Raw genomic sequence first — 230686 nt, forward strand, 5'->3', positions numbered from 1 at the left:
CCCTCCTCACCAGCGATCCACATCGCGGTCCCCCGACTCGCTGCCCCAGGGGGATCACCGAATGAGACCCGTTGCGTACCGTTCAACAACAAGGGGAGGATCCCGCCGCCCCGGCACAGTCCGGCAGAGGCCAACCGGCCCTGAGGCATGGACCGATCAGCTCATGCCGGCGGCAACAGAGCAAGCCAGCACCCGCAGGTCCCGTGTCACCCCAAAACGAAATCCTCAGTAGCACCCCGTCATCACCCGGACCAGCTCCACCGACCGATCCACCAGGGCCTCGAACTGCTCGCCCGCCCCTTCGCGACGGGGCTGATCACGCCGTCGGGGGCCGTGACGTGCAGGTCGCTCTAGCCTGCTACCACGGCGAAGGCGATGTGCAGTCCTTTGGGCCAGCGCTGCCCCAGGCAGTAGCGTGCGCCGACGCCGAAGGGCAGGTACTCGCTGCTGCGGCAGTGCCGCCCCTGGAACCGCCCGGGGGACAAGCTCCCCGCGGCACTCAACTCCCGGCATGCGTAGAACACTTCAGACACCGACTGCTCGGGCGGCTGCCCCATCATGCCCATCAGCCTGGCCCCGAACCCCATGCCCCGGAACCGCCCAACATCTTCACGGGACTTCCAAGGCCCGCAAGAAGGAACTGGAAGCCGAAGGCTGCACCGAGGTCACCCTCAGACCGGCCAAGCCCGATGCCTAGCCCAGCAGCCCCCGCCCCGGAGCGGAGCGCGGGCACCCGTGGGCGGCCTCCGGCCGAACGCCGCCCGGCACCGGCCCGCAGCCCAGCACGCGCCCGGCCACCACGTTCAGGGCCAGCTTGCAGTTCACCGCGGGCGGCCCAGCCGTCACCGGCGAGTGGAGCAGGGAGCAGACCGCCCGCGCCGCCTTCACCTCCTGGATCGGCCTCTACGGCAGCGACCCGGCCGTCGTCATCCGCGTCACCGCGGCGAGCGGCGGCCGCACTCGCGTGCTCGTGAGCTGGGAGCGCGGACGCCTCGACACCACGGCGGACGACACCCGGCCGACCGCGTAGGGCGGGGCGGCCTCGAGGGCCGTGCGAGGCGGTGGCCGCGCGCTGCAGGGGTGCTCCGCGAAGCGTGGCTCTTCCCCCCAGGTGCTGGAGGGGGAAGAGCCACGCGCCCTTGAGGGCTGAGGGTTGGAGGTGCGGGTCAGGGGGTGCGGGTCAGGGCGATGCGGGCGCGGATGTGTTCGGCGCGGGTGCGGCGTCGCAGGCGGGCGTTGGGGTGAGGGCGCTGTCGGTGGAGGTGAGGGTGTCTCCGAAGGCGGTGAGGAGGCGGTTGACACGGTGGGCGGGGGCGTCGGCGGGCCGGGGGCCGGTGTGGGCGTCGCGGTGGGCTTGCTCCCATAGGGGTCTGAAGAAGTCTGGTACGCCGTCGAGGGCGAGGTGGCGGACCTGGGGCCAGGTGGCGGTGTGGTCGCCGCGGAGCATGTCGCTGACCTCGCGTTCGGTCAGGTGCCCTCCGCTTTGTGCGGCCAGGAGGTGGGAGGAGGGCAGGGCCCCTCTGGGGGAACCACGTCCGAGAACGTCGGGCCAGTCCCGGGAGCGCGCGCCCCACAAGGGCCGCAGGCGTGTCCCGGCTTGGACCTGTCACATTCTCCGGCGCAGCCGCGTCAGACCCATGACGGCAAGGCCAGCAACGCTGGGAAGCCGCAGCAAGCACCGATCCGCTCAGCAGTTCCCCGAGGAGTCTCCCGTGTCCACCACCGCCACCGTCGTCACCGTGCTCACCGCCGCCTGGGTCGGCTTCTCCGGCTTCTCGCTGCTGCGCAAGGCCGCCTTCGTCACCGAGCCGCTGACCCAGTACGGCGTCCCGCAGGCGTGGTGGACCCTGCTCGGCCTGGCCAAGGCCGCCGGGGCCATCGGCCTGCTGATGGGCTTCGCGGTGCCCGCGATCGGGGTGGCGGCCGCGATCGGCCTCATCCTCTACTTCACCGGCGCGGTCATCACCGTACTGCGGGCCCGCTCCTACAAGACCGTCGCCTTCCCGGTCCTCTACCTCGCCCCGGTCGTGGCCGCCCTCGTCCTCGGCCACGCCGCCTGACAGCAAGCCCCCCAGCGCCACAGCGGCGGCCGTCGTCGCACGCGCGGAGTCTTGGTCGGCGCGCTCTGCGCTCGATCACGTGCGGCCTGATGCCGCGCTCGCGCAGGTCAGAGCCGAGCGTCACCGGGTGGAGGACGGAGCGGGAGAGCCGGCCGAGCCGGGTGCCTCCAACGTGTGGCCGTCACGCGACAGCTGAGGCGCGAGGTCGAGCTTCGGCCTGGACGCCTTCGCGCCGCTCGCCGGGGGGGGGCGGACGTTGTCGCAGCCGCCGTCGTCTGCCGACGCTGAAGATCGGTCTGATACATGACCGGATCGGGCTGGGTGTGTTCGGCGGTTGCTCAACTGTTTGTGTGCCGAGCGGGTGCTGCCTGTGGTGGGGGTGCTTGTGCCGGGTGTGAGGCGGTCGTGTCGTCTCCTTCGTGGCGGGCCGGGCGCCGGGGCAGCTGCGACGCGGGCAGCAGGCCGAGAGCGGCGAGTGCGGCCAGGATCAGCAGAGTGGAGCTCATGGTTGACGCAGCGGTGCCGGTTGCGCTGGCCGCGACGGCGATGCCGAGGGTCGGCCCGGTGTTCATGGCGGTCTGCTTGAGTCCGCTGACGACTCCGGCGTACCCGGGCGGGGCGTCACCGACGACGGTCCCGGTGGCGGTGACCATCACGGTGGCGAACCCGGCACCGATGGCGGCAAAGGCTGCAGCCATGGCCGTCCATGGGCTGGCGGGACCGAGCCGGGACAGTCCCGCGATGCCGACCACGACGAGGACCGTACCGGCGATCGCGGTGCGGCGCGCACCGTACCGGCGCAGCGCGGCGACCGCGGCGGGTGAGCCGAGGACCATGAGCACGGTCAGCGGGAGTACGCGCAGACCGCTGTCGAGTGGGTCGAGTCGAAGTACGTCCTGGAGGTAGAAGGTGGCCTTGAACAGCGCGCCGAACACGCCGGCGGTGGTGACCAGCAGGATCGCCATCGACGCGGTCACCGGTACGGACCGCGCTACGGCCGGCGGAATGAGCGGGTGTGTGGTGCGGCGTTCGTGGCAGGTGAGCACCGTGGTGACGCCGATGACGGCGAGGAATTCGAGCAGCGTCGGCACGGCGGTCCACCCCCGCGCGGGTACGTCGGCCAAGGCGTGGACCAGGAGGGCGAGCACGAGGGCCAGTAGGCCCGCGCTGGTGAGGTTGGGCCGTGGCGAGTCGGCACGTTGAGGTGCCGGCGTCCGTACGGCGAGGGCGAGGGCGGCGATGACGAACGCGAGGGGCACGTTGACCCAGAAGACGGCGCGCCATCCCAGATGAGCCACGAGAACACCGCCCAGGAGCGGGCCGGACCCTGCCGCCACCGCGATCGCACTGGTGCGGATGGCGATCGGCGTGCCGAGCCGGTCCGCGGGATACGCCAGCCGTAGCAGGGCGAGCGTCGCAGGTTGCAGGAACGCGGCGAACCCGCCCTGCACCGCGCGCAGGACGATCACCCAGCCGACGGCCGGCGCGAGCGCGATCCCGGCCGAGGCAGCCCCGAAACCGAGAACGCCGACGAACAGCAGGCGCGGGTGCCCGTACCGGTCCCCGAGGCGCCCGGCGATCACGAGTAACGCGGCCACGGCGACCAGATAGCCGGTGCTCGTCCACTGGATCTGCGCCACGCTCGCGCCGAGATCACGCTGCATGCCGGGCTGCGCCATGAGCAGGATGGTTCCGTCCAGCGCGACGATCACCGCGCCGACCACGCTGACCAGAAGTGCAATCTGCCGCTGTACGGGTGCGGTCATGAGGTCACCGGGCCGAGATGGGCGTCCAGAACTGCCGCGATGAGCCGGTCGCGTTGATTGTCGCCGGGGTCGCCGTCCAGCGGTGGGGCGCCAAGAGCGAGTGGCAGGCTGCCCCAGGCCCACAGCTGAGCCATGCCGTGCAGGTTTGACCACAGAGCGGCGGCAGTCACCGCAGGCGGCGGTCCGGCCTCATTCGGCCCGTCGGCACGTCGCGCGGCATCCGACTCCGATCGGCATCGGGCGACGAGTCCGGTGAAGTGCCCGAACAGCGGGAGGGTCGACTCGCGCAGCCTCGGCTGGTCCGATGCCTGCGCCGCGCCGTCGAGCAGGTCATGCCGCCACATGAGTTCGAACATGCCGCGGCGTTCCAGCGCGTACCCGACGTACGCCCGCGCGAGAGCCTCCAACTGGCCGCGCGGTGTGGTCGTACCGACGACGGCTGCCTCGAACATGGCTGCGAGATCCTCGAAGCCGCGACGGCCGATAGCCGAGAGCAGCGCGTGGTGCGTGGGGAAGTACCGACGCGGCGCCCCGTGCGACACCCCCGCCCGACGGGCGATTTCCCGCAGACCCACGGACGCGGAGCCCTCGGCCAGCACAAGGTCGACCCCGACATCGATCAACCGCTCCCGGAGGGAGCTCTCATCAGTCATAGACACTGTCTACCGTGCGCTCGTAGACAGTGTCTACTCATGGGGTGAGTGACCCTTCTCCTCAGCGGGTGGCGGAGCCTGCCTCGACTTGCTCGCTCACGGCGGCACGCTGATACGCCCTGGTCAGCCCGACCGAGGAGAGCTCAGGGCTGATGTCCCACCAGCGAACCCAGGCGTCGTCCACCGCCGCGCAGGCCCTGTACGGCGCGCACCGGGTCGGTACCGACCGCTTCGTTGGCCGCGGCGACGATGCGGGCGGCGATCAGCCGCAGTTGGGTGGCGTAGGCCGGGGAGGCAGGGCGCAGGTCCAACTGGCCGGTCTCCAGGTGGAAGGCGACCGCCTGCACATGGTCGGGCGGTTGCGGGACGATGGCTGCCGCGATGTCCGGCCAGGGCTCCAGCACGCTGCCGCCGACGGCCGGGAGGTCCCAGGCCCGCTCGGCCATCAGACCCTGGAGCACGGCGGCGAACCCGGACGGCTCCTGGCCGTCGCGCCGCGCGATCCGGGCCCGGCGGCGCCGCGGGGCGCGGGCCTCGCTCTGCTCGCGCTGCTTGGCGGCCTCCCTCGCGGACCGTAGCTTGACTCGGGTCGGCTCCGGACACCTCGCTGCCGCTCATGTCTGCCCCCACGGGGCGTAGCCGAGGTCCAGGTGACCGAGGCCTGCGAGACGCTGCACGGTCGCGACGGCCGACCTGGTGAACAGGCACTGCGCGGCGTGACCGTCGGGGCCAGGACGGCCTCGGCGAGGATGACCTCCTTGCGGGTGTCACAGCCGTCAGTGAGGTTCAGACCCCTGGTCCAGTGTTTGTACAGGCTGCGCTGATAGCCCTCACGCTGCTCATCGGCGACCGGCAGCTGATCGACCGCCGCGAACAACGGCAGCGCCACCGGCTCCACGGACGAACGGGTGGACGCGGTGCGGGCGTGCGCGGCGGGCATGGCGGCGAGCAGGGGCAGGGCGGCGAGGGCGAGCGCGGGAAGACCGCGCCGCAGCAGGTTCTTGATCACACAAGAGGTCGTAGCGGCCTGCGGTCGGGGCGGGGTGGGATACCGCGTTCAGCTCACCCGTGCGGGTGCCTGTGGCCAGCGTGCGCGCTCGGCCGGGAGGGGTCTCCGTTGCAGGCGGATTCCGGCCACAACATGCGTGTGTTGAGCGGTTGTTGATTGGCCTGGGCCAGCTTGGTGGCCGCAGGTCGCGGGGCCCTGCTGTGCCGCGAACGTTCAGCGATGGGTGGGCTGGTCCGGGCCTGCGGTGCGCCACTGGGCCCACCGCGGGTGAGGACGGCGCATCCCCGCGACCGGCCCGTCCCTTTCAGCACCTTCACTCCCCCACACAAGGAAGGACATGATGAGTCCGAACATCCGACGTGCGCTCACGACAGGCTCCGCTGTCGCCATCGCGGTCGCGGCGACCGTCTCTCTGGGTCTCAGTTCGTCCGCGGCGCAGCCCGCGGGCAAGCCCGATGCCCCGAAGGCGGCCGCCAAGGCCGCCGTCGACTCCAGCGATGAGATCGCTCAGGGGGGCCGGTACCGCATCGTCTCCGAGCGGTACGAAGCCCTCGACCTCGATCACAGCCAGACCGCCGACGGCTCGAAGGTCCAGACATGGGAACGCAACGAGTCGCCCGCCCAGATCTGGCGGTTCTGGGACGCCGGGGACGGCGGCCATCTCCTCGAAACCACCGTGCCCGACGGCGATGACAAGGTCCTCAACGCCGATGCGAACGACAACACGGCCAACCTGTGGAAGATGACCGGGGCCAATGGTGAGGGCAAGCAGCGCTGGCGCTTCGATGCGGTCGGCGGCGGCTGGTTCCAGGTCCGCAACGGCGCGGGCGGCTGCCTGACGGCCGGGGCCGCCGAGGGCGACCAGGTGACGGTCAAGGAATGCGGTGACGACCGCGCCCAGCTGTGGTGCCTGGAGTCCGCCGGGCCCAAGAGCGGCCCCACCGCCGAGAAGGGGATCCGGGGCGAGGTGGCCCGAAGCCTCGAGGCGGGCCAGAGCCCGGCGCGGGCCCGCACGGCCAAGCGCCAACCCGCCGCGGCGGGAGCTCCGAAGCGTGTACGCGCCGCGGCGGACTCGGTCAACACCGACTACCTCATCGTCGACGCCGCGCCCGCCCAGGCCAGCGGAATGACCGGTGTGAGCGTGCACTGGGTGGGCGATTCCAAGCGCAACCCGTACAAGACATGGGACTTGATCGAGGTCCTCGACGGTGACACCCGGGTGGCGTGGGAATGGGTGTGTCCCCAGACGTCGACCCGGTGTGATGGCGGCAATGGAGCGACCTTCGTCAACTCCGGCGCCCTGACGCCCGGCAAGAAGTACACGATCAAGTACCGCATCGACGCCGGCCGGATCAGCTGGGGCACGGTGGGCGCCCAGGTGGAGTTCGTCGCATGAGCGCCCTGGTGAAGAAGGCCGGCTGGCGGATGCACACCGCGGCCCGGATCACCGTTGTGGTGCTTGCTGCCTCACTGGTGTACTCCACCCCCGCCGTGGCCACAGGTGCACAGCCCGCTTCGCGGACCGTGCAGGGCGGGAGCGTTTCGAAGGCCGGTAATGAGCTGCCGACGGAATTCGCCAACGAGGTCATGAGGCTGATCGGCCGGATCCGCTACGAGATCACCGAACGGACTCCGATCGGTCACGGCCGCATGACCCACCGACTTCTCGGCCGAGGAGATGCGACCACCGGGCCCACCCGGAACTGGAGACTCATCGGCATCGGCAGGCTCATCGACGAACCCGAAGACGCTGTGCAGCTGATCGTTGACCCCGACGACGTGTACATCCAAGGCTTCTACCGGCCCGCGAACAATACGATCTACGTCTTCCCAGATGTTGACCTGCCCGCAGGCCTGATCCCCGGCACGCCTAACACGGTGAGGTTCGGCTTCGATCCGAACTACAGTGACCTGGCTGGCATCACCGTCAATCAGGGCAATATCGTCGGAGCGGTCGACGCCCTGAGGCGGGGCGATAACGTGGGCAGGACCGGCCCTATTCACCACGCGATGGAACTCATAGCGGTCACGTTCGCCGAAACCGCCCGCAACCGGCTCATCCTCGAAGAGGTGTTCAACGCACTGCGCGCCAACGGCGAGTGGCAGGTGGGGGCCCACGCCGATGCCATAAAGAAGTGGAACCAGATGGGTGCCGAAATCAGGGCCGCCATGGCCGATGGCGACTGGGACAGGGAGCGCAGAAGCTTCCACCTCGACGGCCAGCACGGCGGGCAGCTCCGGCCCTACAGCGCCGCGTTCCTGATGGGAGTCATCTTCGCGATCAAGAGACGGTAAGCCCCCGACCCGAGCACATGAAACGTGCCGCCTGGCCGCGCCCGCTGACCACAGCGGGCGCGGCATCAGGCCCAGCCCCGACACGGGCGTGCTGCGGCGTGAGTGCGGGCCGAAGGGAGGTGTGGAAGCAGGGGGTTCCAGATTACGTGCGGCCGGTGGAGCCCGGCGTCGGCGGCCGCCTCGCGGCCAGCACCGCGAGAACCCTCTTGGACCGCACGCCCCGTCCGTCCGGCAGAGCCACGACCCGGTGGGCCGGAGCCAGGTACACGGCCCACCGGTGGAGCCCACGGCCGCGGCATCGCCAGGCTCGACGCGGCACCTACGCGGCCCGGTCCTCGTCACCGTGCCGGACGGCCTTCTTCACGTCTTCGCCGCGGTCTTCTTGGCGAAGGTCTTCTTCGCGGGCCGTTTCGGCTTGAGCTCGTGGACGTCGGCTTCGCCCCGTGAGGTGCGGGCGCGCTGCACGGACTGCTCCAGCGCGGCCATCAGGTCGACGACGTCGTCCGCCGGGGCTTCCTCCGGCTCCGCCCGCGGTGGCTGCTTACCTTCCGACTTGGCCTGGATGACCTCCTCCAGGGCCGCGGTGTAGCGGTCTGTGGCCCGCGCGGCGCCCTCGGCGCGTCATGGAGTCGATGAGCAGGACCGAGTTCATGGGCTGCGGAAGTCTTCGACGGGGTTGAGGTAGGCGGCGTCGAGCGGTTGGTCGGTGAAGAAGCGGGCCATCAGGTCGGCCAGGTCGGTGTCGCGTTCGATCTGGACGAGGTGGTCGGCCTCTTTGATGGTGGTGAACCGGGCGCCAAGGTTGTCAGCGACGCGTCGTCCCACCGGAGGTGGGGTGATGGTGTCGTGTTCGCCGGTGAAGACGAGCACAGGCGCGGTGAGTGCCGGCTCGGGCAGGCTCCAGGGGTGGGTCAGGAGGCGTTCGTGGTGGGTGATGTCCATCGCGAGTTCGCGCTCGGTGAGGGTCGCGAACCTCTGGCGCATGAGGCGTGCGACGGCGGCCCGCCGCCGTACGATGCCGTGGTCGGGTGGGGCCATGAACTGCTCGACCATGTTCTGGGCCAGGTCGTCGAACTGTCCCTCGTCGACCATGCGGCGCCATCGCTTTGCTGCGGCCGTGTACTCGGGTGAGATCTCGGTGGCGGTTCCTCCCAGCATCAGACGCGCGATGCGGTCCGGGTGCCGCTGGGCGAAGCGGAGGGCGATGGAGGCTCCGAAGCAGGCCCCGAACACGTTGACTCGCCCGAGGGACAGGGCCTCGGTGGCGTGGCGGACGGTGTCGGCGAGGAAGTCCATGCCGTACTCGACGGGCAGGGGGTCCGCGTCCCCGTAGCCGGGCAGTTCGAGCGTCAGCACGGTGGCGTGCGGCAGAAGCCATCGCTCATAGCGCAGCCAGGAGAACCGGTCCTGCGAGGATCCGCCGAGAATGATCAGGGGTTCGGTCGAGGAGGGCCCCGGGGCGGCCGCGCGGGCCAGGAACCGGAATCCGCGGTAGTCCAGTTCTCTGTCTGTCACTTCAGTGGCGCTGTTGTGAGACACCCCGTCTGCATACCGGTAGATCCACGCCCTGGGGGGGTGGTTTCCCGACCGCTTCCTCCGTACGGGCGTCAACTCTTCGCACCGGGGCCGCCCCTCCGGGCGGTGGAAGGCGTTCCGCAGCATGATCACCCGGGTTGGTGTGCTCATACTCGGCCGCATGCGGATCCTCTTGGTGACCTGGGGCTCGACCGGGGACGTGCTCCCCTACGCCGGGCTGGGCGCACGGCTGAAGGCCGCCGGCCATGAGGTGGTGACCGCCACTTCCGAACGCCACGCATCACGCTTCCGCCTCCACGGTATGCCCGTCCACGTGCTGCCACTCGCCCGGCACGAGCAATCCGCCCTGTCTGCCGACCGGTTCGACCGGTGGCAGAGCCCTGCCCGTCTCCGGCGCAGACTGCGCAACGCCCAGGCCATGGCCCAGGTGATGGCCCGGGGAGTCCTCGAAGCCGTTGCGGACGGCGTGGATGTGATCCTTTCCCACCCCCTGCTCCACCCCGTGTGCGCGGTGATCGCCGAAGGCACGGGCCTGCTCTGTGTCGGGGTCTACACGGCGTCCCATGGGATGGTTGTGCCGCGACTGAGTGCCGGGCGGGCGGCTCCAGCTCGCGGGTACCGGGCCGCCGAGCGGCTGGTGTGGGCCGCGATGGATCCCATGTACAGGCCCGCGCTGTCCTGGCTCGGGAGGGAACTGGGGTTGCGGGGGCCGAAGGCCCGGACCCTCGGCAGTGTCCTGCCCGGGCAGCGTGTTCTGCACGGGTACAGCGCCGCTCTGCTGCCGAAGCAACGCGTCCTGCCGGACGGGCACGCTTGCGCGGGGTACTGGTGGCCGGTCCGGGACGACGCTTGGCGCCCCGACGGGCAGCTCACCGATTTCCTCACCTCGGGGCCCGCCCCCGTGTACTTCGGGTTCGGGAGCGTCTCGCCCGGGAACGCAGGGCAACTCGGCGACACGATCAAGAAGACCGTCCGCAGGCTCGGCGTGCGCGCGGTGGTACAGGCGGGCTGGCAGGGCCTGGACGTCTGCGGCGATGACATCCTCACCATCGCAGAGTGCCCCCACGACTGGCTCTTCCCCCGCATGGCCGCGCTGGTCCACCACGCCGGCCCCGGCACCGTGGGTGCCGGCCTGAAGGCCGGGGTTCCCGCCGTGCCCGTACCCCTCGCATACGACCAGCCCTTCTGGGCCCGCCGCCTGACCGCCCTGCGGCTGTCCCCGACCTACCTCAACGCCCGCCGCCTGACAGCGGACCAGCTCACTGCCGCCCTGCGCGCGACGCTGCACGACCAGCAGTACCGTGATCGCTGCACCAGGCTCTCCCAGATCATCGCGAGCGAGGACGCAGCGGCAGCGGTCCTCCGTACCTGCTCTGCCTTTTCGAGGGCCGCGTGAAGCGGGCCGTGATTCGTTCGAGTGATCGCGGGACCTGTGGCCAGGGGCCCGGGGCCGTGGGCTCGGACCATATGGACACCTGAAGACAGCTTCTAGGACATGTGCCGTGCGGTACTGCGGTGCCCGCTCGCCAGCGCCACAGACCACTCACCAAGATCCGGACCAGGCGCGGACCAACTCAGCTCCGCACCAGCCAATTCCGTCCTTCTCCGCTGTCAGAGGCAGGGGCGTGCAGGTACCACCAGCAGACCAAGAATCTGCCGACATGGCATCAACACACAGCAGGACCGGCCGAGCCACTCCCACTTCAACCAGGTTGTCGACCTACTACAACTCGGCAACTCTCACTGCGAGCACTCGCACGCCTCACGCCACCAAGTCAGCACGAGTCCAATCCCTGACCCCGTCCCTGCACGCCCCGTGCGCCTGCGACCAGCCGGAACGAGTCCGAAACAGAACCTGACGCACCATCAGCAAAGTCAGCATTAGGTCAGCAAGAGTCCGACTGAAGCTGACCACACGCGCCCACAGCCTGGAATCACGCTCGATGCCGTCAAGGTCACGATCGGGCGGCCGAAGGCCCTCACTCTGCGGGTCCGACGCCCCCTTCACCGGTCGCGCTCGCCTGCCGCACCGAACCGCCACCTACGCGCGTTCCCGCAGGTCAGCGCACCCTCCCCCGAGGCTTCAACGCCACCGGCGGCAGCTCCGGGGCCGGGAGCGGGGCTCCGTCGTAGCCCTTCACCTCGCCGAAGCGGGAGCCCGTCATCCAGTCGGCGCGGGCCTGTTCGATGTCGGCCTGGGTGCGGCCGATGAAGTTCCACCACATGATGAGCTCCTCCTCGAACGGCTCGCCGCCGAGGAGCATGAGGCTGGTGTCGGACGCGGCGCGTACGGGGAGTTCGGTGCGGCCGCAGCCCAGGTAGAGCATGGAGCCGGGGAGTAGCGGGACGCCGTCCACGTGGGCCTCGCCGGACATGGACAGGACGGCGTACTCGAAGTCGGTTTCGAGGGGGAGGCGCAGGTCGGCGCCCTGGGTGAGGGTCAGGTCCGCACCGACGATGGGGGTGTACGTCGTACCGGGCGACGTGGCGCCGTCGAGGGAGCCGAGCAGGAGCTTCGCGCTCAGGCCCGGCGCGGTGACGACCGGCAGGTCGGGGTGGTGCTCGAAGTGCGGCTCGGTGTGCCGGTGGGCGTCCGGCAGCGCCACCCAGAGCTGCGCGCCGTGCAGGAGGCGGGCGTGGGCCTTGGGGCTCTCCTCGGAGTGGGAGATGGCCCGGCCCGACGTCATCAGGCCCAGCTCGCGGGGGCGGACCGTCTGCAGGCTGCCGGTGCTGTCGCGGTGCAGGACCTCGCCCTCGTGCAGCCAGGACACGGTCTGCAGGCCCATGTGGGGGTGCGGTGGCACCTGCATGCCGGGCTCGTCGGCGATGTCGTCGGGGCCGTAGTGATCGACGAAGCACCAGGCGCCCACCATGCGCCGCCCCAGGTTCGGCAGGAGTCGGCGCACCTCGGTGGACTCGCCGAGCTGCACGCGTCGAGGACTGAGGAGTTCCCGCACCGGTTCCGCGACGACGAACCCGCGGCCGCCGCACTGGGCCGGCACCGCCTCGCGATCAAGATTGCTCATGCCGCCCAACCTAGCCCCGACGGGGCCGGAGCGTCAGCATCCGCTTTCGTGCCGTCCGGCGCCGATGCGGGCCCCGCCCCCGTACCGCCGCCCTCCGCCACCCACACGTAGTGGAATATTCAATTACCTAGTGCTGTTGTGTGCCGTCGAGGAGGCAAACAGTGAACATCACCTACTACGACCACGGCACCGCCGCCGAGCGCTGGGAGCGGGCGGGGCAGTTCTTCGACGCCAAGGAGTACGCGACGGCGGCGCGCATCCTCGCCCCGCTGGCCGACGAGGTGCCCGAGCAGGTCGCGCCGCGGCTGCTGCTCGCCCGCGCCTACTACCACTCGGCCCAGCTGCGCCGCGCCGAGACCGAGCTGCGCGCGGTCCTGGAGCTCGACCCCGTCGAGAGCTACGCCCGGCTGATGCTGGGCCGCACCCTCGAACGGCAGGGCCGGGACGCGGAGGCCGTACCGCACCTGCGGATGGCCGCCGCGCTGGACGGCGAGCTGGTTCTGTAGCCGGGAGGCCGGGGCCACGGGCAGCCGGGGGGCCGGGGCCACGAGCAGCCCGGAGGCCGGGGCCACGAGCCGTGCGGCCCGGGCCCGCCCCGGCCTCACGGCTCGCCCAGGGTGAAGCCCACCACCGCCCCTCCCCCGGGCCTCGCCCTGGCGAACACCGTGCCGCCGTGGACGCCCGCCACGTCCCGGACGATGGACAGGCCGAGGCCCGAGCCGGGGAGGCTGCGCGCGGCCGGGGCGCGGTAGAAGCGGTCGAAGACGCGGGCGAGGTCGGTGGGCGCGATGCCGGGGCCCCGGTCGTGGACCTCGACGCGGCCGGTGGAGACCCACAGCTCGATGGGGGCGGTGCCGTCGCGGTCGAACTTGGCGGCGTTCTCCAAGAGGTTGGTGATGGCGCCCTTGACCGCGGCGGGGCGGGCCCGTACGGGCTCCTCGTCCCGGGCGTGGACCGCGATCTCACGGCCGGTGCGGCGGCGCGCCACCGCCGCGGCCTCTTCGGCGACCTCGGCAAGGACGACGTCGACGGGCGGTTCGTCGTCGTGGCGGCCCGCCGCGATGGCGACGAGTTCGTTGACGAGGTCGGTGAGTTCACGCGACTCGTCGGCCAGGTCGCCGACCAGCTCCGCCCGCACGGGCGGCGGCAGTTCGTCGATGCGGCGCAGCAGCGCGATGTTCGTCCGCAGCGAGGTGAGCGGCGTGCGCAGCTCGTGCCCCGCGTCCTGGACGAGCCGCCGCTGGTCGTCCTCGGCCTGCGCGAGACGGCCCAGCATGCGGTCGAAGGAGCGGCCGAGCCGCCCCACCTCGTCGCTGCCCGCCACCGGCACCTGCCGGTCGACGCGGCCGGTCTGCGCCACGTCCTCGGCCGCGTGGGCGAGCCGCACCAGACGCCGGGTGATCCGGCGGGCCAGCCACCACCCCGCCACCGCGGCGGCGAGCACCACGAGCGTGGCGAGCAGCAGCGTGCGCCGCTGGAGGCTGTGCAGCAGGTCCTCGGTGTCGCTGAACTGCCGTGCCACCTGGACGGCGCCCTGGCCTTCGCCGAGGGAGACGGTGACGAGCCAGTAGTCCCCGCGGGCGAGTTCGACGTCGCGGCGCGTCACCACGCCCGCCCGCTCCTCGGCGGCCGTCGCGCGTTCCTCGTCGCCCACCGGCAGGCGGCGTCTGCCGCGCTCGGTGACCCCGCCGCGCGGGCCGAGGACCTGGGCGTCGGAGCGGGTGGGCCGCAGCAGGTCGTCGCGTATGCCGTCGCCGTCGAGGTCGGAGACGACGGTGATGCCCGTACGGTGTCTGCGCACCTGCTGGCGCAGGTCCTCGACGACCTCGTTGAAGGCGGCGTGCTGGTCGCGGCGGATGAGGCGGGCCGCGGCGTCGTAGCTGAGGAAGCCCACCAGCAGGGTCACGACGACGGCGACCGCGGCGAAGGAGGCGGCGAGCCGCGTGCCGAGGCTGACCCCGATCCGGGCGCGCGCCCGGCGGGCCCCGTCGGCGGCGTCCGGTGTGCCGCGGCCGCCGCCGCTCACGACGCCCGCAGGACGTAGCCGACGCCCCGCAGGGTGTGGATGAGCGGCGGCGCCCCGGGCACGTCGAGCTTGCGGCGTAGATAGCCCACGTACACGGCGAGGTTCTTGGAGCTCGGCCCGAAGTCGTAGCCCCAGATGCGGTCGTAGATCGTGGCGTGGTCTAGGACGAGGCCCTCGTTGCGGGCCAGCAGGTGCAGGAGGTCGAACTCGGTGCGGGTGAGCCCCACTTCGCGCGGGCCGCGCCAGACGCGGCGGGCCCCGGGGTCGAGGCGCAGGTCGCCCGCCGTGACGACGCCGTCCGGCTCCTCGCCCACGCCCCCGCCGGGCAGGGCCGCTCCGTCCGCCCGGCGCAGCAGCGCGCGCAGCCGGGCGAAGACCTCGTCGACCTCGAAGGGCTTGGCCACGTAGTCGTCGGCGCCCGCGTCGAGCCCGGCCACGCGGTCGGCGGTCTCCACCCGGGCGGTGAGCATCAGGACGGGCGTCCTGCTGCCTTCGGCACGCAGCACCCGGCACACCTGGAGGCCGTCGATGCCGGGCATCATCACGTCCAGGACGAGCAGGTCCGGCGGTTGCCGGTGCACGGCCGCGAGCGCCTGGACGCCGTCGGCGACGGCCGTGACGCGGTAGCCCTCCAAGGTCAGGGCGCGCTCCAGGGCGTTGCGGATGGCGCGGTCGTCCTCGGCGAGCAGCACGGTGTGCGGTGGACCGCCGGGCGTCGGCGTGTTGCTGAACGGCTCGGTGTGCGGCATCCCGTTAGTCTGCCAACCGCCCCTGTTCCACCGGCGCGCGGCCGCGTTCTTACCGTCCTCTCACCGTGGCCGGAATCCCGGCTTACCCGGGCGCGGGAAAGTGGCCTGCGTTTGCGCCGTGTCATTGGGCCGCGCGTCCCGACCCACGCGCGGATCTGTCGAGCACCGCCGAGGGGAAAGCTCCGCATGAAGGCTCTGAAGGTCGTGTTCCTGCTGCACAACGCGTACGGAGTGGGGGGCACCATCCGCACCACCCTCAACCTCGCGTCCGCGTTGTCCGAGCGCCACGACGTCACCATCGTCTCGCTGATGCGCCACCGCGAGCGGCCGCGCTTCGAGGTCGACCCGCGGGTGCGGCTCGTACCGCTGGTGGACGTCCGGGCAGGGAGCGCGGACACGCTCGATCCGCTGTTCGCCGAGCCCGCCGAGGCGTTCCCTTCGGCGGAGCGGCGCCACCACCAGTACACGCGCCTGCACGACGCGCGCGTCGCCGCGTATCTGCGGCGCTGCGACGCGGACGTGATCGTCGGTACGCGGCCGGGCATCAATGTGTACCTCGCGCGGTTCGGCCCGCGCCGCGCGCTGCTCGTCGGTCAGGAGCACCTGCGGCACGACGCGCACAGCAAGCGGCTGCGCGCCCAACTCGCGCGCCACTACCGCCGTCTCGACGCCCTGGTGACGACCACGGAGGCCGACGCGGACGTCTACCGCAGGCGGATGCCGCTGCCGGGGGTGCGGATCCTGAGCATCCCGAACATGGTGCCCAGGCCCCAGGTCCCGCCCTCGGACGGCACCGCCAAGGTCGTCGCCGCGGCGGGGCGGCTCGTGCCCGGCAAGCGGTTCGACCTGCTGGTGTCGGCGTTCGCCACGGTCGCGGAGCGGCACCCCGACTGGCGGCTGCGGATCTACGGCGGCGGCGGGCAGAAGGAGCCGCTGGAGCGCGCGGTCGAGGAGCTGGGCCTTGGCGGGCAGGTGGAGCTGATGGGGGTGCGCTCGCCGATCGAGCCGGAGTTCGCGCGGGCCTCCGTGGTCGCGTCCGCCTCCGACGCCGAGTCGTTCGGCATGACGCTGGTGGAGGCCATGCGGTGCGGCGTGCCGGTGGTGAGCACCGACTGCCCGCTCGGCCCCGCCGAGATCGTCAGCGACGGCCACGACGGCCGCCTGGTGCCGACGGGTGACGAGGGCGCGCTCGCCAAGGCGCTGCTCGAACTCATCGAGGACGCGCCGCGGCGGCGCGCGATGGGCGCCGCCGCCCTGGAGAGCGCCCGCAGATACGACCCGGAGCCGATCGCGGCCCGGCACGAACGCCTCTTCGCCGAGCTGCGCTCCACCCGCCGCCGACGGGCCTGGCGGCGGCTCCTGCCCGCGCGGGCGCGGCGCGCGCTGCGGCGGCTGCGGGGGCCGGGCGGGGGCGGTGCCGCGGTCCCGGCGCCGTCCGCGGAAGGCTCCGCGGGGCCGGACCGGGCGGTGCGCGAGAGCCGGACACCGGTCACCGCCGGCACCAACTGAAGCGGCCGGGCGGCTCCGTGGCGGTGGGGCTCCGAGGTGTCCTCGGCGCCGCGGCGCTGACGGGCCGCACGGGGCGCGCGGAAACTCGGTGGACAGCGGATCCGGCCGACGGGTGGGATGGGGCACCTTCCACCAGGTCGACGAAGGCGCCGGGCACACGGCCCGGCCGAGGAGTTCCCGTGTCATCGAGCGGTACCGACGAGACGTACGACAAGCAGGACATCGTCAAGCAGGACATCGACCAGCGCGCCACCGACGAGCAGGACATCAGCGAGCAGGGCAGCGGCGAGCACGACGTCCCGGACGCCCTGGACGACGACGAGGTCGCGGTCACCATCGACGAGCCGCTGGTACGGCGCCTCCTCGCGGCGCAGTTCCCGCGCTGGGCCCACCTGCCCGTGACCCCGGTGCCGCGTTCCGGCATGGACAACGCGACCTTCCGCCTGGGCGACGACATGGCGCTGCGGCTGCCCCGCTACGCCCGCTGGACCGGCCAGGTCGAGCGGGAGCAGCGCTGGCTGCCCTGGCTGGCTCCGCAGTTGCCGCTCGCGGTCTCGCAGCCGCTGGCGCAGGGCGAGCCGGGCGAGGGGTATCCGTTCCCGTGGTCGGTCTGCCGCTGGCTTCCGGGGGAGCCCGCGACGACGGACGGCCTGGCGGATCCGCAGGAAGCCGCGGTGCAACTCGCCGATTTCATCAGGGCGTTGCAGCGGATCGACGCGACGGACGGGCCGCCGCCGCAGTGGAGCAATGCCTTCCGGGGCACGCGCGTGGGCACCGAGTGCCCGCAGCTGGCCGCCGACTCCACGGTGCGGGCGAAGATCGCGAAGCTGGACGGCACGGTCGACACCGACGCGGTCACGGCGGTGTGGGAGCAGGCCCTCGCCGCGCCCGCCTGGGACGGTCCGCCGGTGTGGCTGCACGGCGACCTGGCGACCGGCAACCTGCTGGCGGTCGAGGGGCGGCTCAGCGCCGTCATCGACTTCGGGACGCTGGCCGTGGGCGACCCGGCGTGCGATCTGATCCCGGCGTGGATGTTCCTGCCCGCGAAGGCCCGCGCCGCGTTCCGGGCGGCGGTCGGCGCCGACGACGCGACGTGGGCGCGCGGGCGGGGCATCGCGCTCGCCGGGTCGCTGCCGGTCCCCGACGACCCGTTCTTCCAGCAGGACCCGGCGCGTGTGACGACGGCGCTCCGGCATCTGGAGGCGATCCTCGCGGACGGCTGACCGGACGAGGCCGTTTCGTCCCCTTCGCTCCTGGGAACCCGCCGCCGCATGGAAACGGTGCCCCTGCGACAGGACTGGATCCACCGGGCCGCGTGTGCTGATGAGGACCCCGAGCTGTTCTTCCCCGTCGGCACCTCCGGACCGGCCGAGCAGGAACAGGAGGAGGCCAAACGCATCTGCGCGCACTGCACGGTGGCGCGTGAGTGCCTCACGTACGCGCTGAGCTCCGGCCAGACGTCGGGGGTCTGGGGCGGCAAGGGCGAGGACGAGCTCGCGGCGCTGCGGCCCTCCCGGGCCGCGCGGAGGCGGGCGTAGGGGCACGGCCGCCGGCCGGCCGTGCCCCGCTGACGGGGCGGCTCCCGGCCGGCCACCGCCGCCGGGGAGCCCGTCAGCCCCGGTACGTCTCCAGGAGCCGCAGCCACACCTCGCTGATCGTCGGGTACGCCGGGACCGCATGCCACAGGCGGTCGATGGGCACCTCGCCCGCGATGGCGACCGTGGCGGAGTGGATGAGCTCGCCGACGCCGGGGCCGACGAAGGTGACGCCGAGGACGACCTCGCGGTCCAGGTCGACGACCATGCGGGCGCGGCCCCGGTACCCGTCGGCGTACAGGCCCGACCCGGCGACGGACGCGAGGTCGTAGTCGACGGCGCGCACGCGGTGGCCCGCCTCCTCGGCGGCGGCGAGGGTGAGGCCCGCCGACGCCGCCTCCGGGTCGGTGAAGACGACCTGCGGGACGGCGTCGTGGTCGGCGGTCGCGCTGTGGGCGCCCCACCGGTCGGTCTCCAGGATCGGCACCCGCCGGGCGCGGGCGGCGATCGCCGCGCCCGCGATCCGTGCCTGGTACTTGCCCTGGTGGGTCAGCAGCGCCCGGTGGTTCACATCGCCCACGGCGTACAGCCAGTCGCTGCCCGCGACCTGGCAGCTGTCGTCGACGGACAGCCACGCGCCGGGCTCCAGGCCGACCGTGTCCAGGCCGAGGTCGTCGGTGCGCGGGGCGCGGCCGGTGGCGAAGAGGACCTCGTCGGCCTCGATCCGGTCGCCGCCGTCGAGCTCGACGGTGACCGCGGCGCCGTCCCGGCGCACCGCCTTCACCGAGGTGTCCGTCCGCACGTCCGTGCCCGCCTCGCGCAGCGCCTCCGCGACGAGCTCCCCGGCGAACGGCTCCATCTTGGGCAGCAGGCCCTCGCCGCGCACCAGCAGGGTCACCCGGGAGCCGAGCGCCTGCCAGACCGTGGCCATCTCCACGCCGACCACGCCGCCGCCGACCACGACCAGGCGGCCGGGCACGTGGTCGGCGCTGGTCGCCTCGCGGCTGGTCCACGGCTTGGCGTCGGCGGCGCCGGGCAGGTCGGGGACCACGGCCCGGCTGCCGGTGCACACCGCGACGGCGTGCCGGGCCGCCAGGTGCGTGACGGTCCCGTCGGCGGCGGTCACGCTCACCCGGCGCGCGCCCGCGAGCCGGCCGTGGCCGCGGAACAGGTCCACGCCGATCGAGTCCAGCCAGCCGACCTGGCCGTCGTCCTTCCAGTGGGAGGCGTACGCGTCCCGGTGGGCGAGGACGGCGGACGCGTCGAGGGCGCCCTCGACGAGGTGGCGCAGGCCCGGCACGCGGCGCGCGTCCGCGCGGGCCACGACGGGCCGCAGCAGCGCCTTGCTGGGCATGCAGGCCCAGTACGAGCACTCGCCGCCGACCAGCTCGCTCTCCACGATCGCCGCGCTGAGGCCCGCCGCGCGCGCCCGGTCGGCGACGTTCTCCCCCACTGGTCCGGCCCCGATGACCACTACGTCGTACGTGTTGTCCGCTGCTGCGCCCGTGGCGTCCGTGGATTGCGTCATGGGGCCAGTCTGGTGCCAGGTGTGCGGCGTGGCCACACGGGTACGCGCGCGGAATACGGCCGCCGCCGCGGCCGTTGTGCACGACGGCTTCGCCCCCACCAGGAAGAGAGACTCATCATGAGCACGACCGTGGAGCTCACGAAGGAAAACTTCGACCAGACGATGACGGAGAACGACTTCGTACTGATCGACTTCTGGGCGTCCTGGTGCGGGCCCTGCCGCCAGTTCGCTCCGGTCTACGAGAAGGCCGCTGAGGCCAACCCGGACCTGATCTTCGGCAAGGTCGACACGGAGGCACAGCCGGAGCTCGCCGCTGCCTTCGGCATCCAGTCGATTCCCACCCTGATGATCGTCCGGGACCAGGTCGCGGTGTTCGCGCAGCCGGGCGCGCTGCCGGAGTCCGCCCTGGAGGACGTGATCGGGCAGGCCCGGCGGCTCGACATGGACGAGGTCCGCAAGTCGGTCGCGGAGCAGCAGGCCAAGGAGCAGGAGGCGTAACACCTGCTCCGGGGCGCCGGGCCGGGGCTCAGCTCGACTCGCGGTGCACCACGCTCGCACCGAGGACGTCGTGGACCTCCGGCCGCGCCCCGGGCTCCCGCACCACCCGGTCGACCAGCTCGGCCAGGCCGCGGCCCGACGGCAGCTCGATGCGGACGCTGCTCAGGCGCGGGCGGAGGAGCCGCCCGAGCATCAGGTCGTCGGCGCCCACGACGGCCGCGTCGTCCGGGACGCGTATGCTCTCGTCCTGGAGGGCGCGCATGAGGAGCATCGCGTACTCGTCGTTGTACGCGAAGACGGCGTCGAGGCCGAGCCCGCGCCAGCGGCCCGCGAGCCGGGCCGCGGAGTCCTCGCCGTAGCCCAGCGGCAGCTCGGTCACCCCGCCGTCGCCCGCGCCGCGCACGGCGGCCCGCACGCCGTCGAGGCGCGGCCGCGAGAAGGGTTCGAGCCCGGGCTCCTCGGGGACCACGACGCCTATGCGGCGGCGGCCGCGGGCGAGCAGGTGCTCGGCGGCGCTGCGGCCGACCAGGCGCTGGTCCATGAGCAGCGCGTGCGCCCCCTCGGCGCGCTGCGGGCCGAGCGTGAACACCGCCTTGGCGCCCGAGCGCTTGAGGACGGAGACGCCGCGGGCGCCGAGCGCGGTCGCGTCGGGGGCGAGCACCGCGACCGGGCGCAGCTCGGCCCAGGCGCGGGCGGCCTCCTCGCCGGTGAGGCCGAGGCTGCCGTACTGCACGACGGTGTAGTCGAACCGGCTGAGCGCCCACTGGAGTTCGCTGAAGAACTCGCTGAAGAGCGGGCCCACGGGGATCTGGGGCGTGGGCATGAGGACCATGCGGGTGTGCCCGGCGCGCAGGCTGCGGGCGGCCGCGTGCGGAACGTAGCCGAGCTCCTTGGCGGCCTCGCGGACGCGGCGGCGGGTGGGCTCGCTGATGCGCACGGCACTGGTGTTGTTCAGGACGTAGCTCACGGTGGCGCGCGAGACGCCCGCGAGGCGGGCGACGTCGGCGCTGGTCGGAACGGAGTGCGGCACGCGCTGCTCGGCGTCCTGCGGCTCGGGGTCGGGTGGCGGGCTCGGCGCGGTCGGCGCCGGGTCCGGCGCGGCCTGCTGCTTCGGTATCTGCACCATGACGAAGGCAATCCTTCCAGACGGCCCCGGGGCGCACCCAGGCGGGCGCGGGGGCGCTGCCGGGCAGTCGACGGGGCACGGGCGCGCACGCCATCGTGGCTGGTAGCGCGGGAGGTCACGCACGCCGCTGCCCGCGCACACGCGGCTCGGCCGGGGCGGCACACGCCGCTCACGCGCGCCGCGGCCCGGCGCAGCGCGCGCGGCGGACGGGGGTGAACTCCGCCGCCCCGATACCGCGTTGGCCCGCCGGAAGCTACCGTGCGGTAAGCAACCGCGGCCGCGCCGCCCGACCGAAGGTGCCCCGACATGAGCAGCGACCGTTCCGAAGGCCTCGCGGAGACCGTCCGCGCGCTCAGCGCGGGCGAGGTGTCCGCACGCGAACTCACCGAGCGGACGCTGAACCGGATCCTGGCGACGCAGCCCACGCTCAACGCCTTCCGCGTGGTGCGCGCCGAGGCCGCGCTCGCCGAAGCGGACGCCGCCGACCGGCAGTTGGCGAGCGGCGCCCGTGCCCCGCTGCTCGGGGTGCCGCTCGCGGTGAAGGACGACACGGACGTGGCGGGCGAGCCGACGGCGTTCGGCTGCCCCGGCGACTTCCCGCCCAAGGCGCGGGACGCGGAGGCGGTGCGCAGGCTGCGGGCCGCGGGCGCGGTCATCGTCGGCAAGACCAACACGTGCGAGCTGGGGCAGTGGCCGTTCACGGAAGGTCCCGCCTTCGGCGCCACCCGCAATCCGTGGAACACCGGTCACACGCCGGGCGGTTCGTCGGGCGGCTCGGCCGCGGCGGTCGCGGCGGGCCTGGTCCCGGTGGCGCTCGGCTCGGACGGCGCGGGCTCGGTGCGGATCCCGGCCGCGTGGACCCATCTCGTGGGGGTCAAGCCGCAGCGCGGACGCATCTCGACGTGGCCGTGGCCCGAGGCGTTCAACGGGATCACCGTCAACGGCCCGCTCGCGCGCACCGTGGCCGACGCCGCGCTGCTCCTGGACGCGGCGAGCGGCAACCACCGGGACGATCCGCACCAGCCGTCCGCGATCCGCGCCGCCGAGGCCGCCGCGCGCGAGCCGGGCAGGCTGCGCGTCGCGCTCTCCCTGCGCACCCCGTTCACGGCCACGCCCAAGCGGCTGCACCCCCTCGTGCGCGCCAAGGTCGTGGAGCTCGCCGACCGCCTGGCCGCGCTCGGGCACGACGTGGAGGAGGCCGACCCGCGCTACGGCCAGATCGGCCTGGCCTTCGTGCCCCGGGCCACGGCGGGCGTCGCCGACTGGGTGCGCGAGGTGCCCGACCCCGCCCTGCTCGACCCGCGCACCAAGGAGGCCGCCCGGCTCGGGCGGCTGCTCGGCGGTGCGCCGCTGCGGCTCTCCCGGCGGGCGGAGGCGACCCTGCAGCGCCGGGTCGGCGCCGTCTTCGCCAGGTACGACGTGGTCCTCGCGCCCACGACGGCCACCCCGCCGCCGCCCGTCGGGGCCCTCGCGGGGCTCAGCGGTTGGCGCACGGACCAGGCGATGATCGCGGCGTGCCCGTACGCGTGGCCGTGGAACGTGCTCGGCTGGCCGGGGGTGAACGTCCCCGCGGGCCGGGTCGCGGGCGGCCTCCCGGTGGGCGCCCAGCTCCTCGGCCCCGCGGGCAGCGAGCCGCTGCTCATCTCCCTGGCGGCCCAGCTGGAGGCGGACCGGCGCTGGCACGCGCACTGGCCGGAGCTCGCGGGCACGCGTACGGCGCCCTGAGAGGGCGCGCCGAAGCCTTTGGCGGCGCCCGAAAATGCCGTGCGTCTCATGACTGCGCCGTCTACCGTCTGGCCCGTGCAGCTCTACGAGATCCACATCCACGGTTTCGCCGACACAGAAGCGGCGCTCGCGCTCCAGGAACCCCTCGCCCGCCTGCTGTGTCCCGTCGAGGACCACGCCGGGCCCTGCGAGGTGCCCTGGGGCTTCACCGCGGGTGACGGCTCCCTGGTGCTCGGCATCTACGCGAGCGCCGCGAAGGCGGTGGAGGTGACGGACCGGGTGCGGTCCTTCGTGGGCGGCGCCCACCCGGCCGTCCTGGGCGGGCCGACCAGCGACGTCTTCGACGAACTCGCGGAGCAGTACCGCGTCGAGCACCCCGCGCCCCGCGGCTGACCGGCGCTCCTCCAGGGGCGGACGTGCCGTTTCGGCCATCCCGTGCGGGAACGGCACGCGCGTGGTCTATTGGAAGAAACCCCTCGTGTGGTGCGTGAACGGACGGCGTGGCGCGGCCGTCGTTCACCACAACGGCACTTCCCGGCCACCCGGGGCCGTCTTGTGCGAAATAGCTTCAAGGTCTTGGGTGTTACGAGCGCTGCCCGGACGCGACGTCCGGGCCGCCCGGAACAGGAGGACCCCCGGCATGCCAGAAGGAGACTGTACGAACCGTCGCGTGCGTCCTCGGGACGCCGTGACCGAGGCGGAGGTCGAGGCCCTGGTGCGCGGCATCTGCTTCAAGAACGGACCGCCCGCCACCGTCGGCGTCGAGTTGGAATGGCTCGTCCACGACCGGCACTCACCGCGCCTTCCCGTCACGTCCGCCCGCGTCGAGACCGCCCGCGCGGCCCTGCGGACCCAATCCCTGCACTCGGCGGTCACCGTGGAACCCGGCGGTCAGCTGGAGCTCAGCTCGCTGCCCGCCGCCTCGCTCATGGAGTGCGTATCGGCCGTGACGGCCGATCTCACCGTCGTCCGTGACACGCTCCGCCCCCTGGACCTCACGCTCACCGGCCTCGGCGCCGACCCGTGGCGCGCCCCGACGCGGCTGCTGCGGGAGCCGCGCTACGACGCCATGGAGTGCTGGCTCGACCGCGCGGGCGAGGCGGGCCGCCGCATGATGTGCTCCACGGCGTCCGTGCAGATCTGCCTGGACGCCGGGTACGCGGAGCCGGGGCCGCTCGGCTTCGCCCGGCGCTGGCGGCTCGCGCACCTGCTCGGCCCGGTCCTGGTGGCGGCGTTCGCCAACTCGCCGGTGCAGGACGGCCGGGCCACGGGCTGGCGGTCCACGCGGCAGGCCGTGTGGGCGGGCATCGACCCCGGCCGGTCGGGCGCGCCCGCGCTCGACGAGGAGCCGCGGGCGGCCTGGGCGCGGCACGCCCTGGACGCGCCGGTGATGTGCGTACGCACAGCGGACACGGCGAGCACGGCGGACACCGCGGACTCGGCGGACACCGGGCGCTCCGGGGCCGGGGACGGGGTGCCGTGGCTGGTCCCCCAGGGCCTGAGCTTCCGGTCCTGGGTGCGCTCGGGGCTGCCGCGGCCGCCCACGCGCGGGGACCTCGACTACCACCTCACCACGCTGTTCCCGCCGGTCAGACCGCGCGGGCACCTGGAGCTGCGCATGGTCGACGCGCAGCCGGGCGCGGACGGCTGGGTGGTGCCGCTCGCCGTGACCATGGCGCTCTTCGACGACGCGCAGGCCGCCGAGACGGCCTACCGCACCGTGAAGCCGCTGGCCGAGCGGGCCGGGGTGACGCCCGCGCCGCACAGCCCGCTGTGGCTGGACGCGGCGCGCGACGGCCTGGCGGACCCGGAGCTGCGCGAGGCGGCGACGGCCTGCTTCGCCGCGGCCCTGGAGGCGCTGCCCCGGCTGGGCGCCGGCCCCGAGGTGCTCGCCGCCGTCGCGGCGTACTCCGATCGGTACGTCGCCCGGGGCCGCTGCCCCGCGGACGACCTGCTCGACGAACTCGACGCACAAGGGGCGCTCGCCCCCGGGAAGGACGTACCGCGATGACCGGTTCCACGACCGGAGCCCCGCACGGCGTGCCCGTCGGGCCCGAGGAGCTGCGGGAGCGCGCGCTCGGCGCGCTCCGGGCCGCGCGCGAGCGGACCGCGCTGCTCACCTCCTGCGTCGAGGACTCCGAACTGACCGCGCAGCACTCGCCGTTGATGTCGCCGCTGGTGTGGGACCTCGCCCACATAGGCAACCAGGAGGAGCAGTGGCTGCTGCGCGCGGTCGGCGGCCGCGACGCCCTGCGGCCCGAGATCGACTCCCTGTACGACGCCTTCGAGCATCCGCGCGCGGCCCGTCCCTCGCTGCCGCTGCTCGCGCCCGACGAGGCCCGCCGCTACGCCGCCGACGTGCGCGGCCGGGCGCTCGACGTCCTGGAGAGCACCCCGTTCACGGAAGGCACCCCGTTCGCGCCGGACGCCCCGCCCGCCGCGGGCGGCGCGCAGGCGGTGCGCGGCCTCACCGACGCGGGCTTCGCCTTCGGCATGATCGCGCAGCACGAACAGCAGCACGACGAGACCATGCTGATCACCCATCAGCTGCGGGCGGGCGCCCCGGCGCTCACCGCCCCCGACCCGGAGCCCGCTCCGGCCTTCGGCGGCCCGGACGAAGTCCTGGTGCCCGGCGGCACGTTCACCATGGGCACCTCCACCGAGCCCTGGGCGCTCGACAACGAACGCCCCGCCCACCAGCGGCTCGTACCGCCCTTCTTCCTCGACACCACGCCGGTGACGAACGCCGCGTACCAGCGCTTCATCGACGACGGCGGGTACGAGGAGCCGCGCTGGTGGCACGAGCGCGGCTGGGAGACGGTCCGCAAGAACGGCCTCACCGCGCCGCTGTTCTGGCGCCGCGAGGGCGGGCAGTGGCTGCGCCGCCGCTTCGGCCACGTGGAGCCGGTGCCCGCCGAGGAGCCGGTGGTCCACGTCAGCTGGTACGAGGCGGACGCGTACGCGCGCTGGGCGGGGCGGCGCCTGCCCACCGAGGCCGAGTGGGAGAAGGCGGCCCGCCACCGGCCCGACGAGGGCCGCTCGGCGCGCTATCCGTGGGGGGACGAGGACCCCGCGCCCCGGCACGCCAACCTGGGCCAGCGCCATCTGCGTCCGGCGCCCGCAGGCAGCTACCCGGAGGGCGAGTCGCCGCTCGGCATACGGCAGTTGATGGGCGACGTGTGGGAGTGGACGGCGAGCGACTTCCTGCCCTACCCGGGCTTCGTCGCCTACCCCTACCGCGAGTACTCGGAGGTGTTCTTCGGCGGCGACTACAAGGTCCTGCGCGGCGGCGCCTTCTCCGTGGACGCCGTGGCCTGCCGGGGCACCTTCCGCAACTGGGACCACCCGGTGCGGCGGCAGATCTTCTCCGGCTTCCGCACGGCCCGCGACGCCACGGCCGCCGAGCTGGCCGCGGAGCTCGGCTGATGTGCCGTCACCTCGCCTACGTCGGCGCGCCCGAGCACCTGGGCGCGCTGCTCGTCGCGCCGGAGCACGGCCTCTTCCGGCAGTCCTGGGCGCCCCGGCACCAGCGGCACGGCACGGTCAACGCCGACGGCTTCGGCGTGGGCTGGTACGCCGACGGCGACCCGGTGCCCGCGCGCTACCGGCGGGCCGGGCCGATCTGGGGCGACCAGTCGTTCGCGGACCTCGCGCGCGTGGTGCGCTCCGGGGCGGTACTCGCCGCCGTGCGCGACGCCACCGTGGCCGGGGCGGACGGGGAGGCCGCCGCGGCGCCCTTCGCCGCGGACCGCCTGCTGTTCAGCCACAACGGCGCGGTGTCCGGCTGGCCCGGTTCGCTCGCACCGCTCGCCGCCGGGCTCCCGGCCGCCGATCTCCTGTCCCTGGAGGCGCGCTGCGACTCGGCGCTGGTCTGGGCGCTCGTCCAGGCCCGGCTGCGGCGCGGCGAGCCGCTGCCGCAGGCGCTCGCCGACACGGTCGTGGAGGTCGCGGAAGCGGCCCCGGGATCACGGCTGAACCTGCTGGTCACCGATGGCGCGACGATCGCCGCGACGGCCTGGGGCGACACCCTGTGGTACCTGGCCGTGCCCGGGCGCGGCACCGTCGCCGCGTCCGAGCCGTACGACGACGACCCGCGCTGGCGCGAGGTCCCCGACCACACGCTGCTCCACGCGAGCCGCACCGACGTCCTTCTCACCCCGCTCAAGGAGCCACCTGCGTGAGCCCGTTCCTGCTGACCCGCACCCTGCCCGAGGACGCCACGGACGCGGCCCTGCGCGCCGACGTCCTGCACGGCCTGTCGCGCACCCCGAAGACCCTGCCGCCCAAGTGGTTCTACGACGCGCGCGGCAGCGTCCTGTTCGACGAGATCACCACCCTGCCCGAGTACTACCCGACGCGTGCCGAGCGCGAGATCCTGGTCGCCAGGTCGGCACGGATCGCCGAGGTCACCGGGGCCCGCACGCTGATAGAGCTCGGCTCGGGGTCCTCCGACAAGACCCGGCACCTCATCGACGCCCTGACGGACCTGGACACGTACGTGCCCGTCGACGTCAGCGAGTCCGCGCTCACCGGCGCGGCGAACACGCTCCTCGCGGAGCGGCCCTCCCTGAGCGTGCACGCGCTCATCGCCGACTTCACCCAGGGCCTCGCGCTGCCCGGCACGCCGGGGCCGCGCCTGGTGGCGTTCCTGGGCGGCACCGTCGGCAATCTGCTGCCCGCCGAGCGCGCCGCGTTCCTCGCCTCGGTGCGCGGCCTGCTGTCCCCCGGAGACGCGCTGCTCCTCGGCACGGACCTGGTCAAGGACGAGTCGGTCCTGGTGTCGGCGTACGACGACGGGGCGGGTGTGACCGCCGCGTTCAACAAGAATGTGCTGCACGTCGTGAACCGCGAGCTGGGCGCGGACTTCGACCCCGAGGCGTTCAGCCACGTGGCCGTGTGGGACCGCGACCGGGAGTGGATCGAGATGCGGCTGCGGTCCCGGCTCTCGCAGACGGTGAAGATCCCCGCCCTGGACCTCGCGGTCGACTTCGAGCGGGGCGAGGACCTGCGCACCGAGGTCTCCGCGAAGTTCCGCGAGGACGGCGTCCGGTCGGAACTGGCCGCGGCGGGCCTGGAGCTGACGCACTGGTGGACGGACGAGCGCGGGCGCTTCGCGCTGTCCCTGAGCACGGCGTCCTGAGACCCGGGTCCGGGGGCCCGGCGCCGTCGGCGGCGGGCCCCACGGGCCGGGCTCAGTGCGCGTTGTCCTCCAGGGCCTCGGTGATCCGGCCCGAGGCCGCCTTGGCCTCGGCGGCCGCGTCGCCGCCCGCGAGGACCTTCGACATGTACGTCTTGATCGGGTTCTTGGCCTCGACCAGGGCCCAGCGCGGCGAGTTGGGGGTCGCCCGGCCGCGCGCGGCCCCGGCCGCCATCGCGGCCACTCCGGCATCGCCCGACACGGTGGGGGCGAGCGTCGTCTTGTTCGGCACGTAGTCCATGGTGCGGGCGAGCTCCTTCTGCCACTTCTCGCCCGCGAGCGCCTTGACGACCTCGACGGCCGCCTTGCGCTCCTTCGTGCCCTCGCGCACCACGAGGTCGGAGCCGCCGGTGAAGACGGCGCCGGGCTTGCCCGCGGTCTTGCCGGGGATCGGGAAGTAGCCGATCTTCCCCTTCAGGGCGGGGTTCTTCGCCTCGATGGCGCGGGCGCTGCCGGGCACCGCGATGATCTGCGCGACGTCACCCTTGGCGAACACCCCGGCCTGCGGCGGGTGTTCCTCGTCGGCGTCCTGGGGGCCGTCGCCGAGGGCCTGGAGCTGCTTGTAGAAGTCCATGCCGCGCAGCGCGGCGGGGGAGTTCAGCGTGCCCTTCCAGACGCCGCTCTTCTCCTTGGCGAGGTCGCCGCCCTCGTCCCAGATGAACCCGGCCAGCGTGTACCAGTCCTGTCCGGCGAGGTAGATCCCCTGGTCGGCACCGGAGTCGAGGCGCGCCGTCGCGTCCAGCCACTGCTGCCGGGTCTTGGGCGGCTGCTTGATCCCGGCCCGGGCGAACAGGTCCTTGTTGTAGAGGACGACGCGGTTGGCTGCGTACCACGGCACGCCGTACTGGGCGCCCCGGTAGCGGCCGGGCTCGGCGAGGCCGGGCAGCCAGTCGTCCATGCCGAGGTCGCGCGCGGACTCCAGGGTGAGGTCCTCCAGGCCGCCCCCGTCGACGTACTGGGAGACCTGGGTGTTGCCGACCTCGATGACGTCGGGCCCGTCGTCCTTCTTGAGGGCCTTCTGCACCTTGGGGCCGATGCCGGTCCATTCGTGGATGCGGATGTCCAGGTCGATGTCGTCGTGCTGCTTCTCGAAGTCCTCGGTGAACCGCTTGACGAACCCGTCCGACGCGCTGCCCCGCATCAGCCAGACCGTGACGGAGCTCTTGTCGTCGTCCGAACCGGTCAGGATGCCGCAGCCGGGCAGCAGGGCGGTGGCGGCGAAGGTCAGGGCGAGGGAGAGCGAGATGCGTCTGTGGCGCGCGTTCACGTCGGTCACTTTCTGCGGGGGGACAGCACGGGGGGAGGGGCCCGACGTGGGGAAGAGCGGTGCTCGAACGGGTGTGTGGGATTTTGGTACGGACCTCAACATCGGGTCAAGGGGCATGGGCCCATCGGTCTCTCACGGCACCTCCATCAATCGATCACATCGCTCCACCCCCGCACCGCCGCCAACAGGCCCGCGTCACCGCCCGGCACTACCGTGGAGGGCAGCCGCACCGCCGCGGAGAGGAGATGCACCCCCATGTCCGAGCACACCTACCGGGTCACCGAGATCGTCGGTACGTCCCACGAAGGCATCGACCAGGCCATCCGCAACGGCGTCAGCCGCGCCTCGCAGACGCTGCGCGGCCTGGACTGGTTCGAGGTCACGCAGGTGCGCGGCCACATCGAGGACGGGGAGATCCGGCACTACCAGGTGGGCCTGAAGCTCGGCTTCCGCCTGGAGGAAGCGGGCTGACCGCCCGGCACGGCCACAGCCGCGTCCCGCGCCGCCGCCGGTACGCCCCCCACCGCCGCAGGCACGCCCCTCGCGGCCTCAGGCACGTACCCCGCAGCCTCGGGGCCGCCCCCGACCTCAAACAACGTCTCCCGCGGCCTTCAGGTACGCCCCTCCGGCCTCAGGTGCGCCCCTCGCGCTCCTGCCCGTCCTTGAGCGCCGCCGACGTCCGCGCCCAGCGCGCCCGCACCACCGTGAACCCGGCCCGCTCCGCGTCGTCGCACACCAGCTCGTCGTCGTCCACGAGCACGCGCACCTCGCGGCCCCGCGCGAGCCGCCGCAGGACCTCCAGCTTGGTGCGGCGCGCGGGCCGCCGGTCGTGGTCGCGCCGCATCCAGATCCGCCCCTCGGGCAGCCCCTGCGCGGCGAGCCACGCCTCGGTGTCGGCACGGCAGCGCTCCGGCCGCCCCGTCAGGTACACGACCTCGCACTCCCCCGCGCTCTCCCGCGCGAGCGCGACGCCGCGCGCAAGCGGCGGATCGTACGGCGCCGCCGCGAAGAACGCGTCCCAGTCGCGCGGCCTGCGCTCCAGGAACCGCTGGCGGTGCGCGGTGTCGGCGAGCGTGCCGTCGAGGTCGAACACGGCCAGGGGTCTGGTGTCGTCCGTCACGTGATCAGCGTAAGGACACGGCATCGGCGCGGGGAACGCGACGCACCTCATGAAGTGCGCGACACCGTGGCGGGAGCGGGAATCCTCAGCCGCGACGAGCGTTGAACACGTCTGTGAGCACAGTGATCCATTCCACCCGCTTCTCCGTCCTCGACCGCTCGCGCGTCCGCGAGGGGCACGAGGGCCCCGAGGCGCTGCGGGACACGGTCCGCCTCGCGCAGGACCTGGAGGCGCTCGGGTACCACCGCTTCTGGGTGTCCGAGCACCACGGCGTGCCCGGAGTCGCAGGTTCCGCGCCGACGGTGCTCGCCGCGGCCGTCGCCGGAGCCACCCGTACGATCCGGGTCGGGACGGGCGGCGTGATGCTGCCGAACCATCAGCCGCTCGTGGTCGCCGAGCAGTTCGGGGTCCTGGAGGCGCTGTTCCCCGGCCGGATCGACATGGGGCTCGGCCGCTCGGTCGGGTTCACGGACGGCGTACGCAAGGCGCTCGGCCGCGACAAGCACGCCGCCGAGGACTTCGCGGCACAGCTCACCGAGCTGCTCGACTGGTTCCGCGGCGCCTCGGACACCGGTGTGCGCGCCTACCCCGCCGACGGCGTCCGGGTCCCGGCGTACGTCCTGGCCACCGGCGAGGGCGCCGCCGTCGCAGCGGCCGCGGGCCTGCCGCTGGTCATCGGCGACCTGCGGGGCCGCGACCGGATGCTGCGCGCCGTCGACGGCTACCGCGCGGCCTTCACGCCCTCGCCCTGGGCACCGGAGCCGTACGTGATCGTCTCCGGCTCGGTCGCCGTCGCGGAGACCGAGGAGGCGGCCCGCCGCCTCCTCGTGCCCGAGGCCTGGTCGATGGCGTACTCCCGCACGCACGGCACGTTCCCGCCGCTGCCGCCCGCCGGGCGCGTCGAGGAGCTCGCGGCGACGGGCGGCATGGCCGCCAAGGAGCGCGAGCTGTACGAGTCCGGGCTCCGGGGCCACATCCACGGCACCGAGGAGCAGGTCGCCGACGCCCTGGAGGCGCTGCTCAAGGACAGCGGCGCCCAGGAGGTCCTGGTGACCACCAGTACGCACGACCGCGTCGGCCTGCTCGACTCCTACCGGCGCCTGGCGCGCGTCGCGGGCCTCGCCGGGGCCCCGGAGGCCACCGGGGCGTGACCGCCCGAGGTGCGCGAACGGCCCCGGCCTAGAATCGTGGGGTTTGCCCCATCGCCGCGTTCGGAGCCCGCCCCATGCCCAGCCCCCGCGCCCACGACCACGACCCGTTCGTCCGCGTCCGGGGCGCCCGCGAGCACAATCTGTGCGGCGTCGACGTGGACGTCCCGCGCGACGTGATCGCCGTGTTCACCGGTGTCTCCGGCTCCGGGAAGTCCTCGCTGGCCTTCGGGACGATCTACGCGGAGGCCCAGCGGCGCTACTTCGAGTCGGTCGCCCCGTACGCGCGCCGCCTCATCCACCAGGTCGGGGCGCCCAAGGTCGGCGAGATCACGGGCCTGCCGCCCGCGGTCTCGCTCCAGCAGCGCCGGGCCGCGCCCACCTCCCGCTCCTCGGTGGGGACCGTCACGACGCTGTCCAACTCGCTGCGGATGCTGTTCTCGCGCGCCGGTACGTATCCCGCGGGCGCCGAGCCGCTCGATTCGGACGCGTTCTCGCCGAACACGGCCGCCGGCGCGTGCCCCGACTGCCACGGCCTCGGCCGGGTGCACCGCACCACCGAGGAACTCCTGGTCCCCGACCCGTCCCTGTCCATCCGCGACGGCGCGATCGCGGCCTGGCCCGGCGCCTGGCAGGGCAAGAACCTCCGCGACGTCCTGGACACGCTCGGCCACGACGTGGACCGGCCCTGGCGCGAACTGCCGCAGGACGAGCGGGAGTGGATCCTGTTCACCGACGAGCAGCCGGTGGTGACGGTCCACCCCGTCCGCGAGGCGGGCCGCATCCAACGCCCCTACCAGGGCACGTACATGAGCGCCCGGCGCTACGTCATGAAGACGTTCGCCGACTCCAAGAGCCCGACCCTGCGCGCCAAGGCCGAGCGCTTCCTGACCAGCGAGCCGTGCCCGGCGTGCGGCGGCAGCAGGCTGCGGCCCGAGGCGCTCGCGGTGACGTTCGCGGGCCGCACGATCGCGGAGCTCGCCGCGCTGCCGCTGAGCGACCTCGCCGCGTGCCTGCGGGACACCGGCGGCTCCCAGACCGCGCGCGTCCTCACCGCCGACCTGCTCTCCCGCATCGACACCATCACCGAGCTGGGCCTCGGCTACCTCTCCCCCGACCGCGCCACGCCGACGCTCTCCCCCGGCGAACTCCAGCGCCTGCGCCTGGCGACCCAGCTGCGCTCCGGGCTCTTCGGCGTCGTGTACGTCCTGGACGAGCCGTCGGCCGGGCTGCACCCGGCGGACACCGAGTCCCTCCTCACGGTGCTCGACCGGCTCAAGGCGGCGGGCAACTCGGTGTTCGTCGTGGAGCACCACCTCGACGTGATGCGCCACGCCGACTGGCTCGTGGACGTGGGCCCGCGCGCGGGCGAGCACGGCGGCGAGGTCCTGCACAGCGGCCCCGTGGCCGACCTGGCCGGCGTCGCCGGGTCGGCCACGGCCCGCTACCTCTTCGGCCGCGCCCCGGCTCCCGTACGCGAGGTCCGCGCGCCGCGCGGCTGGCTGAAGGCGGGCCCGGTGACCCGGCACAACCTGCGGGACGTGACGGTGGAGTTCCCCCTCGGCGCGTTCACCGCGGTCACCGGCGTCTCCGGCTCCGGCAAGTCCACGCTCCTCGGCGAGCTCACCGAGGAACTCGACGGCGTCGGGCGCCTGGTCCGCGTAGACCAGAAGCCCATCGGCCGCACCCCCCGCTCCAACCTGGCCACCTACACCGGCCTCTTCGACGTCGTACGCAAGGTCTTCGCGGCGACCGACGCGGCCCGCGCACGCGGGTACGGGGCCGGGCGGTTCTCCTTCAACGTGGCGGGCGGGCGGTGCGAGACCTGCCAGGGCGAGGGTTTCGTGAGCGTGGAGCTCCTCTTCCTGCCCAGTACGTACGCGCCCTGCCCCGACTGCGGAGGCGCCCGCTACAACCCCGAGACCCTCCAGGTCACCCACAACGGCCGCACCATCGCCGAGGTCCTCGACCTCACCGTCGAGGCCGCCGCCGACTTCTTCGCCGACACGCCCGCCGTGCAGCGCAGCCTGGCCACCCTCATCGATGTGGGCCTCGGCTATCTGCGCCTCGGCCAGCCCGCCACGGAGCTCTCCGGGGGCGAGGCGCAGCGCATCAAGCTCGCCAGTGAGCTCCAGCGGGCGCGGCGCGGGCACACCCTCTACCTCCTGGACGAGCCCACCACCGGGCTGCACCCCGCCGATGTGGAGCTCCTCGTGGGGCGGCTGCACGAGCTCGTCGACGCGGGGCACTCCGTGGTGGTCGCCGAGCACGACATGGCCGTGGTGGCCGGGGCGGACTGGGTGGTGGACCTGGGGCCCGGGGGCGGGGCCGGGGGTGGCCGCGTCGTGGCCTGCGGCCCGCCTCAGCAGGTCGCCCGCGCCGCGCTCAGCCGCACGGCGCCCTACCTGGCCGCGGCCCTGCCCTCCCCGGCCTGACGGGCCCCGGCCTGGCGGCTCTCGGCCCGGGGGGCACGGGGGCTCGCCGGGGTCACGAGGGCTCGTACACCACCGCCCAGGGGCGCGGGCCCGGGTCCGGCGGCGACAGGGGCCGCGGTACGGCCGTGCCGTCCCGGCAGAGGACCCGCGCCGCGAGGTCCGCGAACCGGCGGGCCCCCGCGTGCGCCCCCTGCGCAGGCCACGCCCCGGCGACCCGCTGGGCGAGGGGCCGTCCGGCGAGAGGGCGCCAGACCACCCTCGGCTCCTTGCGCGCGGCGGTGCCCCGTTCGAAGGCCACGCCCTGCCCCGCCGCCACGAGGCCGAGCAGGAACTCGGGGTTGCGGGCGTGCCGGACGCGGCCGGGCACGAAGCCGCCCCCGCGGCAGACGTCGAGCGTGGTGTCGTACCAGCCCGGCGCGGCGTCCCGCGGGCTCAGCACCAGGTCGTGCCCGGACAGATCCGCGAGGCCGACCTCCGCGAGCCGGGCCAGCGGGGACGTACGGGGCAGCACCACGCCCAGCTCGACGGCGACTTCGGGGCCGAGGACGAGGCCGGTGGCGTCCACCGGCAGATGCAGCAGGCCGACGTCCAGGCCGCCGGACGCGAGCAGGCGCAGCTGCTCCTGCGTGGACACCTCCTGGAGGTCGACGCGCAGGCCCGGCGCGTGCTCCGCGCAGGCGGCCAGGAGCGCGTGCAGCACGGGCGCGGCGGTGTCCTCGGGCACGCCCGCGCGCAGCGTTCCGACGTCGCCGTCGACGGCGCGGCGCACCAGGGAGCGCAAGCGCTCCTCCCGCACGAGGAGCTCGCGGGCCTCGTCGTACAGGACGGACCCGGCGGCGGTGAGCCGGACCTGCCGGTTGCTCCGGTCGAAGAGTTCGGCGCCGAGCTCCTTCTCCAGGCGGCGGACGGCCTGGCTGAGCGGCGGCTGCGCCATGCCGAGCAGCTCGGCGGCCCTGCTGAAGTGCAGCTCCTCCGCGGTGACGAGGAAAATACGCAGGTGCCGCAAGAGATCCACGCGACGAGCGTAGGCGAGAGGAAGTGAGGGGCGGGATGCGGGTCGAGGAACGCATAGGGGAGGTCTTCGCCCGGGCGGGCGCGGAGGGCGCGCTGCACGCGATGCGCATCGACGCCGACGGAGCAGCCGGCCCGGCGACCGCCCCGCCCGACGGCCCGGGACCGGCAACCGCCCCACCCGGCAGCCCGCGACCGTCGGCCGCCTCACCCGACGGCCCGGGACGTGCAGCTGCCCCACCCGACCACCCGGGACCAGCGGTCGCTCACCCCCGCAGCGCGAGCCACGGCGTCTGCCTCGCCGCCGACACCCCCGTCGCCATCTCCTCCGTCTTCAAGGTGCTGCTCGTCCTGGAGTTCGCGCGCCAGGTCGCCGCGGGGCAGCTCGATCCGCGGGAGCGGGTCCTGGTGACGGACGGGCAGCGGCTGGGGGGCTGGGGGATCGCGGGGTGCGTGGACGACGTGGAGGTCTCGCTGCGCGACCTGGCGTACTTCGCGCTGACCGTCAGTGACAACTCCGCGGCCGACGTCCTGCTCTCCCGCGTCGGCCTCGACACGGTGGGTCTGCTGGCGCGGGAGCTGGGTCTCGCGCGGACCCGGATCGTGGGCGGGCCGCGCGAGGCCCTCGCGTCGATGCTGGGCGACGTCGGGGCGCGCACGGCGGAGGAGTTCGCCTCGCGGTACCGGGCCCTTCCGGACGAGGGGAAGCGGCGCCTGAGCGTCCTCGACCCGGAGCGGGCCAACGCCAGCACGCCGCGTGAGGTCACCCGCCTGCTCGACCTGATCTGGCGGGACGCGGCGGGACCGCCCGAGGCGTGTGCGCGGGTGCGGGCGCTGATGGGGCGCCAGGTGTTCCGCCACCGGCTCACCTCGGGGTTCCCCGACGGCGTGCGGATCGCCGCGAAGACCGGCACGCTGCCGGGGCTGCACATCGAGGCGGGCGTGGTGCGCTGGCCGGAGGGCGACGCGTACGCGGTGGCCGTGTTCGCCAGGAGTCAGGCGATGGCCGCCGACCTCACCCGGGTGGACGCCGCGATCGGCACCGCCGCCAGGATCGCCGTCGACAGTTTGCGCACCGGGGCCGACCGCCCGCGGCTACCGCTCTGAGCTGGTGTCATATCGGATCGGATATCCAGCTCGCGGACTTTTGATCTTGGACGGCGGCTGCCGCCTCCTGATCTGCTGCCGCCATGAACACCCCCGCACGCCACCTCAGCCCCGGCCGTCGCACCCTCCTGCGCGGTGCCGCCCTCGGCGCGGCCGTCCCGCTGGTCCCCGCCACCGCGTCCGCCGAGGGGCGCGCCCCGGCCCGCCGCCGTTCCTCCGCGCCCGTCTCGTACCGCTGGCTCGGCACCTCGGGCTGGCGGATCGACCTGCGGGCGCAGAACAAGACCGTCCTCGTCGATCCGTACGTCACCCGCTTCGACACCGGTCTGTTCCGCGGCTCCTTCGACCCCGGCACGCGGCTGCGCACCGACGAGGCGCTGGTGCGCGAGCACGCGGGCACGCCCGAGGTCATCTGCGTCACGCACACCCACTGGGACCACCTCAACGACGTTCCCCACCTGGCCCGTTCGACGGGGGCCCGGGTCATCGGCACCGAGACGACGTACCACGTGCTGCGCTCCTTCGGCGTGGACGCGGGGCAGATCTCCGTGGTGAAGGGCGGCGAGGTGCTCGACTTCGACGGGTACGTGATCGAGGTGGCGAGCTCGCGGCACAGCCGAGGCGGCTCGTACTCCTACTTCGCGCCCGGCACCCTGCACGCCCCGCCCGCGGCCGCGCCCCGGACGGTCTCCGACCTGCCGGAGGGCGACACGCTGGCGTTCAAGGTGACGCCGGACGGCGCGCCCTCGGCGCTCTTCATGGGGGCGAGCGACTTCGACGAGCGCTCCTTCCGGGGCCTTGCGCCGGACATCGCGATGGTCGCGGTGGCGTCGAGCGCCTCGACGCACCGCTATGTGCCGCGGCTGCTCGACGCCCTCGGCCACCCCGACGTACTCGTACCCGTGCACTGGGACGACTTCGAGAGGCCCCTGAGCCTGCCGCCCCGCAAGGACGGCACGGGCCTGGACGACTTCCTCGCCCAGGCCCGTGCGGTCAGCCCCGATGCCCGGTACGTGGTGCCGGACTACAGGACGGTGTACGGAGCCGACCTGCGGCCCCGGCGCTAGCGCCCTAGCGGGGCGCCTTGCGGGTGGCCCGCAGCCACTCCTTGTTCATCGCCGCGATGGACGGCAGCGGGATGCCCTTCGGGCAGGCCGTGGCGCACTCGCCGGTCAGGGTGCAGCCGCCGAAGCCCTCGGAGTCCATCTGCGTGACCATGTCGAGGACGCGGGTCTCGCGCTCGGGCGCGCCCTGCGGCAGGACGCTCAGGTGGTTGACCTTGGCCGAGGTGAACAGCATCGCCGAGCCGTTGGGGCAGGCGGCCACGCAGGCGCCGCAGCCGATGCACTCGGCGTGCTCGAAGGCGTAGTCGGCGTCCGGCTTCGGCACGGGCGTGGCGTGTGCCTCGGGCGCGGAGCCGGTCGGGACGCTGATGTAGCCGCCCGCCTGGATGATGCGGTCGAAGGCGGAGCGGTCGACGACCAGGTCCTTGATGACCGGGAAGGCGGCCGCGCGCCACGGCTCCACGTCGATGGTGTCGCCGTCCTTGAAGGACCGCATGTGCAGCTGGCAGGTGGTGGTGCGCTCGGGCCCGTGCGCGTCGCCGTTGATGACGAGCGAACAGGCGCCGCAGATGCCCTCGCGGCAGTCGTGGTCGAAGGCGACCGGCTCCTCGCCCTTGACGATGAGCTCTTCGTTGAGGGTGTCGAGCATCTCCAGGAAGGACATGTCCGGCGAGATCCCGTCCACGTCGTACGTGGACATGGCACCTTCGGCGTCGGCGTTCTGCTGGCGCCAGACGCGCAGGGTGAGCTTCATGCGTAGCTCCGCTGAGTGGGGTGGACGTACTCGAAGACCAGGTCTTCCTTGTGCAGGACGGGGGCGGTGCCGGTGGCGGTGAACTCCCAGGCGGCCGCGTAGGAGAACTCCTCGTCCCTGCGGGCGGCCTCGCCGTCGGGGGTCTGGGACTCCTCGCGGAAGTGGCCGCCGCAGGACTCGGCGCGGTGCAGCGCGTCGAGGCACATCAGCTCGGCGAGCTCCAGGTAGTCGACGATGCGGTTGGCCTTCTCCAGGGACTGGTTGAACTCCTCGCCGGTGCCGGGCACCTTGAGGCGCCGCCAGAACTCCTCGCGGATCTGCGGGATGCGCTCCAGTGCCTTGCGCAGGCCCGTCTCGGTGCGGGCCATGCCGCAGAACTCCCACATGAGTTCGCCGAGTTCGCGGTGGAAGGAGTCGGGCGTGCGGTCGCCGTCGACGGCCAGCAGGCGCGCGATCCGCTCCTCGGTCTCGGTGATCACCTCGCGCACCGCGGGGTGCCGGTCGGTGACCTCCTCCTGGTGCGGGTTCCGCGCGAGGTAGTCGTTGATGGTGGACGGCAGGACGAAGTAGCCGTCGGCGAGGCCCTGCATCAGGGCGGAGGCGCCGAGCCGGTTCGCGCCGTGGTCGGAGAAGTTGGCCTCGCCGATGGCGAACAGGCCGGGGACGGTGGTCTGCAGGTCGTAGTCGACCCACAGGCCGCCCATCGTGTAGTGCACGGCGGGGTAGATCCGCATCGGCACCCGGTACGGGTCCTCGTCGGTGATCCGCTGGTACATGTCGAAGAGGTTGCCGTACTTGGCCTCGACGGCCGCCCGGCCCATGCGCGCGATGGCGTCGGCGAAGTCCAGGTAGACACCCTGGCCGCCGGGGCCCACTCCCCTGCCCTCGTCGCAGACGTTCTTCGCGGCGCGCGAGGCGATGTCGCGCGGGACGAGGTTGCCGAAGGAGGGGTAGATGCGCTCCAGGTAGTAGTCGCGCTCGTCCTCGGGGATCTCGTTCGCCGGGCGCGTGTCGCCCTTGGCCTTCGGCACCCAGATGCGGCCGTCGTTGCGCAGCGACTCGCTCATCAGCGTCAGCTTCGACTGGTGGTCGCCGGTGCGCGGGATGCAGGTGGGGTGGATCTGGGTGAAGCACGGGTTGCCGAAGTAGGCGCCGCGCCGGTGGGCCCGCCACACGGCGGTGGCGTTGGAGTTCATGGCGTTGGTCGACAGGTAGAAGACGTTGCCGTAGCCGCCGGAGGCGAGGACGACGGCGTCCGCGAAGTAGGTGTCGATCTTGCCGGTGACCAGGTCGCGGGCGACGATGCCGCGCGCCCGGCCGTCCACGACGATCAGGTCGAGCATCTCGGTGCGCGGATGCATCTCCACGTTCCCGGCCGCGATCTGGCGGCTGAGCGCCTGGTACGCGCCGAGCAGGAGCTGCTGGCCGGTCTGGCCGCGGGCGTAGAACGTGCGGGACACCTGCACGCCGCCGAAGGAGCGGGTGTCGAGCAGTCCGCCGTACTCGCGCGCGAAGGGCACGCCCTGGGCCACGCACTGATCGATGATCTCCACCGAGATCTGCGCGAGCCGGTGCACGTTGGACTCGCGGGCGCGGAAGTCGCCGCCCTTGACGGTGTCGTAGAACAGGCGGTGCACGGAGTCGCCGTCGTTGCGGTAGTTCTTGGCGGCGTTGATGCCGCCCTGCGCGGCGATCGAGTGGGCGCGGCGCGGCGAGTCCTGGTAGCAGAACTGCACGACGTGGTAGCCCTGTTCGGCGAGCGTGGCCCCGGCAGAGCCGCCCGCGAGCCCGGTGCCCACCACGATCACGGTGTGCTTGCGGCGGTTGGCGGGGTTGACCAGCTTGGCCTCGAAGCGGCGGGTGTCCCAGCGCTCGTTGACCGGCCCCCGCGGCGCCTTGGTGTCGACGACCGGCTCTCCGGTGACGTACTCGGCAAAGGAATTCATCGGTCAGCTCACCACTCCGGTCATGACGCCGACGGGTACGGAGACGAAGCCAGCGGTCAGCAGGAGCGCGAGGCCGTTGGCGCAGGTCTTCAGGACGCGGTCGCGGGTCGCGCTGCCCACGCCGAGGGTCTGTGCGGCGCTCCAGAAGCCGTGCCGCACGTGGAAGCCGACGGCGACCACGGCGACGATGTAGACGACGTTGCCGTACCAGGTCGAGAAGGTGTCGATGACGTTCTGGTACGGGTGCAGGTGCTGGTACTCGCCGGGGTGCGCCGTGCCCGTCGTCAGGTCCAGGATGTGCCAGACGATGAACAGGCCGACGATGACGCCGCCCCAGCGCATGGTGCGCGTCGCATAGCTGCTGCGCGGCTTCTTGTGCACGTACTTCGTGGGACGCGCCTTGATGTCGCGCTTGCTCAGCTGGTACGCGGACACGGCGTGCGCGACGACGGAGACGACGAGCACGACGCGGATGACCCACAGGGTCCACTCCCAGCGCATCACGGGCTCGCCGAGCGTGCGCAGCCAGTGCGCGTAGTGGTTGAAGTCGCCGGGACCGAAGAAGATCTTCAGGTTTCCGATCATGTGGGCGACCAGGTAGAGCAGCATGATCAGACCGCTCACCGCCATCACGGTCTTCTTGCCGACGGTGGAGTCCCACACCGATCGCGGAAGTGACGGCCGTCGGTCCGTCCGCGTTGCCAGAGCCATGTCATCCACGCTACGGGCGAAGGTCCCGATCAGTCCAAGAGATGATGGCGCTCATCTCCATAGCGGGAGACTATGGAAAGTCTAGGGTGTGAGCATGCAATTCCAGCAGCTCCTTTACTTCGTCGCCGTCGCCGAGACCCGGCACTTCACCCGGGCCGCCGAGCGGGTGCACGTCTCGCAGCCGTCGCTCTCGCAGCAGGTGCGCGCCCTGGAGAAGGAGCTGGGCGCCGAGCTGTTCAGCCGGGCGCGCGGCAACATCACGCTCACCGACGCGGGCGAGGCGCTGCTTCCGCTGGCCCGGCGCATCCTGGCCGACGCCGACACCGCCCGCATCGAGGTGCAGGAGCTGGCGCAGCTGCGCCGCGGCCGGGTGCGCCTCGGCGCGACCCCGAGCGTCTGCACCGGTCTGCTTCCCCAGGTCCTGCGCGACTTCCACGACCGGCACCCCGGCATCCAGCTCCTCATCGAGGAGGGCGGCAGCCACGACCTCGTCCGCCACCTCGCGCGCGGCGCCCTCGACCTGGCCCTCGTGGTACTGCCCCTGCCGAGCCCCTCGCCCGCCCTGACCACGGTGGAGCTGCTGCGCGAGGACCTGGTCGTGGTGTCGTCGCCGGACGCGCCGGGCCTCGGCGCCACGGCCCGCGTCGCGGATCTCCAGGGCGAGCGCCTTGTGATGTTCCGGCACGGCTACGACCTGCGGGAGCTGACGGTCGCGGCCTGCCGGGCCGAGGGCTTCGAGCCCGAGTTCGCCGTCGAGGGCGGCGAGATGGACGCGGTGCTCGGCTTCGTGCGCGCGGGCCTCGGCGTCGCCGTCGTCCCCCGCATGGTCGCCGAACGCGCGGGCGGCGACCTGCGGATGACACCGCTCGCCCGGCCCCGCCTCCGCCGCACGATCGCACTCGCCCACCGCAGCGACGTGGCACCACCGCGGGCGGCCCGGGAACTCCAGCGGATGCTCCTCGCCCGGTGAGACCCGGAGCCACGCCGTGCGGTCCGGCGCGACCCTGCACAGTACGGCGCACGCTCCCGCCGCGCACCGAAAGGCACGCGCCCCGAGCTCGCTCCCACGCGCCCTCCAGAACGGCATGTACGTAGGAGATTTCCCGCCATCCGAAGCCTCCCGGCCACCCTGCACCCGGCCCTACCCTGGCTCTTCGAATGCGGGAGGGGGCGCGCATGGGGGCTGCGCGGGGCGTGCGGCGCGGGGTCGCCAGAGCCGCTCGGGCGACGGCCGCGCTGCTGCTGTGCGGCCTGGTCGCGGCGTGTGTGACGTGGGCGTCGGACGAGTGGGGAGACACCGCCCGCGGCCAGGTCCTGGCGCAGCGGGCCGAACTCGCCAAGCCGCGGCCGCCGAAGCCGTGGTGGACGGAGGACGGGACGGAGAAGGCGGAGGCGGCGTCCGGCCGCATCCCGACGGGCACGGTGGCGGACACCCCGGGCCGGGGCAGCCGCGGTGAGATCGCGGTGCGCGTCGAGCGCACGCCCAAGAAGACCTGGCGGGCCCTGGTCCGCTACCGGCTGCGGCTGCGCGCGGCGGACCCCCTGGCGAACCGGCTCAGAGCGCAGCCGGAGCGGTTCGCCAAGGTCTCCAGCAGGCTGCCCGGCGGGTACGCCACCAGCGTCGCCCTGCACGGCGGCGCGCGGCAGCCCGGCTACCCCAGTTGGTGCACGGTCAGCCAGGCGTCGGCGCGCGACAGCGTGACGGTCACCGCCGAGCACCGCGTCACCTTGTCCACCGCGATGACCACGAACGACTTGACGTACTCCATCACCTCCTCGTTCAAGGACGAGAAAGGCGAACTGGTCCCCCGCGTCCGCCTGCCCGGCCACTGGGCCTGGAGCATCGAGGTGCCGCGCGGCTGGGGCCTCGCGGTCACCGGCACGCCGACCCGGCAGCGGGCCCGCACGGTCGAGTTCGTGTTCAAGGACACCGACAGGGAGACCATCCCCGGCACGGTGACGGCGAGCCTCCTGAGCTCCCGGGAGACGGCCTTCCCCGTGTCGGACTCCCCCGCCCCCAAGAACCCGCCGGGCAGCAGCCCCGAGGCCCTGCTGTCCCTCGCCGTCCTGGCCGTCGTGGCCTGTGCCGCACTGGCGGGCTACCGCACGGCGGCGGGGGGTGCCCCGCGCCCGGCGTCCCTCGTGCCGCTCGCCGTCGCGGGTCTCGCCGTCGCCGTCGGCGCGCTCCTGCTCGACTCCTACTCCACCAACTGGAAGGTCCTCTCCTGGCTGTGGGGAGCCGTCCTGTACGGCCATGACGGCCTGCTCTCGGAGCCGCTGCCGATGGAGTCGCGCACTCAGGGCGTGCTGCTCGGCACCGTCCTGTTCGTCCTTCCGGTGCTGACCGTCGTCGTCACCCACCGGCGGCGCGGCGCCCCCTGCCCGGCCGTCGTCGAGGCGGGTGTCCTCGCCGCGCCCACCGCCGCCCTCGTCCTGCTGGCCTGGCTCATGGGCGGCGGCACGTGGACGCGGGCCGTCGTCACCTGCCTCGTCACCGCCTCGCTCGCGGCCGTCGTCGTGTACGCGGGCCTGCGCCTGCGGCTGTGCGGCGGCGCGGCGCGCCCGTGGGCGGTGCCGCTCGCCCTGGCCACCTGGACCGCGGCGGTCTCCTGCGTCGTCCTCCAGGTGCTGCCCTGGGAGTTCGAGCTGGCGACGCCGTTCACCGGGCAGTGGCTCTTCACCGGGCGGAGCGCCGGGGCCTCCTGGCCGCTCCTGTTCACCCTGCTCACGCCCTGGGTGACCGCGCTGCTGCTGATCGTCGTGCCGCTCCTGCCGCCCGCGGCCCGCACCGGCTGGAAGGGGCGCCTGGCGCTCGCGGCCGTGCTCGTCCCGGCGCTGCTCCCGTGGTGGACCACCATGAACTCCACGGACCGCCCCGCGACCAGCGACCTGTTCGCCCAGCTCGCCGGGGAGTGGCCGGGCGACAGCCTCGTCTACGGCGTCCGCACCGTCGCGCCCGGCGTACAGGTGATGTGGTGCGTGGCCGTCGCCGTCCTGCTGGCCCAGCTCTACGCCACCGGCGGGCAGAAGGGCCGCTGGGGCTCCGGAGCGCGCCGGAACTGCCTCGCCCTGCTGCTGTGCGCCGCCGCGGCGACCGTCGTCGGCGCCCCGGACAGCTGGCTGCCGTACTGGACGACCGCCGCCGCGCTCCTCGTCGCCTGGGCGGGCGCCCACCTCCTGCTGCCGTCCGCCCGTGCGGAGCGCGCCGGGCGGCTGCACGCGCTGTCCGGCGCCGCGCACGCCCGGCTGCTCAACTCCCTGGCCCGCGCCCTGCTCTTCGCCGAGGGACGGCACCGCTTCCTGACCTCGTCACGAGGCACCCTCGCCGACACCTCCCTGCCCGCCGACAGCTGGGAGGAGAAGTGGCAGAGCCTGCGGCAGCCCACCGCCGCGGACGCGGCCCGCGAGACGGCGAAGCTCAAGGCCGTCGCGCTCGGCGGCTCGGCGGGCCGCACCGCCTGGTCGAACGGCGTCGCCGCCGCGACGGCCACCGCGCTGCTCACCCTGCCGTGGACGGCGTGGACCGCGTGGCAGGCCGAGGGATACAGCGGCCTGCCGGAGTCGGTGACCGTGGCGGGCGCGCCCACCTGCGTCTGGCTGGCGCACGGCTTCACGTACGGCTATCTGTATCCGTGGCTGCGCGGCAACACGCCCGTCGGCAAGGCGGGCTGGCTGTGGGCGGTGATGTCGGCGGTCCAGCTCCTGCTGCTGGTCCCGCGCCTGCGCGTGCCCCAGGGGCCGACCGCGCTCTCGGTCTTCCTGATCCTGGCGCAGAGCACCGTCATGGCCCTGGGCCTCGCGCTGTACTGGGAGATGCGCCTGGTCCGCAGGGCCGACCTCCTGTGGGGCCACGTCCGCAACTTCCGCCGGCTGTCGTCCCTGGCCACCCCGGTGAGTGCGGTCCTGGTGGCGGCCGTGGCCGCGGTGGCCACGGTCCTGGCGACCACCTGGGCGAACAACGTCACGGCCCCGGTGGAGACCCCCAGCCCGTCCCACTCCACCACGACGGCGCCGCCCGAAGGGCCCTGACGCGGGGCGCCCCCGTCAGGACACGTCCGCGAGCGCCAGTTCGTGCAGCTGGTCCGGCGGGCCGGGCCGGGCGTAGTACCAGCCCTGCCCGGTGTCGCACCCCAGCTCCCGGAGCTGGTCGGCCTGCGCCCCCGTCTCGACGCCCTCGACCGTCACGGCCAGGTCCAGGCTGTGGGCGAGCGAGACGATGCCCTCGACGATCTTCAGGTCGACCGGGTCGACGGGGTAGTGCTGCATGCCCTGGGTGAAGGCCCGGTCGAGCTTGAGGACGCTGACCGGCAGGCGCCGGAGGTTCGCCAGGTTCGAGTACCCCGTGCCGAAGTCGTCGAGCGCGATGTCGACGCCCATCTCGGCGAGCCGCCGCAGCGGCTTGAGCAGGTCCTCGTCGGCACCGATCAGCGCGGACTCGGTGACCTCCAGGCACAGCGCGCCCGGCGCGAGCCCCGTCCGCTCCAGGATCTCCACGGTGTCGGAGACGAGGCCGGGGTGGGTGAGCTGGCAGGGCGAGAGGTTCACGTTCACGCGCAGCGGGCCCGAGTTCTCGTGCCGGGCCTCCCAGGTGCGCGCCTGGCGCACGGACTCCTCCAGGACCCAGCGGCCGAGCGGCACGATGAGCCCGGTGTGCTCGGCGAGCGGAATGAAGCGGTCCGGGCCGATGACGCCGTGCTGCGGGTGCAGCCAGCGCACCAGCGCCTCGGCGCCGCGCACGCTGCCGTCCTCCAGGTGCACGAGCGGCTGGTACTCGATGAAGAACTCGCCGCGCTCCAGGGCCACCGGCAGCGCCGTCGTCAGGCCGTGCCGGGTGATGGCGCGGGCGTCGGCCTCGGGGTCGGCCAGCTCGTAGCGGTTGCCGCCCGCGTGCTTCGCGCGGTACATCGTGATGTCGGCGCTGCGCAGCACCTCGGCCGCGCCGCGCTCGGCGGCCGGGCCCTCGACGATGCCGATCGAGCCGCGCACGGTCAGCTCACGGCCGTCGACGCTGATCGGCGTCGCGAGCGCGTTCATGATGCGCCCGGCCAGCTCGTCGACCTCCCGCTCCGTGTCGGGCCCCGTGGTCAGCGCCACGAACTCGTCGCCGCCGAGGCGGGCCACCATCTCGCCGGGCGCGGTCGCGCAGGCCTGGAGGCGGTCGGCGACCTCGACGAGCAGCCGGTCGCCCGCCGCGTGCCCCAGGCTGTCGTTCACCGTCTTGAAGCCGTCGAGGTCCAGGTAGCAGAGCCCGAAGCGGGCGCTCTCGCCGGCCGCGAGCGCCTTCTCCAGGCGTTCGAAGAACAGCGTGCGGTTGGGCAGTCCGGTGAGCGCGTCGTGCGTCGCCTCGTAGCGCAGGCGCAGATTCAGCAGGCGGCGCTCGGTGGTGTCCTCGACGAGCGCCAGCTGGTACTGCGGCACCCCGTCGGCGTCGCGCAGCAGAGAGACCGTCAGATTGGTCCACAGGACGGTGCCGTCGGGGCGGTAGAAGGCCTTCTCGACGCGGTAGTGCTCGCGCTCGCCGTGCACCAGCTCCTCGTACAGCTTCCACACGTGCGGGGAGTCGTCGGGGTGCGTCCAGCTGCCCACGTTGCGCCCGCGCAGCTGGTGCTCCAGGCCGCCGAACATCCGCACGAGGGCGTCGTTGACCTCCAGGACGGTGCCTTCGAGGTCGGCGATGCCGATGCCGACCGCGGCGCCGTGGAACACCGCGCGGAAGCGGGCCTCGCTCGCGTGCAGGGCCTCGGCGACGGTGCCCCGCGCGTCGAGCGCCGCCCGGGATATGGCCTCCTGCTCGGCGAGGGTGCGGGCGCGCAGGGCCCGCGCGAAGCCCGCGGCGACCGCGTGCTGGATGCGGGCGCAGCGGGCCCGCAGCTCCTCGCGCTCGCCCTCGGCGCCGCAGTACAGGACCAGATAGGCGTCCACCACGTTCAGCGTGCGGCTGAGCGCCTCGGGCTCGGTGCAGTGCGCCTCGACCAGGGCCGCGCCGACCGCCTCACCGGTGGCGGCGCGGAACGGCCGCTCCTGAAGGGCGTCGCGCAACCACCGGGCGAGCGGCCGCAGTTGCTGCTCGAACTCGGGCCGGGTCAGCGAGGTGGCGGTCACCGGGAAGAGCGCGCGACTCCAGATCGTGGCGAATCTGCGCAGTCTGTCCTCCGGCCCGTCCGGCTCCGCGCTCAACGCTTGCGTCCCACGCCGGCGAACCCGGAGAAGGCCCAGGGGTCCTCGGCCTCACACTCGTCGTGCTCGCCGAGCTCCGTGTCGGCCCGCCACTGCGGCATCGGCACGAGGCCGGGTTCCACCATGTCGTATCCCTCGAAGAACCGCGCGATCTCGGCACGCGATCGCATGATCAATGGATTGCGGATGTCCTTGTACACGCCGACGGCGCCGGCGGCCTGCTCCTGCGGAACCGGTATCCCTTCGTACGAAATGTGGGTGACGGCGAGGAGGCTGCCGGACGCCGTCGCGTCCCGCAGTTCTCCGACCGCCGCGTAGGGATCGTACGCGTCCTCGACGAAGTGGAGTATGGCCGCCAGGAGAAGCGCAGTCGGCTTGTCCAAGTCGATCAGTGCCCTGACCTCGCAACTGCCCAGGATGTCACGGGGTTTGCGCAGATCGGCGAAGACCGCGTCGGCCTGGGGCTCGCCGTCCACGACCGCCCGGGCGTGCGCGACGGCGACGGGGTCGTGATCCACGTACACCACGCGCGCCCCCGGGGCCGCGGTCCGGACCGTCTCGTGGACCGCGCCGAAGGAGGGGATGCCGCAGCCGATGTCGAGGAACTGGTCGATGCCCGCCTCGGCGGCGAAGCGCACGGCACGGCGGGTGAAGGCACGATTCGCCTGAGCGATCTTGGGGAAGCCGGGCAGGAACTCCATGGCCCGGCGGGCGGCGTCCCGGTCCGCCTCGAAGTTGTACGAACCGCCCAGGTAGCAGTCGTTGATCCGGGCCGCGCTCGGCATCGCGATGTCGATGCCGGGCGGGGCCCAGGCGGGACGCTCCATCAACACTCCAAGGCATAGGCATCAGGCTGAGGCGAGCCGGTGTTCGAAGGTGAGGCTACTGATCGCCAGCCAAGGGAGCGAGTCAAACCGGAAATTGGCCGTCCGTTCTCGGTCACTGCCTGGGGCACTGCCGGTGGCACATGCCGTACGCATCCTGAGAAACGACGAAGAACCGGCCCATTCCCTCCGTCTCGGTACGGAAGGAACGGGCCGGTCGGCCGGGCGCGGCGGGGCCTGTCCGGGCTACGGGGTGGGGCGCCGGACGGGCCGGGCGCCGCGGCGGCGGCAGGGACCTACTGCGCGGCGCGCACCGGCTTGCCGTCCGGGGCCGCGGCGAACCAGGTGCCGCCCACGCCCTGACCGTTGGTGTCGCCGGGCTTGGTGTCCCCGGCGAAGGTGTACAGCGGCCAGCAGTCGAGCGCCTGCTGCTTGAGGCCGTCGGGGCGGTTGAAGGTGACGAACCCCTTCTTCAGGACGCCCTTGGTGTCGTTCTTCGCCACGGGCGCCACCACCGGCCACTTCTTGAGGCAGGCGCCGGTGCAGGCGGACTTCATGGGCCAGGCGGAGTCCTTGGTGAAGCGGTAGACCGTCATGCCGTTCCTGTCGACGACGATCTTGCCGAGCTCGGGGTCGTCGCGGGTGGAGAGCCCGGCCGGGTCGGCGGGCCGCGCGGCGCCCGCCCCGCCGCCGGGGGCCGCGGGCTTGGCCTTCTTGCCGTCGGGGGCCGCGGCGAACCAGGTGCCTCCCACGCCCTGCCCCTTGGCGTCGCCGGGCTTGGCGTCCTTGGCGAACCGGTACATCGGCCAGCCGTCGATGGTCAGCTGCTTGCCACCGTCGGACCGGGTGACCTCGCCGATCAGGGACGCGTCGACGCCGGGCGGGGCCTTCGCGCCCTTCGCGGGCACCACGGGCCAGGCCTTCGCACAGGCGCCGTCGCAGTTCGACTGGGGCGGCTCGGCGGAGTCCTTGTCGAAGCGGTACAGCGTGAAGCCCGCGCTGTCCGTGACGACCTTGCCGAGCTTCTTGCTGTCCCAGACGGCCAGCTGCCCGGCGGTCTTCGCCCCACCCTTGGCGCCCGTGGCGCTGCCGGAGTCCGAGCCGTAGCCGTCGTCCGAGCCGTAGCCGTCGTCCGCGGGTGCTTCGTTGCCCACGTTCTGGCCCTTGGGGGACTGCTCCCCCTTGTCCTGACCGCACGCCGTCGTCAGCGCCAGCACGGCCGCAGCTGTCGCTACGAGCGAGGCGCTCCGCCAGGTCTTCATCTCTCACTCACTCCCGCTGTTCGCTCGGGTGGTGCGACGACCGCTCGCGTCACACATGGCCCTAGGTACGGGTGGGGCGGGGGAGAGCGTTCAAGACGGGTTCAAGATTCTTTGCGGGACCGGCGAGACGGCCGGTGACACGGCCGGTGACCGCGGGACCCGCACGGCGCACGGAGCGGCGCTCCCGCGCCGCACCCGGCGTGAACTCACGTGCGACCGCTCCCTCCTTCGGTAGATTCATCGCAACATCGCGCGCGAGCGGGGCGCGCGCCCCTCATCATCTGCGTCGTGCCCGGATCCTCCAGAGGCTTTCTCGCTCCCGTCACACGTGTGTTCGCGCTGCTCGCGCTGGCCCTTCTCGTGGGCCTCCCGGCGGGCTCGGCCGTCGTCGTGGCCGACGCCTGCGCGTACGCCTCGACGGGCCCGGGCGGAACGGCCACGGCGTACGCGGGCAGCGGAAAGTGCCCTCCGCCGCCCACGAAGCCCCCCAAGCCGACGCCGCCGAAGCCCACACCCACGCCTCCCAAGCCCACACCCACGCCTCCCAAGCCCACGCCCCCCAAGCCCACGCCCACGCCGCCGAAGCCCACTCCCCCCAAGCCGACACCCCCGAAACCCACGCCGCCGAAGCCCACGCCTCCCAAGCCGACCCCGCCCGCGCCGCCGCGGCCGGTGCCCCCGCCGAAGCCCGCGCCGCCGCCTCCCCCGCCGCCCTCGCCCCGGATCGCCCCGGCGCCCCCCGCGCCGTCGGTCGAGCCACCGCCCCCACCGCCCAAGCCCCCCGCGCCCCGGCCCACGCCCTCGCCCCGGCACTCCCAGCGCGCGCCGGAGCCCGTGCACTACCCCGCGTACCGCGCGCCCGCGCGCAAGAGCCCGCCGCGCGGCGGGGCCTCCCTCGTCCAACTCACCCTGCTCATCACCGCACCCGCGGTGCTCGCCGTCGCCGCGCTGCGGCCGCGCTGACCGCCGGAGGACTCCTTGTCGGAATGGCTTGTTCTCACCCTCGCGATGGCTGCCGCGTGCGCCGTCGTGCTCCTCATCGTCGTGCTGCGGCACTGGCGAAGCTCCGCGGACGCTGACGTATCGGAGACTCCGGACGTCATGGAGTACATGACGATGATGATCGGCGTGGTCTACGCGATCGTCCTCGGCCTGGCCATCGCAGGCGTCTGGGAGGCCCGCAGCGCCGCCCAGGACCACGTCCGCAACGAGGCCCAGGCGCTGCACGAGGTGCACGAGCGGGTCCGTGTCTACCCCGCCGAGGTCCGTGACCGCATTCGCAGCGACGTAAGGGCGTATGTCGGCCATGTGGTGAAGAAGGAGTGGGACCAGATGGCCGACAACGGTGAGCTCAGCGCGCGCGGCACCGCCCTGCTCGCCACGCTCCGCCACGACGTCACCGACTACGAACCCAAGTCGGACTTCGAGGCGCAGGCCTACCAGCCCCTCGTCGACCAGGTCGCCCTCGCCGACGACGCGCGCGGCGCCCGCGGCGACAGCGCCGAGGCCACCATGCCCGGGGTCGTCTGGTTCGGGCTGATCACCGGCGGACTCGTGACCGTGGGCCTCATCTTCGCCTTCCAGATCCGCCGCACCGGCCGCGAACTCGTCCTCGCCGGTCTCTTCTCCGCCCTGATCGCCTTCCTGCTCTTCCTGATCTGGGACTTCGACGCCCCCTACAGCCGCGGCATCGCGGCCACGGCGGAGCCCTTCACGGCGCTCTTCCCCGGCATCGGCGGCTGACGGGACGCGCACGACGCCCCGTCGCCACGGGTCGCGCGGCCCGGACACGGGTCGCGCGGCCCGCCCCCGGCCCTACGCCCCGGGGCGCCGACCGCTGAAGATGCCCCAGCGCAGACGGTCGGCGCCGGCCGCGTCCACCCACAGCGGCAGATTGGCGAGCAGCCCGTCGACGTAGCCGGGGCTGATGACGGCGCGCAGGTCGGCCTCCTTGGCGCGCGTCTCGTCGGTGAGGCGGACGTAGTGGCGCTCCACCTGGTCGCTGTGGTCGGCGAAGTCGACCGAGCCCAGGCCGAGTTCGCCGAGGAGGCGCAGATAGAACGTGGGCGTGGCGAGCGCGTCCACGCCGAGGCGGGACACGGCCGTGTGCAGCACCTCGGCGGGCACCTCCTCGTCGGCCATCAGATCCGTGAAGGCGAGGACCCCGCCGGGGGTGAGCACCCGGACCGCCTCGCTCAGGACGCGGTTCCGGTCGCCGCTGTGGCAGAAGGCCTCCAGGGAGCACACGGCGTCGAAGTGGCCGTCCGCGTAGGGCACGTCGTGGAAGGAGCCGGTGACGACCTCGATGAGGTCGCCGAGGCCGCGCGAGGCGTTGGCCGCGCGGTGCCGCTCGTTCTGGGCCTCGCTGAGGTTGAGCGCAACGACCCGGCAGCCGAAGCGGTCGGCCAGGTAGCGGGCGGTCCCGCCGTAGCCGGAGCCGAGGTCGAGCACGGTCCGCTCCGGGCCGAGGGTGCCCTGGAGCCGGTCCGCGAGCTCCTGGACGGTACGCCGGGAGGCGTCCGCGATGGGCTCCCGCTCGTGGGCGTAGATGCCCGTGTGGATGTCCTCGCCGCCCCACACGATGTCGTAGAACGCGTCGACGTCACTGGTCTCGTAGTAACGGCGCGTCGCGTCCTCGCCCGTGCCCGATGCGGTCACGTCACTGCCCATAGCCGCTTGCCACCTCTCGCCGGTCGGCCCGGGGCCCCTTCGCGGGCCCCCGCGGCCAAGCCTCGGCGTCTTCGCACCGAAGATCAACGAGGGCGAATCAGCCATATCGGCATCCCGATGCGGCCGTCGCGGGGGTGGGCGCGCCGGGCCGGGACCGTCCGTTCGGGAGGCGTGAACGCCGGCCCTGCCCGGCCGCCCGGCGGGCCACCGGCGCGTCGCAGGGAAGTACCGGTGGCCCCGCCGCACGGATGCCCCCGCCGTCCCCCGTCGTGCCCCATCCGCGCGGCATATGCGTCATGAAACCCCCTCGCGGGGCCGTCCGGGGAGTGTGTGCGCCGCGCCGGTTCGGGTGCGGCGAGCACACGGCGTGTGACCCGGGCGCCGCCGCCGGGCGCGTCCCGCCCGCGCGCCCGCCGCACGCCCTCGCCCGCGCTCCCCTTCACGCCCCCGCCGCACCCGCGCTGCGGCCCGGCCCTGACCAGCGCACTCTGGGGGAAGCAGGCCCTGGAGCGGGGCAGCGGGAGGAAGGCGAGCGCGTGTGGAGCGGGTGGTGACGGCCGCGGGGCCGCTGGACTGGTCGCTGGTGGCCGGAACCGTGCCGGTCCTGCTGCGGGTGCTCGGCGCGCTGGGTCTCGCGGTGCTGCTGTGGTCGCGGGAGCGCCGGTGGTGGACGCGGCTGCTGCCCGCCGCGCTCGTCCTCGCCGCGCTGCTCGCGTTCCTGGTGCCGGTGGTGGTGGACGACTGGTGGCAGCCGTTCCCCGACGCGCTGCCGACCGACGTGGTGGTGTGGATCGGGGTGGCGCTCCTCGGCGTGTGCCTCGCCCTCTTCCGGCTGCCGACGCTGCGCCCGCGCGGCCGGGCCGGGGCGGTGGTCGCCGGGGTCTTCGTGGTGCTGTTCGGCCTCTGCGAGGTCAACATCCACTACGACAATTACCCGACCCCGCGCACCCTGCTCGGCCCGCAGGACACCGTCGGCCTCCGGCAGGCCGCGGGCGGCAAGGAGCCGCTCGTCGAGGTGCCGCCGGGCAGGGCGGTGTCCGAGGTCTGGCGGGCCCCCGCCGGGCTGCCCGCCAAGGGCACGGTGTCGAAGACCCCCGTCCCGGGGAAGCGGTCGCACTTCGCCGCCCGGGACGCGTACGTCTATCTGCCGCCCGCCTACCAGGCGTCCCCGCGGCCGCCGCTGCCCGTGCTCGTCCTGATGGCGGGGCAGCCCGGCGCGCCGGAGGACTGGATCACCTCGGGCCAACTGCCGGACATGATGGACGACTTCGCCGCGGAGCACGCGGGTCTCGCACCCGTCGTGCTCGTCGTGGACCCGCTCGGGGGTTCGTTCGACAATCCGCTGTGCATGAACTCCCGGCTCGGCGACGTCCAGACGTATCTCGCCGAGGACGTGCCGCGCTGGGCGGCCGAGCACCTCCAGGTCGCCTCCGGACGCGCGCACTGGGCGGTGTCCGGGCTGTCCAACGGCGGGACCTGCTCGCTCCAGCTGGCGGTGAACGCGCCCGGCCGCTTCGGTTCCTTCGTCGACATCTCCGGGCAGGACGAGCCGACGCTCGGCAGCCGCAAGAAGACCGTCGACGCGGCCTTCGGCGGTGACGAGGCGGCGTTCGAGAAGGTCAACCCGCTGGACGTGCTCGCGCGCGAACGCTTCCCGGACACCTCGGCCGTGTTCGTCGCGGGGAAGGACGACTCCACGTACCGGCCGCAGGCGCTCAAGGCGTACGCGGCCGCGAAGAAGGCGGGCATGAAGGCCGAACTGGTCGAGCTGCCCGGCGGCCACAGCTGGCAGGTGTGGCGCCCGGGGCTCCGGAAGCACCTGGGCTGGCTCGCCTCCCGCACGGGCCTGACGCCGTGACGGAAAAGAGGCTGGAAAAGCGGTGCCCGGTGGGTCAAATCGCCCTGGGCCGTGGCGCGTTCAGCATGCCTTCACCTCACCGGGCAACCCTCGAACACCCACGCCACGTCTGGTCCCACGAGGGCAACGCGGAGGCGAGGAATCCGCCGCCGCGCCTCAGAACCACCGATTCGGTTATCGCTTCTTGCAAGGAGATAGACATGGCTGCCATCGACGCCCCCGCCACCCCCCTGGAGCTGTTCCTCATCACCACCCTCTTCGACGGCGGCCACATCGCCCCGGCGGTGGAGGAGCTGCGCGCGGCCGGCCTCGGCGACAAGGTCGACTCGTGGATCAGCACCGGTGAGAACCAGCCCCTCACCGCCGACGAGCTGTCCAAGGCCCTCGGCGACAGCATCGCCCGCATAGCCGCCATCCAGGGCCTCAGCACGGACGAGGTCGCCGAGAAGGCCGCGGCCGCGCTCCCGGTCACCTTCGACGCGCTGAGCCCGGAGGGCCAGGTCGTCACCCAGTAGGGCGCACCGCCCCCGCTGATGCTCCTGTTCCGCTGATTCCGGTCCGCTGAACGACCTGCCGCCCGGCGGCCGCGGCTCTCCCACGAGGGTCCGGCGCCGGGCGGTTTCCGCTGTCGGGCACAGCGCGACACGCGCCCGTTCCCCTGTCCGGCCCACAGGAATGCCCCGTTCGCACGACAGCGATCGCGGCGCACCCCCGTCCTCCCTAGCGTTCGACGCATCGAGGTGCGCACCAGGCGCCGGCGGAAGAAGGTCCGCGGCCGCTCCTCGGGGACCCGGAGGATTCGCCATGCGCGCGATACGCGTCGCCTCGGCCGCCCTGTTCACCACCGCCGCCCTGGCCCTGGCCGCACCCACCGCGGGCGCGGCCGTCGCGGGCGACGAGAACATCACCTCGTTCGGCTTCCGCGTCACGCCCTCCACGATCGCCGCGGGCGGGCAGGTCACGCTGACCGTCGACGGCTGCGACACCACCACCAAGGTGACCTCCGGAGTGTTCGACGACGTCACCATCCCCAAGGGCCAGTCGTCGGCCACCGCGCACGTCTTCTGGGACGCCAAGCCCGGCGCCCTGTACGAGGTGACGTTCACCTGCGGCCAGGAGTCGGGCAGGACCGACCTCACCATCGCCACCGGCGGCGGTCACTCCAGCCCCGGCACGCACCACAGCAGGGGCGTCCGCGCGGGCGTCGGCGGCAGCGTCGGCGGGTTCGACGGGGGCCAGCTGGCCCTGGGCGGCGCGCTGATCGCGGGTGTGCTCGGCACGGCGTACCACTGGACGCGCCGCCGTACGGACGCCGATCACTCCTGACCCCTCGGGTCACACCGGCCCCGGAGCTCCGGGGCACGGACGGGCACGCACGGCCGACCGGCCCGGCGCGGAAGGGGACGCGCCGGGCCGGTCGTGTCTGGTCACGCCCTGTTCTCGGCCCGGCGCCGCATCCAGAACACGCCGCCGCCGACCACCGCGGCGGCCACCAGGGCCCCGCCGATCGCGATGTCGGTGCTGGTCGCCCCCGACGTCGAGCTGCCGCCGAGGCCGCCGCGGGCGGCGCCGTGGATGACGGTGAAGGCGTGCGGGCGGGTGAGCGGCTGCTTGCCGTGGCAGAGCGCGGTGATGTCGTAGGCGCCGGGTTCGGCGTGGTGGTGCACGGTGACGGTCGCGCTGGAGGTGGTGCCGCCCGGGATCTGCTTGAGGTCCGTCTTCGGGAAGGCGGGCGACTCGACGCTGCCGGGGTGGTCGCAGCCGTCGACGGTGACCGTGAGCTGACCGCCCCGCGCGATCACGCTGGGCATGGCGACGATGTTGCTGGGGCCCGCCCAGGCGGCCGCCGTCGGCGCGGCGAGCCCGACGACGGCACCTGCGGCGACGACGGCCGCGAGTGCTCGAGAGTTACGCATGGAATTCCTCCGCGAGAGGCACCCCGGGGAAACCATTCCCCGGTCGTTCGGCGAGAGCGCCCTCAGACAGACCCTCAGACGGCGTGCGTACAGCCGCATTTCGGGGATCGTCCGTCCTGGTGAGGGACACGCCGGGAGGCGTCCGCAGGCGTGGTCATCACCGCAGGTCACGGACCGTCAGAAAAAACCTGTGGGGCGGCGACTCGGATGGCGCAGGCCGCGGTGGCCCGCCACCCGTTCGCGCCCGCCCTTTCGCACGCCGCGCGCGCTGCACTTAGCGTTTTCGTACGCGCCACGGACACGGCGGGAAACACCGTGTCGAGAGGGGATAGGGAATGTCTTCGTCCCAGCCGTTCGAGCCCGCGAAGCAGCCTTCCGACGCCGACGCGTTCGAGGAGTGCGAGGAGGAGCGGCCGCGCAAGCGCGCGCCGTGGGGTGCGATGGCGCTGGTGCTGCTCACCGGGCTCGCGCTGATCCGCAACGGCTCCGGCGAGTTCGACGTGGGCCCGCCGCAGCCCGCGTCGGCCGCGGCGGCGGACCGCGCGCCCGCCAAGCCGGGCGCCCCCGCGCCGCTGACGTTCTCGGCCGCCGACCGCGTGCGCATCAAGGCGATCCGCGTGGACGCCCCCGTGATGGCGGTGGGCCTGGACGCGGAGGGCTGGGTGGACGCGCCGCCGCCGGACGACCCGAATCTCGCGGGCTGGTTCACGGGCGCGGTGTCGCCGGGCGAGAAGGGCACGTCCGTCCTGGTCGGGCACGTGGACAACCAGCAGGGGCCCGCGGTCTTCTACGGCCTCGGCTCGCTCAAGAAGGGCAACCGCGTCGAGGTGCTGCGCCAGGACCGGCGCACGGCCGTCTTCGAGATCTACGGCATCGAGGTGTTTGCCAAGAGCGACTTCCCCGGCCGACGCGTGTACGGCGACACGGGCGCGCCCGAGCTGCGGGTCATCACCTGCGGCGGGGGCTTCTCGAAGCAGAGCGGCTACGACGGGAACGTGGTGGTGTTCGCCCGCCTGGTCGACGTGCGCTGACGCGCGGCCCGGGCGTGCGTGCCCCGCGGGCCCCGTCGTGTCCGCGCCCCCGCGGCGGGCGGGGGCGCGGCCCTCACACGCGGTAGCGGCTCGGCACGGTGAGGTGGAATCCGGCGTCCAGGAGCTCGGGCAGATAGGTGTCCAGGGCGTGCACGCTCTGGGTGCGGTCGCCGCCCGCGTCGTGCGACAGGACGACGACACCGGGGCCCGCGCCGCTCAGGACGCGCTGGACGATGGTGCCGGTGCCGGGGGTGCGCCAGTCGAGGGTGTCGACGGTCCAGGCGAGGGGCTCCATGCCGAGCTCGGCGCCGAGTTCGAAGGCCGCGCGGTTCCAGGCGCCGTACGGGGCGCGGAACCACAGGGGCGGTGTGCCCACGGTGCGCTCCACCACCTCGCAGGTGCGCTCCATCTGCTCGTGGATCGCGGACCGCCCGAGGGAGGGAAGCAGGGGATGGCTCCAGGTGTGGTTGCCGATCACGTGCCCGTCGTCGGCCATCTGCCGCAGCAGGTCCCCGTTGTCCACCGCCATCTCGCCGCACACGAAGAACATCGCGCGGACGCCGTACCGCCGCAGGGTGCGCAGGATGGCCGGGGTGTAGCGCGGGTCGGGTCCGTCGTCGAAGGTCAGGGCCATGGCGCGGGTGCGGCCCGGAAGTCGCAGGATGGGCGCGCGGCGCACGGCGGGGCGGGCGGGCGCGGCGCGCTGCGGCCCGTGTCCGGTCATGGGCCGCAGCCGGTACGCGGAGGGCTTGCGGGCGCGCGGGGCCTGCGGTCCCGCGGCGGGGGCGCCGGAGGCGGCGGCCCGCTCCGGGGCGGGCGCGCGCCCGGCGGCGGAGCAGCCGGTGGCGGCGGCCAGGCCGAGGACGGCGGCGCCGCGCAGCAGCGCGCGACGCCCCGGAGGCATCTGATCGTCTTTCATGACTAATGCCTCGCATGGCCGAAGGCCCGGCGGTCTCAGCAACACTGCGGGGGCACGCGAAAGCACCCGATGGGACCAGCGCGGGCTCAAGGCGACGCGAGGCAGCCAGGACAGCGCCCCGAAGGGGCGCGAGGCTGAGTCAATGTGCGGCTCCGCCGCGTGGGCGCGACCAGCCGCAGCGGACCGGCACACGAGCGACGGCCCAGCGCGGCAGTGCCAGCGCAGCGTCACCGGCGGCGGACCAGCGGGAACGGCAGCGTCTCGCGGATGGTCAGGCCGGTGAGGAACATGACGAGCCGGTCGACGCCGATGCCGAGGCCGCCGGTGGGCGGCATCGCGTACTCCAGGGCGTCGAGGAAGTCCTCGTCCAGCTCCATCGCCTCCGGGTCTCCCCCGGCGGCGAGCAGCGACTGCGCGGTGAGGCGGCGGCGCTGCTCGACGGGGTCGGTCAACTCCGAGTAGGCGGTGCCCAGTTCGGTACCGAAGGCGACGAGGTCCCAGCGCTCGGCCAGGCGCGGGTCCGCGCGGTGCTGGCGGGTCAGCGGGGAGACCTCGGTCGGGAAGTCCTTGTAGAAGGTGGGCAGCTCGGTCCGCTCCTCGACGAGCCGCTCGTACATCTCCAGGACCACGTCGCCGCGCCCGTCGTCGACGGTGTACGGCACGTGGGCGCGGTCGCACAGGCGGTGCAGGCGCTCCAGCGGCGTGTCGGCGTCGACCTCCTCGCCCAGGGCCTCGGACAGCGCGCCGTACACGGTCTTGACGGGCCAGGGCCCGGAGATGTCGTACTCCCGGCCGTCCTTGCGGGCGACGGGTGTGCCGAAGGCGGCGGTGGCGGCGCCCTGGATGAGCTCGCGGGTGAGGTCGAGCATCACGTCGTAGTCGGCGAAGGCCTGGTAGGCCTCCAGCATCGTGAACTCGGGGTTGTGCTTGTACGAGACGCCTTCGTTGCGGAAGGTGCGGCCCATCTCGAAGACCTTCTCCAGGCCGCCCACGCACAGCCGTTTGAGGTACAGCTCGGGGGCGATGCGCAGATACAGGTCGAGGTCGTAGGCGTTGATGTGGGTGGTGAAGGGCCGGGCGTTGGCGCCGCCGTGGATCTGCTGGAGCATCGGCGTCTCGACCTCCAGGTAGCCGCGGTCGAGCAGGCCCTGGCGCAGCGCCTGGACGGCGGTGGAGCGGGCCCGCACGACGTCGCGGGCGGCCGGGCTCGCGACCAGGTCGAGATAGCGGCGGCGGACCTTGGCCTCGGGGTCGGTGAGGCCGCGGCGCTTGTCGGGCAGCGGGCGCAGGCACTTGCCGGTGAGCTGCCAGGAGGTGACGAAGACGGTCAGCTCGCCCCGGTCGCTGGAGCCGACCTCGCCGGTGGCGGTGACGTGGTCGCCGATGTCGGTGCGGCGCGTGAAGGCGTCCAGGACGCCGGGGCCCGAGCGGTCGCGGGTGAGGGCGAGCTGGAGGTCGCCCGACCAGTCGCGGAGCACGGCGAAGACGACGCCGCCGAAGTCGCGCACCAGCATCACGCGGCCCGCGACGGTGACCCGCTCCCCCGCCAGGTCGGGGCGGATCGCGGCCAGTTCGTGGGTGCGCGGCGGGAGGCCCACCGGGTAGGGGTCGACGCCTTCGGCACGCAGCCGCTCCAGGGCCCGGTGGCGGATGCGGATCTGCTCGGGCAGCGCCTCGACGGGGTCGAGCCCGGCGTCGGCGCCGCCGCCGAGACCGAGCGCGGCGATGGACGGCAGGCCCTCGGTGGTGGCGGGCTTGGTGACGCCCCGGGGCTTGTGGCCCTTGCCCCACAGCTGGCGCAGCGAGGGCACGGAGACGAAGCCCTCGGCGATGCCGGAGGCCAGGCCGATGCGGGCGAGGGAGCCCGCGTCGCCGTAGCAGAGGAAGCGCGGGTACCACTCGGGGTGGTACTTGGCGTTGGAGCGGTAGAGGGCCTCCAGCTGCCACCACTTGGAGAAGAAGAGCAGCAGCTTGCGCCACAGGCGCAGGACGGGGCCCGCGCCGATGCGGGCGCCCTCCTCGAAGACGGAGCGGAACACCGCGAAGTTCAGCGAGATCCGCCGCACCCCGAGCTTCGGCGCCACGGCGCACAGCTCGGCGACCATGAACTCCATGACGCCGTTGGGCGCGCTGCGGTCGCGGCGCATCACGTCGAGCGAGATGCCGTCCCTGCCCCAGGGCACGAAGGACAGCAGGGCGAGGAGCTTGCCGTCGGGGTCGAGGGCCTCGACGAGCAGGCAGTCGCCGTCCTCGGGGTCGCCGAGCCGGTCGAGGGCCATGGAGAAGCCGCGCTCGGTCTCGGTGTCCCGCCAGGCGTCCGCCCTGTCGATGATCGCCTCCATCTCCTCGTCGCTGAGGGTGGCGTGGCGGCGGACGCGGGCGGTGGCTCCGGTGCGCCGGACCCGGTTCACGGCCTGGCGCGTGACGCGCATGTCGCGGCCGTCCAGGTCGAAGTCCGCCACGTGCAGGATGGCCTCGTCGCCGAGCTGGAGGGCGCCGAGTCCGGCGCGGGCGAAGGCCGTGGCGCCGTCCTCGGAGGCGCCCATCACGGCGGGCGCCCAGGCGTACCGCCGGGCCACGTCGAGCCAGGCGCCGATGGCGTGCGGCCAGGCCTCGCGGTCGCCGACGGGGTCGCCGCTCGCCAGGCAGACGCCCGCCTCGACGCGGTAGGTCACGGCGGCCTTGCCGCTGGGTGAGAAGACGACGGCCTTGTCGCGCCGGGTGGCGAAGTAGCCGAGCGAGTCCTGGTCTCCGTAGACGCCGAGGAGGGCGCGGATGCGGGGTTCCTCGTCGCCGTGCAGGGCGGCTTCCATGCGCTGGGAGCGGAACAGGGTGGCGGCGGCGTTGAGCAGCGCGAGGGCGCCGAAGAGGCCGAGGAAGAAGTACAGCGGGCGCGGCGGTGAGCCGTCGAAGTAGTCGTGGCCCTGGAGGAGGCCGCCGCAGACGCGGTTGGCCGCCCACAGCAGCCGCTCGCCGCGCGGCAGCGTGCCGGGGAAGAGCTCGACGAGGCCCCAGCCGACGAGCACCGCGAGGCCGAGCCCGGCGGCGAGCACGGCGACGGCCCGCCACAGGGCGCCGCGGCGCGAGTCGGCGGAGAACTCGGCGCGCGCCAGGATCAGCACGACGAGGGCCACGCCGCAGACGACGAAGGACGGCAGCGACTCGCCCCAGTAGCCGAGGGCGAAGCCGAGGACGTCGAAGGCGACGAGGAGGCCCAGGTAGACCACCACGAGCCACCACGCGACCTTCTTGCGGGCCGCGGTGGCCGCGGCGAGCAGGAAGAGGAAGACGGCGTAGGCGAGGTTCGGGCTGACCGGCACGGTGAGCTGGTCGAGGAAGCGGATCACGGGCCGCAGCAGGCGCCGCAGCGGCGCGATCACGGCGAGCACCGCGCAGCACAGGCCGAGGGTGCCGAAGAAGGCCGCGAACACCTCGGGCACGCGGTTGAGGCCGCTGACGCGGAAGCCGCCGGGGCGCGTGCCGCCCGCGGGGCCCGGCTCCTGGACGGTGGCACTCATGGTCACGACTGTAGGAAAGGGCGGGGCGCCGCGCCCGTCGAACGCCGGGGGCCGCCGGAGCCCGAAGAGGCCGCCGATCCCCGGAACCGGGTCCTCCGATAGCCTCGGAAGCGTGACCGAAGAGCCCACGCAGCAACCGTCCCAGCAGTTCGAGCGGGGCACCGACGGCCCCAAGGTGATCGTCGTCGGGGTCGACGGCTCGGATTCCTCGCTCCGCGCCGCGGCATATGCCGGTGGCCTGGCCCGGCGGCAGCGGGCGCTGCTCGCCGTGGTGTACGTCCAGCCGGTGCTCGCGGCGGGCGCGGCCCTCGGGGCCCCGGTCGCGGAGACCACCGACGAGATCGCCGAGGGCCTGATCGCCGAGATCCGCGACGCCACGGAGCGCGTGAAGGGCATATTCGACGTGCGCTGGGAGTTCCACACCTTCCGCGGCGACCCGTACAACGGCCTGGTCACGGCCGCCGACGAGCTCAAGGCCGACGCCGTCGTGGTCGGCGCGTCCGAGCAGGCGGGCCACCGCATCGTCGGCTCGGTCGCCGTGCGCCTGGTGAAGGCGGGGCGCTGGCCGGTCACCGTGGTGCCGTAGGGCCGACCGGGGGAACCTCGCCCGTGCGAAGGGGGCGCGCCGACGCGTGGTCCGTGGTGTCTTCCGCGCCGGGTGCGCCTGAGCCAGGATGATCCGCCAGCAGCCGACCGCCGCCAGCGAAGAGGTGAGGCTCATGGCCGGACTACGGATGGGGCAGGGCGTCCTGCGGCGCAAGCCCATCGAGCACATCGAGGACACCGAGGCGGGCGGCGGGGGTACCCAGCTCACCCGCTCCCTCGGCCTGTGGCAGCTCACCGCGATCGGCGTGGGCGGCATCATCGGCGCCGGGATCTTCACGCTCGCCGGCACCGTCGCCAACGAGAAGGCCGGGCCCGCGGTCCTCATCTCGTTCCTCATCGCGGGCGTCGCCAGCGCCGCCGCGGCGTTCTCCTACGCGGAGTTCGCGGGCCTGATCCCCAAGGCGGGCTCGGCCTACACCTACGGCTACGCGGTGCTCGGCGAGATCACCGGCTGGTTCATCGGCTGGGACCTGCTCCTGGAGTACACGGCGATCGTGGCGGTGGTCGCGATCGGCATCTCCGGCTACTTCAACTTCCTGCTGAACGAGATGGGCGCGGACCTGCCCGACTGGATGCTGGGCGCGCCCGGCACCGGCGACGGCCACAAGGTCGACCTGTTCGCCGCGGTCCTGTGTCTGTTCATCGCGTACATGCTCACCCTCGGGATCAAGAACGCGGCACGCTTCGAGATGATCGTGGTGGTCCTGAAGGTCCTCGTGGTCCTGCTCGTCATCGGCGTGGGCTTCTTCCACGTCGAGACCGGCAACTACTCGCCGTTCTTCCCGTTCGGTGTCAGCGGGGCGTTCACCGGCGCGGCCACGGTGTTCTTCGCGGTCTTCGGGTACGACGCGATGAGCACGGCCGCCGAGGAGTCCAAGGACGCGCAGCGCCACATGCCGAAGGCCATCCTGTACTCGCTGGCGATCTCGATGGTCCTGTACGTCCTGGCCTGCCTGGTCCTGACGGGCATGCAGGACTACAAGGACATCGACCCCGAGAGCGGCTTCTCCTCGGCGTTCAAGGCGGTGGGCCTGAGCGGACTCGCGGACGTGATCGCGGTGGGCGCGATCATCGGCATCCTCACGGTGATGTTCACGTTCATGCTGGGCTGCACGCGCGTGTGGTTCTCGATGAGCCGCGACGGGCTGCTTCCGAAGTGGTTCGCCAAGACGCACCCGACGCGGCACGTGCCCACGCGCGTGACGTGGATCGTCGGGTTCGCCTCGGCCGCGATCGCCGGTTTCCTGCCGATCGGCGAGGCGGCGGAGCTGACCAACATCGGCATCCTGCTGGCCTTCGTCGTGGTGTGCGTCGCGGTGATCGTGCTGCGCTACAAGCAGCCCGACCTGCCGCGCACGTTCCGCTGCCCGGGCATGCCGGTGGTGCCCGCGATCGGCGTGGTCTTCTCGATCTGGCTCATCACGTTCCTGGAGTGGCAGACCTGGGTCCGCTTCGCGGTGTGGTTCGTGGTGGGCCTGGGGGTGTACTTCGGGTACTCGTACCGCAAGTCGGAGCTGGCCAGGAGCGAGCGGGGCGAGCCGCGGGGGTCCGGCCCGGTCGCGTGAGCGCCGTCAGGGGGTGAGCAGGTCCGCCACGGCGCCCGCGAGCCCCCCGACGACGGTGCTCACGAAGTCCATCACCCACTGCCCGAGGTCGGTCGGGACGACGAGCACCACGAACAGCAGCACCACGCCCGCCATCAGCAGGTCCCCCGGCCGGCCGCCGGTCAGCGCGTGGCCGCGCAGGCGCAGCACGATGACGACGGCCAGCAGGAACGCCACGTTGATCGACATGCTCACCCGGCAGGCCTCCCGTCAGGTGTGGCCCCGGCGCGGCGCCGGACGTCCCCCCCACCCTTCCTGGATAGCCACCACCGGGCGCCGAGGTGGCCGCTTTACCCGTGATTGACGGGGAAAAGCCACCCCGGGGCCGGAATCGTGGGACGCGTGGCCGAGGCCCGCGCCCCGGCGGCCTCAGGAGGCGGCCCTCACTTCCCCATCACCAGGCCGTCCGCGGCGGCGCCCCGGCTGAGCACGACGCGGCGGATGCGGTCGCGCACGTCCCGTACGTCGGCTCCCCGGTCCAGGGCGGCGTTGAGGTTGACGACGCGTCCGGCTTCCGTGTCGAACCAGTGCGGGACGAACTCGGCCTTCGTCACCTCCCAGCGCCTGCCGGGCGCGGTGGGCGGGGCGAAGGTGAAGCGGCCGATCGTGCCCTGGTTGCCGCGCGGGTCGTGGGCGCCCTCGTGGTTGATCATGTCGCCCGCGATCTGGTCGCCCATGCCGTAGATCACCCAGGTGCCGTTGACCTTCTGGTACGCCTGCGGGACGTGGGCGTGGGTGCCGAGGATCAGGTCGACGTCGGGGCGGCCCGCCGTGCGCGAGGCCGTCAACTGGCGGCTCAGGCGCAGCTGTTGGCCATCGGGGGCGTCCTGCCACTCGGTGCCCCAGTGCAGCGAGACGACGACCACGTCGGCGCCCGCCGTCCGGGCTGCGCGCGCGTCGGCGACGATGCGCGCGCGGTCGATGAGGTTCACCGACCAGGGCCTGCCCTGGGGCAGCGGGATGTCGTTCGTGCCGTACGTGTAGGACAGCTGGGCGACCTTCGCGCCGCCCGCGCGCAGCCAGGCGGGCGAGCGGCCCTCGGTGGCGGTGCGGCCCGACCCGGCGTGTTTGATCCCGGCCTTGTCGAGTGCCGCGAGAGTGCGGTGGATGCCGGGGGTCCCGGCGTCCAGGGTGTGGTTGGAGGCGGTGGAGCAGGCGTCGTAGCCGGTCGCCTTGAGGCCGGTGGCCACCTGGGGCGGGGACTTGAAGGTGGGGTAGCCGGTGTAGTCGCCGTTGGCGCCGTACACCGTCTCCATGTGACAGATCGCCAGGTCCGCGCGGGAGACGACGGGCCGGGCGCCCGCGAGCATCGGCGCGAAGTCGTAGCCCTCGCCGCCCGCGTCCGCGCGGGCCGTGCGGATGATCGAGGAGTGCGGCAGGACGTCGCCGGAGGCGATGAGCGTGAAGGGACGGGCCCCGCCCGTGCTGCCGCCCGCCGCGGACAGGGCGGGCGCTGGCCCCTGCCGGGACGCCCGCCGCTCGTCGTGGTCCGGCGCCGCGGAGGTGCCGCAGGCCGTGGTGGCGGCGGCCACCGCGACCGCGAGGAGGGCCAGGGCCCGGTGGGCGGGCCGCGGATGGGGGGCGGCGGCCCGGGTGCGCTGTGTCATCGGCCTGTCTTCCCTGGGAGAGGAACATATGAGGGGAAATCAGATAAACAGACACAGAGCGTGCGGAAGGGTCCGGTCAAGGACCAATGCCGCTCATATCACTGAAACGGACCTCAACACGTCGTGATCTGAGGGGAAAAACACAGGGCCGCCGACCTGCGACGAAACCGCACGCATGGTCAAGGATGGGTAAAGCGCCTTGCTCAGCACCCCCGTTGGGTAATCGTCTTGGCTCATCCGTGTTCCGGGTTGGGGGGCCAGCAGCCGGTGACGCACACACGGAGCCTCGAAAGCTAGGAAGGCGGAGCGTGATGCTGCACGAGAGCACGGGCGGCACCGGAGGCCCCAGCGGAGACGAGCTGACGGTGCCGATGGCGTGGCTGTACGCCGAGTACATCGCGGACGAACTGCTGCGCACCGGTGACCTGATGCCGCCCACGTCGTTCGAGTACAGGGCGGGGCGCGACGCGCTCGCCCTCACCATCTTCCTGTCGGACACGCGCGGCGAGCTGTCCGGCATCCGCGTGGTCTCGCAGCTGGAGACCTGGCTGTCCCTGACGGCCCACGACACGGCGTGGCAGGAGTGGGTGCGCGAGCGCATGGACGGGGTCACCGCCGACGCGATGGCCGCGCGCGGGCCCGCCCCCGACCTCGTGCTCGCCGAGGCCGCGTGGCGCTGGCTGGAGGAGACCGAACTCCTCGCACCGGACCTGGACGCGGTGCCCGGCGGCGCTCCCGGGCCCGGCGAGGACGACGTGCCGAAGGTGTGGACCCCGGCGTGGCAGCTGGGCCTGCCGCTCGGCCACCTGGCGATCCAGCTGTTCTGACCGGCCCGCGGCGGGCACCGGCGGGGCCGTGCGCGGGCACCCGCGGGGCCGTGCGCGGCCGCCCCGGTGCCGTGCCGCACGCGGGCGACCGGTGGGTCGGCGGGTCCGTTGAGCGATGTGGTGGCCGATTCCGTACCCAAGGGCAGCACGGAGCACCCCCACCGACAAGGAACGCCATGAGGTCCCTGGAGCGGCACCGCGACGCCGGAGCCTACGCGCTCGGCGTCCTCGACCCGGCGGACGCCTTCCGCTTCGAGGACCACCTCGCGGACTGCCCGCGCTGCCGGGCAGTCCTCGACGACATCGCCCTGCCCGCCCGGATGCTGCGCGCCCACGGCCGCGCGCTGCCGCCCGTGCCCGGCCCGCTGCTGCTCGACCGGCTCATCGGGGAGGCCGCGCGCTGCCGCCGGGCCCGGCGCAGGCGGTGGCTCGGGGCCCTCGCGGCCGGTCTGGCGCTCGCCCTCGCCGTCCCCGCGGCGGCCGTGCTCACCTCGGACGGCCCCGCTCCGCTGCGCGCCGCGGCGACCGACGCGCGCGGTGAGCTGGCCGCCGCGCTGACCGCGCGCGCCTCCGCCGGGGGCACCGCCGTCGACCTGCGGGTGCGGGACACGGCGGGGCGGCGGGTCTGCGCGCTCGTCGCCGTCGGGCGCGACGGCGCCGAGGAGACCGTGATGACGTGGCGGGGCCCGGGGCGGGCCGTGACGATCCACGGCGGTACGGGGCTCGGCCCCGACCGCATCGAACGCTTCGAAGTACGGGCCGCGGACGGCGCCGGGCTGCTCACCCTCCGCCCCCACTGACGTGGGGCAACCCCGGCACAGGGGACCGGGGTTGCCTCTCCGCCACCCGAGCCGCGCCGGGCGCGGGCCGCCGCGCGCGGGCTACTTCAGGAACCGCGAGGTGCGCCGGTCGGCGAGGGGCTTGCCGCCCGTCTGGCACGTCGGGCAGTACTGGAGGGACGAGTCCGCGAAGGACACCTCGCGGATGGTGTCGCCGCAGACCGGGCACGGCTCGCCGGTGCGGCCGTGCACGCGCAGGCCCGACTTCTTCTCCGCCTTCAGCCGGGCGGCGGCCAGACCGTGGGCGCGCGCCACGGCCGCGGTGAGGGTGGCGCGCAGGGCGGCGTACAGGCGGCTCGTCTCCTCGGCGGTGAGCCGGTCCGCGTGCTTGAAGGGGGACATGCGGGCCGCGTGCAGGATCTCGTCGCTGTAGGCGTTGCCGATGCCCGCGATCAGGCTCTGGTCCCGCAGCGCGCCCTTGAGCTGCCGCCGCTCGGAGGCCAGGAGGTGCGCGAGGCGCTCCTCGGTGAAGTCGGCGGCCAGCGGGTCGGGGCCCAGGCGGGCGATGCCGGGGAGGGCGGTGGGCGCGTCCGTCACGTACACCGCGAGGCGCTTCTGCGTCCCCGCCTCCGTCAGGTCGAAGCCCGCGCCGGTCTCCAGGGCCACGCGCAGCGCGAGCGGGCCCCGGCCGGGCCGGGGCGCGCCGCTCGGCAGCGGGTCCTGCCAGCGCAGCCAGCCCGCCCGCGCCAGATGCGTGACGAGCCACAGCCCGTCCGCGTCGACGGCCAGGAACTTGCCGTGGCGGGCCACCCCGGTGACGGTCCGGCCTTCGAGCGCCGTCACCGGGGGGTCGTACGTCTTCAGGACGCTCACCGCGACGGGCAGCACGCGGACGATCTCATGGCCGGTCAGCTCGCCGTCGAGGAACTCCCGCAGCGCCTCGACCTCCGGCAGTTCCGGCATCGCTCACCTCTCGTCAAGCCGCGTGCCCCTTTCGGCATCCTCACGCCGTGGGGCGCGCGCCGCATCCGCGGGGCGGTTCCGCTCACCCCGGTCCAGGGCGCGCACCGTCCCGGCGCGGTGCAGCTTGTCGGGGTTGCGCATGCCGTACAGGCCGGTGATCCGGCCGTCGTGGATCTCGAAGGCGAGCAGCCAGTCGAGCGCGCCGTCGACGACGAACCGGGCCGCGGGCATGCCGTTGTAGGTGGCGTGCTCGAAGCGGGTCGTGTCGGTGCCCGCGCGGGCCACGCCGAGGGCGAACCGGGCGGCGTCCTCGCGGCCCGTGATCGGGCGGCGGGCGGCGACGGCCTTGCCGCCGCCGTCGGAGAGCACCACGACGTCGGGCGCGAGGAGGTCCATCAGCGGCTGGACCTCGCCGCCCGCGGTGGCGAGCAGGAAGCGCCGTACGACATCGCGGGTCGTGGCGGAGCCGGGCTCGAAGCGGCGGCGCCGCGCGTGCACGTGGCGGCGGGCGCGGTGGGCGATCTGCCGCACGGTGACCTCGGACTTGCCGATCGAGGCGGCGATCTCGCCGTGCGGGTAGCCGAACACGTCGTGCAGCACGAAGACCGCGCGCTCGGTGGGGTTCAGGGTCTCCAGGACCAGCATCATGGCCATCGACACCGACTCGGCCAGGATCGCGTCGTCGCTGACCTCGGGCGCGGTGCGGATCGGCTCGGGCAGCCAGGGGCCGACGTAGTCCTCGCGGCGCGCCCGGACCGAGCGCAGGTGGTTGAGGGCCTGCCGGGTCACCACGCGGACCAGATAGGCGCGCGGGTGCTCGACGTCCGCAGGGTCGACCGCGCTCCAGCGCAGATAGCTCTCCTGGAGGACGTCCTCGGCGTCGTCGGCGCTGCCGAGCATCTCGTAGGCGATGGTGAACAGCAGCGGGCGGTGTGCGGTGAAGGCGTCCTCGGCCACGCGGCTCCCTTCCTCGACCGGCCACGGGGCTCGTTCCCCGGCCGCCCATCGAGACACGCCGCGCAAAGAAAGCGTGACGGCCGGGGGCTGTGATCTCCTTCACGCCCGGTCAGGCCGCGCCCCGGGCCGGGACGACGAACTCGCACCACACGCACTTGCCGCTCCCCCGCGAGTCCACGCCCCACACGTCCGCGAGCCGGTCCACGAGCAGCAGACCGCGCCCGGAGACGCCGTCGTCGGAGGCCTCGCGCAGGCGCGGCAGAGCGCTGGAGGAGTCCTCGACGTCGACGCGGAGCCGCCGGTCGGCGCCGCTGACGACGCGCAGGGTGACGACGGCGGGCCCGTCGGTGTGCATGAGGGCGTTGGTGATCAGCTCGTCGGCGGCGAGTTCGATCTCGTCGGCCCGGTCCCGCGCGCCCCAGGCGCGGACGGCCGCGCGGATCATGTGCCGGGCCTCGGCGAGGCCGTCGGGGTCGCCGGGCGCGACGTGCTGCTGGAGCCGTCCGCCGGAGCGCGGCGCGTCCACCGCGACGCGGCGCAGCAGGAGCAGGGCCGTGTCGTCGTCGCCCCGGCCGTCGTCGACGCTGCCGCACAGCAGGTCGGCGAGGTGTTCCAGGTCGCGCGGGCCGGTGCTGACGAGTTCGGCCAGGGCCCGGGTGCCGTCGTCGAGATCGGCTCCGGGCTCCTCGACGAGGCCGTCGGTGTAGAGCAACAGGGTCTGGCCGGGGTCGAGTTCGAGGGTCGTGACGGGGTAGTCGAGCCGCCCGAACTCGGCGGAGAGGCCGAGCGGCAGGCCGCCGTCGACGGGCACCCGGCGGCAGGTGCCGTCGGTGAGCTGGAGCAGCGGGTCGATGTGCCCGGCGCGCACCAGCTGGACCACGCCGGTGGACAGGTCGGCCTCGGCGTACAGACAGGTGGCGAAGCGGTCGGTGTCCAGCTCGTGCAGGAAGCCGGAGGCGCGGGCCACGACGGTGGCGGGGGTGTGGCCCTCGGCGGCGTACGCGCGCAGCACGATGCGCAGTTGGCCCATGACGGCGGCGGCGTGCGTGTCGTGGCCCTGGACGTCGCCGATGACGGCACCGACGCGGCCGCCGGGCAGCGGGATGACGTCGTACCAGTCGCCGCCGACGTCGCGGCCGAGCGCCGCGCTGCGGTAGCGCACGGCGATGTCGGCACCGGGCACGCCGGGGACGGTGCGCGGCAGCATGGCCTGCTGGAGGCCCTGTGCGAGGTCCTTCTCCTGTTCGTAGAACATGGCCCGCTGGAGGCTCTGCGCGATGCTGCTGCCGAGCGCCACGATGACGTTGCGCTCCTCGTCGGTGAAGCCGGTCCTGTCCTGGTAGAGCAGGCCGAGCGCGCCGATGGGCCGGGCCTGCGCGATCAGCGGCAGATAGGCGGCGGCCGTGATGCCCAGGTGCTCGATGTGCGGCCACAGGATCGGGTACGAGGACGCGAAGTCGGCCGGCGACTCGATGAAGCGCGGGGAGAGCGTGCGCACGGTCTCGCTCATCGGGTACGGCTCGTCGACGCGGGTGACGCGGGTGCCGGGCACGTAACTGCCGGACGGGCCCTCGGCGACGAGGCGGATCCGCCCGGACTCGACGAGGCCCATGACGATGTTCGACGCGCCGAGGTTGGCCAGGCCGTGCCGGTCCCTGAGGACGTCGATGACGTCGGCGACGGTCCGGGCGTGGGCGAGGGCCGCCGTGGTGTTCCGCACGATGCTCGTACGGCGGCGCCGGTCCGCCTCGGCCTCGACGCGTTCGCGGTGGGCCGTCCGCTCGCTGAGCTCGCGGGTGGCGTCGCGCACGATGCCGACGATGCGCAGCGGGCGGCCGGTGGCGTCGCGCAGGATGTGGCCCTGGGTGTGGGTCCAGTTCAGGGTGCCGTCGCGGCGGCGGACGCGGAAGTACGCGCCGTAGTTGAGGCTGCCGTCCTTCATGGCCTGCGAGACCTGGCTGTCGAGGCGGTGGGCCTCGACGGGCAGCACCCGTCCGGCGAGGCTCTCGGGCCGGTTGTCGAACTCCTCGGGGCGCAGGTCGAACAGGGCGAGGGCCTCCTCGTCCAGGAACAGCAGCCTGCTGCCCAGGTCCCAGTCGAAGCTGCCCATGCCGAGTCCGGGCCCGTATTTGGCGAGGAAACAGCGGGTGGCGGCGGATGCGGAGCCGTCGCAGCAGCGCCGCATGGCCGCCTCGACACCTTCCGTGCCCGCGTCCATGGGCCAACGCTAGGCGTCCGCGGGGGCGGCCGCATGTGCACGGCGTCGCCCCTGCCGACGGCGGTCGTCGCGGGTCATCCGGCGAAGGCGTCGGGGCCCGTGGGGCCGTCCGGCAGGCCGGGGTCGTCCGGCACCGTCTCCCCGCCGACGCCGGGCCCGGTGTCCTGGCCGGGCGGCGGCACCACGCCGGTGCCGTCGGGCGGCGTCGCGGTGTCCGGCTCCAGGAGCGGGTCGGAGGGCGAGGGGCAGCCGGGCGGGACCGGGGACGGGACGGCGTCCTCGGGGGTGCCGGTGCCGGGCGTGGGGCAGTCCGTGGACGTGGTGTCCTCGCCGGGTCCTGTGCCCTCCTCGGTGCCGTCGGGCTCCGGGCTGCCGTCGGAGCCGGTGGGGTCGGGCTCCTCGCTGCTCTCGTCGGGCGTCGTCGCGTCGGGCGAGGTCTCCTGCGGTGTCGTCCCGTCGGGCGAGGTCGGGTCCGTGGGGCCGGTGGGGGTCGGGTCCGGGGGCGGTACGGGGCGGTCGTCGCCGCCGTCCTCGTCGCCGGTGCGCCGCTCGATCCAGGTGTTGTTGACGATGTTGACGATCGTGATGTGGGTGATCGGGCGGGGCGCCGGGGTCACGATGATCACCTGGGTGGGCCGGTAGCCGCTCCAGGGCTCGCCGCTGTGGCGCGGGGCCTGGCGGAAGGCGACGGGCGGCTTCAGCGGGTTGCCGCAGGCGCAGCGCACCCGGGGCAGGCCCCGGTCGTCGACGAGGACGGCGGTGCCCGCCTGGAGCACGGCCTGGAAGCTGTTGGCGTGCCCGTCGCGGTAGCCGTGGTTGGTGATCCGGGTGTCGGCGCGCAGCACGACGGGTGTGAGGCCGCGCAGATACGCGGGGATGCCGGTCCGCGCGATGCCCGACGCCTCGGCGAAGGCGGCGGCCTTGGCCCGGTCGGCGGTGAGGAAGTCGATCTGCCGGCCGACGTCGCAGCTGCCGAGCCGGTGCGTGCCGCCGTACAGGCCCGGTGTGCCGCCCGCGAGGGAGCGCAGGCCCTGGTCGGTGGGCGAGGCGGAGCCGGTGGGCGAGGGCTGCGGCGAACGGGTGACGGGCGGGGGGCTCGCGGCGGCCCTGGCGGTGGACGCGGTGAACGGGTCGGGGCCCTGGGCGGCGACGGGCTGGAGGAACAGCTCGCGCCCGCTCTCGGCGGTGTCCTTGGTGGTGGTGTCGCCGTCGCCTCCGGAGCAGCCGGAGGCCGCCAGGGCCACGGCTATCGCGAAGGTCGTCGCGTACGTGCGGAGCGTCGCGCCCACGGGTGTCTCCCGCCTGTCGCCGGGCAGATTGCCCCCTATTGTCTGGACCGGGACCGGTCGGCCCGCAAGCGGAGCGGGGTCCCGGGGCGGGACGGGGTCCCGGGGCGGGAGGGGGCAGCAGCACGGGGCGGGGCCCCGAGCAGGCCCCTTGCGCGCGCCGGGCAGGGGCCCCGGCCCGCCCGGCAGGACGGGCGAGCAGCGGGGCCGGACTCCGCGCAGGACCGGCAGGTGCCCGGAGGGGGCAGGCCGAGCGGGAGTCCGGGACGGGCCGGGCGCCCGGGAGAAGCGGGGCCCGAGCCGGGCGGGAAGCGCGGACTGGCCGGGGCCCGAGCCGGACGGAAGGCGCGGGCCAGGCCGGGCCCCCGCGGGCGCCGCCCCGCGCTGCCGCTCCCGCTCACGGCTCACGGCTCACGGCTCACGGGCACCGGCCCCGGTCACTGGTCCCTGCGGTGCACCCCCGCCACCGTGATCAGCACCGCCGCCGCGGTCCAGACCGCGTACACCGTCCACGCGCCGCCCGTCGACCACGGGAACGGGGTCACGAAGGTGTGCGGCTGCGTCAGGCGCTGCCAGGCGTCCAGCGGCATCGTGTGCGACACCACCGCGGACCAGTACCGGTCGGAGGAGAAGACCACGGGCAGGACGAGGAGCGTGACGACGCTCAGGACGATCGTCGTGCCCATGTGCCGCACCAGCGTGCCGATCGCCATGCCCGTGAGCGCGCCCACGGGCAGCAGCAGCGCCGAGGCCGTGATGACGCGGAGGGCGCCGGGGTGGTCGAAGGGGACGCCGAGGTCGCGGCCGGACAGGATCGCCTGGGTGCTGGCGAAGGACGCCACCGCGATGAGCGCGCCGAGCACGGTCGTGACCGCGGCGAGGACGGCCGCCTTGGCCGCCATCACGGACCGGCGCGCCGGGACGGCCGCGAACGTCGTGCGGATGAGCCCGGTGCCGTACTCACCGGTCACGGTGATGGCGCCGACGGCTCCGGCCGCGAGCACGAGGATCGTGGCGGCGTTGCCGGTGAAGGCCTCCTGGAGCGCGATGCCGTCCTGGATGAAGTCGGCCCGGCTCCGCGCGTCGCGGGCCGTCCAGTAGCGGTAGGTGTCGTAGGCCGTACCCGCGTTGAAGCCCACGACGGCGAGGAGGACGACCGCGTACGTCCACGGGGTGGAGCGCAGCGACCACAGCTTCAGCCACTCGGCGGCGAGCAGGTCGCGGAAGCGGGCGCGGGGCTCGGCGGGCGCCTCGGCGGCGGCGTCACGGGGCAGGGTGAGGTGCGCGGTCATCGAGTCTCTCCGGTGCGGGTGAGGGGGCCGCCGACAGGGGCTGGGGCTTCACGGGTGCGGGGCGGGCCCTCACCGGGGCGGGCCAGGACTTCACCAGTGCGGGGCAGGTCCCCGCCGGGGCGGGCCAGGGCCTCACCAGTGCGGAGCGGGACTTCGCCGGGGCCGGTGAGGGCGCCGGGGCCGGACAGGGGAGCGCCGATGCCGGACTGGGGGGCGCCGGGGCCGGTCGAGGCGTCGCCGGTGCGGAACTCCGCGCTGTCCGCGGTGAGTTCCATGAAGGCCTCCTCCAAGGAGGACTGGTGGGCCACCAGTTCGTGCAGCGGCAGGGCGTGGCGGCAGGCCAGGTCGCCGACCCGGCCCGCGTCCAGACCGGTCACGGTCAGGCGCGGCCCGTCCCGCCGCACCGTCGCGCCCTGCGCGGTCAGCACCTGCGCGAGGTCGGCCGCGCGGGGCGTGCGCACCCGCACGCCCGCTCCGCTGCCGCGGGCCGCGAACCGCTCCAGACCCTCCGCCGCGATGAGCCGCCCGCGGCCGATGACGACGAGGTCGTCGGCCGTGTGCTCCATCTCGGACATCAGATGGCTGGAGACGAAGACGGTGCGGCCCTCGTCGGCCAGGCGCCGGAACAGGCCGCGCACCCACAGCACGCCTTCCGGGTCGAGGCCGTTGAGCGGCTCGTCGAACAGCAGCACCGGCGGGTCGCCGAGCAGCGCGGCGGCGATGCCCACGCGCTGCTTCATGCCGAGCGAGAAGCCGCCGATGCGGCGCCCGGCCGCCGCGGTGAGGCCGACGTCGGCGAGGACCTCCTCGACGCGGCGGCGCGGAATGCGGTTGGAACGGGCGAGGACCGTCAGGTGCGCGGCGGCGGTGCGGCCGCCGTGCACGTCCCCCGCGTCGAGCAGCGCGCCCACGTGGCGCAGGCCCCGCGGCCGTTCGCGGAAGGCGCGGCCGCCGACGGTGACGGAGCCCGACGTCGGGTCGTTCAGGCCGAGGATCATCCGCAGGGTGGTGGACTTGCCCGCCCCGTTCGGCCCGAGGAACCCGGTGACGCGGCCGGGGCGCACGCTGAACGTCAGGTCGTCGACGGCCGTGGTGGGGCCGTACCGCTTCGTCAGCTCCATGACTTCGATCATGGGGACAACGGTGCCGCCGACGGGGGCCGTTCGGCATCGGACCGGGGCTGACACTTGGCGGGGCCCGGGTGTCGACCGTGGGTGTACATCTCTGGTCCGATGCCCGTTGTCGATCATCTGGTTACGATGCCGGGCATGTCCGCGACATCGGCTCCGCCCCTGCTCAAGCGCCGTTCCCCGGCCACCTGGATGGCGCTCGCCTGGGGCGCGGGCTCGGCGCTCACCTTCCTCTTCCGGTTCCGGCTTCCCGGCGAGTCACAGCCGTCCGTCTGGCCGGGCGTGCTGCTCTTCCGGTGGGACGGCCTGGTGACCCTCGCGCTCGCCACCGCCGTCACCCTGGCGGGCTGCGTCCGCGTAGAACGCCGGCCGCTGCGGGGCCTCACGCTGCTCCTCGCCGGTTCCGCCCTGGGGGCGATGCCGCTGAGCGTGGGCGAGATCCCGCTGCTGCAGTTCCTCGCGGTCGACGTCGCCCTGTACTTCGTCGCCGCGTTCCGGCCGCGCAGGACCGGGGTCGTGGCCCTCGCCATGGCGCTCGGCACCCTGGCCGCCTATCTCGCCGTACGGCTCCTGAGCGGCTGGGTCGTCGGCACCTCCGCCGAGCTGACCGTCGCGCTCACCGCCGTCATCGCCTGGCTCCTCGGCCGGGCCACGCACGAGTCCCGCGCGCACGCCGAGCAGGTGCGCGCCCAGGCGGCCGCGCAGGCGGTCACCGCCGAACGGCTGCGGATCGCGCGCGAACTGCACGACATGGTCGCGCACACCATCGGCATCGTCGCCCTCCAGGCCGGGGCCGCCCGGCGCGTCATCGACACCAGGCCCGAGCTCGCGCGGGACGCCCTCGGCGCGGTGGAGACCGCGAGCCGCGACACGCTGTCGGGCCTGCGCCGGATGCTCGGCGCGCTGCGGCAGGCCGAACCGGGCGGGACCGCCGACGCGGCGCCGCTCGACCCGAGCCCGGGTCTCGCGGACGTCAACCGGCTCGCCGCCCGGACGACCGCCGCCGGGGTCCGCGTCGACGTGCGCTGGCTGGGGGCGCCCCGGCCGCTGCCGCCGGAGGTCGACGTGTCGGCGTACCGGATCATCCAGGAGGCGGTCACCAACGTGGTGCGGCACGCGGGCACCGCGTCCTGCCGGGTGACCGTGGAGCGGCACCGCAAGGAGCTGCGGATCGAAGTGGTCGACGAAGGCAGGGGCACCGGCGCCGGGGACGGCCAGGGCTCCGGCTACGGACTGCTCGGCATGCGGGAGCGGGTGAGCCTGCTGCACGGCGACTTCTCCGCGCGGCCCTGCCCCGGCGGCGGCTTCCGGGTCGCGGCCCGTCTCCCGGTCCCGGCGGGTGCGCGATGACGGTCCGCGTGCTGCTCGTCGACGACCAGCCCCTGGTGCGCACGGCCCTCAGCATGGTCATCGCCGAGGCCGAGGGGCTCGACGTCGTCGGCGAGGCCGGGGACGGCGCCGAGGCCGTCCGGCTCGCCGGGGAACTCGCACCCGACGTCGTGGTGATGGACATCCGCATGCCCGGCGTGGACGGCATCGAGGCCACCGCCCGGATCACCGCGGCCGGGAGCGCCACCAGGGTCGTCGTCCTGACGACGTTCGACGACGACGAGTACGTGTACGGGGCGCTGCGCGCCGGGGCGTCGGGCTTCCTGGTCAAGGACATGGCGCTCGACGACATCCTGGGCGCGGTGCGGGTCGTCGCGGCCGGGGACGGCCTGATCGCGCCGAGCGTCACCGGCCGCCTCATCAAGGAGTTCGCGGTCCGCCCGCAGGCCGTGGCCGCCCCGGCCCGGGAGGTCACCGGCATCACCGAGCGGGAGCGCGAGGTGCTCACGCTCGTCGGCGGCGGCCTGTCCAACACCGAGATAGCCGAGCGCCTGTGCATCAGCGTGGCCACGGCGAAGACGTATGTGACCCGGCTGCTCGCCAAGCTGGGGGCGCGCGACCGGGTGCACCTGGTGATCATCGCGTACGAGGCGGGGCTCGTGACGCCCTAGGGGCCGCCGCGCGCCGATCGGGCCGACGGGACCGGTGGCTCACCCAGCGTCACAATGGTGGGGTGGAGTGGTTCACGGCTGACGGGTACTGGCTGAGCCGGCTGGTCTTCCAGCGGGTGCTCGCCGCGGTCTACCTCGTCGCCTTCCTCGGCGCGGCGCTGCAGTTCCGCGCCCTCATCGGCGAGCGCGGGATGCTGCCGGTGCCCCGGTACGTCGCGCGGGTGCCGTTCCGGGCCGCGCCCAGCCTGTTCCAGCTGCACTACTCGGACCGGTTCTTCGCGGGCTGCGCCTGGGCGGGCTGCGCGGTCTCCGCCGCGCTCCTCGCGGGCGTGGACGGGCGGCTGCCGCTCGGGGCCGCGATGGCGCTCTGGCTGCTGCCGTGGGTCCTGTACCTGTCCGTCGTGAACGTGGGGCAGACCTGGTACGCGTTCGGCTGGGAGTCGCTGCTCCTCGAAGTCGGCTTCCTCGCCGTGTTCCTGGCGGGGGACGACGTCGGGCCGCCGGTCCTCGTGCTGTTCCTGCTGCGCTGGGTCCTGTTCCGCGTCGAGTTCGGGGCGGGCCTGATCAAGATGCGCGGGGACGCCTGCTGGCGGCGGCTCACCTGTCTGTACTTCCACCACGAGACCCAGCCGATGCCGGGGCCGCTGAGCTGGTTCTTCCACCACCTGCCGCGCCCGCTGCACCGCGCGGAGGCCGCGGCCAACCACGTCACCCAACTCGTCGTCCCCTTCCTCCTCTTCGCCCCGCAGCCGGTGGCGACGGTCGCGGCCTGTCTGATGGCCGTCACCCAGCTGTGGCTGGTGCTCTCCGGCAACTTCTCCTGGCTGAACTGGCTGACGGTCGCGCTCGCCCTGTCCGCCGTCGACTTCCGCCTCTTCCTCGGCGACGCGGCGGACCCGCCGGCGCGCCTCGCCGCTCCCCCGCTCTGGTACGAGGTCCTCGTCATCGCCGTCACCGTCGCGCTGCTCGCCCTGAGCCACCGCCCGGCGCGCAACATGCTGTCGCGGCGGCAGATCATGAACACGTCCTTCGATCCGCTGCACCTGGTCAACGCCTACGGCGCGTTCGGCAGCGTCAGCCGGGTGCGCCAGGAGGTGGTCGTCGAGGGCACGGCGGACGAGGTGCCCCGGCGGGACTCCGCGTGGCGGGAGTACGCGTTCAGGGGCAAGCCGGGCGACCCGCGCCGCTGGCCGCGCCAGTTCGCCCCGTACCATCTGCGGCTCGACTGGCTGATGTGGTTCGCCGGGCTCTCCCCCGCGTACGCGCGCGCCTGGTTCGGGCCGCTGGTGGAGCGGCTCCTGGAGGGCGACCGCGACACCCTGCGGCTGCTGCGCCACTGCCCCTTCCCCGACCGGCCGCCGCGGTACGTGCGGGCCCGTCTGTACCGCTACCGGTACACCACCTGGCGCGAGCTGCGCGCGACGGGCGCGTGCTGGGAGCGCACGTACGTACGGGAGTTCCTGCCGCCGACCCGGCTCGAAGCGGCGCGGCGGCGGGAGGGCGGATAGTACTCCGGCATGCCCGTCCTGTCGCATGCCTTGGACACGCTCGGGGCCCGGCTCTACCGTTCCTCCCCAGGGGAAGGGACGGGCTCGCGCCAGGGGGTGGGGCGGGCGCTCTCGGGGGGAACGATGGACTATTCGTCCGTCCTGCGGTTCCGCTGGAACTGCGAGGACTGCGGTGCGTCGGCGGACGACGAGACGTACATGGCCGTCGACGCCGACGCGCGACCGGATCTGGTCGAGAAGGTGATCGCCGGGGAGGTCCCGGCGGTCACGTGCCCGGTCTGCGCGACCAGGACCCGCCGGGGCGTTCCGCTGCTCGTGTACGGCAGCCGCTCCGTGCCGCAGCTGTTCTTCTTCTGCCCGCCGGACTCCTCGGCCACGGCCGACGAGGCGAACCGGAAGACCTATGTGGACGCCCTCCTGGACCGGCTCGGCCCGGTCAGCGCCGAGGAGGCGGAGGAGTTCGGCAGTCTCCGCCTGCCCTTCGAGGCGGCGTCCCTCTTCCTGCGCTCCTACGTGTCGGACGACCTCCCGGCCGAGGAGTCGGGCTCCTTCCCCGTCAAGTCCGGGGACGGGCCGCCACCGGCGCGGGTGCTGGAGATCCTGGAGCGGATCGCCGCGACGTGGCCGCCCGGCCTCGGCCGGTCCGTCACCCACGGGCCGCTCGTCGACGAGCTCGTGCGCCTGGCCGAGCAGGGTCTCGACCTGCTCGGCGACGGCGACGCCCACCCCGGCCTGCGCGCCGCCCTCCGGATGTGCCTGGGCCAGGCCCTGTGCGCCATGCGCCGCGAAGGCGACGTGATCGACGTCGAACGCGGCATCGGGCTGCTGCTCCGCGCGGCCCGCGGCCTCGCCGGCGAGGAGGACGCCACGGCCCGGGCCGTAGCCCACCTCGAAGTGGGGCGCACCTACGGCCGGCGGGCCATCGGCGACTTCCGCGCCAACCAGGAGTACGCGATGCGCCATCTGCGCACGGCCCTGGCGGCGGTGACGCCCGAGACGGCCGCGGAGACGTGGGCGCGGGCCCGCACCGAACTGGCCGTCGTGCTCATCGAGCGGGGCACCCAGTCGGGCCCCGAGGAGATCGAGGAGGCCATCGGCCTCCTGAGGCCGGTCGTCGAACGGCTCGACCCCGCCACCGCCAAGTACCTGTGGTGCGACGCGCAGAGCCTCCTCGCGGGGGCGTACAACGTGCGGCAGCAGGGCGACCCGGCCGTGAACCAGGAGCAGGTGATCCGCCTCTACGAGCGGCTCAACGAGGTCGAGTCGGAGGAGACCGACCCCGAGCAGTGGGCCAACACCCAGGCCAGGCTGGCGGTGTCGCTGTGCAAGCGGGTCCGCGGGGACCGCCGGGACAACCACCTCCGGGCCCGTGAGCACGCCCTGCGCGCACTGCGGATCTACGAGCGCGTCGGGGACCGCGCCGAGGCGTCCAGCACCCGCGACAAGCTGGCCCTCATCGCCCACGCCCTCGGTGCGTACGACGAGGAGGTGCGGCTGCACCGGGCCGCCCTCGCGGACCGGCCCAAGGACGCCGCTCCGCAGCTGTGGGCCCGCTCCACCACCAAGCTCGGCTTCGCCCTGCTCCGGCAGGCGGAGCGGGGCGCGACCGACGATCCGGTGGCCACGGCCCGGCAGGGCCTGCGCCATGTGCGGGAGGCCGTCGACGCCTATGAGGGGCTGCCGACCCGGGTGGAACTCGCCCTCGCGCACGGTCAGGTGGCGGACGCCGCCCGCCTCTGCCGGGCCCTCGACCCGGCCCGGGAGAGCGAGCTGCGGGCCCTTGAGCTGTCGTCCCTGGAAGCTGCGGTGGACCGGGCGCACGACCGCCCGGAGGTGCTGCGCGAGGTGGCGACGGACCTCGGGAACGCCGTCGCCGAGCGGGCCGACTGGCCCCGGGCGAGCGCCGCGTACGGGCAGGCCGTGGCGGCCGACGACGAGCTGTTCCGGTCCTGCCTGGTGAGCCTGTCGCGGGAGCGGCACCTCAGGTCGGCGGGGGACCTGCACCAGCGGGCCGCCTACGCGCTCGCCCGTGCGGGGCGGCTCCAGGACGCGGTGCTGTGCCTGGAGCGGGGCCGCACGCGCACCTTCCACCTGGCGCTCTCGCCGGACCGGGCCCAGCTCACGGAGGTGTCCCGGACGGACCCGCGGGCGCACGCCGCGTACGCGCGGGCCGCCGAGGCCGTGCAGGCCCTGGAGTCCCGCAACCGCGAGCTGGGCAGGCCGCGTTCCGCCACGGGCGACGGTCGGCAGGTCGAGGCCGCCGAGTACGAGGTGGGCGAGCTCCTCGGGGAGGCCCGTGCCGCGCTGGCGGCCGCCGTCGCGCGGATCCGGGAACTGCCCGGCATGGAGACCTTCCTCCGGCACACGACGTGGGCCGACGTCCGTGCCGCGGCCCGCCCCGGGGAGCCGCTGTGCTACGTCGCCTGCGCCCCGGCCGGGAGCGTGTCCCTGATCGTCCGGCACGGGAGTGACCCCGGGCCCGGCCTCGAAGCCGTGTGGTCACCGCTCACCACCGAGGAGGCCACCGGCCTGGCCCGGGAGGTCGCCGGGGCCGCGCGTGCCGACGGGCGCGGGATGCGGCCCCTGCTGGCCCGGCTCGGCAGCCGTCTGGTCGCGCCGCTCGCCGCCGCCCTCGGCCCCGCGGCGGCGGGCGCGACCGTGGTGGCCTGCGGCCCCCTGGCCCACCTTCCACTGCACGCCGCGACGCTGCCCGCGACCGGCGAACCGCTCCTCGCCACGCACTCCGTGGCCTACGCCCCGTCGGTGCGGCTGCTGCGCGCGGCCCGGCGGCGGGCCGCGGGCACGCCGTCCGTCCCGGTCCTCGTGGCGGCCGCCGACTCCGGTGCGGACAGCGGCCTCCTGGCCGCGCAGGAGGCGGCGGCGCTCACCCGTCTCTTCGCCACCGTCGGCGAGGGCCACCACGTGACCCGGGACCTGCTGACCGGCCTGGCCCGCGCCACCCATGTGCACCTGGCCTGCCACGGCGCCTACGACCCCGGCGATCCGCTGGCCTCCGGGCTCGACCTGGACGGCGGCCGCGTCACCCTGGCCGACCTGCTGGACGCCCGGCCCCGGCCGCTGGAGCGCGCCCGGCTCGTGACGCTGTCCGCCTGCGAGTCGGGTCTGGTCGACACCCGGCTGCCCGACGAGGCCATCGGCCTGCCCACGGGCATCATGCTCGCGGGCGGAGCCGGGGTCGTCTGCACGCAGTGGGAAGCCCGCGACAGCGCGGCCGTCCTGCTGATGCTCGCCTGCTACCGGCGGCTGCTCGGCCTCGACGCCGAGCCGGGCCCGGGGCCCGCGCCGCCGCCCGGACCGCCCACGCCCGCGCGGGCCCTGCGGGCGGCCCAGCTGTGGCTGCGGTCCGCGCGCCTGTCGGCGCTGCTCGCCCTGGACTGGCTTCCCGACGGGGTCCGGCACCGTCTCACGCACGACGGCGTGCCCGAACAGCCCTTCGCCCACCCCTATTTGTGGGCGCCCTTCGCGCTGGTGGGCACGTGAAGCCGCCCCCGCCCGCCCGGGACTTCGCGGAGCTGGAGCGGATGCCCGCGTACGCGCGGATCGCACACCTCCAGCTCGTCGAACTGCCCCAGCTCCGGCGCACCACCTCCCCCGACACCCTGGGCTATCTGCTCGGCTGCCTCTGTCTGGCCTACGCGGACGAGGAGCGCTACGACGAGGCGATCAGCACCGGAGAGCGGGCCCTGCGGATCGTCACCGAGCAGGCCGCGGCCGACGACGCCCTCCTCGGCCACGTGCGCCTCAACCTGGGCGTGGCCCACAGCCGCTCCGGTGACCTCGCGCGCGGGCTCGCCTCGTATCTGGAGAGCTGGACGCACTGCCGCCGGGCCGGCGCCCGCGAGACGCTGGTCAAGGCAGGGAGCAACGCCCTGCTCGCCCTGGAGTCCGGGCAGCCCACGGGCGAGCGCGAGCTGGCCTTCCTCCAGGACTGCCGCTCCGTCTTCGCCGCGGCGGGCCTGCGGCCGCAGACGGCGCGCGCCTGTCTGCTGCTCGGCGCGGCCCTCCTCGCCCGGGAGCGGGCGGCGGACGCCGTCGGCGTACTGGACCACGTCCTGGTCCTCACCGAGTCGATGGGCGGGGCCCGCCCGCAGCGGCGCGAGACCGTGCGGCTCCTTCAGGAGGCGGACCGGTCGCTCGCCGGCCTGCCGGGCGCACCGGCCCTCGGCCCCGGCGTGCTGTCGCAGGTGTGCGCCCTCGTCGTCGACGGGGTGGAGAGCCTGGGCCGTGACCGGCTCGACCGCGCGGCGACCTGCTTCTCGCGCGCGCTGCTCCTCCTCGAGCGGCGCACTCGGGAGCCGCAGCACATGCTCGCCGCCTTCCTCCTGCTGGTGCTCGGCCGCCTGGCCTGGGCCCGGGACGACGAGGCGGCCGCGGCCGAACTGCTCGGCCGGGCCGGGCAGGAGCTGACGCGGATCGGCCGTGCGCGGGGCGACTGGGTGAAGCTGCGCGCGCACCTCGGCGACCTGGACGATCTGCGGAAACTGGCGCAAGGTGTGGCCTGGGAGGCCCGGCGGGGCGACACGTCCGGTGGCGGGGGCGGCAGGCGCGGCCGCCGGACACGGCGAAAGGCACGTGAATGACCCCGGGCACGGTCCAGCAGCTGGCGATCGTGGTGCTCCTCGTACTGCCCGGGACCACGTACCTCTTCGCCAGGGAGGGGTTCCTCGGCATCCGGGAGGCCGAGCAGGAGAGCGGCAACCGGATCCTGCGGGCCCTGGGCGTGGGCGTGCTGCTCGACACGGTGTATCTGATGGCCGCGGGGCCGCAGCTCGTCCGGCTGCTGCGGGGCGGCGGGACGACGGCCCTCGCCGGTGTGGCGAACCGTCCGCGCGCGTTCGGCCTGTGTCTGCTGCTGCTCGCCGTCGCCGTGCCCGCCCTGCTCGCCCGGGTGGAGGCCCGCTGGACGCGGCGGCGGCGCGCGGCCCTGCACGAGCGCACGCCCACGGCGTGGGACGCCCTGTTCCAGGACCGGGGGGCGTGTTTCGTCCGGGTGCGGCTCAAGAACGGCGGCTGGGCGGGAGGCTGGTACGGCACGCGCTCGCGCGCCTCCGCCTATCCCCAGCCCGGCGACCTCTTCCTGGAGTCCCAGTACCGCATGGAGGCCGACGGCGCGTTCGGGCCGCGGCTGCCCGGCACGGGCGGCCTGTACGTACGAGCGACCGACCTGGACCTCGTGGAGATCTACGAACCACGGCGCCGGACCCGAGGAGACAGCGATGACCCGTCCTGACGTTCCCTCCCGTGACGCGGACCGCGTGTCCGTCGAGCCGGACGCACCCGAGGGCCTGGAAGGCCCGGACGAATTCGACGACCTGGGGATCTGGGCGGGGCCGCCGCGCGGCTGTCACGGCCCCAAGGCCGAGGACTGCCCCGAGGAGGAGGCGCTGCCGCCGGAGGGCCCGGCCGGGGTCACCCCGGCGGTCCCTGCGGAGCCGCAGGACCCGGAGAGCTGAGGCCGCCCGCGCCGGCCCGGCCCGGCTCCGGCAGGCCGTACGCGCGCCGGGCCGTGTCCGCGAACACCTGCGCGCGCTCGGCGGCGCTCAGGTCCGCCGTCACCGCCCGTGCGGCGTCGACGACTTGGGCGTACGAGGCGGCGAGCCCGCACACCGGCCAGTCCGAGCCGAACATCAGGCGGCCGGGCCCGAAGGCGTCGAGGACGGTGTCCGCATAGGGCCTGAGGTCGGCCACCGTCCAGGCCGTCCAGTCGGCTTCGGTGACCAGGCCGGACAGCTTGCACACGGTGTTCGGCAGGGCCGCGAGGGCACGCAGCGACGACGCCCAGGGTTCGAGGGCGCCGGAGGCCACGGGCGGTTTGCCCAAGTGGTCGAGGACGAAGGTGAGGTGGGGCAGGCGTGCGGCCGCCTCGGCGCACCGCGGCAGCTGGTCCGGGCGCACCACGAGGTCGTACGCGAGCCCCGCGTCCGCCACGGCGGCGAGGCCGCGCCGCGTGTCCGCGCGCAGCAGCCACTCGGGGTCGGGTTCGCTCTGCACCTGGTGGCGGATGCCCACCAGGCGCCGCCCGCCGGGCAGTTCGCGGAGCGCGGCCAAGGTGTCGGCGACGCCGGGCCGGGTGAGGTCGGTCCAGCCGACCACCCCGGCGACCAGGTCGTCGTCCGCCGCGAGGGCCAGGAGCTCCGGGGTCTCCTCGGGCACGGTGACGGTCTGCACGAGGACGGTGGCGGTGACGCCGTGCGCGCGGGCGTGCGGCGCGAGGTCCGCGAGCGTGAAGTCGCGCCGCAGCGGGGCCAGCGCGGGCCCGGTGATCCAGTCCTGATCGCGCACGGCGAGGTCCCACACGTGGTGATGGGCGTCGACGACCGCCTCCGGAGCGGTGGTCGGCCCTTCGGTCCGGCTCGTCACGGCAGCTCCTCCCCCGGTACGGGCACGTGCGGCGGCAGCAGGCCCTCGGCCCGCGCCTGGGCCCAGAAGGCGGCGGGCACGTCGACGGCGAACTGTGCGACGGCGTCGCGGACCTGGTCCGGGCCGTGGACGCCGACGAGCACGCTCGTCACGGCCGGGTGCCCGAACGGGAAGGCCAGGGCCGCGGCGCGCAGCCCGACGCCGTGCCGTGCGGCGACCTCCCGCAGCCGCCGGGCGCGGTGGAGCAGCGCGGGCGGCGCCTGCGCGTAGTCGAAGCGGGCCCCGTCCCGGGGGTCGGCGAGGAGGCCGGAGTTGAAGACGCCGCCGATGACGACGGACACGCCGCGCTCGTGCGCGGCGGGCAGCAGCGCGGGCAGCGCCGTGTGGTCCAGGAGGGTGTAGCGGCCCGCGCACAGCACGGCGTCGACGTCCGTGTCGCACACGAAGCGCGTGAGCATCGCGGCCTGGTTCATGCCCGCGCCGATCGCGCCCACGACGCCTTCGGCGCGCAGCCGCTCCAGGGCCGGATAGCCCTCGCGGAAGGCCTGTTCGCCGTGGTCGTCGGGGTCGTGGAGGTAGACGACGTCCACCCGGTCGAGGCCGAGCCGGGCCAGGCTCGACTCCAGGGAGCGGCGCACCCCGTCCGCGCTGAAGTCCCAGCGGCGGCGGTGCGCGGCGGGCACGGCGAAGCCGCCGTCGGCCAGGTCGTCGCCGTGGACGGGTCCGGTGACCGGCTCCAGGATCCGCCCCACCTTGGTGGAGAGGGTGTACGCGTCCCGGGGGCGCCCGCGCAGGGCCGCGCCGAGCCGCCGTTCGGACAGGCCGAGGCCGTAGTGCGGGGCCGTGTCGAAGGAGCGCAGGCCCGCGTCCCAGGCCGCCTCCAGGGCGCGGGCGGCGGTCTCGTCGCCGACCGGCGCGTAGAGGTTGCCGAGGCCCGCGCCGCCGAGGGACAGCTCGCCGACGGCGACCGGGCCGCGGCCCAGGCGCCGGGTGCGCAGGCCGTTCACCGGGGGGCCGCCGGCCTGAGCCGCAGGCCCTGCATGCCGCCGTCCACGGCGAGGGCCGTGCCGGTGGTGGCGCCGGACAGGGGGCTCGCGAGGTGGGCGATGGCCGCCGCGACCTCCTCGGCGCGCACCAGGCGGCCGGTGGGCTGGCGCGCGGCCAGGGCGGCGCGCTCGGCGGCCGGGTCGGGGGCGGCGTCCAGGAGCCGGGCGACCCACGGGGTGTCGACGGTGCCCGGGTTGACGCAGTTCACGCGGATGCCCTCGCGGACGTGGTCGGCGGCCATGGCGAGCGTGAGGGACAGCACGGCGCCCTTGGACGCCGAGTACAGGGCGCGCTGCGGAAGCCCCGCGGTCGCGGCGATGGAGCAGGTGTTGACGATCGCCGCGTGCGCGGAGCGGCGCAGGTGCGGCAGGGCGGCGCGGGTCGTGCGGACCAGGCCGAGGACGTTGACGTCGAGGACGGCGTGCCACTGTGCGTCGTCGTGGTCGGCCACGGTGCCCTGTGCGCCGATGCCCGCGTTGTTGACGAGGACGTCCAGGCCGCCGAGGTCGGCGGCGGCCGCCGCGACCGCGGCCCGTACCGCCGTGTCGTCGGTGACGTCGGCGGTGTACGCGCGCAGCGGCTCGGGCACGCCGTCCGGGTCCCGGTCGAGCACGGCGACGCGGGCGCCGCGCGCGGCGAGGAGCTCGGCGGTGGCCCGCCCGATGCCGGAGGCGCCTCCGGTGACCAGGGCGCTGAGGCCCTCGAAGTCCGTCATGCGGCTGCTCCCTTTCGCCGGGCGCGGTCGGCGGCCCAGAACGCTCCGTCGGGGTAGGTGTAGCGGGCGATGGACTCGGCACGCATCGTCGCCGAGAAGCCGGGGGCGGTGGGCGCGGCGTAGTGTCCGGCGCGTACCTCCACGGGGTCGGTGAAGTGCTCGTGGAGGTGGTCGACGTACTCGATGACGCGGTTCTCGGTGGTGCCGGACAGGGCCACGTAGTCGAACATCGACAGGTGCTGGACGAGTTCGCACAGTCCTACGCCGCCCGCGTGCGGGCACACCGGCACGCCGAAGCGGGCGGCGAGCAGCAGGATGGCGAGGTTCTCGTTGACGCCGCCGACGCGGGCCGCGTCGATCTGGAGGACGTCGACGGCGCCCGCCTGGAGCAGCTGCTTGAACACGATGCGGTTCTGCACGTGTTCGCCGGTGGCGACCTTCACGGGCGCGACGGCGTCGCGGATCGCGGCGTGCGCGAGGACGTCGTCGGGGCTGGTGGGCTCCTCCACCCAGTACGGGTCGAACTCGGCGAGGGCGCGGGTCCAGCGCACCGCCTCGTCGCGGTTCCAGCGCTGGTTGGCGTCGATGGCGAGGCGGATGCCGGGGCCGATGGCGGCGCGGGCGGCGCGGCAGCGGCGGACGTCGTCGGCGAGGTCGGCGCCGACCTTGAGCTTGATCTGGGTGAAGCCGTCGGCGACGGCCTGGCGGGCGAGCCGGGTGAGCTTCTCGTCGCTGTAGCCGAGCCAGCCGGGCGAGGTGGTGTAGCCGGGGTAGCCGTGCTCGCGCAGCAGGGCCTCGCGCCGCCGCGCGCCGTCGCGGCCCGTGCGCAGGAGCGCGAGGGCGTCCTCGGGCGTGAGCGCGTCGGCGATGTAGCGGAAGTCGACCTGGGAGACGAGCCAGGCCGGGTCCGCGTCGGCGAGCAGCTTCCACAGCGGCTTGGCGGCGCGTTTGGCGGCCAGGTCCCAGACGGCGTTGACGACGGCGCCGATGGCCATGTGCATCACGCCCTTCTCGGGGCCGAGCCAGCGCAGTTGGCTGTCCCCGACCAGGTCGCGGTGGAGGGTGCCGGGGTCGGCGCAGAGCGTGTCCAGGGGGCGCCCGACGACATGGCCGCGCAGGGCGTCGACGGCGGCGACCTGGACGTCGTTGCCGCGTCCGATGGTGAAGGTGAAGCCGTGTCCTTCGTGGCCGTCCTCGGCGTCGGTGCGCAGGACGACGTAGGCGGCCGAGTAGTCGGGGTCCGGGTTCATCGCGTCGGACCCGTCGAGCTCCCGCGAGGTGGGAAACCGTATGTCGTACGTGTCGACCGCCGTGACGCGGCGGGGAGTCGGGGACACAGAAGGCCTTTCCGGAAGGGAGGCGGGGAGGCGGCGGCTCAGTCCTGTGCGCGGCCCGTGGTGACGCGGGCGATCATCAGGGCGACGAGGATGATCCCGCCGTAGATGGCCTGGATCCAGAAGGACGGCACCTGGGCGAGCGTCAGCAGGTTCTGGACGACGCCGAGCAGCAGGACGCCGGTGAGCGCGCCGAACATGGTGCCCTTGCCGCCGTCCAGGCCGATGCCGCCGATGACCGCGGCGGCGAACACCGTGAAGATCATGTTCTGGCCCTGGTTGGCGTTGATGGCGCCGACGTAGCCGGTCTGCATCAGGCCGCCGACGGCGGCGAGCGTCCCGGCGACGACGAACACGCCGAGCATGACGCGCTCCACGCGGATGCCCGCGGCGCGGGCCGCGTCCGCGTTGCCGCCGATCGCGTACAGGGCGCGGCCGACCCGGTGGTACTTCAGGACGAGCCCGGTGGCGCCGAACGCGGCCGCCGCGCACCACACGGAGACCGGCACGGTCAGGAAGGTGGAGGTGGCGAGGGTGAAGAAGGGCTCCGGCAGGCCGAAGAGCGTCTTGCCCTCGGTGGCACCGACGAGCACGCCGCGCAGCACGATCAGCATGGCCAGGGTCACGATGAAGGCGTTGAGCTTCAGTTTCACCACGAGGAGGCCGTTGAAGGCGCCGATCACCGCGCCCACCAGGACGATCGCGAGCAGCCCGACGGCGGCGGGCAGTTCGGTGCCGAAACCGGCCTGGGCGGCGGGCAGGACGAGCAGCGCGCCCACGGCGGGCGCGATGCCGACGACCGACTCCAGGGAGAGGTCGAACTTGCCGGTGATGAGGACGAGGGACTCGGCCAGGACGACCATTGCGAGGGCCGCGGAGGCACCGAGGACGGAGATCAGGTTCCGCTCGGTCAGGAACGAGTCGTTGACGAAGGCGCCGAGCACCATGAGCAGCACCAGGGCGGGCAGCAGCGCGAGTTCGCGGGCGCGGCGCAGCAGGGCGGCCCTGGCGGCGCGGGGCTCCGCGGCCCGCGGGGAAGCGGGCGCGGACGTCTCGGCGTCGGCCGCGCCGGTCACGGAGGTGTCAGCCGTGTCGGTCACGGGGGTGTCAGCCGTGTCGGTCACGCGGGTGTCAGCTGTGCTGCTCTCGGAGGTGTCAGCTGTGTTGCTCACGGGGGTGTCAGCCGTGTTGGTCACGGGCCACTCCTTCGATGGAGGCGATCAGCTCGTGGTCGTGCCAGCCCGCCGGGTGCTCGGCCGCGACGCGGCCGTGGAAGAGGACGAGGACGCGGTCGCAGCGGCGCAGGTCGTCGAGTTCGTCGGAGACGACGAGCACGGCGGTGCCGTCGTCGCGGGCCCGGTCGACGCGGGCGAGCAGGGACTCCTTGGACTTCACGTCGACGCCCGCGGTGGGGTTGATGAGGACGAGCAGCCGCGGCTCGGAGGCCAGGGCCCTGGCCATGACGACCTTCTGCGCGTTGCCGCCGGAGAGGTCGGAGACGGGCTGGTCGGGGCCCTCGGCGTGGATGTCGAGCCGCTCGATGAGCTCGCGGGCGACGCCGCGCTTGCGGTCGGTGGAGACGAAGCCGAGGCGGCCGAGGCGGCCGAGGACGCTCAGGGTGGCGTTGTCGCCGATCGACAGGGAGAAGACGAGGCCCTCGCCGTGCCGGTCGCGGGGCACGCAGCCGACCCCGGCGCGCAGCGCGGCGGGCACGTCGCCGAAGGGCAGCGGAGCGCCGTCGAGGGTGGCGCTGCCGCCGGTCGGGGTGTGCAGGCCCGCGAAGGACTCGGCCAGGCTGATCTTCCCGCTGCCGCTGGACCCGGCGAGCCCGACGACCTCGCCGCGGCGCACGGTGAGGTCGACCTCGGCGTACGCGGGGCTGGTGAGGCCGCGCACGTCGAGCAGCACGGGCGCCTCGTCGGGGACCCCGGGCGCGGCCCGGCGCCCGCTCTCGGGGAGCGCCTCGCCCGCCATGGCCTCCACGAGGGCGGCGCGCGGCAGGTCGGCGACGGGCGCGGTGGTGATCCAGCGGGCGTCGCGCAGCACGGTGACGGCCTGGCACACCTCGTACACCTCTTGCAGGTGGTGCGAGATGAACAGGAAGGTGACGCCCGCCTCCTGGAGCGCGCGCATGCGGGTGAAGAGCCGCTCGATCTCGCGGTTGTCGAGCTGCGCGGTCGGCTCGTCGAGGACGATGAACCGCGCCCCGAAGCTCAGGGCGCGGGCGATCTCGACCATCTGCCGGTCCTCGACCTTCAGGTCGGCGGTGCGGGTCCCGGGGTCGACGCGCACGTCCCAGGTGTGCAGCACCTCGGCGGCCTCGGCCCGCAGGCGGCGCCAGCTGATGAGTCCGCCGCGGCCCCGCGGCTGCCGGTTGATGAAGAGGTTCTCGGCGACGGTCAGTTCGGGGACGACGGTGGGCTTCTGGTAGACGCAGGCCACCTTGCGACGCCACGCGTCGCGGTCGGCGAGCGGCGGCGCGGGCTCGCCGTCGAAGGTGACGCTGCCCGCGTCCGGGGCCTGGAGGCCGGTGAGGACGGAGACGAGGGTGGACTTGCCCGCGCCGTTGCGGCCGACGAGGGCGTGGGACTCCCCGGCCCGGACGGTGAGCCGGCCGTCCTGGAGGGCCACGGTGGGTCCGTAGCGCTTGACGACGCCGCGCGCCTCGACGAGGGGCGGGGCGCCGCACGGGCGCGGTGGGCTCTGCGCGTTCTGCGTGCTCATCGGCTCGCGTTGCCCCACAGCTCGGCGTCGTCGACGTTCTTCCGCGTGACGAGCGGCGCGGGCAGCTGGTCCTCCAGATTGCCGCCGGGCAGCTTCACGATGGTCGAGCCGTGGTCGGTGGGGCCGGGCGAGAACTTCTTGCCGTTCATCGCGGCCTTGATGTAGTACATGCCGTACTTCGCGTACGCGTCGGCGGGCTGCGAGACGGTGGCGTCGATCTGCCCCTTGCGGATCGCGTCGAACTCCTGCGGGATCCCGTCGTTCGACACGACGGTGATGTGGCCCTTCTCGCCCGCCTTCTTCAGCATGCCCTTGGACTTGAGGGTCTGGAGCGTGGGCGCGAGGTAGACGCCGCCCGCCTGGAGGTAGACGCCCTTGAGGTCGGGGTGGGAGTTCAGCAGGGTGTCCAGCTTGGACGCGGCGGTGTCCGACTCCCACTTCGCGGGGATCTCCAGGACCTTCAGCCGGGGGTACTTCTCCTTGACGCAGTCGCGGAACGCCTCGGAGCGGTCGCGTCCGTTGACGGACGCGAGGTCGCCCATGATCTGCGCGACCTTGCCGCTGCGGATCCGCCGGCCCAGGTAGTCGCAGGCCTTGCGGCCGTACGCGACGTTGTCGGCGCGGACGACCATCGCGACCCTGCCCTTCTCCGGGGCGACGTCCACGGCGACGACGGGCACGCCCTTGCGCTCGGCCTGGTCGAGCCCGGCGGAGACCGCGGCGCTGTCGAGCGGGGCCACGACGAGGCCCTTCACACCCTGGTTGAGCTGGTTGTTGATGTCGGTGATCTGCTGGGAGGGGTCGCTGTTGGAGTTCACGGTCTTGAGCGCGTCGACGCCCTCGGACTTCGCCATCCTCGGCACGTAGTCGTTGTACGACTGCCAGAACGGCGAGGTGAGCAGCGGCAGGACGACACCCACCTTGCCCTCTCCCCCGCCGCCCGCTCCCCCGGTGTCCTTGGTGCTGCCGCAGGCCGCGAGGGCGAGGGCGGCGCAGGCGGCCGCCGCGGTGGCGCCGAGCGCCCGCGGCCGCCGGGGCCTGCCGGTGGTGTTCCGCACTGTGCTGCCGACCATCTGACGGCTCCTCATCGGGCGGGATCGAGTGGTACCGGGCCGCGGTTCAGCGGCGGATGGGCGACATACTTATCAGACCACTTGGGCGGCACAACACCCCTCGTCGCCAATGTTTCCCGTATTCCGGCCGTAGTGGTCGGACCACATTGCTCGCTACACTGCCCGGCACCCGGCCAGTGGATGAAGGAGCGTCACGTGAACCAGGCCCCGCAGAGCGCCGTTCCCGCACAGAAGGGCACCGTGACGCAGCGGGCCATCGAGCAGATCAAGGCGATGATCGCGGAAGGGCTCCTGGAGCCGGGCCAGCGCCTGCCCACCGAGCGGGACCTGGCCGCCCAGCTGGGCATCTCGCGCAGCTCCATGCGGGAGGCCATCCGGGCCCTGACGGTGCTCGGCGTCCTGGAGGCGCGGCACGGATCGGGCATCTACGTCACGCAGTTGGAGGCCGGTGACCTCCTGGAGACCTTCGGCGTGGTCGCGGACCTGTCCCGCGGGCCGCGCCTGGTGGAGCTCCTCGAAGTGCGCCGCGTCCTGGAGTCCACGGCCACGGCCCTGGCGGCCGCGCGCATCACGCCGGACCGGCTGGCCGAGGTGGAGGAGCACTTGGCGGCCATGAACGCCACCGACGACCCCGAGGAGATCCTCTCCCACGACCTGGCCTTCCACCGCGCGATCGCCCTGGCGGCGGGCAACGACACGATGGCCGCGATCCTCGAAGGCCTGTCCTCGCGCACCTTCCGGGCCCGGGTGTGGCGCGGCTACCAGGAAGAGGGCGCCTTCGAGCGCACCCGGCGCGAGCACGACCGCATCCACCGGGCCCTGGTGGCCCGCGACCCGGAGGCGGCACGGGCGGCGGCGGCCGCTCACGTGGGAGAGGTGGAGGCGTGGCTGCGCGGGCAGTTCGGGCGGCAGCAGAACACCCGCTCCGCAGCCGGGAGTTGAGCGCCCGGCGACCGCGGGCTCAGTCCACGTCGACGTCGTCGAACAGCTCCAGCATCCGCGCGAGGACGCGCACGCACGCCGTCACGTCGGCGTCGGTGATGCCGCCGCGCACCTGCCGCAGCACGGCGCGCTCGCGCGCCACCGCGGCCGCGATCGCCGACTCCCCCTGCCCCGTGAGCCGGATCAGGGACGACCTGCGGTGCGCGGGGTTCGCGGTGACCTCGACCAGGCCGCGCGCGGCCGCGTCGTTCACCGTGCGCTGGACGAACTGACGGCTCAGCGACTGGGCGCGCCCCATCTGCGGCACGGTCATGGGGCCGTTCCTGCGCAGCAGGTCCAGGACCGCGCGCACGCCGACGGACAGACCCTCGATCGGCTCGGCCTGCTCCACCTTGCGCTGCGTACGCCGGTACAACGGGCCCACCAGGTCGAACACTTCGGTGAGCCGGCCGGCGAGGGCGTCGGGGTCGAGGGGCTCGCCGGGGCTGCGCTGCTCATCACTCACCCCCGCATCATGACACCTTGGTTGCCATCTTGCCGCCCACATGACACCTTGGTTGTCATGACTGACGCTTCTGCTCTGCCCGAGGCGGACGGCTCCGGCCTGCACGCGTTCACCACCGACGACGGCACGCTCGCCTACCGCGACACCGGCTCCGGCGACCCGCTGGTCCTGCTCCACGGGGGCTTCCTCGACCACCGCATGTGGGCCGCCCAGATCGACGCCTTCGCCCGGCACCACCGGGTCATCGCGCCGGACGCGCGCGGCCACGGCCGGTCCTCGAACGCGACCGTGCCGTTCCGCCAGACCGACGACCTGGCCGCGCTGCTGCGCCACCTCGGCGTCGGCCCCGCGGTCGTCGTCGGTCTTTCGATGGGCGCGGGCATCGCGGTCGACACCGCGCTCGAACACCCGGACCTGGTCAGCGCCCTCGTGGTCTGCGGCGCGGGCACCAGCGAGCCGGAGTTCCACCACCCCTGGGTCCTGGCCGTCCAGGCCGAGTGGGCGCGCGCCGCGGCCGCCGAGGACGCCGCGGCCTTCGTCGACGCGACCATGCTGTTCGCAGCGGGCCCGCACCGGTCGCTCGACGACGTCGACCAGGACGTCGTACGCCGCCTGCGGGAGATGACGCAGCACACCGTCGCCAAGCACAGCGGCGCCGAAGCCTCGCTGCTCACGCCCGTCACCGACACCTGGGCACGGGCCGCGGACCTGTCACTGCCGCTCCTGGCCGTCACCGGCGACCTCGACACCTGCGACAACATCGCCATGGCCCACCGCCTGGCCCACTCCATGCGCCACGGCCGCACGGCGACGATCGCGGACACCGCGCACTACCCGAACATGGAGCGGCCGGAGGCCTTCGACGAGCTGCTGCGCGACTTCCTCGCGGCGGCGCGCTGACCGCCGCCGCCCGCGCCCCTTCTCCCCGTCCGGGGCGCGAGCGGCGGCCCGCACACGCGGTGCGGCGCGTGGCCCGTCAGGCCCGCCGCACCCGCAGCGTCACCAGCTCGAACGGCCGCAGCGACACGGCGACCGCGCCCCCGTCGTGCTCCGGCGCGTCCGCGTCGGTCAGGGGCCGCTCCAGGAGGTCGGTCACGTCCACGGCCGCCGCGTCGAAGCCGAGGCGCAGCGTGGTGCGGGCCCGGCCGCCCCGCGCCTCGTGGAAGCGGATCACGACGTCACCGCTGCCGTCGTCGGCGAGCTTGACGGCCGTGACGACCACGGCGTCGTCGTCGACGCTCACCAGCGGCGCGACGTCCGCCGCACCCCCGGTGACCCGCCGCTCCGGCAGGTTGATCCGGTAGCCCTCGCGCACCGCGTCGACGATGTCCGCGCCGGGTGCGAGCGCGTGCCGGAAGCGGTGGACGCCCTGGTCGGTCTCGGGGTCGGGGAAGCGGGGCGCGCGCAGCAGCGACACCCGCACCGTGGTGGTCGTCCCGGCGTCGGCGTCCCGCACGGTACGGGTCACGTCGTGGCCGTACGTGGAGTCGTTGACGAGGGCGACGCCCCAGCCGGGCTCCTCCACGTGCACGAAGCGGTGGTTGCAGGCCTCGAACTTCGCGGCCTCCCAGCTGGTGTTGGTGTGGGTCGGCCGGTGGAAGTGCCCGAACTGCGTCTCGGAGGCGTACCGCTCGGCGTGCACGTCCAGCGGGAAGGCCAGCTTGAGGAACTTCTCCGTCTCGTGCCAGTCCACCTCGGTGTCGATGTCGAGGCGCCGCTGCCCGGGGGCGAGGGTCAGGACCTGCGTCATCCGCGAGTCACCGAAGCGGCGCTCGACCCGCACGGACGCGCCGTCTCCGGGCGTGACGGCCTCGGCCTCGGTGAGGTCGGTGACGGTGTGGCGGTAGAACTCGTCGACGTCCCACGCGTCCCACATGTTCGGGAAGTCGGCGTGCAGCTGCGGCAGGTTCAGGGCCTGCCCCGGCGCGACCGTCTCCCGCCCCGACACCAGGTCGTAGGCGGAGACCACGAGCCCGCGCCCGTCGACCTCGACCCGCAGCAGGCCGTTGTCCAGGACGTAGCCGCCGTCGGCGCGGGCGGCGATCCCCGACTGGCCGTCGGCCACCGGGGCGTGGGCACCGCCCGCGGGGACACCGGCGCGGGCGTGCGGCGCCGAGTTGAACACGAGGGTGCGCCCGCCCTCGCCCGCGAGTGCCCGCTGCGCCGCGTCGATGATCGCGTTCAGGTCGTCCGCCACGGCCGCGTACGTCGCCCGGGCCTCGCGGTGCACCCAGGCGATCGACGAGCCGGGCAGGATGTCGTGGAACTGGTGGAGCAGCACCGTCTTCCAGATGCGGTCCAACTCCTCGTACGGATACGGGAATCCGGCGCGCACCGCGGCCGTCGCCGCCCACAGCTCGGCCTCCCGCAGGAGGTGCTCGCTGCGGCGGTTGCCCTGCTTGGTGCCTGCCTGGCTGGTGAGCGTCGCGCGGTGCAGCTCCAGATAGAGCTCGCCGACCCACACCGGTGCGTTCGGATACTCCGCCTCGGCCTTCTCGAAGAACTCCGCCGGGGTCTCCCAGCGCACGGTCGGCGAGCCCTCCAGGTTCCGCAGCCGGGCCACCTTCGCGATCATCTCGCGGGTCGTGCCGCCGCCCCCGTCGCCCCAGCCGACCGGGGCGAGGGAGTGCCGGGCCACGCCCTTGTCCTTGAAGTTCCGCGCGGCGTGCGCGATCTCGCTGCCCTTGACCGCGCAGTTGTAGGTGTCGACGGGCGGGAAGTGCGTGAAGATCCGGGTGCCGTCGATGCCCTCCCACTGGAAGGTGTGGTGCGGGAACTTGTTGGTCTGTGACCAGGAGATCTTCTGGGTGAGCAGCCACTTCGACCCGGCGGCCTTGATGATCTGCGGGAGGCCCGCGGCGAAGCCGAAGGTGTCCGGCAGCCACGCCTCGTCGTTCTCGACCCCGAACTCCTCGATGAAGAAGCGCTTGCCGTGCACGAACTGCCGGGCCATCGCCTCCGAGCCCGGCATGTTCGTGTCGGACTCCACCCACATGCCGCCCGCCGGTACGAACCGGCCGTCGGCGACCGCCTTCTTCACCCGCGCCCACACCTCGGGCCGGTGCTCCTTCACCCACGCCCACTGCTGCGCCTGCGACATGGAGAAGACGAAGTCCGGGTCGTCGTCGAGCAGGCCCGTCATGTTGGAGGTGGTCCGCGCCACCTTCCGCACGGTCTCGCGCAGCGGCCACAGCCACGCCGAGTCGATGTGGGCGTGGCCGACGGCGCTGATGCGGTGCGCGGAGTCGTGCGCGGGCGCGGCGAGGACGCCCTCCAGGCGGGATCGGGCGGCGGCCGCCGTGCCGTTCACGTCCTGGAGGTCCACGGCGTCGAGCGCGCGGTCGACCGCCCGCAGGACCTCGTGGCGGCGCCCCGAGTCCTCGGGCAGCTCCTGCATCAGCTCACCCAGGACCTCCAGGTCCATGACGAGCCCCCACACCGTCTCGTCGAACACCGCGAGGTCCATGCGCTCCAGGCGGTACTGCGGCTCGCTGCCCGCGGTGTCCTTGTCGCCCAGCTGGGTGGGCAGGAAGGGGTGGTAGTCGAGGATGACCGGGTTGGACGCGGCCTCGACGCGCAGGTCCACGGTCTCGCCGCCCTCGGCCGGGGAGGCGATCCGCACCCACTGGTTGCGGGGGTTGAGGCCCTTCACCGGGGTGCCGTCGGGCCGGTAGACGAGGCCCTCGCACTGGAACCCGGGCATGTTCTCGTCGAAGCCGAGGTCGAGGATCGCCTCCACCGTGCGGCCCGCCCAGGCGGCCGGGACGGTCCCGGTCACGTGGAACCAGCTGGTGCCCCAGGGGGCGCCCCAGCGGGCCCCCGCCTCGATGGGCTCGGGGGTGGCGGCGAGGCCTTCGGCCACGGGTACCGGTTCGCCCGGGGCGTTCCAGACGGCCACCGTCAGGGGAACGGACTCGGGGTAGACGGCGGGCCGTATGCGCTCGTCCAGAACGCGCTTGAGCCGGCCTTCTACGAGCTTGCGGTCGTCGTGCATGAGGGGTCTCCCTAGGTCGTCGCACGTGCATGGCTGAGGTGGTGGCCCTGCCGGGGGCTCCCCAAGCCCGCCCCTTCCCGAAACTGGGGGCTCCGCCCCCGGGCCCCCGCTCCTCAAACGCCGGAGAGGCTGAAAGATCTGCCACGACCGGCGACAGATCCAGCCCGTCCGGCGTTTGAGGACGAGGCGCGAAGCGCCGAAAAGGCGGGGGCACGGGGGCGGCAGCCCCCGGATCGGGAAGGGGCGGGTCAGGGGCGTCCCACGCGGGCGGCGGGAACGGTCAGAGGACGTCGGACGGGAGGACCACCTCCGTGATGCCTCGCTCCGCGAGGTACCCGGCGTCCGCCGCCCGTTCGGCGAGAACCAGCGCGGGCCGCACCCCCTGCCCGGCCAGCCGCGCGTAGGCCTCGAACACGTCCCCGCCGGGCCCGCACCGGGCCCGGCGCCCCGCGTCGGGCCCGACGTCGACGACGACGGCCGTGCCGCGCGCCGCGGGCACCTCCCACCGCTCCTTGGCGAGCCGGGCGAGGGCGGCCCCCGCGGGCTTGACCCGGCCCTCGTTGGTGAGCAGCCCCAGGCTGTACTCCAGCTCGGGGAAGTCCGCGAGGGAGCGCGACACGTCGTGGGAGCACCACCACGTCACGCCCCACACGTCGGCGCAGTCGAGCGCCGCGGCCACGGTCGTCTCGGTGAACGCGGCCGCGTCCGCCGCGGGGATGAGCGGGGCGGGCGCGCCGACCTCCTGGAGCCACACGGGCCGGTGCGGGTCCAGGGCCCAGGCCTTGGACAGCTCGATGAGGTAGGCCGCGTGCTGCCCGGTGGCGACCCCGTCGCGCCCGTGCCGCTGCGCGGTGCCGTTGAACACCCACGAGTGCACGGCCGTCACGGACCCGAGCCGCGCGGCCTGGGCGGGGGTGAAGGGCTGGTCGTCCTGGTACCAGGCGGCGTCGTACTCGGCGTGCAGGTGGAGGCGTCCGGGCGCCCCCTCCTCGCAGGCGGCGAGGACCTGCTCAAGCCAGGCCCCGGCCTGCTCCTGGGTGATGCGGTCGGGGTCGGGATGCGGCCCGGCGGCGAACTGGTTGATCTCGTTGCCGATGGTCATGCCGATGAAGTTGGGCCGGTCGGCGAGGGCCGCGGCGAGGGTGCGCAGATACTCCCGCTGGCCGGAGATCACGTCGGGGTCGGTGAAGAGGTTGCGCCGGTGCCAGGTCTGCGTCCACGCGGGCAGGAAGTCGAAGCTGGACAGATGGCCCTGGAGGCCGTCGACGTTGACGTCGAGCCCGCGCTCGGCGGCGGCGTCGGCGAGCGCGACGAGCTGCTCGACGGCGCGCGGCCGGATCAGGGTGCGGTTGGGCTGGAAGTACGGCCAGATCGGGAACACCCGGATGTGGTCGAGTCCGAGCGAGGCGATGGCGTCGAGGTCACGGCGCACGGAGTCCAGGTCGAAGTCGAGCCAGTGGTGGAACCACCCTTCGCTGGGGGTGTAGTTGGCGCCGAAGCGGGGCGGGCCCGCGGGGGCGGCGGCCGGGCCGGGCAGGTCGTCTGACGTCAAGGCGGATCCTGGTTCTCAAGGAGAGGGGCGGGTGGGGCGGGCCTCAGCCCTTGACGGCGCCCTCCCCGACCCCGCGGAAGAAGTACCGCTGGAGGCAGGCGAAGAGCACGATCAGCGGCAGCACGGCGATCACCGTGCCCGCGGCGACGAGGCGTTCGTCGTTGGCGAAGGTGCCGTGCAGGTAGTTGAGGCCGATGGTCAGGGTGAACTTGTCGGGGTCGCTCAGGACGATCAGGGGCCACAGGAAGTCGTCCCAGGCGCCCATGAAGGCGAAGATGGCGACGACGGCGAGGGTGCCCTTCACGGCGGGCAGCGCGATGCGGAAGAACCGCTGCCACACGTTCGCCCCGTCGACGAACGCGGCCTCCTCGATCTCGTACGGGACGTTGAGGAAGGCGTTGCGCATCAGCAGCACGTTGAGCGCCGAGACGCAGCCGGGCAGCAGGACGCCGATGAGGGTGTTGTTGAGGCCGAGGTCCCGCATCGTGGTGAACTGGGCGATGATGATGCCCTCGACGGGCACGAGCATCGCCAGGATGAACACGAGCGTGGCCGCCTTGCGGCCGCGGTAGCGCAGGCGCGCCAGGGCGTATCCGGCGAGGGCCGCGCCCACGCAGTTGGTGACGACGTTCGCCGCGGCGACCTTCAGGGAGTTGAACGCGTAGTCCCACACGGGGATGGTGTCGGCGACGCGTTCGTAGTTGTGCAGGGTCGGGTCGGACGGCAGGAACTTGGGCGGCGAGCTGAAGATGTTCTCGTGCGGTCCCTTCAGGGACGTCGACAGCTGCCACAGGAACGGGCCGATCATCAGGGCCAGGACGAGCAGCAGCAGGAAGTAGCGCAGGGCGAGCTCCCACACCCGCATGCGGCGCCCGTTCTCGTCCGTGAACCGCCGCTTGTGCGGCCTGGGGGCCTCGGCGCGCGCCGCGCGGACCGCTTCGGTGTCCGGGGTCGTCATCGGTTCTCCTTCCGGTCCGCGCGCAGCACGAGCAGCATCAGCGCGACGGTGACGACGAAGATGACGACGGAGATCGCGGAGGCGTAGCCGACGCGGCCGGTCAGACCGGTGCCGGTGCGCTGCACGAGCATCACGAGCGTGGTGTCCTCGCCCGCGGGCCCGCCGGCTGGCCCCGCCATCAGATACACCTCGGAGAACACCTTGAACGCGGCGACCGAGGACAGCGCGGCGACCAGGACCATGGTGGAGCGCACGGCGGGCACGGTGACGCTGACGAAGCGGCGGATCGGTCCGGCCCCGTCGACGGCGGCGGCCTCGTGCAGTTCGCGGGGGACGTTCGCGAGCGCCGCCAGATAAATGATCATGTAGTAGCCGAGGCCCTTCCAGACCGTGACGGCCATGGCGGAGAACAGCAGCAGCCACTGGTCGCTGAGGAAGCCGACCTTGCCCGCCCCCACCGCCTCCAGGACGGCGTTCACCAGGCCCCGCTCGTCGAGCATCCACACCCAGATCAGGCCGACGACGACGATGGAGGCGACCACCGGCGTGTAGAAGGCGGACCGGAAGAACGTGATGCCGGGGATCTGCTTCTGGACGAGCATCGCGAGCAGCAGCGGCAGGATGACGAGCGCGGGCACGACCACGAGGACGTACAGGGTGCTGTTGCGCAGGCCGATCCAGAACATCTCGTCGTGCAGCAGCTCGCGGAAGTTGGCGAGGCCCACGTACTTGCCCTCGACCAGCTGCCGTTTGTCGGTGAACGCGTTGATCACCGTACTGACGAAGGGGTAGAGGATGAACCAGCCGACGATCACGAGGCCGGGGGCGGCGAACAGCCAGGGGCTGGTGGGCAGTTGGCGCCGCACGCGGCGGCGGGCGCCCGCCTCCCCGGCGGCGGTCCGCCGGGCGGCCGAGGGGGCGGCTCCGGCGGGCCGCACCGGGGAGGCGGCGGGGCTTGAACTCTTCATGGCTGAGGTTCCCTGGTCGGTGGATCAGCTCTGCTGGAGCAGCCGGTCACACTGCTTGACAGCGTTGTCAAGCGCTTCTTCGGGGCTCTCCTTGCCCTGCAGCGCCTTGGCGACGGAGTTGCGGAGGGCGACCTTCATCTGCTCGCTGAACAGCACGGGCGTGTAGTTCACCGCGGTCTTCAGGGACTTGGCGGCGGCGACGCGCACGCGCGTCTCGTCCGTGCCGTCCTCCTTGGTGAAGTACGGGTCGTCCAGGGAGCCCTTGGTGCTCGGGAAGATCGCGACCTTCTTGGCGAAGGACATCTGGCGCTGCGCGTCGGTGACGAAGTGCGCGAAGGCGACGGCGGCGGGCGTCTGCTTGGTGCGCTTGTTCACCATCACGCCCATCACGTACATGTTGTCCTTGCCGGTGGAGCTGATCTGCGGCGTGATGCCGATGTTCTTGTAGAGGCCCGGGGCGTCCTTCTTGAACTTCTCCAGGTCGAGCGCGCTGCCCGGGTTCATCGCGACGGCCTCGGTGAGGAACTTCTTGCCGGTCGACTCGGGCGTCGCGGTCAGCGCCTGGCCGTCCAGGGCCTTGGCGTCGTAGAGCTTCTTGTACTGGGTGAGGAGCTGGACGCCCTTGGCGTCGTTGAAGGTGAAGCCGGTGCCTTCCTTGTTCATCAGCGGGACGCCGTAGCGGCCGAAGTCCTCGATGGTGGGGACGTTGGCGAGCGTGGCGATGTCGCCGTCGCTCTTGTCCGCGATCTTCAGGGCGTCGTCGAAGAGCTGGTCGTAGGTCTTCGGCGGCTTGGCCGCGTCCAGGCCCGCCTCCTTGAAGAGCCGCTTGTTGTAGAACAGCGGGCCGGTGTTCAGATACCAGGGGAAGGCGTACGTGCCCTGCACTCCGGGGACCTGGTGGCTCTTCCAGGCGCCCGGCAGGTACTCCTTCTCGTACTTGCCCGCCGCCTGGTCGAGGTCGAGGGCGATGCCCGCCTTGGCCAGCGGCGCCACCAGGTCGGGCGAGACGTTCACGACGTCGGGCAGGGTGCCCCCGGCGGCGTCCGCGCTGATCTTGTCGGCGTAGCCCTCGCCGGGCTGGTCGACCCACTTGACCTCGGTGCCCGGGTACTTGTCCTCGAAGTCGTCGATCAGGCCCTCGAAGTAGGACTTGAAGTTCGCCTTCAGGTTCCAGGTCTGGAAGGTGATCTTGCCCTCGACCTTGCCGGAGGCGTCGGTCGAGCCGCCGTCGTCATTGCCGCCGCAGGCGCTCAGGGCGAGCAGGGAGGCGACGGCGGCGGCAGCGGGGACCGCCCGGCGGGGGCTGCGGAATATCCGGGAATGACGCACGTGAACGGCTCCTTTGCTCGGCCCGGCGCATGGCGGCACGGGCCACCGGCAGCGGTGGCGATCCGCGTGGAATCGCGGATTCGCACCGAGGCAGACCCTGCATGGAGTTCCGGTGAAAAGTCAATGGATTGGTGCTGATTCGTCTCCTACGAGGCCGTCCACTCCCACTAACTCGCAGGTCAGAGCCGTTGGTTGAAAGCCTTGTCACCAACAGCTAATGCGCTTTAGGGTGTGCTAGCTCAAGCGCATTAGTACCTGCGCGGCCGGAGCGCATCGGGCGCTCCGCACGCGGAAAGGGGCAACGGGTGCAAGGCAAGCGGTCACCGGCACGCCGGCCGACCATGAAGGACATCGCCCGGCGCGCAGGCGTCTCCGAGAGCGCCGTCTCCTTCGCGCTCAACGACAGACCCGGGGTCTCCGAGGTGACCCGCGACCGGGTCCGCAGGGTCGCCGAGCAGCTGGGCTGGCGGCCCAGCACGGCGGCGCGCGCCCTGTCCGGCGAGGGCGCGGCCACGGTCGGCCTGGTGGTGGCCAGGCCCGCCGCCACGCTCGGCGTCGACTCGTTCTTCCTGCAGCTGATCTCGGGCATCCAGGAGGTCCTGGCCGAGCGCCAACTGGGGCTGCTCTTCCAGGTGGTGGAGGACGTCGAGGCGGAGTGCGCGGCGTACCGGCGGTGGTGGGCCGAGCACCGCGTCGACGGCGTCCTCGTCGTGGACCCGCGCACCGACGACCCGCGGCCCGCGCTCCTGGAGGAGCTCGGGCTGCCCGCGGTGGTCACCGGTGGCGTGCCCGACCCCGAGCGGCCGCCGCGCGCCGGGCTCTCCACCGTGTGGGCCGACGACGCGGGCGCGATGGCGGCCGTCGTCGGCCATCTGCACGCGCTCGGGCACCGCCGCATCGTGCACATCGCCGGGCTCCCCGGCCTCGCGCACACCGAGCGCCGCGTGCGCACGCTGCGCGCCGAGGCCGAGCGCCGGGGCCTGCGCGGGGTGCGGTCGGTCACCACCGACTACTCGGACGCGGAGGGCGCCGCCGTGACCCGCCGGGTGCTGCGCGCGGCGAGCCCGCCGACGGCGCTCGTCTACGACAACGACGTGATGGCCGTCGCCGGGGTGGCGGCCGCGGCGTCCCTCGGCTTCGCCGTGCCCGCCGACGTGTCGGTGGTGGCCTGGGAGGACTCGGCCCTGTGCCGCATGGTGCACCCGTGGCTGACCGCCCTGTCCCGGGACACGGTGTCGTTCGGGCGGACGGCCGCGCGCGAGCTCCTCGGCCTGCTCGACGACGGCCCCGCGGAGACGGTGCAGGTGCCGCTGCCCACGCTGATCGAGCGGGAGAGCACGGGGGCGGTGCGCGCGGCCCGGTGAGCCGCCCGCGCGGTCACGCGAGGCGGCAGCGCGCCTCGACGCCGCCCAGCTTGCCCGTGAGCCGGAGCACCCGGCCGAGGCCCTTGGGGACGATGCGGGCGCGCAGGGTCACCGCGGCGTCCACGGGGGTGTTCGCCGGGGCCGAGACGAGCAGCCGCAGTTCCTCGTTGACGTGCAGGAAGGCGCGGTCGGACGTCCTGAAGTCCCAGTAGGCGGTGGTGAATCCGACGCCGGAGGACGTGATGCGCGGGCAGTACACCGTCTTGCGCCGGGTGACCTGCGGGGACAGCTGCGCGCCGAGCGCGGAGGCGGCCACGCTGAAGCTGAGGCCCGCACCCAGCGTCGTCTCCAGCTCGATGGGGCTCTCGCCGTCCACCAGCGTGGGCGACATGTCCGCCACGACCACGCCGGGCGACAGGGACAGGTCGATGACCAGGCGCGACCAGCGCACATCGGTCTCCGGGTGCGTCTGGACCACGCAGATCAGCGGGATGTCGTAGCCGGTGCGGCCCGGCTCCGCGCCGGGCACGCGCCGCACCGCGCCCCGGGCGAGCCCGATCCGGGTCTCGCGCCGCAGCAGGGTGACCGTGGTCTCGCCGACGGGAGCGGGGGCGCGGTCGAGGTCGTCCTCGTCGACGGCGGGGGTGACGAGGCCGATCAGCTCGTACCCGGCGGGCAGGCCGGTGGCGGTCAGCATGGGGTGCTCCCTCGGGTCGCGGTACGGGGGTCGGGGCGCGGGGCGCGCCAGTCGCCGAGCAGACAGAAGGCCGCCCAGCTCTCCAGGCGGCCGCCGCCGGGGCGGTCGCGGGCGGCGAGCATGGCGGTGCGCAGGGCGGCGCCGGGTGCCTCGCCCGCGGCGGTCAGGTCGTGGAAGTCGCCCATGAGGGCGGCCGTGGTGGCGTCCGGCACCCGCCACAGGCTCATCACCAGGGACCGCACGCCCGCGTAGAGCAGGGACCAGCTCAGGCCGAGGGTCTCGTCGGTGCGGCTGGTGCGGCCGAGGCCGGTCTCGCAGGCGGACAGGACGGCGAGGCGAACGCCGTGCCAGTCCTGCCGCAGGATGTCGCGGGCCGTCAGGACGCCGTCGGCGAGGACGAGCCCGGAGGACAGCGGGTCCGCGGCGTCGAAGGAGGCGTGGCAGGCGGCGTGGAACACCTCCGCGCCGGGCAGGCCGCGCAGCACCCGCTCCCGGGTCGCCCCCGCGCCGAGCAGCGGGACGCAGCCGAGGCGCGCGCCCAGGGCCAGCGCCTCGTCGCGCGCGTGCGGCAGGTCGCCACCGGGGTCGCCGAGGACGAGGGCGCCGCCGCCCGCGGCGGGCGCGAATGGGGTCTCCCCTGCTCGAGCGGAGCCGAGAGCTTGGGGAAGGGTGAGCGTGCGCAGGAGCGACACGGTCGGCAGATACGCGACGGCGTTGCGGTCGATCAGCGCCCCGGAGCCGTCGGGGCTCAGCGCGTGGAAGGGCACGTGGTGCAGGGCCCCGGTGGGGCAGATGACGACGGTGTCCTCGGGGCGGGTGAGCGCGGCCAGCGGCGCCACCAGCGGATCGAGGACGCGGTGGAAGAGCCCGGGCATGTCCTCGGCCATCTCGCGGACGCGCCCCGCGCTGCCCAGGTTGTCCCCGACGAAGCGCAGCACCGCCGCGCCGTCGGCGTCGATCGAGGTCACGCCCACCGGGTCCGCCTCGCCGTCGCCGCCCAGGGTGAACAGGGCGATCTCACCGGTGTCGAGCAGCGCGTACGAGGCCACCACCGTGCGCTGTCCGGCGAGTTCGCGGGAGACGGCGCCGGGGTCCATGACGGTGGCGCGGCGGACCCCGACGTACTCCTCGGCGGGCGGGCCGTATCCGGCGAGGCGCCGCCACAGGGCGTCGAGGCGCGCGGTGAGGTCGTAGTGGCGCTTCCAGTCCACGGCGGGCGCCGCCGCGACGGCCGCGCGCTCGGCGATGAGGGCGGCCTCGTCGGCAAGGAGCGCGGGCGGTACGCCGTCGGGCGCACGGAGCTGGGCGGCGCTCCTGGCGTCGAGCAGGGAGCGGGCGCGCAGCCGCTCGGACGCGGTGAAGGCCGCCGCGATGTGGTCGCCGGGGCTCTGCCGCGGGCGGCCGGGGGGTTCCGGGCGGGCGGGGCCGTCCGCTGCCGGTTCGGCCGCGCGCCGGGCCTCGCTCTGCGCGCGCTGGAGGCGGTAGCGGGTCAGCAGTTCGTACGCCTCGGCCCGGCCCTCCTGGAGGTGGCCGCGCCGCTGGGGGTTCGGTTCGGCCGCGCGGACCAGGTCGGCCAGTTCCACGCCGAGTTCGAGGACGTCCGTGGCCGTGTCCTGCTCGCCGTACTCCCAGGCGGCGTGGGCCATGGGCAGGATCGCGGGCCAGGCGCGCTCGGCGGACAGGACGCGGTGGCCGCGCGTCGCGGTGGGCTCGCCCCGGGGGGCCCAGAACAGCGGGTCGCCCCGCTGCCCCGGCACGCCCGACAGGTGCAGCACCTGCTCGTAGGCGAGCACGGCGTGCCCGAGGTCGGGCCAGCGGCGCAGCACGGCGGCGGTGGCGAGCCAGTCCTGGGCGAGCCGGTCGGCGTTGCCGGAGTTGCGCTCCCGGGCCTCGGCGAGGTGGTGCAGGGCCATGCGCGGGAAGCCCTGTTCGCCGAGGACGACGCCCAGGTAGTGGTGGACGGTGGCGAGCGCGACCGGCACCGGGGAGCGCAGCGCCTCCCGCTCGGCGAGCGGCAGGGCCTCGTGGAACCAGCTCAGGGCGCGCTCCCGCTCCCCCAGCTCGTGCCAGGCCACGGCGAGTTCGACGAGCGACACGATCCGCTCGTGGTCGCTGTCCGGGACGTCGGCGGTGATCTCGTCGAGCCGCGCCTGGTACTCCTCCGCCGCGGCCGCGTCGCCGCAGCGGCGCGCCACCCGCGCGAGGTCGCGGTACAGCTCGGCCCAGTGGTCGAGGCTGCTGAACTGTCCGTAGTCGAGCCACGGGTCGCGGCCCGTGCGCTCCCGCTCGTGCTCGTCGGTCACCAGCCACCGCTCCGTCTGGCGCAGCAGGTCGTACGCCTCGCTGTAGCGCCCCATGGCGTCGAGGACGCCCGCGGCCTGCTTCAGGGCGTCCGCGAGGAGCCGCGCGCGGCCCGGCTCCTCGGGGTCGCCGGTGGGCCACTGCCGGTCGAGGTGCTCGGCGATCTGCACGCCGCGCCGGGCCAGCAGCAGGGAGCGTTCGAAGTCGCCCGCCTTGGCGGCCCACTGGAACACCGTCATCCGCAGCGTGTCGAGGGCGCCCGCCCAGTGGTCCGCCCCTTCGGCGCGCAGCCAGGCCTCGAAGCGGTCGTCGTCCCCGGCCGCGGCGAGCAGCTCGCCGAGCACGGGCTCGCGGTCCCGCACGGCGGCTTCGAGCTCGGCGGGCAGCGTGGCCTTGATGCCGGTGCCGGTGGCGGGTCCGGAGACGGGGAGGCCGATGGGGCCGCCGTAGGGGGCGCCGAAACGCGCGGGCGCGTGGGGTTCGGCGGCCCGGGGCGGCGCCTTCGAGGGGTCGGTCTCCCGGGCCTCGGGCTCCGTGGTTTCGGGCTCTGCGGCTTCGGACTCCGTGGTTTCGGCCGTCGAGGGGGCGGCCGTCGGGGGTTCCGCCGCTGCTGCACCGGTGGCCGGTGCCGGGGCGGGCGCCGCGGTCGGGGGCGGCAGCGCTTCGAGGGCCTGCCGGGCCCCGCCGTAGCCGGGGTCGAGGGCCAGGGCGCGTTCGTAGCAGCGCCGGGCCTCGTCCGTGCCGTCGAGCGCGTCGCGGAAGGTGTCGCCGAGGAAGCGCCAGGCCATCGGCGTCTCCTCGACGGCGAGCGACTCCTGGAAGTAGACCCGGGCGAGCCCCATCTCGCGGCGTACGAAGTGCACGTCGCCGAGCATCAGCAGGGCGAGCGAGCTCTCCGGGTCGGCGTCCAGGGCGCGTTGGTAGTACGTCGCGGCGTCGGCGTACTCGCCGCGGTGGAAGTGGTGCTCGCCGCGGCCGATCAGCTCGGACGCCTCGCGCTGGGCGCGGGTCACGAGCGGCACGCCGAGCAGCTTCGCCACCTTCGCCGCGAGGCCCGGCTCCTCCTCGCCGAGACGCTTCAGCTGGTCCGCGCCGTCGGGGCTGCCCGCGATCACCGCCGCCAAGAACTGGGCGGCGACCTCGCCCGGCGGCACGCCGGCGCTGTCGCGGTCGATCAGCAGTTTGCCGTCCTGGAAGACCGCGTGCACGGGTGGCCGCGCGGCGGGGGCGGGGGCGTTGCCCGTCGTGGGCAGGACGTCGGTGATGCGGCGGCCGCCGGTGATGCGGGCCAGCTCCTCGTCCCACTGTGCTGCCTCCGGGCGCAGCCTGGTGGCGAGGAGCAGCACGATCAGCTCGACGAAGGGCTCGTCGTCCGGCACCGGCGGGTCCGAGATCCGGGAGCGCAGCAGGGCGACGGCCTCGTCCAGGCGGTCGGATCCGGCGTAGGCGTTGGCGAGTGACCTGACCGCCTGGACGTCCGCCGGATCGTCGTCCACCAGGGCCGTCAGGACACGGATCTCGCGGGCCGTCGCGCCCTGGGCGCGCAGCTGGCGGGCCAGCGTCCAGCGGAACCGCGGGGGCTCCGGGCAGTCCGCGAGCACCCGGTCCCCGAGCATCGCCCACTCCAGGAGCGCCTCGTCGGCTTCCTCGCTCCGGCCTGGGCCCGCGGCCCCCTTGCCACCCCCGTCCCCATCCCCCTTGCCGTCACCGTCGCCGTCGCCGTTCGCAGAGGCGGCCGCGGCCGCCCTGCGGACGAACTCGCCCGTCCAGGCGATCCACAGCTCGACCTCCGCGCCGGGACCCCACTGCTCCAGCCAGCGCTTCAGGACGGCTTCCCGGCTTCCCTCCGCGTGGTCGCCGTCCCCGGCGACCGTCGCCACCACGTCGTACGCCGCGCAGCGCACCGTCAACGCCCGCCGGAGCCCGGTGAGTTCGCGGCCGCACATCTCCTCCAACGGGCCGAGCATGTCCCGCGCGGGTGCCGGGACGTCGGCGAGGGAGGCCCGGTCGGTCTCCTCTTCGGTGAGGGCGGCTCCGGCCGTGCCGAGCGCGAAGGCGACGCCGTCGACCCGGGCGGCGCCCGGGTGCGCGGCGAGGGAGAAGTGACGGTGTGCCTCGGCCCGGTGCCCGGCCGCGTCGGCGGCGATGCCGCGCACCAGATGGGTCTGCGCGGTCAGCATCTGCGTCATGCGGCGCACGTCGTTCCTGCGGGGGTCCTGACCGACCATCAGCGCGGCGCCGATCCCTTCGAGCACGTCGGCCAGGAGCCCGGCGTCCTCGTGCACGCGCCGGGGGTCCTCGCAGGTCGCCCCGTACCCGAAGAGGTCCGCGAGCAGGCTCGTCGTCGCGTCGGCCGAGCGCTGTGCCACCTCGTCCCGGCGGGCCGCGAGCGGGAGCGCCGCGAGGGCGCGCAGCCGCTCCCCGGCCGTCGCCCGGTCGGCCGGGTGCGGGCCCGGCGCCTCCTGCGCCCCCGGCGGCTGCGGTCCGAACCGGTCGCGCATCGACCCGGCCCACGTCACCAGCATGGTCAGCCCCAGCACCGCGTCCCCCTCACGCCGTCCGTCACCTCACCCCCCAGGAAACGCGGTGCGCGGCGTCACGGTTCCACGGCGCCACGTCAACGTTCTGCCGCGGACTCGGAGTTGACCAGCGGGAACCGATCGGTGGGCGCGCCGGGACCGGCCGCCGGTTCCGTGCGGCGCGCCCACAGCGCGGCGCCCGCGAGCAGGACGGCGGCGCCGAGGAGCCAGCGCGCGGGTCCGGCAGGCAGGAAACCGGCGATCAACCCCGTGAGCGCGCCGACCAGTTGCAGCGCGAGGGACTGGACGGAGAGCGCGGTGGCCCGGCCCTCGCTCGGCACGCGGCGGTGCAGCAGCTCGTTCTGACTGGGGCCCGCCGCGCCGAGACCCAGGTACACGAGCGCGTATCCGCCCACCGCGAGCAGCACCGGGGCCGGTCCGGTGGCGGTCGCCGTGACCGCGAGCAGCAGCAGCCCGCCCCCGGCGGCGCCGAGGCACAGGAGGACGGCGCGCTCCCCGCCACCGGCGAGGCGGGCGACGGGCGGGGCCAGTTGGCTGCCGAGGGCCGAGCACAGGTATCCGGCGCAGGCGAGCCCCGCGAACACCACCGCGCCCGACTCCGGTGCGCCGGTCAGGTCCGCGGCGCGGCCCGGCGTGAGCAGTTCGACGGTGACCAGGGCGCTGCCCGCCGCGCCCGCGCTGAGCACGACCCGGCGCACCAAGGTGTCGCTGCCGCCCAGGCGCACCCCGGTGACGATGGTGCCGGGGACGCCGCGCAGCACGCCGCGCAGGGTGGCGCGGGGCCGTGGCGGCTCGGGCAGCGCGGTCAGGACGTACACGATGAAGGCGAAGGCGACGACCACGCCGAGCAGCGCCGGTACGGACAGCGGCAGGACGAGCCCCGACGTGGCCCCGTCGAGGCGGGCGCCGAGGTCGGGACCGAGCCCCAGGAGCCAGGGCAGCGAGCCGCCGACGAGCGTGCCGGCCGCCAGCGCGACGGAGGACGCGGTGGCGCCGCGCGCCAGGCCGGTGCGCAGCTCGGCGTCGGGCCCCGCGCTCGCCTGCACGGTGTCGACGTACCAGGCCTCGGCGGGGCCGCTGGACAGGGCGCGGCCCGCACCCTTGAAGGCCATGGCGAGGGCGAGCACCCAGGCGGTGGTGCCGAGCGCGTGCAGGGTGAGCGCCACCACGTCGAGCACGCCCGCGGCGGCGAGCACGGCCCTGCGGCCGAGGACGTCCGCGAGTCCGCCGGTGGGCAGTTCGAGCAGCGCGGCGGTCAGCGAGTGCGCGGCGACGCAGCCCGCGACCGCCGCGAGGGCGAGGCCCCGCTCGGTCATCAGCGGCACCATCGGGGCGATGGCGAGGCCCAGCGGCAGCCAGAAGAGGCCGCAGGCGATCACGTATCTGCGCCGGGCGCCGCGGGGGTCGAGGGGCTGCCGGACCGTCACGAGGCGCCCCAGCTGACGTTGCGGTGCGTGCCGGAGCCACCCCGCCCGCCGGGGCCGTCGGGCTCGTCGGGGCTGTCCGGCTCGTCGGCGCAAGGGTCGCCCGGGTTCTCGGCGCGGGGGCCGTCCGGTGCGTGCGCGCCGGGGCCGTCGGGTCCGGCGGGCGCGCCCGGGGCAGCGGCGCCGTCCTCCGGCGGGCCGGGTTCGCCGTCCTCGGCGGGTGCCGGCGTCGCCACCGGCAGGGTCGCGGCGAAGACCACGACCTGCTCCGCGCCCGGGGCCGCGGCGTCCCGAGCGGTCAGTTCCGCGAGCTTGTCCTCGAAGGCCTGCCACAGCTCGGCCAGGGAGTCGGCGGTCAGGCGCGGCATGAGGTCGGTGATCCCGGCGTGCTCGCGCCACTCTGGCCCGAAGCGCCCGGCGTCCAGGTCCCGCTCGTGCCGGGCCAGGGACCGGGTCAGATGGTCGATCTGGCGCCGGGCCATGCTGCTCCGGAAGGCGCGGCCCTGGGGCGAGGCGTCCATGTCCGCGTTGTTCCAGCTGGTGACGGCGTGGACCGACTGCCAGCGCCGCTCGCGCCCGTCGCGGTGCTCGGCCTCGGCCACGAAGCCGTACTTCGCCAGGACCCGCAGGTGGTAGCTGGTGGAGGCGGACGACTCGCCGGTCTTGACGGCGAGCTCGCTCGCGGTGGCGGGGCCGTCCGCGCGGAGCAGGCCGAGCAGCCTGATGCGCAGGGGGTGGGTGAGGGCCTTGAGGGCGGCGGCGTCCCGCTCGGGGTCCAGGATCCGGTGTTCATCAGCCATACGAGGAGGCTAGGCCGCCGACCACACTTTCCAAAATAGTTTTTGCAGAATTTCCTTGGGGAAATCTTGAGGGGTGCGGACCAGCCAGAAGGACGCGGACCGGCCAGGAGGGCGTGGGGCGGACCGGGAGGGCCGGAGGGCAGGAAGACCGGGAACGCACGGCGCACGACGACGCGCACCCCGCGCCATGGGGTCGGTGCGGGGTGCGTGTGACGTGCGAGCGGATACCGTCAGTCGATACCCGGCAGGATGTGCGGCTCGGCGAGGTCGTCCTCGTAACCGGCGAGACGGATCGGGGCCGCCTTGGCCCAGGCCTCCAGGTTGCGGAGCTGCTTCGGGCGGCCCGCCCGCTCACCGCCGGTCTCTGCCTGCCGCTTCTCCTGCTTCGTCAGATCTGGTGTCACCGCGCACTCCTCTGTGTCGCGTAGCGGACAAACGATGCCTCATTGCTTTCGCTGTCTTCGCGGTCGCGGTGGCGCCGGGTTCGGGCGGGATCGCGGCCGTGGTGGCGAGCCTGTCCCGGGACGGCAGCGAGGCGGTGGTGGATGCCTTCCAGCCGTCCGTTCGCACCAGATTAACCAAATGAGCGGCTGTCTGCTCGATAGCGCTAGACCTAAGGGGTGACTTCCGGACATCTCCCTGCGAGGAGACGCGCCGTCAGCCCAAGGAGGCGCGCGCCGCCCGTGACGCGCGGGCGGGCGCGCGGTGCGTCACGCGGTGGGCGCCCGGTGCGTGCTGCGGTGGGCGCGCGGTGCGTGGCGCGTGGTCACCACTTGCCGGGCGCGTAGTCCTTCAGGAAGACGCCGTACACGTCCTCGCCCGCCTCACCGCGCACGACCGGGTCGTAGACGCGGGCCGCGCCGTCGACCAGGTCGAGCGGGGCGTGGAAGCCCTCCTCGGCCAGGCGCAGCTTGTCGTAGTGGGGGCGCTCGTCGGTGATCCAGCCGGTGTCGACGGAGGTCATGAGGATGCCGTCGCTCTGGAACATCTCCTGGGCGCTGGTCCGCGTCACCATGTTCATGGCGGCCTTCGCGGCGTTGGTGTTGGGGTGGCCCGCGCCCTTGTAGCCGCGGCCGAACACGCCCTCCATCGCGGAGACGTTGACGACGTACGCGCGCTTGCTCGGCGCCTTGCGCGCCGCCTCGGCCATCACCGCGCGCAGCTTGCTGATGAGGATGAACGGCGCCGTGTAGTTGCACAGCTGCGTCTCGAGGAGCTCCACGGGGGAGATCTGCTCGATGGACTGCACCCAGGTGTTGCTGTCCACGACGTCCGGCACCAGGCCGCCCGCGTCGATGGCGCTGCCGTCGCGGTGCCGCTCGACGCTGGCGTTGCCCGCGACCAGGGCCAGGTCGGCGACCTTCTGCGCGTCGAGCCCCGTGACCCCGGCGGGCAGCGCGGCGAGGCCGTCCACCGCGCCGGAGTTGAAGGCGCCGATCACGTGGTGGGCGGGGAGCTCACCGGCGGGCAGCGGGGCGCTCTCGCCCTCGACGAGCGCGGCGTAGGCGGAGGGCAGCCGGCGCACGGTCTGCGTGGCGTTGTTGATCAGGATGTCCAGCGGGCCCCGCTCGGCGACCTGCTCGGCCAGGGCCACGGCCTGGGCCGGGTCGCGCAGGTCGATGCCGACGACCTCCAGGCGGTCGATCCAGTCCGCCGAGTCCTCCATGGCCTTGAAGCGGCGGATGGCGTCCTTGGGGAACCGCGTGGTGATCGTGGTGTGGGCACCGTCACGCAGCAGCCGCAGCGCGATGTACATGCCGATCTTGGCGCGGCCGCCGGTGAGCAGCGCGCTCTTGCCCGTGAGGTCGGCACTGGCGTCGCGCTTGGCGCGGTTCAGGGTGGCGCACTCGGGACAGAGCTGGTGGTAGAAGTAGTCGACCTCGACGTACCGCGCCTTGCAGGTGTAGCAGGAGCGGGGGCGCTGGAGTATCCCCGCGATCTTGCCCGCCTCGGTGACCGACGACGGCAGGATGCCCTCGGTCTCGTCGTCGATGCGCTGCGCGGAGCCGGTGGCGGTGGCTTCGGTGACGGCCTTGTCGTGGGCGGTCTTCGCGGCCCGGCGCTCCTGGCGGCGGCGCTGCTTCACGGTGCGGTAGATCCCGGCCGTGGCACGGCGCACGGTGATCGCGTCGGGGTGGTCGACCTCCAGCTTGTCGAGCTCCTCGAGCACGCTGAGGCAGACGGCGAGACGCTCGGGGTCGATGCCCGGACCGTACGCGTCGGCCCCGGCGACGGCGCCGGTGCCTTCCTGCTGGCTCTCGTCTGTGACCGTCATCGCCGCTGTCGTTCCTCATCGCGCTCGTGCCGCGGCCCGTCTGGGGTCGACCGCGGATGCTCCAAAAGCGGAACTTTACGTAGCGCGGGGGCCCGGTACCAAACTCGTTCGGTCGTCGCAGGCGGCCACGAGCCCGGCGAGCTCCGCGCGGACGCAGGCCGCGAGCCGCTCCAGGTCCGGCACGGCCGCCGCGTCGGCGACGAGGCCGTAGTGCGCGTGGCCCCGGTAGGTGGAGACCGCGACGGCCAGGGCCTGGCCGCGCGCGAGCGGGGCGAAGGGGTAGACCTCGGTGAGCGGGCAGCCGCCCAGGGCGAGGCCGGGGCTCGGCAGGGGGACGCTGGTGACCAGGACGTCGAAGAGCAGCCGGGCGGCGTGGGCGACGGCCGGGCCGCCGACGCGGTGCCCGAGCGAGGGCACGTGGTCGGCGAGCAGCGCGACGGCACCGGCGCCGCGCAGGGGCCCCGCGTCCTTGTTGCGGTCCATGGCGGCGCGCACGGCGGCCAGGCGCGCCAGCGGGGCGGGGTCGTCCACGGGCAGCCGGACCAGATAGCCGGAGAGGCGGTTGCCCTGGGGGTGGGCGGTGCGCGGGCGGCGGCGCGACACGGGGACGAGGGCGCGCGGCGCGACGCCCGCGCTGCCGTCGCCGCGCTCGTCCAGCCAGCGCCGCAGGGCTCCGGCGACGACGGCGATCAGGACGTCGTTGACGGTGCCGCCCGCGGTCTTGCGTACGCGGTGTACGTCGTCGAGGTCGAGCCGCACGCCCGCGGTGCGGCGCGTGCCGGTGGGCCGGGACGTGAGGGCGGCGCAGGAGCGCGTCCCCCAGGTCGCGCGGGCGACCGACGCGCCGACGCCGAGCGCCCGGCCGACGTCACCGGCAGCGGAGCGCACAGATCCGGCGGCGGACCGCAAGGCCCCGGCGGCCCGGCCCGGTACGGCGGCCGCGAGGCCCGGTACGGCGGCGGCCAGGCCGGGCAGCGCGCGCGGATCGAGGGCGCGCCACCACGGCGGGCGCGGCGCGGGGCGCGCGGCGGGGGCGGCCGGGGGCTCGGCGCGCGCGGCCGGGTCCATGACCGCGGCCGCGAGCGTGAGGGCCCGCAGCCCGTCCGCGAGCGCGTGGTGGAACTTGAAGAGCACGGCGAAGGACCGGCCGTCCGCGCCGGGCAGCACATGCGCCTCCCACGGCGGCCGGTCCCGGTCGAGGGGCCGCTGGAGCAGCGCGCCCGCCGCCGCGTGGAAGTCCCGTACGGGCGCGGCGAGCCGCACGTGGTCCAACGGGTCGAAGCCGGGCGCGGGGTGCCGCGCGGCGCCGCCGAGGGGCAGCAGCACCTGCCGGATGCGCAGGCGCAGGCCCGGTACGGCGGCGGCGCGCGCGGCGAGCAGCTCGGCGGCGTGCGCGGCGGCCGACGGCGAGTCGGCCGCGAAGACGCCCAGGGCCCCCAGGTGCATGGGGTGTGCGGCGGACTCGATGCTCCAGAAGGCGAGATCGAGGGGTGCGAGCAGGTCTGAGCTCTCAGAGGTCATGGCTTGCTCTCGCGTCGATGACGGGGAGCAAGCAGCCAATCACCGTCCGACAATTACGGTCAAGTACGATCTAGCTACGTACAGTTAACGGCTCGTGAAGCCCGCACCCCTCGTCTCCCAGGGGTGGCTCACACGGTCCTGGCGAGGCGGTCCGCGAGCAGCTTGGCGAAGCGCGCCGGGTCCGCCAGGTCGCCCCCTTCGGCGAGCAGTGCGGTGCCGTAGAGGAGCTCGGCCGTCTCGGTCAGCTCGGGGGCGTCGGCGTGCTGTTCGTGCGCCGCCCTGAGCCCGGTGACCAGCGGGTGCTCGGGGTTCAGCTCCAGGATGCGCTTGACCGGCGGGATCTCCTGGCCCATCGCCTTGTACATCTTCTCCAGCGTCGGCGTGAGCCCCTCGGCGTCACTGACCAGGCACGCGGGCGAGCTGGTGAGGCGGGTGGTCAGCCGGACGTCCTTCACGTCGTCGAGGGTCTCCTTGAGCCAGCCGAGCAGCGGCGCGTAGGTCCCGGACTCCTCCTCCGACAGCTCCTCGTCGGCGGGCAGGTCGACCGCGCCCCGCGTGACGGACTGGAACTCCTTGCCGTCGTACTCCCGCACTCCCTCGACCCAGATCTCGTCCACCGGGTCGGTGAGCAGCAGGACCTCGTACTCCTTGGCCCGGAAGGCCTCCAGGTGCGGGGAGTTCTCGACCTGTGCGCGGCTCTCGCCGGTCATGAAGTAGATCTTGTCCTGGCCGTCCTTCATCCGGGCGATGTAGTCGGCCAGGGTGGTGGGCTCCTCGCCCGCGGTGGAGGAGAAGGACGCGATGTCCAGGATCGCCTTGTGGTCCTCGGACCCGTCGAGCAGGCCCTCCTTGACGGCGGGGCCGAACTCCCGCCAGAACGTGCGGTACTTCTCCGCGTCGTTCTTCATGAGGTCCTTGACGGTGGACAGGACCTTCTTCGCCAGCCGGCGGCGGATCAGCTGGATGTGCCGGTCCTGCTGGAGGATCTCGCGCGAGATGTTCAGGGACAGGTCGGCCGCGTCCACGACGCCCTTGACGAAGCGGAGGTGGTCGGGCAGCAGCTCGCGGGTGTCGTCCATGATGAACACGCGCTTGACGTACAGCTGGACGCCGTGCCGGGCGTCGCGCTGGAACAGGTCGTGCGGGGCGCGCGATGGGATGAAGAGCAGAGCCTCGTACTCGAAGGTGCCCTCCGCCCGCATCTGGATGACGTCGAGCGGGTCCGCCCAGTCGTGGCTGACGTGCCGGTAGAACTCCCGGTACTCCTCGTCCTTGACCTCGGAGCGCGGGCGCGCCCAGAGCGCCTTCATCGAGTTGAGGGTCTCGTCGCCCATCCGGATGGGGAACGAGATGAAGTCCGAGTACCGCTTGACGATCTCCCGGATCTTCCGCTCGTCGGCGTAGTCGTACAGCGCGTCCTCTTCGTCGGCGGGACGCAGGTGGACGGTGACCGCGGTGCCTTCCGGCGCGTCCTCGACGGTCTCGATGGTGTACGTGCCGCCGCCGTCCGACTCCCAGCGGACGCCGTCCTGCGCACCGGCCGCGCGCGTGAGGAGGCTGACCTTGTCCGCGACCATGAACACGGAGTAGAAGCCGACGCCGAACTGGCCGATCAGCTCGGCCGACTCCTTGTTCTCCTTGAGGCGGCGCAGGGTCTCGGCCGTGCCGGACCTGGCGATGGTGCCGATCAGCCCCACCACGTCCTCGCGGGACATGCCGATGCCGTTGTCCCGCACGGTCAGGGTGCGGGCCTCGCCGTCCGCCTCGATCTCGATGTGCAGGTCGTCGGCCCGCAGCGCGTCGTCGGTGAGGCCCGCGAGACGCCGTTTGTCGAGGGCGTCTGAGGCGTTGGAGATGAGCTCGCGCAGGAAGATGTCCTTGTTCGAATAGATCGAGTGGACCATCAACTGGAGGAGCTGCCGCGCTTCTGCCTGGAACTCCAGCGTCTCGGTGCTCATTACGTCCCTTCGCTCTGTCTGATGTGCACAGGTCGGTCACAGGATGCGCGCGTACGCGCCACCGAAATCTGACACACCGACAACCGCCCGGACAAGCGCACGCGGCAGGCGACGGGCCCTCCCCCCGGCCCCCGTCCGGAAAGAAGGCCGGGGAGGGAGGGTCCGCCGCCTCACTCCGCGACGTACGTGCGCTGGGTCCACACGAAGACGCGCAGCTCGCGGTCGTCGACCCGGGTCGTCTCGGAGCTCGCCTCGAAGTGTTCGTAGCGGTTGCCGCACAGCACCTTGACCTTGTCCACGCCGAGGTCCGGCAGATAGTGCAGTCGGTCCTCGTCCGTGATCAACGAGCGAGAGCCGCCGCTCAGGAAAACGTTGGGAGTGCCTTTGTCGACCATGCTCATCCTCACCTTCCGGGCTAGCGGTACCGGTTGTCGCGCTGAACTTGTGGTTCCAGGACTGTGGTTGCGCGGGGTGGGCCCGCGGCGATCTGCTCGCGCGCGGGCGGCGAGGGCCGTGAACGGTTCGGTGGAGGGCCGGGTGCGACGGGGGGCGCACCCGGCCCTGGTCTGTGGGGAGCGGTCACGTCGAGCGGTCACGTCGAGCGGTCGCGCGTCGGCGTGATCTGCCGGCCCGTCAGCTCAGTGGCGCGGCAGGGCCGACGTGCGGTCTCTCCTGCGCATTCGGCCCGCGTTCACCATTTCCGGCCTCGAATTCGGCCGCCGGTCGCGAGCGCGCGGACGGCTCCGGAATACGGAGATCATTCACCTGCGGGAAGACGTCTTCCCCGCCGCACTCCTGTGCGACGAAGGCGTACCCACGCAGCCCGTCACTCCGGATCGCTCGGCCCACAGCCATCCCTCACCCCCGCTCCTTCCAGGAACTGCCGCCCAGCGTACGCGGAGCGTACGGGCAGCGGTATAGGTACCGGCGTCCATATCCGGCCTCGATATCAGGTCCACCAAAGCTAGTAGACCCGTCGCTCCTCGTGCAGGGTAGGGCGCGCACGCGCTCTCGCGCGCCCCCGCAACTGTCCATTCTGATGAGGGCGTGCCGCACGGGGATTCGTGGTGGCGGAGGCGGCCCACGGTTCACCGGTCGTCCGCGTCCCGAAAAATAGCGAGGCGCCGCCTGGAGTGTCGTCCTCCCCCTCAACGGGCCCAATCCGGGTGTGCTGGGCCGACGCGAGCCCGAGATATACGGAACGGATACGCTCGCGGACATCGAGACGGCAGTCGCTGCGGAAGTCGCGTCAGGTGCTGGGAGGTCCTTTCCCTCCAGCATGACTCGGACGGCGATCTCGTCGGGGCGATTCACGGGCACGGCCCGGGCACGGTCGGGGCCGTCGTCAATCCGGGTGCCCTCATGATTGCGGGATGGAGTCTGCGCGACGCCCTCGCGAGCTATGCGTCGCCGTGGGTCGAGGTGCGTCTCGGCCATGTGTGGGCCGCCAGCAATTCCGCCACGAATCGGTGATCGCACCGCTGGCGAGCGGTGTCGTGGTCGGCCTGGGGGCCGTCGGCCACCGCCTGGCCGCCCAAGCCCTCTTGCATCTCACCGCGACCGCCCCGCGGAGCCCTCAGCGGCTGAACGGCGAGGTGGGCGGGGTCGGGCCCTGGCGGATCCCAGGGTTACGGCGAGTCGTGCGCCCCGGCCGACGGCACGGAGCCGAGCCGGAATCCGATGCCTCGCCTGGTCTCGATCCAGTCGTAGGATCCGAGCTTCTGACGCAGCGCCCCGATATGGACGTCCAGTGTCCGCGTCGAGCCGAACCAATGCTCGTTCCACACCCGCGCGATGATGGCCTTGCGCGTGTGCAGGACATCGGGATCCTCCATCAGCATGGCGAGCAGGTCGAACTCCTTGGGGGTCAGCCTGACCGGGCGCCCGTCCAAGGTCACGTCCCGATTCCGCGGATTCAGCCGCAGCGGCCCCGCGACCAGCATCTCGCCCGTCGGGGCGGACGGCCCGGGAGCATTCTGGCCGACCGGACAGGAAGAGGAACGCCGCATGACGGCATCCATGCTCGCCTGCAACTCGTGGAGCGATTCGGATTTCACCGCGCAGTAATCCGCTCCGGCGTTCAGAGCGAGCACCCGGTCGATCTCGTTGGCACAGGCACCGACAATGATGATGGGCACGGACGTCTGTTTGCGGATCCTTTTGCACACCTCGCGGCTGTCCATGCCGGGGGTGGAGGAGTCGAGCAGCAACAGATCGAAATCGCTGAAGCTCGCAAGGGCCTGCGCGCCGGTCGGCACCGAGCTGACGAAGTACTTCGCGGGGAGCGGTGGGTGGTGCAGGGCAGCGCTCAGACGCGCATCATTGCTGACCAGCAGAACGCGTGTGGATGGATTTCCCAAAACGCTTCCCTCCTGAATTGCCGTTGACCTGCCCGACCCTTCTTGCCGCGCTCTGGACTACCCGCCCCCTATTGATCCGACCTGAAGACCTACCCGGCTGCTATTGCTCCGAAACGGTGGCTGTTCTTCCGGCTTGGATTTTGCGTGAGCGGACTGGCGGGATATATGGGGCAGTTGGCACCCACGACACGGCAGGTGCCCCGGCGTGGGCGCCATCGGCGCCGTCTGCGCCGTCGGTGGGGGGCGCGCTCTCCCGGCGGCCACCGGGCCGCCGGGCGCCACCGCACCATGCCACGGCAAGAAGCAGGCCGCGGGAAAGCTGCACCCCGGGAAAATCGCCGCCCCTCTGCCGCCCGAGGCGCACGCGGTGATGGGGCAGACCATCCACCGCCCCAGCCAGTGCGCCAACCACCCACGACAGCGTGAAGATCGGCTCCCTGACCTATGCGGAAGTGGCCGTGGCCGACATGGTGAGCCAGGGATTCACGAACTCCCAAGTCGTTGAGCGCCTCTCTATCTCCGGCCACACCATGACATTCCACCTCAAGAAGGCACCCGGCTGAGGGCGGAGCAGCGCACCGGAAAGAGCATGTGTTCCATGTGGGGCGCGGATGGAATTTCTCCCGGCCGCCACGCTCTGATGGCCCTGGTCCACCTGCGTCGCGGACACACATGCGCCCCGCTCGCGGGCGGTCTCAGGGTCGGGCCGACCACTGCCCACCGCTACGTCACCGAGGCCGTGGACGTCCTGGCCGCCCGCGCCCACGGCCTACTGGACGCGTTCGACACCACCGACGTCACCGACCTGGTCAAGGCGGTTCTCACCGTGGAACTGACCGCTTCAGCCTGAGGAGGTGGAATCCTCACTGATCCGCGTTGCTCAGCCGACCCGTCCGTCGCCGTGAGCGGCCCGTACTGCCGGTTCGAGCAGCGACAGCGTCCGTTGCTGCGCGTCGAGGGCGACGCGGATGCCGACCGGCATCGGCAGATTCGGGCCGGCATGCCCGAACTCGACGTTGCCCAGGACCGGGATGTCACGGTCGCCGAGGACGTCGAGGACGATCTCGGGCAGGGTCGGGGGCGCCTCAGGCCCTCCGAGTCCTTCGATCTCGCGCGGAACACCCACGACCATGCCGGAGATTCGGTCGAGGATGCCGCTGTGCCGCAGCACCTGTAGATAGCTCCACACATGCGACGCGTGGCCGCCCATCTCCTCCCAGAAGAGCACCGCGCCGTCGAACCAGTCGAGCGGCAGGGCGTAACGCGTCGCCTGGGCCAGCACGATGCGATTGATCAGCCCCCCGATCAGCCGGCCTTCGGTGCGGCCGGCACGCCAGCACTCCCACGACGCACTGGCAGGCAGCGCACCGATCGCCTCAGGGCCGCTCAGCAGCGTCGAGTAGAGCTTCTCAAGCTCCGCTTGGCGCGTTGCGGGCGCGGCCTGCCAGTGCCCGCCCAGTCCAGGGGTGGCCAGATCGGCGTGGAATCCGACCAGGCCCGTGCGCGCGTAGAGCACCAGATGCAGCAGCGAGATGTCGCTGTAGCCGAGGATCGGCTTGGGATCGGCCGTGATCGCCTCAACGTCGATCAGGTCGAGGTAACCGAGCACCGTCGCGCCGCCGTCATGCGCGATGACCGCGCGCACCTCAGGATCACGCAGAAGAGCGTTGAGCTCCTCGGCGATCTCCACCGGCCGGGCCGCGCTCCACCGATGGCGCCGCCCGGCTTCGAGCAGCGGCGCGAGACGCACGCGGAATCCCATCCGCTCGAGCACGGCTACCGCCCGCTCCAGATCGGGGACGTACCTGACATCGAGCGGCCCGGACAGCGACGCGATGACGACGAGGTCTCCGCGCTCCAAGGCGCGAGGCCGAAGCGGTTGAGGCAATGCGGCACGGGACACCAAGACAGTGTCCCGACGCCTGCAACGACACGCTATATATTTACGGATCGACTCCCTCTCCAGAGAGAGGACTTCGTCGATGACCGCGATCAACGCCTGACCGGCCGAGGGCTACGCGCAGGTGAACGCGCCCCACAGCGAGACGGCGCTCCCGCCCTCGAACTCTCGGGCGGCGCCCTGGACGAGGGCGGCACCTTCACCGGGATCGGCTGCGGAACCGGGCCGTCCGCTCACTCCGGTACGTACTGCCCCTTGCCGAGGGCGATGACCCCGGCCCGCGAGACCGTGTACAGCTCCGCGTCCCGCTCGGGGTTCACGCCGATGGTGGCGCCGGGCGGGACGTCCACGTTCTTGTCCAGGACGGCGCCGCGCACCACCGCGCCCCGGCCGACGCGGACGTTGTCGTGCAGGACCGAGCCCTGGACGACCGCGCCCTCCTCGACGGTGACGCCGGGTGAAAGGACGGACCGGGTGACCTGGCCGCGGATGACGCAGCCGGGGCTGACGACGGACTCCCCCGCGATGCCGCCCGCGCAGAACTTGGCGGGCGGGAGCTGCCCGGGGTGGGTGTAGATGGGCCAGCAGCGGTTGTCGAGGTTGAAGACGGGCTGGTCGGAGATCAGGTCCATGTGCGCCTCGTAGTAGGCGTCGAGGGTGCCGACGTCGCGCCAGTAGCCGTGGTCCCGGGCGGTCTCCCCCGGCACGTGGTTGCCGTCGAAGTCGTACACCTGGGCGAGGCCGCGCTCGGTGAGCATGGGCAGGATGGAGCCGCCCATGTCATGAGCGGAGTCCTCGTCCTCGGCGTCCTGCCGCAGGGCGTCCACGAGGGCCTTGGTGGTGAAGACGTAGTTGCCCATGGAGGCGTACACCTGGTGCGGGGCGCCCGGGAGCCCCGGCGGGTCCTGCGGCTTCTCCAGGAAGCGCTCCACGAGCGTGCCGTCGCGCGCCGGGGTGATGACGCCGAACTGCCGGGCCTCCGCGCGCGGCACCCGGATCCCGGCGACGGTGACGCCCGCGCCGGACTCGACGTGCTGCTCCAGCATCTGCCGGGGGTCCATGCGGTACACGTGGTCGGCGCCGAACACCGCGACGTACTGGGGCTGTTCGTCGTGGACGAGGTTCAGGGACTGCAGGATCGCGTCCGCGCTGCCCAGGTACCAGCGGGGTCCGAGGCGCTGCTGGGCGGGGACGGGTGTGACGTAGTTGCCGAGCAGGCTCGACATGCGCCAGGTGGTGGACACGTGCCGGTCCAGGGAGTGCGACTTGTACTGCGTGAGGACGCAGATGCGCAGGATGTCGCCGTTGACGAGGTTGGAGAGCACGAAGTCGACGAGGCGGTACGTGCCCCCGAAGGTCACCGCCGGTTTCGCGCGGTCGGCGGTGAGCGGCATCAACCGCTTGCCCGCGCCGCCCGCGAGGACGATTCCAAGCACCGAAGACCCGCCGCGCATCGCCGCCCCCTCTGCCGCCCTGTGGGTCCGGACCGCCGCTCCGCGGGGGCGCGGGTGCGCCCCCCTGGCGTCCGTGTGCCCCGCTACGTTGCCTTGAGTACGCCGAGTACGTCCTCGTACACCTCGACCGTGCGCCGCGCCACCGCGTCCCAGCCGAACTCGCGGCGGGCCCGGTAGCGTCCGGCCGCGCCCATGGCCGCCGCGCGGCGCGGGTCGGCGGACAGGTGGTTCAGGAGCAGGCCGAGGTCGTGCTCGAAGCGCTCCTCGTCGTGCCGGTCGTAGGGCACGAGGAGCCCGGTCGTGCCGTCCGCGACGACCTCCGGGATGCCGCCGACGCGCGAGGCGACGACGGCCGTGCCGCAGGCCATGGCTTCCAGATTGACGATGCCGAGCGGTTCGTACACCGAGGGGCACACGAACACCGCCGCGTGGCTGAGGAGTTGGACGACCTCGGGGCGCGGCAGCATGCGCGGGATCCAGTGGACGCCGTCGCGGGCGCGGCTCAGCTCCTCGAAGAGGGTGCGGAACTCCCGGTCGATCTCCGGAGTGTCGGGCGCGCCCGCGCACAGCACCAGCTGGACGCCGGGCTCCAGCTGCCGGGCCGCGCGCAGCAGATGGGGCACGCCCTTCTGGCGCGTGATGCGGCCGACGAACAGGACGTACGGGCGGCCGGGGTCGACGCCGTGCCGGACGAGGGCGCTGGTGCCCGGGTCGGGGCGGTACAGCTCGGTGTCGATGCCGTTGTGGACGACGCGCACCTTCGCGGGGTCGACGGCGGGGTAGCAGGCCAGGATGTCCTCGCGCATGGCGCCGGAGACGGCGATGACGGCGTCGGCGGCCTCGACGGCGGTGCGCTCCGCCCAGCTCGACACGGCGTACCCGCCGCCCAGTTGCTCGGCCTTCCAGGGGCGCAGCGGCTCCAGCGAGTGCGAGGTCAGCACGTGCGGGATGCCGTGCAGGAGCTTGCCGACGTGACCGGCGAGGTTGGCGTACCAGGTGTGGGTGTGGACGAGGTCGCGGCCGCCGAGCGCGGCCGCCATGGTGAGGTCGACGGAGAGGGTGCGCAGCGCGTCGTTGGCGGTGTCGAGGGCGCTCCACGCGCGGTGGCGCACGGCCTCTTCGGCGCTGTGGTCGGCGTCCGTGCCCCAGCAGTGGACGTCGAGGTCGGTCAGGGCGCGCAGCTCACGGGCGAGGAACTCGACGTGGACACCCGCGCCGCCGTAGACGTCCGGCGGGTACTCGCGGGTGAGCAGTCCCACTTTCACGAGCGGAGCCCCCCGTCGTCGGCCGGCCCCCTCATGGTCACCCAGCGGGCGCCCCGAGGGAAGACCGCTGCGGCGGCCGGTCGAAGCAGCAGTCGCCGCACAGGCCGCCGTTCGGGCAGCGGTAGTACAGACAGCAGCTGCGGCGCCGGAACGCGGTGCCGTCCAGGGTGCCGGTGGCGCGCAACTCCGGTTCGGCGAAGAGTTCGGCGGCCAGGGCGAGCGCGCGCCGCCCCGCGTCGGGGCGGCCGGTGCGCTCCGCCCAGGCGTGCAGCTCGCGGGCCGCGCCCGCGAGGGCCGAGCCCGCGTTGCCGCGCAGGAGCGCCGGGGAGATCCGGTAGCGGGCGCGCAGGGCGTCCGCGAGCGGCGTGAGGTGGCCGTCGACCACGACCTCCCGCAGGCGCGCGGCGTCGGCCGGGAACGTACGGTCGCCGCTGAGCCACAGGTCGTCCGGGGAGCTGCCGTCGGCGTCCCAGCGCAGCCGTCGCGGGTCGAGGTCGGGCACGCGCCCGTACAGGGCGGCCGGGCCGAGTGCGAGGGACCACAGGCGGGCGGCGAGGCCGAGGTGGGCGATGGAGGCCGCGACGCGGGGTTCGGGAGCGGCGAGCCGGGCGGCGACCTTGGTGACGCGGAAGGACAGCGGGTCACCCTCCGTGACGCTCCTGCCGACCTCGCCGATCTCGTACACGCGTGCGACCATGGGGAGTGTCCGCTCCGGCGGCTCCCCCGTCCGCAGGGCGAAGAAGCCGCCGACGGATCCGACCACGTCCCAGGCGATGTCAGGGCTGCGAGCTGTCACCGCAGCAGTACATCAGAAGCCCCCGGCCCCGTGGGTAACCAGACCTGGGGAGGACATACGGGAGGTCGTACTCCATCGGTAGTAGGACGGATTGACTGCTCAGGGACGACGACTTGCCGCGCTCCGCGCGACATTGTGGTGAACATGGAAGCCGACCGCACGCAGCACCGGACGCACCGGACGTCAGGGCACGAGACGTACCGGAACGACCGGCGCTGCCTTCCCCCGCGGAGCGCCTCATGAGTGCCCTCGCGCTGTCCGTCCTGCTCTCCCTCGTCTCCGCCGTGGCGTACGCGGGCGGGGCGATCCTCCAGGAGCGGGTGGCCGCGAAGGCCTCGCAGCACGAGTACGCGCCGCTGCGCCGCGGCGCGTGGTGGGTCGCGGTGGTCCTGAACGGCCTCGGCGGGCTGCTGCACGTCGTGGCCCTCGCCTACGGGCCGCTCAGTCTGGTGCAGCCCCTGGGCGCCCTGACGATCGTGTTCGCCCTGCCGATGGCGGCGCTGTTCGTGCGGCGCAGGGCCGGGGCCACCGCCTGGCGCGGCGCGCTCATGGCGACGCTGGGCCTCGCGGGCCTGCTCTCGCTGACGCAGGCCGCCGACTCCCGGTCCCTGGCCGACGCGGAGCGCGTCGTCCTGGCGCTCGGCACCGGCGGGGCCGTGGTCTGCCTGATGCTGCTCGCGCACGCGGTGCACCGGCACCCGGCAGTGCGCAGCGTCCTGCTCGCCACGGCGGCGGGCATCGCCTTCGGCATCTCCTCGGTGTTCACGAAGACGGTCGCGGTGGACTGGGACGCCCACGAGCCGCTGACCCGGCAGGTGCCCAGCCTCGCGGTGATCGCGGTGCTCGCGGTGGCCGGACTGCTCCTGTCGCAGGCCTCCTACCGGGGCGCGGGCCTCGCGGCGCCGCTGTCCACGGTGACGGTGGTGAACCCGGTGATAGCGGCCGCGGTCGGCCTCACCCTGTTCGGAGAATCCTTCCGCTACGGAGCCGTCGGCACGGCGGTGGCGCTGACCTGCGGTGTCGTCGCCGCGGGCGGGCTGATCCTGCTGACCACGGAGCGCATCGGGGCCGAGGCCACGACGGCCGCGGGCTCCTCGCCGGCCGCGGCGGGCGACGCGTCGGCCTCGGCGCGCGACGACGCCGCACCGGCCGCACCCCGCACCGAGCTGTCCACCGGGCCGATGACACGTGCCCTCCCCGCGACCGTGCCACCGGACCAGACCACCACGGTCACCGAGCAGCGCGTGCCGGGCCACGACGAGCGCCCCGGGGCCGACGCGGGCACACGGCCCCGGCCGGGCGAACAGGCCGCGCCGGAGCAGTCGTTCCTGCCCGAGGGCCTCACCGGGCTCGCGGGCCTGCCCTTGCAGCCCATGCTGCAGACGTTCCCGCGCGCGGACGCCAGAGCGGGGCACGCGTAACGACCACGCGTGCGGGCCGCGGGTCTCCTCAGAGAGCCCGGGGCCCGCACGCGTTCGTCCCGTGGCAGGCTTCAGATGCGGACGCCGCGCGCCCGCAGATACGCCAGCGGGTCGACGTCCGAACCGAAACCGGGGCCCGTGCGGATCTCGAAGTGCAGATGCGGGCCCGAGCTGTTGCCGGTCGAGCCGGAGCGGCCGATGCGCTGTCCCGGCACGACCCGCTGCCCGGCCTTCACCGAGAGCGCCGACATGTGGCCGTACTGCGAGTACTTGCCGTCGGTGTGGCGGATGACGACCTGGTAGCCGTAGGAGCCGCCCCAGCCGGACTCGACGACCGTGCCCGCGGCGACGGCCTGCACCGACGTGCCCGTGGGCACGGGGAAGTCGACACCCGTGTGGTAGCCCTTCGACCAGGAGCTGCCGGACGCGCGGTAGGGCGTGCCGATCGACGCGGCGACGGGCACTGTGGCCCCCGACTGCGCCGAGGTGGCCGGTTTGGCCTTCTGCCGCGGCGCCGGTGCCGTGTCCCGCTTCGGCGCGGGCCTGGCCTGCTTCCGCTCCTGCTGTTTGGGGGGCTTGGGCTGCGGGTGCGCGCGCTGCTTCTCGGGGGCGCGCGCGGGCCGTTCCTTGCCCTCCGGCGGCTTCCTGCGCTCGGGCGGGCGCGCGGGCCGCTTCTCCTTGCCGTCCGCGCCGCGCAGCGAGAGCCGCTGGCCCGGTGTGATGAGGTCCGGATCGTCGCCGATGGTGCGGCGGTTGTTCTGGTACAGCTGCGGCCAGCCGCCGCGGACGTGGCGCTCGCCCGCGATGCCGGAGAGGGTGTCGCCGTGCACGACCGTGTACATCCGGGCGGTGCCCGCCGCGGACTGCGGGGTCACCTCGGGCTTGACGTCCTTGACGGTGCGCCGGGGCGGCCTCGGCGCGGTGCGCCCGCCGTCGGTCTTGGCGTCGTTCGCCGTGCTCGTGCGCTTCTCGGGCGCCGTGGCGGGCTTGACGTCCGGGGTGTCGCCGCCCCGGGTCAGGCCCGCCCGCACCGAGCACACGGGCCAGGCGCCGGGGCCCTGCCCGTCGAGGACCTTCTCGGCCACGGCGATCTGCTGGCCCCTGGTGGCGAGGTCGGCGCGCGGCGCGTAGGCCGTGCCGCCGTAGGCCTCCCAGGTGGACTGGGTGAACTGCAGGCCGCCGTAGAAGCCGTTGCCGGTGTTGATGCTCCAGTTGTTCGTGGACTCGCAGGCGGCGACCTTGTTCCAGGTGTCGACGTCCGCCGCGTGGCCCGTACCGGCGGTCACCAGGGGCAGGGCGATGCCCGCGCCGCTGGCCGTGACGGTGAGCGAGGCACGGTTGATCCGGCTCGGCTGGTACCGGCGGTGCCGGCCTCGTAAGGCCATGGAAGCCCCCTCAGACACGCGTTGTACGCAAGGTCACACGTCAGCCACAGGACAGGGCGCAAGCTAGCCGGTCCGCCGACGGTGTGACAAGAGTGCGGCGCTGAGAGGGCGTTGAACTGGTCAGTTCCTCATATGCCCCGGAAGCCAACGGAGTTGCACATCGTGGAAGAAGACGCCCCCGCCCTCGTGGTCGTTGAAGCGGTAGACCTCCATCGACCGCTCGCTGCCCGTGTAGGCGTTGAAGGCGGCGAAGACCGTCGACGGCGGGCACGTCTCGTCCTCCAGGGCGGCCGAGAACAGCGCGGGCGCCCGGCCGCGCGCCGCGAAGTGCACGCCGTCGAAGTACGCGAGCGTGCGGAACACCTGGTCCTCGCTCCCCCGGTGCGCCCGCAGATAGAGGCCGATCTCCCGGTAGGGGGGCCGGGCGGTCAGCGTCGCCGCGCGCGGGAAGTCGCACAGGAACGGCACGTTCGGGGAGATCGCCGCGAGGTCCGGCACGAGCCCGCCGACGGCCAGCGTGATGCCGCCGCCCTGGCTGTCGCCGACCGCGGCCACGCGCGCGGCGTCCACCAGCGGATGCGCGCGCACCGCCTCGACGGCGCGTACCGCATCGGTGAAGACCCGGCGGTAGTAGTACGCGTGCGGGTCCTCGACCCCGCGCGTCAGGAAGCCCGGATACGCCGGGGCACTCCCCACGGGGTCGGGGGTGTCGCCCACCGAGCCGCCGCTGCCCTGGCCGCGCGTGTCCATGATGAAGTGCGCGAACCCGGCCGCCGACCACAGCAGCCGCTCGTGCGGCAGGCCGCGCCCGCCGCCGTACCCGATGTACTCGACCACGGCGGGCAGCGGCTCGCGTGCCCCGGCCGGCAGGAGCAGCCAGCCCTTCACGGGGTGTCCGCCGAAGCCCGCGAAGGTCACGTCGAAGACGTCGACCGAGGCGAGCGGTGTGTCCACGGGCTCGAAGCGGGCGTCCAGGTCGTGTTCCCGGGCGGTCGTGAGGGTCTTCTCCCAGAAGGCGTCGAAGTCCTCGGGTTCCGGCAGGTCCGGGCGGTACTGGCGCAGTTGGTCGAGCGGCAGGTCGAAATGCGGCACGGGCGGCTCCTCCTTCGGGCACGGTGTCCAAGGTCACGGTACGCCGCGGAGTGATACTGACGGGCGGACGCGTTACCTACGACACATGCGTCACCCATGACGTGCCCGGCAGGTCAGGCGGTGCGCCGGGCGGTCGCGGCACTTCGGATTTCCAGGAACCCAGGAGCTAGCACATGAGCAGTTCAGCGCAGATCGGCGTCACGGGTCTCGCGGTGATGGGGCGCAACCTCGCCCGGAACTTCGCCCGCAACGGCTTCACGGTCGCCGTGCACAACCGCACCGCGGCCAAGGCCCGCGCGCTCGTCGACGAGTTCGGCGACGAGGGGGAGTTCGTCTGCACGGAGACCGCGAAGGACTTCGTCGCGGCGCTCGAACGCCCCCGCCGCCTCGTCGTCATGGTGAAGGCGGGCGAGCCGACGGACGCCGTCATCAAGGAGTTCGCGCCGCTGCTCGAACCGGGCGACATGATCGTGGACGGCGGCAACGCGCACTTCGCGGACACCCGCCGCCGCGAGCGCGAACTGCGTGAGCTCGGCATCCACTTCGTCGGCACCGGCGTCTCCGGCGGCGAGGAGGGCGCGCTCAACGGCCCGAGCATCATGCCCGGCGGCTCCGCGGAGTCGTACGCGGCGCTCGGCCCGATGCTGGAGAAGATCTCCGCGAAGGCCGCCGACGGCAGCCCCTGCACGGCGCACATCGGCCCGGACGGCGCCGGCCACTTCGTGAAGATGGTGCACAACGGCATCGAGTACGCGGACATGCAGCTGATCGCCGAGGCGTACCAGCTGCTCCGCGAGGTCGCGGGCTACTCCCCCGCCGAGATCGCCGACATCTTCCGCACCTGGAACCGGGGGCGGCTCGACTCCTATCTGATCGAGATCACCGCCGAGGTCCTGGCGCACGTGGACGCCGCGACGGGCAAGCCGTTCGTGGACGTCGTGGCGGACCAGGCGGAGCAGAAGGGCACCGGCCGCTGGACCGTGCAGATCGCGCTCGACCTGGGCGTACCGGTGTCCGGCATCGCGGAGGCGGTGTTCGCCCGCTCCGTGTCGGGGCACACGGACCTGCGCGCCGCCTCCCGCGGCCTCGCGGGCCCGGCCGCCGAACCGCTGTCCAAGGAGGAGGCGGCGGCCTTCGCCGACCGCGTCGAGCAGGCGCTGTACGCCTCGAAGATCGTGTCGTACACGCAGGGCTTCCACGAGATCGCGGCGGGCAGCGCGGAGTACGGCTGGGACATCGACCTGGGCGCGGTCGCCTCGATCTGGCGCGGCGGCTGCATCATCCGGGCGGCGTTCCTCGACCGCATCCGCGCCGCGTACGACGCGCGCGCCGACCTGCCGAGCCTCCTCGCCGACGAGGGCTTCGCACGCGAGATCGGTGCGGCGCAGGACGACTGGCGCGCCGTGCTCGTCGCCGCGACCACGCAGGGCGTGCCCGCGCCGGGCTTCGCCGCGGCCCTCGCCTACTACGACGCGCTGCGCGCGGAGCGGCTGCCCGCCGCGCTCACGCAGGGCCAGCGGGACTACTTCGGCGCGCACACCTACCGCAGGACGGACCGCGAGGGCTCGTTCCACACGCTGTGGGGCGGCGACCGCTCGGAGGTCGAGGCGTAGCGCCTACCGGTGCGTCCGGCTCATCGGCTCGGGCGTCGGGTCCGGCTCCGGCACGGGGTCCGGGCCCGGCGGCTTCGGCACCGGGGACGGCGGGGGCTGCGGCACGGGCACCGGCCCCGGGGCGGGCCCGGGGTCGGGCGGCGGCGCGGGCACCGGGTCCGGGCGCGGACCGGGCGTGGGCCCCGGCGGAACGGGGTCGGGGAACGGGCTGGTCATGGTTCCTCCCGTACGTCTCGTGCGAGCGCGGGGCGGCCGGCCCCCGCGGTGCGAAGGCGCGTCGGCCGCTTCCACTCTCTCCCGCCTCGCGTGCCCCCGCGCGCCGAGTCCACGCGTCCCGGCGGCGGGCTCGTCCCCTAGGTGCCCGGCCGCCCGCACAGCGCGGCGGCCGCCCTCAGCCCGGGGCGGGGGCTCGCGAGGACCGGCACCCGCACGGCACAGCGCGCGGCGGCGTCCGCCATCGACGCCTGGGCGAGCACGACGACATCCGCGCCGTCGACGGCCGCCCGCTCGACGGCAGCGGCGATCAGGCTCACGTACCCGTCCTGGTCACCCGCCGCGAAGCGCTCCCACGCGCCGTCCACCACGACGGTGCGTACGTCGACGGGGCGCGCGGCCCGCGCGGCCTCCTCCTCCAGGAGGGCGACGGTGGGCGCCAGCGTGCTGGCGACCGTGGCGAGGACCGTGACCGCCGGGCCCGCCGTGACGGCGGCGGCCGCCATGGGCCGGTCGACGCGCAGCACGGGCACGCCGAGCGCGGCGGCGCGGGCCTCGGCGACGCCGCCGATCGTGGAGCAGGTGCACAGCACGGCGCCCGCGCCGTCGGCGACGGCCCGCTCCAGGACCGCTCCGAGCCGGTCCGCGACGGCCTCGGGACCCTCCTGGCGGGCGCGGTCGAGCAGCCCCTCGTGCACGAGGTGGCGCAGCGCGAGGCCCGGGTGGTCCTCGTCCCGCAGCGCGTCGAAGACCGGCACGTGGACGGGCGAGGTGTGCAGCAGCGCGAGGGTCACCACGTCGACGGGTCCTCCTCGACCTTGGCGAGCGCGGCCTCGACGAGCGCGGCGGCGGGCGCCGGGACCTGATGGCGCTCCGCCCACCGGGCGACGTACGGGCACAGCGGCACGACCGCGCGGCCCTCGCGGGCCGCGAGCGCGTACAGCTCCGTGGCCAGGGCGCCCGCGATGCCGCGGCCCTCGTGGGCGGGCGGCACCTCGGTGTGCACGGGCACGAGCGCGGGCTCGGGTTCGGGCTCGGGTTCGGGCTCGGGTTCGGCCAGGGTGAAGTAGACGATCTGTCCGACCGTCCGCCCGTCCTCCTCGGCGAGCAGGACGCCGCGCGCCCGGTCGTCCCGGATCCCGAACGGCCGCCCGGCCGCCTCGGTGTCGCTCATCGCCGCTGCTCCTCGCCGCGCCCGGCCGGGCGCCATAGGCCGTGCCGCCGTCGCGCGTGCCGCCGCTAGGCGCGCGCCACCGCCTGCGGAGAGCGCGCCATGTCGGCGGCGCCCGGCACCGGTGCGGCGGCGTCGTCACCGAGGGCCACGACGCGGTTGCCCTCGTCGACGTGCACGACCCGCGGCCGCAGCTCACGGGCCTCGGCGTCGTCGACCTGGGCGTAGCTGATGATGATCACCTTATCGCCGGGGTGCACGAGGTGCGCGGCCGCGCCGTTGATCCCGATGACACCGCTGCCGCGCTCGCCCTCGATGGTGTACGTCTCCAGGCGGGCGCCATTGGTGACGTCGACGATGTGCACGAGCTCCCCGGGCAGCAGGTCGGCCGCCTCCAGGAGGTCGGCGTCGATGGTGACGGAGCCGACGTAGTGCAGGTCGGCCTGGGTCACGGTGGCGCGGTGGATCTTGGACTTGAACATGGTGCGCAGCATCGGGGTACTCCTGGGGTACGGGCTCCCTGCCTGCTGGTGCAGGTCAAGGGCTGTGTGCGCACCTTACCGCCAGCCCGTCACGGACGGCCGCTCCGGTGTCCGGCCGGGCCCCGGTGGGCACCGCGGCACTGGCGGATGAGCTCCGGCGTCAGCGGTCCGCCGTCCGACGAGGTCACGACGGCCCGGAGCTCGGGTGACTCCGCGGCGGGACGCAGGGGTCCGGGGAAGTGGTCGCTGACCCACAGGGGCCTGGCGATGCCCTCCACCGCCTCCGGGCAGGCGGCCAGATGGTCCGCGACGTCGGGCCAGCGCACGCAGATCAGGCTCCACAGGGCGAGGGCGTCCGGATCCACGTGGATGCCCTCCAGGAAGCGGATGGGGCGCAGGACGCTGTAGGTGTTGAGGAACTTCTTCACCGCGCGCGGATTGTCGCCGAGTACGGGCACGAACTTCCGCAGGGTGTGCTCGGCCCTGCGGCGCTCGCTGACGCGCTGCATCGCCGCGTACACCGCCTGCGCCCGCCCTTCCTCGAAGCGCCGCAGGCGCTCCACCACGTCGCCGTCGACACGCGGCCGGGCCGGTTCCCGCGAGGGAGGGACTTCCTCCTCCGGGCGTGCGTCCACGACCCTGAGCATCTCGTCCAGGAACGCCGTCCGGGTCGGGGCGGAGAGCGCCGGGATCGGCAAGGACAGCTGGAAGAGCTTGTCCAGGAAGAGATGGCCGAGGGGCCTTCCGGGCTCGGCGACGCAGTCGGCGAAGGAGGCGTGGGCGACTTCGTAGCTGCGTCGGAGCCAGGCGCCGTCCGCCGCCACGACCACATGGGCCGCGCATTGCGTCCGGCCTCCGCGCGGGCTCCCCATGGCACGCACCAGGGTCTGGATCATGTCCAGGAATTCGACGACGTAGGCCTGGTCGCAGCGGTCGAGATCGTCGATGAAGAGGACGACGGGCTTCTCGGCACGTCTGAGCAGCCACTGGAAGTGGGCGGCGATGTCCGCCATCGGATTGGCCTGGGTCTGCTCGAAGAGCCTGGCCCCGCGCACCGAGTCCCACAGGAGGAGGCGGGCGGCCAGCATGGCCCCCGCGCCCAGGGTCCCCAGCGCGGCAAGGAGCGCGGTGGCCGCCTTGACCTGCTTCTCCCAGCCGAGCAGGCCGGGCTTCTCCGGCCAGATGAGATACCCGAGTACGGCCGCGACCAGGGCGACGAGGACGAAGGCCACGGCATAGGGCGCACCGGTCCTTCGGGCCCGCGCGACGGACTCCCGGAGCCGGACGAAAGGACGCAGCCACCGGGGCCGCGCACGCGCCACCCGTTGGCGCAGGCACGTGAGCAGGGACCACCAGGCAGGTGCGAGCCGCGACTGCTGCCAGGCGTCGAACCGCACCACGAGGAAGTGGTCGTCGACCTGGGCCTCCAGGAGGTTCAGCAGACTGCTCTTGCCACTGCCCCACGGGCCGTCGAGATGCACGAGGAAGGAGGTGTCGGGCTGCGTCAGCTGGGTCTCGACCAGGCGCAGCGCGAGCACCTTCGCCGTGGGCCCGCGCTGCAGCAGGTCCTTCGTGGCGGGCGCGTCGGGGGCCCATTCCACGTCCTCGACGTCGTCGGCCTCCGCACCACCGGGAGCCGTGCCGCTCTCGCCCCTCGTGGGCGCGGGGACGCCCGACGTGGCCGTCGGGTCGTACGCGGGATTGGGGGCCAGGCCCAGGAGCGCGCCGACGCCGTTCTCGTCCCGCGTCTGGGGTTCCGGATACCCCAAGGCACCCATGATGCGCCGCAGTTCGGCCGCGATGACCTGGAGGGTCAAGAGCTCGTCCGCACCGGGAACGCCGTGCTTGAGCAGCCTGATCAGTTCTCCGGTGAACGCGGTGTACGGCTCGTCGGGCCGGGCGATGGACAGGGCGGTGGCCGTGGACGACACCAGGGTGAAGGTCCCCGAGACCTCGCTCAGTGGGGCGAGGCCGGACGAGGGAACGCCCATGAGGCCGCTGAGGGCGCGGCCGCTGAAGCAGCAGTCGAGGATCAGAACCCTGGTGCGTGCCGGACTGCGCCTCAGGGTGACGCGCAGGCTCTCGAACGACAGGGAGGTCATGGCCGGTTCGCGCTCCGCGGTGTCGCGCAGCGCGAGGTACAGCTCTCCGTCGTCGCCGACGAGTCCGTGGCCGGCGTAGTACACGACGAGCACGTCGGTGGCCCGCTCCGACAGCTCCCGCAGCGCGAGGCCGACCTCGGACGCGTGCCGGGGGTCGCTCATGACCGTGACCCCTTCCGGCCGGAACCCTCCGGATTCCCACAGGACTTCCCGCAGGTCCGCCAGGTTGTTGTCGATCGCCGGGAGGGGGGTGAGCTCCGTGTAGTGACCGCATCCGATCAGAACGGCCTGTGAGCCTCGCGGATCAGGCAGACGTGCCATTCGCTCCCCCAAGGTCGGTGTGCGGCGACCCACGACGAACCGTGGGGGCCTGACCGTGGCAGGCCCGATGCCGCGGCGCACGTCCACCGTGCCGCCACGGCCGCCGAAGGTACCAAATCCACTGGTCCATAAGGGTGTTGGAAGAATCAACCTCACCTGTCACACTGACCCCAGGGGGGAGCCCGGTCGGGGAGGGGCCATGTCCGTCGGTGTGTCAGAGGCGGTTGACCCGGGGTGGGCGGAGTTCGGGCGGCAGTTGCGGTTCCACCGCCGTCGGGCCGGACTCACGCAGTTGCAGCTCGGCCGGAGGGTGGGCTACCACCACAGCTTCATCAGCAGGCTGGAGAGCGGGCTGCGGGAGCCGCCCTTCGACCTGGTGAGCAGGCTCGACGCGGTTCTGGAGACCGGTGGGCAGCTCGCCACGGCCATCGCGTCGCCGCGCCAGTCGCTGTGCGTGCCGGGCCGGTTCCTGACGGCGCCCACGCTGTTCTCGCCGATCCCGGGGGCGGACACCCCCGGTGCCGAGGTCCCCCTGACCGCGCAGCACTGGCCCGAGCGGCTGCCCGCCGAGGGCCTGGCCTGTCCGCTGCACGGGACGGTGGGCTGCGCGACGCCCGACCGCAGTTCGGTGACGGACCTCCTGAACGGGCTGACCGGGCCCTACGGCCGCGCGGGCGAGGCGGCCGCCGCGGAGGTGGAGCTGCTGCACGGCCTCACCGCCGTGCTCGCCTGTCTGATCCGCGAGGCGTTCGCGCAGGTCACCGACGCGTGCGTGACCACGGTGGAGCGGCTGCTCCGCGGCGTGGCCCGCTGGGCCGAAGCGGTCAACTCCACGGGCCGCCTTCCGTACGGCCAGCTGCGGCTCGCCGCGCAGTACGCCCAGGTCTCGGGGCGGCTGCGGATGGAGCGGGGGCAGAGCGGTGTCGCCATGGCCTGGTTCGGGCACGGCCTGCGCTGGGCGGACGCGGTCCAGGACGCCGAGGCCCGGGCGACCCTCCTCAGCGACATGTGCACCCTCGTCCGGCTGGACGGGGACGCCGCCTCGATGCTCGTGTACGCGGAGGCCATCGGCGCGGTGGACGCCAAGCGGCGCTGGATGGCGACCCTGGCGGACCTCTACCAGGCGCGGGCGTACGCGCTGAGCCACGACTCCGAGGCGTGCCGGCGGCACATCTCGATGGCCCGGCGCAGATTCGCCCGCCTCGACGACCGGGACCGCCTGGAGGCGCCCTGGCTCTCGGGCGCCGAAGGGGTGGTGCGCCTGGAGTCGGCGATCGGCGGCGCGCTGCGCGACCTCGCGGTGATGACGGACGACCGGGCGGTGGCCCGGCGTGCGATCGAGGCCACCGCCCGGTCGTACGCGCTGCTTCCGCCCATGATGCACACCACGCGCCTGCTGCTCACCCTGCGGCTCGCGGACAGCTGGGCGTGCGCCGGTGATCCCCTCGCGGCGGTCGCCCTGGCCCGGCCCGTCCTGAAAGAGGCGGTGTGCGCGCGGGAGTTGATGATCACCGCCGAGTTGCGCGGACTGCACAGCCGGCTGGCCGGGCGCTGGGGGGACCTGCCGGAAGTCCGGGAGTACCGCGAGCGGCTGCGGAGCGTGTCGGAGTGAGGCGGCGGTGGGCCCGGCGCGCTTGCCAGGTTTTGACAGGGTGTGCCGGGCGCCCGAAATCCATTGACCGCGGCCCGGGCCGGTGTGAGGGTTCCGCCAGCCATGGGGGTGTCATGTCAGTGTCAGTTCAAAAGCGGAGCAGCGGGCAGGACCGCGAGAACCGGCGCTGACATGCCCCCCTGGCCCAGCGGAGCCTCAACACCTCTCACAAGGAGCCGTGATGCTCAGAAGATCCGCAGCGGCCGGGATAACCCTGGCCATGGCACTCGCGGGGGTGGTGGCACCGGCGTCCTTCGCCTCGGCCGCGCCGCCCGCGGGCAAGCCCGACCCGCGCGCGAAGGCCGTCGCCGCCGCCGACCAGGCGACACGGAGCGGCCTCGACTCGCTGGCGAAGGGGCCCGAGGAGCAGTACGACCGACACCAGGTCGTCCCCTGGGGCAAGGGCCTGTACTCCGTCGCGTACGAGCGCACCTACCGCGGTCTGCCGGTGGTCGGCGGTGACGCGGTGGTCCTCGCCGACGGCAAGGGCAAGGTCCGGTCCGTGCACTCCGCCACCGACGCGAGGATCTCGGTCACCACCAAGGCCAAGGTGAAGGCCGCGCGGGCGGTCAGGACCAGCCGTGCTGAGCTGGCGTCGGTCAAGAAGGTCGAGTCCAAGCGCCTGGTGGTCCGGGTCAGGAAGGACACGCCCGCGCTCGCCTGGGAGACCGTGCTGACCGGCAGGACCAAGGCGGGCGACCCCAGCCGGCTGCACGTCTTCGTCAACGCGCTCACCGGCAAGGTCGTCGATACCTACGACGACGTGCACGCGGGCACCGGCCGCAGCAAGTGGAACGGCCCCAACCCGCTGACCATCGACACCTCCCGCTCCGGCAACAACTACGTGCTGCGCGACACCACACGTCCCGGCCTGCAGTGTTCGGACTACAGCGGCGGTCTGTTCACCAAGGCCACCGACGACTGGGGCACCGGCAACCCCACCAGCCGGGAGACCGGGTGCGTCGACGTCATGTTCGCCGCGCAGAAGCAGTGGAACATGTTCAAGGAGTGGTTCGGCCGCAACGGCCACGACGGCAACGGCCGCAGCTGGCCGGTGCGCGTGGGCCTCAACGAGCTCAACGCCTACTGGGACGGCTCCTCCGTCACCATCGGCCACAACAGCGCCAACGAGTGGATCGCCGGCATGGACGTCGTCGCCCACGAGTTCGGCCACGGCCTGGACTCCAACACCCCGGGCGGGGCGAACCACGAGAGCGGCCTCGGCGAGGCCACCGGCGACATCATGGGCGCCCTGACCGAGGCGTACGTCAACGAGCCCGCCCCCTACGACACCCCCGACTACACCGTCGGGGAAATGGTCAACCTCCAGGGCCGCGGGCCGATCCGGAACATGTACGACCCGAGCCGGATCAACAACGACCCCAACTGCTACTCCGCGTCGATCCCCAACACCGAGGAGCACAAGGCCGCCGGGCCGCTGAACCACTGGTTCTACCTGCTCGCCGAGGGCTCGAACCCCGGCGGCGGCAAGCCCACCAGCCCCACCTGCAACAGCAAGCAGGTGACCGGCGTGGGCTTCAAGAACGCGGGCAAGATCTTCTACAACGCCATGCTGCTCAAGACCAGCGGCATGACGTACAAGCGCTACCGCACGGCCACGCTGACCTCGGCGAAGGCCCTGGACTCCAGCTGCGACCTGTTCAACGCCACCAAGGCCGCCTGGGACGCCATCAGCATCCCGACCCAGACCGGTGACCCGACCTGCGAGGGCCAGCAGAACGACTTCTCCCTCGGCCTCAACCCGGCCTCGGGGAAGGTCGATCCCGGCGCCTCGACCACCGCCACGGTCAACACCTCGACCGTCACCGGCAGCGCCCAGCAGATCTCGCTGACCGCCACCGGCGCGCCGACGGGCGTGAGCGTCTCGTTCGACCCGGCCACCGTCACCTCGGGGTCCAACTCCACCCTGAAGATCGCCACCACGTCGTCCGCCGCGGCCGGCACCTACCCGATCACCGTCACGGGCACCGCGGGCACCAAGACGCACACCGCCCAGTACACGCTGACGGTGGGCGGCGGCGGCAATCCGACGCCTCCGCCGGACATCGACGTCGCCAAGGTGCAGGCGCACCTGACGCAGCTCAACACCATCGCCTCGCAGAACGGCGGCAACCGCCGTTCCACCGGCGCCGGTTACCGCGCCTCCCTCGCCTACGTCAAGGGCAAGCTGGAGGCCGCCGGGTACCAGGTCACCGAGCAGACCTGCGCCTCCGGCTGCTCCGCGGGCGCGGGCAACAACCTGATCGCCGAGTGGCCGCAGGGCAACGCGGACAACGTCTACATGTTCGGCGCGCACCTCGACAGCGTGGCCGCCGGGCCCGGGATCAACGACAACGGCTCCGGCTCCGCCGCGATCCTGGAGGCGGCCCTCGCCCTGGCGCAGAACAACCCCGCCATGAAGAACCGCGTCCGCTTCGCCTGGTGGACCGACGAGGAGCAGGGCCTCAACGGCTCCGACTACTACGCCAGGTCCCTCAACGGCACCGAGCGCGCCAAGATCAAGGCGTACTACAACTTCGACATGATCGGCTCGGTCAACGCCGGGTACTTCATCAACAACCTGAACTCGGCGGCCTCGGCCCCGATGAAGGAGTACTGGACCTCCCTCAACCTCGCCCCGCAGGAGAACGTCGAGGGACAGGGCCGGTCGGACGACTCCTCCTTCCAGCAGGTCGGCATCGCCACCTCCGGCTACGCCACCGGCGCATCGGCCACGAAGTCCGCAGCCGAGGCCGCGAAGTGGGGCGGCACCGCGGGCCGCGCCTACGACCCCTGCTACCACTCCAGCTGTGACACCACCGCCAACATCGCCGCGACCGCCCTCGACCGCAGCTCGGACGGCGTGGCCTACACGATCTGGAAGACCTCCGTGGGCGACAAGCCCGCCCCCACGGACGACTTCTCCATCTCCGCCAACCCGGGCGCGGGCACGGTCGAGCCAGGATCCTCCGCGAAGGTCACCGTCGCCACGGCCACGACCAGCGGAAACGCCCAGCAGGTGAAGCTCTCGGCCTCGGGCGCCCCGGCAGGGGTGACTGTCACCTTCAGCCCGGAGTCGGTCACCTCGGGTGAGTCCGCCACCGCCACCGTCGAGGTCGCGGCGGGCACGGTCGCCGGCACGTACAACCTGACCTTCACGGGCGCCGGGCAGGTCAGCCACACCACCACGTACACCCTCACCGTGCCCGGTGGCGGCGAGACCACCTGGCAGGTGGGAGCCACCTACGCGGCCGGGGACATCGTCACCTACGAAGGTGTCCGCTACCGCTGCATCCAGGGTCACACCGCCTACCCGGGCTGGGAGCCGCCGAACGTTCCCGCCCTGTGGGAGGCCATCTGACCATCAGCCGTGACCGGTGGTCCCGCCGCGGGGCTCCGGTGACGTGACGAGGGCGGTGGGGTGCGCACCCCACCGCCCTCGGCGTGCTAGGAGGCGACCCAGCCGTGGTCCCGCGCCAGCTCGAGGACGCAGGCCCGCACCCGCTTGATCTGGTCGCCGGTCAGCGAGCCGACGGAGTCGAGCAGCGCCTCCGTCAGCTCCTGGGTGAACTCGTCGGCCGGGGAGAGCTCCCCGTCGCCGGGCGCGGCGGCGGTCCGGGCCGCGAGGCCGCCGCGCGGGAGCTGGTGGGAGGTGGACTGGTGGACCAGGCGGATGTTCGACGCCTTGGGCCCCTTGTCCCCCATCTCCATGAAGAACTCGACGACGCTGCCCTCCTGGTAGAGGTACTTCTCGCCCACGAGGTCGTTCGCGTGCATGAAGACGTCCTCGTCGCCCGTGTCGGGCGCGATGAATCCATAGCCGCGGACCTCGTCGAACCGCAGGACCTTCCCCACCGTCAGCACACCCATGCCACCACACCTCGCCACAACCGCACGGGAGGCACCCACCCCTGTGCGGGCCTCACCGATGACCGAATCTTCACCGGGAACCTACCGTGCCCGGTGCCCGGCCGCCCAGGCCGCCCCCCGCCGCTCAGCGGTCGCCCCGTTCCCCGGCCAGCTCGCGCAGCACCGCGTCCGCGCAGCAGACGACCCCTTCGATCGAGCCGGGGTCGGGCGTCCAGCAGTCGCTGACGAGGTGCACCGCCTCGCCGGGCAGGGGGCGGCGCACCCGCGGGGCCACGGTGTCGGGGTCGTGTCCGGGGCGCCACACGTGCCAGGCCCCGTCGTGCGGCGGCCGGTTCCAGTCCTGCCAGCGGGCGAGCAGCGGGGCCGCGAGCCCGGGCAGGCCGTGCATGCGCGCGACGAGGCGGTGGGCCCGCTCGACCGTGGCCGCGCCGGGGACGGGGGCGGCGGGGTCGGGGGCTCCCCCAGCGGTCCCCACGGCCGCCCCCTCGGCGGCCCCGGCGGCGATCCCCGCGGCGGCGGTCCACGAGGCGGTGGCGGGCCCGCTGGGATACGCGGCGAGGAGCAGCCCCGGGCCGTCGTCGCGCGAGGCCGCGGGCGGCGGGCAGGTGCCGCCGTACCAGAGCTGGCGCAGCGGCAGGTCCGTGGTGGCGCGGCCGCGCGTCATGCCCAGGCGGCGCCACCACGCCGTCTCGTACAGCAGGAACAGCTTGTGCGCGGGCACGGCCTCGACCGCCGCGAGGTCCGCACGGAGCCGGGGTGTGAAGGGCAGCCCGTCCTGGGCGAGGCGGAGCAGCGGCCCCGGCGGCAGGGCGAGCAGGACGGTGCGCGCGTGGACGCGCAGCCGCTCCCCGGTGACGCGTCCCCGGGGGTCCTCCAGGGCGAACGTGAGCCGATAACGGGGCGGGGGCTCGCCGCGCCCGGTGGCCGCGCGGGCCGCGTCCGGCTCCGCGCGGTCGACGCGCAGGAGCCGGTGCCCCAGGCGCAGGCTGCCGCCGGCCGCCGTGAAGCGGTCGCACAGGGCGAGGGGCAGGCGCTGCATGCCGTGCCGCAGCGTCACGTACTCGGCGTCGGGCGGGGTGCGGAACAGCAGGCCGAGCTGTTCGGCGGCGCTCTCGCCGCTGGTGCCCACGTCGTAGCCGCCGGTGTCGTGCAGGAGCGCCACGGCTTCCGCGCCGAGGACCGTGCGCAGGGCGTCGGCGTAGGTCGTGTGCCGCAGCGGGAGGCCGCCGGCGGTCGCCGTGTCCCGCCGGGCGCGGAACGCGGCTGCCGTGCGCGCGGCCCGGTGCGCGTCGCCCTGTCCGAGCGCCTCGTGGTGGGTGCGGCGCAGCTCGGCGAAGCCGGGCACGAGGGCCTCGGCCGCGTGCCGCACGAGGTCCCCGGGGTCGAGTCCGCGCTCCCGCTCCCGCAGGTCGTACGGGATCCGCGTGGGATCGGCGAGCTGGTGCTGACGCAGTGTCACTCCGCGGACGTGGACGGGGTTCTCGGGGCGTCCGAAGTCGAAGGGCACGAGGTCGCCCGCGAGTCCGGCCCGGGCCACGACGTCGAGGACCCGCCGCAGACCGCGGTGCAGGCGCATCGCGCCGAGGTCGGCGACCGGGGCTTCGCTCCCCTGCCCCATGCGCACCGTCCACAGCCGTCCGCCCACCCGGTGCGTGCGCTCGAAGAGGGCCACGGGGCCGCTCCCGGAATGTCTGGCCGATTCCTTTCGGTGGACGATCCTTTCGGCCAGATAGCAGCCGCCGATTCCGGCTCCGACTATCGCGATGTCGAGTAACGGAAGGGCGGGCGACGGCTCTTGAGCGGGCGTCACCGTGTTTGCCCTTGCATGGTTTACCGCACTCTGCTGGTGATCTACAGTCGCGCTCACGCAGACGTCTTAGCACATTCGGGTTACCCGGTGTCCCGCGAACCCGAAAGCACCGCCTCAGCGTTGGAGAGGTACCCATGATCTTCCGTAAAGAAGTCGCCGCCGAAACCGCGCACGCCTACGACACGTTGTCCGCCTACTTCCAGGACGTACGGTCGTTCTTCGAAGTCCTCAGCGTGCGGTTCAGCCTGCCGGAGTACGGTGTGCGCCTTCGGCCCATAGCCGGGAACGAACTGTTCTCGAACGCCAACAGCTATCTGCTCTCCGACGACAGCTCCTATCCGTACTACCTGTGGCTGCCCAGCTGGCTCGGGCGCTTCTACATCGACGCCGACCGGATCGCGGACGGCGGGCGCGCCGACGACGTGAGCACCGCGCACGCGCGCCACATCGCCTTCGTCTGGCCGTGGCTCGGCTTCAACGACGCGTACGTCAAGGACGCCGGGGAGCCCGAGTGTTGGTTCGGCGTGGCGGACCCCCGGCCGCAGGACCCGCACGAGACGGTCCGCACCACGGCGCAGAGCCTGTTCAACTACTTCCGTCTGGAGCACACCCTCGACGGCGAGCACCACGGCTGGCTGACCGGCCACTTCACGCCCCACCCCGAGGTCGGCTGCAACCTCACGGGCCGCTGGCACCTGCGCCGCGTCCCCCTGTCGGCGCTCACGAACTACTACGAGGTCGAGAAGAACGTCATCCAGCCGCTGGGTGAGAAGTTCACCGAGCTCGCGGCCGCCACCGTCCCCGCCCCCGACGGGCAGGCGCCGCGGCCGGAGCTGAACGGACGGCGGCTGCACCCGGAGCCGGTCCCGGTCACTGTGCGGTCGTGAACCCTTGAGGCCCACCACCCGGGCGCATAGGGGTCATTGAGGGGTGCCGGAGGTCTTTCCGCGGACCGCGTGGCCGCAGAACAATCACTCCGAGTCCGAGGTGCCAATCCGAGGTGCCAAGACGAGAGGTGACCCATGCGAGGAATCGACCACAGCATCTCCGCCATCACAGTGAACCCCGTCCACCTCGAAGGCGGCCCGAGCACCCTTTCCGGAACCGTCGTCCTCGCCGAGTTCCCCGATGTGATCTGCTCCGCCGAGAAGGTCAAGATTCGGCACGGAAACGGCTATGAGCACTACGAGTTCATCGACGCTCCGGCCGCGTCGGGCGGGTCCCGGGTGAATTCTCCGGCGTACGACGGGGATTCCGGGCCCCGGAAACTGCGCTGGGTGGGCCGCACGAAAATCGCGGAGTAATCCGGGCCCGTCCGCCTGATCCCCCACGGAAATCGGGCCCCACCGCCGAGGCGGTGGGGCCCGATTTCCGTGGGGCGTGAGAGGTCAGTCGCGGCGGCCGTGCGGCGGGTACTGCGCGTACGGCGAGCCGCCCTGGGCGGGCACCGGCTGCTGGTAGCCGTCGTGCGGGGGCTCGTTCCGGTGCGGGGCGTCCGGGGTGATCCGGCGCGGCCACCAGGCGGCCCGGCCGAACAGGGCGGTGAGGGCGGGCGTGAAGAACATCGCCATCACGAAGGCCGAGATCATGATGCCGAAGGCGACCGCGAAGCCGATCTGGGCGAGCGAGACGTCACTGGCCAGCAGCATGGAGGCGAACGTGCCCGCGAGGATCACACCGGCCGCGGCCACCGTCGGGCCCGCGTGCTGGATGCTCTTGGCGGTGGCCTCCCGCGGACCGAGGCCTTCCTTCGCCTCTTCCCGCAGCCGCGCGACCATCAGGATGTTGTAGTCGGTGCCGATGGCGACGACGAACAAGTACATGATGACCGGCAGGAAGAAGGTCAGGCCCGACTGGCCCTCGATCTGCTGGAAGAGGATCACGCTCGCGCCGAGCGTGGCGCCGAAGCCGAGCGCGACCGAGACCATCAGATAGATCGGGGCGACGACGCTGCGCAGCAGCAGGCCGAGGATCAGCATGATGAGCGCGGCCGCGGTCGGGAAGACCACCGAGAAGTCCCGGTTGACCGCCTTGTTGATGTCGACGAACACCGAGGTGACGCCGCCCACCTTGGTCTCGGTGCCGGGCGGGGCCTGTTCGTGGGCCGTGGTGCGCAGCGGGCCGCGCACGATGTCCATCGCCTCGCGGCCGTTGGGGTCCATCGTCAGGACGGCGTTGAACTCGGCGGTCCTGCCGTCCTTGCTGAGCTGGGAGCGGGAGGCGTCGCCGACGCCCTTGACCTGCTTGAGCTGGGTGACGAAGGCCTTCATGTCGGCCTCCTGGAGCTTCTGTCCGTTCGTGGAGCGCATCAGGACGGTGCTGGGGTTGGTGCTGCCCGCGGGCAGGTCCTTGCTCATGGCGTGCAGGGCGACCTGCGACTCCTTCTTGGAGTTCTCGTCCTCCTGGCTGGCGAACGTCGGCTTGTAGCCGAGGGCGCCGAGGGCGAGGACGACCATGAGGAGCCCGGAGCCGACCACGAACCGGCCGGGACGGCGGGCCACGGACCGGCCGAGGGCGCCGAACCGGGCCGCGCGCGGCTCCCGCTGCCAGGACTTGGACGGCCAGAACACCTTGGTGCCCATGAGGGAGATGACCGCAGGGATCAGCGTCAGACAGGCGATCAGGGTCACGCCGATGGCGATGGCGAGCGCCGGGCCCATCGAGACGAGGAAGCTGAGCGAGGACAGGAGGAGCGCGAGGAAGCAGACGATGACGGCGCCCGCGGCCGACGCGATGGCCTCGCCGACGCGGCCGACGGCCGAGATCATGGCGGTCTTCGGGTCCTCACCGAGCCGCAGCCGCTCCCGGTAGCGGAACATCAGGAACAGGATGTAGTCGGTTCCCACGCCGAAGAGCACCACGATGAGCAGCGACGACACCGAACTGTCGGCCTTGAGGTGGAACACCTTGGCGCAGGTGGCGATGAGGCCGTTGGCGACCTGGGAGACCAGCGTGATCCCGACGATGGTGAGGATGGTGATCGTCGGGCTGCGGAAGATGATCGTCATCAGGACGATGATCAGGCCGATGGTGCCGAGGAAGATCAGCGAGTCGGCCTCCTTGGAGGCTTCCTCGTTGTCCAGCTGGGTGGCGGCGTCACCGGTGACGCCCGCCTTCAGACCCGAGTCGGCGACCAGCGGCTTCAGGTCGTCCCGCATGTCCTCGACCGCGTGCTGCTGGCCCTTGTCACCGGCCTTCACGTCGGCCATCGACACCATCACCGTCTGCACCTTCTTGTGCGGCGACGGCGGCGCGGTGATGACCTGCTCCACCTTCTCGTACTTCTTGGCCTTCAGGGCCTTGCCGACCTCGTCGACCTTCGCGGAGTCCGCGGCGGTCAGCGCCTTGCCGTCCGCACGCGTGAACACCACGATCGCCGAGGGGCTGAAGCCCTTGGGGAACGCCTTCTCCTGGATCTTCTGGGCCTGGATCGACTCGTAGTGCTTGGGAAGGAACTCTGCTTGGTCGGATGTGGTGGTCAGCGACGGCGCGAAGCCGATCACGGCCGCCCCGGCGATGAGCCAGGTGATGATCACCAGCCACCGGTGGCCGACGACGAAACGTCCTAGGGCTTTGAACACGGTTCCTTCCTCCACTCCGGATCACTCCGGAGTACTCGGTCTTCTGCTCTTCCAGGGGGGCTTGTGGGGTCACCCGGCGGGCGACGGCTCGGGCGCGCGGAAGGGCGCGACGAGGCCGGGCAGCGCCGCCTCCGCGAAGGACAGCCCGTCGCGCACGTCCACGTCACGGATCCGGACCGCGCCCTTCCCGGCGGCCGTCGTGGCGGTCAGCGTGAACAGTCCGGCTCGGCGCTGGCCGTACGTCTGTCTGCCCGTGAAGCCGACGATCCGGTCGCGCCGCAGCGCCACCGTGCGGCGCACGAACGTGCCGTGCCGTACGACGATGTAGTCGCCGCTGAGGGCGTGGCCGAGGCCGCGGTAGGCGTCCCGCGCCAGCAGGCAGCCGAAGGCCGCGGTGAGCAGCGCGGCCGCGGCACCGCTCCACCAGGGCAGGACTCCGGCGGCCGTCCCGGCTCCGGCCGCGGCGGCCGCCGCGGCCGGAGCCAGCAGACAGCCGCGCACCAGACGGCGGCGCAGCGCGGGCCGGGGGTGACCGCGCAGCTCCGCTTCGGCGATCGGCGACGCCGCTTCGTTCAGGACGTCGGCCGTCACCCGGTGCGCGGAGTCCAGGGGCGCGGGCGGCAGGAGCTGCGCCGGGTTGGAGAAGCGGTTCGCGGGCCCGCCGAGACCGGTGGCCAGGAGGGTGAGCCGGGCGGCGGAGACCGCGCGCAGTGGCAGCGGCTGGCTGAGCTCCACGCCGCAGACGCGCCGCTCGGCCACGGACACCGAGCGGGAGGTGAGCAGGCCCCGCATGAGGTGCAGGGAGCCTTCCGGCTCCCGCTCGATGCGGTGGCCGTACCACGCCTCGGCGAAGGACACGAGGGAGCCCGCGACCCCGATGGCCAGGAGCACGGCCGCCACGGCGGCGACGGCCACCGCGACCGGCAGCGCGTCGAGCCGGTCCCAGGTGTCCCGTGCGAGGCGGCTGTCGGTGAGGTCGAGCCCGAGGGTGTCCAGGAGCTTGGATCCGCCGGTGACCACGGCCAGGACTCCGGCCAGGCTGGTGACGGTGAGCGGCGCGTAGCGGGCCCAGGACCAGCTCAGCCTCGCGAGCGGCACCGGCAGCGCGGGGGCCGCTTCGGTGCCGCCGCCCGGCCCGCCGCGGTTCAGGAGCAGCGCCCGGAACTCCACGGCCTGGGCGCGCGAGATGCCGTCGAGGACCAGTTCGTCGTCCTCGCTCTTGCCGGTGTGCTGCCCCGTGCCGACCTTGACGGCCGCGAGGCCGAAGAGGCGGTGCACGGGGTTGGCGGTCAGGTCGGCGCTGCGGACGCGGTCGCGCGGTATCGACTTGTCGGTGCGGAACAGCAGGCCGGAGTGGAGTTCGACCTCGCCGTCGGTGATGCGGAAGCGGGTGGTCCGGTAGCGGACCCACTCGTGTCCCGCCTGCACGGCGGCGACCACGATGTACGAGCCGAGCACGATCCAGCCGTGCGTGTTGAGCAGGTCACGGGCCAGGAACATGGTGCCGAGCAGGGCGGCGGCCGGGCCCGCGAGCCAGCTGACGCTCACGACGACCATGCGCGGGTGCAGGCGCTGCCACGGCGGCTGTGCCACGGGGGTGCGGGGCGGGCTCGGCACGTCGGGCCCCTTCGTCGCCGTCGTCACGTGCCGTCCTCGTGCAGGGCGCGGACGCGCTCGGTGAGGTCGCGGACCATGGCGGTCGCGAGCGTGTCGTCCAGGCCCGCGATGGTGACCGGGCCCGCCGCCGAGGCGGTCGTCACGGTCACCGCGGACAGGCCGAACAGCTGCATCAGCGGGCCGCGCTTGGTGTCCAGGGTCTGGATGCGGGTGAACGGCACGACGCGCCACTCCCGCACGAGCCAGCCCGACGCGGCGCACACCGCGGCGCCGTTGGCCTCCCAGCGGTGCACGCGGTAGCGGTACCAGGGGGTGAGCAGCGCGTAGCCGACGCCGAGGGGGCACACGGCCGCGAAGACGGGCCACAGCCACGACGGCGCGTCGGGGAGCAGCGCCAGGGCCGCGAGGGCGGCGAGCACCGGCACGACGACCAGCACGTTCTGCGTCGTCCACCAGTAGACGGCGCGGCGGTCCAGGCGGCGGCCCGGCCGCGGCGCGCCCAGCGCCTGCGGCCCGTCCGGCGCCGGCACCGGCTGCCGCGTCTCGTGTGGCACTGCTCCTCCGCCCGGTCGGCTGTCCTGATGACACCAGCCAAACAAGCGGGGCGGCGGAGCAGGCAGAGCGGTTCGTGTGGAGTGGAAGCGACCAAGGTTGCAACTTCGGCGGCGCGCTACCCACTTTCGTACGCTCCCATGTGTCCTATGGACCACATGTGCGTGTGCGGCGCGGGGGCGCCGTTAGGGTGACCGCGTGATAGGGCCGATTCGATGGTTGGGCCGCAGCGCCGTTCAGGACACCATCCTCGTCGCCGCACTCATCGCACTCAACGTCTTCGTCGCTTTTGGGAGCGGCTTTCCCCGGGAGGATCATCCGCGGTTTGGGCCGTGGGCGGGGTTGGGGTTGCAGGTGGTTGTGGTGGTGGTGTTGGTGGTGCGGCGGGTGTGGCCGTTGTTGGTGTTGGGTGTGGCGACGGTGTCGGCGGTGTTGATGTCGTTGTCGGTGTGGTTGGCGCCGGGGTTGTTGGTGACGTCGGTGGATGGGTCGGGGGTGTGGGTGCCGTTGGCGGCGCCGTTCGCGGCGTATTCGGCGGTGGTGTATTCGTCGCGGCCGCGGGGTGCGTGGGTGTTGACGGGTGTGTTGACGGTGGTGGCGACGCGGTTGTGGGAGTTGTCGTTCGCGGTGGCGGCGTCGGGGGTGTTGTTGACGGCGGTGCCGGCGTTGTTGGGGATGTATGTGGCGGCGCGGCGGGGGTTGATCGCGGCGTTGACGGAGCGGGCGGAGCGGGCGGAGCGGGAGCAGTTTTTGTTGGCGGAGCGGGCGCGGGCGGAGGAGCGGGTGCGTCTTGCGGGGGAGATGCATGATGTGGTGACGCATCGGGTGTCGTTGATGGTGTTGCAGGCGGGGGCGTTGCGGGTGGTGGCGACGGATGAGCGGGTGCGGGCGGAGGCGGAGGGGTTGCGGGCTGCGGGGTGTCAGGCGTTGGAGGAGTTGCGGGATTTGGTGGGGGTGTTGAGGTCGCCGGAGAGTGCGGCGGGTGTGGTGGGTGGGGTGGGGGATTCTGGTGGGGTGTCGGGTGGGGTGGGTGTGGGTGATTTGGGGTTGTCGGTGTTGGTGGAGGAGTCGCGGGCTGTGGGGATGGAGGTGGAGTTGAGTGAGGTGGGGGATCGTTCGGTGTCGTCGCCGGTGGTGGCGCGGACGGCGTATCGGATTGTGCAGGAGGGGTTGACGAATGTGCGGAAGCACGCGCCGGGGTGTGGGGTGTGGGTGGAGGTGCGGTATGAGGCGGATCGGGTGCGGTTGAGGGTGCGGAACACGGCGCCGACGGGTGCGGTGGACCGGGAGTTGGCGTCGAGTGGGTCGGGGAGCGGGTTGAAGGGGTTGCGGCAGCGGGTGGAGCTGGTCGGGGGGACCTTCGAGTTCGGGCCGCGTCCCGACGGCGGCTTCCACATCGAATCCGAGCTTCCGATCTACGTCCCCACGACCCGCAGCTGGATCCGCCCCCGCCGCCCGCGCACGGTCGGCCAGGGCTGACGGGACCCGCACGGCTCGCCCCGGCAGCGGCGGCCGGGGCGAGCCGCTGAGCAGCGGTCGGCCGGGGGCCGGGCCAGGCGGAACCAACAAGAAGGCCGGAGCCCTCGGGCTCCGGCCTTCTTGTTGGTTCCGGTCTTGGTTCCGGTGGGTCGCGGGCTTCCTGGTGCCGGTTGGGCGCGGCTTCCCGCGTACGGCGGGAGCGGGGAACGCCCGCAAGGGGCGCGGGGCCCTACCCGGACGCGGCAGACGCCGTGCGGGCGCGGCCGGCCACGGCGGACCCGCGGCGGGCCGACGACCCGAGGCGCTCAGCGGCTGACGAGCCCCGCGTCGTACGCGAGCAGGCCCGCCTGGGTCCTGTTGGTGCACTCCAGCTTGACGAGCATGCGGGAGACATAGCCCTTGACGGTCGCCTCGCTCAGGAAGAGCTTCGTGGCGATCTGGGCGTTCGACAGGCCCTCGCCGAGGCAGGTGAGCACGTCCGTCTCCCGCTCGGTGAGCTTGCCGACGAGGGCCTTGGCCCGCTCCCGCGCCGCGTCCTCGTCGGACGAGGCGGCCACGATGCGGCGCATCGCCACGGGCGAGAGCACCGTGTGCCCGTCGGCGGCCACCCGGACGAGGCCGATCAGGTCCTCGGGCGGCGTCGACTTCACCAGAAATCCGCTGGCGCCACTGCGCAGCGCCCGCATCACATACTGATCGGCGTCGAATGTGGTGAGTGCCACGACCTTCGGTGGCTGGTCCAGTTTCATGATGCATTCGATAGCCGTGAGGCCATCCACGCCCGGCATCCGCAAATCCATGAGGACGAGATCGGGGCGATGCCGCATCACGGCCTCCACCGCGGCGGCTCCGTCGTGGGCGGCGTCGACGACGTCGATATCCTCGGCAGATCCCAGGATCGTTCTCAAATGTGCGCAGACCATGGGTTCGTCATCGACGACCAGCACCTTTACGACTTCATGACCCATGCCCACCAGTCTATCCATGGGCCGCATCCAGAGGCAGTACGGATTCGATGTGGAAGCCGCCGTCGGGACGCGGCCCGAACTCGAAGGTCCCCCCGACCAGCTCCACCCGCTGCCGCAACCCCTTCAACCCGCTCCCCGACCCACTCGACGCCAACTCCCGGTCCACCGCACCCGTCGGCGCCGTGTTCCGCACCCTCAACCGCACCCGATCCGCCTCATACCGCACCTCCACCCACACCCCACACCCCGGCGCGTGCTTCCGCACATTCGTCAACCCCTCCTGCACAATCCGATACGCCGTCCGCGCCACCACCGGCGACGACACCGAACGATCCCCCACCTCACTCAACTCCACCTCCATCCCCACAGCCCGCGACTCCTCCACCAACACCGACAACCCCAAATCACCCACACCCACCCCACCCGACACCCCACCAGAATCCCCCACCCCACCCACCACACCCGCCGCACTCTCCGGCGACCTCAACACCCCCACCAAATCCCGCAACTCCTCCAACGCCTGACACCCCGCAGCCCGCAACCCCTCCGCCTCCGCCCGCACCCGCTCATCCGTCGCCACCACCCGCAACGCCCCCGCCTGCAACACCATCAACGACACCCGATGCGTCACCACATCATGCATCTCCCCCGCAAGACGCACCCGCTCCTCCGCCCGCGCCCGCTCCGCCAACAAAAACTGCTCCCGCTCCGCCCGCTCCGCCCGCTCCGTCAACGCCGCGATCAACCCCCGCCGCGCCGCCACATACATCCCCAACAACGCCGGCACCGCCGTCAACAACACCCCCGACGCCGCCACCGCGAACGACAACTCCCACAACCGCGTCGCCACCACCGTCAACACACCCGTCAACACCCACGCACCCCGCGGCCGCGACGAATACACCACCGCCGAATACGCCGCGAACGGCGCCGCCAACGGCACCCACACCCCCGACCCATCCACCGACGTCACCAACAACCCCGGCGCCAACCACACCGACAACGACATCAACACCGCCGACACCGTCGCCACACCCAACACCAACAACGGCCACACCCGCCGCACCACCAACACCACCACCACAACCACCTGCAACCCCAACCCCGCCCACGGCCCAAACCGCGGATGGCCGTTGTCCACATTGCCGATGGCGACCAGGACGTTGGCCACGATCAGAGCGGTGAGAAGAATGAGGTCGGACGCCACTGGACGGAACGTCTTGGTCCGCTGTGCTCCGGCCGTCCTGACGTGCTGCACGACAAGCCCACCCCCGTACATGTCGGCTTCGCGCTGTGTGGGTCGTGGAGAGCTTAATGCGTGCTGCCCGGAGGCCGCAGCCACCCTCCTGACCTGCGGCTTTAACGCCCTCTTAGCGCCTTTTGAGCCCTCGGCCCCCAGGGCGCGGCAGCGGGGCCGTGCATCCCCGACCCGGCGCACACCAGGTCCACGAGAGGGGGAACGCGTCATCCGGTCACAACTTTCGTCGGTAGTGGTACCAACGTTTCCCTCTGCCCCGCCGGGTACCGGAAGCGATTGAATAAGTCTTGTTGGCAGCCCGGCGGGAACACCGGGAAGCGGAGCGACAAGCACGAGAGTGCTCACCCGTACAGAACAATTGAGGAGCGGCATGCTGTGGGTCGGCATCGTCCTGGCGGTTCAGGGAATCGGTTCATTCCTGACTGAGCGCATCTGGGACACAAAATTCGGTGTCACGGCATTGCTGCCGGAAGACACTCCCTCGTGGGTGAGCCTGGCGATCGGAATTGTCGGTCTGATCGTCCTCGCGTTCTGCGTGAGTTCACGGTCCCGCAAGTCCGTGCACAGCTGAATTTCATAGACTCCCGGTGGCCGGTTCTCCCCCGTAACTGGCCACCGGGTCCTTTTGGGGCCGCTCGCACGACTGGGCGGGGCGGTCACCACGTCGCACACGCGTGGTGACCGCCCCGCCCAGTGGCGTTTCACGACGTGAGGTGCGCCTTCAGGACGGCGATCACGTCCGCCGCGTGGTCCGTGAGATAGAAGTGGCCGCCGGAGAACACCTTCATGTCGAAGGAGCCCAGGGTGTGCGGCTCCCACGCGCGCGCCTCGTCGAGCGTCGTGCGCGGGTCGTCGTCGCCGACCAGGACCGTGATGGGGCTGCCGATCTGCGCGCCGGCCTCGGCGCGGTAGGTCTCGATGGCGGTGTAGTCGCTGCGGATGGCCGGCAGGACCATGCGCAGCACCTCCTCGTCGCCGAGCACCCGCGGGTCCGTGCCGCTGAGCTTGCGCATCTCGGCGATGATGCCCTCGTCGTCGCGCTGGTGGACGTTCTCGGGCCGGAACCGGGAGGGCGCGCGGCGGCCGGAGGCGAAGACGTGCACGGGGGCCTGGCCGTCCTTCTCCAGGCGCCGGGCCACCTCGAAGGCGAGGACGGCCCCCATGCTGTGCCCGAAGAAGGTCAGCGGCAGCGTGGTGTGGCCGCGCAGCGCCTCGGCGATGCGGTCCGCCATCTCGGCGATGGTCTCGATGCCCTTCTCGGTGTGGCGGTCCTGACGCCCCGGGTACTGCAGGGCGATCACGTCGGCGACCTGGCTCAGGGCGGCCGACACCGGGAAGTAGAAGCTGGCGGAGCCGCCCGCGTGCGGGAAGCAGACAAGACGGCGGCGGGCGTCGGGGGCGGGGTGGTAGCTGCGGACCCACAGGTCGGCGGCGGTCGTCATGACGGTTTCCATCCAAGGTCGTCGGTGGCGTCGGTACGGGTCGAAAGGGCGGCAGACAGACCGAAGGCGGGCCTCAGCCCGCCTTCGACGGCGTGCGCACGAGCGTGCCGTACGCACGTGCACAGCATGCACCCCAACTCACTTGAGCGGGAAGCGCACTTCCCCGGCCACGATCGGGTTCGCGTAGTTCTTGCTGGAGATCTTGATGCGGTTCAGGGCGAGGCCGGTGAGGGCCTCGAAGACGGCCCTGCGGGCGTTCATGGCGGTGGAGTAGCCCGCGTCCAGGTGCGGGGCGACCTCGACCACGTCCATGCCGACCAGGTTCGTCTCGTGGGCGATGCGGCGCAGCGCGGTGAACAGCTCGCGGGTGGTGAGCCCGGCGGGCTCGGGGGTGCCGGTGCCGGGCGCGAACGCCGGGTCCAGGACGTCGATGTCCAGGGACAGATAGACGTGGTCGGCGACCGCGCGGGCCTCCTCGATGACCTTGTCGATGACCGCGGCGAAGCCGATCCGCTCGATCTCGGCCATGAAGTGCGAGCGCATCCCGGCCCGGCGCATCCAGTTGAACAGCTGGTCGTCGGGGCCCGAGATGGTGCGGATGCCGACCTGGATGACGTTGGGTCCCGGCACCATCTCCTCGTCGATCAGGCGCCGGATCGGCGTGGTGTGGGTGGCGCGGTGCCCGAACAGCTCCTCGTGGCAGTCCGGGTGCGCGTCGAAGTGGATCACGGCGATGGAGCCGCGCCCGTGCACCTCCGACAGGGCGCCCACGCTGGGCCACAGCAGCGAGTGGTCGCCACCGAGGACGACGGGCCGGGCCCCGACCTCGGCGATCTCGCGGACCAGGCCGCGGATGGGCTCCATGGACCGGGTGATGTCGAAGGGGTCGACGGCCGCGTCGCCGTAGTCGACGACCTTCAGGATGTTGAAGGGGTTGACCCGGGTCGCGGAGTGCACGAAGCCCTCCGGCGTGGCGTACAGATAGCGCTCGTCGGCGCGGATGGCACGCGGCCCGTAGGCGGCGCCGCGGTGCCCGCTGGAGACGTCCACGGGGCAGCCGACCACGGCCACGTCCACCTCCCCCGCCCGCAGGTCCTCCTGGGTGAGGGCGAGGGGGACGCCCATGAAGGTGGGCACGCCCGAGTAGGACGGCTGGACGTAGTAGCGGCGCAGGTCGATGGGGCCGGGCTCGCGCCGCGGGAAGGTGGAGCGATCGACCTCCCGCCGCCAGGCCTCGGACTCGGGTGTCTCGCTCATCTGTCTCCTCGGATACGGGGTGGAACGCGACGGCACCGCGCCCCGAAGAGGGCGCGGGCCGTCTGGGGGGCTCGCGGTGCTACCGGGCCGTGCCGCTGACGGGCAGCCGGGTGCAGCCGCTGATCACGGGCGAGCTGCGGCGCCGCACCGGACCGGCGACGCGCAGCTCGGGCAGGCGCTCCACCAGGACGCGCAGCGCCGTCTCGCCCTCCATGCGGGCCAGGGGGGCGCCGATGCAGTAGTGGATGCCGCCGGAGAACGACAGGTGCTCGGCGGGGTCCTCACGGGTGAGGTCGAAGCGGTCCGGCTCGTCGTACACCTCGGGGTCGCGGTTGGCGGCGCCGATGAGGACGACGACGGAGCTGTCGGCCCGGATGTGGTGGCCGGCGAGGGCGATGTCCTGGTGCGGGACGCGCTGGGCCTGGAGGGCCGGCGAGTCGTAGCGCAGGGTCTCCTCGACGGCGCGCGGCGCGAGGTCGGGGTCGTCGCGCAGCAGGTTCCACTGCGTGCGGTCGCCGGTCATCGCGAGGACGGCGTTGCCGATGAGGTTGGTGGTGGTCTCGAAGCCGGTGACGGCGAGGACGGTGCAGAAGGCGAGGAGTTCCTCGGTGCTGAGCTTGCCGTCGCCCCGGGCCGTGGTGAGGCGGCTGATGAGGTCGTCGCCCGGGTCCTCGGCGCGCAGCGCGATCAGTTCGGTGAAGACCTGGTCGAGGTCGTCGACGGCGGCGCGGAAGTCCCGTGCCATCTTCAGGGACTTGACGCCGTCGATGACGGGCCCGACCTTGCGCCCGGCCCGCACGAACCGCTCGTGGTACTCCTCGGGGACGCCGAGGAGCTCGCCGATCACGAGCAGCGGCAGGGGCCCGGCGAAGTCCTCGATGAGGTCGAAGTCGCGTCCCGCGGCCTGGTCGAGCAGGCCGTGGCAGAGCTTCTCCACGGAGATCCGGTACTTGCTGATCATCTTGGGGCCGAAGGCGGGCTGGGCGAGCCGCCGCAGGCGGGTGTGGTCGGGCGGGTCGAGGCCGAGGATGGAGCTGTTCCAGGGGATGTCGGCCATCATCTCGTGCCCGGGTACGCCGCCCTGCTCGCGGTTCAGGAACAGCGTGCGGTCGCGCAGGATCTTGCTGCCGAGCTCATGGCTTCCGGTGACCCAACTGCCCAGGTGGCTGCGGTGGATGGGGCCGCGCTGGCGGACCTTCGCATACAGCGGGTAGGGGTCCTCCTTGCCCTGGAGCAGATGGGTGAAGGGGTCGCCGAAGAGGCCGAAGGCGCGCAGGATCGCGCGGGTCACGCCGAGCTTGGCGCTGAACTTGAATCCGGCCGACTTGCTGTCCATGAGCGTGGTCATCACTGCTCCTTGCGCGAGGCGGTCCGGGTGGGCCTGAGGGCCTGCTCCGGCCCGAGGGCCACCACGTCGAAGTGGCGGGTGGTGACGTCGAGGCGGTGGATGAGCCGGTCGGGCCCGGTGACGTGGACCGTGCCCACGCCCTGGGCGCGCAGGGTGTCCACGACGGGGTGCCAGCGCACGGGGTGGTCGAAGGTGTCGAGGAGGAGGGTGCGCATCTGCTCGGCGCTCGTGACCAGGGAGCCGTCGTGGTCGGCGACCACCGGCAGCTGGGGGTCGGCGAGGTCGAACTTGGCGAGGACCTCTTCCTCGACGCGGGCGCGCAGGCCCGTGAGGATCCGGCAGTGCGCGGGCGGTTTCATCGAGTACAGCGAGTAGCCGCCGGCGGCGCTGATGCGCCGCTGGAAGGACTCCAGGACCTGCTCGCGCAGGGTGACCATGTGCATGCCCTCGTCGAGGCGGCCGGAGACCTCGTGGAACTCGCCGCGCTCGGCCAGCTCCCCGAGGACCTCGGTGAGCGCCGCCTCGGCCACGCGGGTGATGGTGAGCGTCACCAGGTCCCGGTGCTCCTGCTCGAAGAACCGCTGCTCGCACAGGGCGAGTTCGTAGGTCAGGCGGGTCGCCTCGGCGAAGGACAGGGCGCCGCTGTACGCGGTCGCGGCCTTCTGGCCGAAGCTGAAGCCCACGCAGAGGTCCGGCTCGAGGCCCTGGGTCTCGATGGCGCGGTCCGCGAGGGCCACCGAGTTGATGAAGAAGGCGACCTGGGCGAACTCGCCGAAGTCCACCGCCTGGGTGCGGAAGCCGTCGAGGACCGACCGGCCGAGCGCCTCGTCGGCGGCGGCGAGGCGCCCCCGCACGAAGGGGTCGATCATCATGAACTTGCCCACGTCGGTGAAGCGCGAGGGCCCCATGCCCGGAAACACCACGGCGCTGCGTGCCTGGTCGGTCGTCATCGTGTCCGCTCTGTCTGTCCTGTGCTGGTCGTGCGGTCTGTACGGGGTGCTGGCCGAGGGCGGCTCAGACGGAAGCGGCGAATTCCGCCGTGGTCCGCTCCGCCGCCCGCTGTTCGAGGGCCCGCCGGTCGGGCTTGCCGTTGCGGTTCAGCGGGAAGCTGTCGATGACGACGACCCGGTTGGGGTGTTCGTACGAGGGCAGCGCGTCCTTGATGCGGCGGCGCCACTCGGCGACGTCCTGGCCCGTGGGGTCCTCGACGAAGAAGACCAGCTCGGCGCCGCGCGCGTCGTCGGGGAGGGCGATCACCTTGACGGTGCAGCCCGCGACGGCGGCCCGCCGCTCGATGATCTCCGGGTAGAGCGTGTACCCCATGCGGTGCACGGCGAGTTTGCGGCCCGCCACGAACAGGTTGCCGTCCGCGTCGAGGTGGCCGAGGTCGCCGGTGCGGTACCAGCCCTGCTCGACGGGGTCGAGGCGGCCGTCCTCAGCGAGGTAACCGGCCATCATGTCGGGGGTGTTGACGACGAGCTCGCCCATCTCCCCGGCGGGGAGGACGTTGCCGTCGTCGTCCTGGACCGTCATCTCCAGGCCCTTCATGACCTGGCCGCAGGCGACGGGGTTGTCGATGGTGGCGAACGCGATGTTGCCGAGTTCGGTGCTGCCGTAGCTGTCGAGCAGCGGCCGGTCGAAGGCGTCGACGTACGCGTCCGAGAGCGCCGGGTCGAGCGGGGCGGCGCCGCTGCAGAACATGCGGACGCCGCCGAGGGCGGCGCGCACGTCCGCCTTGCTGCGGGCGAGGTTGAGCATGCTGCGGTAGGTGGCCGGGGTGGCGTCGATGACGGTCACCCCGCACTGGCCGCCCATGAGGAGCGACCGGTCGAGGCGCCGGTGCGGCGCGACGACGAGGGAGCACTCGGCGAGCCAGGCGATGAGCACCATGGACAGGCCGTACTGGTGCGCGAAGGGCAGCAGCGGAAGGAGGACGTCGCCGGGGCCGTGGCCCATGTGGTCGGCGTTGCGCCGCAGGTTCTCCAGGAAGCGGCCGCCGTTCTTGACCACGCCCTTGGGGGTGCCGGTGGAGCCGGAGGACCACATGATCAGGCCGTCCGGCAGGGCGCACCACGCGTCGAAGTCGAGTGCGGGCTCGGTCGGGACCAGGCCCGAGGCCTCCACGAGGAGCTTGTACAGATAGACGGCGTCGCGCGTCTCCGCGGGCATGGGAGCGTCGTCGTCGTACAGGCACAGGCGGGCGCGCGTGCGCTCGACGATGCGCGCGGTCTCGCGGGCGTGCTCCTGCTGGTCGACGAGGACGATGGAGGCGCCGACGTGCATCAGCGCGAAGAACGCGTTCAGCCAGGCCGCCGAGTTTCCGGCCTTGAGCAGCACCCGGTCGCCCGGCCTGACGCCTTCCGCGCGCAGGACCATCGCGACCCGCAAGGTGTCCTGCTCGAATTCAGCGAAGGTCCGCGCCGAATCTCCCGTGAAGATGTTCGGTGTCATCAAAGCCGCCCCCTTTCCCGGTTCTGAGAATCAACGGGCACGAAAAGGTCGAGCAATTCTCCCGCCCCGGTCCAGTCGCCGGGGAGCTAGCGTAAAAGCTAGGCGGCACCCGGGCGCCGCAGAACCCCTATCCTCCCCCTAGCACCCCCTGAGCAGCCAACTTGCCGCTCACAGGGGCAAGCTGACGGGCCGTGCGAGCGACTACCTTCGACCGTGTTTCAGGCCATCTACTTCATCAGCCGCGGAGGCCCCGGTGGGAGTTCGGACGAAGGCCGGTCAGGGACCGGTCGAGGACCAGGATAAAGAACGGCAGGAGACATCCGCGATCCTGCCGGAGGAAAAGGAAGGAAAGGAAGGGGCGACGCGGCAAAATGCCGCGGGACTGCCGGAGTTCGCCGGCCGCTGGGCGGGGGCGGTCGCGGGCGCGTCCGGCCTCGCGCTGCTCCTCGTCAGCACGCGGTACGGATTCCAGGGCGACGAGCTGTACTTCCTGGGGGCCGGGCAGCATCTGGACTGGGGGTACGCGGACCAGCCGGTGCTCCTTCCGCTGCTCGCCCGGGCGATCGACGCGCTGTCCGGCGGCTCGCTGTTCGCGCTGCGGCTGCTGCCCGCGCTCCTCACCGTGGCGGGCGTGCTCGTCGCGGCGCTCATCGCGCGCGAGTTCGGCGGGGCGCGGCGGGCGCAGCTGCTCACGGCGGCCGCCTACGGCTTCGCCCCCGCGGTCCTGATCAGCGGGCACGCGCTGTCGACGATGGCGGTCGACCTGTTCCTGTGGACGCTGGTGAACTGGCTCCTGGTGCGCTGGGTGCGCACCCGCGAGGACCGGCTGCTGCTGTGGACGGGCCTGGCGACGGCCCTCGCCCTCCAGGGCAAGTATCTGATCGTCGGCTACTGGCTCGTCCTCGCGGTCGCCGTGTTCGTCGTCGGCCCGCGCGAGCTGCTGCGCCGCAGGGAGCTGTGGATCGGCGCCGCGGTCTCCGTCGTCACGTCGCTGCCGGGTCTGATCTGGCAGGCGCGGCACGACTGGCCGCAGCTGGAGATGTCCAAGGTCCTCGCCGACGAGGGCATCCTGGGCGGCCGCGCGGGCTTCCTGCCGTATCTGATCGTCCTGTCCGGCGGGGTGTTCACCGTCGTCCTGGTCTACGGCCTGGTGCGGCTCCTGCGCTCGCCGGAGCTCGCGCCGTACCGGTTCCTGGCCTGGACGTTCCTCGGCCTCACGGCCGTGTTCCTGGTCACCGGCGGCCGTCCCGCGTACGTGGTGGGCGCGTTCGCGCCGCTGTGGGCGGCGGGCGCGGTCGCGCTGGGCCGCGGCGAGGGCGCCCGCTGGTGGCGGTGGGTGGCCGCCTGGCCGGTGGTCGCCCTGACGGCCCTGGTGTGCGTGGCCCTGTCGCTTCCGGTGTATCCGGTGTCGCAGGTGACGAAGACCGAGCAGCCCGACAACAACCCGATGACCGCCGAGACGCTGCGCTGGCCGCACCTGATCGACGCCGTCGAGAAGGCGTACGAGACGCTGCCCGCCGACGCGCGCAAGCGGGCCGTCGTCGTCACGCAGTACTACGAGGAGGCGGGCGCCGTCGACCACCTGGGTGCCGACCGCGGTCTGCCGTCCGCCTACAGCGGCCACCGCGGCTACTGGTACTTCGGCGCGCCGTCGGACTCCTCGGGCCCGGTCCTGTACGTGGGGAGCGACGTCGCGAAGCTGAAGCCGTACTTCTCGTCGGTGAAGAAGGCCGCGAAGGCGGCGGGCGGCCCCGGCGAGAGCTTCGTCGACGGCGTCCCGGTGTGGGTGCTCGACGGCCGGAACAAGCCGTGGTCGGAGATCTGGAAGGACTACGGCCACCTGTCCTGACCGCGCTCCGGCACCGCGCACGCGGACGGCCCCGCCCCCACCGGAAGGTGGGGACGGGGCCGTCGTGCTGGGTGGGTCAGAGCTGCTCCAGCCACTCCTCCACGGCGCGTGCCGTGGTGCGGGAGTGCTCCTCCATCACCGTGAAGTGGGTGCCGGGCACGTCCGCGGTGGAGTGCTCCAGCTTCCAGGAGGGGCGCCAGTCGTAGTCCTTCGTCCACTCCATGAGCGGCTCCTGAGCCCGGACCAGGAGCGTGGGCGCCCGCACCTCCTCGGGCAGCAGGCCGAGGAACATGTAGCGGGCCATGGCGGTCACCCAGGCGTCACCCCAGTCGTCGGCTTCGGCGTCCCCCGTTCCGTGCCCGGAGCCGTAGCGGTCGCTGAGCTGTTCGCCCATCGCGGCCGCCATGTCGCCGAGCGCCTTCTCGTCGACGTAGGTGTCGACGAGGACCACGCCCGCGGGGCCCGCGCCCCGGCGCTCCAGCTCCCGCGCCACGGCGTGGGCGACCAGGCCGCCGGAGGAGTGCCCGGACAGGACGTACGGCTTGTCACCGACGTGGCGCTGCACGGTGTCGGCGTGCAGCCGCACCAGCGCGTCCTTGTCGGCGGGCAGCAGCTCGCCCTCCAGGAAGCCGGGGTGCGTGATGACGCTGACGTCGCGCCGGTCGCGGAAGTACGCGCCGAAGCGGGCGTAGTCGTACGCGCTGGACCGTCCGACGTACGAGGTGAACAGGACCAGGGCGGTCTCCTCCGGGCCGCGCGCGAGGGTGAACGGGGCGCGCGGGCCGCCGAGTTCGGTCTCATCGGTGAACGAGGCACGGAACTGCGCCATGGTCCGCAGGAGCGGGATCAGGTCATCGGCCCGGCCCTGCCGCGCGGCCTCGTCGTACAGCTCGGCGAGGCCGGTCGCGGGCCGGGGCGCGGCCGGGTGCGCGGGCGGCTCGGGCGCTACGGCGGGCTGTCGCGGCGCTTCCTCGGCCCGCCGCGCACGCGTGTCCTCCTGCCCGGCGTCGCTCCCGGGCCGTGCCGGGGCGTCGGCCGCCGGGGGCAGGGCCTGCTCCAGGTCGTGCGCGAGGCGCTCGGCGAGGTCCCTCGGGGTGCGGTTCTGGAAGACCAGCGTCGCGGGCAGGCGCAGGCCGGTGGCGGCCGCGAGGCGGTTGCGCAGCTCGACGCCGGTGAGGGAGTCGAAGCCGAGCTCCAGGAAGCCGCGTTCGTCCTCGACGCGGTCGGCGGACGCGTGGCCGAGTACGGCCGCCGCCTGGTCGCGGACCAGCGCGGCGAGCAGTTCGGCGCGCTCGGCACCGGCGGCCGCGGCGAGGCGGCGCGCGAACGCCTCCGCCTCGGACGCGGCGGCGCCGGCGGCGGTGCGCCGGGCGGGCACCCGCACCAGGCGCCGCAGCAGCGGCGGCACGGCGTCGCCCCGGCGCGCGCCCGCCCGCAGCGCCGCCGTGTCCAGGCGTACGGGCAGCAGCAGCGGCGCGCCGAGGGAGCGGGCGGCGTCGAGGAGTTCGACGCCTTCCGCCGAGGACAGCGGCAGGACGCCGCCGCGCGAGATGCGGGTGCGGCGGGCCTCGTCGAGGTGCCCCGTCATCTCGCTGCTCTCGGCCCACAGGCCCCAGGCGAGGGAGGTGGCGGGCACGCCCCGGGCGCGCAGGTGGTGCGCGAGCGCGTCGAGGAAGGCGTTGGCCGCCGCGTAGTTGCCCTGGCCGGGGCTGCCGAAGGTGGCGGCCGCGGAGGAGAACAGGACGAACTCCGCCAGGTCGTGCCCGGCCGTCAGCTCCGCGAGGTGGAGGGCCGCGTCCAGCTTGGGCCGCAGGACCGCGTCCACGCGCTCCGGTGTCAGGGACGCCACCAGGGCGTCGTCCAGGACTCCCGCGGTGTGCACCACGGCGGTGAGCGGGTGCGCCGCCGGGACGGTGGCCAGGGTCTCGGCCAGGGCGTCGCGGTCCGCCGCGTCGCAGGCGACCACGCGGGCCTCGGCGCCGAGGGCTTCGAGCTCGGCCACGAGGGCGGCGGCCCCCGGCGCGTCCGGGCCCCTGCGGCTGGTCAGGAGCAGCCGCCGGGCGCCGTGCTCGGCCACCAGGTGGCGGGCGACGAGGGCGCCGAGGGTACCGGTGGCGCCGGTGATCAGGACCGTGCCCTCGGGGTCGGGGGTGCGGTTCTGGGGGTCCTGGGTGTCCGGCACGGCCGCGGGGGCCGTCGCGGGCACCAGGCGCGGCGCGAGCAGCGCCCCGTCGCGGACGGCGAGCTGCGGCTCGTCCAGGGCCAGGCCGTGGGCGAGCAGCGCGGCGGCGGTCCGGCCGTCGGCGCTGTCGTCGGTGGCGCCCAGGTCGAGCAGCACGCACCCGCCGCCGTCCGGGCCGCCCGCCTGCTCGGACTGGGCGGAGCGGGCCAGGCCCCACACCGCGGCGTGCGCCAGGTCGGGCACGTCGCCGCCGTCGGTGGCCACCGCGCCCCGGGTCACCAGGACCAGACGGGCGGCGCCCAGGCGCGGCTCCGCCTGCCAGGTCTGGAGCAGGCCGAGCGCCCGGTGCAGGGCGGCGCGGGCCCGGGCGGCGGTGGCGTCGGCGGCGGCGTCGGGGTCGGGGCCCGGCGCGAAGGTGACGAGCAGCGCGTCGGGCACCGCCGCCCCGGCGTCGAGGGCGGCGGCGAGGGCGTCGGTGTCGGCGTAGGCGTCCACGCGGGCGCCGGACGCGGTGAGTTCGGCGCCCACTTTCAGCTCGTCGGGACCGACCGTGGCCCAGGTGAGGTCCTTCGCGTCGGCCGTGCCGGAGGGCAGCGGCGTCCACTCCACGCCGAACAGCGCGTCGCGGTGTCCGCCGCCGGAGGCCGCGCGCAGCTGCTCGGGGGCGACCGGGCGCAGTTCCAGGGAGTCGGCGCGGGCCACGGGGGCGCCGGTGTCGTCGGCGAACAGCAGGGCCACGCCGCCGGACGCGGCGGGGCGCACGCGGACCCGCAGCACGGTCGCGCCCTGCGCGGCCAGCGAGACGCCGGTCCAGGCGAACGGCAGCCGCACGCCGTCCGCCTCCGCGAAGGGGGCGAGGGCCACGCTGTGCAGGGCGGCGTCCAGGAGCGCGGGGTGCACGCCGAAGGAGCGGGCGTCGCGGTGGGCGCTCTCGGGCAGCCGCACCTCGGCGTAGACGGCCTCGCCCGCCGGGTCGCGCCAGGCGGCGCGCAGCCCCTGGAACGCCGGGCCGTAGGCGAGCCCGCCCTCGGCGAGGCGCTCGTAGAACCCGTCGAGGGGCACGGCTTCTGCGCCCTCGGGCGGCCAGGCGGTCAGGGCCGGGTCCCGCTCCTCGTACGCGTCGGCGGCGAGGGTGCCGGTGGCGTGCCGGACCCAGGGAGCGTCGGTGGCGCCCTGGGCCCGGGAGGAGACGGTCAGCGGGCGGCGTCCGGCGGTGTCGGGGGCGCCGACCCACACCTGGAGGGTGAGGGTGTCGTCGGCGGCGACGACCAGCGGCGCCTGGAGGGTGAGTTCCTCGACGAGCCCGCAGCCGACCTCGTCGCCCGCGCGCAGCGCCATCTCCACGTACGCGGTGCCGGGCAGGAGCACGGTCTGACCGACGGCGTGGTCGGCGAGCCAGGGGTGGGTGCGCCGGGAGAGCCGCCCGGTGAGCACGTACTGGTCGGCGTCGGCCAGCTCCACGCGGGCGCCGAGCAGCGGGTGTCCGGCGGCCTCGATGCCGACGGAGGCCACGTCGCCCGTGCCCGCGACGGCGGGCTCGGGCCAGTAGCGCTCGCGCTGGAACGCGTACGTGGGCAGGTCGAGGGTGGTCGCGGCGCCGGGGAACAGTGCCGCCCAGTCGAGTTCGGCGCCGTGCGCGTGGGCCGCGGCGAGCGCGGTGAGGAGCCGCTCGGGGCCGCCCTCGTCGCGGCGCAGGGTACCGAGCGCCACGGCGCTGGTGGCGGCGGAAGTGTCGATGGTCTCCTGCACCGGGACGGTGAGCACCGGGTGCGGGCTCATCTCCAGGAACAGGCCGTGCCCTTCGGCGAGCAGGCCGCGCGTGGCCTGCTCGAAGAGGACGGTGTGGCGCAGGTTGCGGTACCAGTAGCCCGCGTCCATGGGCGTCTCGGCGCCGAGCCACGTGCCGGTGAGGGTCGAGTACAGCGGGATCTCGGCGGCGCGCGGGCTCAGCCCGGTCAGGGCCTCCTCGATGCGGGCCTCGATCTGCTCCACGTACGAGGAGTGCGACGCGTAGTCCACCGGGAGGGTGCGCGCCCGCACGCCCTGCTCGGCGCAGTGGGCGAGCAGCTCTTCGAGGGCATCGGGGTCGCCCGCGACGACGACCTGGGAGGGGCCGTTGACGACGGCGATCTCGACGCGTCCGGCCCAGGCGGCGAGGAGCGTCTCGGCCTCGTCCTGCGGCAGGACGAGGGAGACCATGCCGCCCTTGCCGGAAAGATCGCGGATCGCCCGGCTGCGCAGCGCGACGACGCGGGCGGCGTCGCGCAACGGCAGGACGCCCGCGACGCAGGCGGCGGCGATCTCGCCCTGGCTGTGGCCGACGACGGCGGCGGGCCGCACTCCGGCGGCCTGCCAGACGGCGGCGAGCGAGACCATCACGGCGAACAGGACGGGCTGGACGACGTCGACGCGGTCGAAGTTGCCGCCGTCCAGCTCCTCGGTGAGGTCCCAGTCCACGAACGCGGACAGGGCGTCGGCGCACTCCCGCATCCGCGCGGCGAACACCGGCGACCCGTCGAGGAGTTCACGGGCCATGCCCGCCCACTGCGCGCCCTGGCCGGGGAAGACGAACACCGGGCGGACCGTGCCGCCGGGGGCGCGGCCCGTGACGACGGCGCGGGCCTGTGTGTCGCCCTGCGCCAGTCCGTCGAGGGCGGCGAGGAGGTCCGCCCGGCCGCGCCCGTGGACCACCGCGCGGTGCTCGAACCGGGAGCGAGCCACGGCCAGGGACAGGCCCACGTCGGCGGGTTCGGCGCCGGGGTGCGCGAGCAGGTGCTCCCGCAGCCGTCGTGCCTGGGCCCGCAGCGCCTGCGGGGTCTTGCCGGACAGGGCGAGCGGCACCAGGCCGGGGACGACCGCCGGGGCGGCGGCTGCGGGCGCGGCGCCCTGCGGGGCCTGGGGGGCCTCTTCGACGATCACGTGGGCGTTGGTGCCGCTGATGCCGAAGGAGGAGATGCCCGCGCGGCGCGGCGCGCCGTCCGCGCGGCCGGGCCAGTCCCGGCTCTCGGTGAGGAGCTCCACTCCCCCGCCGGTCCAGTCGACCTCGGGGGTGGGCGCGTCCACGTACAGGGTCTTCGGCAGCACGTTGTTGCGCATCGCCATCACCGTCTTGATGACGCCGCCGACGCCGGCGGCGGCCTGGGTGTGGGCGATGTTCGACTTGAGCGAGCCCAGCCACAGCGGCCGCTCGTCGGAGTGCGCCTTGCCGTACGTGGCGATGAGGGCCTGGGCCTCGATGGGATCGCCCAGGGTGGTGCCCGTGCCGTGGGCCTCGACCGCGTCGACGTCGGCGGGCGTGAGGCGCGCGTCGGTGAGGGCGGCGCGGATCACGCGCTGCTGGGAGGGCCCGTTGGGGGCGGTCAGGCCGTTGCTGGCGCCGTCCTGGTTGATGGCCGAGCCGCGGACCACCGCGAGCACCGGGTGGCCGTTGCGGCGGGCGTCGGACAGGCGCTCCAGGACGAGCATCCCGACGCCTTCGCCCCAGCCGGTGCCGTCGGCCGCCGCGGCGAACGACTTGCAGCGGCCGTCGGGGGCCAGGCCTCGCTGGCGGCTGAACTCCGCGAAGGAGGTGGGTGTCGGCATGACGGCGGCGCCGCCCGCGAGCGCCATCGCGCACTCGCCCTGCCGCAGCGCGCGCACCGCCAGGTGCAGCGCGACGAGCGAGGACGAGCAGGCGGTGTCCACGGTCACGGCCGGGCCCTCGAAGCCGAAGGAGTACGAGAGGCGGCCCGACGCGACGCTGGCCGCGTCGCCGGTCATGACGTAGCCCTCGACGCCTTCGGCGCCGTGCAGCGTGGTCGAGTAGCCCTGGGTGGACAGGCCGACGAACACCCCGGTCTCGCTGCCGCGCACCGTGGCGGGGACGATGCCCGCGCGCTCGAAGGCCTCCCAGGACGTCTCCAGCAGGAGGCGCTGCTGGGGGTCCATGGCGAGGGCTTCGCGCGGGTTGATGCCGAAGAACTCGGAGTCGAACTCGTCGGCGTCGTGGAGGAAGGCTCCGGTGGTGACGTAGGTGAGGCCCTCGTCGCCGTCGCCGCCGTCGAGGTCCGCCGGGGCGGTGACGTCCCAGCCGCGGTTCACGGGGAAGCCGGTGAGGCCGTCCTCGCCCGCGGCCACCATGCGCCACAGGTCCTCGGGCGAGCGGACGCCGCCGGGGTAGCGGCAGCTCATGGCGACGATGGCGACGGGCTCGTCGTCCACGCCGCTGACGGTCGCGGCGGGGCGCGCGGCGGCCGGGGCCGCGGCATCGGGGAGCGAGCCGAGCAGCTCCGCGCCCAGGTGGGCGGCGAGGGCGACCGGCGTGGGGTAGTCGAAGACGAGGCTGGCGGGCAGGCGCAGCCCAGTGGCACCGCCCAGGCGGTTGCGCAGCTCGACGGAGGTCAGGGAGTCGAAGCCGAGCTCCTTGAACGCCTTGGCGGCGTCGACAGATTCGAGCGACGGGTAGCCGAGGACGGCGGCGACGTTGTCCCGGACGACGTCGACGAGGGCCTGCTCGCGCTCCTCCGCGCCGAGCCCGGCGAGGCGCTCGGCCAGCGACTCCTGTGCGTCGGCCGCCGGGCCCGCCTGGGCGGTGGCGGCCCTGCGGACCTGGGCGCGGACGAGGCCGCGGAACAGCGGGGGCACGTCGGCACCGAACTGGCCGCGCAGGACGTCGAGTTCCAGCTTCATCGGCACGAGGGCGCCGTCGGGCTGGGTGAGGGAGGCGTCGAGCAGGGCGAGGCCTTCGTCGGCGGAGAGGGCCGCCACGCCCGCGCGGTTCATCCGGTCGATGTCACCGTCGGCGAGGGCTCCGGCCATGCCGCCCTGGTCGGCCCACAGGCCCCAGGCCAGCGAGGTCGCGGGCAGACCCTGTGCGCGCCGATGCTGAGCGAGGGCGTCCAGGAACGCGTTGGCGGCCGCGTAGTTGGCCTGCCCCGCACTGCCAAGCACACCAGCGGCGGAGGAGAACAGCACGAACGCCGACAGATCCAGACCGGCCGTCAGCTCATGCAGGTTCACCGCCGCGTCCACCTTCGGACGCAACACCCTGTCCAGACGCTCCGGGGTGAGCGAGGTGAGAATGCCGTCGTCGACGACACCGGCCACGTGGACGACCGCGCTCAGCTCGGACCGCACGCCCTCCAGGAGACCGGACAGGGCCTCGCGGTCGGCGACGTCACACGCCGCGATCCGCACCCGCGCACCCAACTCCTCCAGCTCGGCACGGACTTCGCCCGCACCGGGCGCGTCCTCACCGCGCCGGGAGACCAGCAACAGGTCCCGTACGCCGTGCTCACCGGCCAGGTGCCGGGCCACGACCCGGCCCAGACCACCCAGCGCACCCGTCACCAGGACCGTGCCTGCGGGCTCGAAGCGGGGCGGCAGAGTGAGCACGACCTTGCCGACGTGCCGGGCCTGGCTGAGGTAGCGGAACGCCTCCGGAGCCCGGCGCACGTCCCACGCCTTCACCGGCAGAGGCTTGAGCACCCCCCGCTCGAACAGGCCGAGGATGTCCGCGAGCATCTCCCGGATGCGGTCGTGTCCGGCGTCGATCAGGTCGAAGCTGCGGTACGTGACTCCGGCGTGCTCCGCGGCGATGGCCTCGGGGTCGCGGAGGTCGGTCTTGCCCATCTCCACGAAGCGCCCGCCGCGCGGCAGGAGCCGCAGCGAGGCGTCCACGAACTCCCTGGCCAGGGAGTTGAGGACCACGTCCACGCCACGGCCCGCGGTGCCTTCGGTGACCGAGGCCTCGAAGTCCAGGGTCCGCGAGGAGGCGATGTGCGAGTCCTCGACGCCGAGGTCCCGCAGGACGTCCCACTTCCCCGCGCTCGCGGTCCCGTACACCTCGGCACCGAAGTGCCGCGCCAGCTGCACCGCGGCCATGCCCACGCCACCGGCGGCCGCGTGCACGAGGACCGACTCGCCCGCTTCCACACCGGCCAGGTCCCGCAGCGCGTAGTACGCCGTGAGGAACACCGTCGGCACCGACGCGGCCTGCGCGAACGACCAGCCTTCGGGGATCCGCGCCACCATGCGCCGGTCGGCGACCGACAGCGGGCCGAAGGCGCCCTCCAAGAGGCCGAGGACCCGGTCGCCGACGGCGAGGTCCGTGACGTCCGGGCCGACCTCCACGACCACGCCCGCGCCTTCGGTGCCCATGACCGCGTCGCCCGGGTACATGCCTAGGGCGATCAGCGGGTCACGGAAGTTGACGCCCGCCGCGCGCACCTCGACGCGCACCTCACCGGCGCCCAGCGGCCTGCTGCCGGACACCTCGGCGTCCTCGGCGACGGGCAGCAGCGCCAGGTTCTCCAGGGTGCCCCGTCCGGTCACGCCGAGCTGCCAGTCCGCACCGGCCGGGGCCGCGAGGGCGCCACCGCCCGCACGCATCAGGCGGGGCGCCCACACCACGTCGCCGCGCACCGCGACCTGCGGCTCGTCGAGGTCCAGGGCGCCCGGCAGCAGCGCGAGAGCGGCCTCCGTGCCATCGACGTCGGCCAGGACGATACGGCCCGGGTTCTCCGACTGCGCGGACCGCAGCAGACCCCACACCGGAGCGTCCACCAGACCCTCCGCCGACACCACGTCACCGGCGCCCACGCCCACCGCGCCGGACGTCACCACGACCAGACGGGAGTCCGCACCGCCCTCGAAGGACAGCCACTCCCCCACGACGCCGAGCGTGCTGTTCAGGGAGGCGCGCACCGCGGCGGCCGTACCGCCCGCGCGCTCTCCGCCGACGCAGGCGACGAAGACGGACTCCGGCACGGCAGCGCCGCCCCCGACCGCCTCCGCGAGCGCCGCGACATCCGCGTACGCCGCCACCGTCGCACCGGCGCCCTCCAGAGCGCCCCGCAGGCCCAGCTCGTCCGCGCCCAGCACCGCGTACGCGCCACCGGTGGTCACGGCGGGCGCGGACACCACGCTCCAGTCGACCCGGAACAAGGAGTCGCTGCGGCCGCTCTGTTCGGCGCCCGCGTCCGGCGCGGCGATGGGCCGCAGGACGAGGGAGTCCACGGCGGCGACCGGCTGCCCGTCGGTGTCGGCGACGGCGAGGGCCACGCCGTCCGTTCCCGCGGCGGTCAGGCGCACGCGCAGCGCGGACGCGCCGGTCGCGTGCAGGGACACGCCGGTCCAGGAGAAGGGCATGCGGCCCTGCTCGGTGTCGGACACGAAGGTGCCGAGGCCCAGCGGGTGCAGCGCGGCGTCGAGGAGCGCCGGGTGCAGGCCGTACGCACCGGCCTCCTCCCGGTCCTCCTGCGGCAGCGCGACCTCGGCGAAGAGTTCGTCGCCGCGCCGCCAGACGGACCGCAGGCCCAGGAAGGCCGAGCCGTAGCGGAACCCGGCGGCGGCCAGGCTCTCGTACAGCGCCTCGGTGTCGGCCGACTCGGCGCCGGCGGGCGGCCACTGCGTGAGCTCGGCGTCGGCGGGGCGGGCGGCCGGGGCGGGGGCGAGCGTGCCGGTGGCGTGGCGCAGCCACGGCTCGTCGGACCACAGGTCGTCGGCGGACACGTGCTGGGGCCGCGAGTAGAGGTTCACCGGGCGGCGGCCGAAGGCGTCGGCGGCGCCCACGGCGAGCTGCATCTGCACGCCGCCGCGCTCGGGCAGGACCAGGGGCGCCTGGAGCGTCAGCTCCTCCAGGTGCGCGCAGCCGACGCGGTGTCCGGCGTGCAGGGCGAGCTCGACGTAGGCCGTGGCGGGCAGCAGGACGGTGCCCGCCAGGGCGTGTCCCGCGAGCCACGGGTGGGAGGCGAGCGAAAGCCTGCCCGTGAAGAGGTAGCCGTCCATGTCGGCGAGGGCGACGGCGGCGCCGAACAGCGGGTGGTCCGCCGGGTTCAGGCCGGTGGCACGCGCGTCGCCGACGCCGCCGACGGCGGGGCGCGGCCAGTAGCGCCGGTGCTGGAAGGCGTAGGTGGGCAGGGCCACGCGGCGCCGCGACTCGACCGGGGCGTACAGCGGCGCCCAGTCGACGGTGACGCCGCGTACGTGCGCCTTGGCGAGGGCGGTCAGAAACGCGTCGGGCTCGGGGCGGTCCTTGCGCACCGCGCCGACCAGGCCCGCCTGCGCGGCCGGGTCGGTGAGGGTGTCGTGCGCCATCGCCGTGAGCACCGAGTCGGGGCCGAGCTCCAGGAGCGTCGACACGCCGAAGTCGGTGAGGGCATTGAGGCCGTCGTGGAAGCGGACCGCCTCGCGGATGTGGCGGACCCAGTACTCGGGGTCCTTCAGCTCGGCGGCCTTCGCGAGCGCGCCGGTGAGGTTGGAGACGACGGGCAGGGTCGGATCCTGGTACGTCAGCTTGGCCGCGACCTCGCGGAAGGCGTCGAGGGCCGGGTCCATCAGGGGCGAGTGGAAGGCATGGCTGACCTTCAGCCACTTCACCTTCCGGCCCTGGTCGCGCAGGGTCTGCTCCAGGCCTTCGAGGGCACCGCGCTCGCCGGAGAGCACGATCTGGGCGGGGCCGTTCACCGCCGCCACGCCGACGCGGTCGCCCGCGTCCGCGAGCAGCGGCAGCACGTCGGCCTCCGCGATCTGGGCGGCCAGCATGGCGCCGCCCTCGGGCAGCGCCTGCATCAACCGGCCGCGCGCCGCGACCAGTTGAGCGGCGTCCTCCAGCGACCAGAGCCCGGCCACGTACGCGGCAGCCAGCTCACCGATCGAGTGACCGCCGACCACCTCGGGACGGACACCGAAGGACTCCGCCAGCCGGTACAGGGCGACTTCCATCGCGAACAGCGCGGGCTGCGCGTAGCCCGTCTGCTCAAGGAGATCCGCATCGGCACCGAACATCACGCTCTGGAGCGAACGTTCCATCCACGGATCAATATGGGCACACACCTCGTCCAGCGCGGCCGCGAAGACGGGGAACGTCTCGTACAGCTCACGGCCCATCCCGATCCGCTGGCTGCCCTGGCCGGTGAAGACGATGCCGAGGCGGCCCTCGACGACCGAGCCCGTGAGGGCTCCGGGGCCGCCGGACGCCAGCGACTCCAGGCCCGCGAGGAGGTCGGCGCGTTCGCGGCCGAACACCACCGCGCGGTGCTCCAGCGCGGACCGGCCCGACAGGAGCGACCAGCCGACGTCCACGGCGTCCTGGCCGGGGTCGCCCGCGACGTGGTCGCGGAGCCGCTCGGCCTGCTCCCGCAGCGCCTCCGCGCTGCGCGCCGACACCAGCCACGGCACGGCCGTGACCGGAGCGACCGGCGCGACGGCCTCCGCCTGCTCCTCGACGGGTGCCTGCTCCACGATGACGTGCGCGTTGGTGCCGCTGACGCCGAAGGAGGAGACGCCCGCGCGGCGCGGGCCGCCGTCCTCGCGCGCGGCCCACTCCCGGGACTCCGTCAGGAGCTCCACGGCACCGGCGGACCAGTCGACGTGCGTGCTCGGGCGGTCCGTGTGCAGGTTCTCGGGCAGGACGCCGTGGCGCATCGCCATGACCATCTTGATGACGCCCGCGACGCCCGAAGCGGCCTGGGTGTGGCCGATGTTGGACTTCACCGAGCCGAGGAGCAGCGGCTGGTCCGCGGGGCGGTCCTGGCCGTAGGTGGCGAGCAGCGCCTGCGCCTCGATGGGGTCGCCGAGGACCGTGCCGGTGCCGTGGCCCTCGACGGCGTCGATGTCGCTGGTGGCGAGGCGGGCGGCGGCGAGGGCCTGGCGGATGACGAGCTGCTGGGAGGGGCCGTTGGGCGCGGTCAGGCCGTTGGAGGCGCCGTCCTGGTTCACGGCGGAGCCCCGGACGACGGCCAGGACCTCGTGGCCGTTGCGGCGGGCGTCGGACAGCCGCTCCAGGGCGAGGACGCCGACGCCCTCGCCCCAGCCGGTGCCGTCGGCGGCGTCGGCGTACGGCTTGCAGCGGCCGTCGCCCGCGAGGCCGCCCTGGCGGGAGAACTCGGCGAACGCGCCGGAGGTGACCATGATGGCGACGCCACCGGCGAGGGCGAGGTCGCACTCGCCCTGGCGCAGCGCCTGCGCCGCCAGGTGCAGGGCCACGAGCGAGGACGAGCAGGCCGTGTCGACCGTGACCGCCGGGCCTTCGAGGCCGAACACGTACGACAGGCGGCCGGAGATGACGCTGGAGACGTCACCGGTGAGCAGATAGCCCTCGACGTTGTCCGGCGAGGCCATGAGGGCGGGTCCGTAGCCCTGGGCGGTGGCGCCGACGAACACGCCGGTACGGCTGCCGCGCAGCGAGGCGGGCGGGATCCCGGCCCGCTCGAAGGTCTCCCACGTGGCCTCCAGGAGGAGCCGCTGCTGCGGGTCCATGGCCATGGCCTCGCGCGGGGAGATCCCGAAGAAGGCGGCGTCGAAGTCGCCCGCGTCGTAGACGAAGCCGCCGCCGCGCTCCGGGCCCTCGGGCGCCTCGGCGCCGGTGCGCCCGGCGAGCGCGTCGACGTCCCAGCCCCGGTCGGTGGGGAAGGCGGAGAGCGCGTCCCGCCCGTCGGCCACGAGCTGCCACAGGTCCTCGGGGCCGCGTACGCCGCCGGGGTAGCGGCAGCTCATTCCGACGATGGCGATGGGCTCGGGCTCCTCCGACTCCACTTCGCGCAGCCGCTGGCGCGTCTCATGGAGGTCGGCGGTCACCCGCTTGAGGTAGTCGAGGAGCTTTTGCTGGTCCGCCATCGGAAACTCACCTGTTCGCGTAGTCACAGAAAAATCGCGCAGTCGAGAAAGCGCGCAGTAACGGAAGAACCGCGCTGAGGGGGGCGGCCGGTCCGGTGCCACGGCCCGGGTCGGGCGCGGCACCGGACCGGCCGGCCGGTTTCGGTCAGGACACGCCGAACTCCTTGTCGATGAAGTCGAAGACCTCGTCGGCGGACGCCGACTCCAGCTGCGAGGAGACCTTCTCGCCGTCGGCGGGCGCCTCGGCGTCGGTGCCCTTCCACTTCGCCATCAGCGCTTCGAGCCGCATCGTGATGCGCATGCGGTCGCCGTCGTCGGGCGCGATGGTGCCGAGGCCCGCCTCCAGGCGGTCCAGCTCGCGCAGCGTGGAGTCCACGCCGTCGGCGTCGTCCTGGAGCAGTTCCCCGCGCAGGTACTGGGACAGGACGGCGGACGTCGGGTGGTCGAACACGAGGGTGGCGGGCAGCCGCAGGCCCGTGGCCTTGTTCAGGCGGTTGCGGACCTCCACGGCCGTCAGCGAGTCGAAGCCCAGCTCGCGGAAGGCCAGGTGGGCGTCTATCGACTCCGCGTCGCCGTAGCCGAGCACGGCGGCCGCGTGCGTGCGCACCAGGTCGAGCAGGATCATCTCCCGCTCGGGCTCGGTGAGCGGAGTCAGCCGGCGGCGCAGCTCGGCCGCCGCGTCGTCGCCGGTGTCGGCCTCCGTCGCCGTCTCGGCCGCCACGGACCGCTCGTACCGGCGCACCTCGGGGATGTCACCGATGAACGGGCTGGTCCGGGCCGAGGTGAAGGCGGGCGCGAACCGCTCCCAGTCCAGGTCGGCGACGGCGAGGAAGGTCTCGTCGTGCGCGACCGCCTGGGCGAGGGCCGCGACCGCGAGGTCCGGCGCCATGGGGCGCAGGCCGCGGCGGCGGAACTGCTCCTCGCCCTCGTCCCCCGCCATGCCGCCCCCGGCCCACAGGCCCCAGGCCACCGAGGTGGCGGTCAGGCCGCGGGCGCGGCGCTGCTCGGCGAGGGCGTCGAGGTGGGCGTTGGCGGCCGCGTAGGCGCCCTGGCTGCCGCTGCCCCACACCCCGGCGTTGGAGGAGAACAGCACGAACGCGTCCAGCGAACCGGTGTCGAGGAGCTCGTCGAGGTGCGCGGCGCCCGCGACCTTCGCCTCCAGCACGGCGGCGATGTCGGCCGCGGACATGTCCGCGAGGGGCTGGCCCTGGCCGACGCCCGCCGCGTGGAAGACGGAGCGCAGCGTGTGCCCGTCCTCGGTGAGCCGGTCGAGCAGCCCGGCGACGGCCTCGCGGTCGGCCACGTCGCAGGCCGCGACGGTCACCTTGGTACCCAGCTCCTCCAGTTCGGCCTGGAGTTCCTCGGCGCCGGGGGCTTCGGGGCCGCGGCGGCTGGTGAGCACCAGGTGCTCGGCGCCCTCGCGGGCCAGCCAGCGCGCCACATGGCCGCCGATCGCACCCGTGCCGCCGGTGATCAGGGCGGTGCCGCGCGGCGCCCACTCGCGCGCCGCTCCGGCGTCGAGCGGGGCCCGGACGAACCGGCGTACGAGGACGCCCGCCTGGCGCACCGCGAGCTGGTCCTCGTCCCCGGCGCCCGCGAGGATCCCGGCGAGCTGGGCCGCGGCCCGGGCGTCGACGGTCTCCGGCAGGTCGACGAGGCCGCCCCAGCGGTCCGGGTACTCGAGCGCGGCGACGCGGCCGAGGCCCCACGCCTGCGCCTGCCCGGGCCGGGCCGGGGCGTCGCCGCGGCCGGTGGCGACGGCACCGCGCGTCACGGCCCACAGGCGGGCGCCGATCCCGGCGTCGCCGAGGGCCTGCACCAGCGCGACGGTCCCCGCGAGCCCGGCGGAGACGCCCGGGTGGTCCGCGAGAGCGGACTCGTCGAGGGCGAGAAGGCTGAGCACGCCGCTCGGCTCCCCGTCCGCCGTCAAGGCGTGCTCGAAGAGGCGCGCGGTCAGGGTCTCGCGGGTCATCTCCCCCGCAGTGACGCGGAGTTCGTCCACGTGGGCCCCGGCCTGCGCCAGGGCCTCGACGACCTCCGTGGCCTCCTCGCCCTCGGGCGCGACGAGCAGCCAGCGGCCCGTGAGGCCGGTGGCCGACAGGGCACCCGCGAGGGGCTGCCAGTCCACCTGGTAGCGCCAGCTGTCGACGGTCGACCGCTCGCGCCGCTGCCGCCGCCAGGACGAGAGCACCGGGAGCACGGCGCCGAGGTCCGCGGCGCAGGAGTCCTCCACCGCGAGCTCCACGGCCAGCTGCTCCAGGTCCTCGCGCTCCACCGCGTCCCAGAACCGGGACTCGACCTCGTCCGTGGCCTGCGGCGCCGCGTCGGGCAGCTCCTCCTGCGGGGCGAGCAGCCAGTAGTGCTCGCGCTGGAAGGCGTACGTGGGCAGGTCGACGGTCGTACGCGCGCCGGGGAAGAGGGCCTTCCAGTCCAGCTCGGCACCGTGCACGTGGGCTTCGGCGAGCGAGGCCGCGAGGCGATCGGCGCCGCCCTCGTCACGACGGAGGGAGCCGAGCGTGGCGGCCTGGCTGTCGGTCGCGTCGATCGTCGCCTGCACCGGGACGGTGAGCACCGGGTGCGGGCTCATCTCCAGGAACAGACCATGGCCCTCGGCGAGGAGCCCGCGCGTGGCGTGCTCGAACAGGACCGTCTGACGCAGGTTGCGGTACCAGTAGCCCGCGTCCATCGGCGTCCCGTCCAGCCACGAGCCCGTCAGCGTCGAGTACACCGGGACCCCAGCGGCCTGTGGGCTCACACCCTCAAGAGCCTCCAGGATCTGCGCCTCGATCTCCTCCACGTACGACGAATGCGACGCGTAGTCCACCGGGATCGTACGAGCACGGACGTCACGGGCCACGCACTGCGCGACCAGCTCCTCCAACGCCTCCGGCTCACCGGAAACCACCACCTGAGCCGGGCCGTTGACAGCCGCGACCTCGATCCGGCCCTCCCAGCCCGCGATCAGCTCACGAACCTCGGCCTCGAGCAGCGGCACCGACACCATGCCGCCCTTACCCGACAGCTCACGAATCGCCAGGCTCCGCAAGGCCACCACACGAGCCGCATCCCGCAGCGAGAGAGCTCCCGCCACACACGCGGCAGCGATCTCACCCTGACTGTGACCGACGACAGCCGCAGGCTCCACACCCGCCGCACGCCACACCGCAGCCAACGACACCATCACCGCGAACAACACCGGCTGAACCACATCCACCCGGTCGAACCGGTCGCCGCTCAACTCCTCAAGCAAGTCCCAGTCCACGAACTCACCGAGCGCCTCCGCACACTCCCGCATCCGCTCCGCGAACACCGGGCTGGACTCCAGCAGGTCCACGGCCATCCCGGCCCACTGCGAACCCTGCCCCGGGAACACGAACACCGGACGGACCACGCCGCCGAGGGTGCGGCCGGACACCACCTGGGGTGTCGCCTCGTCCTGTGCCAGGCGCTCCAGGGCGGCGAGGAGTTCCTCGCGGTCGCGGCCGAGGACGACGCCCCGGTGCTCGAACCGGGAGCGGGCCGCCGTGAGGGACCAGGCGACGTCGGCCGGTTCGAGGTCGGGGCGGGCGAGCAGGTGCTCGCGCAGCCGGGCCGCCTGGGCGCGCAGGGCGGGCTCGCCCTTGGCGGAGAGGGCGAGCGGCAGCACTCCGGCGACGACGGGCGCCGGGGCCCCGGCCTCCTCCTCGGCGGCGGGCTCGGCGGCCAGGGGCGGCTGCTCCAGGATCACATGGGCGTTGGTGCCGCTCATGCCGAAGGAGGAGACGCCCGCGCGGCGGGGCCCGTCCGCGCGCTCGGGCCAGTCGCGGGCCTCGGTGAGGAGCTCGACGGCGCCTTCGGTCCAGTCGACCTCGGGCGTCGGCTCGTCGATGTGCAGGGTCTGCGGCAGGACGCCGTGCTGCATGGCGAGGACCATCTTCATCACGCCCGCCACGCCGGAAGCGGCCTGGCTGTGCCCGATGTTGGACTTGATGGACCCCAGCCACAGGGGCTGTCCGCCCTCGGGCCGCTCCTGGCCGTATGTGGCGAGCAGCGCCTGCGCCTCGATCGGGTCGCCGAGGGTGGTGCCCGTGCCGTGCGCCTCGACCGCGTCCACGTCGGCCGCCGTCAGGCGGGCGTTGGCGAGCGCGGCACGGATGACGCGCTGCTGGGACGGGCCGTTGGGGGCGGTGAGGCCGTTGCTCGCGCCGTCCTGGTTGATGGCGGAGCCGCGGACGACCGCGAGGACCTTGTGGCCGTTGCGGCGCGCGTCCGACAGGCGCTCCAGGAGCACCAGGCCGACGCCTTCGGCCATGCCCATGCCGTCGGCGGCGGCCGCGAAGGCCTTGCACCGGCCGTCGTCGGCGAGGCCGCGCTGCTGGCTGAAGGCGATCAGGGCGCCGGGCGACGACATCACGGCGACGCCGCCCGCGAGGGCGAGCGAGCACTCGCCCTGGCGCAGCGCCTGCGCGGCCAGGTGCATCGCGACGAGCGACGAGGAGCAGGCCGTGTCGACGGTGACCGCCGGGCCTTCGAGGCCGAAGGTGTAGGCGATGCGGCCGGAGATGACGCTGGGCGCGCTGCCGGTGAGGATGTGGCCCTCGGCGCCCGCGGAGACCTGGCCGGGCGCGGTGCCGTAGTCCTGGTAGTTGGTGCCGACGAAGACCCCGGCGGTCTCGCCGCGTACGGCCTTGGGGTCGATCCCGGCGCGTTCGAACGCCTCCCAGGAGGTTTCCAGGAGGAGCCGCTGCTGCGGGTCCATGGCCAGGGCCTCGCGCGGCGAGATGCCGAAGAAGGCCGGGTCGAAGGCGCCCGCGTCGTGCAGGAAGCCGCCGCCCCTGGTCGTGGTGGTGCCGGGGGTCTCCGGGTCCGGGTCGTAGAGGTGGGCGGTGTCCCAGCCGCGGCCCGCCGGGTAGCCGCCGACGACGTCGGTGCGGTCCTGGAGGACCTGCCACATCTGCTCGGGGCTGCTGATGCCGCCGGGGTAGCGGCAGCTCATGGCGACGATGGCGATGGGCTCGTCGGTGGCCGCCGCGACGGGCGCGACGGCTGCGGGGGCGGCGGCCGTGTCGGCGCCGAGGACCTGGGTGCGCAGATAGGCGGCCAGGGCGGTGCCGTTGGGGTGGTCGAAGACGACCGTGGTGGGCAGCTTCAGACCGGTGGCGGCACCGAGGCGGTTGCGCAGGTCGACGGCGGTGAGCGAGTCGAAGCCGAACTCGCGGAAGGCCCGCTCCGGGTCGAGGGCCCCCGCGGACTCGTAGCCGAGGACCGCGGCGGCGTGCGTGAGCACGAGGTCGACCAGGACGCGGTCCCGCTCGGGCCCGGTGAGGCCGGTCAGGCGCTCGCGCAGCGCGGACGCCTTGGTCGAGGTCCCGGCGTCGGCGGCGTCGTCCCCGGTTCCGCCCTGGGCGGCGAGGACGCGCTGGGCGTCGGGCAGGTCCGCGAGCAGCGGGCGGGCGCGGCGCGAGGTGAACACGGGCACGAACTGGTCCCAGTCCACGTCGGCGAGGGCGAGGAACGTCTCGTCGTCGTCCAGGATCTGACGCATGCCCGCGAAGGCCAGGCCGGGGTCGAGGAACGGCAGGCCCTGGCGGCGCAGCTGCTCGGGGTCGACGTCGACGGGCGCGCTGCCGCTGAGGTGGGGGTTGACGACGTTCCACACGCCCCAGGCGATCGAGGTGGCGGTCAGGCCGCGTGCCCTGCGGTGCTCGGCGAGGGCGTCGAGGTGGGCGTTGGCCGCGGCGTAGGCGGCGTGGTCGCCGCTGCCCCAGACGCCCGCGATGGAGGAGAACAGCACGAACGCGTCGAGTTCCGCGGCCGCTTCGCCGTCCAGGAGCTCGTCCAGGACGACGGCGCCCGCGACCTTCGCCGCGACGATGTCGGCGAACTCCTCCAGGGTGGTGGTGGCGATCGGCGCCAGCTCGATGAGCGCGGCCGCGTGGATGACGGCGCGCAGGGTGTGCCCGTCGGCGGCGAGCCGGCCCAGGAGCGCCGCGACGGCGTCGCGGTCGGCGACGTCGCAGGACGCGATGGTCACCTGAACGCCCATCTCCTCCAGTTCCGCGCGGAGTTCGGCCGCGCCGGGCGCGTCCGGGCCGCGGCGGCTGGTGAGCACGAGGTGCTCGGCACCCTCGCGGGCCAGCCAGCGGGCGATGTGCGGGCCGAGGGCTCCGGTGCCGCCGGTGACCAGGACGGTGCCGCGCGGCGTCCACCCGGAACCGGTGCCCCGGGCCGGGGCCGCGGGCTCGGCCCGGACGAGGCGGCGCACGAGGACGCCGGAGCCGCGCACGGCGAGCTGGTCCTCGTCGCCGGCGCCCGCGAGGATCCCGGCGAGGCGGGCCCCCGTACGGCTGTCGGGGGTCGGCGGCAGGTCGACGAGACCGCCCCAGCGGTCGGGGTGCTCCAGGGCGACGACGCGGCCGAGGCCCCAGGTCTGCGCCTGGGCGGGGCTCTCCACCCGGTCGCCCCGGCCGGTGGACACGGCGCCGCTGGAGAGGGCCCACAGGCGGGCCTCTACGCCCGCGTCGCCGAGGGCCTGCACCAGCGCGACGGTACCGGCGAGCCCGGCGGGCAGCACGGGGTGCGCCGGGTGGGGCTCTTCGGCGAGGGCGAGCAGGGAGACGACGCCCGCGAGCCCGGCGGCGTCCGCGACGTGGTCGCGCAGCCGCGCGGCCAGCACCTCACGCGTCAACTCGGCGCCGGTGACGTGGAGTTCGACGGCTTCGGCTCCGGCCTGCGCCAGCGCCTCCAGGGCGCCCGCGGTCCACGGGTGCGCGGCCGCCTCCTCGGGTACGACGACCAGCCACCGGCCCGTGAGGACCGGGCCCGGGAGGCTGCCCGCGAGGGGCTTCCAGTTCACGGCGTAGCGCCAGCTGTCGATCGTGGACCGCTCGCGGCGCTGCCGCCTCCACGACGACAGGACGGGCAGGACGGCACCGAGTTCGGCGGCGGAGCCGTCCGCCACCTCCAGCTCGGCGGCGAGCTGCTCCAGGTCCTCGCGCTCCACGGCCTCCCAGAAGCGCGCCTCGACCTCGTCCACGGCGGCGGGCTCGGTGCCCGGCTCGGCCTCCGGGGACACCAGCCAGTAGTGCTGGTGCTGGAAGGCGTACGTGGGCAGGTCGACGAGGGTGCCGGGCACGAGGGCCCGCCAGTCGAGGTCCGCGCCCTGCGCGTAGGCCTCGCCGACCGAGGCCATGAGCCGCTCGGCGCCGCCTTCGTCGCGGCGCAGCGACCCGAGGGCGACGGCCGCCCCTTCGCGCCCGGCGGCCTCGATGGTGGCCTGCACGGGGACGGTGAGGACCGGGTGGGGGCTCATCTCCAGGAACAGGCCGTGCCCCTCGGCCAGGAGACCGCGCGTGGCGTGCTCGAACAGGACCGTCTGACGCAGGTTGCGGTACCAGTAGCCCGCGTCCATCGGCGTCCCGTCCAGCCAAGCGCCGGTCAGCGTCGAGTACACCGGGACCTGAGCCTCCTGCGGGCTCACACCCTCAAGCGCCTCCAGGATCTGCGCCTCGATCTCCTCCACGTACGAGGAGTGCGACGCGTAGTCCACCGGGATCGTACGAGCGCGAATGTCCTGGCCCACGCACTGCGCGACCAGCTCCTCCAACGCCTCCGGCTCACCGGAAACCACGACCTGGGCGGGCCCGTTGACAGCCGCGACCGACACGCGGTCGCCCCACGCGGTGATCAGCTCGCGCACCTCGGCCTCGGGCAGCGGCACGGACACCATGCCGCCCTTGCCCGACAGCTCCCGGATCGCCAGGCTCCGCAGCGCCACTACGCGGGCGGCGTCCCGCAGCGAGAGCGCGCCCGCGACGCACGCGGCCGCGATCTCACCCTGACTGTGACCGACGACAGCGGCGGGCTTCACCCCGGCCGCCTGCCAGACAGCGGCCAGCGACACCATCACCGCGAACAAGACGGGCTGAACCACATCGACGCGGTCGAACCGGTCGCCGTCCAGCTCCTCAAGCAGGTCCCAGTCCACGAACTCCGACAGCGCGTCCGCGCACTCGCGCATCCGCTCCGCGAACACCGGCGACTCGTCGAGCAGTTCACGCGCCATCCCGGCCCACTGCGAACCCTGGCCGGGGAAGACGAACACGGGCCGGACGGTGTCGCCCTGGGCGCGGCCCACGACCACGCCCTGCGCGGCCGCGTCGTCCCGCTCCAGGCCCGCCAGGGCGGCGAGCAGCTCTTCGCGGTCCCGGCCGAGGACGACGCCCCGGTGCTCGAACCGCGACCGCGCGGCGGTCAGCGACCAGGCCACGTCGGCGGGCGCGAGGCCCGTGTGGGCGATGAGGTGCTCGCGCAGCCGTCCGGCCTGGGCCCGCAGCGCCTCGGGCGTCTTGCCCGAGAGGGCCAGCGGGATCACGCCGGAGACCACCGACGGCGCGGGGGCCTCGGCGGCCGCGGGCCGCTCGGGCTGGACCGGCGCCTCGATGATCACGTGGGCGTTGGTGCCGCTGACGCCGAACGAGGAGACGCCCGCGCGGCGCGGCGCGCCGTCCCGGTCGGGCCATGCGCGGGCCTCCGCGAGGAGCTCCACGGTCCCGGCCGACCAGTCCACTTCGGGGGTCGGCGCGTCGAAGTTCAGGGTCCGCGGCAGGACGCCGTGGCGCATGGCCATGACCATCTTGATGACGCCGGCGACACCGGCGGCGGCCTGGGTGTGGCCGATGTTGGACTTCACCGAGCCGAGCAGGAGCGGTCGCTCGGCGGGGCGCTGCTTGCCGTAGGTGGCGATGAGCGCCTGGGCCTCGATCGGGTCGCCCAGGGGCGTGCCGGTGCCGTGGGCCTCGACCGCGTCGACGTCGGCGGGCGTGAGGCGGGCGTTGGCGAGGGCCTGGGTGATCACGCGCTGCTGCGAGGGCCCGTTGGGGGCGGTCAGGCCGTTGCTCGCGCCGTCCTGGTTCACGGCGGAGCCCCGGACGACCGCGAGCACCGGGTGGCCGTTGCGGCGAGCGTCGGAGAGCCGCTCCAGGACGAGCATGCCGACGCCTTCGCCCCAGCTGGTGCCGTCGGCGGCGGCTGCGAACGGCTTGCAGCGGCCGTCGGGGGCCAGGCCGCGCTGGCGGCTGAACTCCAGGAAGGTGCCCGCCGTGGGCATGACCGTCACACCGCCCGCGAGCGCCATGGTGCACTCGCCCTGCCGCAGTGCCTGCGCGGCCAGGTGCAGGGCCACGAGCGACGACGAGCAGGCCGTGTCGACGGTCACCGCCGGGCCTTCGAGGCCGAAGGAGTACGAGATGCGGCCCGAGGCGATGGCGCCCGAGCTGCCGGTGCCGAGGTAGCCGCCGAGGTCCTCGGGGACGCTGCTGAGCTGGGAGCCGTACTCGTGGTAGATGAGCCCGGCGAAGACGCCCGTGGGGCTGCCGTGCAGGGTCGCCGGGTCGATGCCCGCGCGCTCGAACGCCTCCCAGGAGGCTTCCAGGAGGAGGCGCTGCTGCGGGTCCATGGCGAGGGCCTCGCGCGGCGAGATGCCGAAGAAAGCCGCGTCGAAGTTGCCCGCGTCGTGCAGGAAGCCGCCCTCGCGGGCGTACGTGGTGCCGACCTGGTCGGGGTCGGGGTCGTACAGGGACGCGGTGTCCCAGCCCCGGCCCTCCGGGAATTCGCTGATGGCTTCCTCACCGTCGGTGAGGAGCCGCCACAGGTCTTCGGGGCTGCCCACGCCGCCGGGGAAGCGGCAGCTCATGGCGACGATGGCGATCGGTTCGTCCTGGGCGGCGGCCACGGCCGCCGGTGCCGTGCTGCCCGCTGCCGCGTACTCCCCGATGCCGCCGAGGAGTTCGCCGCCCAGGTACTGGGCGAGGACCTTGGGCGTGGGGTAGTCGAAGACGAGGCTGGCGGGCAGGCGCAGCCCAGTGGCGCCGCTCAGGCGGTTGCGCAGCTCGACGGAGGTCAGGGAGTCGAAGCCGAGCTCCTTGAACGCCTTGGTGGGCGCGACGTCCTCGCCGGACGCGTAGCCGAGGACGGCGGCCACCTGGGTGCGGACGAGGTCGAGCAGGGCGCGCTCGCGGTTCTCCGGGGGCAGCGCGGCCAGCTGGTCGGCGAGCGAGGTGCCCGCCGCGGCGGGTCCGGCCTCGACGACGCGCCGGGTGCGGGCGCCGCCGCGGATGAGGCCGCGGAACAGCGGCGGCACGTCGCCGCCGAACTGCCGGCGCAGGACGTCGGTGCGCAGCTTCATCGGCACGAGGGCCGCGTCGGCCTGGGTGAGGGAGGCGTCGAGCAGGGCGAGGCCCTCCTCGGCGGAGAGGGCCGCGACACCGGCCCTGCTCATGCGCTCCAGGTCGTCGTCGGCGAGGGCTCCGGCCATGCCGCCCTGGTCGGCCCACAGGCCCCAGGCCAGCGAGGTCGCGGGCAGACCCTGTGCGCGCCGGTGCTGAGCGAGGGCGTCCAGGAACGCGTTGGCGGCCGCGTAGTTGGCCTGCCCCGCACTGCCAAGCACACCGGCGGCGGAGGAGAACAGCACGAACGCCGACAGATCCAGACCGGCCGTCAGCTCATGCAGGTTGACCGCCGCGTCCACCTTCGGACGCAACACCCTGTCCAGACGCTCCGGGGTGAGCGAGGTGAGAATGCCGTCGTCGACGACACCGGCCACGTGGACGACCGCGCTCAGCTCGGACCGCACGCCCTCCAGGAGACCGGACAGGGCCTCGCGGTCGGCGACGTCACACGCCGCGATCCGCACCCGGGCGCCCAACTCCTCCAGTTCGGCACGGACTTCGCCCGCACCGGGCGCGTCCTCACCGCGCCGGGAGACCAGCAGCAGGTCCCGTACGCCGTGCTCACCGGCCAGGTGCCGGGCCACGACCCGGCCCAGACCACCCAGCGCACCCGTCACCAGGACCGTGCCTGCGGGCTCGAAGCGGGGCGGCAGAGTGAGCACGACCTTGCCGACGTGCCGGGCCTGGCTGAGGTAGCGGAACGCCTCCGGAGCCCGGCGCACGTCCCACGCCTTCACCGGCAGAGGCCTGAGCACCCCCCGCTCGAACAGGCCGAGGACCTCGGTCAGCATCTCCCGGATGCGGTCGGGCGACATCTCGGCGAGGTCGAAGCTCTGGTACGCCACGCCCGGGTGGGCGGCAGCGACGGCCTCGGGGTCGCGGAGGTCGGTCTTGCCCATCTCCACGAAGCGCCCGCCGCGCGGCAGGAGCCGCAGCGAGGCGTCCACGAACTCCCTGGCCAGGGAGTTGAGGACCACGTCCACGCCACGGCCCGCGGTGCCTTCGGTGACCGAGGCCTCGAAGTCCAGGGTCCGCGAAGAGGCGATGTGCGAGTCCTCGACGCCGAGGTCCCGCAGGACGTCCCACTTCCCCGCGCTCGCGGTGCCGTACACCTCGGCACCGAAGTGCCGCGCCAGCTGCACCGCGGCCATGCCCACGCCACCGGCGGCCGCGTGCACCAGGAGGGACTGGCCCTCCTGGAGGTCGGCCAGGTCACGCAGCGCGTAGTAGGCGGTCAGGAACACCGTCGGGATGGACGCGGCCTGTGCGAAGGACCAGCCTTCGGGGATCGACGCCACCATGCGCTCGTCGGCCACGGCGAGCGGGCCGAAGCCGCCGTCGATGAGGCCCAGGACGCGGTCGCCGACGGCGAGGCCGCTCACCTCGGGGCCCACCTCCACGACGACACCGGCGCCTTCGGTGCCCATGACCGCGTCGCCCGGGTACATGCCCAGGGCGATCAGCGCGTCACGGAAGTTGACGCCCGCCGCGCGCACCTCGACGCGCACCTCGCCCGCGCCCAGCGGTCGTCCGGCCCACTCCGGGGCGTCCTCGGCGACGGGCAGCAGCGCCAGGTTCTCCAGCGTGCCCCGGTCCGTGACGCCGAGCTGCCAGGACTGCCCGGCCGGGGCCGCGAGGGTCGCGACGCCCGTGGCGGCACGCATCAGGCGGGGCGCCCACACCACGTCGCCGCGCACCGCGACCTGCGGCTCGTCGAGGTCCAGGGCGCCCGGCAGCAGCGCGAGAGCGGCCTCCGTGCCATCGACGTCGGCCAGGACGATACGGCCCGGGTTCTCCGACTGCGCGGACCGCAGCAGACCCCACACCGGAGCGTCCACCAGACCCTCCGCCGACACCACGTCACCGGCGCCCACGCCCACCGCGCCGGACGTCACCACGACCAGACGGGAGTCCGCACCGCCCTCGAAGGACAGCCACTCCCCCACGACGCCGAGCGTGCTGTTCAGGGAGGCGCGCACCGCGGCGGCCGTACCGCCCGCGCGCTGTCCGCCGACGCAGGCGACGAAGACGGACTCCGGCACGGCAGCGCCGCCCCCGACCGCCTCCGCGAGCGCCGCGACATCCGCGTACGCCGCCACCGTCGCACCGGCGCCCTCCAGAGCGCCCCGCAGGCCCAGCTCGTCCGCGCCCAGCACCGCGTACGCGGCTCCGGCCGTCACGGCGGGCGCGGACACCACGCTCCAGTCGACCCGGAACAGCGAGTCGTCGTCGGCGGACGCGGCGTCCAGTTCACCGGCCGCGAGGGCCCGCAGGACGAGGGAGTCCACGGTGGCGACCGGTCGGCCGGTCTCGTCCGCGGCGAGCAGGGTCACCGCTCCGGACTCGGCGGGCGTCAGGCGGACCCGCAGCGTCGCGGCGCCGCTCGCGTACAGCGACACACCGGTCCAGGAGAACGGCAGCCGCGCGCCCGCACCGTCCGCGCCGACCGTGCTGAAGGCGAGGCCGTGGAGGCTCGCGTCGAGGAGCGCCGGGTGCAGGCCGTACGCACCGGCCTCGTCGCGCTCGGCCTCCGGAAGGGTGACCTCCGTGAAGACCTCGTCGCCACGCCGCCAGGCCGCTCGTACGCCCTGGAAGACCGGCCCGTAGCCGAGGCCCGCGGTGGCGAAGCCCGCGTAGAGCTCCCCGGTGTCCACGGCGGTGGCACCGGTCGGCGGCCACTGCGCGAGGTCGGCGTCCTGCCGCGCGGCGTGACCGGCATCGCCGACGGCGAGGACGCCCGCCGCGTGCCGGATCCACGGCTCGTCCGGTACGTCGTTCTGGCGCCGCGAGTGCAGCGTGAAGGTGCGGCGGCCGGACTCGTCCGGCTCCTCCACCCACAGCTGGAGCTGTACGCCGCCGTCCTCGGGCAGGACGAGCGGGGCTTCCAGGATCAGCTCTTCGAGCAGGTCGCAGCCGACCTCGTCACCGGCCCGCACGGCCAGCTCGACGAAGGCCGTGCCGGGCAGCAGCGTCCGCCCGGCGACGACGTGGTCGCCGAGCCAGGGGTGCGCGTCGACCGAGAGCAGGCTCGTGAACAGGCGTGCCTCGCTCCCGGCCACCTCGACGGCCGCGCCGAGCAGCGGGTGGTCGGCGGCGGCCAGCCCGGCCGAGGTCACGTCGCCGGTGAGGGCCGGGGCGTGCAGCCAGTAACTCTGCCGCTGGAAGGCGTAGGTGGGCAGGGCCACGCGGCGCCGCGACTCGACCGGGGCGTACAGCGGCGCCCAGTCGACGGCGATGCCGCGTACCTGCAGCTGCGCGAGCGCCGTGAGGAACGCGTCGGCCTCGGGGCGGTCCTTGCGCGTGGCCGCGACGAGCCCCGACTGGCTCTCGGGCTCGGTGAGCGTGTCATGCGCCATCGCGGTCAGGACGGAGTCCGGGCCGAGTTCGAGGAGGGTGCCGACACCGAAGCCGGTGAGGGCGTTCAGGCCGTCGTGGAAGCGCACTGCCTCACGGATGTGGCGGACCCAGTACTCGGGGTCCTTCAGCTCGGCGGCCTTCGCCAGTTCACCGGTGAGGTTCGAGACGACGGGAAGCGTCGGCTCCTGGTACGTCAGCTTGGCCGCGACCTCACGGAAGGCGTCGAGCGCCGGGTCCATCAGGGGCGAGTGGAAGGCGTGCGAGACCTTCAGCCACTTCACCTTCCGGCCCTGGTCACGCAGAGTCTGCTCCAGGCCTTCGAGGGCACCGCGGTCACCGGAGAGCACCAGCTGCGCGGGACCGTTCACGGCCGCCACACCCACCCGGTCCGACAGGCCGTCGAGCAGCGGCAGCACGTCCGCTTCCGCAGCCTGCACGGCCAGCATCGCGCCGCCCTCCGGGAGGGCCTGCATCAACCGGCCACGCGCCGCGACCAGTTCGGCTGCATCTTCGAGGGACCACAGTCCGGCCACGTACGCCGCAGCCAGCTCACCGATGGAGTGACCGCCGACGATCTCCGGGCGTACCCCGAAGGACTCGGCGAGACGGAAGAGGGCGACCTCCACGGCGAACAGGGCGGGCTGGGCGTAGCCGGTCTGGTCAAGGAGGTCGGCGTCCGCGCCGAACATCACGCTCTGGAGCGAACGTTCTATCCACGGATCGATATGGGCACACACCTCGTCCAGCGCGTCCGCGAACACCGGGAACGCCTCGTACAGCTCACGGCCCATCCCGATCCGCTGGCTGCCCTGGCCGGTGAAGACGATGCCGAGGCGGCCCTCGGCCACCGCGCCCGTGACGGCGGCCGGGCCGCCGGTGGCCAGCGACTCCAGGCCGGTCAGGAACTCCTCGCGGGTGCGGCCGAGGACGACCGCCCGGTGCTCGTGCAGGGCACGGCCGGACAGCAGTGACCAGCCGACCTCGACGGGGTCCTGGCCGGGGTCGCCCGCGACGTGGTCGCGCAGCCGCTCGGCCTGCTCCCGCAGCGCCTCCGCGCTGCGCGCCGACACCAGCCACGGCACGGCCGTGACCGGAGCGACCGGCTCCACGATCTCGGCGGGCTCCTCGACCGGCGCCTGCTCCACGATCACATGGGCGTTGGTGCCGCTGACGCCGAAGGAGGAGACACCCGCGCGGCGCGGCACGCCGTCCTCGCGCTCGGCCCACGGCCGCGACTCGGTGAGCAGTTCCACCGCACCGGCGGACCAGTCGACGTGGGTGCTCGGGCGGTCCACGTGCAGCGTCTGCGGCAGGACGCCCTCACGCATCGCCATGACCATCTTCATGATGCCCGCGACACCGGCGGCGGCCTGCGTGTGACCGATGTTCGACTTGATGGAGCCCAGCCACAGGGGCTGGCCCTCCGGCCGCTCCTGGCCGTAGGTGGCGAGCAGGGCCTGAGCCTCGATCGGGTCGCCCAGGGTGGTGCCCGTGCCGTGGCCCTCGACGGCGTCGATCTGCTCGGGCGCGAGGTGGGCGTTGGCGAGGGCCTGGAGGATGACGCGCTGCTGGGACGGGCCGTTGGGGGCGGTCAGGCCGTTGCTCGCGCCGTCCTGGTTCACGGCGGAACCACGGACGACCGCCAGGACCTCGTGGCCGTTGCGGCGCGCGTCGGACAGGCGCTCCAGGAGGAGCAGGCCGACGCCCTCGCCCCAGCCGGTGCCGTCGGCAGCGTCGGCGTACGGCTTGCAGCGGCCGTCGAGGGCGAGGCCGCGCTGCTTGCTGAAGTCGACGAAGGTGCCGGGCGTGAACATCACGGTCACGCCGCCCGCCAGGGCGAGCGAGCACTCGCCCTGGCGCAGCGCCTGGACGGCCAGGTGCAGGGCCACGAGCGAGGAGGAGCACGCCGTGTCGATGGTGACGGCGGGGCCCTCCAGGCCGAAGGTGTAGGCGACCCGGCCGGAGACGATGCTGCTGGACGCGCCGGTGCCGAGGTAGCCCTCGACGTCCTCGGGCACGGAGTGCAGACGCGAGGCGTAATCGTGGTACATGACGCCCGCGAAGACGCCGGTGCGGCTGCCGCGCAGCGAGGCCGGGTCGATGCCCGCGCGCTCGAACACCTCCCAGGAGGTCTCCAGGAGCAGCCGCTGCTGCGGGTCGGTGGCCAGCGCCTCGCGCGGCGAGATCCCGAAGAACGAGGCGTCGAACTCGTCGGCCTCGTGCAGGAAGCCGCCCTCGCGGGCGTAGGACGTACCGGAGTTGTCGGGGTCCGGGTCGTAGAGCGCGTCGGCGTCCCAGCCGCGGTTGGTGGGGAACGGCGTCAGGGCGTCGGTGCCCTGCGCGACGAGCCGCCACAGCTCCTCGGGGGTGCGGACGCCGCCGGGGTAGCGGCAGCTCATCGCGACGATCGCGATGGGCTCCTGGTCCCGCTCCTCCACCTCGCGCAGACGGCGACGAGCTTGACGCAAGTCGGATGTCGTCCGCTTGAGGTAATCCCGAAGCTTCTCCTCGTTCGACATCTCTGGTCAGCTCCTCGTGGTGTTGATAAAGGCCGCGCTGGTCGCGCTGGTCGTACGGTTCACTTCGGGTCTTTCGGATGCTGCGGGCACGTCAGGTGAGGCCGAGTTCGTCGTCGAGCGCGTCGAAGAGTTCCTCGTCCGAGACCGCGTCCAGGTCCAGGTCGTCCTCGTCCGCGGCGCCTGCGGACCCCGCCGTCTGTCCTTGGGGTGCGCTCCAGCGCGACAGGAGGGTCTGGAGCCGGATGGTGATCTTCGACTGCGCGATGCTGTCCGCCTCCATCGCGAGGAGGGCCGACTCCAGGCGGTCCAGCTCGTCGAGCACGGACAGGCCGCCGCCGTCCGCCGCGCCGCCGAGCGGCAGCGCGGTGGCGAGGTGGGCCGCCAGGGCGGCCGGGGTCGGGTAGTCGAAGATCAGCGTGGCGGGCAGCCGGAGGCCGGTGGCCCCGTTCACGGCGTTGCGCAGCTCGACGGCGGTGAGCGAGTCGAAGCCGAGCTCCCGGAAGGCCCGGTGGGCCTCCACGGCGGCCGCGGACTCGTAGCCGAGGACGGCCGCCACGTGGGTGCAGACCAGTTCGGTGAGCACCTTGTCGCGCCCGGCCGCGTCGAGCCCCGTGAGGCGGGCGATCAAGGGGGCCTGGCCCGCCGGCTCGGCCGTGGTCGCGCCGGCCGCGGCGCGCCGGGCCGGGGTGCGGACCAGGCCGCGCAGCAGCGCCGGTACGCCGTCGGCGTCCGCGTCCGCCGCGGCCCGCAGGGACGCCAGGTCCAGGCGGAGGGGCACGAGGGCGGCGGGCGCGTAGGCCGCGCCGACCGCCGCGTCCAGGAGGGCCAGGCCCTCCTGGGTCGACAGCGGGGCGACGCCGCCGCGGGTCATGCGCTGGAGGTCGGCGTCGGCGAGGCCGCCGGTCATCGCGCTGTCCTGGGCCCACATGCCCCAGGCCAGCGAGGTCGCGGGGAGGCCCTGGGCGCGGCGGGAGGCCGCGAGGGCGTCCAGGAAGCTGTTGGCCGCGGCGTAGTTCGCCTGGCCCGCGCCGCCGAGGACTCCGGCGGCGGAGGAGAACAGGACGAAGGCGCTCAGGTCGCGTCCCGCGGTGAGTTCGTGCAGGTTGAGCGCCGCGTTCACCTTGGCGCGCAGCACGGTGTCGACGCGCTCCGGGGTGAGGGACGTGACGACGCCGTCGTCGAGGACGCCCGCCACGTGCACGACCGCCGTGAGGTCGGCGCCCTTGTCGTCGAGGAGCGCGGCCAGGGCGTCGCGGTCGGCCACGTCACAGGCGGCGACCGTCACCTCGGCGTCGAACCCGGCGAGTTCGTCGAGGAGTTCGGCCGCCCCCGCGGCCTCCGCGCCGCGGCGCGAGACGAGGAGCAGGTCGCGCACGCCGTGGTGCCCGGCGAGGTGGCGCACCACTTCGCGGCCCAGGCCGCCGAACGCGCCCGTGACGAGGACGGAGCCCGCACCCCAGGGCGCGTCGGCGCCGCCGGTGGCCGGGACGCGGGACAGGCGCGGCACGAAGACCGCGCCGTCGCGCACCGCGACCTCGGGCTCGCCGGACGCGAGCACGGCGGCGAGCACCGACTCGTCCACACCGGAGACGGAACCGGCACCGGAGAGGGAACCGGAGACGGAACCGGAGACGGAACCGGTGTGGGAGCCGCTGCCGAAGCCCGCGCCGATGCCGGTCTCGGTGCCGGTGCCGGTGTCGGTGTCCACGAGGACGAACCGGCCCGGGTGCTCGGAGCGGGCCGAGCGCACCAGGCCCCACACGGCCGCGCCCACCGGATCCACGGCGCTGTCACCGGTGGCGACGGCACCGCACGTCACCACCACCAGCGGCAGCGCCGCATACCGCTCGTCGGCCAGCCAGTCCTGCACCACGCCCAGCGCCTCGGCGAGGCGTGCCGACACGGCCTCCGGGCTCACCGCGCCCTCGGCTCCACCGGTCCGCCACACCACGGCGTCCGGCAGTTCCTTGCTCGCGGCCAGCTCCTCGTACGAGGCCAGCGCGACACCCGCGGCGGAGGCCACGGACTGCGGCCGCCACTCCACGTGGAACATCGAGTCGTCGGCCGCACCGCCGCCGAGCCGGTCCACCGCGACGGGCCGGAAGACCAGCGAGTCGACCGTGGCGACCGGGTCGCCGAGCCCGTCCGCGACGGCGAGGGACACGCCGTCGCCGCCCGCCGGGGCGAGCCGGACGCGCAGCGTGGACGCCCCGGTCGCGTGCAGCGAGACACCGCTCCAGGCGAACGGCAGCCGCGCCCCTTCGCCCTCGACCCCCGCGTCCCGGAGCACGCCGAGGCCGAGCACGTGCAGGGCCGCGTCGAGGAGGGCCGGGTGCAGCCGGAAGGCCTGCGCGCTGTCGGCCTGCTCCTGCGGGAGCGCGACCTCGGCGAACACCTCGTCGCCGCGCCGCCAGGCGGCACGCAGCCCCTGGAACGCCTCCCCGTAGGAGAAGCCGAGTTCCGTCAGGTGCTGGTAGAGGCCCTCGACATCGACCTCGGCGGCGTCGCGCGGCGGCCACTCGGCGAGCCGGAACTCCGGCTGCCGCAGCCCGCCGTCGGCGAGCACACCGGTGGCGTGCGCGGTCCAGCCGCCGTCGGCCGCGTGGTCCTCGCGCTCCTCACGGGAGTGGAGGACGACCGCGCGCCGCCCGTCGGCGTCCGCGGCGCCCACACTGACCTGGAGCTGTACGGCACCACGGTCCAGCAGCACCAGCGGAGCGGCGAGCGTCAGCTCCTCAAGGACCCCGCAGCCGACCTCGTCACCGGCCCGCACGGCCAGCTCCACGAACGCCGTACCGGGCAACAGCACCCGGCCCGCCACCGCGTGATCCGCGAGCCACGGATGCGTCGCCAGCGAAAGCCGCCCGGTGAAGAGGTGGCCGTCCGAGTCCGCCAGCGGCACCGCGGCGCCCAGGAGCGGGTGCCCCGCCGCGACCAGACCGGTGGCGGACACGTCACCGCCCGCGCCGGTGGCCGCGCTCGGCCAGTAGCGCCTCCGCTGGAAGGCGTACGTGGGCAGCTCGACCCGGCCGCGCGCCTCCGCGCCCGCGTACAGCGGCGCCCAGTCGACCTCGACGCCGCGCACGTACAGCTGCGCCAGGGCCGCCAGGAACGTGCCGGGCTCCGCTCGGTCCTTGCGGACGGCGGCGACCAGGCCCGCCTGGGCGGCGGGCTCGGTGAGCGTGTCGTGGGCCATCGCGGTGAGCACCGCGTCGGGGCCCAGCTCCAAGAGCGTCGAGACACCCTGCCCGGCCAGTGCCTTCAGACCGTCGTGGAAGCGCACCGCCTCACGGACGTGCCGCACCCAGTACTCCGGGTCCTTCAGCTCGGCAGGATCCGCCAGCTCACCGGTGAGGTTGGAAACGACGGGCAGCGTCGGATCCTGGTACGTCAGCTTGGCCGCGACCTCACGGAAATCGTCCAGGGCCGGGTCCATCAGGGGCGAGTGGAAGGCGTGCGAGACCTTCAGCCACTTCACCTTCCGGCCCTGGTCACGCAGCGTCTGCTCCAGGCCTTCGAGGGCACCGCGGTCACCGGAGAGCACCAGCTGCGCGGGACCGTTCACAGCCGCCACACCCACCCGGTCCGACAGGCCGTCGAGCAGCGACAGCACGTCCGCTTCCGCAGCCTGCACGGCCAGCATCGCACCGCCCTCGGGCAGCGCCTGCATCAACCGGCCACGCGCCGCCACCAGTTGAGCGGCATCTTCGAGGGACCACAGCCCCGCCACATACGCGGCCGCCAGCTCACCGATCGAATGCCCGCCCACGATCTCCGGACGGACCCCGAAGGACTCCGCCAGGCGGTACAGCGCCACCTTGACGGCGAACAACGCGGGCTGCGCGTAACCGGTCTGCTCAAGCAGCTCGGCATCCGCACCGAACATCACGCTCTGGAGCGAACGTTCTATCCACGGATCAATATGGGCACACACCTCGTCCAGTGCGTCCGCGAACACCGGGAAGGTCTCGTACAACTCGCGGCCCATCCCGATCCGCTGGCTGCCCTGACCGGTGAACATCACACCGAGGCGGCCCTCGACGACCGAGCCGGACACCACGCCGGGGCCGCCGGACGCCAGTGCTTCGAGGCCGACGAGGAGTTCGTCGTTGCTGCGGCCCAGGACCACGGCCCGGTGTTCGAGCGCGGAGCGGCCCGAGAGCAGCGACCGGCCGACGGCCACCGGGTCCAGGCCGGTGTGCGTCACCACGTGCTCGCGCAGCCGGTCGGCCTGCGCCCGCAGGGCCTCCGCGCTGCGGCCGGACACCAGCCACGGCACCGCCGTCGTCACGGGCCCGGCGGGCTCGGCGGGCCCGACCGGCTCCGCGGGCTCCGCCACCGGCGAGGCCTCCACGATGACGTGGGCGTTGGTGCCGCTCACGCCGAAGGACGAAACGCCCGCGCGGCGCGGCCCGCCGTCGTGGCGAGCGGACCACGCGCGCGACTCGGCGAGGAGTTCGACGGCGCCCGCCGACCAGTCGACGTGCGTGCTCGGCCGGTCCACGTGCAGGGTCGGCGGCAGGACCCCCTCACGCATCGCCATGACCATCTTGATGACACCGGCGACACCGGCGGCGGACTGGGTGTGGCCGATGTTGGACTTGATGGAGCCCAGCCACAGCGGCTGGTCCTCCGGCCGGTCCTGGCCGTAGGTGGCGAGGAGGGCCTGGGCCTCGATCGGGTCGCCCAGGGTGGTGCCCGTGCCGTGGGCCTCGACGGCGTCGACATCGGCGGCTACGAGGCCAGCGTTGGCCAGGGCGGCGCGGATGACGCGCTGCTGGGAAGGGCCGTTGGGGGCGGTCAGGCCGTTGGAGGCGCCGTCCTGGTTGATGGCGGAGCCCCGTACGACGCCGAGAACCTCGTGGCCGTTGCGGCGCGCGTCGGACAGGCGCTCCAGGAGCAGCAGGCCCACGCCCTCACCCCAGCCCGTGCCGTCCGCCGCCTCGGCGAACGGCTTGCAGCGGCCGTCGCCCGCGAGACCGCGCTGGCGGCTGAACTCCAGGAAGGCGGCGGGGCTCACCATGACGGTGACGCCGCCCGCGAGGGCCATGTCGCACTCGCCCTGGCGCAGCGCCTGCGCCGCCAGGTGCAGCGCGACGAGCGAGGACGAGCAGGCCGTGTCGACCGTGACGGCCGGGCCTTCGAGCCCGAAGCTGTACGAGAGGCGGCCGGAGATGACGCTCGTCGCGTCGCCCGTCATCAGGTAGCCCTCGACGCCCTCCGGGGCGTGGGCCAGACCCGCCGACCAGCCCTGGGAGCAGGCGCCGACGAACACGCCGGTGCTGCTGCCGTGCAGGGCCGAGGGCGCGATGCCCGCGCGCTCGAACAGCTCCCAGGAGGTCTCCAGGAGGAGCCGCTGCTGCGGGTCCATGGCGAGGGCCTCGCGCGGCGAGATCCCGAAGAGACCGGCGTCGAACTCGGACACGTCGTAGAGGAAGCCGCCCTGCGCGGCGAAGCTCGGGTCGTCGGAGCCGCTCGGCTGCGGCTGGAAGAGCCCGTCGGGGCCCCAGCCGCGGTCGGTGGGGAAGACGGAGATCGCGTCGGTGCCCTCGGCGACGAGGTGCCACAGGGCCTCGGGGCTGGTGGCGCCGCCCGGGTAGCGGCAGCTCATGGACACGATGGCGATGGGGTCGTCGTCGACGTCCGCCACGGGCCGGGCCACGACCGGGGCGGCCTCGGCCTCCCCGACGAGCTGCGTGCGCAGGTATCCCGCGAGGACCGCGGACGTGGGGTAGTCGAAGACGAGGGTCGTGGGCAGCTTCAGGCCGGTGGCCGTCGCGATGCGGTTGCGCACCTCGACCGCGGTCAGGGAGTCGAAGCCCAGCTCGCGGAACGCCCGGCCGGGTTCGACGGCTTCCGGGCCCGCGTAGCCGAGCACGGCCGCGGCGTGGCCGCGTACGAGGTCGAGGAGCTGGCGCTCCTGCTCGCGCTCCGCGAGGCCCGCGAGCCGCTCGGCCCACTCGGAGCCAGCGCCCTTGGCGCCGGCCGGGGCGGCCGTCTCGGGCTCGGCGAGCGCGCGCCGCACCTCCGGCAGGTCGCCGATGAAGGGGCTGGGCCGCACCGATGTGAACGAGGGCGCGAACCGCTCCCAGTCCACGTCCGCGACGGCCAGGAACGTCTCGCCGTGCGCCACGGCCTGGGCCAGCGCCGCCACCGCGCGCTCCGGCGCCATCGCGGTCACGCCCCGGCGCCGCAGGTGCTCCTCGGCCTGTTCCTCGGCGGCCATGCCGCTGCCGCCCCAGGCGCCCCAGGCGACGGAGGTGGCGGGCAGGCCGCGGGCCCGGCGGGATTCGGCGAGCGCGTCGAGGTAGGCGTTGGCGGCCGCGTAGGCGCCCTGGCCACCGCCGCCCCACACACCGGAGTTCGACGAGAAGAGCACGAACGCGTCGATGCCCTCGGAGTCGAGGAGTTCGTCGAGGTGCGCGGCGCCCGCAGTCTTCGCGCCGAACACCTCGGCGATGTCGGCGGCGGACATGTCCGCGAGGGGGCAGGAGGGGCTCACACCGGCGGCGTGGAAGACGGAGCGGACGGTGTGTCCCTCGGCGGCCAGTTCGTCGAGGAGGCGCACGACGGCCTCCCGGTCGGCCACATCGCAGGCCGCGACGGTGACCTCGGCACCCAACTCCTCAAGCTCCGCCTGGAGTTCGGACGCGCCGGGCGCGTCGAGGCCGCGGCGACTGGTGAGCACCAAGTGCTCGACGCCCTCACGGGCCAGCCAGCGCGCCACGTGCCCGCCGATCGCACCCGTACCACCGGTGATCAACGCGGTGCCGCGCGGCGCCCACTCCACCGCCGGGCCGTCGAGCGGCGCGTGCGCGAAGCGGCGCACGAACACGCCCGTGTCGCGCACCGCGAGCTGGTCCTCGTCGCCGAGCCCCGTGAGGATCGACGTGAACCGGGACGCGCCGCGCGCGTCGTACGACGGCGGCAGGTCGATCAAGCCGCCCCAGCGGTCCGGGTGTTCCAGGGCCACGACCCGGCCGAGGCCCCACAGCTGGGCCTGCTCCGGGCTCTCGACGCGGTCGCTGCGGCCGGTCGACACCGCTCCCCGGGTCACCGCCCACAGCCGGGCGCCGACGCCCGCGTCACCGAGGGCCTGCACCAGGGCCACGGTTCCCGCCAGACCGGCAGGCACGCCCGCGTGCTCCGCGTGCGCCGACTCCTCGAAGCCGAGCAGCGACACCACACCGGCGAACTCCGCGCCGACGGCTTCCCGCAGCCGGAAGGCCAGCGCCTCACGCGTCAACTCCTGCGCCGCGACGCGCAGTTCCTCGACCTCCGCACCGGCCCGCGTCAGCGCCTCGACGACGCCGGGCGTCCAGGTGTGGTCCTCCGCGCTCTCCGGTACGACGACCAGCCAGCGGCCCAGAAGCGCGGGCACGGGCAGGCCGCCCGCCTGCGGCTTCCAGGTCACGCGGTAGCGCCATCCGTCGATCGTCGACCGCTCGCGCCGCTGCCGCCGCCAGGACGCGAGGCCCGGAAGGACCGCGCTCAGCGACGACTCGTCGACGTCCACGAGCGTGGACGTCAACTGCGCCAGGTCCTCGCGCTCCACGGCCTCCCAGAACCGGGACTCCGCCTCGTCCACGGACAGCGCGGCGTCACCGTCCGCGTCCTGGTCCGGGGCGAGCATCCAGTAGTGATCGCGCTGGAAGGCGTACGTGGGCAGGTCGACGGTCGTACGCGCGCCGGGGAGAAGGGCCTTCCAGTCCAGCTCGGCACCGTGGACGTGGGCTTCGGCCAGGGAAGCCATGAGGCGGTCGGCGCCGCCCTCGTCGCGCCGGAGCGAGCCGAGGGTGGCGGCCTGGCTGTCCGTCGCGTCGATCGTCGCCTGCACCGGGACGGTGAGCACCGGGTGCGGGCTCATCTCCAGGAACAGACCATGGCCCTCGGCGAGCAGGCCACGGGTGGCGTGCTCGAACAGGACCGTCTGACGCAGGTTGCGGTACCAGTAGCCGCCGTCCATCGGCGTCGCGTCCAGCCAAGCACCGGTCAGCGTGGAGAACACCGGGACCTGAGCCTCCTGCGGGCTCACACCCTCAAGCGCCTCCAGGATCTGCGCCTCGATCTCCTCCACGTACGACGAATGCGACGCGTAGTCCACCGGGATCGTACGAGCACGGACGTCGCGGGCCACGCACTGCGCGACCAGCTCCTCCAAAGCCTCCGGCTCACCCGAAACCACCACCTGAGCCGGGCCATTGACGGCCGCGACCTCGATGCGACCCTCCCAGCCCGCGATCAGCTCACGGACCTCGGCCTCGGGCAGCGGCACCGACACCATGCCGCCCTTACCCGACAGCTCACGGATCGCCAAGCTCCGCAGCGCCACCACGCGAGCGGCGTCCCGCAGGGACAGGGCCCCCGCGACGCACGCGGCCGCGATCTCACCCTGACTGTGACCCACCACGGCGGCGGGCTTCACCCCGGCCGCCTGCCAGACAGCAGCCAGCGACACCATCACCGCGAACAAGACGGGCTGAACCACATCGACACGGTCGAACCGGTCGCCGCTCAACTCCTCAAGCAAGTCCCAGTCCACGAACTCGCCGAGCGCCTCCGCACACTCCCTCATCCGCTCCGCGAACACCGGCGACTCGTCGAGCAGTTCGCGCGCCATCCCGGCCCACTGCGACCCCTGCCCCGGGAACACGAACACCGGACGGACCATGCTGCCGAGGGCGCGGCCCGTGAGGGCGTCGCCGTCGGCAAGGCGCTGGAGCCCGGCGAGGAGGTCGTCCCGGTCGCGGCCGAGGACGACGCCCCGGTGCTCGAAGCGGGAGCGGGCCACCGCCAGGGACCAGGCCGCGTCGGCCGGTTCGATGCCGGTGTCGGCGAGCAGGTGCGCGTGCAGCCGGGCCGCCTGGGCGCGCAGGGCCTCCGGGGTGCGGCCCGAGAGGGCCAGCGGGATCACGCCGGGCACCACCGAGGGCGCGGCGTCCTGGCCGTCGTCGGCGGTCTCGGGCTCCTCGGGTTCGCGTACCTGCTCCACGATGACGTGGGCGTTGGTGCCGCTCACGCCGAAGGAGGAGACGCCCGCGCGGCGCGGGCCGCCGCCGTCCCGCTCGGCCCACTCGCGGGCCTCGGTGAGGAGCTCGACGGTCCCCGCCGACCAGTCCACCTGCGGGGTCGGCTCGTTGACGTGCAGGGTCTGCGGCAGGACGCCTTCGCGCATCGCCATGACCATCTTGATGACACCGGCGACACCGGCCGCGGCCTGCGTGTGGCCGATGTTGGACTTCAGCGAGCCCAGCCACAGCGGGCGGTCCGCGGAGTGTTCCTTGCCGTACGTCGCGATGACGGCCTGGGCCTCGATGGGGTCGCCGAGGGTGGTGCCCGTGCCGTGGGCCTCGACGGCGTCGACGTCGCCCGGCTTCAGGCCCGCGCTGGCCAGGGCGTCGCGGATGACGCGCTGTTGCGAGGGGCCGTTGGGGGCGGTCAGGCCGCTGCTCGCGCCGTCCTGGTTCACGGCGGAGCCCCGTACGACCGCGAGGACCTTGTGGCCGTTGCGGCGGGCGTCGGACAGGCGCTCCAGGAGGAGCAGGCCCGCTCCCTCGCCCCAGCCGGTGCCGTCAGCCGAGGCGGCGAAGGACTTGCAGCGGCCGTCGGTCGACAGGCCGCGCTGGCGGCTGAAGTCGATGAAGGTGCCCGCCGTGGGCATCACGGTCACGCCGCCCGCGAGCGCGAGGGAGCACTCGCCCTGCCGCAGCGCCTGCGCCGCCAGGTGCAGGGCCACCAGGGAGGAGGAGCAGGCCGTGTCGACGGTGACGGCGGGGCCTTCGAGGCCGAGGGTGTAGGCGACGCGGCCGGAGACGACGGAGCCCGCGTTGCCGGTGCCGATGTAGCCCTCGACGCCTTCCGGCAGGGCGTGCAGTCGGGTCGCGTAGTCGTAGTACATGACGCCCGCGAAGACGCCGGTGCGGCTGCGGCGCAGCGAGACCGGGTCGATGCCGGCGCGCTCGATGGCCTCCCAGGCGGTCTCCAGGAGGAGCCGCTGCTGCGGGTCCATCGCCAGGGCCTCGCGCGGGGAGACGCCGAAGAACGAGGCGTCGAACTGCGGGGCGTCGTAGAGGAAGCCGCCCTCCGCGGTGTAGCTGGTGCCCTGCTTGTCGGGGTCCGGGTCGAACAGGTCGTCCGTGTCCCAGCCGCGGTCGGTGGGGAACGCGGAGATCGCGTCGGTGCCGTCGGCGACGAGCCGCCACAGGTCCTCGGGCGTGTTCACGCCGCCGGGGTAGCGGCAGCTCATGCCGACGATCGCGATGGGCTCCTGGCGGGCGTCCTCCAGTTCCCGCACCCGGCGGCGGGCGTCGCGCAGGTCGGCCGTCGCCCGCTTCAGGTAGTCGAGGTACTTCTCCTCGTTCGCCATTTACAGCGCCTCCTCGAAGCGGTCGGGCCGGTCTGTGTCCGAGCCGGTGTCTGTGCTGGTGTTCGGGCTTGTCTCTGCGGGGGTGTGGAGCTCGTTGTCGAGCAGGTCGAAGAGTTCGTCGGCGGTCGCGCCTTCGATGTCCTCGAGCTCCTGCCGCTGCTCCGTGGCCGGGGCGGCGGCGGTGTCGCGTGTGGTGTCCCAGGCGGTGAGCAGCGACCGGAGGCGGCCCGCGACGCGGTCGCGTTCGGTGCCGTCGGTGTCGCCGCCGACGGCCTTGAGGACGCTCTCCAGGCGGTCGAGCTCCGTGTCCAGGTCGCCGGGGGCGACCGGGGCGGCGTCGGTGGTGCCGACGGTCGTGGGCAGTTCCTCCGCCAGGTGCTCGGCCAGCGCGGCCGGGTTCGGGTAGTCGAAGATCAGCGTGCTGGGCAGCCGCAGCTCGGTCTCGGCGTTGAGGCGGTTGCGCAGCTCCACGGCCGTCAGGGAGTCGAAGCCGAGCTCCAGGAAGCCCCGGCTCAGCTCGACGGCGTTCGGCGACGCGTAGCCGAGCACTCCCGCCACGTGCGTACGGACGAGGTCGAGCAGGATCCGGTCGCGCTCGGCGCCGGAGCGGCCCGCCAGGCGCGCCGCCAGGGAGTCCGTACGGTCGGCGGGCGCGGCCGCGGCGTCCGCGTCGGCGCCGCGGGCGCGGCGGACGGCGGGCCGGACCAGGCCCCGGAAGAGCGCGGACAGCGTCTCCTGCGGCTGGGTGCGCAGCGCGGCGGTGTCGATGCGGATCGGGACGAGCGCCGGGTGCTCGCTCGCCGGGGCGAGGTCGAGCAGGGCCAGGGCCTCGTCCGTGTCGAGCGCGAGGACTCCGCCGCGCGCCATGCGCTGGAGATCGGCGTCGGCCAGGGTGCCCGTCATGGCGCTGTCCTGGGCCCACAGGCCCCAGGCCAGGGCGGTCGCCGGGAGCCCCTGGGCGCGCCGGGTGGCGGCGAGGGCGTCGAGGAAGCTGTTGGCCGCCGCGTAGTTGGCCTGCCCCGGCCCGCCGAAGACGCCGGACGCCGAGGAGAACAGGACGAACGCCGACAGGTCGAGGCCCGCGGTCAGCTCGTGCAGGTGCAGGGCCGCGTCCGCCTTCGGCCGCAGCACCGACCGCACGCGCTCCGGGGTGAGGGACGTGACCACGCCGTCGTCCAGGACGCCCGCCACGTGGACGACCGCCGAGAGGTCCGCGCCGTGCTCGTCGAGGAGCGCGGCGACGGCGTCCCGGTCGGACATGTCGCACGCGGCGACCGTCACCCGGGTGCCGAGCGCCTGGAGTTCGTCGCGCAGCGCGGCGGCTCCGGTGGCCTCCGGGCCGCGCCGCGAGACGAGCAGCAGGTCGCGGACGCCGTGGCGCTCGGCCAGGTGCCGTGCCACGACCCGCCCCAGGCCGCCGAACGCGCCCGTCACCAGGACGGATCCCTGGCCCCACGGGACGCCGTCGGTGGCCGGGGGCGCGACCCGGGAGAGCCTGGGGACCCAGAGCGAGCCGCCCCGGAGGGCCGCTTCCGGTTCGCCCGACGCCAGGACGGCGCCGAGCACGGTCGCGTCGATTCCCCCCTCGGCGTCGGTGACGATGTCGCTGTCGGCGTCGGTGTCCACGAGGACGAAGCGGCCCGGGTGTTCCGAGCGGGCCGAGCGCAGCAGGCCCCACACGGCGGCGGCCACCGGATCCGGCACCGTCGCGTCGGCCGCCACCGCGCCGCGCGTCACGACGACGAGGGGCGAGGACGCCGACCGTTCGTCGGCCAGCCAGCCCTGTACGACGGCCAGCGCCTCGGCGAGGCGCGCCGACACGGCCTCGGGCCGCAGCTCGCCGCCCGATGCACCGGCGTGCCACACCACGGCCGCCGTCTCCTCACCACCGGCGTCCGGCTCCTCGTACGAGGTGAAGGCGACCGGCTCGGCCGCCGTCAGGGGCTGCGGCTTCCACTCGACGTGGAAGACGGAGTCGGCGTGCGGGTTCTGGCTGCTCATCCGCTCGATGAGGTCCTTCGACATGGGCCGGAAGACCAGCGCGTCGACCGAGGCGACCGGCGTGCCCGTGGCGTCCGCGACGTCCAGGGAGACGCCGTCCGTGCCGTTCGGCGCGAGCCGGACGCGGACCGTGGCGGCCCCCGTGGCGTGCACGGTGACCCCGGTCCAGGTGAAGGGCAGCCCGCCGGCGGCCTGTTCCGCACCGGGCTCCGTCGGCGCCGCCGCACCGGCGGCCCGGGCGTGCAGGGCGGCGTCGAGGATCGCCGGGTGCAGGCCGAAGGAACCGGCTTCCGTGTGCTCGTCCTCCGGCAGCGCGACCTCGGCGAACACCTCGTCGCCGCGCCGCCAGGCGGCACGCAGCCCCTGGAACACCGGCCCGTAGTCGTAGCCCGCCGTGGACAGTTCCTCGTAGAGCCCGTCGACCGCGAGCGGCTCCGCGTCGCGCGGCGGCCAGGACGTCAGGTCGTCGGACGCGGCGGGCGCGTCCGCGGCGGACTCGGTCAGGGTGCCGCTGGCGTTCTTGGTCCAGGCGTCGGCCGACAGGCCTTCGGCGCCGTCGCCCGGCTCCGGGCGCGAGTGCAGGCTGAGGGCCCTGCGCCCGGTGCTGTCGGGGGCCTCGACGCGCAGCTGCACCTGGATGCTGCCGCGCTCGGGCAGCACCAGCGGCGCGCCGAGCGTCAGCTCGTCGAGCACGCCGTGGCCGATCTGACCGCCCGCGTACGTGGCCAGCTCCACGAAGGCCGTGCCCGGCAGCAGGACGCGTCCCGCCACCGCGTGGTCGGCCAGCCACGGCTGGGCGGCCAGGGACAGGCGCCCGGTGAAGAGGTAGCCGTCCGAGTCCGCCAGCGGCATCCCGGCGCCGAGGAGCGGGTGCCCCGCCGACACGAGCCCGGCGGACTCGACGTCGGCCGCACCCGCGCTCTGCCGGAGCCAGTAGCTCTGGTGCTGGAAGGCGTAGGTGGGCAGCTCGACACGGCGCCGGGACTCGACCGGGGCGTACACCGGGGTCCAGTCGACGGCGATGCCGCGTACGTGCAGCTGCGCGAGGGCAGCGAGGAAGGTGTCGGTTTCGGGGCGGTCCTTGCGGACTGCGGCGACCAGGCCCGCCTGGGCGGCGGGCTCGGTGAGCGTGTCGTGGGCCATCGCGGTGAGCACCGCGTCGGGGCCCAGCTCCAGGAGCGTCGAGACACCCTGCCCGGCCAGTGCGTTGAGGCCGTCGTGGAAGCGGACCGCCTCACGGACGTGCCGCACCCAGTACTCCGGGTCCTTCAGCTCGGCAGGCTCCGCCAGCTCACCGGTGAGGTTCGAGACGACGGGAAGCGTCGGATCCTGGTACGTCAGCTTGGCCGCGACCTCACGGAAATCGTCCAGGGCCGGGTCCATCAGGGGCGAGTGGAAGGCGTGGCTGACCTTCAGCCACTTCACCTTCCGGCCCTGGTCACGCAGGATCTGCTCCAGGCCTTCGAGGGCACCGCGCTCGCCGGACAGCACGATCTGGGACGGGCCGTTCACGGCGGCCACGCCGACGCGGTCCGACAGGCCGTCGAGCAGCGGCAGCACGTCCGCTTCCGCAGCCTGCACCGCCAGCATCGCGCCACCCTCGGGCAGCGCCTGCATCAACCGGCCACGCGCAGCCACCAGTTGGGCTGCATCTTCGAGGGACCACAGCCCCGCCACATACGCGGCCGCCAGCTCACCGATCGAATGCCCGCCCACGATCTCCGGACGGACCCCGAAGGACTCGGCCAGCCGGAACAGGGCGACCTCCACAGCGAACAGGGCGGGCTGCGCATAGCCGGTCTGCTCAAGCAGCTCGGCATCCGCACCGAACATCACGCTCTGGAGCGAACGTTCCATCCACGGATCAATATGGGCACACACCTCGTCCAACGCGTCCGCGAAGACCGGGAAGGTCTCGTACAACTCGCGGCCCATCCCGATCCGCTGGCTGCCCTGGCCCGTGAAGGCCACGCCGAGGCGGCCCTCAACCACCGCACCGGACACCACGCCCAGGCCGTCGGAGAAGAGCGCTTCGAGGCCGGTCAGGAACTCGTTCCGCTCCCGGCCGAAGAGCACCGCCCGGTGCTCGTGCACGGCGCGCCCCGACAGGAGCGACCAGCCCACGTCGACCGGGTCAAGACCTTCGTCGCCCGCGACGTGCTCGCGCAGCCGTTCGGCCTGCGCGCGGAGCGCGTCCGCGCTGCGTGCCGACACCAGCCACGGCACGGCCGTGACCGGTGCGACCGGCTCCACGGGCTCCGCCGACTCCTCGACCGGCGCCTGCTCCACGATCACGTGCGCGTTCGTACCGCTCACGCCGAAGGACGACACACCCGCGCGGCGCGGCGCGTCCCCGCGCCCGGCCCACTCACGAGCCTCCGTCAACAGCTCGACAGCACCCGCCGACCAGTCCACATGCGTGCTCGGCCGGTCGACGTGGAGCGTCTGCGGCAGCACGCCCTCCCGCATGGCGAGCACCATCTTGATGACACCGGCGACACCGGCGGCGGACTGCGTGTGGCCGATGTTGGACTTCACCGAGCCCAGCCACAGCGGCCGCTCGGCCGGGCGCTCCTGGCCGTAGGTGGCGAGGAGGGCCTGCGCCTCGATCGGGTCACCGAGAGTGGTGCCCGTGCCGTGGGCCTCGACGGCGTCGACATCGGCGGCCGTGAGACCCGCGTTGGCCAGGGCGGCACGGATGACGCGCTGCTGGGAAGGGCCGTTGGGGGCGGTCAGGCCGTTGGAGGCGCCGTCCTGGTTGACAGCGGAGCCCCGGAGGACCGCGAGGACCTGGTGGCCCTTGCGGCGTGCGTCCGACAGGCGCTCCAGGAGCAGCAGGCCCACGCCCTCACCCCAGCCGGTGCCGTCCGCCGCCTCCGCGAACGCCTTGCAACGGCCGTCGGCGGCCAGGCCGCGCTGGCGGCTGAACTCGATGAAGGCACCGGGGTTGGACATGACGGTCACGCCACCGGCGAGCGCGAGGTCGCACTCGCCCTGGCGCAGGGCCTGCGCGGCCAGGTGCATGGCGACGAGCGAGGACGAGCAGGCCGTGTCGACCGTGACGGCCGGGCCTTCGAGCCCGAACGCGTACGACAGACGGCCGGAGACGACGCTCGTGGCGCCGCCCGCCAGCAGATAGCCCTCGACGCCTTCGGGGGTCTCGCGCAGGCCGGAGCCGTAGCCCTGCGAGGAGGCGCCCACGAACACGCCCGCCTGGCTTCCGTGCAGGGCCGCCGGGTCGATGCCCGCGCGCTCGAACAGCTCCCAGGAGGTCTCCAGGAGGAGCCGCTGCTGCGGGTCCATGGCGAGGGCCTCGCGCGGCGAGATGCCGAAGAAGACGGGGTCGAACTGGTCGGCGTCGTAGAGGAATCCGCCCTGCCGGGCGTAGCTGGTGCCGCGGTTCGCGGGGTCGGCGTCGTAGAGGGCTTCGAGGTCCCAGCCGCGTCCGCCGGGGAAGTCGGACATCGCGTCCGCGCCCTCGGCGAGCAGGTGCCACAGGGCCTCGGGGCTGGTGACCCCGCCCGGGTAGCGGCAGCTCATGGACACGATGGCGATGGGGTCGTCGTCGACGTCCGCAACGCGCCGGGCCACGACCGGGGCGGCCTCGGCCTCCCCGACGAGCTGCGTGCGCAGGTATCCCGCGAGGACAGCCGACGTCGGGTAGTCGAAGACGAGGGTCGTGGGCAGCTTCAGGCCGGTGGCCGCGGCGAGCCGGTTGCGGACCTCCACCGCGGTCAGGGAGTCGAAGCCCAGCTCGCGGAAGGCGCGCGTCGGCTCGACCGCCTCGGCGCCCGCGTAGCCGAGCACAGCGGCCGCCTGCCCGCGTACCAGGTCGAGGAGTTGCCGCTCCTGCTCCGGCGCCGCGAGACCGGCGAGCCGTTCGGCCCACTCGGAGCCCGGGGCGCCCCGCTCGGCCGCGCCGGGCCGGGCGTCGTCGGGGTCGGCGAGCGCGCGCCGCACCTCCGGCAGGTCGCCGATGAGAGCGCTGGGCCGCACCGACGTGAACGAGGGCGCGAACCGCTCCCAGTCCACGTCGGCCACGGCCACGAACGTCTCGTCGTGCGCGACGGCCCCGGCGAGTGCGGCGACCGCCCGCTCCGGCGCCATCGCCGCGAGGCCGCGGCGGCGCAGGTGCTCCGTGCCCTCGTCCCCGGCCATGCCGCCGCCGGCCCACAGACCCCAGGCGATGGAGGTGGCGTGCAGGCCGCGGGCCCGGCGCGCCTCGGCGAGCGCGTCGAGGTAGGCGTTGGCGGCCGCGTAGGCGCCCTGGCCACCGCCGCCCCACACACCGGAGTTCGACGAGAAGAGCACGAACGCGTCGATGCCCTCGGAGTCGAGGAGTTCGTCGAGGTGCGCGGCGCCCGCAGTCTTCGCGCCGAACACCTCGGCGATGTCGGCGGCGGACATGCCGTCCAGCGGCTGCGTCTGCCCGACGCCCGCCGTGTGGAAGACGGACCGCAGAGTGTGTCCCTCGGCGGCCAGTTCGTCGAGGAGGCGCACGACGGCCTCCCGGTCGGCCACATCGCAGGCCGCGACGGTGACCTCGGCACCCAACTCCTCAAGCTCCGCCTGGAGTTCGGACGCGCCGGGCGCGTCGAGGCCGCGGCGACTGGTGAGCACCAGGTGCTCGACGCCCTCACGGGCCAGCCAGCGCGCCACGTGCCCGCCGATCGCCCCCGTACCACCGGTGATCAACGCGGTGCCGCGCGGCGCCCACGGCCCGGCCTGCTCGGCGGTCTCGGACCGCACGAGGCGGCGCACGGCGACGCCGGAGCCGCGCACGGCGAGCTGGTCCTCGTCCTCGATCCCCGCGAGGGCGGCGGTGAAGCGCGCGCCCGCCCGGGTGTCGTACGACGCCGACAGATCGATGAGACCGCCCCAGCGGTCCGGGTACTCAAGGGCCACGACCCGGCCGAGGCCCCACAGCTGGGCCTGCGCCGGACTCTCGACGCGGTCGCTGCGACCGGTCGACACCGCGCCCCGGGTCACCGCCCACAGCCGGGCGCCGACGCCCGCGTCGCCGAGGGCCTGCACCAGAGCCACGGTTCCCGCCAGACCGGCAGGCACGCCCGCGTGCTCCGCGTGCGCCGACTCCTCGAAGCCGAGCAGCGACACCACACCGGCGAACTCCGCACCGGCGAACTCCCGCAGCCGGAAGGCCAGCGCCTCACGCGTCAACTCCGCTGCCGTGAGCCGCAGTTCCACCGCGTGCGCGCCAGAGCGCGCCAGGGCTTCGCTGACGCCCGCCGTCCACGGGTGGTCCCCTGCGCTCTCCGGCAGGACGAGCAGCCACCGCCCGGACAGGGCGGACGTCGCCAGGGAACTGTTCGCGAGCGGCTTCCAGGTCACGGCGTAGCGCCAGGCGTCGATCTCGGACCGCTCGCGGCGCTGCCGCCGCCAGGAGGAAAGCAGCGGGAGGACGGCGCCGAGTTCGGCGGCGGAGCCGTCCGCCACCTCCAGCTCGGCGGCGAGCTGTTCCAGGTCCTCGCGCTCGACGGCCTCCCAGAACCTGGACTCCACCTCGTCCACGGCGAGCGGTCCGCCGGGGTCCGCGTCCGCGAACTCGGGCCAGTAGTGCTGCCGCTGGAAGGCGTAGGTGGGCAGGTCGGCGACGATGCGGGCGCCGGGGAGGAGGGCCTTCCAGTCCAGCTCGGCGCCGTGCGTGTGGGCTTCGGCCAGGGAAGCCATGAGGCGGTCGGCGCCGCCCTCGTCGCGCCGGAGGGAGCCGAGGGTGGCGGCCTGGCTGTCGGTCGCGTCGATGGTGGCCTGCACCGGGACCGTCAGGACCGGGTGCGGGCTCATCTCCAAGAAGAGGCCGTGGCCCTCAGCGAGCAGGCCACGGGTGGCGTGCTCGAAGAGGACCGTCTGACGCAAGTTGCGGTACCAGTAGCCGCCGTCCATGGAGACGTCCAGCCACGAACCGGTCAGCGTGGAGAACAGCGGGACCTCAGCGGCCTGCGGAGCCACCTCCGCCAGTGCCTCACCGATCTGCGCCTCGATCTCCTCCACGTACGCGGAGTGCGAGGCGTAGTCCACGGGGATCGTACGGGCGCGGATGTCCTGGCCGACGCACTGCGCGACCAGCTCCTCCAGCGCCTCCGGCTCACCGGAGACCACGACCTGGGCAGGCCCGTTGACGGCCGCGACCGAGATGCGGTCACCCCACGCCGTCAGCAGCTCCCGTACCTCGGCCTCGGGCAGCGGCACCGACACCATGCCGCCCTTACCCGACAGCTCACGAATCGCCAGGCTCCGCAGCGCCACCACACGAGCCGCATCCCGCAGGGACAGAGCCCCCGCGACGCACGCAGCAGCGATCTCACCCTGACTGTGACCGACGACAGCCGCAGGCTTCACCCCGGCCGCCTGCCACACCGCAGCCAACGACACCATCACCGCGAACAACACCGGCTGAACCACATCCACCCGGTCGAAGTGCTCGCCGCCCAGCTCCTCCAGCAAGTCCCAGTCCACGAACTCACCGAGCGCCTCAGCGCACTCCCGCATCCGCTCGGCGAAGACAGGGCTGGACTCCAGCAGTTCCACCGCCATCCCGACCCACTGCGAACCCTGCCCCGGGAACACGAACACCGGACGGACCGTCCCGCCCAGTACGCGGCCCGTGACCACACCCTGAGCGGCGCCCTCGCCCCCGGCGAGGTGTTCGAGCCCGGCGAGGAGGTCCTCGCGGTCGCAGCCGAGGACGACGCCCCGGTGCTCGAACCGCGAACGGGCCGCGGTGAGCGTCCAGGCCAGGTCGCGGAGGACCGGCTCGGTGTCCGCGAGGAGGTGGGCACGCAGCCGGGCCGCCTGGGCCCGCAGCGCCTCGGGCGTCTTCGCGGAGAGGGCGAGGGGCACCACGGACGCCAGGGGCGCGGGGCCTCCGGTCGCCTCGTCCTCGCGGACCGGCTCGTCGGCCGTCGGTGCCTGCTCCACGATGACGTGGGCGTTGGTGCCGCTCACGCCGAAGGAGGAGACGCCCGCGCGGCGCGGGCCGCCGCCGTCCCGCTCGGCCCACTCGCGGGCCTCGGTGAGGAGCTCGACGGCGCCCTCGGACCAGTCCACCTGCGGGGTCGGCTCGTCCACGTGCAGGGTCTGCGGGAGCACTCCGTTCCGCATCGCCATGACCATCTTGATGACACCGGCGACACCGGCCGCGGCCTGGGTGTGGCCGATGTTCGACTTCAGGGAGCCGAGCCACAGCGGGCGGTCGGCCGCACGCTCCTTGCCGTACGTCGCGATGAGGGCCTGCGCCTCGATCGGGTCGCCGAGGGTGGTGCCGGTGCCGTGGGCCTCGACGGCGTCGACGTCCTCCGTGGAGAGCCCGGCGCTGGCGAGGGCGGCGCGGATCACGCGCTGCTGCGAGGGCCCGTTGGGGGCGGTCAGGCCGTTGCTCGCGCCGTCCTGGTTGACGGCGGAGCCCCGGACGACCGCCAGGACCCGGTGGCCCTTGCGGCGGGCGTCGGAGAGGCGCTCCAGGAGCAGCAGGCCGACGCCTTCGCCCCAGCCGGTGCCGTCGGCGGCGGCCGCGAAGGACTTGCAGCGGCCGTCGGCGGCGAGCCCTCGCTGGCGGCTGAACTCGATGAACGTACCGGGGGTCGACATGACGGCGACGCCGCCCGCGAGGGCCATGTCGCACTCGCCCTGCCGCAGTGCCTGCGCCGCCAGGTGCAGGGCCACGAGCGACGAGGAGCAGGCCGTGTCGACGGTCACCGCCGGGCCTTCGAGGCCGAAGGTGTACGAGATGCGGCCGGAGGCGACGCTCGCGGCGCTGCCGTTGCCGACGTAGCCCTCCAGGTCGTCGAGGCCGCCGGGGGCGCTCAGGAGGTGGGTGGCGTAGTCGTTGTACATGACGCCGACGAACACGCCGGTCGCGCTGCCGCGTGCCGTCGCCGGGTCGATGCCCGCGCGTTCGAACGCCTCCCAGGTGGTCTCAAGAAGGAGCCGCTGCTGGGGGTCGATGGACAGGCCCTCGCGCGGCGAGATGCCGAAGAAGGCCGGGTCGAAGTCGGCGGCGTCGTAGAGGAAGCCGCCCTCGCGCGTGTAGAAGGAACCGGCGCTGTCCGGGTCGGGGTCGTAGAGCGCGTCGACGTCCCACCCGCGGTCGGCGGGCAGGTCGCCGATGGCGTCGACGCCGTCGGCGGCCAGGCGCCAGAGGTCCTCGGGGGTGGTGACGCCGCCCGGGTAGCGGCAGCTCATGGAGACGATCACGATGGGGTCGTCGTCCTCGGGAGCCGTGCCCGCGGTCGTCCGGGCCGTGCCCTTCGGCAGGGTCGCCGCGTCCGTGCCCAGGAGCTCTTCGAGGACGTGCCGGGCGAGGACGGTGGCGGCCGGGTAGTCGAAGGCGAGCGTCGCGGGCAGGCGCAGGCCCGTCGCGGCGGTGAGGCGGTTGCGCAGTTCGACGGCGGTGAGCGAGTCGAAGCCGACCTCGCGGAAGGCGCGGTCGGGCGCGATGGCGTCGGCGGACGGGTAGCCGAGGACGGCGGCGGCGTGGCCGCGCACCAGCGTGAGGACCTCCTCCTCGCGGTCCGCCTCCGGCAGGGCCGCGATGTGCTGGGCGAGGGCGGAGCCCTCCTGCTGCCCGGCGGCGGCCGCGGTGCGCCGCTGGGGCGCGCGGACCAGGGTGCGCAGGAGCGGCGGCACGCCGTCGGACGCGGCGCGGGCGCGCAGGCCCGCGAGGTCCAGGCGGACCGGCACGGTCAGCGGGTGGCCCGCGGCGTGGGCGGCGTCGAAGAGGGCGAGGCCCTCGGCGCTGGTGAGGGGGGCCGCTCCGGCGCGCGTCCTGCGGTCCAGCTCACCCGCGCCCAGGTGGGCCGTCATCTCGCTGGCCTGGGCCCACAGGCCCCAGGCGAGGGACGTCGCGGGCAGGCCCTGGGACCTGCGGTGGTGGGCGAGGGCGTCGAGGAAGGCGTTGGCGGCCGCGTAGTTGGCCTGGCCGGGGGTGCCGAAGACACCGGCGGCCGAGGAGAACAGGACGAAGGCGGAGAGGTCCAGGCCCGCGGTCAGCTCGTGCAGGTGCAGCGCCGCGTCGGCCTTGGGCCGCAGGACGGTGTCCAGGCGCTCGGGCGTCAGGGCGGTGACCACGCCGTCGTCCAGGGCACCGGCCACGTGCACGACCGCCGAGAGCCCGGCGCCGGTCTCGTCCAGGAGGGCGGCGAGCGCGGCCCGGTCGGCCGTGTCGCAGGCGGCGAGCCGCACGCGGGCGCCCGACTCCGCGAGCTCCGCGCGGAGTTCGGCGGCGCCGGGCGCGGCCTCGCCCCGGCGCGAGACGAGGAGCAGGTCCCGTACGCCGTGCCGGGTCACGAGGTGGCGGGCCACCAGGCCGCCCAGGGTGCCCGTACCGCCGGTGATCAGGACGGTGCCGTCACCCCACGAGCCGTCACCGGTCTCGCTGTTTCCGGTGGTCTCCGGGAGCGGTACGCGGGTCAGGCGCGGGGCGCGCAGCGCGCCCTCGCGGACCGCGAGTTCGGGCTCGTCGGCGGCGAGCGCGGCGGCCACCGGGGCGCCGTCGGTCCCGGCCGGGTCGAGGTCGAGCAGGGCGAAGCGGTCCGGATGCTCGGACTGCGCGGAGCGCAGCAGGCCCCAGACGGCGGCGGCCACGGGGTCCGGCGCGTCGGCGCCGGCCGCTACGGCGCCGCGCGTCACCACGGCGAGGCGGGACGCCTCGAACCGCTCGTCACCGAGCCAGCCCTGCACGGCGTCGAGCGCGCGCTCCAGCAGGGGCCGTACGGCGTCGAGTTCGACCGTGCCGCCCGGCCCGTCGGCGGACGGAGTCTCCGGGAACAGCGGCAGGAGCACGGTCGCGGGCAGGTCGGCGCCCGCGTCGAGCGCGGCGGTGAGGGCGTCCAGGTCGGCGTACGTCCGCCGGGCGGAGAGCGGCGCGCCGGAGGCGGCGTCGCCCAGGAGGGCCACGGAGGCGAGCTGCTCGTCCGTCGTCGCCGGGGCGTCGACGGGCGTCCACTCCACCTGGAAGAGCGCGTCGAGGCGGGGCCCGCCGGTCAGCTGCTCCTCGGACAGGGCGCGCAGCGCGAGGGACCCGACGGAGACCACGGGCTGACCGGTGGCGTCGGCGGCCAGCACGGCCACGGTGTCGGTGCCCGCCGACGTCACGCGCACCCGCAGGGTGGTCGCGCCGGTGGCGTGCAGGGTGACGTCCGACCAGACGAAGGGCAGGTGTGCGCGGTCGGTGCGCTCGATGAAGTCACCGAGGCCGATCGCGTGCAGCGCGGCGTCGAAGAGCGCCGGGTGCAGCCCGAAGGCCTCCGTGTCGGCGTGTGCCTCCTGCGGGAGTTCGACCTCCGCATAGACGTCGTCGCCCCGGCGCCAGGCGGCGCGCAGGCCCTGGAAGAGCGGGCCGTAGCCGTGGCCGTTGACGGTGAGGCGCTCGTACAGGTCGGTCACGTCGAGGCGCTCGGCCCGGGCGGGCGGCCACGCGGACAGCTCTCCGGCCTCCGCGGACGGCTCCGCGGGAGCGGCGGGCAGCAGGCTGCCGGTGAAGTGCCGCGTCCAGGGAGTGTCGTCGCTGTCGTCCTGCGGGCGCGCGAACAGGCTCAGCTCGCGCCGCCCGGAGCCGTCGGGGCCGCCGACGGAGATCTGGAGCTGGACGGCGCCCTGCTCCGGAACGACGAGGGGGGCTTCCAGGGTCAGCTCTTCGAGGTGGCCGCAGCCGACCTCGTCGCCCGCGCGCAGGGCGAGTTCGACGTAGGCCGTGCCGGGCAGCAGGATCGCGCCGTCCACCGCGTGGTCGACGAGCCAGGGGTGGGTCTGCGTCGAGAGCCGCCCCGTGAAGAGGTGCCCCTCCGCACCCGCGAGCGACACGGCGGCCCCGAGCAGCGGGTGCCCGGCGGCGCGCAGGCCCGCGAACACCACGTCACCGGCGCCCGCCGGGGCGGCCTTCGGCCAGTAGCGCTCGCGCTGGAAGGGGTACGTGGGCAGGTCGACGGTCGTGCGCGTGCCGGGGAGGAGGGCCTTCCAGTCCAGCTCGGCACCGTGCGCGTGGGCTTCGGCGAGGGAGGCGGCGAAGCGGTCGGCGCCCCCGTCGTCGCGTCGGAGGGAGCCGAGGGTGGCGGCCTGGCTGTCGGTCGCGTCGATCGTCGCCTGCACCGGGACGGTGAGCACCGGGTGCGGGCTCATCTCCAGGAACAGACCATGGCCCTCGGCGAGCAGGCCTCGGGTGGCGTGCTCGAAGAGCACGGTCTGACGCAGGTTGCGGTACCAGTAGCCGCCGTCCATCGGCGTCCCGTCCAGCCACGAACCGGTCAGCGTGGAGAACAGCGGGACCTGAGCCTCCTGCGGGCTCACACCCTCAAGCGCCTCCAGGATCTGCGCCTCGATCTCCTCCACGTACGAGGAGTGCGACGCGTAGTCCACGGGGATCGTACGGGCACGGATGTCCTGCCCGACGCACTGCGCGACCAGCTCCTCCAACGCCTCCGGCTCACCGGAAACCACCACCTGAGCCGGGCCATTGACAGCCGCGACCTCGATCCGGCCCTCCCAACCCGCAACCAGCTCACGGACCTCGGCCTCGGGCAGCGGCACCGACACCATGCCGCCCTTACCCGACAGCTCACGAATCGCCAGGCTCCGCAGCGCCACCACACGAGCCGCATCCCGCAGCGAGAGCACGCCCGCGACGCACGCGGCAGCGATCTCACCCTGACTGTGACCGACGACAGCCGCAGGCTCCACCCCGGCCGCCTGCCAGACAGCAGCCAGCGACACCATCACCGCGAACAACACCGGCTGAACCACATCGACACGGTCGAACCGGTCGCCGCTCAACTCCTCAAGCAAGTCCCAGTCCACGAACTCGCCGAGCGCCTCCGCACACTCCCGCATCCGCTCCGCGAACACCGGCGAATCGTCGAGCAGTTCACGCGCCATCCCGGCCCACTGCGAACCCTGCCCCGGGAACACGAACACCGCACGACCCGCACCACTCACCGCACGACCCGTGACCACACCACCCGCCGCGGCATCGCCCTCAGCAAGCCGCTCAAGGCCCGCGAGGAGCTCCTCGCGGTCACGGCCCAGGACGACACCCCGGTGCTCGAACCGCGCACGGGCCACGGCGAGCGTCCGGGCCAGGTCGTCGGTGCCGGACTCGGGGTGGGTCTGGAGGTGGGCGCGCAGGCGGGCCGCCTGGGCGTGGAGCGCCTCGGGGGTCTTCGCGGAGAGGGCGAGGGGCACCACGCCCGGGAGGACGGGCGTCGCGGAGGGCTCTTCGGCCGTCGGCTCCTCGACGGGCGGCGCCTGCTCGACGATGACGTGGGCGTTGGTGCCGCTGACGCCGAAGGAGGAGATGCCCGCGCGGCGCGGGCCGCCGTCCTCGCGCTCGGCCCACTCCCGGGGCCCCGTGAGGAGTTCGACGGCGCCCGCCGTCCAGTTCACCTCGGGCGAGGGCTCGTCCACGTGCAGGGTCTGCGGCAGGACGCCGTGGCGCATGGCCAGGACCATCTTCATGAGGCCCGCGACGCCGGCGGCGGCCTGGGTGTGGCCGATGTTGGACTTGATGGACCCCAGCCACAGGGGCTGTCCGCCCTCGGGCCGCTCCTGGCCGTACGTGGCGAGCAGGGCCTGCGCCTCGATGGGATCGCCCAGGGTGGTTCCGGTGCCGTGGGCCTCGACCGCGTCGACGTCGGCGGGCGTGAGGCGGGCGTTGGCGAGGGCCTGCATGATGACGCGCTGCTGGGACGGGCCGTTGGGGGCGGTGAGGCCGTTGCTCGCGCCGTCCTGGTTGATGGCGGAGCCCCGGACGACCGCGAGGACGGGGCGGCCCGCGCGGCGCGCGTCGGAGAGGCGCTCGACGAGGAGCATGCCGACGCCCTCGCCCCAGCCGGTGCCGTCGGCGGCGGCCGCGAACGCCTTGCAGCGGCCGTCGGCGGCCAGGCCCTGCTGGCGGCTGAACTCGGTGAACACGCCGGGCGTGGAGATGACGGTGACGCCCGCCACGAGGGCCATGCCGCACTCGCCCTGGCGCAGTGCCTGCACGGCGAGGTGCAGGGCGACCAGGGACGAGGAGCAGGCCGTGTCGACGGTGAGGGCGGGGCCTTCGAGGCCGAGGGTGTAGGCGATGCGGCCGGACTCGACGGCGGCCGCGTTGCCGGTGCTCACATAGCCCTCGACGTCCTCCTCGGCTTCGAAGAGGAGCGGGGCGTAGTCCTGGCCGTTGGTGCCGACGAACACGCCGGTGCGGCTGCCGCGGACCGTCGCGGGGTCGATGCCCGCGCGCTCGAACGCCTCCCACGCGGTCTCCAGGAGGAGCCGCTGCTGCGGGTCCATCGCCAGGGCCTCGCGCGGGGATATGCCGAAGAATGCCGCGTCGAATTCCGCGACCCGGTCGAGGAATCCGCCGTGGGCCGTGGAGCTGGTGCCCTGCTTTCCGGCGGCATCCGGGTCGTAGAGCGACTCCAGGTCCCAGTTGCGGTCGGTGGGCAGCCCCGAAATGGCGTCGCGCCCCTCGGCGAGCAGTCGCCACAGATCTTCCGGGCCGCCCACACCGCCGGGGAAGCGGCAGCTCATCGCGGTTATCGCGATGGGCTCCTGCGCAGCGGCCTCGACGTCCTTCAGACGTTGCTGCGTCTGATGCAGGTCCGCCGAAACCCACTTGAGATAGTCGCGCAGCGTCTCTTCATTCGCCATCAAATGTCACCTGTTCAGGACGTGTGCCGCACCTGCTGGCATACAACGGACCTGTCCGCAGCCGTTTTCTCGATGACGCTATGAGGGCGCTATAAGACCAACAACCCCTACCCTCCCCCTACCCGCCCCTACCGGATTTCCGCGAAATGCGGCCGGAGGGCGGGTGCGATAAAGGGGGCGGATAGGGGCTGTCAGTTCAATTAACTACCGTTACCCAAAGCTACCGGTCGTTTCAACCCCTGCCGAGTTGCTTCTTGATGAATTCGAGCATCTCGTCGTCGCTCGCGGAGGCCAGTTGCTCGCTGACGTCGCCGCCGGCGCCGCTCTCGTCGGCCGCGCCGGAGGGCCGCGCATCGCCGTTCTTCCAGCGGTCGAGCGCCGCCTGGAGCCGCACCGCCACCTTCGTACGGGTGATCTCGTCGGCCGATCCGACGGCGGCGAGGCTGCCTTCGAGCCGGTCCAGGTCGCCGAGCAGCAGGGTCGCGGGGTCGGCGGCGTCGGGGGCGAGTTCGGTGCGCAGGCAGTCGGCGAGGGCCGTGGGCGTCGGGTGGTCGAAGACCACCGTGGCGGGCAGGACGAGGCCGGTGAGGGCGTTGACGCGGTTGCGCAGTTCGACGGCGGTGAGGGAGTCGAAGCCCAGCTCGCGGAAGGCGCGGGTGGGTTCGACGGCGGCCGCACCGCTGTAGCCGAGCACGGCCGCGACCTGCTCGCACACCAGGTCGAGCAGCAGCCGCTCCTGCTCGGGCCTGCCCAGGGCGGCGAGCCGCGCCGCCAGGTCCGGGGCCCCTGCCGCCTGCCCGGCGCCGCCTTCGGTGGCGGCACCGGCGAGGCGCCGCACCTCCGGCAGTTCGGCGTAGAGCCTGCTGGGCCGGACCGTGGTGAACGCGGGTGCGTACTGCGGCCAGTCGATGTCGGCGACCAGCGCGGCCGTGCGGTCGTGGGCGAGGAGCCGGTGCAGGGCGGCGATCGCCCGGTCCGGGTCGAGCGGCGGGATCATCCCGCCGCGCAGCCGCTCGGCGGCGACGCCCTCGGCGGCCATGCCGCTGCCCGCCCACGGGCCCCACGCCACGGAGGTGGCGGTCAGGCCCCGGGCCCTGCGGGCGTGCGCGAGCCCGTCGAGGAAGGCGTTGGCGGCGGCGTAGCTGCCCTGTCCGGGGCCGCCGGCGACTCCGGCGAAGGACGAGAAGAGCACGAACGCCGACAGGTCGAGGCCCGCGGTCAGCTCGTCCAGGTTCCGGGCCGAGGTGGCCTTGGCGCGGAAGACGGTGGCGAACCGTTCGGCGGTCATCCCGTCGAGCACGCCGTCGTCGAGGACGCCCGCCGCGTGGAACACGGCGGTGAGCGGCGCGTCGGCGGGGACGGCGTCGAGGACGCGGGCGAGCGCGTCGCGGTCGGCGGCGTCGCAGGCCGCGAGGGTCACGCGGACGCCCGACTCCTCCAGTTCGGCCCGGAGTTCCCCGGCGCCGGGCGCCTCGGCGCCGCGTCGGCTGGTGAGCACCAGGTGCTCGGCGCCCTCACGGGCCAGCCAGCGTGCCACGTGCCCGCCCAGGGCTCCCGTGCCGCCGGTGACGAGCACGGTGCCGCGCGGGGTCCAGCCGGTGGCGTGCGCGTCGTCGAGGGGCGCGCGCACCACGCGGCGTGCGAACGCGCCGGAGCCGCGCACCGCCACCTGGTCCTCGTCCGCGTGGGCGCCGCCGAGGACGCGGGCGAGCCGGGCCGCCGCCGCGGTGTCCGCCGCCTCGGGCAGGTCGACGAGGCCGCCCCAGCGCTCGGGGTGCTCCAGGGCGGCGACGCGGCCGAGGCCCCACAGCGCGGCCCGCTCGGGAGCGGTGTGGCCGTCGGCGGCGCCCACGGCGACGGCGTCGCGCGTCGCGCACCACAGGGGTGCGTCGACGCCCGTGTCGCCGAGGGCCTGGATCAGCGCGAGGGTGAGCGCGGCGTCGCCGTCGACCGCCCCGTCGGTGGGTGCGTCGGCCGCGAGCAGCGACAGTACGCCGTGGAAGTCCTGGGCGGTGTCTCCGGCCGCCGCGCGCAGGAGTTCCGCGACGGTGTGGCGGTCGGTGGCGTGGCCGGGCACCTCCACGGTGACCAGGCGCACGCCGCGCTCGGCCGCCAGCGCGGCGACGGCCGTGCTCCACGGCGCGTCCGCGCGGCCTTCCGGCACGACGAGGAGCCAGCTGCCCGTGAGGTCACCGGCCGCCGTCTCGGTGAGCGGGGTCCAGGACTCGCGGTAGCTCCACCTGTCGAGCGCGGAGCTCTCGCGCCGCTGCCTGCGCCAGGCCGTGAGGGCGGGCAGGACGTCGGTCAGCGGGGCGTCGTCCGGCACGGCCAGGGTCTTGGCGAGCTCGGTGAGGTCCTCGCTCTCCACGGTCTCCCAGAACCGCGACTCCACCTCGTCCGCCGCCACGGGGCGGTCCGTGTCCGCCGCCGCGTCCGCCGTCTCCAGCCAGTAGTGCTCGTGCTGGAAGGCGTACGTGGGCAGCTCGACGCGGCGCCGTGCGTCGGCCGGTGCGTACAGCGGGGTCCAGTCGACGTCGGCGCCGCGTACGTGCAGCTGCGCCAGGGCCGTCAGGAAGGTGTCGGGCTCGGGGCGGTCCTTGCGGACGGCGGCGACCAGGCCCGCCTGCGCGGCGGGGTCCGTGACCGTGTCGTGGGCCATCGCGGTGAGGACGGCGTCCGGGCCGAGTTCGAGGAAGGTCGAGACGCCCTGCCCGGTGAGGGCGTTGAGGCCGTCGTGGAAGCGGACCGCCTCGCGGATGTGGCGGACCCAGTACTCGGGGTCCTTCAGCTCGGCGGGATCCGCCAGTTCACCGGTGAGGTGGGAGACGACCGGCAGGACGGGGTCCGCGTACGTCAGGTCTTCGGCGACCTTGCGGAAGTCCTCCAGGGCCGGGTCCATCAGGGGCGAGTGGAAGGCGTGGCTGACCTTCAGCCACTTCACCTTCCGGCCGTCACCACGCAGGGTCTCTGCCAGGCCTTCGAGGGCGGCCCGGTCGCCGGAGAGCACCAGCTGCGCGGGTCCGTTGACGGCGGCCACGCCCACGCGGTCCGCCACGTCGGCGAGGAGCGGCAGCACGTCGGCCTCGGCGGCCTGGACGGCCAGCATCGCGCCGCCGTCGGGCAGGGCCTGCATCAACCGGCCCCGCGCCGCGACCAGTTGGGCCGCATCTTCGAGGGACCACAGTCCGGCCACGTACGCGGCAGCCAGCTCGCCGATGGAGTGACCGCCGACGACCTCGGGGCGGACGCCGAAGGACTCGGCCAGCCGGTACAGGGCGACTTCCATCGCGAACAGCGCGGGCTGCGCGTAGCCCGTCTGCTCAAGGAGGTCGGCGTCCGTGCCGAACATCACGCTCTGGAGCGAACGCTCTATCCACTGATCAGTATGGGCGCAGACCTCGTCCAGTGCGTCCGCGAAGACCGGGAAGGTCTCGTACAGCTCCTTGCCCATCCCGATGCGCTGGCTGCCCTGACCGGTGAACAGGACGGCGAGGCGGCCCTCGGTGACCGTGCCCGCGACGGCGCCCGAGGGCGTGCCGGAGGCCAGTGCGTCGAGGCCGCTCAGGAAGTCCGCCCGCTCGCGGCCGAGGACGACGGCCCGGTGTTCGAGGAGCGAGCGGCCCGTGGCGAGGGACCAGCCCACGTCGGCGAGGGCCGCCGGGTCCGCGGCGAGGGCGGGGTCGGCGACGAGGCGCTCCCGCAGCCGCCCGGCCTGGGCGCGCAGGGCGTCCGCGCTGCGCGCCGAGACCTGCCACGGCACCGGGCCGGTGCCCGCGGGCCGCGACGGCTCGGCGGCTGCCTTGGCGCGGCGGGGCGCCTGCTCGACGACGACGTGCGCGTTGGTGCCGCTGACGCCGAAGGAGGAGACGCCCGCGCGGCGCGGGCCGCCCCGGTCGGGCCAGTCGCGGGCCTGGGTGAGCAGTTCGACGGCTCCGGCCGACCAGTCGACGTGGGTGCTCGGCCGGTCGACGTGGAGCGTCCTGGGCAGGACGCCGTGGCGCATGGCCATGACCATCTTGATGACACCGGCGACACCGGCGGCGGCCTGGGTGTGGCCGATGTTGGACTTCACCGAGCCGAGGAGCAGCGGCTGGCCGGCGGGCCGGTCCTGGCCGTAGGTGGCGATGAGGGCCTGGGCCTCGATGGGGTCGCCGAGCGCGGTGCCCGTGCCGTGGCCCTCGACGGCGTCGATCTGCTCGGACGCGAGACGGGCGTTGGCGAGGGCCTGGGTGATCACGCGTTGCTGGGAGGGGCCGTTGGGGGCGGTGAGGCCGTTGCTGGCGCCGTCCTGGTTCACGGCGGAACCCCGGACGACCGCGAGCACTTCGTGGCCGTTGCGGCGCGCGTCGGACAGGCGCTCCAGGAGCAGCAGGCCCGCTCCCTCGCCCCAGCCGGTGCCGTCGGCGGCGTCGGCGTACGGCTTGCAGCGGCCGTCGCCCGCGAGGCCGCCCTGGCGGGAGAACTCGTCGAAGGCGCCCGCGGTCGCCATGACGGTGACGCCGCCCGCGAGGGCGAGGTCGCACTCGCCCTGGCGCAGCGCCTGCGCCGCCAGGTGCAGGGCGACCAGGGACGAGGAGCAGGCCGTGTCGACGGTGACGGCCGGGCCCTCCAGGCCGAAGGAGTAGGCGAGGCGGCCGGAGATGACGCTCCCGGACGTGCCGGTCATCAGGTGTCCCTCGACGCCTTCGGGGACGCTGTCGAGCCCGGTCGCGTACCCCTGGAAGCCCGAGCCGATGAACACGCCGGTGGAGCTGGAGCGCAGGGACTTGGGAGCGATGCCGATGCGTTCGAACAGCTCCCAGCCGGTCTCCAGGAGGAGCCGCTGCTGCGGGTCCATCGCCAGGGCCTCGCGCGGGGAGATCCCGAAGAGTCCGGCGTCGAACTCGGAGGCGTCGTAGACGAAGCCGCCCTCGGGCTTGTAGCGGGCGGCGCCGTCGAGGTCCCAGCCGCGGTCGGCGGGGAAGACGGAGATGGCGTCCGTGCCGTCGACGAGGAGCTGCCACAGGGCCTCGGGGGTGTTTGCGCCGCCGGGGAAGCGGCAGCTCATCGAGACGATGGCGATCGGGTCGTCGGCGACGTCGGCGGGCTGTGCCAGCGGGGCCGGGGCCGCCGTGGCGGCGGTGGCGCCGCCGGTGAGTTCGCCCAGCAGGTGCCGGGCGAGGACGTCCGGCGACGGGTGGTCGAAGACCGCGGTGGCGGGCAGCTGGACCTCGGTGGCCGCGGTGAGCCGGTTGCGCAGCTCGACCGCCGTGAGCGAGTCGAAGCCCAGCTCGCGGAAGGCGCGGGTGGGTTCGACGGCTTCGGCGCCGGCGTAGCCGAGCGCGGCGGCCGCCTCGGTCCGCACCAGGTCGAGCACGAGGCGCTGCCGCTCGGCCTCCGGGTGGCCCGCGAGCTCGGCGGCCCACGCCGACAGGGGCGCGGCGTCGCCCGCCGCGGCGGCCGTGGCGCGGCCGGTCGGCCGGGGGCGGAGTTCGGGCAGGGCGCCGAGGAGCGGGCTCGGCCTGGCGGCGGTGAACGCGGGCGCGAAGCGCTCCCAGTCCACGTCCGCCACCGTCAGGCAGGTCTCGTCGAGGGCGAGGGCCTGGGCGAGCGCGCCGACGGCGAGGTCCGGCACGAGCAGGCCCACGCCGCGGCGGCGCAGGTGCTCCTCCGCCTCGGCGGTGGCGGCCATGCCGGTGCCGCCCCAGGCGCCCCAGGCGAGCGAGGTCGCGCTCTGGCCGCGGGCGCGGCGCCGCTCGGCGACGGCGTCGAGGAAGGTGTTGGCGGCGCCGTATCCGGCCTGGCCGCCGCTGCCCCAGACGGCAGCGATGGACGAGAAGAGCACGAAGGCGTCGAGCTCCGCGTCGGCGAGGAGCGCGTCGAGGTGGGCGGCGCCCGCTGCCTTGGCGGCCAGCGCCACGTGCAGGTCGGCGGGGGTGGTGTCGGTGAGGGCGAGCGCCGGGCTGACGCCCGCGGCGTGGAAGACGGAGCGGACGGTGTGTCCGTCGGCCGCGAGGCCGTCGAGGAGTGCTGCGACGGCTTCGCGCTCCGCCACGTCGCAGGCGGCGACGGTGACGGTCGTACCCAAGTCCTCCAGTTCCGCCTTCAGTTCGGCGGCGCCGGGCGCGTCCGGGCCGCGGCGGCTGGTGAGCACCAGGTGTTCGGCGCCCTCGCGGGCCAGCCAGCGCGCCACGTGCGCGCCGAGCGCCCCGGTGCCGCCGGTGATCAGGGCGGTGCCGCGCGGCGTCCACTGCTCCGCCGGGCGGGCGTCGAGGGGCGCGTGGGCGAGGCGGCGGGCGAAGACGCCTGAGCCGCGCACGGCGAGCTGGTCCTCGGTGCCGGAGTCGCCGTCGGTCGCGGGGATGCCCGCGAGGACGGCGGTGAGCCGGGCCCCGGCGCGGGCGTCAGGGGCCTGCGGCAGGTCGACGAGGCCGCCCCAGCGCTCGGGGTGCTCCAGGGCGACGACGCGGCCGAGGCCCCACAGCTGGGCCTGGGCGGTGCTCGTCAGGCGGTCGCTGCGGCCGGTGGAGACGGCGCCGTGCGAGACGGCCCACAGGCGCGCCTCGATGCCGGTGTCCTCGAGGGCGCGCACCAGCGCGACGGTGCCCGCGAGCCCGGCGGGCACGGCGGGGTGGTCCGCGAGAGGAGTCTCGTCGAGGGCGAGCAGGGAGACGACGCCTGCGGGCTCGTCCCCGTCCCGCGTGTGCGCGCGCAGCCGTTCGGCGAGAGCGTCGGTGGTCAACTCTGCTTCAGTGACCCGGAGTTCGACGGATTCGACTCCGGCGCGGGTCAGGGCGTCGGTGACGCCCTGCGTCCACGGGTGCGCGGCCGCGCCCTCGGGCACGACGACCAGCCAGCGGCCGGTGAGGGCCGGGGCGGGCAGGCCGCCGGTCAGGGGCTTCCAGGTGACGCGGTAGCGCCAGGCGTCCACGGTGGAGCGCTCGCGGCGCTGCCGCCGCCACGACGACAGGACGGGCAGGACGGCACCGAGTTCGGCGGCGGAGCCGTGCGCCACCTCCAGCTCGGCGGTGAGCTGCTCCAGGTCCTCGCGCTCCACGGCCTCCCAGAAGCGGGCGTCCGTGTCGTCGGCGGCGGGCTGGGCCGCACCGCCCGGTGCGCGCCCGTCGACGAGCCAGAAGTGCTCGTGCTGGAAGGCGTACGTGGGCAGGTCGACGTCGGCGCGGGCGCCGGGGAAGAGGGCCGCCCAGTCCAGCTCGACGCCGTGGACGTGCGCCTCGGCGATCGCGGCCGCGAGGCGGTGCGTGCCGCCCCCGGTGCCGCGGGGCGCGCCGAGCACGACCGCCGGGCCGTCGGCCCCGACGGCCCCGCGCAGCGCGTCGCCGAGGACCGGGTGCGGGCCGACCTCGGCGAACAGGCCGTGGCCCGCGGCGAGCAGACCGGTGACGGCCTGCTCGAAGAGGGGCTCCTGCCGCTGGTTGCGGCGCCAGTACCCGGCGTCCATGGGGGTGCTGTCGGTCAGCCACTCCCCCGTGGTCGTGGAGTACAGGGGTACGTCGGCGGGGCGCGGGGCGAGGGCGGCGAGCGCGGCGTCCGCGTCCTCGTCGGGCCGCTCCCGCAGGGCCGCGACGCGGGCCGCGTCGCGCAGGGTCAGGGCACCGGCCACGCAGGCCGCGGCGATCTCGCCCGCGCCGTGGCCGACCACGGCGGCGGGCTCGACACCGGCCGCCCGCCACACGGCGGCCAGCGACACGAGGACGGCGAAGCGCAGCGGTCCGGCCGCGTCCGCCCGGTCGAGCAGCCGGTCTGCGTCCAGCTCGTCGAGCGGGTCTCCGTCCACGAACTCGGCGAGCGCGTCCGCGCAGGCGCGCATGCGGGCGGCGAACACCGGGGATTCGTCGAGGAGTTCCCGTACGGTGTCGGTCCACTCGGCGGCCTCGCCGGGGAACTCGCCGGGGAAGACGAACACCGGTCGGACCGGGCCGTCCGGTGCGCGGCCGGACACGGCCCGCGCGGCCGTGGTGGTCCCGGCGGCCAGTTCCTGGAGCCCGGCGAGCAGTTCCTCGCGGTCCCGGCCGAGCACCACGCCGCGGTGCTCGAAACGCGAGCGGGTCGTGGCGAGGGACAGGCCGACGTCCGCGGGCGCGGCGCCGAAGTCCGCCCGCAGCCGGGCCAGGAGCCGCTCCGCCTGCTCGCGCAGGGCCTGCGGGGACTTGGCCGACAGGGCGAGGGGCAGCACGGACATGGGCGCGACGCCGCCGTCCGCCGTGGGCTCCGGCTCACCGGCCGGTGCCTGCTCGACGATGACGTGGGCGTTGGTGCCGCTCACGCCGAACGCGGAGACGCCCGCGCGGCGGGGCGTGCCGTCGCCGTGCTCGGGCCAGTCGCGGGCGCCGGTGAGGAGCTCGACCGCGCCCGCCGACCAGTCCACCTCGGTGGTGGGGGCGTCCACGTGCAGCGTCTTGGGCAGGACGCCGTGGCGCATCGCCATGACCATCTTCATGACACCGGCGACACCGGCCGCGGCCTGCGTGTGCCCGATGTTCGACTTGATGGAGCCCAGCCACAGCGGCTCGGCCGTCGCGCGCTCCTGGCCGTAGGTGGCGAGCAGGGCCTGGGCCTCGATGGGGTCGCCGAGGGTGGTGCCGGTGCCGTGGGCCTCGACGGCGTCGACGTCGCCCGGCTTGAGGCCCGCGTTGGCGAGGGCCGCGCGGATGACGCGGCGCTGCGAGGGCCCGTTGGGGGCGGTCAGGCCGTTGCTCGCGCCGTCCTGATTCACGGCGGAGCCCCGGACGACCGCCAGGACCTTGTGGCCGTTGCGGCGCGCGTCGGACAGGCGCTCGACCAGGAGGAGGCCGACGCCCTCGCCCCAGCCCGTGCCGTCCGCCGCCTCGGCGAACGCCTTGCAGCGGCCGTCGGTGGCCAGGCCGCGCTGACGGCTGAACTCCACGAACGTCGCCGGGGTCGACATCACCGAGACGCCGCCCGCGAGGGCCATCGTGCACTCGCCCTGGCGCAGCGCCTGCGCGGCCAGGTGCAGGGCGACCAGGGAGGAAGAGCAGGCCGTGTCGACGGTGACCGCGGGGCCTTCGAGGCCGAAGGTGTACGAGATGCGGCCGGAGGCGACGCTCGCGGCGTTGCCGATGCCGAGGTAGCCCTCGACCTCGTCCGGTACGTGGTCGACGCCCGCGGTGTAGTCCTGGCCGTTGGTGCCCGCGAACACGCCGATCTGGCTGCCGCCGAGCCCGGCCGGGTCGATCCCGGCGCGCTCGAAGGCCTCCCACGCCGTCTCCAGGAGGAGCCGCTGCTGCGGGTCCATGGCGAGCGCCTCGCGCGGGTTGACGCCGAAGAACTTGGCGTCGAACTGTCCGGCGTCGTAGAGGAATCCGCCCTGGCGGACGTACGAGGTGCCGGCCTGGTCGGCGTCCGCGTCGTACAGCGCGCCGGTGTCCCAGCCCCGGTCGGCGGGGAACTCGGCGATCGCGTCGACGCCGTCGGCGACCAGCCGCCACAGGTCCTCGGGGCTGCGGACGCCGCCGGGGAAGCGGCAGCTCATGCCGACGATCGCGAGGGGCTCGTCGGTGGCCGCGCCGCCGGTGACGGGGGCGGGCAGGGCGGTCGCGGTCTCGTCGCCCAGCAGCTCGGTCCGCAGGTGGGCGGCGAGCGCGGCCGGTGTGGGGTAGTCGAAGACCAGCGTGGTGGGCAGCTTGAGGCCGGTGGCCGCGCCGATGAGGTTGCGCAGTTCGACCGCCGTGAGGGAGTCGAAGCCCAGCTCGCGGAAGGCGCGGTTGACCTGGATGTCGTCCACGCTCGGATAGCCCAGGACGTCGGCGGCCCGCTGGCGCACCAGGTCCAGGACGGCGGCTTCGCGGTCCTCGGGGGCGAGGGCGGCGAGCCGGTCGGCGAGCGCGTTCGCGGGCGCGGCGCCCGTCGCCGCGCCCGGGGTGCCGGTGGGCTCGGCGGGCGGCGTGAGGGCCGCGCGCGCCTCCGGGACGTCCGCGAAGAGGCGGCTGGGCCGCGTCGCGGTGAAGCCGGGCGCGTACTGCGCCCAGTCGATGTCCACGACGGAGGTCAGCGTCTGGTCGTGGCTCAGCGCCTGGTGCAGCGCGGCGATCGCGAGGTCGGGGTCCATGGGCGGCATCACGCCGTGCTTGAGGCGTTCGGCGGCCGCGCCCTCGGCGGCCATGCCGGTGCCGCCCCAGGGGCCCCAGGCGACGGACGTCGCGGCGCGCCCGGCGGCGCGCCGGGTCTCGGCGAGGGCGTCCAGGGCGGCGTTGGCGGCGGCGTACGTGCCCTGGCCCGAGCCGCCGACGACACCGGCGAACGACGCGAAGAGCACGAACGCCGACAGGTCGAGGGGGGACGTCAGCTCGTCCAGGTGGCGGGCCGAGTCCACCTTCGCCCGGAAGACGCCCGCGACGCGGTCCTCGGTGAGGCCGTCGAGCACGCCGTCGTCGAGGACGCCCGCGGTGTGGAACACACCGGTCAGCGGCGTGCCCTCCGGGATCTCCGCGAGGAGCCGCGCCAGCGCGTCCCGGTCGGCGACGTCGCAGGCGGCGACGGTGACGGCCGCGCCCAAGTCCTCCAGCTCCGCCTTCAGTTCGGCGGCGCCGGGCGCGTCCGGGCCGCGGCGGCTGGTGAGCACCAGGTGCTCGGCGCCCTCACGGGCCAGCCAGCGCGCCACGTGCGCGCCGAGCGCCCCGGTGCCACCGGTGATCAGGGCGGTGCCGCGCGGCGTCCACTGCTCCGCCGGGCGGGTGTCGAGGGAGGCCCGCACGAGGCGGCGGACGAGCACGCCGGAGCCGCGCACGGCGACCTGGTCCTCGCCCTCCAAGGCGCCGAGGGCCTGGGTGAGTCCGGTGACGGCAGCGGCGTCGGCGGCCTCGGGCAGGTCGACGAGGCCGCCCCAGGTCTGCGGGTACTCCAGCGCGGCCACGCGGCCGAGCCCCCACACGGCGGCCTGCGCCGGGTCGGCGGGTGCCTCGGCGGGCGTGGTCGACACCGCGCCGCGGGTCGCGGCCCAGACGGTGGCGGTGCTGCCCGCGTCGCCGAGGGCCTGCAGGACCACGGCGGTGCGCAGCGCGGCGAGCGGCGTCTCCCCGGTGGCGTCGGACCGCTCGGGCGCGGTCAGGGCGAGGAGCGACAGGACGCCGTTCCACTGGTCCGCCTCCTGCTGCCGCAGCAGTGCGGTGGCGGCGGCGCGGTCGGTGCTCGCGCCCTCCGGTACGCACACCACGACGACGCGGGCGCCGCCCGCGGCGAGGGCGCGCTCGGCGGCGGCGCTCCAGGGCCGGTCGGCGAGGCCGTCGGGGACGAGCAGCGCCCAGGTGCCGGTCAGCGCGGGGCCGTACGTCGAGGCCTGCGGCGGCAGCGGGTTCCAGGTGACGCGGTAGCGCCAGGAGTCGAGCGCGGAGGTGGTGCGCTGCTTGCGCCGCCAGGCCGTCAGGGCGGGCAGGACGTCGCTGAGCGGGGCGTCGTCCGGCACGTCGAGGGCGCCGGTGAGCTCGCCGAGGTCCTCGTGCTCCACGGCCTCCCAGAAGCGCGCCTCGGCGCTGTCGGCGGGGGCCGCGCCCACGGTCTGCCCCGGGGTGGCGGGGGCGGCGGTGTCCAGCCAGTAGTTCTGGTGCTGGAAGGCGTACGTGGGCAGCGCGACGCGGCGGCGCGCGCCGAGGGGCGCGTACCGCGGGGTCCAGTCGACGGTGGCGCCGCGCACGTGCAGGCGGGCGAGCGCGGTCAGGAAGGTGTCGGGCTCGGGTCGGTCGCGGCGCAGCGCAGGGACGAGTCCGGCCTGGGCCTCGGGGCCGGTGAGGGTGTCGTGGGCCATCGCGGTGAGGATCGCGTCGGGGCCCAGTTCGAGGAGGGTGGTCGCGCCGAAGCCGGTGAGGGCGCCGAGGCCGTCGTGGAAGCGGACGGCCTCGCGCACGTGCCGCACCCAGTACTCGGGGTCCTTCAGCTCGTCCGCCGCGGCGAGCGCTCCGGTGACGTTGGAGACGACGGGCAGCGTCGGGTCCTGGTACGTCAGCCCCTGCGCGACCTGCCGGAACTCGTCGAGCATGGGCGCCATCAGGGGCGAGTGGAAGGCGTGGCTGACCTTGAGCCAGCGGGTCTTGCGGCCCTCGGCGCGCAACTGCGCCGCGAGGTCCTCCAGGACGCCGCGGTCGCCGGAGAGCACCACCTGGGCGGGGCCGTTGACGGCGGCGAGGCCCGCCCACTCGGCGACCTCCTCCAGGAGCGGGGCGACGTCGGCCTCCGCGGCCTGCACGGCGAGCATGGCGCCGCCGCGGGGCAGGGCCTGCATCAGCCGGCCGCGGGCGGCGACCAGGCGGGCCGCGTCCTGTAGCGACCACAGGCCCGCCACGTGGGCGGCGGCCAGCTCGCCGATCGAGTGGCCGCCGACGACCTCGGGGCGCACGCCGAAGGACTCGGCGAGCCGGAAGAGCGCCACTTCGATGGCGAACAGGGCGGGCTGTGTGTAGCCGGTCTGCTCGAGGAGGTCGGCGTCCGTACCGAACATGACGCTCTGGAGCGAACGTTCTATCCATGGATCGATATGGGCACACACCTCGTCGAGCGCGGCCGCGAAAACGGGGAAGGCCTCGTACAGCTCACGGCCCATCCCGACCCGCTGGCTGCCCTGGCCGGTGAAGACGACGCCGAGGCGGCCCTCGGCGACCGAGCCGGTCACCGTGCCGGGGGCAGCGGGCCCTTCGGCGGCGAGGGACTCCAGGGCGGTGAGGAGCCGGTCGCGGTCCTCGCCGATGAGCACGGCCCGGTGCTCGAAGGCGGAGCGGCCGGTGGCCAGGGACCAGCCGAGGTCGGCGCGCGCGTCGGCGTCGGCGGCGAGGGCGGGGTCGTCGAGGAGCCGCTCGCGCAGCCGGGCGGCCTGGGCGCGCAGGGCCTTCGCGGTGCGGCCGGACAGCGGCCAGACCGTGGGACCGACGACGGTGCGCGTGTCCGGGGCACCCTCGGTCCGGGCGGGGGCCGCGTCGGTGTCCGCTTCGGCGGCGGGGGCGGGGCCTTCGTCGGCCCGGCCCTGCGGCTCGGCGGCGGGGGCCTCCTCGATGATCACGTGGGCGTTGGTGCCGCTGACGCCGAAGGAGGAGACGCCCGCGCGGCGCGGCGCGTCCTCCTGCTCCGGCCAGGCACGGCGCTCGGTGAGCAGTTCGACGGCGCCCGCGGACCAGTCCACGTGCGTGCTCGGCCGGTCCACGTGCAGCGTCCGCGGCAGGACCCCGTCGCGCATGGCCATGACCATCTTGATGACGCCTGCCGCGCCCGCGGCGGCCTGGGTGTGCCCGATGTTCGACTTGACGGAGCCGAGCCACAGCGGCCGGGTGCGCGGCCGCCCCTGCCCGTACGTAGCGAGGAGGGCCTGCGCCTCGATCGGGTCGCCCAGGGTGGTGCCGGTGCCGTGGGCTTCGACCGCGTCCACGTCGGCGGCCGTCAGGCGGGCGTTGGCGAGGGCGGCACGGATGACGCGCTGCTGGGCGGGGCCGTTGGGGGCGGTCAGGCCGTTGCTGGCGCCGTCCTGGTTGACGGCGGAGCCCCGGAGGACCGCGAGGACCTCGTGGCCGTTGCGCCGCGCGTCCGACAGGCGTTCAAGGAGGAGCAGGCCGACGCCCTCGCCCCAGCCGGTGCCGTCGGCGGCCTCCGCGAAGGCCTTGCAGCGGCCGTCGGCGGCCATGCCGCGCTGGCGGCTGAACTCCACGAACGCGGTGGGCGTCGACATCAGGGACACGCCGCCCGCGAGGGCGAGACCGCACTCGCCCTGCCGCAGCGCCTGCGCCGCCAGGTGCAGCGCGACGAGCGACGACGAGCAGGCCGTGTCGACGGTGACCGCTGGGCCCTCCAGGCCCAGGGTGTAGGAGAGGCGGCCGGAGACGACGGCCGCGGTGTTGCCGGTGCCCGAGTAGCCCTCGACGCTGTCGGCGGCCTCGGCGACGACGGCCGTGTAGTCCTGGCCGTTGGTGCCGGTGAACACGCCGGTGCGGCTGCCGCGCAGGCTCTGCGGGTCGATGCCCGCGCGCTCGACGGCCTCCCACGCGGTCTCCAGGAGCAGCCGCTGCTGCGGGTCCATGGCGCGCGCCTCGCGCGGCGAGATCCCGAAGAAGCCCGCGTCGAACGCGTCGGCGTCGTACACGAACGCGCCCTCGCGGGTGTACGTGGTGCCCTGGTGGTCGGGGTCGGGGTGGTAGAGACCGGCCACGTCCCAGCCGCGGTTGCCGGGGAACGCGGACACGGTGTCCACACCGTCGCGCACCAGCTCCCACAGCGCTTCGGGAGTGCTCGCGCCGCCGGGGAAGCGGCAGCTCATCGCGATGATCGCGACCGGCTCCGCGTCCTTCGACTCGAGTTCGCGCACTCTCCGACGAGTCGTGTGCAGATCCGCCGTCACCTGCTTGAGAAGGCGGCGGATTTTGTCGTCGTTCACCATCTGGCCTAGCTCCTAGAGACAAGGGGGGAGAGTGCGGTGCGCCGCCCCCGCGCCGAGGCGGGGGCGGGGGCGGCACATCTGGGGATTGCGGGGCGCCGCGTCAGGGGGTGGCGGGGCGGCACGTCAGGAGATCCCGAACTCCTTGCTGATGAAGTCGAACATCTCGTCGTCCGACGCGGACTCCAGTTCCTCCGCGACCTGCGCGTCCTCGTCGTCGTCCGCGCCACGGGTGCACCGGTCGAGCAGCACCCGCAGCCGCTCGGCGATCGTGGCCAGCTCGTCGTCGGACGGCGCGCTCTCGGCGAGCCCCAGCTCCAGCGTGTCGAGCTGGGACAGGAGCGCCGCCGACTCGCCGTCACCCGGGGCCAGTTCGGCCTTGAGGTAGGCGGCGAGCGCCACGGGCGTGGGGTGGTCGAAGACGAGGGTGGTGGGCAGGGGCAGGCCGGTGGCCGTGCCGAGGGCGTTGCGCAGTTCGACGGCGGTGAGGGAGTCGAAGCCCAGCTCCCGGAAGGCCCGGCCGGGTTCGACCCGCTCCGGCCCCGGGTAGCCGAGGACGTCCGCCGCGTGCGTACGGACCAGGTCTTCCAGGAGCCGGTCCCGCTCGGGCCCGGAGAGCGCCGCGAGCTGCCGCGCGAGGTCGGGTTCCGTGCCGTCGGCCGCCCCGCGGTCCGTGCGGGCCGTGCGCTCCTGGAGGGCGCGGGCCTCGGGCAGGTCGGCGAAGAGCGGGTTGGGCGCGAGCGCCGGGCCGCCTGCCAGGTACTGCTCCCAGTCGACGTCGGCGATGACCGTGACGGCCAGGTCCTGGCCGAGGGCCCCGCCGAGCGCGGCGACCGCGAGCCCCGGCTCCATGGGCGGCACGGCGCCGCCCCGCGCCCGGTCGGCGGCCATGCCGCCGCCGCCCCACGCGCCCCAGGCGACGGAGGTCGCCGGGAGGCCGCGGGCCCTGCGGTGTTCGGCGAGCGCGTCGAGCGCGGCGTTGGCGGCGGCGTAGCTCCCCTGCCCGGTGCCGCCGGAGAGCCCGGCGAAGGACGAGAAGAGCACGAACGCCGACAGGTCGAGGGGGGACGTCAGCTCGTCCAGGTGGCGTGCCGACTCCACCTTCGCCCGGAAGACGGTGGCGATCCGCTCGGCCGTCACTCCGTCGAGCACGCCGTCGTCCAGGACGCCCGCCGTGTGGAAGACGGCGGTCAGCGGGGCGGTGTCGGGAAGCGCGTCGAGCAGGTCCGCCAGCGCGTCGCGGTCGGCCACGTCGCAGGCGGCGATCGTCACCTCGGCCCCCAACTCCTCCAGCTCCTCCCGGAGTTCGGCGGCGCCCGGGGCGTCCGCGCCCCGGCGGCTCGTCAGGACGAGGTGCCGGGCGCCCTGTTCGGCGAGCCAGCGCGCGACGTGGCCGCCGATGGCACCCGTGCCGCCGGTCACCAGGACGGTGCCGTCCGGCGTCCACTCCCCCGCCGCGGCGGTGTCGAGCGGTGCCCGCTCCAGGCGGCGCGCGAACACTCCGGAGCCGCGTACGGCCACCTGGTCCTCACCGGCCCAGGCGCCGCCGACGACACCGGCGAGCCCGGCGATGGCCCGCTCGTCGGCCGTCTCCGGCAGGTCGACCAGGCCGCCCCACAGCCGCGGGTACTCCACGGCCACCACGCGGCCCAGGCCCCACAGGGCCGCCTGCGCGTGCCGGGGCGCGGGGTCCGCGCCGCCGACGGTCAGCGCGGACCGGCTGGCGAGCCAGAGCGGGGCGCCCAGGTCCGCGGCGTGCAGGGCCCGCACCAGGGTCACGGTCGCCGCGAGCCCGCGGCTGACCCCGCCGCGCACGGCGTGCGGCTCCTCGTCCGAGGCCAGCAGCGAGAGCACGCCGGACAGCGCGCCGTCGCCGGCCGCCGCCTCCTTGCGCAGCCGCTCCGCGAGTTCGTCGCGGTCGGCCCCTTCGGCGTCCGGTACGACGACCGTGCGCACCTCGGCACCGAGTCCGCCGAGCGCGTTCTCGACCGAGGCCGCCCAGTCGGCGACGTCCGCGCCGCCGTCCGGCAGGACGAGCAGCCACGTCCCGTCGAGCCGCGTGGCGGGCGCGTGGCCCAGCGGCTTCCACGCCACGCGGTAGCGCAGGGCGTCCAGCGTCGACGCCGTACGCCGCTGCCGCCGCCACGACGACAGGACCGGAAGCACCTCACCAAGGGCACCGCCGTCGGCACCACCGCCCAGCTCGGCGCTCAACGACTCCAGGTCCCCGGCCTCCACGGCCTCCCAGAACCGCGCCTCCACCTCATCAGCGGCGACCCCGCCGGAACGGGCGGCGGCCGGGCCCGATGTCAGCCAGTAGCGGTCGTGCTGGAAGGCGTAGGTGGGCAGCTCCACGCGGCGCCGGGACTCGACCGGTGCGTACAGCGGCGCCCAGTCGACCTCGACGCCGCGCACGTGCAGCTGCGCCAGGGCAGCGAGGAACGCGTCGGGCTCGGGGCGGTCCTTGCGCACCGCGCCGACCAGGCCCGTCTGCGCGGTCGGTTCCGTGAGCGTGTCATGGGCCATGGCCGTCAGGACGGCGTCCGGCCCCAGCTCCAGGAGGGTCGAGACGCCCTGCCCCG

At 73.8% G+C, this 230686-nt stretch carries 136 protein-coding genes and 5 pseudogenes (1 of these 141 running past the window's edge); 56 read left to right on the forward strand and 85 right to left on the reverse strand.

Going from position 1 to position 230686, the window contains the following annotated elements; genetic code table 11:
• Positions 1-814: 814 nt before the first annotated feature.
• Positions 815-1030: a hypothetical protein gene (locus AC5WAM_RS06620; protein WP_495521945.1), complete on the forward strand. Its 216-nt coding sequence runs from the start codon at positions 815-817 to the stop codon at positions 1028-1030.
• A 150-nt stretch (positions 1031-1180) separates the two neighbouring features.
• Here the strand turns inward: AC5WAM_RS06620 and AC5WAM_RS06625 are convergent, their stop codons facing one another.
• The gene (locus tag AC5WAM_RS06625) at positions 1181-1447 is read right to left on the reverse strand and encodes a hypothetical protein (protein WP_495521946.1); all 267 of its coding nucleotides are present in this window, start codon (positions 1445-1447) and stop codon (positions 1181-1183) included.
• A 265-nt stretch (positions 1448-1712) separates the two neighbouring features.
• On the opposite strand from AC5WAM_RS06625, the gene AC5WAM_RS06630 reads away from it, so the two are divergent.
• Positions 1713-2060, forward strand: a complete 348-nt coding sequence (locus tag AC5WAM_RS06630; RefSeq protein ID WP_495521947.1) for a DoxX family protein — start codon at positions 1713-1715, stop codon at positions 2058-2060.
• Between the two features lie 338 nt (positions 2061-2398).
• Here AC5WAM_RS06630 and AC5WAM_RS06635 read toward each other — a convergent pair whose 3' ends face one another.
• The 3 genes from AC5WAM_RS06635 to AC5WAM_RS06645 all read right to left on the reverse strand — a co-directional run bounded on the left by AC5WAM_RS06635 (position 2399) and on the right by AC5WAM_RS06645 (position 4940).
• On the reverse strand, positions 2399-3826 hold the full coding sequence (locus tag AC5WAM_RS06635; RefSeq protein WP_495521948.1) for an MFS transporter: 1428 nt from the start codon (positions 3824-3826) through the stop codon (positions 2399-2401).
• Positions 3823-4479: a TetR/AcrR family transcriptional regulator gene (locus AC5WAM_RS06640; RefSeq protein ID WP_495521949.1), complete on the reverse strand. Its 657-nt coding sequence runs from the start codon at positions 4477-4479 to the stop codon at positions 3823-3825. Before AC5WAM_RS06640 ends, AC5WAM_RS06635 begins: the two co-directional genes overlap by 4 nt.
• 143 nt (positions 4480-4622) lie before the next feature.
• On the reverse strand, positions 4623-4940 hold the full coding sequence (locus tag AC5WAM_RS06645) for a DciA family protein (RefSeq protein WP_495521950.1): 318 nt from the start codon (positions 4938-4940) through the stop codon (positions 4623-4625).
• 888 nt (positions 4941-5828) lie between these two features.
• Here AC5WAM_RS06645 and AC5WAM_RS06650 point away from each other — a divergent pair.
• Together AC5WAM_RS06650 and AC5WAM_RS06655 are read left to right on the forward strand one after the other, a co-directional pair.
• Complete coding sequence (locus AC5WAM_RS06650) at positions 5829-6884, forward strand: RICIN domain-containing protein (RefSeq protein WP_495521951.1); 1056 nt, start codon at positions 5829-5831, stop codon at positions 6882-6884.
• Positions 6881-7783, forward strand: coding sequence for a ribosome-inactivating family protein (locus AC5WAM_RS06655; protein WP_495521952.1), 903 nt, complete (start codon positions 6881-6883; stop codon positions 7781-7783). The genes AC5WAM_RS06650 and AC5WAM_RS06655 overlap by 4 nt, the downstream gene beginning before the upstream one ends.
• 360 nt (positions 7784-8143) lie before the next feature.
• On the opposite strand, the gene AC5WAM_RS06660 is transcribed toward AC5WAM_RS06655, so the two are convergent.
• Both AC5WAM_RS06660 and AC5WAM_RS06665 read right to left on the reverse strand, forming a co-directional pair.
• Positions 8144-8269 (reverse strand): hypothetical protein, encoded by a 126-nt coding sequence (locus AC5WAM_RS06660; RefSeq protein WP_495521953.1) that lies wholly within the window; start codon positions 8267-8269, stop codon positions 8144-8146.
• Positions 8270-8431: 162 nt separating this feature from the next.
• Complete coding sequence (locus AC5WAM_RS06665; RefSeq protein ID WP_495521954.1) at positions 8432-9298, reverse strand: alpha/beta fold hydrolase; 867 nt, start codon at positions 9296-9298, stop codon at positions 8432-8434.
• Between the two features lie 181 nt (positions 9299-9479).
• Here AC5WAM_RS06665 and AC5WAM_RS06670 point away from each other — a divergent pair, with 181 nt between their 5' ends.
• Positions 9480-10715 carry a glycosyltransferase gene (locus tag AC5WAM_RS06670; RefSeq protein ID WP_495521955.1) on the forward strand — a complete coding sequence of 412 codons (1236 nt, stop codon included), beginning with the start codon at positions 9480-9482 and terminating at the stop codon, positions 10713-10715.
• A 664-nt stretch (positions 10716-11379) separates the two neighbouring features.
• Here the strand turns inward: AC5WAM_RS06670 and AC5WAM_RS06675 are convergent.
• On the reverse strand, positions 11380-12345 hold the full coding sequence (locus AC5WAM_RS06675; RefSeq protein ID WP_366793840.1) for a pirin family protein: 966 nt from the start codon (positions 12343-12345) through the stop codon (positions 11380-11382).
• Positions 12346-12506: 161 nt separating this feature from the next.
• Between AC5WAM_RS06675 and AC5WAM_RS06680 the strand changes: the two genes are divergently transcribed.
• A complete protein-coding gene (locus AC5WAM_RS06680; protein WP_495521956.1) occupies positions 12507-12851 on the forward strand; it encodes a tetratricopeptide repeat protein in 345 nt (114 codons plus the stop codon).
• 95 nt (positions 12852-12946) lie between these two features.
• Here the strand turns inward: AC5WAM_RS06680 and AC5WAM_RS06685 are convergent, their stop codons facing one another.
• Both AC5WAM_RS06685 and AC5WAM_RS06690 read right to left on the reverse strand, forming a co-directional pair.
• A complete protein-coding gene (locus tag AC5WAM_RS06685) occupies positions 12947-14371 on the reverse strand; it encodes a HAMP domain-containing sensor histidine kinase (RefSeq protein WP_366793841.1) in 1425 nt (474 codons plus the stop codon).
• The gene (locus AC5WAM_RS06690) at positions 14368-15120 is read right to left on the reverse strand and encodes a response regulator transcription factor (protein WP_495521957.1); all 753 of its coding nucleotides are present in this window, start codon (positions 15118-15120) and stop codon (positions 14368-14370) included. Before AC5WAM_RS06690 ends, AC5WAM_RS06685 begins: the two co-directional genes overlap by 4 nt.
• 195 nt (positions 15121-15315) lie before the next feature.
• On the opposite strand from AC5WAM_RS06690, the gene AC5WAM_RS06695 reads away from it, so the two are divergent.
• From AC5WAM_RS06695 to AC5WAM_RS06705, 3 genes are all read left to right on the forward strand, one after another.
• Positions 15316-16629, forward strand: a complete 1314-nt coding sequence (locus AC5WAM_RS06695; protein WP_366793904.1) for a glycosyltransferase family 4 protein — start codon at positions 15316-15318, stop codon at positions 16627-16629.
• A gap of 308 nt (positions 16630-16937) precedes the next feature.
• Positions 16938-17852 (forward strand): aminoglycoside phosphotransferase family protein, encoded by a 915-nt coding sequence (locus tag AC5WAM_RS06700; protein WP_495523519.1) that lies wholly within the window; start codon positions 16938-16940, stop codon positions 17850-17852.
• Positions 17853-17900: 48 nt separating this feature from the next.
• Entirely contained in the window at positions 17901-18167 is a 267-nt protein-coding gene (locus AC5WAM_RS06705; protein ID WP_366793844.1) for a WhiB family transcriptional regulator, read from the forward strand.
• Between the two features lie 73 nt (positions 18168-18240).
• On the opposite strand, the gene AC5WAM_RS06710 is transcribed toward AC5WAM_RS06705, so the two are convergent.
• A complete protein-coding gene (locus AC5WAM_RS06710) occupies positions 18241-19692 on the reverse strand; it encodes a dihydrolipoyl dehydrogenase family protein (RefSeq protein WP_495521958.1) in 1452 nt (483 codons plus the stop codon).
• Between the two features lie 117 nt (positions 19693-19809).
• On the opposite strand from AC5WAM_RS06710, the gene trxA reads away from it, so the two are divergent.
• Positions 19810-20190, forward strand: a complete 381-nt coding sequence (gene trxA, locus AC5WAM_RS06715) for a thioredoxin (RefSeq protein ID WP_366793846.1) — start codon at positions 19810-19812, stop codon at positions 20188-20190.
• A 28-nt stretch (positions 20191-20218) separates the two neighbouring features.
• Here the strand turns inward: trxA and AC5WAM_RS06720 are convergent, their stop codons facing one another.
• Complete coding sequence (locus AC5WAM_RS06720; protein ID WP_495521959.1) at positions 20219-21316, reverse strand: LacI family DNA-binding transcriptional regulator; 1098 nt, start codon at positions 21314-21316, stop codon at positions 20219-20221.
• Between the two features lie 306 nt (positions 21317-21622).
• On the opposite strand from AC5WAM_RS06720, the gene AC5WAM_RS06725 reads away from it, so the two are divergent.
• From AC5WAM_RS06725 to egtD, 6 genes are all read left to right on the forward strand, one after another.
• Entirely contained in the window at positions 21623-23041 is a 1419-nt protein-coding gene (locus AC5WAM_RS06725) for an amidase (RefSeq protein WP_495521960.1), read from the forward strand.
• A gap of 48 nt (positions 23042-23089) precedes the next feature.
• A complete protein-coding gene (locus AC5WAM_RS06730) occupies positions 23090-23434 on the forward strand; it encodes a hypothetical protein (protein WP_495521961.1) in 345 nt (114 codons plus the stop codon).
• A 247-nt stretch (positions 23435-23681) separates the two neighbouring features.
• Positions 23682-25052, forward strand: a complete 1371-nt coding sequence (egtA, locus tag AC5WAM_RS06735; RefSeq protein WP_495521962.1) for an ergothioneine biosynthesis glutamate--cysteine ligase EgtA — start codon at positions 23682-23684, stop codon at positions 25050-25052.
• On the forward strand, positions 25049-26467 hold the full coding sequence (gene egtB, locus AC5WAM_RS06740) for an ergothioneine biosynthesis protein EgtB (protein ID WP_495521963.1): 1419 nt from the start codon (positions 25049-25051) through the stop codon (positions 26465-26467). The genes egtA and egtB overlap by 4 nt, the downstream gene beginning before the upstream one ends.
• On the forward strand, positions 26467-27222 hold the full coding sequence (egtC, locus tag AC5WAM_RS06745) for an ergothioneine biosynthesis protein EgtC (RefSeq protein WP_366793852.1): 756 nt from the start codon (positions 26467-26469) through the stop codon (positions 27220-27222). The genes egtB and egtC overlap by 1 nt, the downstream gene beginning before the upstream one ends.
• Positions 27219-28181 carry an L-histidine N(alpha)-methyltransferase gene (egtD, locus tag AC5WAM_RS06750; protein ID WP_366793853.1) on the forward strand — a complete coding sequence of 321 codons (963 nt, stop codon included), beginning with the start codon at positions 27219-27221 and terminating at the stop codon, positions 28179-28181. Before egtC ends, egtD begins: the two co-directional genes overlap by 4 nt.
• A 52-nt stretch (positions 28182-28233) precedes the next feature.
• Here the strand turns inward: egtD and AC5WAM_RS06755 are convergent, their stop codons facing one another.
• Positions 28234-29514: an extracellular solute-binding protein gene (locus tag AC5WAM_RS06755; protein WP_495521964.1), complete on the reverse strand. Its 1281-nt coding sequence runs from the start codon at positions 29512-29514 to the stop codon at positions 28234-28236.
• Between the two features lie 246 nt (positions 29515-29760).
• On the opposite strand from AC5WAM_RS06755, the gene AC5WAM_RS06760 reads away from it, so the two are divergent.
• A complete protein-coding gene (locus AC5WAM_RS06760; protein ID WP_495521965.1) occupies positions 29761-29976 on the forward strand; it encodes a dodecin in 216 nt (71 codons plus the stop codon).
• A gap of 160 nt (positions 29977-30136) precedes the next feature.
• Here the strand turns inward: AC5WAM_RS06760 and AC5WAM_RS06765 are convergent, their stop codons facing one another.
• Positions 30137-30625 carry a phosphatase domain-containing protein gene (locus AC5WAM_RS06765; RefSeq protein WP_366793854.1) on the reverse strand — a complete coding sequence of 163 codons (489 nt, stop codon included), beginning with the start codon at positions 30623-30625 and terminating at the stop codon, positions 30137-30139.
• Between the two features lie 113 nt (positions 30626-30738).
• Between AC5WAM_RS06765 and AC5WAM_RS06770 the strand changes: the two genes are divergently transcribed.
• Positions 30739-31776, forward strand: coding sequence for an LLM class flavin-dependent oxidoreductase (locus AC5WAM_RS06770; protein WP_495521966.1), 1038 nt, complete (start codon positions 30739-30741; stop codon positions 31774-31776).
• 74 nt (positions 31777-31850) lie between these two features.
• Positions 31851-34208: an ATP-binding cassette domain-containing protein gene (locus AC5WAM_RS06775; protein WP_495521967.1), complete on the forward strand. Its 2358-nt coding sequence runs from the start codon at positions 31851-31853 to the stop codon at positions 34206-34208.
• 52 nt (positions 34209-34260) lie between these two features.
• Here AC5WAM_RS06775 and AC5WAM_RS06780 read toward each other — a convergent pair whose 3' ends face one another.
• Positions 34261-35223 (reverse strand): LysR family transcriptional regulator, encoded by a 963-nt coding sequence (locus AC5WAM_RS06780; RefSeq protein WP_495521968.1) that lies wholly within the window; start codon positions 35221-35223, stop codon positions 34261-34263.
• A gap of 35 nt (positions 35224-35258) precedes the next feature.
• Between AC5WAM_RS06780 and AC5WAM_RS06785 the strand changes: the two genes are divergently transcribed.
• Together AC5WAM_RS06785 and AC5WAM_RS06790 are read left to right on the forward strand one after the other, a co-directional pair.
• Positions 35259-36326 carry a serine hydrolase gene (locus tag AC5WAM_RS06785; RefSeq protein WP_495521969.1) on the forward strand — a complete coding sequence of 356 codons (1068 nt, stop codon included), beginning with the start codon at positions 35259-35261 and terminating at the stop codon, positions 36324-36326.
• Positions 36327-36409: 83 nt separating this feature from the next.
• The gene (locus AC5WAM_RS06790; protein WP_495521970.1) at positions 36410-37393 is read left to right on the forward strand and encodes an MBL fold metallo-hydrolase; all 984 of its coding nucleotides are present in this window, start codon (positions 36410-36412) and stop codon (positions 37391-37393) included.
• A gap of 4 nt (positions 37394-37397) precedes the next feature.
• On the opposite strand, the gene AC5WAM_RS06795 is transcribed toward AC5WAM_RS06790, so the two are convergent.
• The 3 genes from AC5WAM_RS06795 to AC5WAM_RS06805 are packed head-to-tail and all read right to left on the reverse strand — an operon-like array spanning position 37398 to position 40801.
• Positions 37398-38144, reverse strand: coding sequence for a succinate dehydrogenase/fumarate reductase iron-sulfur subunit (locus tag AC5WAM_RS06795; RefSeq protein WP_366793860.1), 747 nt, complete (start codon positions 38142-38144; stop codon positions 37398-37400).
• The gene (locus AC5WAM_RS06800) at positions 38141-40090 is read right to left on the reverse strand and encodes a fumarate reductase/succinate dehydrogenase flavoprotein subunit (RefSeq protein WP_366793861.1); all 1950 of its coding nucleotides are present in this window, start codon (positions 40088-40090) and stop codon (positions 38141-38143) included. Before AC5WAM_RS06800 ends, AC5WAM_RS06795 begins: the two co-directional genes overlap by 4 nt.
• Before the next feature lie 3 nt (positions 40091-40093).
• The gene (locus tag AC5WAM_RS06805) at positions 40094-40801 is read right to left on the reverse strand and encodes a succinate dehydrogenase (protein ID WP_366793862.1); all 708 of its coding nucleotides are present in this window, start codon (positions 40799-40801) and stop codon (positions 40094-40096) included.
• A 94-nt stretch (positions 40802-40895) separates the two neighbouring features.
• Here AC5WAM_RS06805 and AC5WAM_RS06810 point away from each other — a divergent pair, with 94 nt between their 5' ends.
• Together AC5WAM_RS06810 and AC5WAM_RS06815 are read left to right on the forward strand one after the other, a co-directional pair.
• Positions 40896-41771 carry a LysR family transcriptional regulator gene (locus tag AC5WAM_RS06810; RefSeq protein WP_366793863.1) on the forward strand — a complete coding sequence of 292 codons (876 nt, stop codon included), beginning with the start codon at positions 40896-40898 and terminating at the stop codon, positions 41769-41771.
• 206 nt (positions 41772-41977) lie between these two features.
• Positions 41978-44830, forward strand: coding sequence for a hypothetical protein (locus tag AC5WAM_RS06815; protein ID WP_495521971.1), 2853 nt, complete (start codon positions 41978-41980; stop codon positions 44828-44830).
• 15 nt (positions 44831-44845) lie between these two features.
• On the opposite strand, the gene AC5WAM_RS06820 is transcribed toward AC5WAM_RS06815, so the two are convergent.
• The 3 genes from AC5WAM_RS06820 to AC5WAM_RS06830 form a co-directional block, all read right to left on the reverse strand.
• Complete coding sequence (locus AC5WAM_RS06820) at positions 44846-46978, reverse strand: putative bifunctional diguanylate cyclase/phosphodiesterase (protein WP_495521972.1); 2133 nt, start codon at positions 46976-46978, stop codon at positions 44846-44848.
• Positions 46975-47805 carry an SAM-dependent methyltransferase gene (locus AC5WAM_RS06825; protein WP_366793867.1) on the reverse strand — a complete coding sequence of 277 codons (831 nt, stop codon included), beginning with the start codon at positions 47803-47805 and terminating at the stop codon, positions 46975-46977. The genes AC5WAM_RS06820 and AC5WAM_RS06825 overlap by 4 nt, the downstream gene beginning before the upstream one ends.
• 293 nt (positions 47806-48098) lie before the next feature.
• The gene (locus tag AC5WAM_RS06830; protein ID WP_495521973.1) at positions 48099-49064 is read right to left on the reverse strand and encodes an SCO0930 family lipoprotein; all 966 of its coding nucleotides are present in this window, start codon (positions 49062-49064) and stop codon (positions 48099-48101) included.
• A gap of 330 nt (positions 49065-49394) precedes the next feature.
• On the opposite strand from AC5WAM_RS06830, the gene AC5WAM_RS06835 reads away from it, so the two are divergent.
• Together AC5WAM_RS06835 and AC5WAM_RS06840 are read left to right on the forward strand one after the other, a co-directional pair.
• Positions 49395-50027 carry a hypothetical protein gene (locus AC5WAM_RS06835; RefSeq protein ID WP_495521974.1) on the forward strand — a complete coding sequence of 211 codons (633 nt, stop codon included), beginning with the start codon at positions 49395-49397 and terminating at the stop codon, positions 50025-50027.
• A gap of 15 nt (positions 50028-50042) precedes the next feature.
• The gene (locus tag AC5WAM_RS06840; RefSeq protein WP_495521975.1) at positions 50043-50807 is read left to right on the forward strand and encodes a bestrophin-like domain; all 765 of its coding nucleotides are present in this window, start codon (positions 50043-50045) and stop codon (positions 50805-50807) included.
• Positions 50808-50879: 72 nt separating this feature from the next.
• On the opposite strand, the gene AC5WAM_RS06845 is transcribed toward AC5WAM_RS06840, so the two are convergent.
• The gene (locus AC5WAM_RS06845; protein WP_495521976.1) at positions 50880-51734 is read right to left on the reverse strand and encodes an SAM-dependent methyltransferase; all 855 of its coding nucleotides are present in this window, start codon (positions 51732-51734) and stop codon (positions 50880-50882) included.
• Between the two features lie 538 nt (positions 51735-52272).
• On the opposite strand from AC5WAM_RS06845, the gene AC5WAM_RS06850 reads away from it, so the two are divergent.
• From AC5WAM_RS06850 to AC5WAM_RS06860, 3 genes are all read left to right on the forward strand, one after another.
• Positions 52273-53592 (forward strand): alpha/beta hydrolase, encoded by a 1320-nt coding sequence (locus AC5WAM_RS06850; protein ID WP_495521977.1) that lies wholly within the window; start codon positions 52273-52275, stop codon positions 53590-53592.
• Positions 53593-53792: 200 nt separating this feature from the next.
• Positions 53793-54107 (forward strand): YidB family protein, encoded by a 315-nt coding sequence (locus AC5WAM_RS06855; RefSeq protein WP_172381411.1) that lies wholly within the window; start codon positions 53793-53795, stop codon positions 54105-54107.
• 289 nt (positions 54108-54396) lie between these two features.
• Complete coding sequence (locus AC5WAM_RS06860) at positions 54397-54918, forward strand: hypothetical protein (RefSeq protein WP_495521978.1); 522 nt, start codon at positions 54397-54399, stop codon at positions 54916-54918.
• Between the two features lie 101 nt (positions 54919-55019).
• Here AC5WAM_RS06860 and AC5WAM_RS06865 read toward each other — a convergent pair whose 3' ends face one another.
• A complete protein-coding gene (locus tag AC5WAM_RS06865; RefSeq protein WP_138963249.1) occupies positions 55020-55508 on the reverse strand; it encodes a hypothetical protein in 489 nt (162 codons plus the stop codon).
• A 440-nt stretch (positions 55509-55948) separates the two neighbouring features.
• Here AC5WAM_RS06865 and AC5WAM_RS06870 point away from each other — a divergent pair, with 440 nt between their 5' ends.
• Positions 55949-56539 (forward strand): class F sortase, encoded by a 591-nt coding sequence (locus AC5WAM_RS06870; protein ID WP_495523520.1) that lies wholly within the window; start codon positions 55949-55951, stop codon positions 56537-56539.
• A 73-nt stretch (positions 56540-56612) separates the two neighbouring features.
• Here AC5WAM_RS06870 and AC5WAM_RS06875 read toward each other — a convergent pair whose 3' ends face one another.
• Together AC5WAM_RS06875 and lysX are read right to left on the reverse strand one after the other, a co-directional pair.
• Positions 56613-57458: a polysaccharide deacetylase family protein gene (locus tag AC5WAM_RS06875; protein WP_495521979.1), complete on the reverse strand. Its 846-nt coding sequence runs from the start codon at positions 57456-57458 to the stop codon at positions 56613-56615.
• Between the two features lie 227 nt (positions 57459-57685).
• A complete protein-coding gene (lysX, locus tag AC5WAM_RS06880) occupies positions 57686-60976 on the reverse strand; it encodes a bifunctional lysylphosphatidylglycerol synthetase/lysine--tRNA ligase LysX (RefSeq protein WP_495521980.1) in 3291 nt (1096 codons plus the stop codon).
• Positions 60977-61088: 112 nt separating this feature from the next.
• Here lysX and AC5WAM_RS06885 point away from each other — a divergent pair, with 112 nt between their 5' ends.
• Both AC5WAM_RS06885 and AC5WAM_RS06890 read left to right on the forward strand, forming a co-directional pair.
• On the forward strand, positions 61089-61562 hold the full coding sequence (locus tag AC5WAM_RS06885) for a universal stress protein (protein ID WP_172381415.1): 474 nt from the start codon (positions 61089-61091) through the stop codon (positions 61560-61562).
• Between the two features lie 133 nt (positions 61563-61695).
• Positions 61696-63147: an amino acid permease gene (locus tag AC5WAM_RS06890; protein ID WP_495521981.1), complete on the forward strand. Its 1452-nt coding sequence runs from the start codon at positions 61696-61698 to the stop codon at positions 63145-63147.
• A 6-nt stretch (positions 63148-63153) separates the two neighbouring features.
• Here the strand turns inward: AC5WAM_RS06890 and AC5WAM_RS06895 are convergent, their stop codons facing one another.
• Together AC5WAM_RS06895 and AC5WAM_RS06900 are read right to left on the reverse strand one after the other, a co-directional pair.
• Positions 63154-63381 (reverse strand): hypothetical protein, encoded by a 228-nt coding sequence (locus tag AC5WAM_RS06895; RefSeq protein ID WP_138963237.1) that lies wholly within the window; start codon positions 63379-63381, stop codon positions 63154-63156.
• A 188-nt stretch (positions 63382-63569) separates the two neighbouring features.
• Positions 63570-64793 (reverse strand): CapA family protein, encoded by a 1224-nt coding sequence (locus AC5WAM_RS06900; RefSeq protein WP_495521982.1) that lies wholly within the window; start codon positions 64791-64793, stop codon positions 63570-63572.
• 311 nt (positions 64794-65104) lie between these two features.
• Between AC5WAM_RS06900 and AC5WAM_RS06905 the strand changes: the two genes are divergently transcribed.
• Complete coding sequence (locus tag AC5WAM_RS06905; protein WP_495521983.1) at positions 65105-65620, forward strand: hypothetical protein; 516 nt, start codon at positions 65105-65107, stop codon at positions 65618-65620.
• A gap of 176 nt (positions 65621-65796) precedes the next feature.
• Positions 65797-66420, forward strand: coding sequence for a zf-HC2 domain-containing protein (locus tag AC5WAM_RS06910; RefSeq protein ID WP_495521984.1), 624 nt, complete (start codon positions 65797-65799; stop codon positions 66418-66420).
• Between the two features lie 81 nt (positions 66421-66501).
• Here the strand turns inward: AC5WAM_RS06910 and AC5WAM_RS06915 are convergent, their stop codons facing one another.
• From AC5WAM_RS06915 to AC5WAM_RS06940, 6 genes and pseudogenes are all read right to left on the reverse strand, one after another.
• Entirely contained in the window at positions 66502-67362 is an 861-nt protein-coding gene (locus AC5WAM_RS06915) for an Fpg/Nei family DNA glycosylase (protein WP_366793881.1), read from the reverse strand.
• A 3-nt stretch (positions 67363-67365) separates the two neighbouring features.
• Entirely contained in the window at positions 67366-68319 is a 954-nt protein-coding gene (locus AC5WAM_RS06920) for an RNA polymerase sigma-70 factor (RefSeq protein WP_495521985.1), read from the reverse strand.
• 109 nt (positions 68320-68428) lie between these two features.
• Positions 68429-70537, reverse strand: coding sequence for a SpoIIE family protein phosphatase (locus AC5WAM_RS06925; RefSeq protein WP_495521986.1), 2109 nt, complete (start codon positions 70535-70537; stop codon positions 68429-68431).
• A 74-nt stretch (positions 70538-70611) separates the two neighbouring features.
• Positions 70612-71826: a DUF6777 domain-containing protein gene (locus AC5WAM_RS06930; RefSeq protein ID WP_495521987.1), complete on the reverse strand. Its 1215-nt coding sequence runs from the start codon at positions 71824-71826 to the stop codon at positions 70612-70614.
• Positions 71827-72260: 434 nt separating this feature from the next.
• Positions 72261-73115 carry an ABC transporter permease gene (locus AC5WAM_RS06935; protein ID WP_495521988.1) on the reverse strand — a complete coding sequence of 285 codons (855 nt, stop codon included), beginning with the start codon at positions 73113-73115 and terminating at the stop codon, positions 72261-72263.
• Between the two features lie 233 nt (positions 73116-73348).
• Positions 73349-74248, reverse strand: a pseudogene (locus tag AC5WAM_RS06940) (ABC transporter ATP-binding protein); the annotation flags it as partial.
• A 135-nt stretch (positions 74249-74383) separates the two neighbouring features.
• Here AC5WAM_RS06940 and AC5WAM_RS06945 point away from each other — a divergent pair.
• The 7 genes from AC5WAM_RS06945 (at position 74384) to AC5WAM_RS06975 (ending at position 83227) form a co-directional block, all read left to right on the forward strand.
• On the forward strand, positions 74384-75595 hold the full coding sequence (locus tag AC5WAM_RS06945; protein ID WP_366793887.1) for a sensor histidine kinase: 1212 nt from the start codon (positions 74384-74386) through the stop codon (positions 75593-75595).
• Positions 75592-76245, forward strand: a complete 654-nt coding sequence (locus AC5WAM_RS06950; protein ID WP_495521989.1) for a response regulator — start codon at positions 75592-75594, stop codon at positions 76243-76245. The genes AC5WAM_RS06945 and AC5WAM_RS06950 overlap by 4 nt, the downstream gene beginning before the upstream one ends.
• 62 nt (positions 76246-76307) lie before the next feature.
• A complete protein-coding gene (locus tag AC5WAM_RS06955) occupies positions 76308-77753 on the forward strand; it encodes a lipase maturation factor family protein (RefSeq protein ID WP_495521990.1) in 1446 nt (481 codons plus the stop codon).
• Positions 77754-77876: 123 nt separating this feature from the next.
• Positions 77877-81254, forward strand: coding sequence for a CHAT domain-containing protein (locus AC5WAM_RS06960; protein WP_495521991.1), 3378 nt, complete (start codon positions 77877-77879; stop codon positions 81252-81254).
• Positions 81251-82354 (forward strand): tetratricopeptide repeat protein, encoded by a 1104-nt coding sequence (locus AC5WAM_RS06965; RefSeq protein WP_495521992.1) that lies wholly within the window; start codon positions 81251-81253, stop codon positions 82352-82354. Before AC5WAM_RS06960 ends, AC5WAM_RS06965 begins: the two co-directional genes overlap by 4 nt.
• Entirely contained in the window at positions 82351-83004 is a 654-nt protein-coding gene (locus AC5WAM_RS06970; RefSeq protein WP_495521993.1) for a DUF6338 family protein, read from the forward strand. The genes AC5WAM_RS06965 and AC5WAM_RS06970 overlap by 4 nt, the downstream gene beginning before the upstream one ends.
• Complete coding sequence (locus AC5WAM_RS06975; protein WP_495521994.1) at positions 82991-83227, forward strand: hypothetical protein; 237 nt, start codon at positions 82991-82993, stop codon at positions 83225-83227. Before AC5WAM_RS06970 ends, AC5WAM_RS06975 begins: the two co-directional genes overlap by 14 nt.
• Here AC5WAM_RS06975 and AC5WAM_RS06980 read toward each other — a convergent pair.
• The 7 genes from AC5WAM_RS06980 to AC5WAM_RS07010 are packed head-to-tail and all read right to left on the reverse strand — an operon-like array spanning position 83184 to position 91027.
• Positions 83184-84134 (reverse strand): amidohydrolase family protein, encoded by a 951-nt coding sequence (locus AC5WAM_RS06980; protein WP_495521995.1) that lies wholly within the window; start codon positions 84132-84134, stop codon positions 83184-83186. The two genes, AC5WAM_RS06975 and AC5WAM_RS06980, sit on opposite strands and share 44 nt — an antisense overlap.
• Entirely contained in the window at positions 84131-85141 is a 1011-nt protein-coding gene (locus AC5WAM_RS06985; RefSeq protein ID WP_495521996.1) for an aldo/keto reductase, read from the reverse strand. The genes AC5WAM_RS06980 and AC5WAM_RS06985 overlap by 4 nt, the downstream gene beginning before the upstream one ends.
• The gene (locus AC5WAM_RS06990; protein WP_366793896.1) at positions 85138-85896 is read right to left on the reverse strand and encodes an SDR family NAD(P)-dependent oxidoreductase; all 759 of its coding nucleotides are present in this window, start codon (positions 85894-85896) and stop codon (positions 85138-85140) included. The genes AC5WAM_RS06985 and AC5WAM_RS06990 overlap by 4 nt, the downstream gene beginning before the upstream one ends.
• Complete coding sequence (locus tag AC5WAM_RS06995; protein ID WP_495521997.1) at positions 85893-87233, reverse strand: enolase C-terminal domain-like protein; 1341 nt, start codon at positions 87231-87233, stop codon at positions 85893-85895. Before AC5WAM_RS06995 ends, AC5WAM_RS06990 begins: the two co-directional genes overlap by 4 nt.
• A 38-nt stretch (positions 87234-87271) precedes the next feature.
• Complete coding sequence (locus tag AC5WAM_RS07000; protein WP_495521998.1) at positions 87272-88426, reverse strand: ABC transporter permease; 1155 nt, start codon at positions 88424-88426, stop codon at positions 87272-87274.
• Complete coding sequence (locus AC5WAM_RS07005) at positions 88410-89954, reverse strand: sugar ABC transporter ATP-binding protein (protein ID WP_495521999.1); 1545 nt, start codon at positions 89952-89954, stop codon at positions 88410-88412. Before AC5WAM_RS07005 ends, AC5WAM_RS07000 begins: the two co-directional genes overlap by 17 nt.
• Positions 89951-91027, reverse strand: a complete 1077-nt coding sequence (locus AC5WAM_RS07010) for a sugar ABC transporter substrate-binding protein (protein WP_495522000.1) — start codon at positions 91025-91027, stop codon at positions 89951-89953. The genes AC5WAM_RS07005 and AC5WAM_RS07010 overlap by 4 nt, the downstream gene beginning before the upstream one ends.
• A gap of 180 nt (positions 91028-91207) precedes the next feature.
• On the opposite strand from AC5WAM_RS07010, the gene AC5WAM_RS07015 reads away from it, so the two are divergent.
• The gene (locus AC5WAM_RS07015; RefSeq protein ID WP_495522001.1) at positions 91208-91969 is read left to right on the forward strand and encodes a FadR/GntR family transcriptional regulator; all 762 of its coding nucleotides are present in this window, start codon (positions 91208-91210) and stop codon (positions 91967-91969) included.
• Positions 91970-91988: 19 nt separating this feature from the next.
• On the opposite strand, the gene AC5WAM_RS07020 is transcribed toward AC5WAM_RS07015, so the two are convergent.
• Positions 91989-92474, reverse strand: a complete 486-nt coding sequence (locus AC5WAM_RS07020) for a MarR family winged helix-turn-helix transcriptional regulator (protein ID WP_495522002.1) — start codon at positions 92472-92474, stop codon at positions 91989-91991.
• A 57-nt stretch (positions 92475-92531) separates the two neighbouring features.
• Between AC5WAM_RS07020 and AC5WAM_RS07025 the strand changes: the two genes are divergently transcribed.
• Positions 92532-93374 (forward strand): alpha/beta fold hydrolase, encoded by an 843-nt coding sequence (locus AC5WAM_RS07025; protein ID WP_495522003.1) that lies wholly within the window; start codon positions 92532-92534, stop codon positions 93372-93374.
• Positions 93375-93450: 76 nt separating this feature from the next.
• On the opposite strand, the gene AC5WAM_RS07030 is transcribed toward AC5WAM_RS07025, so the two are convergent.
• The 5 genes from AC5WAM_RS07030 to AC5WAM_RS07050 all read right to left on the reverse strand — a co-directional run bounded on the left by AC5WAM_RS07030 (position 93451) and on the right by AC5WAM_RS07050 (position 101260).
• The gene (locus AC5WAM_RS07030; RefSeq protein ID WP_495522004.1) at positions 93451-96468 is read right to left on the reverse strand and encodes an alpha-mannosidase; all 3018 of its coding nucleotides are present in this window, start codon (positions 96466-96468) and stop codon (positions 93451-93453) included.
• A 280-nt stretch (positions 96469-96748) separates the two neighbouring features.
• The gene (locus tag AC5WAM_RS07035) at positions 96749-98020 is read right to left on the reverse strand and encodes a glycoside hydrolase 5 family protein (RefSeq protein ID WP_495522005.1); all 1272 of its coding nucleotides are present in this window, start codon (positions 98018-98020) and stop codon (positions 96749-96751) included.
• A gap of 43 nt (positions 98021-98063) precedes the next feature.
• Entirely contained in the window at positions 98064-98978 is a 915-nt protein-coding gene (locus AC5WAM_RS07040; protein ID WP_495522006.1) for a carbohydrate ABC transporter permease, read from the reverse strand.
• Entirely contained in the window at positions 98975-99946 is a 972-nt protein-coding gene (locus AC5WAM_RS07045) for a carbohydrate ABC transporter permease (protein WP_172381443.1), read from the reverse strand. Before AC5WAM_RS07045 ends, AC5WAM_RS07040 begins: the two co-directional genes overlap by 4 nt.
• A gap of 24 nt (positions 99947-99970) precedes the next feature.
• Positions 99971-101260, reverse strand: a complete 1290-nt coding sequence (locus tag AC5WAM_RS07050) for an extracellular solute-binding protein (RefSeq protein WP_495523521.1) — start codon at positions 101258-101260, stop codon at positions 99971-99973.
• 356 nt (positions 101261-101616) lie between these two features.
• Here AC5WAM_RS07050 and AC5WAM_RS07055 point away from each other — a divergent pair, with 356 nt between their 5' ends.
• Positions 101617-102639, forward strand: a complete 1023-nt coding sequence (locus AC5WAM_RS07055; protein ID WP_366791672.1) for a LacI family DNA-binding transcriptional regulator — start codon at positions 101617-101619, stop codon at positions 102637-102639.
• A gap of 13 nt (positions 102640-102652) precedes the next feature.
• Here AC5WAM_RS07055 and AC5WAM_RS07060 read toward each other — a convergent pair whose 3' ends face one another.
• The 9 genes from AC5WAM_RS07060 to AC5WAM_RS07100 form a co-directional block, all read right to left on the reverse strand.
• Positions 102653-103336 (reverse strand): hypothetical protein, encoded by a 684-nt coding sequence (locus tag AC5WAM_RS07060; RefSeq protein WP_495522007.1) that lies wholly within the window; start codon positions 103334-103336, stop codon positions 102653-102655.
• Complete coding sequence (locus AC5WAM_RS07065) at positions 103330-108177, reverse strand: CHAT domain-containing protein (protein ID WP_495522008.1); 4848 nt, start codon at positions 108175-108177, stop codon at positions 103330-103332. Before AC5WAM_RS07065 ends, AC5WAM_RS07060 begins: the two co-directional genes overlap by 7 nt.
• A 77-nt stretch (positions 108178-108254) precedes the next feature.
• The gene (locus tag AC5WAM_RS07070; RefSeq protein WP_495522009.1) at positions 108255-109604 is read right to left on the reverse strand and encodes an MFS transporter; all 1350 of its coding nucleotides are present in this window, start codon (positions 109602-109604) and stop codon (positions 108255-108257) included.
• Positions 109601-110401 carry an ArsR/SmtB family transcription factor gene (locus AC5WAM_RS07075; RefSeq protein WP_366791676.1) on the reverse strand — a complete coding sequence of 267 codons (801 nt, stop codon included), beginning with the start codon at positions 110399-110401 and terminating at the stop codon, positions 109601-109603. The genes AC5WAM_RS07070 and AC5WAM_RS07075 overlap by 4 nt, the downstream gene beginning before the upstream one ends.
• 230 nt (positions 110402-110631) lie before the next feature.
• Positions 110632-110805, reverse strand: coding sequence for a hypothetical protein (locus AC5WAM_RS07080; RefSeq protein ID WP_172381448.1), 174 nt, complete (start codon positions 110803-110805; stop codon positions 110632-110634).
• Positions 110806-111167: 362 nt separating this feature from the next.
• A complete protein-coding gene (locus AC5WAM_RS07085; RefSeq protein WP_366791677.1) occupies positions 111168-112676 on the reverse strand; it encodes an SDR family NAD(P)-dependent oxidoreductase in 1509 nt (502 codons plus the stop codon).
• 75 nt (positions 112677-112751) lie between these two features.
• On the reverse strand, positions 112752-114197 hold the full coding sequence (locus AC5WAM_RS07090) for a wax ester/triacylglycerol synthase family O-acyltransferase (protein ID WP_495522010.1): 1446 nt from the start codon (positions 114195-114197) through the stop codon (positions 112752-112754).
• Positions 114198-114325: 128 nt separating this feature from the next.
• A complete protein-coding gene (htpG, locus tag AC5WAM_RS07095; RefSeq protein ID WP_495522011.1) occupies positions 114326-116155 on the reverse strand; it encodes a molecular chaperone HtpG in 1830 nt (609 codons plus the stop codon).
• Positions 116156-116325: 170 nt separating this feature from the next.
• Positions 116326-116550: a DUF5988 family protein gene (locus AC5WAM_RS07100; RefSeq protein ID WP_242726957.1), complete on the reverse strand. Its 225-nt coding sequence runs from the start codon at positions 116548-116550 to the stop codon at positions 116326-116328.
• Between the two features lie 773 nt (positions 116551-117323).
• Between AC5WAM_RS07100 and AC5WAM_RS07105 the strand changes: the two genes are divergently transcribed.
• Complete coding sequence (locus AC5WAM_RS07105; protein WP_495522012.1) at positions 117324-117521, forward strand: hypothetical protein; 198 nt, start codon at positions 117324-117326, stop codon at positions 117519-117521.
• A pseudogene (locus AC5WAM_RS07110) lies at positions 117464-117639 on the forward strand (type II 3-dehydroquinate dehydratase); the annotation flags it as partial. The gene AC5WAM_RS07105 and the pseudogene AC5WAM_RS07110, both read left to right, overlap by 58 nt.
• A gap of 144 nt (positions 117640-117783) precedes the next feature.
• On the opposite strand, the gene AC5WAM_RS07115 reads toward AC5WAM_RS07110, so the two are convergent.
• The gene (locus AC5WAM_RS07115) at positions 117784-118515 is read right to left on the reverse strand and encodes a response regulator transcription factor (RefSeq protein WP_366791681.1); all 732 of its coding nucleotides are present in this window, start codon (positions 118513-118515) and stop codon (positions 117784-117786) included.
• Positions 118516-118937: 422 nt separating this feature from the next.
• Between AC5WAM_RS07115 and AC5WAM_RS07120 the strand changes: the two genes are divergently transcribed.
• Positions 118938-119078, forward strand: a complete 141-nt coding sequence (locus AC5WAM_RS07120; protein ID WP_495522013.1) for a LuxR C-terminal-related transcriptional regulator — start codon at positions 118938-118940, stop codon at positions 119076-119078.
• Between the two features lie 35 nt (positions 119079-119113).
• Positions 119114-119365, forward strand: coding sequence for a transposase family protein (locus tag AC5WAM_RS07125; protein WP_495522014.1), 252 nt, complete (start codon positions 119114-119116; stop codon positions 119363-119365).
• Between the two features lie 30 nt (positions 119366-119395).
• Here AC5WAM_RS07125 and AC5WAM_RS07130 read toward each other — a convergent pair whose 3' ends face one another.
• From AC5WAM_RS07130 to AC5WAM_RS07145, 4 genes are all read right to left on the reverse strand, one after another.
• Positions 119396-120376, reverse strand: coding sequence for a S66 peptidase family protein (locus AC5WAM_RS07130; protein ID WP_495522015.1), 981 nt, complete (start codon positions 120374-120376; stop codon positions 119396-119398).
• A gap of 272 nt (positions 120377-120648) precedes the next feature.
• A complete protein-coding gene (gene glgC, locus AC5WAM_RS07135) occupies positions 120649-121869 on the reverse strand; it encodes a glucose-1-phosphate adenylyltransferase (RefSeq protein WP_366791683.1) in 1221 nt (406 codons plus the stop codon).
• Positions 121870-121952: 83 nt separating this feature from the next.
• Positions 121953-123134, reverse strand: coding sequence for a glycogen synthase (glgA, locus tag AC5WAM_RS07140; protein WP_366791684.1), 1182 nt, complete (start codon positions 123132-123134; stop codon positions 121953-121955).
• Positions 123135-123171: 37 nt separating this feature from the next.
• Positions 123172-123930, reverse strand: a complete 759-nt coding sequence (locus AC5WAM_RS07145; protein WP_495522016.1) for a (2Fe-2S)-binding protein — start codon at positions 123928-123930, stop codon at positions 123172-123174.
• A gap of 239 nt (positions 123931-124169) precedes the next feature.
• Between AC5WAM_RS07145 and AC5WAM_RS07150 the strand changes: the two genes are divergently transcribed.
• A complete protein-coding gene (locus tag AC5WAM_RS07150; RefSeq protein ID WP_495522017.1) occupies positions 124170-125351 on the forward strand; it encodes a DMT family transporter in 1182 nt (393 codons plus the stop codon).
• Between the two features lie 71 nt (positions 125352-125422).
• Here the strand turns inward: AC5WAM_RS07150 and AC5WAM_RS07155 are convergent, their stop codons facing one another.
• Positions 125423-126736, reverse strand: a complete 1314-nt coding sequence (locus AC5WAM_RS07155) for a transglycosylase family protein (protein ID WP_366791686.1) — start codon at positions 126734-126736, stop codon at positions 125423-125425.
• A 120-nt stretch (positions 126737-126856) separates the two neighbouring features.
• Positions 126857-127828, reverse strand: coding sequence for an acetylxylan esterase (locus AC5WAM_RS07160; RefSeq protein ID WP_366791687.1), 972 nt, complete (start codon positions 127826-127828; stop codon positions 126857-126859).
• 173 nt (positions 127829-128001) lie between these two features.
• Between AC5WAM_RS07160 and gnd the strand changes: the two genes are divergently transcribed.
• Entirely contained in the window at positions 128002-129441 is a 1440-nt protein-coding gene (gene gnd / locus AC5WAM_RS07165; protein WP_366791688.1) for an NADP-dependent phosphogluconate dehydrogenase, read from the forward strand.
• Between the two features lie 3 nt (positions 129442-129444).
• Here the strand turns inward: gnd and AC5WAM_RS07170 are convergent, their stop codons facing one another.
• The 5 genes from AC5WAM_RS07170 to AC5WAM_RS07190 form a co-directional block, all read right to left on the reverse strand.
• A complete protein-coding gene (locus AC5WAM_RS07170; RefSeq protein WP_366791689.1) occupies positions 129445-129657 on the reverse strand; it encodes a hypothetical protein in 213 nt (70 codons plus the stop codon).
• A gap of 137 nt (positions 129658-129794) precedes the next feature.
• Positions 129795-130448 carry an aspartate/glutamate racemase family protein gene (locus AC5WAM_RS07175; RefSeq protein ID WP_495523522.1) on the reverse strand — a complete coding sequence of 218 codons (654 nt, stop codon included), beginning with the start codon at positions 130446-130448 and terminating at the stop codon, positions 129795-129797.
• Positions 130445-130828 (reverse strand): GNAT family N-acetyltransferase, encoded by a 384-nt coding sequence (locus AC5WAM_RS07180; protein WP_495522018.1) that lies wholly within the window; start codon positions 130826-130828, stop codon positions 130445-130447. Before AC5WAM_RS07180 ends, AC5WAM_RS07175 begins: the two co-directional genes overlap by 4 nt.
• Positions 130829-130893: 65 nt before the next feature.
• Entirely contained in the window at positions 130894-131319 is a 426-nt protein-coding gene (panD, locus tag AC5WAM_RS07185) for an aspartate 1-decarboxylase (RefSeq protein ID WP_495522019.1), read from the reverse strand.
• 77 nt (positions 131320-131396) lie between these two features.
• On the reverse strand, positions 131397-133730 hold the full coding sequence (locus AC5WAM_RS07190; RefSeq protein WP_495522020.1) for a caspase, EACC1-associated type: 2334 nt from the start codon (positions 133728-133730) through the stop codon (positions 131397-131399).
• Positions 133731-133941: 211 nt separating this feature from the next.
• Between AC5WAM_RS07190 and AC5WAM_RS07195 the strand changes: the two genes are divergently transcribed.
• Complete coding sequence (locus AC5WAM_RS07195) at positions 133942-135342, forward strand: helix-turn-helix domain-containing protein (protein ID WP_495522021.1); 1401 nt, start codon at positions 133942-133944, stop codon at positions 135340-135342.
• Between the two features lie 220 nt (positions 135343-135562).
• Positions 135563-138742, forward strand: coding sequence for a M20/M25/M40 family metallo-hydrolase (locus AC5WAM_RS07200; protein WP_495522022.1), 3180 nt, complete (start codon positions 135563-135565; stop codon positions 138740-138742).
• Positions 138743-138828: 86 nt separating this feature from the next.
• Here the strand turns inward: AC5WAM_RS07200 and AC5WAM_RS07205 are convergent, their stop codons facing one another.
• Both AC5WAM_RS07205 and AC5WAM_RS07210 read right to left on the reverse strand, forming a co-directional pair.
• The gene (locus AC5WAM_RS07205) at positions 138829-139245 is read right to left on the reverse strand and encodes a cold-shock protein (RefSeq protein ID WP_366791710.1); all 417 of its coding nucleotides are present in this window, start codon (positions 139243-139245) and stop codon (positions 138829-138831) included.
• Between the two features lie 130 nt (positions 139246-139375).
• Entirely contained in the window at positions 139376-141118 is a 1743-nt protein-coding gene (locus AC5WAM_RS07210; protein ID WP_495522023.1) for a flavin monoamine oxidase family protein, read from the reverse strand.
• Between the two features lie 77 nt (positions 141119-141195).
• Here AC5WAM_RS07210 and AC5WAM_RS07215 point away from each other — a divergent pair, with 77 nt between their 5' ends.
• A complete protein-coding gene (locus AC5WAM_RS07215; RefSeq protein WP_366791696.1) occupies positions 141196-141948 on the forward strand; it encodes a hypothetical protein in 753 nt (250 codons plus the stop codon).
• Positions 141949-142083: 135 nt separating this feature from the next.
• The gene (locus AC5WAM_RS07220) at positions 142084-142365 is read left to right on the forward strand and encodes a DUF5988 family protein (protein ID WP_366791697.1); all 282 of its coding nucleotides are present in this window, start codon (positions 142084-142086) and stop codon (positions 142363-142365) included.
• An 84-nt stretch (positions 142366-142449) separates the two neighbouring features.
• Here AC5WAM_RS07220 and AC5WAM_RS07225 read toward each other — a convergent pair whose 3' ends face one another.
• The 3 genes from AC5WAM_RS07225 to AC5WAM_RS07235 form a co-directional block, all read right to left on the reverse strand.
• Positions 142450-144642, reverse strand: a complete 2193-nt coding sequence (locus tag AC5WAM_RS07225) for an MMPL family transporter (protein WP_495522024.1) — start codon at positions 144640-144642, stop codon at positions 142450-142452.
• Between the two features lie 69 nt (positions 144643-144711).
• Positions 144712-146286 carry a PH domain-containing protein gene (locus AC5WAM_RS07230; protein WP_495522025.1) on the reverse strand — a complete coding sequence of 525 codons (1575 nt, stop codon included), beginning with the start codon at positions 146284-146286 and terminating at the stop codon, positions 144712-144714.
• The gene (locus AC5WAM_RS07235; RefSeq protein WP_495522026.1) at positions 146283-146813 is read right to left on the reverse strand and encodes a PH domain-containing protein; all 531 of its coding nucleotides are present in this window, start codon (positions 146811-146813) and stop codon (positions 146283-146285) included. The genes AC5WAM_RS07230 and AC5WAM_RS07235 overlap by 4 nt, the downstream gene beginning before the upstream one ends.
• 196 nt (positions 146814-147009) lie before the next feature.
• On the opposite strand from AC5WAM_RS07235, the gene AC5WAM_RS07240 reads away from it, so the two are divergent.
• Positions 147010-148290, forward strand: coding sequence for a sensor histidine kinase (locus AC5WAM_RS07240; RefSeq protein WP_495522027.1), 1281 nt, complete (start codon positions 147010-147012; stop codon positions 148288-148290).
• A 305-nt stretch (positions 148291-148595) separates the two neighbouring features.
• On the opposite strand, the gene AC5WAM_RS07245 is transcribed toward AC5WAM_RS07240, so the two are convergent.
• Together AC5WAM_RS07245 and AC5WAM_RS07250 are read right to left on the reverse strand one after the other, a co-directional pair.
• Positions 148596-149258 carry a response regulator transcription factor gene (locus tag AC5WAM_RS07245; protein ID WP_030689541.1) on the reverse strand — a complete coding sequence of 221 codons (663 nt, stop codon included), beginning with the start codon at positions 149256-149258 and terminating at the stop codon, positions 148596-148598.
• 10 nt (positions 149259-149268) lie between these two features.
• Positions 149269-150465 carry a sensor histidine kinase gene (locus AC5WAM_RS07250; RefSeq protein WP_495522028.1) on the reverse strand — a complete coding sequence of 399 codons (1197 nt, stop codon included), beginning with the start codon at positions 150463-150465 and terminating at the stop codon, positions 149269-149271.
• A 421-nt stretch (positions 150466-150886) separates the two neighbouring features.
• Between AC5WAM_RS07250 and AC5WAM_RS07255 the strand changes: the two genes are divergently transcribed.
• A complete protein-coding gene (locus AC5WAM_RS07255; RefSeq protein WP_171075917.1) occupies positions 150887-151087 on the forward strand; it encodes a hypothetical protein in 201 nt (66 codons plus the stop codon).
• A 130-nt stretch (positions 151088-151217) separates the two neighbouring features.
• Here AC5WAM_RS07255 and AC5WAM_RS07260 read toward each other — a convergent pair whose 3' ends face one another.
• From AC5WAM_RS07260 to AC5WAM_RS07280, 5 genes are all read right to left on the reverse strand, one after another.
• Positions 151218-151958: a thioesterase II family protein gene (locus tag AC5WAM_RS07260; RefSeq protein WP_138963083.1), complete on the reverse strand. Its 741-nt coding sequence runs from the start codon at positions 151956-151958 to the stop codon at positions 151218-151220.
• 138 nt (positions 151959-152096) lie between these two features.
• A complete protein-coding gene (gene speB, locus AC5WAM_RS07265; RefSeq protein ID WP_138963081.1) occupies positions 152097-153215 on the reverse strand; it encodes an agmatinase in 1119 nt (372 codons plus the stop codon).
• 79 nt (positions 153216-153294) lie between these two features.
• Entirely contained in the window at positions 153295-154563 is a 1269-nt protein-coding gene (locus tag AC5WAM_RS07270; protein WP_366790554.1) for a cytochrome P450, read from the reverse strand.
• On the reverse strand, positions 154563-155513 hold the full coding sequence (locus AC5WAM_RS07275) for an ACP S-malonyltransferase (protein WP_495522029.1): 951 nt from the start codon (positions 155511-155513) through the stop codon (positions 154563-154565). Before AC5WAM_RS07275 ends, AC5WAM_RS07270 begins: the two co-directional genes overlap by 1 nt.
• A 64-nt stretch (positions 155514-155577) precedes the next feature.
• A complete protein-coding gene (locus tag AC5WAM_RS07280) occupies positions 155578-157014 on the reverse strand; it encodes a class I adenylate-forming enzyme family protein (protein ID WP_366790556.1) in 1437 nt (478 codons plus the stop codon).
• 253 nt (positions 157015-157267) lie between these two features.
• On the opposite strand from AC5WAM_RS07280, the gene AC5WAM_RS07285 reads away from it, so the two are divergent.
• Positions 157268-158863, forward strand: coding sequence for an ArnT family glycosyltransferase (locus AC5WAM_RS07285; RefSeq protein WP_495522030.1), 1596 nt, complete (start codon positions 157268-157270; stop codon positions 158861-158863).
• 103 nt (positions 158864-158966) lie between these two features.
• Here the strand turns inward: AC5WAM_RS07285 and AC5WAM_RS07290 are convergent.
• The 7 genes and pseudogenes from AC5WAM_RS07290 to AC5WAM_RS07320 all read right to left on the reverse strand — a co-directional run.
• A pseudogene (locus tag AC5WAM_RS07290) lies at positions 158967-171641 on the reverse strand (SDR family NAD(P)-dependent oxidoreductase); the annotation flags it as partial.
• A gap of 145 nt (positions 171642-171786) precedes the next feature.
• The gene (locus AC5WAM_RS07295; RefSeq protein ID WP_495523523.1) at positions 171787-184047 is read right to left on the reverse strand and encodes a type I polyketide synthase; all 12261 of its coding nucleotides are present in this window, start codon (positions 184045-184047) and stop codon (positions 171787-171789) included.
• Positions 184048-184107: 60 nt separating this feature from the next.
• Positions 184108-187725 (reverse strand): annotated as a pseudogene (locus AC5WAM_RS07300) (type I polyketide synthase); the annotation flags it as partial.
• Between the two features lie 91 nt (positions 187726-187816).
• Positions 187817-198052 (reverse strand): annotated as a pseudogene (locus AC5WAM_RS07305) (type I polyketide synthase); the annotation flags it as partial.
• A gap of 39 nt (positions 198053-198091) precedes the next feature.
• Positions 198092-213736, reverse strand: a complete 15645-nt coding sequence (locus tag AC5WAM_RS07310) for a type I polyketide synthase (protein WP_495522031.1) — start codon at positions 213734-213736, stop codon at positions 198092-198094.
• Between the two features lie 232 nt (positions 213737-213968).
• Positions 213969-228104, reverse strand: a complete 14136-nt coding sequence (locus tag AC5WAM_RS07315; protein ID WP_495523524.1) for a type I polyketide synthase — start codon at positions 228102-228104, stop codon at positions 213969-213971.
• A 126-nt stretch (positions 228105-228230) separates the two neighbouring features.
• Positions 228231-230686, reverse strand: partial view of a type I polyketide synthase gene (locus AC5WAM_RS07320; protein WP_495522032.1) — the end only. 12565 nt of this gene lie beyond the right edge of the window; only the last 2456 of its 15021 coding nucleotides appear in the window; its start codon lies off the right edge, out of view; the stop codon is at positions 228231-228233.

This window comes from Streptomyces sp. JLYT201 (genome assembly GCF_059448825.1).

What these genes read in the sequence shown, in the direction of transcription:
- AC5WAM_RS06625 (WP_495521946.1), bottom strand. Translation starts at nt 1,447, where the DNA reads ATGCTCCGCGGCGACCACACCGCCACCTGGCCCCAGGTCCGCCACCTC.
- AC5WAM_RS06635 (WP_495521948.1), bottom strand. Translation starts at nt 3,826, where the DNA reads ATGACCGCACCCGTACAGCGGCAGATTGCACTTCTGGTCAGCGTGGTC.
- AC5WAM_RS06640 (WP_495521949.1), bottom strand. Translation starts at nt 4,479, where the DNA reads ATGACTGATGAGAGCTCCCTCCGGGAGCGGTTGATCGATGTCGGGGTC.
- AC5WAM_RS06650 (WP_495521951.1), top strand. Translation starts at nt 5,829, where the DNA reads ATGAGTCCGAACATCCGACGTGCGCTCACGACAGGCTCCGCTGTCGCC.
- AC5WAM_RS06655 (WP_495521952.1), top strand. Translation starts at nt 6,881, where the DNA reads ATGAGCGCCCTGGTGAAGAAGGCCGGCTGGCGGATGCACACCGCGGCC.
- AC5WAM_RS06660 (WP_495521953.1), bottom strand. Translation starts at nt 8,269, where the DNA reads ATGGCCGCGCTGGAGCAGTCCGTGCAGCGCGCCCGCACCTCACGGGGC.
- AC5WAM_RS06670 (WP_495521955.1), top strand. Translation starts at nt 9,480, where the DNA reads ATGCGGATCCTCTTGGTGACCTGGGGCTCGACCGGGGACGTGCTCCCC.
- AC5WAM_RS06675 (WP_366793840.1), bottom strand. Translation starts at nt 12,345, where the DNA reads ATGAGCAATCTTGATCGCGAGGCGGTGCCGGCCCAGTGCGGCGGCCGC.
- AC5WAM_RS06690 (WP_495521957.1), bottom strand. Translation starts at nt 15,120, where the DNA reads ATGCCGCACACCGAGCCGTTCAGCAACACGCCGACGCCCGGCGGTCCA.
- AC5WAM_RS06705 (WP_366793844.1), top strand. Translation starts at nt 17,901, where the DNA reads ATGGAAACGGTGCCCCTGCGACAGGACTGGATCCACCGGGCCGCGTGT.
- AC5WAM_RS06710 (WP_495521958.1), bottom strand. Translation starts at nt 19,692, where the DNA reads ATGACGCAATCCACGGACGCCACGGGCGCAGCAGCGGACAACACGTAC.
- trxA (WP_366793846.1), top strand. Translation starts at nt 19,810, where the DNA reads ATGAGCACGACCGTGGAGCTCACGAAGGAAAACTTCGACCAGACGATG.
- AC5WAM_RS06720 (WP_495521959.1), bottom strand. Translation starts at nt 21,316, where the DNA reads ATGGTGCAGATACCGAAGCAGCAGGCCGCGCCGGACCCGGCGCCGACC.
- AC5WAM_RS06725 (WP_495521960.1), top strand. Translation starts at nt 21,623, where the DNA reads ATGAGCAGCGACCGTTCCGAAGGCCTCGCGGAGACCGTCCGCGCGCTC.
- AC5WAM_RS06730 (WP_495521961.1), top strand. Translation starts at nt 23,090, where the DNA reads ATGACTGCGCCGTCTACCGTCTGGCCCGTGCAGCTCTACGAGATCCAC.
- egtA (WP_495521962.1), top strand. Translation starts at nt 23,682, where the DNA reads ATGCCAGAAGGAGACTGTACGAACCGTCGCGTGCGTCCTCGGGACGCC.
- egtB (WP_495521963.1), top strand. Translation starts at nt 25,049, where the DNA reads ATGACCGGTTCCACGACCGGAGCCCCGCACGGCGTGCCCGTCGGGCCC.
- egtC (WP_366793852.1), top strand. Translation starts at nt 26,467, where the DNA reads ATGTGCCGTCACCTCGCCTACGTCGGCGCGCCCGAGCACCTGGGCGCG.
- AC5WAM_RS06760 (WP_495521965.1), top strand. Translation starts at nt 29,761, where the DNA reads ATGTCCGAGCACACCTACCGGGTCACCGAGATCGTCGGTACGTCCCAC.
- AC5WAM_RS06775 (WP_495521967.1), top strand. Translation starts at nt 31,851, where the DNA reads ATGCCCAGCCCCCGCGCCCACGACCACGACCCGTTCGTCCGCGTCCGG.
- AC5WAM_RS06785 (WP_495521969.1), top strand. Translation starts at nt 35,259, where the DNA reads ATGCGGGTCGAGGAACGCATAGGGGAGGTCTTCGCCCGGGCGGGCGCG.
- AC5WAM_RS06790 (WP_495521970.1), top strand. Translation starts at nt 36,410, where the DNA reads ATGAACACCCCCGCACGCCACCTCAGCCCCGGCCGTCGCACCCTCCTG.
- AC5WAM_RS06795 (WP_366793860.1), bottom strand. Translation starts at nt 38,144, where the DNA reads ATGAAGCTCACCCTGCGCGTCTGGCGCCAGCAGAACGCCGACGCCGAA.
- AC5WAM_RS06800 (WP_366793861.1), bottom strand. Translation starts at nt 40,090, where the DNA reads ATGAATTCCTTTGCCGAGTACGTCACCGGAGAGCCGGTCGTCGACACC.
- AC5WAM_RS06805 (WP_366793862.1), bottom strand. Translation starts at nt 40,801, where the DNA reads ATGGCTCTGGCAACGCGGACGGACCGACGGCCGTCACTTCCGCGATCG.
- AC5WAM_RS06810 (WP_366793863.1), top strand. Translation starts at nt 40,896, where the DNA reads ATGCAATTCCAGCAGCTCCTTTACTTCGTCGCCGTCGCCGAGACCCGG.
- AC5WAM_RS06815 (WP_495521971.1), top strand. Translation starts at nt 41,978, where the DNA reads ATGGGGGCTGCGCGGGGCGTGCGGCGCGGGGTCGCCAGAGCCGCTCGG.
- AC5WAM_RS06825 (WP_366793867.1), bottom strand. Translation starts at nt 47,805, where the DNA reads ATGGAGCGTCCCGCCTGGGCCCCGCCCGGCATCGACATCGCGATGCCG.
- AC5WAM_RS06830 (WP_495521973.1), bottom strand. Translation starts at nt 49,064, where the DNA reads ATGAAGACCTGGCGGAGCGCCTCGCTCGTAGCGACAGCTGCGGCCGTG.
- AC5WAM_RS06845 (WP_495521976.1), bottom strand. Translation starts at nt 51,734, where the DNA reads ATGGGCAGTGACGTGACCGCATCGGGCACGGGCGAGGACGCGACGCGC.
- AC5WAM_RS06855 (WP_172381411.1), top strand. Translation starts at nt 53,793, where the DNA reads ATGGCTGCCATCGACGCCCCCGCCACCCCCCTGGAGCTGTTCCTCATC.
- AC5WAM_RS06860 (WP_495521978.1), top strand. Translation starts at nt 54,397, where the DNA reads ATGCGCGCGATACGCGTCGCCTCGGCCGCCCTGTTCACCACCGCCGCC.
- AC5WAM_RS06865 (WP_138963249.1), bottom strand. Translation starts at nt 55,508, where the DNA reads ATGCGTAACTCTCGAGCACTCGCGGCCGTCGTCGCCGCAGGTGCCGTC.
- AC5WAM_RS06870 (WP_495523520.1), top strand. Translation starts at nt 55,949, where the DNA reads ATGGCGCTGGTGCTGCTCACCGGGCTCGCGCTGATCCGCAACGGCTCC.
- AC5WAM_RS06875 (WP_495521979.1), bottom strand. Translation starts at nt 57,458, where the DNA reads ATGAAAGACGATCAGATGCCTCCGGGGCGTCGCGCGCTGCTGCGCGGC.
- lysX (WP_495521980.1), bottom strand. Translation starts at nt 60,976, where the DNA reads ATGAGTGCCACCGTCCAGGAGCCGGGCCCCGCGGGCGGCACGCGCCCC.
- AC5WAM_RS06890 (WP_495521981.1), top strand. Translation starts at nt 61,696, where the DNA reads ATGGCCGGACTACGGATGGGGCAGGGCGTCCTGCGGCGCAAGCCCATC.
- AC5WAM_RS06900 (WP_495521982.1), bottom strand. Translation starts at nt 64,793, where the DNA reads ATGACACAGCGCACCCGGGCCGCCGCCCCCCATCCGCGGCCCGCCCAC.
- AC5WAM_RS06905 (WP_495521983.1), top strand. Translation starts at nt 65,105, where the DNA reads ATGCTGCACGAGAGCACGGGCGGCACCGGAGGCCCCAGCGGAGACGAG.
- AC5WAM_RS06910 (WP_495521984.1), top strand. Translation starts at nt 65,797, where the DNA reads ATGAGGTCCCTGGAGCGGCACCGCGACGCCGGAGCCTACGCGCTCGGC.
- AC5WAM_RS06915 (WP_366793881.1), bottom strand. Translation starts at nt 67,362, where the DNA reads ATGCCGGAACTGCCGGAGGTCGAGGCGCTGCGGGAGTTCCTCGACGGC.
- AC5WAM_RS06925 (WP_495521986.1), bottom strand. Translation starts at nt 70,537, where the DNA reads ATGGACGCGGGCACGGAAGGTGTCGAGGCGGCCATGCGGCGCTGCTGC.
- AC5WAM_RS06935 (WP_495521988.1), bottom strand. Translation starts at nt 73,115, where the DNA reads ATGACCGCGCACCTCACCCTGCCCCGTGACGCCGCCGCCGAGGCGCCC.
- AC5WAM_RS06945 (WP_366793887.1), top strand. Translation starts at nt 74,384, where the DNA reads ATGTCCGCGACATCGGCTCCGCCCCTGCTCAAGCGCCGTTCCCCGGCC.
- AC5WAM_RS06950 (WP_495521989.1), top strand. Translation starts at nt 75,592, where the DNA reads ATGACGGTCCGCGTGCTGCTCGTCGACGACCAGCCCCTGGTGCGCACG.
- AC5WAM_RS06960 (WP_495521991.1), top strand. Translation starts at nt 77,877, where the DNA reads ATGGACTATTCGTCCGTCCTGCGGTTCCGCTGGAACTGCGAGGACTGC.
- AC5WAM_RS06970 (WP_495521993.1), top strand. Translation starts at nt 82,351, where the DNA reads ATGACCCCGGGCACGGTCCAGCAGCTGGCGATCGTGGTGCTCCTCGTA.
- AC5WAM_RS06975 (WP_495521994.1), top strand. Translation starts at nt 82,991, where the DNA reads ATGACCCGTCCTGACGTTCCCTCCCGTGACGCGGACCGCGTGTCCGTC.
- AC5WAM_RS06990 (WP_366793896.1), bottom strand. Translation starts at nt 85,896, where the DNA reads ATGACGGACTTCGAGGGCCTCAGCGCCCTGGTCACCGGAGGCGCCTCC.
- AC5WAM_RS07005 (WP_495521999.1), bottom strand. Translation starts at nt 89,954, where the DNA reads ATGAGCACGCAGAACGCGCAGAGCCCACCGCGCCCGTGCGGCGCCCCG.
- AC5WAM_RS07010 (WP_495522000.1), bottom strand. Translation starts at nt 91,027, where the DNA reads ATGGTCGGCAGCACAGTGCGGAACACCACCGGCAGGCCCCGGCGGCCG.
- AC5WAM_RS07015 (WP_495522001.1), top strand. Translation starts at nt 91,208, where the DNA reads ATGAAGGAGCGTCACGTGAACCAGGCCCCGCAGAGCGCCGTTCCCGCA.
- AC5WAM_RS07025 (WP_495522003.1), top strand. Translation starts at nt 92,532, where the DNA reads ATGACTGACGCTTCTGCTCTGCCCGAGGCGGACGGCTCCGGCCTGCAC.
- AC5WAM_RS07030 (WP_495522004.1), bottom strand. Translation starts at nt 96,468, where the DNA reads ATGCACGACGACCGCAAGCTCGTAGAAGGCCGGCTCAAGCGCGTTCTG.
- AC5WAM_RS07040 (WP_495522006.1), bottom strand. Translation starts at nt 98,978, where the DNA reads ATGACGACCCCGGACACCGAAGCGGTCCGCGCGGCGCGCGCCGAGGCC.
- AC5WAM_RS07045 (WP_172381443.1), bottom strand. Translation starts at nt 99,946, where the DNA reads ATGAAGAGTTCAAGCCCCGCCGCCTCCCCGGTGCGGCCCGCCGGAGCC.
- AC5WAM_RS07055 (WP_366791672.1), top strand. Translation starts at nt 101,617, where the DNA reads ATGAAGGACATCGCCCGGCGCGCAGGCGTCTCCGAGAGCGCCGTCTCC.
- AC5WAM_RS07060 (WP_495522007.1), bottom strand. Translation starts at nt 103,336, where the DNA reads ATGCTGACCGCCACCGGCCTGCCCGCCGGGTACGAGCTGATCGGCCTC.
- AC5WAM_RS07075 (WP_366791676.1), bottom strand. Translation starts at nt 110,401, where the DNA reads ATGGCTGATGAACACCGGATCCTGGACCCCGAGCGGGACGCCGCCGCC.
- AC5WAM_RS07085 (WP_366791677.1), bottom strand. Translation starts at nt 112,676, where the DNA reads ATGACGGTCACAGACGAGAGCCAGCAGGAAGGCACCGGCGCCGTCGCC.
- AC5WAM_RS07090 (WP_495522010.1), bottom strand. Translation starts at nt 114,197, where the DNA reads ATGACCTCTGAGAGCTCAGACCTGCTCGCACCCCTCGATCTCGCCTTC.
- htpG (WP_495522011.1), bottom strand. Translation starts at nt 116,155, where the DNA reads ATGAGCACCGAGACGCTGGAGTTCCAGGCAGAAGCGCGGCAGCTCCTC.
- AC5WAM_RS07100 (WP_242726957.1), bottom strand. Translation starts at nt 116,550, where the DNA reads ATGGTCGACAAAGGCACTCCCAACGTTTTCCTGAGCGGCGGCTCTCGC.
- AC5WAM_RS07125 (WP_495522014.1), top strand. Translation starts at nt 119,114, where the DNA reads ATGTGGGGCGCGGATGGAATTTCTCCCGGCCGCCACGCTCTGATGGCC.
- glgC (WP_366791683.1), bottom strand. Translation starts at nt 121,869, where the DNA reads ATGCGCGGCGGGTCTTCGGTGCTTGGAATCGTCCTCGCGGGCGGCGCG.
- AC5WAM_RS07150 (WP_495522017.1), top strand. Translation starts at nt 124,170, where the DNA reads ATGAGTGCCCTCGCGCTGTCCGTCCTGCTCTCCCTCGTCTCCGCCGTG.
- AC5WAM_RS07155 (WP_366791686.1), bottom strand. Translation starts at nt 126,736, where the DNA reads ATGGCCTTACGAGGCCGGCACCGCCGGTACCAGCCGAGCCGGATCAAC.
- gnd (WP_366791688.1), top strand. Translation starts at nt 128,002, where the DNA reads ATGAGCAGTTCAGCGCAGATCGGCGTCACGGGTCTCGCGGTGATGGGG.
- AC5WAM_RS07170 (WP_366791689.1), bottom strand. Translation starts at nt 129,657, where the DNA reads ATGACCAGCCCGTTCCCCGACCCCGTTCCGCCGGGGCCCACGCCCGGT.
- AC5WAM_RS07180 (WP_495522018.1), bottom strand. Translation starts at nt 130,828, where the DNA reads ATGAGCGACACCGAGGCGGCCGGGCGGCCGTTCGGGATCCGGGACGAC.
- panD (WP_495522019.1), bottom strand. Translation starts at nt 131,319, where the DNA reads ATGCTGCGCACCATGTTCAAGTCCAAGATCCACCGCGCCACCGTGACC.
- AC5WAM_RS07190 (WP_495522020.1), bottom strand. Translation starts at nt 133,730, where the DNA reads ATGGCACGTCTGCCTGATCCGCGAGGCTCACAGGCCGTTCTGATCGGA.
- AC5WAM_RS07200 (WP_495522022.1), top strand. Translation starts at nt 135,563, where the DNA reads ATGCTCAGAAGATCCGCAGCGGCCGGGATAACCCTGGCCATGGCACTC.
- AC5WAM_RS07215 (WP_366791696.1), top strand. Translation starts at nt 141,196, where the DNA reads ATGATCTTCCGTAAAGAAGTCGCCGCCGAAACCGCGCACGCCTACGAC.
- AC5WAM_RS07220 (WP_366791697.1), top strand. Translation starts at nt 142,084, where the DNA reads ATGCGAGGAATCGACCACAGCATCTCCGCCATCACAGTGAACCCCGTC.
- AC5WAM_RS07245 (WP_030689541.1), bottom strand. Translation starts at nt 149,258, where the DNA reads ATGGGTCATGAAGTCGTAAAGGTGCTGGTCGTCGATGACGAACCCATG.
- AC5WAM_RS07255 (WP_171075917.1), top strand. Translation starts at nt 150,887, where the DNA reads ATGCTGTGGGTCGGCATCGTCCTGGCGGTTCAGGGAATCGGTTCATTC.
- AC5WAM_RS07260 (WP_138963083.1), bottom strand. Translation starts at nt 151,958, where the DNA reads ATGACGACCGCCGCCGACCTGTGGGTCCGCAGCTACCACCCCGCCCCC.
- speB (WP_138963081.1), bottom strand. Translation starts at nt 153,215, where the DNA reads ATGAGCGAGACACCCGAGTCCGAGGCCTGGCGGCGGGAGGTCGATCGC.
- AC5WAM_RS07270 (WP_366790554.1), bottom strand. Translation starts at nt 154,563, where the DNA reads ATGACCACGCTCATGGACAGCAAGTCGGCCGGATTCAAGTTCAGCGCC.
- AC5WAM_RS07275 (WP_495522029.1), bottom strand. Translation starts at nt 155,513, where the DNA reads ATGACGACCGACCAGGCACGCAGCGCCGTGGTGTTTCCGGGCATGGGG.
- AC5WAM_RS07280 (WP_366790556.1), bottom strand. Translation starts at nt 157,014, where the DNA reads ATGACACCGAACATCTTCACGGGAGATTCGGCGCGGACCTTCGCTGAA.
- AC5WAM_RS07310 (WP_495522031.1), bottom strand. Translation starts at nt 213,736, where the DNA reads ATGGCGAATGAAGAGACGCTGCGCGACTATCTCAAGTGGGTTTCGGCG.